This window comes from [Zimmermannella] alba NBRC 15616 (assembly GCF_001570905.1).
Lineage (GTDB): Bacteria > Actinomycetota > Actinomycetes > Actinomycetales > Microbacteriaceae > Pseudoclavibacter > Pseudoclavibacter albus.
This window is the reverse complement of record NZ_BCSO01000001.1, coordinates 396,164-573,862: the sequence shown is the minus strand read 5'-3', so window position 1 is coordinate 573,862 and position 177,699 is coordinate 396,164. Positions and strand designations below refer to the sequence as shown.

Annotated in this window: 160 protein-coding genes, 5 tRNA genes and 4 pseudogenes (1 of these 169 running past the window's edge); 50 read left to right on the top strand and 119 right to left on the bottom strand. The window is 64.1% G+C overall.

Annotation, left to right across the window (positions count from 1 at the left end):
- Positions 1 to 370: 370 nt before the first annotated feature.
- Positions 371 to 1,648 (bottom strand): integrase catalytic domain-containing protein, encoded by a 1,278-nt coding sequence (locus ZAL01S_RS02720; protein ID WP_206394856.1) that lies wholly within the window; start codon positions 1,646 to 1,648, stop codon positions 371 to 373.
- Positions 1,649 to 1,878: 230 nt separating this feature from the next.
- On the opposite strand from ZAL01S_RS02720, the gene ZAL01S_RS02715 reads away from it, so the two are divergent.
- The 8 genes and pseudogenes from ZAL01S_RS02715 to ZAL01S_RS02680 all read left to right on the top strand — a co-directional run bounded on the left by ZAL01S_RS02715 (position 1,879) and on the right by ZAL01S_RS02680 (position 14,316).
- On the top strand, positions 1,879 to 2,394 hold the full coding sequence (locus ZAL01S_RS02715; RefSeq protein ID WP_223845782.1) for an ECF transporter S component: 516 nt from the start codon (positions 1,879 to 1,881) through the stop codon (positions 2,392 to 2,394).
- Positions 2,395 to 2,431: 37 nt separating this feature from the next.
- The gene (locus ZAL01S_RS02710; RefSeq protein WP_083522985.1) at positions 2,432 to 4,714 is read left to right on the top strand and encodes an ATP-binding cassette domain-containing protein; all 2,283 of its coding nucleotides are present in this window, start codon (positions 2,432 to 2,434) and stop codon (positions 4,712 to 4,714) included.
- Between the two features lie 35 nt (positions 4,715 to 4,749).
- Positions 4,750 to 6,492 carry an ABC transporter ATP-binding protein gene (locus tag ZAL01S_RS02705; protein WP_042380551.1) on the top strand — a complete coding sequence of 581 codons (1,743 nt, stop codon included), beginning with the start codon at positions 4,750 to 4,752 and terminating at the stop codon, positions 6,490 to 6,492.
- A gap of 14 nt (positions 6,493 to 6,506) precedes the next feature.
- Complete coding sequence (locus ZAL01S_RS02700; protein WP_066079218.1) at positions 6,507 to 8,249, top strand: ABC transporter ATP-binding protein; 1,743 nt, start codon at positions 6,507 to 6,509, stop codon at positions 8,247 to 8,249.
- Positions 8,250 to 8,522: 273 nt separating this feature from the next.
- Positions 8,523 to 9,750 (top strand): annotated as a pseudogene (locus ZAL01S_RS02695) (IS256 family transposase).
- Positions 9,751 to 10,186: 436 nt separating this feature from the next.
- Positions 10,187 to 12,247, top strand: coding sequence for a type ISP restriction/modification enzyme (locus ZAL01S_RS02690; protein ID WP_244875305.1), 2,061 nt, complete (start codon positions 10,187 to 10,189; stop codon positions 12,245 to 12,247).
- Between the two features lie 7 nt (positions 12,248 to 12,254).
- Positions 12,255 to 13,457 (top strand): competence protein CoiA family protein, encoded by a 1,203-nt coding sequence (locus tag ZAL01S_RS10215; RefSeq protein WP_159421546.1) that lies wholly within the window; start codon positions 12,255 to 12,257, stop codon positions 13,455 to 13,457.
- Between the two features lie 70 nt (positions 13,458 to 13,527).
- Entirely contained in the window at positions 13,528 to 14,316 is a 789-nt protein-coding gene (locus ZAL01S_RS02680; RefSeq protein WP_066079209.1) for a hypothetical protein, read from the top strand.
- A 206-nt stretch (positions 14,317 to 14,522) separates the two neighbouring features.
- Here the strand turns inward: ZAL01S_RS02680 and ZAL01S_RS02675 are convergent, their stop codons facing one another.
- From ZAL01S_RS02675 to glgA, 3 genes are all read right to left on the bottom strand, one after another.
- Positions 14,523 to 14,783 carry a type B 50S ribosomal protein L31 gene (locus tag ZAL01S_RS02675; RefSeq protein WP_066079206.1) on the bottom strand — a complete coding sequence of 87 codons (261 nt, stop codon included), beginning with the start codon at positions 14,781 to 14,783 and terminating at the stop codon, positions 14,523 to 14,525.
- Positions 14,784 to 14,908: 125 nt separating this feature from the next.
- Complete coding sequence (locus ZAL01S_RS02670; RefSeq protein WP_066079406.1) at positions 14,909 to 15,691, bottom strand: ABC transporter ATP-binding protein; 783 nt, start codon at positions 15,689 to 15,691, stop codon at positions 14,909 to 14,911.
- Between the two features lie 10 nt (positions 15,692 to 15,701).
- Positions 15,702 to 16,889 carry a glycogen synthase gene (gene glgA, locus ZAL01S_RS02665; protein ID WP_066079203.1) on the bottom strand — a complete coding sequence of 396 codons (1,188 nt, stop codon included), beginning with the start codon at positions 16,887 to 16,889 and terminating at the stop codon, positions 15,702 to 15,704.
- A 57-nt stretch (positions 16,890 to 16,946) separates the two neighbouring features.
- On the opposite strand from glgA, the gene glgC reads away from it, so the two are divergent.
- On the top strand, positions 16,947 to 18,188 hold the full coding sequence (gene glgC / locus ZAL01S_RS02660; protein ID WP_066079200.1) for a glucose-1-phosphate adenylyltransferase: 1,242 nt from the start codon (positions 16,947 to 16,949) through the stop codon (positions 18,186 to 18,188).
- Entirely contained in the window at positions 18,185 to 18,850 is a 666-nt protein-coding gene (serB, locus tag ZAL01S_RS02655) for a phosphoserine phosphatase SerB (RefSeq protein WP_066079197.1), read from the top strand. Before glgC ends, serB begins: the two co-directional genes overlap by 4 nt.
- Positions 18,851 to 18,959: 109 nt before the next feature.
- Here serB and ZAL01S_RS02650 read toward each other — a convergent pair whose 3' ends face one another.
- Together ZAL01S_RS02650 and fabG are read right to left on the bottom strand one after the other, a co-directional pair.
- Entirely contained in the window at positions 18,960 to 19,907 is a 948-nt protein-coding gene (locus ZAL01S_RS02650; RefSeq protein ID WP_066079194.1) for an L-lactate dehydrogenase, read from the bottom strand.
- 46 nt (positions 19,908 to 19,953) lie between these two features.
- On the bottom strand, positions 19,954 to 20,682 hold the full coding sequence (fabG, locus tag ZAL01S_RS02645; protein ID WP_066079192.1) for a 3-oxoacyl-[acyl-carrier-protein] reductase: 729 nt from the start codon (positions 20,680 to 20,682) through the stop codon (positions 19,954 to 19,956).
- A gap of 107 nt (positions 20,683 to 20,789) precedes the next feature.
- Between fabG and ZAL01S_RS02640 the strand changes: the two genes are divergently transcribed.
- Genes ZAL01S_RS02640 through ZAL01S_RS02630 form a run of 3 tightly spaced genes read left to right on the top strand, consistent with a single transcriptional unit; the run spans position 20,790 to position 22,224 of the window.
- A complete protein-coding gene (locus ZAL01S_RS02640; RefSeq protein WP_066079189.1) occupies positions 20,790 to 21,104 on the top strand; it encodes a DUF3099 domain-containing protein in 315 nt (104 codons plus the stop codon).
- A complete protein-coding gene (locus ZAL01S_RS02635; RefSeq protein WP_083522984.1) occupies positions 21,101 to 21,367 on the top strand; it encodes a hypothetical protein in 267 nt (88 codons plus the stop codon). The genes ZAL01S_RS02640 and ZAL01S_RS02635 overlap by 4 nt, the downstream gene beginning before the upstream one ends.
- Positions 21,364 to 22,224 carry an SURF1 family cytochrome oxidase biogenesis protein gene (locus ZAL01S_RS02630; RefSeq protein WP_066079186.1) on the top strand — a complete coding sequence of 287 codons (861 nt, stop codon included), beginning with the start codon at positions 21,364 to 21,366 and terminating at the stop codon, positions 22,222 to 22,224. The genes ZAL01S_RS02635 and ZAL01S_RS02630 overlap by 4 nt, the downstream gene beginning before the upstream one ends.
- 128 nt (positions 22,225 to 22,352) lie before the next feature.
- On the opposite strand, the gene ZAL01S_RS02625 is transcribed toward ZAL01S_RS02630, so the two are convergent.
- A complete protein-coding gene (locus tag ZAL01S_RS02625) occupies positions 22,353 to 23,951 on the bottom strand; it encodes an ABC-F family ATP-binding cassette domain-containing protein (protein ID WP_066079183.1) in 1,599 nt (532 codons plus the stop codon).
- 185 nt (positions 23,952 to 24,136) lie between these two features.
- Here ZAL01S_RS02625 and ZAL01S_RS02620 point away from each other — a divergent pair, with 185 nt between their 5' ends.
- The 3 genes from ZAL01S_RS02620 (at position 24,137) to ZAL01S_RS02610 (ending at position 26,683) form a co-directional block, all read left to right on the top strand.
- Positions 24,137 to 24,433: a cupin domain-containing protein gene (locus tag ZAL01S_RS02620; RefSeq protein WP_066079180.1), complete on the top strand. Its 297-nt coding sequence runs from the start codon at positions 24,137 to 24,139 to the stop codon at positions 24,431 to 24,433.
- 51 nt (positions 24,434 to 24,484) lie between these two features.
- Complete coding sequence (locus ZAL01S_RS02615; RefSeq protein WP_066079177.1) at positions 24,485 to 25,102, top strand: biotin transporter BioY; 618 nt, start codon at positions 24,485 to 24,487, stop codon at positions 25,100 to 25,102.
- A gap of 126 nt (positions 25,103 to 25,228) precedes the next feature.
- Entirely contained in the window at positions 25,229 to 26,683 is a 1,455-nt protein-coding gene (locus ZAL01S_RS02610) for a DHA2 family efflux MFS transporter permease subunit (protein ID WP_066079174.1), read from the top strand.
- A gap of 65 nt (positions 26,684 to 26,748) precedes the next feature.
- Here ZAL01S_RS02610 and ZAL01S_RS02605 read toward each other — a convergent pair whose 3' ends face one another.
- Genes ZAL01S_RS02605 through sufB form a run of 5 tightly spaced genes read right to left on the bottom strand, consistent with a single transcriptional unit; the run spans position 26,749 to position 30,816 of the window.
- Positions 26,749 to 27,081 carry a metal-sulfur cluster assembly factor gene (locus tag ZAL01S_RS02605; RefSeq protein ID WP_066079171.1) on the bottom strand — a complete coding sequence of 111 codons (333 nt, stop codon included), beginning with the start codon at positions 27,079 to 27,081 and terminating at the stop codon, positions 26,749 to 26,751.
- 17 nt (positions 27,082 to 27,098) lie between these two features.
- Entirely contained in the window at positions 27,099 to 27,851 is a 753-nt protein-coding gene (sufC, locus tag ZAL01S_RS02600) for a Fe-S cluster assembly ATPase SufC (protein WP_066079169.1), read from the bottom strand.
- Positions 27,852 to 27,853: 2 nt separating this feature from the next.
- Positions 27,854 to 28,186, bottom strand: a complete 333-nt coding sequence (locus ZAL01S_RS02595; RefSeq protein ID WP_066079167.1) for a Rieske (2Fe-2S) protein — start codon at positions 28,184 to 28,186, stop codon at positions 27,854 to 27,856.
- Positions 28,186 to 29,394 carry a Fe-S cluster assembly protein SufD gene (gene sufD / locus ZAL01S_RS02590; protein WP_066079164.1) on the bottom strand — a complete coding sequence of 403 codons (1,209 nt, stop codon included), beginning with the start codon at positions 29,392 to 29,394 and terminating at the stop codon, positions 28,186 to 28,188. Before sufD ends, ZAL01S_RS02595 begins: the two co-directional genes overlap by 1 nt.
- Positions 29,395 to 29,397: 3 nt before the next feature.
- A complete protein-coding gene (gene sufB, locus ZAL01S_RS02585; RefSeq protein ID WP_066079161.1) occupies positions 29,398 to 30,816 on the bottom strand; it encodes a Fe-S cluster assembly protein SufB in 1,419 nt (472 codons plus the stop codon).
- Positions 30,817 to 31,011: 195 nt separating this feature from the next.
- Between sufB and ZAL01S_RS02580 the strand changes: the two genes are divergently transcribed.
- A complete protein-coding gene (locus ZAL01S_RS02580; RefSeq protein WP_083522983.1) occupies positions 31,012 to 32,004 on the top strand; it encodes a COX15/CtaA family protein in 993 nt (330 codons plus the stop codon).
- 59 nt (positions 32,005 to 32,063) lie between these two features.
- Here ZAL01S_RS02580 and ZAL01S_RS02575 read toward each other — a convergent pair whose 3' ends face one another.
- Positions 32,064 to 33,035: a heme o synthase gene (locus ZAL01S_RS02575; protein WP_370664266.1), complete on the bottom strand. Its 972-nt coding sequence runs from the start codon at positions 33,033 to 33,035 to the stop codon at positions 32,064 to 32,066.
- Positions 33,036 to 33,165: 130 nt separating this feature from the next.
- Here ZAL01S_RS02575 and tkt point away from each other — a divergent pair, with 130 nt between their 5' ends.
- From tkt to pgl, 6 genes are read left to right on the top strand one after another with little or no spacing between them, the layout of a single operon-like run.
- Entirely contained in the window at positions 33,166 to 35,271 is a 2,106-nt protein-coding gene (tkt, locus tag ZAL01S_RS02570) for a transketolase (RefSeq protein ID WP_066079399.1), read from the top strand.
- 31 nt (positions 35,272 to 35,302) lie between these two features.
- Positions 35,303 to 36,418 carry a transaldolase gene (gene tal / locus ZAL01S_RS02565; RefSeq protein WP_066079154.1) on the top strand — a complete coding sequence of 372 codons (1,116 nt, stop codon included), beginning with the start codon at positions 35,303 to 35,305 and terminating at the stop codon, positions 36,416 to 36,418.
- A 2-nt stretch (positions 36,419 to 36,420) separates the two neighbouring features.
- Positions 36,421 to 38,022, top strand: a complete 1,602-nt coding sequence (locus ZAL01S_RS02560; RefSeq protein ID WP_066079150.1) for a glucose-6-phosphate isomerase — start codon at positions 36,421 to 36,423, stop codon at positions 38,020 to 38,022.
- A gap of 8 nt (positions 38,023 to 38,030) precedes the next feature.
- Positions 38,031 to 39,572, top strand: coding sequence for a glucose-6-phosphate dehydrogenase (zwf, locus tag ZAL01S_RS02555; protein ID WP_370664265.1), 1,542 nt, complete (start codon positions 38,031 to 38,033; stop codon positions 39,570 to 39,572).
- Positions 39,569 to 40,552, top strand: coding sequence for a glucose-6-phosphate dehydrogenase assembly protein OpcA (locus tag ZAL01S_RS02550; protein WP_066079147.1), 984 nt, complete (start codon positions 39,569 to 39,571; stop codon positions 40,550 to 40,552). The genes zwf and ZAL01S_RS02550 overlap by 4 nt, the downstream gene beginning before the upstream one ends.
- Positions 40,549 to 41,277, top strand: coding sequence for a 6-phosphogluconolactonase (gene pgl, locus ZAL01S_RS02545; protein WP_066079144.1), 729 nt, complete (start codon positions 40,549 to 40,551; stop codon positions 41,275 to 41,277). The genes ZAL01S_RS02550 and pgl overlap by 4 nt, the downstream gene beginning before the upstream one ends.
- On the opposite strand, the gene ZAL01S_RS02540 is transcribed toward pgl, so the two are convergent.
- The 11 genes from ZAL01S_RS02540 to uvrB all read right to left on the bottom strand — a co-directional run bounded on the left by ZAL01S_RS02540 (position 41,274) and on the right by uvrB (position 55,371).
- Positions 41,274 to 41,639, bottom strand: coding sequence for an RNA polymerase-binding protein RbpA (locus tag ZAL01S_RS02540; protein ID WP_066079140.1), 366 nt, complete (start codon positions 41,637 to 41,639; stop codon positions 41,274 to 41,276). The two genes, pgl and ZAL01S_RS02540, sit on opposite strands and share 4 nt — an antisense overlap.
- Complete coding sequence (secG, locus tag ZAL01S_RS02535; protein WP_066079138.1) at positions 41,639 to 41,893, bottom strand: preprotein translocase subunit SecG; 255 nt, start codon at positions 41,891 to 41,893, stop codon at positions 41,639 to 41,641. The genes ZAL01S_RS02540 and secG overlap by 1 nt, the downstream gene beginning before the upstream one ends.
- 117 nt (positions 41,894 to 42,010) lie before the next feature.
- Entirely contained in the window at positions 42,011 to 42,799 is a 789-nt protein-coding gene (tpiA, locus tag ZAL01S_RS02530) for a triose-phosphate isomerase (RefSeq protein ID WP_066079135.1), read from the bottom strand.
- Entirely contained in the window at positions 42,799 to 44,031 is a 1,233-nt protein-coding gene (locus tag ZAL01S_RS02525; protein WP_066079132.1) for a phosphoglycerate kinase, read from the bottom strand. The genes tpiA and ZAL01S_RS02525 overlap by 1 nt, the downstream gene beginning before the upstream one ends.
- 40 nt (positions 44,032 to 44,071) lie before the next feature.
- Positions 44,072 to 45,073 carry a type I glyceraldehyde-3-phosphate dehydrogenase gene (gene gap, locus ZAL01S_RS02520; RefSeq protein WP_066079129.1) on the bottom strand — a complete coding sequence of 334 codons (1,002 nt, stop codon included), beginning with the start codon at positions 45,071 to 45,073 and terminating at the stop codon, positions 44,072 to 44,074.
- 120 nt (positions 45,074 to 45,193) lie between these two features.
- Complete coding sequence (gene whiA, locus ZAL01S_RS02515) at positions 45,194 to 46,171, bottom strand: DNA-binding protein WhiA (protein WP_066079126.1); 978 nt, start codon at positions 46,169 to 46,171, stop codon at positions 45,194 to 45,196.
- A 68-nt stretch (positions 46,172 to 46,239) separates the two neighbouring features.
- Positions 46,240 to 47,124, bottom strand: a complete 885-nt coding sequence (gene rapZ / locus ZAL01S_RS02510; protein ID WP_066079123.1) for an RNase adapter RapZ — start codon at positions 47,122 to 47,124, stop codon at positions 46,240 to 46,242.
- Positions 47,125 to 47,151: 27 nt separating this feature from the next.
- A complete protein-coding gene (gene uvrC / locus ZAL01S_RS02505) occupies positions 47,152 to 49,023 on the bottom strand; it encodes an excinuclease ABC subunit UvrC (RefSeq protein ID WP_066079120.1) in 1,872 nt (623 codons plus the stop codon).
- 5 nt (positions 49,024 to 49,028) lie between these two features.
- Positions 49,029 to 51,899: an excinuclease ABC subunit UvrA gene (uvrA, locus tag ZAL01S_RS02500; RefSeq protein WP_066079117.1), complete on the bottom strand. Its 2,871-nt coding sequence runs from the start codon at positions 51,897 to 51,899 to the stop codon at positions 49,029 to 49,031.
- 72 nt (positions 51,900 to 51,971) lie between these two features.
- The gene (rlmN, locus tag ZAL01S_RS02495; protein WP_066079114.1) at positions 51,972 to 53,201 is read right to left on the bottom strand and encodes a 23S rRNA (adenine(2503)-C(2))-methyltransferase RlmN; all 1,230 of its coding nucleotides are present in this window, start codon (positions 53,199 to 53,201) and stop codon (positions 51,972 to 51,974) included.
- Between the two features lie 70 nt (positions 53,202 to 53,271).
- Complete coding sequence (gene uvrB, locus ZAL01S_RS02490) at positions 53,272 to 55,371, bottom strand: excinuclease ABC subunit UvrB (RefSeq protein WP_066079110.1); 2,100 nt, start codon at positions 55,369 to 55,371, stop codon at positions 53,272 to 53,274.
- A gap of 49 nt (positions 55,372 to 55,420) precedes the next feature.
- Here uvrB and ZAL01S_RS02485 point away from each other — a divergent pair, with 49 nt between their 5' ends.
- A complete protein-coding gene (locus tag ZAL01S_RS02485; protein WP_066079393.1) occupies positions 55,421 to 56,089 on the top strand; it encodes an IMPACT family protein in 669 nt (222 codons plus the stop codon).
- Positions 56,090 to 56,092: 3 nt separating this feature from the next.
- Here the strand turns inward: ZAL01S_RS02485 and coaE are convergent, their stop codons facing one another.
- On the bottom strand, positions 56,093 to 56,728 hold the full coding sequence (gene coaE, locus ZAL01S_RS02480) for a dephospho-CoA kinase (RefSeq protein WP_066079107.1): 636 nt from the start codon (positions 56,726 to 56,728) through the stop codon (positions 56,093 to 56,095).
- Positions 56,729 to 56,807: 79 nt separating this feature from the next.
- On the opposite strand from coaE, the gene ZAL01S_RS02475 reads away from it, so the two are divergent.
- A complete protein-coding gene (locus tag ZAL01S_RS02475) occupies positions 56,808 to 57,437 on the top strand; it encodes a DUF4126 domain-containing protein (protein WP_066079105.1) in 630 nt (209 codons plus the stop codon).
- A gap of 156 nt (positions 57,438 to 57,593) precedes the next feature.
- Here ZAL01S_RS02475 and rpsA read toward each other — a convergent pair whose 3' ends face one another.
- The 4 genes from rpsA to polA all read right to left on the bottom strand — a co-directional run bounded on the left by rpsA (position 57,594) and on the right by polA (position 64,079).
- Positions 57,594 to 59,045 carry a 30S ribosomal protein S1 gene (gene rpsA / locus ZAL01S_RS02470; RefSeq protein WP_066079102.1) on the bottom strand — a complete coding sequence of 484 codons (1,452 nt, stop codon included), beginning with the start codon at positions 59,043 to 59,045 and terminating at the stop codon, positions 57,594 to 57,596.
- A 305-nt stretch (positions 59,046 to 59,350) separates the two neighbouring features.
- Entirely contained in the window at positions 59,351 to 61,033 is a 1,683-nt protein-coding gene (locus ZAL01S_RS02465) for a DUF885 domain-containing protein (protein WP_066079097.1), read from the bottom strand.
- Between the two features lie 20 nt (positions 61,034 to 61,053).
- Positions 61,054 to 61,335: a hypothetical protein gene (locus ZAL01S_RS02460; protein WP_159421545.1), complete on the bottom strand. Its 282-nt coding sequence runs from the start codon at positions 61,333 to 61,335 to the stop codon at positions 61,054 to 61,056.
- Between the two features lie 110 nt (positions 61,336 to 61,445).
- Complete coding sequence (gene polA, locus ZAL01S_RS02455) at positions 61,446 to 64,079, bottom strand: DNA polymerase I (RefSeq protein ID WP_083522981.1); 2,634 nt, start codon at positions 64,077 to 64,079, stop codon at positions 61,446 to 61,448.
- A gap of 76 nt (positions 64,080 to 64,155) precedes the next feature.
- Here polA and ZAL01S_RS02450 point away from each other — a divergent pair, with 76 nt between their 5' ends.
- On the top strand, positions 64,156 to 64,626 hold the full coding sequence (locus ZAL01S_RS02450) for a PaaI family thioesterase (RefSeq protein WP_066079088.1): 471 nt from the start codon (positions 64,156 to 64,158) through the stop codon (positions 64,624 to 64,626).
- 54 nt (positions 64,627 to 64,680) lie between these two features.
- On the opposite strand, the gene ZAL01S_RS02445 is transcribed toward ZAL01S_RS02450, so the two are convergent.
- From ZAL01S_RS02445 to ZAL01S_RS02225, 45 genes are all read right to left on the bottom strand, one after another.
- Positions 64,681 to 65,283, bottom strand: coding sequence for an ANTAR domain-containing response regulator (locus tag ZAL01S_RS02445; RefSeq protein WP_066079085.1), 603 nt, complete (start codon positions 65,281 to 65,283; stop codon positions 64,681 to 64,683).
- Positions 65,284 to 65,770: 487 nt separating this feature from the next.
- Positions 65,771 to 65,852 (bottom strand) — tRNA-Leu (locus ZAL01S_RS02440).
- Between the two features lie 18 nt (positions 65,853 to 65,870).
- Positions 65,871 to 66,704: an iron ABC transporter ATP-binding protein gene (locus ZAL01S_RS02435; protein ID WP_083522980.1), complete on the bottom strand. Its 834-nt coding sequence runs from the start codon at positions 66,702 to 66,704 to the stop codon at positions 65,871 to 65,873.
- Entirely contained in the window at positions 66,701 to 67,702 is a 1,002-nt protein-coding gene (locus ZAL01S_RS02430; protein WP_217995456.1) for an iron chelate uptake ABC transporter family permease subunit, read from the bottom strand. The genes ZAL01S_RS02435 and ZAL01S_RS02430 overlap by 4 nt, the downstream gene beginning before the upstream one ends.
- Entirely contained in the window at positions 67,695 to 68,660 is a 966-nt protein-coding gene (locus ZAL01S_RS02425) for an ABC transporter permease (protein WP_244875304.1), read from the bottom strand. The genes ZAL01S_RS02430 and ZAL01S_RS02425 overlap by 8 nt, the downstream gene beginning before the upstream one ends.
- 2 nt (positions 68,661 to 68,662) lie before the next feature.
- Complete coding sequence (locus tag ZAL01S_RS02420; protein WP_066079080.1) at positions 68,663 to 69,637, bottom strand: siderophore ABC transporter substrate-binding protein; 975 nt, start codon at positions 69,635 to 69,637, stop codon at positions 68,663 to 68,665.
- A gap of 167 nt (positions 69,638 to 69,804) precedes the next feature.
- Entirely contained in the window at positions 69,805 to 71,262 is a 1,458-nt protein-coding gene (gene pyk / locus ZAL01S_RS02415) for a pyruvate kinase (protein WP_066079077.1), read from the bottom strand.
- 54 nt (positions 71,263 to 71,316) lie between these two features.
- A complete protein-coding gene (lgt, locus tag ZAL01S_RS02410; protein WP_066079075.1) occupies positions 71,317 to 72,228 on the bottom strand; it encodes a prolipoprotein diacylglyceryl transferase in 912 nt (303 codons plus the stop codon).
- Entirely contained in the window at positions 72,225 to 73,004 is a 780-nt protein-coding gene (gene trpA / locus ZAL01S_RS02405) for a tryptophan synthase subunit alpha (RefSeq protein ID WP_066079072.1), read from the bottom strand. The genes lgt and trpA overlap by 4 nt, the downstream gene beginning before the upstream one ends.
- Entirely contained in the window at positions 73,001 to 74,260 is a 1,260-nt protein-coding gene (gene trpB / locus ZAL01S_RS02400; RefSeq protein ID WP_066079070.1) for a tryptophan synthase subunit beta, read from the bottom strand. The genes trpA and trpB overlap by 4 nt, the downstream gene beginning before the upstream one ends.
- Positions 74,257 to 75,030, bottom strand: a complete 774-nt coding sequence (gene trpC, locus ZAL01S_RS02395; protein ID WP_066079067.1) for an indole-3-glycerol phosphate synthase TrpC — start codon at positions 75,028 to 75,030, stop codon at positions 74,257 to 74,259. The genes trpB and trpC overlap by 4 nt, the downstream gene beginning before the upstream one ends.
- A gap of 3 nt (positions 75,031 to 75,033) precedes the next feature.
- Positions 75,034 to 75,258 (bottom strand): HGxxPAAW family protein, encoded by a 225-nt coding sequence (locus ZAL01S_RS02390; protein WP_066079064.1) that lies wholly within the window; start codon positions 75,256 to 75,258, stop codon positions 75,034 to 75,036.
- A 76-nt stretch (positions 75,259 to 75,334) separates the two neighbouring features.
- Entirely contained in the window at positions 75,335 to 75,940 is a 606-nt protein-coding gene (locus tag ZAL01S_RS02385; RefSeq protein WP_066079061.1) for a Trp biosynthesis-associated membrane protein, read from the bottom strand.
- Complete coding sequence (gene hisI / locus ZAL01S_RS02380; RefSeq protein WP_066079058.1) at positions 75,937 to 76,326, bottom strand: phosphoribosyl-AMP cyclohydrolase; 390 nt, start codon at positions 76,324 to 76,326, stop codon at positions 75,937 to 75,939. Before hisI ends, ZAL01S_RS02385 begins: the two co-directional genes overlap by 4 nt.
- Complete coding sequence (gene hisF, locus ZAL01S_RS02375; protein WP_066079055.1) at positions 76,319 to 77,104, bottom strand: imidazole glycerol phosphate synthase subunit HisF; 786 nt, start codon at positions 77,102 to 77,104, stop codon at positions 76,319 to 76,321. The genes hisI and hisF overlap by 8 nt, the downstream gene beginning before the upstream one ends.
- 2 nt (positions 77,105 to 77,106) lie before the next feature.
- Positions 77,107 to 77,949, bottom strand: a complete 843-nt coding sequence (gene hisG / locus ZAL01S_RS02370) for an ATP phosphoribosyltransferase (RefSeq protein ID WP_066079052.1) — start codon at positions 77,947 to 77,949, stop codon at positions 77,107 to 77,109.
- Between the two features lie 38 nt (positions 77,950 to 77,987).
- Entirely contained in the window at positions 77,988 to 78,251 is a 264-nt protein-coding gene (locus ZAL01S_RS02365; protein WP_066079049.1) for a phosphoribosyl-ATP diphosphatase, read from the bottom strand.
- Positions 78,252 to 78,270: 19 nt separating this feature from the next.
- On the bottom strand, positions 78,271 to 78,933 hold the full coding sequence (rpe, locus tag ZAL01S_RS02360) for a ribulose-phosphate 3-epimerase (protein ID WP_066079045.1): 663 nt from the start codon (positions 78,931 to 78,933) through the stop codon (positions 78,271 to 78,273).
- Positions 78,930 to 80,381 carry an RsmB/NOP family class I SAM-dependent RNA methyltransferase gene (locus ZAL01S_RS02355; RefSeq protein WP_083522979.1) on the bottom strand — a complete coding sequence of 484 codons (1,452 nt, stop codon included), beginning with the start codon at positions 80,379 to 80,381 and terminating at the stop codon, positions 78,930 to 78,932. The genes rpe and ZAL01S_RS02355 overlap by 4 nt, the downstream gene beginning before the upstream one ends.
- Positions 80,378 to 81,313: a methionyl-tRNA formyltransferase gene (fmt, locus tag ZAL01S_RS02350; protein WP_066079040.1), complete on the bottom strand. Its 936-nt coding sequence runs from the start codon at positions 81,311 to 81,313 to the stop codon at positions 80,378 to 80,380. Before fmt ends, ZAL01S_RS02355 begins: the two co-directional genes overlap by 4 nt.
- A 76-nt stretch (positions 81,314 to 81,389) precedes the next feature.
- A complete protein-coding gene (locus ZAL01S_RS02345; protein WP_066079037.1) occupies positions 81,390 to 83,330 on the bottom strand; it encodes a primosomal protein N' family DNA-binding protein in 1,941 nt (646 codons plus the stop codon).
- Between the two features lie 8 nt (positions 83,331 to 83,338).
- Positions 83,339 to 84,529 (bottom strand): methionine adenosyltransferase, encoded by a 1,191-nt coding sequence (gene metK, locus ZAL01S_RS02340; protein ID WP_066079035.1) that lies wholly within the window; start codon positions 84,527 to 84,529, stop codon positions 83,339 to 83,341.
- Between the two features lie 9 nt (positions 84,530 to 84,538).
- Complete coding sequence (gene coaBC, locus ZAL01S_RS02335; RefSeq protein ID WP_066079387.1) at positions 84,539 to 85,783, bottom strand: bifunctional phosphopantothenoylcysteine decarboxylase/phosphopantothenate--cysteine ligase CoaBC; 1,245 nt, start codon at positions 85,781 to 85,783, stop codon at positions 84,539 to 84,541.
- A gap of 53 nt (positions 85,784 to 85,836) precedes the next feature.
- Entirely contained in the window at positions 85,837 to 86,178 is a 342-nt protein-coding gene (rpoZ, locus tag ZAL01S_RS02330) for a DNA-directed RNA polymerase subunit omega (protein ID WP_083522978.1), read from the bottom strand.
- Positions 86,175 to 87,074 (bottom strand): guanylate kinase, encoded by a 900-nt coding sequence (gene gmk / locus ZAL01S_RS02325; RefSeq protein WP_066079032.1) that lies wholly within the window; start codon positions 87,072 to 87,074, stop codon positions 86,175 to 86,177. The genes rpoZ and gmk overlap by 4 nt, the downstream gene beginning before the upstream one ends.
- Before the next feature lie 6 nt (positions 87,075 to 87,080).
- Positions 87,081 to 87,968 carry an orotidine-5'-phosphate decarboxylase gene (gene pyrF / locus ZAL01S_RS02320; protein ID WP_083522977.1) on the bottom strand — a complete coding sequence of 296 codons (888 nt, stop codon included), beginning with the start codon at positions 87,966 to 87,968 and terminating at the stop codon, positions 87,081 to 87,083.
- A gap of 238 nt (positions 87,969 to 88,206) precedes the next feature.
- Positions 88,207 to 88,722 (bottom strand): PH-like domain-containing protein, encoded by a 516-nt coding sequence (locus tag ZAL01S_RS02315; RefSeq protein WP_066079031.1) that lies wholly within the window; start codon positions 88,720 to 88,722, stop codon positions 88,207 to 88,209.
- 2 nt (positions 88,723 to 88,724) lie between these two features.
- Complete coding sequence (locus tag ZAL01S_RS02310) at positions 88,725 to 90,080, bottom strand: dihydroorotase (protein WP_066079029.1); 1,356 nt, start codon at positions 90,078 to 90,080, stop codon at positions 88,725 to 88,727.
- Positions 90,081 to 90,084: 4 nt separating this feature from the next.
- Positions 90,085 to 91,032 (bottom strand): aspartate carbamoyltransferase catalytic subunit, encoded by a 948-nt coding sequence (locus tag ZAL01S_RS02305; RefSeq protein WP_066079027.1) that lies wholly within the window; start codon positions 91,030 to 91,032, stop codon positions 90,085 to 90,087.
- A 6-nt stretch (positions 91,033 to 91,038) separates the two neighbouring features.
- The gene (gene pyrR, locus ZAL01S_RS02300) at positions 91,039 to 91,632 is read right to left on the bottom strand and encodes a bifunctional pyr operon transcriptional regulator/uracil phosphoribosyltransferase PyrR (protein ID WP_066079025.1); all 594 of its coding nucleotides are present in this window, start codon (positions 91,630 to 91,632) and stop codon (positions 91,039 to 91,041) included.
- Positions 91,633 to 91,736: 104 nt separating this feature from the next.
- The gene (nusB, locus tag ZAL01S_RS02295) at positions 91,737 to 92,144 is read right to left on the bottom strand and encodes a transcription antitermination factor NusB (protein WP_066079022.1); all 408 of its coding nucleotides are present in this window, start codon (positions 92,142 to 92,144) and stop codon (positions 91,737 to 91,739) included.
- A complete protein-coding gene (gene efp / locus ZAL01S_RS02290; protein WP_066079020.1) occupies positions 92,144 to 92,704 on the bottom strand; it encodes an elongation factor P in 561 nt (186 codons plus the stop codon). The genes nusB and efp overlap by 1 nt, the downstream gene beginning before the upstream one ends.
- Positions 92,705 to 92,783: 79 nt before the next feature.
- Positions 92,784 to 93,152, bottom strand: a complete 369-nt coding sequence (locus ZAL01S_RS02285; RefSeq protein WP_066079017.1) for a DUF4190 domain-containing protein — start codon at positions 93,150 to 93,152, stop codon at positions 92,784 to 92,786.
- A 90-nt stretch (positions 93,153 to 93,242) separates the two neighbouring features.
- A complete protein-coding gene (locus ZAL01S_RS02280; protein ID WP_066079014.1) occupies positions 93,243 to 93,674 on the bottom strand; it encodes a type II 3-dehydroquinate dehydratase in 432 nt (143 codons plus the stop codon).
- A gap of 21 nt (positions 93,675 to 93,695) precedes the next feature.
- A complete protein-coding gene (gene aroB / locus ZAL01S_RS02275; RefSeq protein ID WP_066079011.1) occupies positions 93,696 to 94,796 on the bottom strand; it encodes a 3-dehydroquinate synthase in 1,101 nt (366 codons plus the stop codon).
- Positions 94,793 to 95,410 (bottom strand): shikimate kinase, encoded by a 618-nt coding sequence (locus tag ZAL01S_RS02270; RefSeq protein WP_083522976.1) that lies wholly within the window; start codon positions 95,408 to 95,410, stop codon positions 94,793 to 94,795. The genes aroB and ZAL01S_RS02270 overlap by 4 nt, the downstream gene beginning before the upstream one ends.
- Positions 95,398 to 96,663 (bottom strand): chorismate synthase, encoded by a 1,266-nt coding sequence (gene aroC / locus ZAL01S_RS02265; RefSeq protein WP_066079008.1) that lies wholly within the window; start codon positions 96,661 to 96,663, stop codon positions 95,398 to 95,400. Before aroC ends, ZAL01S_RS02270 begins: the two co-directional genes overlap by 13 nt.
- Before the next feature lie 35 nt (positions 96,664 to 96,698).
- Complete coding sequence (locus tag ZAL01S_RS02260) at positions 96,699 to 97,589, bottom strand: shikimate dehydrogenase family protein (protein WP_066079005.1); 891 nt, start codon at positions 97,587 to 97,589, stop codon at positions 96,699 to 96,701.
- Entirely contained in the window at positions 97,589 to 98,716 is a 1,128-nt protein-coding gene (gene mltG, locus ZAL01S_RS02255) for an endolytic transglycosylase MltG (protein WP_066079003.1), read from the bottom strand. Before mltG ends, ZAL01S_RS02260 begins: the two co-directional genes overlap by 1 nt.
- 2 nt (positions 98,717 to 98,718) lie before the next feature.
- Positions 98,719 to 99,192 carry a Holliday junction resolvase RuvX gene (ruvX, locus tag ZAL01S_RS02250; RefSeq protein WP_066079001.1) on the bottom strand — a complete coding sequence of 158 codons (474 nt, stop codon included), beginning with the start codon at positions 99,190 to 99,192 and terminating at the stop codon, positions 98,719 to 98,721.
- Positions 99,192 to 101,855 carry an alanine--tRNA ligase gene (alaS, locus tag ZAL01S_RS02245; RefSeq protein WP_066079000.1) on the bottom strand — a complete coding sequence of 888 codons (2,664 nt, stop codon included), beginning with the start codon at positions 101,853 to 101,855 and terminating at the stop codon, positions 99,192 to 99,194. Before alaS ends, ruvX begins: the two co-directional genes overlap by 1 nt.
- A 41-nt stretch (positions 101,856 to 101,896) precedes the next feature.
- Positions 101,897 to 102,106 (bottom strand): hypothetical protein, encoded by a 210-nt coding sequence (locus ZAL01S_RS02240; protein WP_066078998.1) that lies wholly within the window; start codon positions 102,104 to 102,106, stop codon positions 101,897 to 101,899.
- A gap of 28 nt (positions 102,107 to 102,134) precedes the next feature.
- A complete protein-coding gene (locus tag ZAL01S_RS02235; protein WP_066078996.1) occupies positions 102,135 to 102,503 on the bottom strand; it encodes a DUF948 domain-containing protein in 369 nt (122 codons plus the stop codon).
- Positions 102,504 to 102,677: 174 nt separating this feature from the next.
- Positions 102,678 to 103,307, bottom strand: a complete 630-nt coding sequence (rpsD, locus tag ZAL01S_RS02230) for a 30S ribosomal protein S4 (protein ID WP_066078995.1) — start codon at positions 103,305 to 103,307, stop codon at positions 102,678 to 102,680.
- Positions 103,308 to 103,521: 214 nt separating this feature from the next.
- Positions 103,522 to 104,865, bottom strand: a complete 1,344-nt coding sequence (locus tag ZAL01S_RS02225; protein ID WP_083522975.1) for a replication-associated recombination protein A — start codon at positions 104,863 to 104,865, stop codon at positions 103,522 to 103,524.
- A gap of 74 nt (positions 104,866 to 104,939) precedes the next feature.
- Here ZAL01S_RS02225 and ZAL01S_RS02220 point away from each other — a divergent pair, with 74 nt between their 5' ends.
- The 3 genes from ZAL01S_RS02220 (at position 104,940) to ZAL01S_RS02210 (ending at position 107,790) form a co-directional block, all read left to right on the top strand.
- Entirely contained in the window at positions 104,940 to 105,728 is a 789-nt protein-coding gene (locus ZAL01S_RS02220) for a peptidylprolyl isomerase (RefSeq protein WP_066078993.1), read from the top strand.
- 160 nt (positions 105,729 to 105,888) lie between these two features.
- A complete protein-coding gene (locus tag ZAL01S_RS02215) occupies positions 105,889 to 107,121 on the top strand; it encodes a DUF349 domain-containing protein (protein ID WP_066078992.1) in 1,233 nt (410 codons plus the stop codon).
- Between the two features lie 111 nt (positions 107,122 to 107,232).
- On the top strand, positions 107,233 to 107,790 hold the full coding sequence (locus tag ZAL01S_RS02210) for a hypothetical protein (protein WP_066078989.1): 558 nt from the start codon (positions 107,233 to 107,235) through the stop codon (positions 107,788 to 107,790).
- 27 nt (positions 107,791 to 107,817) lie between these two features.
- Here the strand turns inward: ZAL01S_RS02210 and ZAL01S_RS02205 are convergent, their stop codons facing one another.
- Complete coding sequence (locus ZAL01S_RS02205) at positions 107,818 to 108,549, bottom strand: ArsR/SmtB family transcription factor (RefSeq protein WP_066078987.1); 732 nt, start codon at positions 108,547 to 108,549, stop codon at positions 107,818 to 107,820.
- Positions 108,550 to 108,615: 66 nt separating this feature from the next.
- On the opposite strand from ZAL01S_RS02205, the gene ZAL01S_RS02200 reads away from it, so the two are divergent.
- Both ZAL01S_RS02200 and ZAL01S_RS02195 read left to right on the top strand, forming a co-directional pair.
- Positions 108,616 to 109,854: an MFS transporter gene (locus ZAL01S_RS02200; protein WP_066078984.1), complete on the top strand. Its 1,239-nt coding sequence runs from the start codon at positions 108,616 to 108,618 to the stop codon at positions 109,852 to 109,854.
- Positions 109,851 to 110,837: pseudogene (locus ZAL01S_RS02195) on the top strand (IS481 family transposase). Before ZAL01S_RS02200 ends, ZAL01S_RS02195 begins: the two are co-directional and overlap by 4 nt.
- On the opposite strand, the gene ZAL01S_RS02185 reads toward ZAL01S_RS02195, so the two are convergent.
- From ZAL01S_RS02185 to thrS, 13 genes and pseudogenes are all read right to left on the bottom strand, one after another.
- Positions 110,834 to 113,107, bottom strand: coding sequence for a RelA/SpoT family protein (locus tag ZAL01S_RS02185; protein WP_066078973.1), 2,274 nt, complete (start codon positions 113,105 to 113,107; stop codon positions 110,834 to 110,836). The pseudogene ZAL01S_RS02195 and the gene ZAL01S_RS02185 overlap by 4 nt on opposite strands.
- A 334-nt stretch (positions 113,108 to 113,441) precedes the next feature.
- Positions 113,442 to 114,434, bottom strand: a pseudogene (secF, locus tag ZAL01S_RS02180) (protein translocase subunit SecF); the annotation flags it as partial.
- Positions 114,431 to 116,167, bottom strand: coding sequence for a protein translocase subunit SecD (gene secD, locus ZAL01S_RS02175; RefSeq protein ID WP_066079379.1), 1,737 nt, complete (start codon positions 116,165 to 116,167; stop codon positions 114,431 to 114,433). The pseudogene secF and the gene secD, both read right to left, overlap by 4 nt.
- A gap of 66 nt (positions 116,168 to 116,233) precedes the next feature.
- Positions 116,234 to 116,677, bottom strand: a complete 444-nt coding sequence (yajC, locus tag ZAL01S_RS02170) for a preprotein translocase subunit YajC (RefSeq protein WP_066078971.1) — start codon at positions 116,675 to 116,677, stop codon at positions 116,234 to 116,236.
- Positions 116,678 to 116,751: 74 nt separating this feature from the next.
- Positions 116,752 to 117,768, bottom strand: coding sequence for a Holliday junction branch migration DNA helicase RuvB (gene ruvB / locus ZAL01S_RS02165; RefSeq protein ID WP_066078967.1), 1,017 nt, complete (start codon positions 117,766 to 117,768; stop codon positions 116,752 to 116,754).
- A complete protein-coding gene (gene ruvA / locus ZAL01S_RS02160) occupies positions 117,765 to 118,373 on the bottom strand; it encodes a Holliday junction branch migration protein RuvA (protein ID WP_066078963.1) in 609 nt (202 codons plus the stop codon). Before ruvA ends, ruvB begins: the two co-directional genes overlap by 4 nt.
- Positions 118,374 to 118,390: 17 nt before the next feature.
- A complete protein-coding gene (ruvC, locus tag ZAL01S_RS02155; protein ID WP_066078960.1) occupies positions 118,391 to 118,984 on the bottom strand; it encodes a crossover junction endodeoxyribonuclease RuvC in 594 nt (197 codons plus the stop codon).
- A gap of 8 nt (positions 118,985 to 118,992) precedes the next feature.
- Positions 118,993 to 119,760, bottom strand: a complete 768-nt coding sequence (locus ZAL01S_RS02150; RefSeq protein WP_066078957.1) for a YebC/PmpR family DNA-binding transcriptional regulator — start codon at positions 119,758 to 119,760, stop codon at positions 118,993 to 118,995.
- 92 nt (positions 119,761 to 119,852) lie between these two features.
- Positions 119,853 to 121,136: a M18 family aminopeptidase gene (locus ZAL01S_RS02145; protein WP_066079376.1), complete on the bottom strand. Its 1,284-nt coding sequence runs from the start codon at positions 121,134 to 121,136 to the stop codon at positions 119,853 to 119,855.
- A 77-nt stretch (positions 121,137 to 121,213) separates the two neighbouring features.
- On the bottom strand, positions 121,214 to 121,825 hold the full coding sequence (pdxT, locus tag ZAL01S_RS02140; RefSeq protein ID WP_241179753.1) for a pyridoxal 5'-phosphate synthase glutaminase subunit PdxT: 612 nt from the start codon (positions 121,823 to 121,825) through the stop codon (positions 121,214 to 121,216).
- Positions 121,819 to 122,730, bottom strand: a complete 912-nt coding sequence (pdxS, locus tag ZAL01S_RS02135; protein ID WP_066078953.1) for a pyridoxal 5'-phosphate synthase lyase subunit PdxS — start codon at positions 122,728 to 122,730, stop codon at positions 121,819 to 121,821. Before pdxS ends, pdxT begins: the two co-directional genes overlap by 7 nt.
- A 127-nt stretch (positions 122,731 to 122,857) precedes the next feature.
- Entirely contained in the window at positions 122,858 to 123,439 is a 582-nt protein-coding gene (locus ZAL01S_RS02130) for an HIT family protein (protein ID WP_083522973.1), read from the bottom strand.
- Positions 123,440 to 123,441: 2 nt separating this feature from the next.
- Positions 123,442 to 125,469 (bottom strand): threonine--tRNA ligase, encoded by a 2,028-nt coding sequence (gene thrS / locus ZAL01S_RS02125; RefSeq protein WP_066078951.1) that lies wholly within the window; start codon positions 125,467 to 125,469, stop codon positions 123,442 to 123,444.
- Between the two features lie 329 nt (positions 125,470 to 125,798).
- Here thrS and ZAL01S_RS02120 point away from each other — a divergent pair, with 329 nt between their 5' ends.
- Entirely contained in the window at positions 125,799 to 126,467 is a 669-nt protein-coding gene (locus tag ZAL01S_RS02120) for a hypothetical protein (protein WP_159421544.1), read from the top strand.
- 798 nt (positions 126,468 to 127,265) lie between these two features.
- On the opposite strand, the gene ZAL01S_RS10210 is transcribed toward ZAL01S_RS02120, so the two are convergent.
- The 9 genes and pseudogenes from ZAL01S_RS10210 to ZAL01S_RS02070 form a co-directional block, all read right to left on the bottom strand.
- The gene (locus ZAL01S_RS10210; protein WP_159421543.1) at positions 127,266 to 127,781 is read right to left on the bottom strand and encodes a hypothetical protein; all 516 of its coding nucleotides are present in this window, start codon (positions 127,779 to 127,781) and stop codon (positions 127,266 to 127,268) included.
- Entirely contained in the window at positions 127,748 to 128,272 is a 525-nt protein-coding gene (locus ZAL01S_RS10205) for a hypothetical protein (protein WP_159421542.1), read from the bottom strand. The genes ZAL01S_RS10210 and ZAL01S_RS10205 overlap by 34 nt, the downstream gene beginning before the upstream one ends.
- Before the next feature lie 169 nt (positions 128,273 to 128,441).
- Positions 128,442 to 129,424: pseudogene (locus tag ZAL01S_RS02100) on the bottom strand (IS481 family transposase).
- Between the two features lie 39 nt (positions 129,425 to 129,463).
- Positions 129,464 to 130,237 carry a MerR family transcriptional regulator gene (locus tag ZAL01S_RS02095; protein ID WP_244875303.1) on the bottom strand — a complete coding sequence of 258 codons (774 nt, stop codon included), beginning with the start codon at positions 130,235 to 130,237 and terminating at the stop codon, positions 129,464 to 129,466.
- Positions 130,238 to 130,285: 48 nt separating this feature from the next.
- Positions 130,286 to 131,200 carry a DUF2268 domain-containing protein gene (locus tag ZAL01S_RS02090; protein ID WP_066079371.1) on the bottom strand — a complete coding sequence of 305 codons (915 nt, stop codon included), beginning with the start codon at positions 131,198 to 131,200 and terminating at the stop codon, positions 130,286 to 130,288.
- Between the two features lie 73 nt (positions 131,201 to 131,273).
- The gene (locus ZAL01S_RS02085) at positions 131,274 to 131,600 is read right to left on the bottom strand and encodes a hypothetical protein (RefSeq protein WP_066078934.1); all 327 of its coding nucleotides are present in this window, start codon (positions 131,598 to 131,600) and stop codon (positions 131,274 to 131,276) included.
- Positions 131,601 to 131,718: 118 nt separating this feature from the next.
- Positions 131,719 to 131,790, bottom strand: a tRNA-Val gene (locus ZAL01S_RS02080).
- 91 nt (positions 131,791 to 131,881) lie between these two features.
- Positions 131,882 to 131,952, bottom strand: a tRNA-Cys gene (locus tag ZAL01S_RS02075).
- 47 nt (positions 131,953 to 131,999) lie between these two features.
- Positions 132,000 to 132,072 (bottom strand) — tRNA-Gly (locus ZAL01S_RS02070).
- A 229-nt stretch (positions 132,073 to 132,301) separates the two neighbouring features.
- Here ZAL01S_RS02070 and ZAL01S_RS02065 point away from each other — a divergent pair.
- Positions 132,302 to 132,377 (top strand) — tRNA-Val (locus tag ZAL01S_RS02065).
- Positions 132,378 to 132,445: 68 nt separating this feature from the next.
- On the opposite strand, the gene ZAL01S_RS02060 is transcribed toward ZAL01S_RS02065, so the two are convergent.
- Both ZAL01S_RS02060 and zapE read right to left on the bottom strand, forming a co-directional pair.
- Entirely contained in the window at positions 132,446 to 132,976 is a 531-nt protein-coding gene (locus ZAL01S_RS02060; RefSeq protein ID WP_083522972.1) for a DUF456 domain-containing protein, read from the bottom strand.
- Positions 132,977 to 133,045: 69 nt separating this feature from the next.
- Positions 133,046 to 134,041: a cell division protein ZapE gene (zapE, locus tag ZAL01S_RS02055; RefSeq protein ID WP_083522971.1), complete on the bottom strand. Its 996-nt coding sequence runs from the start codon at positions 134,039 to 134,041 to the stop codon at positions 133,046 to 133,048.
- A 225-nt stretch (positions 134,042 to 134,266) separates the two neighbouring features.
- On the opposite strand from zapE, the gene ZAL01S_RS02050 reads away from it, so the two are divergent.
- The 3 genes from ZAL01S_RS02050 (at position 134,267) to ZAL01S_RS02040 (ending at position 136,487) form a co-directional block, all read left to right on the top strand.
- Positions 134,267 to 135,163: a sulfurtransferase gene (locus ZAL01S_RS02050; RefSeq protein WP_066078927.1), complete on the top strand. Its 897-nt coding sequence runs from the start codon at positions 134,267 to 134,269 to the stop codon at positions 135,161 to 135,163.
- 98 nt (positions 135,164 to 135,261) lie between these two features.
- Positions 135,262 to 135,702, top strand: coding sequence for a SufE family protein (locus ZAL01S_RS02045; protein WP_066078924.1), 441 nt, complete (start codon positions 135,262 to 135,264; stop codon positions 135,700 to 135,702).
- 2 nt (positions 135,703 to 135,704) lie between these two features.
- On the top strand, positions 135,705 to 136,487 hold the full coding sequence (locus ZAL01S_RS02040; RefSeq protein WP_066078921.1) for a RibD family protein: 783 nt from the start codon (positions 135,705 to 135,707) through the stop codon (positions 136,485 to 136,487).
- On the opposite strand, the gene ZAL01S_RS10565 is transcribed toward ZAL01S_RS02040, so the two are convergent.
- Complete coding sequence (locus tag ZAL01S_RS10565; RefSeq protein WP_066078918.1) at positions 136,457 to 137,653, bottom strand: alpha/beta hydrolase family protein; 1,197 nt, start codon at positions 137,651 to 137,653, stop codon at positions 136,457 to 136,459. The genes ZAL01S_RS02040 and ZAL01S_RS10565 overlap by 31 nt on opposite strands.
- 81 nt (positions 137,654 to 137,734) lie before the next feature.
- Here ZAL01S_RS10565 and ZAL01S_RS10560 point away from each other — a divergent pair, with 81 nt between their 5' ends.
- The 4 genes from ZAL01S_RS10560 to ZAL01S_RS02015 all read left to right on the top strand — a co-directional run bounded on the left by ZAL01S_RS10560 (position 137,735) and on the right by ZAL01S_RS02015 (position 142,998).
- Entirely contained in the window at positions 137,735 to 138,322 is a 588-nt protein-coding gene (locus tag ZAL01S_RS10560; protein ID WP_066078915.1) for a DUF3000 domain-containing protein, read from the top strand.
- A complete protein-coding gene (locus ZAL01S_RS02025) occupies positions 138,319 to 139,515 on the top strand; it encodes a ribonuclease D (protein WP_083522968.1) in 1,197 nt (398 codons plus the stop codon). Before ZAL01S_RS10560 ends, ZAL01S_RS02025 begins: the two co-directional genes overlap by 4 nt.
- A 109-nt stretch (positions 139,516 to 139,624) precedes the next feature.
- Positions 139,625 to 140,854 (top strand): thiolase family protein, encoded by a 1,230-nt coding sequence (locus ZAL01S_RS02020; RefSeq protein ID WP_280464600.1) that lies wholly within the window; start codon positions 139,625 to 139,627, stop codon positions 140,852 to 140,854.
- Positions 140,854 to 142,998, top strand: a complete 2,145-nt coding sequence (locus tag ZAL01S_RS02015) for a 3-hydroxyacyl-CoA dehydrogenase NAD-binding domain-containing protein (protein WP_066078909.1) — start codon at positions 140,854 to 140,856, stop codon at positions 142,996 to 142,998. The genes ZAL01S_RS02020 and ZAL01S_RS02015 overlap by 1 nt, the downstream gene beginning before the upstream one ends.
- Before the next feature lie 66 nt (positions 142,999 to 143,064).
- On the opposite strand, the gene ZAL01S_RS02010 is transcribed toward ZAL01S_RS02015, so the two are convergent.
- The 7 genes from ZAL01S_RS02010 to dut form a co-directional block, all read right to left on the bottom strand.
- A complete protein-coding gene (locus ZAL01S_RS02010; RefSeq protein ID WP_066078906.1) occupies positions 143,065 to 143,256 on the bottom strand; it encodes a YbdD/YjiX family protein in 192 nt (63 codons plus the stop codon).
- Between the two features lie 12 nt (positions 143,257 to 143,268).
- On the bottom strand, positions 143,269 to 145,500 hold the full coding sequence (locus ZAL01S_RS02005; RefSeq protein ID WP_066079364.1) for a carbon starvation CstA family protein: 2,232 nt from the start codon (positions 145,498 to 145,500) through the stop codon (positions 143,269 to 143,271).
- 200 nt (positions 145,501 to 145,700) lie between these two features.
- On the bottom strand, positions 145,701 to 147,623 hold the full coding sequence (dxs, locus tag ZAL01S_RS02000) for a 1-deoxy-D-xylulose-5-phosphate synthase (RefSeq protein ID WP_066078904.1): 1,923 nt from the start codon (positions 147,621 to 147,623) through the stop codon (positions 145,701 to 145,703).
- A 71-nt stretch (positions 147,624 to 147,694) separates the two neighbouring features.
- Complete coding sequence (gene acnA, locus ZAL01S_RS01995; RefSeq protein WP_066078900.1) at positions 147,695 to 150,511, bottom strand: aconitate hydratase AcnA; 2,817 nt, start codon at positions 150,509 to 150,511, stop codon at positions 147,695 to 147,697.
- A gap of 153 nt (positions 150,512 to 150,664) precedes the next feature.
- A complete protein-coding gene (locus ZAL01S_RS01990; RefSeq protein ID WP_159421540.1) occupies positions 150,665 to 151,294 on the bottom strand; it encodes a DUF3159 domain-containing protein in 630 nt (209 codons plus the stop codon).
- A 41-nt stretch (positions 151,295 to 151,335) separates the two neighbouring features.
- Positions 151,336 to 152,037 (bottom strand): DUF3710 domain-containing protein, encoded by a 702-nt coding sequence (locus ZAL01S_RS01985; RefSeq protein WP_244875302.1) that lies wholly within the window; start codon positions 152,035 to 152,037, stop codon positions 151,336 to 151,338.
- Positions 152,038 to 152,039: 2 nt separating this feature from the next.
- Positions 152,040 to 152,483: a dUTP diphosphatase gene (gene dut, locus ZAL01S_RS01980; RefSeq protein WP_066078894.1), complete on the bottom strand. Its 444-nt coding sequence runs from the start codon at positions 152,481 to 152,483 to the stop codon at positions 152,040 to 152,042.
- A gap of 86 nt (positions 152,484 to 152,569) precedes the next feature.
- Here dut and ZAL01S_RS10675 point away from each other — a divergent pair, with 86 nt between their 5' ends.
- Together ZAL01S_RS10675 and ZAL01S_RS10670 are read left to right on the top strand one after the other, a co-directional pair.
- Positions 152,570 to 152,749, top strand: a complete 180-nt coding sequence (locus ZAL01S_RS10675) for a DUF3093 family protein (protein ID WP_066078891.1) — start codon at positions 152,570 to 152,572, stop codon at positions 152,747 to 152,749.
- Between the two features lie 46 nt (positions 152,750 to 152,795).
- Positions 152,796 to 153,062, top strand: a complete 267-nt coding sequence (locus ZAL01S_RS10670; RefSeq protein WP_066078887.1) for a DUF3093 family protein — start codon at positions 152,796 to 152,798, stop codon at positions 153,060 to 153,062.
- Here the strand turns inward: ZAL01S_RS10670 and ZAL01S_RS01965 are convergent.
- Entirely contained in the window at positions 153,059 to 153,358 is a 300-nt protein-coding gene (locus tag ZAL01S_RS01965; protein WP_066078884.1) for a DUF4193 domain-containing protein, read from the bottom strand. The genes ZAL01S_RS10670 and ZAL01S_RS01965 overlap by 4 nt on opposite strands.
- A 249-nt stretch (positions 153,359 to 153,607) precedes the next feature.
- Here ZAL01S_RS01965 and sepH point away from each other — a divergent pair, with 249 nt between their 5' ends.
- Positions 153,608 to 154,885 carry a septation protein SepH gene (gene sepH / locus ZAL01S_RS01960; RefSeq protein WP_066078881.1) on the top strand — a complete coding sequence of 426 codons (1,278 nt, stop codon included), beginning with the start codon at positions 153,608 to 153,610 and terminating at the stop codon, positions 154,883 to 154,885.
- Between the two features lie 47 nt (positions 154,886 to 154,932).
- Here the strand turns inward: sepH and ZAL01S_RS01955 are convergent, their stop codons facing one another.
- Positions 154,933 to 156,081, bottom strand: a complete 1,149-nt coding sequence (locus ZAL01S_RS01955) for an alkaline phosphatase family protein (protein ID WP_244875301.1) — start codon at positions 156,079 to 156,081, stop codon at positions 154,933 to 154,935.
- 51 nt (positions 156,082 to 156,132) lie between these two features.
- Between ZAL01S_RS01955 and ZAL01S_RS01950 the strand changes: the two genes are divergently transcribed.
- On the top strand, positions 156,133 to 158,610 hold the full coding sequence (locus ZAL01S_RS01950; protein ID WP_066078875.1) for a DNA gyrase/topoisomerase IV subunit A: 2,478 nt from the start codon (positions 156,133 to 156,135) through the stop codon (positions 158,608 to 158,610).
- 21 nt (positions 158,611 to 158,631) lie between these two features.
- Here ZAL01S_RS01950 and ZAL01S_RS01945 read toward each other — a convergent pair whose 3' ends face one another.
- From ZAL01S_RS01945 to ZAL01S_RS01915, 7 genes are all read right to left on the bottom strand, one after another.
- On the bottom strand, positions 158,632 to 158,958 hold the full coding sequence (locus ZAL01S_RS01945) for an AzlD domain-containing protein (RefSeq protein ID WP_066078873.1): 327 nt from the start codon (positions 158,956 to 158,958) through the stop codon (positions 158,632 to 158,634).
- The gene (locus ZAL01S_RS01940; RefSeq protein WP_066078870.1) at positions 158,955 to 159,815 is read right to left on the bottom strand and encodes an AzlC family ABC transporter permease; all 861 of its coding nucleotides are present in this window, start codon (positions 159,813 to 159,815) and stop codon (positions 158,955 to 158,957) included. Before ZAL01S_RS01940 ends, ZAL01S_RS01945 begins: the two co-directional genes overlap by 4 nt.
- The gene (locus ZAL01S_RS01935; protein ID WP_066078867.1) at positions 159,812 to 161,908 is read right to left on the bottom strand and encodes a DNA gyrase/topoisomerase IV subunit B; all 2,097 of its coding nucleotides are present in this window, start codon (positions 161,906 to 161,908) and stop codon (positions 159,812 to 159,814) included. The genes ZAL01S_RS01940 and ZAL01S_RS01935 overlap by 4 nt, the downstream gene beginning before the upstream one ends.
- Before the next feature lie 18 nt (positions 161,909 to 161,926).
- Entirely contained in the window at positions 161,927 to 162,697 is a 771-nt protein-coding gene (locus ZAL01S_RS01930) for a type 1 glutamine amidotransferase (RefSeq protein ID WP_066078865.1), read from the bottom strand.
- On the bottom strand, positions 162,694 to 163,977 hold the full coding sequence (locus ZAL01S_RS01925) for a Mur ligase family protein (RefSeq protein WP_066078864.1): 1,284 nt from the start codon (positions 163,975 to 163,977) through the stop codon (positions 162,694 to 162,696). The genes ZAL01S_RS01930 and ZAL01S_RS01925 overlap by 4 nt, the downstream gene beginning before the upstream one ends.
- A gap of 8 nt (positions 163,978 to 163,985) precedes the next feature.
- Positions 163,986 to 165,719, bottom strand: coding sequence for an RNA polymerase sigma factor (locus ZAL01S_RS01920; RefSeq protein ID WP_066078862.1), 1,734 nt, complete (start codon positions 165,717 to 165,719; stop codon positions 163,986 to 163,988).
- A gap of 208 nt (positions 165,720 to 165,927) precedes the next feature.
- Positions 165,928 to 166,845 (bottom strand): PAC2 family protein, encoded by a 918-nt coding sequence (locus ZAL01S_RS01915; RefSeq protein WP_066078859.1) that lies wholly within the window; start codon positions 166,843 to 166,845, stop codon positions 165,928 to 165,930.
- A gap of 23 nt (positions 166,846 to 166,868) precedes the next feature.
- On the opposite strand from ZAL01S_RS01915, the gene ZAL01S_RS01910 reads away from it, so the two are divergent.
- The 3 genes from ZAL01S_RS01910 (at position 166,869) to sucB (ending at position 171,694) form a co-directional block, all read left to right on the top strand.
- The gene (locus tag ZAL01S_RS01910; protein WP_159421539.1) at positions 166,869 to 168,350 is read left to right on the top strand and encodes a leucyl aminopeptidase; all 1,482 of its coding nucleotides are present in this window, start codon (positions 166,869 to 166,871) and stop codon (positions 168,348 to 168,350) included.
- 158 nt (positions 168,351 to 168,508) lie between these two features.
- The gene (gene lpdA, locus ZAL01S_RS01905) at positions 168,509 to 169,882 is read left to right on the top strand and encodes a dihydrolipoyl dehydrogenase (RefSeq protein WP_066078853.1); all 1,374 of its coding nucleotides are present in this window, start codon (positions 168,509 to 168,511) and stop codon (positions 169,880 to 169,882) included.
- A gap of 54 nt (positions 169,883 to 169,936) precedes the next feature.
- Positions 169,937 to 171,694 carry a 2-oxoglutarate dehydrogenase, E2 component, dihydrolipoamide succinyltransferase gene (gene sucB, locus ZAL01S_RS01900; protein WP_066078851.1) on the top strand — a complete coding sequence of 586 codons (1,758 nt, stop codon included), beginning with the start codon at positions 169,937 to 169,939 and terminating at the stop codon, positions 171,692 to 171,694.
- Between the two features lie 53 nt (positions 171,695 to 171,747).
- On the opposite strand, the gene ZAL01S_RS01895 is transcribed toward sucB, so the two are convergent.
- Positions 171,748 to 173,217 carry a hypothetical protein gene (locus ZAL01S_RS01895; protein ID WP_066078847.1) on the bottom strand — a complete coding sequence of 490 codons (1,470 nt, stop codon included), beginning with the start codon at positions 173,215 to 173,217 and terminating at the stop codon, positions 171,748 to 171,750.
- A gap of 117 nt (positions 173,218 to 173,334) precedes the next feature.
- On the opposite strand from ZAL01S_RS01895, the gene ZAL01S_RS01890 reads away from it, so the two are divergent.
- Entirely contained in the window at positions 173,335 to 174,057 is a 723-nt protein-coding gene (locus ZAL01S_RS01890) for a DUF4191 domain-containing protein (protein ID WP_066078845.1), read from the top strand.
- Positions 174,058 to 174,122: 65 nt separating this feature from the next.
- Here ZAL01S_RS01890 and ZAL01S_RS01885 read toward each other — a convergent pair whose 3' ends face one another.
- Positions 174,123 to 174,545: an RDD family protein gene (locus tag ZAL01S_RS01885; protein WP_066078843.1), complete on the bottom strand. Its 423-nt coding sequence runs from the start codon at positions 174,543 to 174,545 to the stop codon at positions 174,123 to 174,125.
- Between the two features lie 142 nt (positions 174,546 to 174,687).
- Here ZAL01S_RS01885 and glnA point away from each other — a divergent pair, with 142 nt between their 5' ends.
- Complete coding sequence (gene glnA / locus ZAL01S_RS01880) at positions 174,688 to 176,112, top strand: type I glutamate--ammonia ligase (protein WP_066078835.1); 1,425 nt, start codon at positions 174,688 to 174,690, stop codon at positions 176,110 to 176,112.
- Between the two features lie 410 nt (positions 176,113 to 176,522).
- Positions 176,523 to 176,792: a hypothetical protein gene (locus ZAL01S_RS01875; RefSeq protein ID WP_066078833.1), complete on the top strand. Its 270-nt coding sequence runs from the start codon at positions 176,523 to 176,525 to the stop codon at positions 176,790 to 176,792.
- A gap of 89 nt (positions 176,793 to 176,881) precedes the next feature.
- Here the strand turns inward: ZAL01S_RS01875 and ZAL01S_RS01870 are convergent, their stop codons facing one another.
- Positions 176,882 to 177,699, bottom strand: the 3' portion of a protein-coding gene (locus ZAL01S_RS01870; protein ID WP_083522964.1) for a bifunctional [glutamine synthetase] adenylyltransferase/[glutamine synthetase]-adenylyl-L-tyrosine phosphorylase. It continues 2,197 nt past the right edge of the window; 818 of the gene's 3,015 nt are visible here — the last part of the coding sequence; its start codon lies off the right edge, out of view; its stop codon occupies positions 176,882 to 176,884.

Sequence of the window (177,699 nt, the reverse complement as noted above, 5' to 3'; positions counted from 1 at the left end):
AACATGATTTACCGAGAATTCGACCTGACAGGATCGTGAAACGCTGCTACCAGGTACACCCGCGCACGCTACCGATTCGGCCCACACGCGCTACCAAAAGCATTCGCTATACAAGGGGTTCAGTGTTTCCGAGGCGTGGGAACGTGAGAGCAAAGGGCGGCTCTTGGAGACCGGATTCGGGAGTTCGTGTGACCGTGAGCTGTAAAAATGGGAGAGTCGTCAAAATGCATAGGCCACGCTCCAATGGTGTGGGCTCGCGTCAAACGGTTTAGGGTTGCCGTCAACAGGTAGTCGTGCGCGTGGTGCCTCACTGTCAAGTCCCCGCGAACGGTTGGTGCCTCAGATAGTTTTCCCCGCGAAATTTTTGGGGTTAGCTGACGCGGCGGCGGATGCCTGTGAGGTTGGGGATGGCTGGGCGGGCTTCGTGTTCGAGGCGTTGGGTTTTGAGGCTGGCCAAGCGGGTGAGTTCGGTTTGGATGTGGGTGATTTGGTGGGCCATGGCTGCGGGTTTGAGGCTGGTTTTGTAGGCGGCCAGTTCGGCTTGTTGGGCAGGGTTCAATATGCCGGAGGCGAGCAGTCGTTGGTAGGGAGTGGCAGGGGTGTCATAGAGGCGTTTGCGGCGTCCGATTTGGTCGGTGGTCCAGCTGGTGGGTTTCTTGGTTGGGGTGAGGTAGTTCAGTCGGTCACACACCAGGGCCCACAGCTGGTTGAGTAGGTTGAGTTCGGTGGGGGTGTCGTAGCGGTGGTAGAAGCCGTAACGGCGCACGAGGTGGTTGTTCTTGGACTCGATGGTGGCTTGATCGTTCTTCTTGTAGGGCCGGGATCGGGTAAAGAAGATCTTGCGGTCGCCAGCCCAGCCGATCAGGTCGTGGTTGATGAACTCGCTGCCGTTGTCGCAATCGATTCCGGTGACCATGTAGGGGACCTGATCAATGAAGTGGTCGAACGCGCCCAGGACGTGGACCGCGGCGTTGTTGCGGATCGCGCGGGTGAAGACCCAGCCGGTGTGAAGGTCGGTGAAGTTCACGCTGCGGCAGAACTCGCCTTTGAGTGTGGGGCCGCAGTGGGCGACGGTGTCGACTTCGAAGAAGCCGGGTTCTGTTTCGACCTCGTCGCCGGCTTTGCGAATGGTGATCGAGTTGCGCAAGAGCGTTCCTGGGCGGGTGGTGGATTTGCCCCGGATTGGGTCTGTTGCTTTGGTCGGGGCGAGGTAGCGGTCGATCGTGGCTGCTGACATGGCCAGTAGTTCTGCACGAACCTCGGCGTTGTAACGGCCCTGGTCTTCGACTAATGATCCTTCGGTTTCCATGGCCTGCAGCCAGCTGGCCATTGAGGCGGCGAGGTACTTACCGCACAGCCCGCCGCTGGTGGCCCACACGCTTTGGAGTACTTTGCGAGCGTTGTAGGAATACTTACAGCCCTTGGTGCGGCGTCGGTCGATCACCGCAACGGTGGCGGTGGCACGGCCCTTGGGCTGGCGCATCCTGGCCCGTAACTGTTGGCGGGCGTGGTTCCGGTTCCAGCCAGTTACTGCGACCACCTGGTCCAAGATGATGCCCTTTTGTTTCTTCGATGCTGACTCGTAGGCAGCCGCGTACTTCTTGGTCACTTCAAAGCGTGCCTGCATGGAAAGCCCTTCATCACCCATACCCCCTGATCGTTGCCGGCACCAGACATGTTTCGCGGGGAAAAGTATGTGAGGCACAGGCCCTGTTACGCGGGGACTATGCATGAGTCTCGTCGGGGACTTGACCCAGTCGGAAGTTAGGTTAGGCTAACCTAAGTGAAAGGAGGTTTGCTGTGACAGACCGATCCGGTACAGTTCGACGCTCAGCTCGCGGGGGATTAACCGACTCAATTCTAGGTACCCGAAATCTCATGATGGTGGCCTCCCTGTCGGTGGTCGGCCTCATCATCCTCATCCCACTGAGCTACATCGCGCCGGCGGGTGCGGCTTCGCAGAGCGCAGTCTGGCTCGGGGTGTCCCTTCTCGGACTTTGGGTCATTCCCTACCTCCTTCCTCTGGCCGTTGTGCGAAGGCCGGGCGCTTCGCTGCTGGCCGCGCTGATCATCGGAGTTGTGAGCGTATTTACTACTCCCACTGGGCCTGCCGCGATTGTCGGTAACGTCATTGGCGGGCTCCTGGTTGAGTTTCCCATGGCGTTGATGCTGTACCGGAAGTGGACGTGGTGGGCGTATCTGATCTCCGCCGCATTCTTCGGGGCATTTAACAGCCTGTTGTACCTCACGCTGCTCAAGCACGCGGTGGGAATCTCGGTATCGGGACTGATCGTGCTGGTGGGAGTCACGTCGTCCGTCATTGGCGGTTTGGCCGTCGTCGGACTAACCCGTTTGCTCAACAATGCAGGCGTAGGCGTAGACCATCGTGAGTGAAAGGCTGGCCTCCACTTTGAGCAGCGAGCAACGGTCTGTGAGCGAGTCCGCGCGGGCGCTCCTGGCGGTTGAGGATCTTTCCGTTCACTACTTGGGTCAGGACCGGTGGGTGCTGCAACGTCCAAGCCTGGTCCACCTGAGCGGTCAGGTAACGGCCGTCATTGGGCCCTCTGGATGCGGTAAAACTACCTTCGTCCGAGCCGTGTGCGGCCTTGTGCCCCACTGTCTGCCGTCCGAATACTCCGGCAGCGTTCAAATTGCCGGCGCCGAAATCGCCGACGCCACGGTCCAGTTGATCGCTACCAATGTTGCCTACGTGGGACAAAATCCGGATGCCGCAGTCATTACCCGTACGGTGTATGACGATGTCGCGTTTGCGCTGCAGAACCTCTGCCTGCCTGTTCCTGAGATTGATCGACGGGTACGCGAGGCATTGGCTGCGGTTGGTCTGGAGACCAAGCTGTGGGAGAGCCCATGGAGATTATCGGGCGGCCAACGCCAGCGCCTAGCGATCGCGGTAGCACTGGCTATGCAGCCCCGCTTACTAGTCCTCGATGAGCCAACATCGATGATTGACACGCAAGGCACGGACGAGTTTTACAGCGTCATCCAACAGCTGGTTAGCGATGGCGTGGGCATCGTGGTGATCGACCATGACCTCGACCCGGTCCTACCCCTGTGCGATCACGTCATAGCGCTCAACGCGCAGGGCGCGGTGATCGCGCAGGGAACTCCACATGAGGTTTTTCTCAGCCATACCGCGGAACTTGAGGCGTGCGGAGTGTGGCTGCCCCGTGCGTTACGCGACGAATCCCCGCACCACGCCTTGACCTGCGAGCAGGCGGGCATTCGAGTTCCCCGCATCACGGATATCTGTGGTGATTCGGTGCAATATCAGCGGCGCACCGAAGCAGGATGGGAAACCATCGATGCGATTGACACGCTCGACGGTGGAGGCAGCGCCACGGTAGAGCTGGCAGATTTCTGTGTTCCCGGACGTTCCCCAGCTATCTCTATGCGGCTACGGGGTGGCGAGTTTATCGCGCTTATAGGGCCGAATGGCGCAGGCAAAACATCCCTGCTCGCGGCGCTGGCGGGTCTCATACCATCAAAGGCACAACGCGCTACGGTCTGCGGAGAGGTTGTGCGGCGAGGGCGGCACCAGGTCGGCTACGTGTTTCAAAACCCGGAACATCAGATGGTTTGTTCCACCGTGGCTGGCGAAATCTCCACGGGGGATGTTTCCGCGTCTAAAGCCGAGGCTATTGTGGAGCAATTCCATCTCTCCCAGTATCGAGACCAACACCCGTTGACTCTCTCAGGCGGCCAGATTCGTAGACTATCGGTGGCTACGATGGTCGCCGAGAGCCGCGATGTGATTGTCCTTGACGAGCCCACGTACGGCCAGGACTGGGCGAATACCTGCGAACTCATGGCCTTCATCGACGAACTGCGCGCTGAGGGCAGAACCGTCATCATGGCCACCCACGACCTAGAACTTGCCCTATCACGCTGCAGCCACATCATCGCGCTACCTGCTGCCGTTAGCGAAACTCGTGAAAACGCCGCATCCGCAGCACCAGCGAACCCGCCTTCGCCGTCCGTGCCCCGTGGACTCTTCTCATCGTTCAATCCTGTGACGTTGCTATTGGCGCTAATCCCGGCGATGGTCATGGTGTTCGTATGCAAGGACCCGGCCGTCAATGTTGGAGTGCTCATCGCAGCGAGCCTGGCCATGGTAGCCGCGAGAGCGAGTCGCGCTCGAACGGTCATGTCACTGCTAGCACCCTGGGTCATCGCAGCTGTGCTACTGCCGGTGTTCCGCTACAACTACACCATTGAAGAGGTCAGCCCACTCTACAATCACGGTGGCGAGCTTGCCGCAGCGAGCGGTATCGGGGCACTGTTGTCCCTCATGCTGCTTTCAGGCATCAGCACTCATCCGGAAGCGCTGCTTCGCACGTTGACGACGACGTTCAAGCTTCCCTATCGGGTCACTGCGGCGGGAACTGCGGCTGTCGCCTTCGTCACTCGTTTCCGGCAAGATTTCCAGCTGTTGCGCACAGCGCGGGCATTGCGGGGTATTGGGGCATCATGGGGGCCGTTAGCGCCCGCAATTCGATGGGTGGGTTCCCTCGTGCCGCTGGCGATCCTCGCCGTCCAGCACGGCGAACGGGTTGCCCTGTCGATGGATTCACGTGGCTTTGGCGCCTATCCGCGGCGCACGGAACTCCAACACACACCGTGGCAGGTGCGAGATTGGTGCCTGGTGGGCCTCCTTTGGGCCGTTACTGCGTTGCTGTGGTGGTGGCGCCAATGAACGTTTCGAAAGACTCGACTCGACAGGAGCCCGATGTGAGTATTTCCGTCGCCGCACTAATCCGCCCGGCCAAGGGCGCGATGGTCCTTTCCGCAGTCCTCACAGCCTTAGGCGCTATCGTCACGCTGGTGCCGTTCGTCGCCTTACACAACATGGCCGCGATCTGGCTTGACGGGCAGGTGCGCACCGGCTGGACCGGAAAGCCGTGGGTTTGGGCCGTGATAGCGGTGCTTTCGCTGTTCGTGGGCCAATTGCTCTACCTGTTTGGATTGGGTGTCACCCACGAGGCAGAAGCCAAGCTCCGACATCGGTTGCGCGGCAATGTGGTCCAAGCGCTGGGCAGTTTGCCCTTGGGTAGGGTCTCGCAGGTGCCGCACGGGGCCATCCGCAAGATGGTGTGTGACGATACCGCAGCCATCCATACTCTCGTTGCGCATGTTCCCGGTGATGTCACCAACGCCGTGGTCTCGATGGTCGTAGGCCTCGGGTATCTCGTGTGGGTCGATTGGCGACTGGCGCTCGCGCTCTTTGGAACGTGGGCCGTAGCGATCATGATCATCGTCAGCACGACCATGCGCGGCTATAGCGATATCACCAAGCGATTCGGACATGCCCAGACCGCACTGGCCGCAGCCACCGTCGAAATGCTTGAGGGCATTAAGGAGATCAAGAATTTCCAGGCCACCGATGCGACCCGAACGCGCTTTAACGCCGCCCGCCAGCAATTTTCTGCCATCTCCTTCGACTGGGTTCGTCGCTCCGGCAGAGCGATTAGTCTGCTCGGTTCGCTACTGCGTCCAGCCACGGTCTTCGTCACGGTCGCGTTACTGGCGGCGCTATTCGTCGCACAGGATTGGAGCACGCTGTCGGCGACGCTGCCATTCTTCCTGATCGCTCCCGGTATCCCGGAGGGGTTCACGGTGCTAGTCGGTCTGATGCAGCATATCTATGAGTCGCAGCTGGCGGCTCGCACCACGGCAGAGCTGCTTTCCGAGAAACCCATGCCCGAAGGCAGCCGCACCCAAGAAGAGGGCCCAAACCCCGGCCAAGTTGAGGTCTGTGAGGTTTCCTTCTCCTACGAGCCTGACGTGCCCGTTGTGCACGGTGTCTCCTTTACGGCTGAGCCCGGAACGGTCACGGCTCTGGTGGGCCCGTCGGGCGGAGGGAAGTCCACACTGGCCCGGCTGATTGCGCGCTTTTACGACGTCAATGATGGCGTGGTACGCATCAGCGGTGTGGATGTGCGCGAGGCGAGTTTTTCGTGGCTACTTTCCCGCGTCGCGATCGTCCTACAGGACGTAACGTTGTCGAACGATTCGGTCCATACCAATATCGCGCTGTCGAAACCGTCGGCAACGCGCGCCGAGGTCGAGGCAGCAGCCCGTGCGGCATGCATCCACGATCGCATTATGCGTCTGCCCGAGGGGTATGACACCGTGCTTGGCGAGGTTGGTGGCTTCCTCTCGGGCGGTGAGCGGCAACGCATCACCCTGGCGCGAGCATACTTGCAGGATGCGCCGATCTTGATTCTCGACGAGGCCACCGCGCAAGCAGACCCCCAGTCGGAGCGTGCGATCCACGAAGCGCTCAGCACCTTGGCATCCGGGCGCACGGTGATCATCATCGCGCATCGACTCGCCACCATCCGAGACGCCGACCAGATCCTCGTGATTGAGGACGGCCACATCACTCAGCGTGGTAGGCACGAGGACTTGGTCAACCAAGCGGGGACCTATAGCGAGATGTGGCGGGCCCAAGAACTCCATTACATGGCCTAAGGAGAGACACGCTCATGTGGAAACTAATGGTCAGGGTCGTCAACAGGGCCGAGTTGCGTACGTTGGTGGGCTGGTTCGCCTTCTCCGCTGTCCTACAAGGCATCACACTGGCGTTGATGATCCCATTCCTTCGGGCATTATTCTCCCGCTCTGAAACCCTTGGCACCTGGCTCGTCGTCGTTGCCATCCTCGGCGCGATCACGGTGACGGTCGACACCTTCGCGATGTACCGCTCCTATCGGATCAGCGTCTATGAAGTATGCGATACCTTAATTGATCGCGTAGCAGATCATGTCTTGCAGCTGCCGCTTGGGTGGTTTAATGCCAAACGCGAAGCGGACGTGGCTAATGCGACATCCAAGGAGATCAACACCCTGTCGCATCTGGCATCAATGGTGATCCCGAACCTGTGCAACGCCTTCATCGTGCCGTTGGTGATGCTCGTTGCCACCGCATTCATTGAGTGGCCGTTAGCTGTGGTCATGGCAGTGTCGATCTTGCCGTTTATTCTCACGTGGCGGAAAATGTCGGCGGCAACAACCAGAGCCAATGACATGGAAGACCGTACCTCGTCCGCCGCAGCCGGCCGGTTGATTGAGTTCGCCAGGCTACAACCGGTGCTTCGAGCCACGGGTGCCGCGACGTCGTGGGACCCCGTACAAGAGACTCTGCAAGCCGACTCTGAGGCGACGTTGGCCGGGCTTCGGATCAAGGGCCGACCTGCCCAAGGATTCAACCTCATCGCTAACGTGACTTTCGCGGTGGTGCTCGCCTTGGGGCTGTCGTTCGTGACCGGAGCGCGTCTGGACCCGATTGCGTATCTGGTGATCGCGGCGGTCAGTGCGCGCATGCTGCTGCCGCTCACAAAAGCCGCGCTCTACGCATCTGAGGTCGATAACGCCGCAGTAGCGTTGCGCCAGATGGGAATAATCCTTGATGCCGCGCCACTTGCCGAACCTGATTCCGAGCAGGCACGGGAACCGCGTGGGACGTCGATTGAATTCCGAGGAGTGTCGTTTTCCTACGAGTCAGGCCGGCCTGTCCTAGACGATGTCTCGCTCACCGCCCCGCAGGGAGCAGTCACCGCACTAGTGGGGCCGTCAGGGGCCGGGAAGTCGACGATCTTGCGTCTCACCGCAAGGTTTTGGGATGTCGACGCCGGTAGCGTGACCATCGGCGGGGTGGACGTGCGCGAGATTCCAACCACGCGGATCATGGAGCTGACCTCGATGGTGTTCCAGGACACCTACCTGTTTGACACCACGATCCGGGAGAATCTGCGGATTGCCCGTCCCAATGCGACGAATGCCGAGTTGGAAGAAGCAGCTCGCAAGGCGAGACTTGATCGGGTGATTGAGGCGCTGCCTCACGGTTGGGATACCGAAGTGGGGCCTGCCGGGCAGAGCCTGTCTGGAGGTGAGCGCCAACGAGTGGCGATCGCTCGGGCATTCATCAAGGATGCTCCGATACTGCTGCTCGACGAGATTACCTCGGCGCTGGACGGCGAGAATGAATCGGCGATTAGCGACGTCATCAGTCAACTATCTGAGGGCCGCACTGTGATCGTGGTAGCGCACAGACTATCCACCATAGATAGCGCCGATCAGGTGGTCTTCCTCGAACCCTTAGCGGACGGTGCTATCGTCGCCGAAACCGGCACGCCTAAGGAATTGTCTAGTCGGCCCGGACGGTTCCACGATTTCGTGGCTGCCGCCGATGCGTCGTCTCGTTGGCAGCTGAGACACACCTCAGATTAGCGGACACGGTCCCGGTGCCAGGCGCCAAGCCCTAAACCCACAGCTCGAATCGGAGTACCTCGACGCGTTTGGCACACGTGGTGCTGTCGCGAACATGGCGCTAGTGGGATCATTTGCGAACAGCATCTCGCTGATGAGCGAGGGCGCTACTAATCACCAAGGGAGTTGAGTCCCTCATAGTGGTGTAGCGGGGTGGTCGTGCTGGACAGCAGGGCGGTCACCGTGTGATCCTCGAGTTTCGTCCCCTACAACTCACTCGCGAAAGGCCACACGATGACCGCTACCCATATTGTCGACCCTGCCGGGCTGCTTGGCGAACTGCTTGCCGAGGCGTCACCTGTTGCAGACTGTGATCAACGAGTTGCTGTCTGCGGATGCTGATGCGGTTGCAGGTGCCGAGTACGGCCGCCCAGATCCTGACCGACGTGCCCAGCGCAACGGCTACCGCCACCGGCCTCTCGATACCCGTGTTGGGACCTTGGACATCGCGGTCCCGAAACTACGCCAGGGCACCTATTTCCCTGAGTGGCTGCTGGAGCGTCGCAAGCGCGCCGAGTCCGCATTGATCACTGTTGTTGCCGACTGCTATCTCGCTGGAGTCAGTACTCGCCGGATGGACAAGTTGGTCAAGACGTTGGGAATCGACCGGCTGTCGAAGTCCCAGGTCTCTCGCATGGCCGCCGAGTTGGACGAGCACGTCGCCGAGTTTCGACACCGTCCACTAGGCGATGCTGGGCCGTTCACGTTCGTGACCGCCGACGCGTTGACGATGAAAGTTCGCGAGGGAGGTCGTGTGGTCAACGCGGTCGTCATGCTCGCGACCGGGGTCAACGCCGACGGGCATCGCGAAGTCTTAGGGATGCGGGTCGCCACGAGCGAGACCGGCCCGGCCTGGAACGAGTTTTTCGCCGATCTGGTCGCCCGAGGACTGTCCGGGGTCCGGCTGGTCACCTCCGACGCCCACCAAGGCCTCGTGGAAGCGATCGCGGCGAACCTGCCCGGTGCCGTCTGGCAGCGTTGCCGCACTCACTACGCCGCGAACCTGATGAGCATCACTCCCAAGAGCTTGTGGCCGGCGGTCAAGGCCATGCTCCACTCCGTCTATGACCAGCCTGACGCCGATGCTGTTCACGCCCAGTTCGACCGGCTGCTGGACTACACCGCCGAGAAACTCCCCGACGTCGCAGACCACCTCGATGCCGCCCGCGCTGACATTCTCGCGTTCACCAGCTTCCCGACCGAGGTCTGGCAGCAGATCTGGTCGAACAACCCCACCGAACGGCTGAACCGCGAGATCCGGCGCCGCACCGATGCGGTTGGGATCTTCCCAAACCGGGAAGCGATTGTCCGGCTCGTCGGCGCCGTCCTGGCCGAGCAAACCGATGAATGGGCAGAAGGCCGCCGCTACCTCGGCCTGGAAGTCCTCGCCAAGAGCCGCCTCAACCTGATCACCACACCCACAACCACGACCGATGCCGACATGCCCGCACTCGCAGGCTAAAACCCCAAACGAGAGGAAAACACCGTTACACCACTACAAGGGACTTGACCCCCAACTTGCTAAAAGCTTTGTAGTTGACTAGGAGTGCAGATGGTCGTCGGCCCACCTGCAAGAACGAATAGCAAGCGGTATCGTCTACAGGTAGTGGTGCTACCCGCATCATTTGTCGAGACCCCGCGTCTATTCTTGCGCGCGAGATCCCGACTGGTTCACCCCCTCTACGGACGCCAGCCGGGTAGCGACGTGCCAGATACTCAGCGGTACAGCAGGCTAATCTCCAAACGTCCGCGGCAGCCGGAAATCCCAGTTCATCGCCGGTATCGAAGCTGTTCGATGGCCCTGCTCCGCACTGGGGTCTTGTATCCATCGTGACCAGTTGTGCGATCCATTCACCGGGACCGGGACCTTCATTGTGCGGCTTTTGCAGTCGGGCATTGTGAAACCGGAGGATCTCGCGCGAAAGTACGCGAAGGAGCTCTGGGCGAATGAGATCATGCTCCTCGCCTACTACATCGCCTGCGTAAACATTGAGACGACGTATCAGTCGATAATGCTGGCGGCCTCCTCAGAGCATGAGCTTGAGGACATGCCGTACGTGCCGTTCCCTGGCGCAACACTGACCGACACCTTCCAAATCACCGAGGAAGGCGACCGCGCCGACACCTCACTCATGCCCGTGAACAACGAGCGCATTGAGGCACAGCTCGCAAAACCGATTCGTGTCATTGTCGGTAACCCGCCGTACTCCGCGGGGCAGTCGTCCGCGAACGACAACAACCAGAACCTCAAGTACCCGACGCTCGACCGCCGCATCGCGGACACCTACGCGCTGCACTCAACTGCGACGAACAAGAATTCGCTCTACGACAGCTACATTCGCGCCTTCCGCTGGGCGAGCGACCGCATCGAAGAGCACGGCGTCGTCGCTTTTGTCTCGAACAATGGATGGGTGGACGGCAACACCGCGGACGGACTCCGCAAGTGCATAGCAAAGGAGTTTAGCGACATCTGGGTGTACAACCTTCGCGGCAACCAGCGCACAGCGGGTGAACAGTTGCGTCGTGAGGGTGGCAAGGTCTTCGGCTCGGGCGCCCGCACCGGCGTGGCCGTGTTCGTGGCGGTGAAGCGTGCGGATGCTGAGGACGAGTGCCGACTCCACTACTACGAGGTGCCCGACTACCAGAGTGCCGAGGTGAAGCTCAGCACCCTGAATGAGGCGTCGCTCGCAACAGTGAACTGGCGAAACCTCACGCCGAACGACGCCGGTGATTGGGTGAGCCAGCGTGACGAACGCTTCGCGACCTACCCGGCGCTGACGGGACAGGGCCTGAGCTACTTCACGTCCTCCTCACGTGGTCTGGAAACAACTCGTGACGCATGGTGCTACAACTTCTCCGCCGAGAAGGTTGCCTCGAATATGCAGCGCATGATCGACGTCTACAACGCTGAGGCAGCTCGGGGCGTGAGCACTGAGGCGGAACTGGAATCAGATCCGCAGCTCATCAAGTGGTCCTCGAGCCTGTCGTCACGAGCGCTTCGTGGCCAGCGACACGAGTTTGACCACGACGGAGGCCGCGAGGTTCTCTATCGGCCGTTCTCGAGACAGCGTGCCTACCTCGACCGTGTATTTGTTCACCGACCGGGCAAGAACTTCGAGTATTTCCCGACTCCGGAGCACGAGAACTGGGTTCTCTACGTCCCAGGCGCAGGTAGCAGCGCGCCCCCATTCTTCACGTTGTCGTCCTCGTCATTGATCGATCTTGGAGCTTGTGGAATTAGCTCAGCGATTTCATATCCCCGCTACCGCTACGAGCAGGTCCATGAGACCCACGGTAGCTTCGATTTCGGCGGCGACATTGACGAGCATGGCTACCGCAAGATCGACAACATCACTGACGAAATCCTCGCCCACTATGTAAAGCACTTTGGCCCGTACGTCACGAAGGACGACATCTTCGCCTACGTGTACGCCGTGCTTCACTCGCCGCAGTATCGCGAAACGTTCAAAGCCGATTTGAAGCGTTCGCTCCCCCGCATCCCGCTCGCCGCATCGGCAGAAGATTTCCGCGCCTTTGTTACGGCAGGACAAGAACTGCTCGACCTGCACCTGCACTACGAAAGCATCGATCCGTATCCGCTCCACGTCACAAGCACTGTCGAGTTCACCACCGACGAGTACGAGCTCTACCGCGTCGAAAAAATGAAGTGGGCCGACAAGGGCACGAAGATGAAGCTCGTCGTGAACTCGCGCATCACCCTACGTGACTTCCCCGCCGAAGTGCACGAGTACATGCTCGGTGCGCGCTCCGCCGTGGACTGGCTCATCGACCGATACCAGGTGAAGATCGACAAAGCCTCCGGCATCGTGAACGACCCGAACGATTGGGCACGCGAACACGACGACCCGAGCTACATCGTCGACCTCATCCGCCGCGTCACCCGCGTCTCCGTCAACACCGTCCGTATCGCCAACTCCCTCCCCCACCTCCCCCTGTAGCGCAGCCATGGCACCGCAGGTCTTTGACGACATCCCGCGTTCGGACTCCCACTGGCAGCGTGACCCTGAATCAAGCTGGGAATTCCTGAACCGAGTGGATGGTGACTACTGGGACTATGTGCGTCAAATCATCGAGGCATGGTTCGCGTGGATGTCGGCAAGCGGATCCAAGCAATTCTTGGGCCGGCTCAGAAGCGGCGACGATTCGCAATTCCGCAGCGCATTTCTGGAGCTCGAGACACTCCGTCGAGCAGGGTGGTCGGTTGAAGTAGAGCCAGCGCTGAATGGGACCGGGACCCGGCCCGACTTCTTGGCTCGTCGCGGACAGCAACGAGTCATCATCGAAGTCACCGCTCGAGGCACGCCGAGAGAGGTTGCGAGGCGAGCCCACCGGCGGGGACACGTGTGGCAAGCGATCGACGATGTCATTGTCGGAGACGTTGGTTTTCGAGTGGTCGAGCTGACCGTCGGCCCGCAAGATCTACGGCTCAAAGAGCTGAAAGACCAACTCACATTTTGGGCCAATGAAGTCGTCAACAGCCCCGTGGACCCTGGCCCTTTCATGCACTGCCGACAGGGATGGGTGATCCACCTCGAAGCCGTACGAAACGTTCGCGTGCCGGGCGCACCTGGCAAGTCGCGAGGCATCGCTCTCGGTGCAATTGATGCCAGTTTCCCAACCCATGACGAGACGCTTCGCTCGCTCATCGCAAAGAAAGACTGCCGTTATGGCGAGATGGGCCTGCCATATGTCATCTGCGTTGGGGCGAACATGATTGAAACTGACGACTGGTTTGGTGTCCAAACTTTCTACGGGAGACATCAAGTCACGCTCGCTACTGACGAATCCGGTGAAGAGGTCTTTGTACCCGCGCCGCTGACAAACCACGGCTACTTCGTGGATCACGTGTCTCCGAGGCGCACGCACGTTAGCGGGGTCTGGGTGGCAGATAACATCTCGTCATCAGGCCCACACGTGGCGCGAAACACGATGTGGGTCAACCCAAACGCGGCACACGCCTTGGAAGACCCAACGCTCGGTGGACCGCTGAGGGTTGCGCGGTGCGTCGGCCAGGAGATTCGTTTCTCAGAGACTCAAATCGAAGCAGCGAACTTCCTTGAACTCGATGAGCAATGGCTTGGGGCTCGACCCTGGTCATCGGGAGAACCCTGGCGAGCACCGAACCAACCGCTTCGGTACCCGAGTTGACATCGATTTCCTTCATCGACCGGTTTGCTGTGACTCGACTTGAGTAGCCTCTCAACACATGGAGGAGCACATGTCTCTGACGAACTACGTCGCGGCACGCACCCCCGCCGTGGAAGCCGCTCTCAGCGCATTGCGCGCGGAAGCAGGATCCCGCCACGCAGCCTGGACGACAATCGCCTTCACTGCCTCGACGACAACCGGTACTCCCCTTGCCGAGGTCGACATGACGGTTTCGGGAGGGCCCTTGGGTGGCGGCCAGCAGGTGACTCCCACCGACAAGGAATGCGATCTCTTACGCACCATCGCCAACGAGCAGCTGGAACACGACCCGCGCATCTCGTCGTTCGAGATCACGATGGTGTGGAACGAACCCGGCGAGACACTCGAGGTGTATCGAGAGGGAGCCGGTGAGGGTCTGAGCGAGCTGGAACAGTTCCTCGAGGGGGAAGTTCTCCCCACTCCCCGCCTTGCACATCTCGCCTCTATGCCGATGTATGACGGCGCTCGACTTAACTCGTCGATCGTGGCCGAGGCGCGTGGTCTCGACATGGCTGCCGCGAAGTGTCTTCTTGGGGCGGAAGGTGAAGAAGCACGGCTTCGCGAAGAACACAAGCTGGCATTGGCAGCGGCGTCTGCATTCACGAAGCCTGCGACTTTGTTGCAGTTTGGTCCGATGCTCGAGTTGATCCGGGCATGGCGGCCTGAATCCGTGGTTGGTGAGCCGAAGTCGGGTGCTGCGGCAATGCCGGTCATGCTTGCCGCAGCGCAGGACCCTCTCGCTGGCCTTGTTCGCGATGCGATCCCGGCGATGTACGAAGACCTCGCCTTCGACCTCGTGCAGTCTCGCTTTCGTCGATAGCTGCGGAACGAAGCATCCGGCACCGCGATCTGCCGACCGATGCGTCATCGGCCGACGAAAACGCTCGACAGATGACGCATCCCTCGTCATTTCCGTCGGGTGGTGATCTGTATACGGCGCTCGGCGCACTCGATCAGCTCCCACATTGGCAACGCAACAGGGGCCCCACCCGAAGGTGGAGCCCCTGTGCGAAACCGCGGAAGGTCTTAGGCCTTCTTGCCGAACTTGGCGTAGCGGTTCTTGAACTTCTCGACGCGACCGGCCGAGTCCATGATGCGCTGCTTACCGGTGTAGAACGGGTGCGAGGCGCTCGAGATTTCGACGTCGATCACCGGGTAGGTGTTGCCGTCTTCCCACTCGATGGTCTTGTCGGTGGCCTTGACCGTGGAACGGGTGAGGAACTTCTCACCCGACGCGAGGTCGTTGAACACCACGGCGCGGTAGTCGGGGTGGATGTCCTTCTTCATGTTGTTCCTTCGTGTCGGACTGAAAACTTCAAAAGCACGCAGTGATGCACTGCGCGTAAGCCAAGAGGCAACACTACCAGGTTCTTGGCATCCCGTCGACGGAGAGTCTCGGGGTGTTGCGCGCGCTACTTCGCGCGGGCGGTGAAGCGGCCGTCGCGCTTCGTGACCTCGAGGGAGAGACCGAACGCCTCCGAGAGCGGGCCCTCGGTGATGACCTCGTCAACCGGGCCCTGCGCGACGACTCCCCCATCCTTGAGGAGCATGGCGTGCGTGATACCCACCGGGATCTCCTCAACGTGGTGCGTCACCATGACGATCGCCGGCGCAAACTCACTCTGCGCGTAGCTCGTGAGTGACGCGAGAAGGCTTTCGCGGGCGCCGAGGTCGAGCGATGCGCTCGGCTCGTCGAGGAGCAGCAGCTCCGGGTCGGTCATGACCGAGCGGGCGATCTGCGCGCGCTTCTGCTCACCATCCGAGAGCGAACCGAAGGCGCGGTCCGCGAGGTGCGAGAGATCCCACTCATCGAGAATCGCGCGCGCCTGTTCCTCATCAAAAGAGTCGTACTGCTCACGCCAGCGTCCCGTCACACCGTAAGCGGCCGTGAGGACAGCGTCGATGATCGTTTCGTTGGCCGGGATGCGGCGGGCCATCGCGGTGGATGCGAGACCGATTCGCGGGCGAAGCTCAAAGACATCCGTCTTGCCGAGCGTCTCGCCGAGCACCTTCACCTGGCCGCTCGTCGGGTGGAGCTGGGCTGCCGCGAGGTTCAGGAGCGTGGACTTGCCGGCACCGTTCGGGCCGAGCACCACCCAGCGGTCGCGCTCGTCGACCGACCAATTCACACCATCGAGAATCGTGCGGCCGTTACGGACAACAGTGGCGGCGGAAAACGCTACGACTTGAGTCATGGCCACCAGGCTACCCGTTGATGAGCTTCCGGTAGATCTCCTGGGTCTGTTCCGAAATGCGCGACCAGGTGAACTCGCGCTCAGCACGCGCACGACCAGCCTTGCCGTACTCGGCAGCCTTCGCCGGGTCGCTCAGCACTTCGTTGAGCACCGCCGCGAGGTCGGCAATGTACTTGTCCGGGTCGACGGGCGTGCCCGTGCCATCCTGCACCTGCTCGATCGGCACGAGGCGTCCAGTGACACCATCCTCGACGACCTCCGGGATACCACCGGTAGCGGTACCCACAACGGCCGTGCCACACGACATTGCCTCGAGGTTCACGATGCCCAGCGGCTCGTAGATCGACGGGCACACAAAACAGGTTGCCGCGCTGAGCGCCACCATGAGGTCACGCTTGGGCAGGTGACGCGAAATCCAGATCACGCCATCGCGCTCGGCCTGAAGCTCCTCAACAAGGCCCGTCACTTCGCGCTCGATCTCGGCTGTGTCGGGGGCACCCGCGCAGAGGATGATCTGGACGTCCTTCGGGAGCTCACGCACGGCCCGAAGCAGGTACGGCAGACCCTTCTGGCGCGTGATGCGGCCCACGAAAATGACCGAGGGGCGGTCTGGGTCAATGCCCAGCTCACGTGCGGCGTCCGGGTCTTCGATGCGCTGCCACTCGTCGAGGTCGATGCCGTTGTAGACCACTTCGACCTTCGACTCATCAAGCTGCGGGTACGCGCGAAGGATGTCGCGACGCATGCCGCCACTGACCGCGATGATGCGGTCGGCGTCCTCGTAGCTCGTCCGCTCAATCCAGCTGGAAAGGCGGTAACCGCCACCGAGCTGTTCCGCCTTCCAGGGGCGCAGCGGTTCAAGACTGTGGGCCGTGATGACGTGCGGGATGCCGTGGAGCTGCTTCGCGATATTGCCGGCGGCATTCGCGTACCAGGTGTGGGAGTGGACGAGGTCAGCGCCCTCCACATCGCGGGCAATTTCAAGGTCGGTGCCGAGGAAGCCCAGTGCGGCATTCGCATCGGCGAGCGGAGCCGGAACCTCGTAGGCGAAGGTGTCGGCCTCGTCGCGCGGCGAACCGAAGCAGCGGACCTTCACGTCGATGTCGCGACGCATCGCTTTGACGAGCTCGGTGACGTGGACACCGGCCCCTCCGTAGACGGCTGGCGGATATTCCCGAGAGATCACATCAATACGCACACTTGCACGCTAGCCGATAGTCGGAAACTGTTCATGAAGAGGTCCTAGTCTCAAGACATGGGTCAGAAAAAGGTGTTCGGCATCGTCCTTGCTGGTGGCGAAGGAAAGCGGCTTATGCCCCTCACCGCGGACCGCGCAAAACCCGCGGTTCCGTTCGCAGGGCAGTACCGTCTCATTGACTTTGCCCTCTCGAATCTCTTCAACTCGGGCATCCACAAGATCGTGGTGCTCACCCAGTACAAGTCGCACTCGCTCGACCGCCACGTGTCGCACACCTGGCGTCTTCCCGCGATGCTCAACCAGTACGTCGCCTCGGTGCCGGCGCAGCAGCGCCTTGGCAAGCAGTGGTTCTCGGGCTCGGCCGACGCTATCCGTCAGTCCCTCAACCTCATCCACGACGAAAACCCAGACATCGTGGTCGTCGTTGGCGCCGACCACGTGTACCGCATGGACTTCTCCCAGATGGTCGACGCGCACATTGCCTCGGGTCTTGGCGCCACGGTCGCTGCGATCCGTCAGCCGCTGTCGACCTCGAAGTCCTTCGGTGTGATCGAGGTCGATCAGAACGAACCCCACAAGATCTCGCAGTTCCTTGAGAAGCCCGCGCACTGCGAAGGACTCCCCGACTCCCCCAACGAGATCCTCGCCTCGATGGGAAACTACGTGTTCGACGCCGACAAGCTCGTCGAAGCAGTCATCCGCGACTCCGACCTCGACGGCTCGAAGCACGACATGGGTGGCGACATCATCCCGGGATTCGTCGAGCGCGGCGACTGCGGGGTTTACGACCTCAACGACAACGATGTCCCAGGTTCCACCCCTCGTGACCGCTACTACTGGCGCGACGTGGGTACGCTCGACAGCTTCTTCGACGCCCACATGGACCTCATCTCGACGCTGCCTATCTTCAACCTCTACAACGAGCAGTGGCCGATCTTCTCGCAGCAGCTCAACTCGCCGCCCGCGAAGTTCGTCCGCGACAGCCGCGGCTCCACCGGAACAATGATCGACTCGATCATTTCGCTCGGCTGCGTGCTCTCCGGGGCCCACATTGAGCGTTCGGTGCTTGGCCCGTGGGTGAAGGCAGAGTCCGGTTCGGCCGTCGTCGACTCGATCCTGTTCGATCGCGTCGAGGTGAAGCCGGGAGCCGTCGTTCGTCGCGCGATCATCGACAAGAACGTCGTCATCCACGAGGGTGCCCAGGTTGGTGTCGATCACGATCACGACCGTGCACGCGGCTTCACCGTCACCGACTCCGGCATTACCGTTGTCGAGAAGAACGGCGTGGTGCTTCCGTGAGCCGGGCAGGACGTCGTGCCCGCCGGGCGCGGTTCCTCGTCGTGCTGGACGTCGACTCGACGCTCATCGAGGACGAGGTCATTGAGCTCATTGCCGACGTCGCGGACGTCCGCGACAAGGTTGCCGAGATCACCGAGCGTGCCATGCGCGGCGAACTCGACTTCGAGGGCTCGCTCCGTGAACGCGTGGTGCTGCTCGCTGGAATCCAGGTGGATGACCTTGCCCGCGTTCGCGAGCGGATCACCGTCACGAAGGGCGTCCCGGAGCTTGTTGAGGCCGTGCACGCCGCTGGCGGCATGATCTGTGCCGTCTCGGGCGGCTTCCACGAGATCCTCGATGGCCTTGGCGAAGAGCTCGGTCTCGACCGCTGGCGCGCAAACCGCTTTGCTGTTGCTGACGGCCAACTCATCGGTGACGTGGATGGCCCGATCATCGGCCGCGAAGCGAAGCGTGAGACGCTTGAGGCGTGGGCTGAAGAGTTCGGCGTCCCGCTCGAGCGGACAGTTGCCATCGGCGACGGCGCGAACGACCTCGGCATGATGTCGGTGGCGGGCCTCTCAGTCGCCTTCGACGCGAAACCGGTCGTTCGGCAGGAAGCGTCGCTCGTCATGCGCGACCGTGACATGGCGCAGGTGCTGCCCCTCCTCGGCCTCCGGGCGTAGCAACACGAGGTGGTCGAGTGCGCGCGAAGCGCGTGTATCGAGACCGCTGGCGTGAGTTCGGACGCGTGGTCTCGATACGGCCTGCGGCCTACTCGATCAGCTCAGGTGGCTAGTGGATCGCGGCGACGGAGGCGCGAATCGTCTCCGCCGAGTGATCGAGCGCTGCACGCTCCTCATCCGTCACTGACAGCTCGAGCACCTGCTCGATACCGCGGTGGCCGACGATCGTCGGCACCGAGAGCGCGACGTCCCGCAGCCCCCACTCCCCCTCGAGCACGATCGAGAGCGGAAGGACGACGCGCTCGTCCCTGAGGATCGCCCGCGCGATCCGAGCACTCGCCAAACCGATCGCCGTGTTCGTCGTGCCCTTCGTCTCGACGATCGACCAGCCAGCCTCGCGCACTTCCTGGGCAATCGCAGCTTGCGACTCGGGGGCAAAGGGTCGCGTGCCATCCGGCAGCGTGAACTCGCTCACCGGAACCGGCCCGATTGACGCCTGCGACCAGAGCGGGAACGACGTGTCGCCGTGCTCACCAATCACGTGTGCGTGCACGGACGACTCCGCAACACCGCCCGCACGGTGCGCGAGCAGCCAGCGAAGGCGGGCCGTGTCGAGGAGCGTGCCTGCCGAGATCACCCGCTCGCGAGGCAGGCCGCTCACCTCCTGCGCAACGACCGTGAGCACGTCACACGGGTTCGTGACGAGCAGGAAGATCGCATCCGGCGCCACCTTGAGCACCTGCGGGATGATCTGGTGCAGGATCTGCACGTTGATCGCCGCCACATCGAGGCGCGACTGTCCAAGCTTCGGCTTCGCTCCCGCAGTCACCACGACAATGTCGCTGTCGCGCAGCACCTCAAGGTCATCCGAACCGCGCACACTCGACGGCTCAAAGAACATGGACCCGTGGGCAACGTCGAGAAACTCGGCACGAACCTTGTCAGCATTCAGGTCGTAGAGTGCGACTTCGCGGGCAACGCCGCTCGACAGACACGCGAAGGCCGTCGAGGTACCAACAGCGCCCGCACCAACAATGCCGATCTTGCTTCGACTCATAGCTCCACTCTCACGAGGATGGGCAGTGGTGGCGATGGGCAGGTGACTAGTGGCCCATCCCAAGTCCGCCATCCACGGGGATGACAGAGCCGGAAATGTACGAGGCCTCATCGCTTGCGAGCCACGCAGCCGTGTTCGCAATGTCGGCGACCTGCCCGAAGCGTCCCGCCGGGATGCTTGCAAGATACTGCTGCTGCGTCGCCTCCGGAAGCTCGGCCGTCATATCCGTTTCAATGAATCCCGGTGCGATGACGTTCGCAGTGATGCCGCGCGATCCAAGCTCGCGCGTGATCGAACGCGCCATACCGACGAGACCAGCCTTTGCGGTCGCGTAGTTCACCTGGCCAGGCGAGCCGTAGAGCCCGACCACGCTCGAAATGAGGATGATGCGGCCGAACTTTGCGCGGAGCATCCCCTTCGTAGCGCGCTTCACCGAGCGGAAGACGCCGGTGAGGTTCGTGTTGATGACCTCCGAGAAGTCCTCTTCCGTCATGCGCAGCAGCAGCATGTCGCGCGTGATGCCGGCGTTCGCAACGAGAATCTCGACGGGGCCGAACTCCGCCTCGACCTGGCTGAAGGCAGTGTCGAGCGAGGCCGTGTCCGTGACGTCCGCCTTCACCGTGAGCGCACCCTCCGGGCCGCCCTCGCCCGAGCGGCTCGTCACGGCGACGTGATAGCCAGCCTCGAGGAATCGTTCGGCGATCGCGCGGCCGATGCCGCGGTTGCCGCCGGTGACCAGAACGGTGCGGGTGGAGTTCTCGGATGCGTTCGACATGCCGACATCTTAGGAGAGATGAGCGTCTTGGCCGCCCAGTCGGCACGGCACCTTGGCATGTCAACTCCCCCGAGTACCCTGGAACGAGGCGCAAAAGGAGGTGAGCCGTGAAGTTTCGACGTGGATCCGAGGCGGCAAACATCACCTCCATGCCCGAAACCGCGCACGAAGAACGCGTGCGACGGATGCGGAACTACGCCATCACGATGGCGATCCGCACGGCCTGCTTCCTCGCCCTCATTTGGGTGCGTGGGCCGTGGATGCTTGTGTTCGCAGCCGGTGCCATCTTCTTGCCGTACTTCGCGGTCGTCGTCGCGAATGCGGTCGCCCGAAACCGTCGCAGGCCCACGGTACAGCGCCCCTCCACGATCGTGTTGGCTGGATCCCCGACACCGCACGAACAGGCTCAGGAGGCCGCATGAGTGGCGAGTTTGATCTCTTGGCGCGTCTCGCGCAAGGTGAGCGGGAGTTTCCCGAGCCGACGTGTTCGCGCGCCTCGTGCGAGGAGCCGGCGACGGTGCGGATTGAATGGCGCAATCCCCGCATCCACACGCCGGAACGAATCAAGATTTGGCTCGCCTGCGAGGAGCACCGCAGCTACCTCGAGGGGTTCTTGAGCGCACGCAACTTCCCGCTTCGTATCCACGCCATGAGCGATGCGATCGATGAGGAGCCGATCGCGTGAGCGGTGACGCAGCGGGCTGGCGATTTGCGTTCTCGAAGCGCTGGCTCGGCTATCTCGCGCTCCTTATCGTGTTTGCGATCGCGTGCGGGTTTCTGAGCCGCTGGCAGTTTGATCGCCGTGAAGAGAAGGTCGCCGAGAATCACCGCATTGAAGCGAACTTCGACCGAGCCGCAGTCCCAATCGACGAGGTGCTGCCGGAGCTTGGCAGCTGGGACACCGAAATCGAGTGGATGCCGGTGGAGCTTCACGGCCGCTACCTCGCCGACCAGCAGCTGCTGGCACGCGCGCGTCCCTTCAATGGCTTCCCCGGCTTTGAGATCCTCACGCCGTTCGAGACGGACAGCGGGCGCATCTTCATCGTGAATCGTGGCTGGGTGCCGACGGGCAACGAGCAGGATGCTCCTGATCACGTGCCTGCGCCGCCTGCGGGTGAGGTGACGGTGACGGCACGCCTGAAGCCCGGCGAGCCGGAGATTCCTGGCCGAAGTGCTCCGGCCGGTCAGATTGCCACCATCCACTTGCCGACCTTCGCGCAGCAGCTCGGTGAAGACCGCGTCTACCAGGGGGCCTACGGGCTCCTCGCGACGGAGGACCCTGCCGCAGAGCACGGCGACCTCGTGCCGCGGCCGCAGCTGACCGAAGGAAACCACCTCTCCTACGCCGTCCAGTGGATCATCTTCGCGGTGATTGCGGCGGCAGGGCTCGTACTCGGCATCCGCAACGAGTACCGCTACCGAAATCCGGATGACCCGAAGGTGCAGGCCGCGAAGGCGCGCGAGGCCGCCCGCAAGGCGAGGCGAGCCAAGACCGACGGCGAAATCGAAGACGCCATCCTCGACGAACTCGAGTCCCGCTAAACCCCGAAATACCGACCCTTGCGTCAACTACCGAGGTTTGTCGTGGGCATTTGACGCGGACGTCGGTATTTCCGCGAGGGGTGTGATCTCGATACGGACTTCGTCCTACTCGATCAGCTCAGTTGCGGCTAGTTCATGGAGATGAGCTCGAAGTAGTCGGGGCTCCAGTGGTCTTCGGTGCCCTCCGGCATGATGAGCACACGCTCCGGGTTGAGCGCCTCCACGCATCCTTCATCATGGCTCACGAGCACCGTCGCGCCCTCGTAGTGTGCGAGTGCTTCGAGGATCTGGTCGCGGCTTGCCGGGTCGAGGTTGTTCGTCGGCTCATCCAAGAGCAGCACATTCGCGCTCGACACCACGAGCATGGCGAGCGCGAGACGCGTCTTCTCGCCACCCGAGAGCACGCCCGCGGGCTTGTGCACGTCATCCCCCGAGAACAGGAAGGAACCGAGCACCTTGCGCGCCTCAGTCTCAGTGAGATGTTGCGACACGGACACCATGTTCTGCAGCACCGAGCGCTTCACATCGAGTGTCTCGTGTTCCTGGGCGTAGTAGCCCACCTTCAAGCCGTGGCCAGCAATGATCTGGCCGGTGTCGGGCTCATCGACGCCCGCGAGCATTCGCAAGAGCGTCGTCTTGCCGGCACCGTTGAGGCCGAGGATGACGACCTTCGAGCCACGATCGATCGCGAGGTCGACCGCCGTGAAGATCTCGAGCGAACCATAGGACTTGGAGAGGTTTTCGGCCATGATCGGCGTCTTGCCGCACGGGGCTGGCGTCGGGAAACGCAGGCTCGCGACGCGATCTTGCACACGCACTTCCTCGAGCGAACCAAGCATCTTCTCCGCTCGACGCTGCATCTGATGCGCAGCCGCAGCCTTCGTCGCCTTCGCGCCGAACTTTGCGGCCTGCTGCTGGAGGGCTGTGGCCTTCTTCTCGATGTTGGCGCGTTCCTTTTTGCGGCGCTCCTCATCGGCCTCGCGCTGGCGCAGGTAGTGCTTCCAGCCCATGTTGTACACGTCGATCACCTGGCGGTTCGCGTCGAGGTAGAACACGCGGTTCACCGTCTCGCCGACGAGCTCAATGTCGTGCGAGATGACGATGACGCCGCCCTGGTACGACTTCAGGAACTCGCGAAGCCAGACGACCGAATCGGCGTCGAGGTGGTTCGTCGGCTCGTCAAGAATCATCGTGTCCGCGCCGGAGAAGAGGATGCGGGCCAGCTCAATGCGGCGACGCTGACCACCCGAGAGGGTCTTCAGTGGCTGGTCGAGGATGCGATCCGGCAAGGAGAGGTTCGAAGCGATGCTCGCAGCTTCAGCTTCGGCAGCGTAGCCACCGAGCGCGAGGAAACGGTCTTCGAGCCGGGCGTAGCGGCGCATCGCAGCATCCGCCTCGTCTGGGTTGTCGGACGACATGAGCTCGGTCGCCTCGGTCATGCGGATGCGCAGATCACCAAGGCCGCGCGCGTCGAGGATGCGGTGACGCGCGAGCTGCTCGGGATCACCAGAACGCGGATCCTGCGGAAGGTAGCCGATCTCGCCACTGCGACTAATCTCGCCAGCCGTCGGCAGCGTCTCCCCCGCGAGCGTCTTCGTGAGCGTCGTCTTGCCGGCACCATTGCGCCCGACGAGCCCCACCTTTTGGCCGGCCTCCACACGGAAGTTCACGCCGGACATGAGCGTGCGAGCTCCAACGCGGATCTCGAGGTCACGAACGGCGAGCACGGCACACTCCAAAACTGGGCGGGGATGAACTGAACGAGGTTAGCAGGGCAGGAAATCCAGGCAGGTGCTCCCTGCCCAACGACACAGCTCTTGCAGCAATACGACACATCCCATGTGCGACAGTCACCGTCATCCGGGCCGATACTTTGCCTTGGCCTATTCTGGTCAGCCAGGAGGTTCCACCAGTGGCTACATCCCACATCGATTTCGAGTCGGCCTCGTTCCGCATCACCACGTGGACGATCGAGCCGGGCGATGCAATCGAGTTTCACGTCCACGAGCACGACTACGTCGTCATCCCCCGCGAGGGTTCCGAGATGCACGTCATCCGGGAAGACGACAGCGAACTCGTCGCGACGATGAGCCCGGATGCGCCCTATGAGCGGGCGAAGGGATCCAGCCACCGTGTGGAGAATCGCGGGAGCGAACGCATCATCTTCACCGAGATCGAACACCTCGGCCAGCCGATCCCCGCAGAGTAGTCTCAGAGCAACAACAGTGAAGACGCTCTTGCGTCTCGAAGGAGAAAACCTATGACGACCACCGCCGTCGCTGGCGCTCCGCGCCTCGTCCTCGCCGACCGGCTTGTCCGCTCGAAGGGCCTTGCCACCAACGTCACGCTCGTGCTCGCTGGCGCCGCCATTGTGGCGCTGCTCGCACAGGTCGAAATCCCGATGTGGCCGGTGCCCATCACGGGCCAGACCCTCGGCGTGATGGTCGTTGGCGCCGCCCTCGGTATGCGTCGCGGCGCTGCCTCGCTCCTCACCTACATGGGTGCGGGCCTTCTTGGTCTTCCCGTGTTCGCCGGTTTCAGCGGCGGATGGGGTTCGATCGCCGAGCCGTCCTTCGGCTACATCATCGGCTTCGTGATCGCAGCTGGCCTCGTCGGCTGGCTCGCTGAGCGCCGCTGGGACCGCCGCCCGATGCTCTCGATCGCAGCATTTGGTTTCGCCTCGCTCATCCCGTTCATCACGGGTGTCCCCTACATGGCATTCATCCTTGCTCAGCTCGGTGAGCCGATCGACTTCGTGACCGCACTCAACTACGGCTTCACGCCGTTCATCCTCGGCGGCATCGTGAAGTGGGCTCTCGCAGCCGCCATCATGCCGCTCGCGTGGAAGGCCGTGAAGAAGCTCGACGAGCAGCGCTAACGCACGCAACATCTCAACGCCTCGGGCTCGGACACTGTTCCGGGCCCGAGGCGTTCTTCATGCTCGTGTCGCGGCCGCTTCCCCGCGTACACTGCAGCGATCGACTCCCGACAGAACAGCGAGCATATGACCTCAACCGTCTCCACCACGCCACGTCCGTGGCGGGCATTCTCGGCCCTCATCATCGGGTTCTTCATGATCCTCGTCGACTCGACGATCGTCATGGTCGCGATGCCCGCGCTCATCCGTGAACTCGGTGCAGGGCTCAGCGAAGCCGTCTGGGTGACGAGTGCGTACCTCCTCGCCTACGCGGTGCCGCTGCTCATTACGGGACGACTCGGGGACAGGGTCGGGCCGCGCCGGGTCTACCTCATTGGCCTCGTCGTCTTCACGCTCGCCTCCCTCTGGTGCGGCTTCGCGGACACCATCACGATGCTCATCGTCGCCCGCGTCGTGCAGGGATTCGGTGCATCGCTCATGGCCCCGCAGACGATGACCGTCATCACGCGCGTCTTCCCGCCCGAGGAACGCGGCCCAGCCATGGGTGTGTGGGGTGCCGTCGCCGGCATCGCGATGATCGTCGGGCCTATCGTCGGTGGCCTGCTCATCGACGGCCTTGGCTGGCAGTGGATCTTCTTCATCAACGTCCCGGTCGGCGTCATCGCCTTCATCGCGGCCTGGATGCTCGTGCCGCAGCTCGAGACCCACTCGCACCGCTTCGATTGGTTCGGCGTCGTACTCAGCGCCGTCGCCATGTTCGCGATCGTCTTCGGCATTCAAGAGGGCGAACAAATTGGCTGGGGTACGACGTTGCCGCTCATCGCTGGTGGCGTCGCCGTGATGGCGGTGTTCTTCTGGTGGCAGCGCCGCGTGGACGAACCCCTCATCCCGCTCGAACTCTTCCGCGACCGAAACTTCAGCGGCGCGAACATCGTCATCTTCCTTGTCGGCGCGATTGCCGCGACGAGCGCGATTCCGCAGATGCTCTACTTCCAGTCCGTGCTCGGGCTCTCCCCCACGGGCGCCGCGCTCATGCTGCTCCCGATGGCGCTCGTGGGTGCGGTGCTTGCACCGTTCATGGGCAAGATCGTGCAGCGACGGGACCCGCGCCCTGTCGCTTTCACGGGCCTGGTTGCCTTCGGTCTTGGCTGCGCACTTTTCGGGCTCGTCATGACGCCGGGCCGTGAGATCTGGCAGATCCTCCTCGTGAGCGGGGTGTTTGGTGTCGCGAACGCCTGCACCTGGGGTCCAACCTCGATCACGGCGACCCGCAACCTGCCGATGCGAATGGCAGGCGCCGGCTCCGGCGTCTACAACACGACCCGTCAGCTTGGCGCGGTGCTCGGCTCCGCAGCCATTGCGGCGATCATGACGGCGCGTCTCGCCGAGCACCTTGGTGAGGGTTCAGCGCAGCACATGGGGCAGGGCCCGGCTGCCGCCTCGAGCGTACTGCCGAGTTTCCTCCAGGACGGCTTTGCTCGGGCCATGGGCGACTCCATGTACGTCCTCGCCGTCGTCGCCCTCTGCGCCGCAATTGCTGTCCTCTTCTGGGAGCGGCCAAAGACCACCGCGGCGGCATAGCTGCTCACTCAGACGACGGGGCCCGCTGGATGCTCGTCCAGCGGGCCCCGTCGTGTGCTCGGCTGCTACATGTTGAAGCCGAGGGCACGCATCATTTCTCGACCATCGTCGGTGATGCGCTCCGGCCCCCACGGCGGCATCCAGACCCAGTTGATCTTGAAGCGCTCCACGACGCCATCCAGCGCCTTCGCAGTGTCCGCTTCAATCACGTCCGTGAGCGGGCAGCCCGCGGAAGTGAGCGTCATCGAGATGACGAGCGCATCGAGCTCATCCTCCCAATTGAGGTCGTAAATGAGGCCGAGGTCAACAATGTTGACGTCAAGCTCGGGGTCCACGACGGTCTTGAGGGCTTCCTCGATCTCGTCGTAGCGCTTCGGCTCAAGTTCAATGAGCGCCATAGTTCTCCCTACTGGGACTACGCCTGCAGGTAGCGGTCGTAGCCCTCGTTCTCGAGTCGCTCGGCGAGCTCGGGGCCGCCCTGGTCGGCGACCTTGCCCGCGACGAACACGTGTACGAAGTCCGGCTTGATGTAGCGGAGGATGCGCGTGTAGTGGGTGATGAGGAGGACACCGAGGCCGGTGTTGTCCTTCACACGGTTCACGCCCTCCGAGACGATGCGGAGTGCGTCAACGTCAAGACCCGAGTCGGTCTCGTCGAGGACGGCGAACTTCGGCTTGAGAAGCTCAAGCTGAAGGATCTCGTTGCGCTTCTTCTCGCCGCCCGAGAAGCCCTCGTTGACGTTGCGCTCGGTGAAGGAGCTGTCCATACGGAGCTTCTCCATCGACTCACGCAGTTCGGTAAGCCACGGACGAAGGGCCGGAGCCTCGCCGTCAATCGCGGTCTTTGCGGTGCGGAGGAAGTTCGAGACGGTCACACCCGGGATCTCGACCGGGTACTGCATCGCGAGGAAGAGACCCGCCTTGGCGCGCTCGTCAACCTCCATCTCGAGGACGTCTTCACCGTCGAGGGTGATGGAGCCACCGGTCACCTCGTACTTCGGGTGGCCAGCGATCGTGTACGCGAGCGTCGACTTGCCCGAGCCGTTCGGGCCCATGATGGCGTGGATCTCGCCCTGGTTGATCGTGAGGTCGACCCCCTTGAGGATCTCCTTCGTACCCTGGTCGGTCTCAACGGTGACGTGGAGGTCGGAAATCTGCAGCGTGCTCATGTCTAGTTCTGCTCCTTGAGGGTCGGAGTGGGGTCAATGTAAATGTCGCCGTCCTCGAGCTTGACCTCATACACGGGCACAGGCTCGTAGGCGGGCAGGTTCTGCGGCCATCCGGTCTTGAGCGAGAACTTCGAACCGTGTGCCCAGCACTCGAGTTCGCAGCCCTCAACGAAACCTTCCGAGAGGGAAATGTCGCCGTGGGAGCACTTGTCGCCAATGGCGTAGAACGCTCCCTCAGAGTCGCGCACGACAACGATCTGTTCACCCTCGAGCTCGAATCGCTGCGGGGTGTTCACCTGCACGTCGTCGGCGGCACATACACGCTGGAATGCCATCAGGCAGCCGTCCCTTCGGTCTGTTCGACGCGGGCACCGAGCAGCGCATTCGTCGAGCGGTGGAGTTCTTCCTCGAGCTGCTGCTCGAGTTCTTCGCGGATTGACTCTTCGTCGATCTGCTGAACGATTTCGTTGAGGAAGCCGTGGACGACCAGGCGGCGGGCGACGGGCTCCGAGATACCGCGAGCCATGAGGTAGAACAGCTGCTCGTCATCGAAGCGACCCGTTGCCGAGGCGTGGCCTGCACCCTCGATGTCGCCAGTCTCGATCTCGAGGTTCGGCACCGAGTCAGCGCGGGTGCCGTCCGAGAGGACGAGGTTGCGGTTCTCTTCGTAGCTGTCGGTGCCCTCGGCAGCCTGGCGGATGAGGACGTCACCGATCCAGACCGAGCGTGCGCCTTCACCCTGGAGCGCGCCCTTGTAGTTCACGCGCGAGCGGGTGTGCGGTGCGGCGTGGTCGACGTAGACCTGCTGCTCGAGGTGCTGGCCAGCATCCGAGAAGTAGAGGCCGTACATCTCGCCGTCGGCGCCTTGCGCGTTGAGGTGGACGGTCGGGTTGAGGCGAACGATCTTGCCGCCGAGCGAGACGACGATGTGCTTGCAGAACGCGTCGCGGCCAATCGTGGCCGTGTGGCTCGAGACGTGGAGCGCCTCGTCGTCCCACTCTTGGAGCGAGACGATCGTCACCTTGGCGCCGTCACCGATGCGCATCTCGACGTTCTCGGTGAGCTTCGCGGGACCCGTGTGGCGGAGGATGAGGAGTGCCTGCGCGTGCGGCTTCACGTCAATGAAGACGTGGGCTGCGCGCGGGGTGTCGCCGAAGCCGAGACGGTCGATGACCGCGGTCTTGGCTTCTTCGCCGGACACTTCGATGAGGAGGGCTTCGCCGAAGTTCGTGAAGGCGTTCGCTGCTGCCTTATCTTCGGGCGTTGCCACCGAGCCGAGGCGCTCGTCGTCGCGGCCGATCCACGAGATCGAGACGCCGTCAACCGCCGGGTCGTTCAGCTCGGTGTGACCGCCGTCGAGCGGGCCGTCGATGAGTTCGGCGAGTTCGCGCACGGGTGTGTAGCGCCACTCGGCCTCGCGGCCGGTGACCGCCGGGAAGTCGGCGTGGTTGAACGAGGCAGGACGCTCAGAACGGGTCTGCACGGGGACGAGCGGTCCGCCGTGGCTGTGCTCCTGAATGTTGAGGGGGTTCGTCGTCGTCATTGCTTAGCCGACCGATCCTTCCATGCTCATCTCGATGAGCTTGTTGAGCTCAAGGGCGTACTCCATCGGCAGCTCGCGAGCAATGGGCTCGATGAAGCCGCGCACGATCATGGCCATCGCTTCCGTCTCCGGAAGGCCGCGGCTCATGAGGTAGAACAGCTGCTCTTCCGACACGCGCGTCACCGTGGCCTCGTGGCCGAGCTGGACGTCGTCGACACGGATGTCGATGGCGGGATAGGTGTCCGAACGCGAGACCGTGTCGACGAGCAGCGCGTCACACACGACTGAGTTCGAGGACGAGTGGGCCTTCGCGTCGATGCGCACCTCACCGCGGTAGCCGGCGCGGCCGCCGCCGCGGGCGATCGACTTCGAGGTGATGGCCGACTGCGTGTACGGCGCCATGTGGATCATCTTCGCGCCAGCGTCCTGGTGCTGACCTGGGCCTGCGAAGGCAACCGACATCGTCTCGCCCTTGGCGCGCTCACCAGCGAGGTAGATCGACGGGTACTTCATCGTCACCTTCGAGCCGATGTTGCCGTCAACCCACTCCATCGTCGCGCCCTCTTCAGCGATCGCGCGCTTGGTGACGAGGTTGTAGACGTTGTTCGACCAGTTCTGGATCGTCGTGTAGCGAACGCGAGCGTTCTTCTTCACGATGATCTCGACGACTGCCGAGTGCAGCGAGTCCGACTTGTAGATCGGAGCCGTGCAGCCCTCGATGTAGTGCACGTACGAGCCCTCGTCAGCAATGATGAGCGTGCGCTCGAACTGGCCCATGTTCTCCGTGTTGATACGGAAGTACGCCTGGAGCGGAATCTCCACGTGCACGCCCTTCGGGACGTACACGAAGGAGCCACCCGACCACACAGCCGTGTTGAGGGCCGCAAACTTGTTGTCGCCGGAGGGGATGACCGAACCGAAGTACTCCTCGAAGAACTCTGGGTGCTCGCGGAGCGCAGTGTCGGTGTCCATGAAGATGACACCCTGGCGCTCGAGCTCTTCGTTGATCTGGTGGTAGACGACCTCCGACTCGTACTGCGCGGCAACACCGGCCACGAGGCGCTGACGCTCAGCCTCGGGGATACCGAGCTTCTCGTAGGTGTCCTTGATCTCGTCGGGCAGGTCTTCCCAGGTCTGGGCCTGCTGCTCGGTCGAGCGGACGTAGTACTTGATGTTGTCGAAGTCGATCTCGGAAAGGTCAGCACCCCAACTCGGCATCGGCTTCTTGCTGAAGAGCTGGTACGCCTTGAGACGGCGCTCGAGCATCCACTCGGGCTCACCCTTGATGCGCGAGATGTCCGTCACGACCTCTTCGTCGATGCCGCGACGGGCGGAAGCACCTGCGGTATCGCTGTCGTGCCAGCCGAACTCGTATCGACCGAGTCCTTCCAGCTCAGGGCGGTCAATGAGGACATCAGACATCGCTACCTCGTTTCGTTCTGTGATTCGGTCCGGGATGGGCGCGAGTGTCGGGCCACGCGCCAGATTGGGCCGCTCAGTAAACTGAACGTTTGCGGGGAACGAACTGTTCCCGCGTGCCGAAACTCGTTCCCATCGGCCCGCTTGCTGCGGACAGCCCCGCCAGTCTATCCATGGAACTGCCGGGGAAAGGCGCACATGAACACCGTCCAGGACTCCCTCAGCTTGCCTTCAAGCAAGCTCATGCCGAACCACGTCACCGCGTGGACGCGATTCTGCGCGTGGGCAACGCTCGTCGTGCAGATCGGCATCATCGGCACGGGCGGTCTCGTGCGCGTGACCGGTTCTGGTCTCGGATGCCCGACCTGGCCGAAATGCACGGATGAGTCGCTCGTTGCCACGCCCGAGATGGGCATCCACGGCATCATCGAGTTCGGTAACCGCACGCTGACGGGTGTGCTCTGCGTGGTCGCCCTCTTTACCTTCCTCGCGGTGCTCCGCACGAAGGGCTCGGGGCTTCGCCTCCTGAGCCCCGCCGTGTGGATTGGTGTCCTCATCATCGTGCAGGCCGTGGTTGGCGGGCTGAGCGTCTGGGCGTCGCTGGACCCCCGCATCGTCGGCGTACACTTCGTGTTCTCTGCGGTCATCGTCGCCCTGTCGGCGGTGCTCCTGTATCGCGTCCTTCGTAACGAGCCGGCTGGTCACGAGCCCGGAAACCGTGTTGTCCGCCTTGCGACGATGATCACGGTCGTCATGGGTTGGATCACGCTGCTCGTTGGCGTCCTCACGACCGGCTCCGGCCCCCACGCCGGCGACAGCAAGGCTGCACGTAACGGCCTCGACACGGAGATCATGCACCACGTGCACTCCTACCCCGCCTACATCCTGCTGCTCGTGACGCTCATCCTGCTCTGGCTCGCCGTTCGTCAGCGTATGGCGAAGCTCTCGCGTGTGACGACCTGGTTCCTCGTGACGCTGCTTGCCCAGATGGGTATTGGTATCGCGCAGTCGCGCCTTGGCCTCCCCGCTGGCATGGTCGTCCTCCACATGCTCATCTCGGGCATTGCCATCGCGCTCCTCACGATCATGGTGCTCGAGTCGCTCCGTACGGTCGACGAACCGCACTTCGGTGGCGAGGAGGACCTCGTCGACCACGCCGCCCTGCGTACTGACCACGCAGCATCCGCCTAGGCCATCTCACCAAGACGAATGGGGCCGCACCACCGTGGTGCGGCCCCATTCCATGGATCTTAGAGCGGCAGGTGCAGGAGCGGGTCGACGCCGACCGCAACGAACACGAGCGTGAGGTACGTGATCGAGAGGTGGAAGACCTTCATCGGCTTACCCGAACCGTCACGAACCGTGCGGTGGTAGAGCACGTGGCTCTCCCAAATGAACCAGGCACCCGCAGCGAGCGAGACGACCGTGTACACCCAACCCATGCCACCAACCGGGATGAGGATGAGCGAGCACACGACCGTTGCCCAGGCGTAGAGGATCGTCTGCAGCGACACCGACATCTCACCCTCGGTGACCGAGAGCATCGGCACCTCGGCACGCTCGTAGTCGTCGCGGTACTTCACCGAGAGCGGCCAGTAGTGGGCCGGCGTCCAGAGGAAGATCACCATGAAGAGGATGACCGGCTCCCATGCGAGCGAGTTCGTCACGCCAGCCCAGCCGATGAGCACCGGCATGCAGCCCGCGAGACCGCCCCAAACAATGTTCTGCTCGGTCCGGCGCTTGAGGATCATCGTGTAGAAGACGACGTAGAGGAAGATCGCGGCAACAGAGAGCGCGGCAGTGAGCAGGTTTGCCACCGCCCAGAGCACGACCGTGGAAATGATCGAGAGTGCCCAGGCGAAGACGAGTGCGTTGCGGTCGGAAATCTCACCCGTGACGAGCGGACGCTGCTTCGTGCGCTTCATCAGGCGATCGATGTCGCGGTCGAGGTAGCAGTTGAAGGCGTTCGCGGCACCTGCCGAGAGTGAACCGCCCACGAGCACACCGAGCACCGTCCAGATGTTTGGGAAGCCGTGCGCGGCCAGGAACATCGTCGGCGCCGTCGTGATGAGCAGCAGCTCGATGATGCGGGGCTTCGTGAGGGCGACGTACGCCTTCACGACGCTCATCCGGGTTCGCTGAACGGGCACCTCCGGAATCTCGGTGGTGGGGGCTTCAGCAGGCAGTGTCATATCGTCCTCAGGTGGCGTCTTGCTGGGCATGCAGATCATCCCGAGTCTAGTTCACTGCCCAGATTGTCGGGGGCGGGCGCTAGTGTTGTCGCGTGTGCGAATGGGCACCACGCTCGGCAGAGCGCACACGCGATCGCGGATCCGACTGAAAGGCCACGCCTTGACTCGCTTTGACTGGACCGAACTGGACCGTCGCGCCGTTGACACGGTGCGCACGCTCGCCGCAGATGCCGTTGAGAAGGCAAAGGGCGGCCACCCCGGCACCGCCATGAGCCTTGCTCCGCTCGCGACCTATCTCTTCCAGTACGCGATGCGCCTCGACCCCGCCGACTCGCAGTGGATCGGCCGCGACCGCTTCGTCCTCTCCATCGGACACTCCTCACTCACGCAGTACTGCCAGCTCTACCTCGGCGGATTCGGCCTCGAGCTCGACGACCTCAAGCAGCTTCGTCAGCTCGGCTCGAAGACCCCGGGCCACCCGGAGTACGGTCACACCGACCACGTCGAGATCACGACCGGTCCGCTCGGTCAGGGTCTCGCCTCGGCGGTGGGTATGGCCTACGCAGCTCGCTACGAGCGCGGCCTTTTCGACCCGGAGACCCCGGCTGGCGCGAGCCCCTTCGACCACCACGTCTGGGTCATCGCTGGCGACGGTGACCTCCAGGAGGGCGTCACGAGCGAAGCCTCCTCGCTCGCTGGTGTCCAGGAGCTCGGCAACCTCATCGTCTACTACGACTCGAACCAGATCTCGATCGAAGACGACACTGACATCGCCTTCACCGAAGACGTCCAGAAGCGCTACGAGTCGTACGGCTGGCACGTCGAAGTCGTCGACTGGAAGCAGGAGATGGCCTCCGGCGGCGCCTACCGCGAAGACGTTCAGGCGCTCCACGAGGCGACCGAGCGAGCCAAGGCTGAGACCTCGAAGCCCTCGCTCATCATCGTGAAGACTGTCATCGGATGGCCCGCCCCCACGAAGCAGAACACCGGTGCGATCCACGGTTCGGCCCTCGGGAACGACGAACTCCGCGCGCTCAAGGAAGCCCTCGGCGTGAATCCCGACGAGATGTTTGCGGTCGCGGACGACGTCCTCGAGCACACGCGCAAGCTCCCCGCCCGCGCGGCCGCTGTGCGCGAAGCATGGGAAGCCACCTTCGCTGCCTGGCGCGAGCGTGAGGGCGAGCGCGCCGCCCTCCTCGACCGACTCCTCGCAGGTGAACTGCCAGAGAACGTCGAGGCCGTCCTCCCGACGTTCGAGGGCGTCGAAAAGGTCTCGACGCGTAAGGCATCCGGTCAGGTCATCAACGCTCTCGCACCGGAGCTCCCCGAGCTCTGGGGTGGTTCGGCTGACCTCGCAGGCTCGAACAACACGACGATTTCCTCGGCGAAGTCGTTTGCCCCGGCGGACCGCTCGACGAGCACGTGGACGGCCGACCCCTACGGTCGCGTGCTGCACTTCGGTATCCGCGAGCACGCCATGGGCGCGATCCTCAACGGCATCGCCCTCCACGGCCCGACGCGCCCCTTCGGTGGCACCTTCCTCATCTTCAGCGACTACATGCGCCCAGCGGTCCGACTGGCAGCGCTCATGCGCGTGAATCCGATTTTTGTGTGGACGCACGACTCCATCGCCCTCGGTGGTGACGGCCCGACGCACCAGCCGATCGAGTCGCTCACAGCCCTTCGCGCCATTCCGAACCTCGCCGTGATCCGTCCGGCGGACGGCCCCGAAACGGCCGGTGCGTGGCTTGCTGCGCTGCGCCACACTGACGGTCCGGTCGGTCTCGTCCTCTCGCGTCAGGACCTCCCCGTCCTTGACCGCAGCGACGCAGCGCTCACCGCGATCGAGGGTGTGGCCCGAGGTGCCTATGTCATTGCCGATGCCGAGGGCTTCTCGCCCAAGGTCATTCTGCTTGCGAGCGGATCCGAAGTTGAGATTGCCCTTGGCGCGAAGAAGGTACTCGAAGCCGAAGGCACGCCCACGCGCGTCGTCTCGGTGCCGAGCATCGAATGGTTCCGTGCTCAGGACGCCGACTACCGAGAGGCTGTTCTGCTCTCAACCGTGCGAGCTCGCGTCTCGGTCGAAGCAGGCCTCGCGCTCCCCTGGGCGCCGCTGCTTGGCGAGACTGGCCGCTCGGTGTCGATCGAAGACTTCGGTGCTTCGGCCGACGGTCCAGTCCTGTACGAGCACTACGGCATGACGGTCGACGCCGTCGTCCAGGCCGCGCGCGAAAGCCTCGCGGCGAGCGAGCAGGCTGCACGCTAGCCTGGCATCCCATCGAGATCGGAGCACTTGCATGACGAGCACTTCCCGCACTGAACAGCTCTCCGGCGAACAGGTGAGCATTTGGCTTGACGACCTCTCGCGAGAACGTCTTGAGAGTGGGTCCCTCGGACGACTCATCGCTGAACGCAATGTCGTTGGTGTCACCACGAACCCGACCATCTTTGCGAAGGCACTCTCGAACGGTGCGGCCTATGAGGCGCAGCTTGCGCCGCTCGCGAAGGCCGGTGCGAGCGTCGAGGACGTCATCACGGAACTCACCTGCGAAGACGTGCAGCGCGCCTGCGACATCATGCTCCCGATCTACGAGCGCAGCGGCGGTGTCGACGGTCGCGTGTCGATTGAGGTTTCGCCGACGCTGAGCGCCGACACGCAGGCAACGGTCGACGAAGCTCAGAAGCTCTGGGACAAGATCGACCGTCCGAACCTCATGGTGAAGATTCCGGCGACGCGCGAAGGTCTTCCGGCCATCACCGAGGCGCTTGCGCGTGGCCTCAATGTCAACGTGACGCTCATCTTCTCGCTCGGTCGCTACCGCGACGTTATCAACGCCTACCTCCTCGGCCTCGAGCAAGCACAGCAGACGGGTCGCGATCTCTCGACGATCGTCTCGGTGGCCTCCTTCTTCGTCTCCCGCGTGGACGTCGAAGTCGACAAGCGACTGGATGCCATGAGCGAGGCACCCGCCGAGCTCCGCTCGCGCGCCGCTCTTGCCAACGCCCGCCTCGCATACCAGGTGTTCGAAGAGTCCTTCGCCTCCGAGCGTGCCCAGCAGCTGCTTGCCGCTGGCGCCAAGGTGCAGCGTCCGCTCTGGGCATCGACCGGCGTCAAGGACCCAAACCTCCCCGACACGCTCTACGTCACCGAGCTCGTCGCCCCGAACACGGTGAACACGATGCCCGAGGCCACCCTCGAAGCGGTCTTCGAGCACGGCGAGATCACCGGCAACACGGTCGCCGGCACGTACCACGAGGCGAACACCGTCCTCGACGCGCTCGCCGAACTTGGCATCGACTACACCGAACTCACCGACCAGCTCGAACGCGAAGGCGTCGACAAGTTCCTTGTGTCCTGGGAAGAACTCCGGGGCACCGTCACCGAGCAGCTCGCTGCCGCGAAGGAGGCCTAGCCATGACGATCACCGTGAGCACCGCGGGGGCTGCCAGCGACGCAGTCGCCCGCGTACTCCCAGCGCTCATTGAGGAGCGCTTTGCCTCGCGTCTCTTTGACGGCGACTCAACGCTCTGGGGCGAGGCCGCAATCGACGAGTCGAGCAAGCGACTCGCCTGGACCAAGGCCCACGAGGTCTCGCGCCCGCTCGTCGCCGACATCCTCGAGCTCCGCGACGAACTTCGCTCGGCGGGCGTGAACCGCATCGTCCTCTGCGGTATGGGTGGCTCCTCGCTCGCACCCGAGGTCATCACGCGTACGGCAGGCGCCGAACTCGTCGTCCTCGACTCGACTGACCCGGCACAGGTGTCGGCCGTCGTCGGCGAACGACTGCCTGAAACGGCGGTCGTTGTCTCCTCGAAGTCGGGCTCCACGGCTGAGACCGACTCGCAGTGTCGCACCTTCGCGAAGGCCTTCGCTGACGCTGGCATCGACCCGGCATCCCGCATCATCATCGTGACCGACCCGGGCTCGCCGCTCGAGGAGTCCTCGCGCGCAGCGGGTCACCGCGTGTTCCTTGCCGACCCGCAGGTCGGCGGGCGCTTCTCCGCGCTGACCGCCTTCGGCCTCGTCCCGAGCGGCCTTGCCGGTGTCGACATTGAGGCGCTCCTCGACGACGCGGCCGCGGTTGCTGAGGTCCTCTCGCACGACAGCGACGAGAACCCCGGCCTCGTGCTCGGCGCCGCGATCGCCGGCGGCGAGCCCGTGAAGACCTATCTCGGTATCCTCGAGTCGGGATCGGGCATCGTCGGCTTCGGCGACTGGGCCGAACAGCTCATCGCCGAGTCCACCGGTAAGGAAGGCACTGGCCTCCTGCCGGTCGTGCTCGACGGCAACTCCCCTGAGATCGGCTCGACGATCCCCGACCTGCAGCTCGTTCGCCTCGTCGCGAACGCGAGCCAGCAGCCGGCCCTCGGCGACGAAATCTCGGTCTCAGGCCCGCTCGCCGCCCAGTTCCTGCTGTGGGAGGTTGCCACCGCGGTTGCTGGCCGCATCCTGGGCATCAACCCCTTCGACCAGCCGGACGTCGAATCGGCCAAGGTCGCCGCCCGCGCGCTCCTCGACGAGATGCCCGAGCCTGCTGCCGCCGCCTTCGATGAGGACGGCATTGCAGTGCGCGGCACCGAGCGCGTGGTTGCGGGACGCACGAGCGTTGCGCAGGCTATCGACGCGCTGCTCGCAGAGCTTCCCGAGCACGGTTTTGTTGCCATCCAGGCCTACGCTGACCGCACACGCCTCGGCGAACTCGCTGAGCTGCGCGACCTCATCGCGCACCGTGCACGCCGCCCCGTCACCTTCGGCTGGGGCCCGCGCTTCCTCCACTCGACCGGCCAGTTCCACAAGGGCGGACCGAAGCTCGGCGTCTTCCTGCAGATCATCACCGCAGAGCAGGGCGACCTCGAGATTCCGGAGCGCCCCTTCACCTTCGGCACGCTCATCCGTGCGCAGGCCGACGGTGACGCACAGGTCCTCGAAGGTCACGGACGTCCAGTCCTGCAGCTCGAACTGCAGAACCCCGAGTCGAGTGCGAGCACGCTCAAGTCGCTGCTCGCAGCCGTCTAAGCGCGGCCGTGGGATTGCTGCAGCCCGCACCTGGGTTCAATCCGCTTCGTTCGCCTGACGATCGACGACTGACGCGCATCGCCGGGCCGTCGAGCCTCGTGCTTTTCGGCGTCACCGGTGACCTTGCTCGCAAGAAGCTCCTTCCAGCGATCTACGATCTCGCGAACCGTGGCCTGCTCTCGCCAAGCTTTGGTCTTGTGGGCTTTGGTCGCCGCGACTGGACGCACGAGCAGTTCGCTGAACACATGCTCGCCTCCGTCAAGGAGCACGCGCGCACCGAGTTCTCGGATGACGTGTGGAAGCAGCTTCGCGACGGCCTCCGCTTCGTGCAGGGCAGCTTCGACGACGACGAAGCATTCGTGCGTCTGCGCGAAGCGCTTCGCGAACTCGACGAAGCACAGGGCACTCGAGGCAATCACGCCTTCTACCTCTCGGTGCCCCCGAAGGAATTCCCCACGGTCACTGCTCAGCTCCGCAAGTCGGGCCTTGCCGAGTCGGACGAAGACTCGTGGCGACGCGTCATCATCGAGAAGCCCTTCGGACGTGATCTCGCGAGTGCACGCAGCCTCAACGAGGCGGTCGAATCCGTCTTCCCCACGGACGCAATCTTCCGCATCGACCACTACCTCGGGAAGGAGACGGTCCAGAACATCCTCGCGCTCCGCTTCGCGAACCACATGTTCGAGCCGCTCTGGAACGCGAACTCGGTCGACCACGTCCAGATCACGATGGCGGAAGACATCGGCGTTGGCGGACGTGCCGGCTACTACGACGGCATCGGCGCTGCGCGGGACGTCATCCAGAACCACCTGCTGCAGCTGCTCGCTCTCACCGCGATGGAAGAACCCATCTCGTTCTCGGCCAAGGATCTCCGCGCAGAGAAGGAGAAGGCACTCGCTGCCGTCCGGCTCGGGACCGACCTCTCGAGCACGACGGCGCGCGGCCAGTACCTCGGCGGATGGCAGGGTGGTGAGCGCGTGCTCGGCTTCCTCGAAGAGGACGGCATGAACCCGCACTCGACGACAGAAACCTATGCCGCACTTCGCCTCGAAATTGATACGCGACGATGGGCTGGCGTCCCCTTCTACCTGCGTACTGGCAAGCGACTCGGCCGGCGAGTGACAGAAATTGCGGTGACTTTTCAGGAAGCCCCGAAGTACCTGTTCGACCCCTCACAGCGAGCTTCGCTCGGCCCGAACGCACTCGTCATTCGTGTGCAGCCGGATGAGGGCGTCACGATGCGCATTGGCTCGAAGGTACCGGGCTCAGGCATGCAGGTGCGTGACGTCACGATGGACTTTGGCTACGGTCACGCCTTCACGGAGTCGAGCCCGGAAGCCTACGAGCGACTCATCCTCGATGTGCTTCTCGGCGATCCGCCGCTGTTCCCCCGCCACGAAGAGGTTGAGCTCTCGTGGAAAATCCTCGACCCGGTCGAGGACTTCTGGGCTGCTGCCGGTCGCCCCGAAGGCTACAAGCCGGGAAGCTGGGGCCCGCAGTCCGCTGAACGCTTGCTTGCCCGCGACGGCCGCACCTGGAGGCGCCCATGATTATCGACATGCCGTCGACCACCACCTCCGCGATCGCAAAGGAACTTGTTTCAATCCGCGAAGAGGGCGGCGCCGTGGCGCTCGGCCGCGTGCTCACGCTCCTCATCGTCACTGGTCGCGACACGGACGAGCAGGCCATTCTCGCCGCGAACGAGGCCTCCGCTGAGCACCCGATGCGTGTCATCGTGCTCGAACTCGAACACGACAGTAGTGAACCCCGCCTCGACGCACAGATTCGCGTCGGCGGAGATGCGGGTGCGAGTGAAGTCGTCCGGCTTCGCGCGCACGGCGAGGCCGCCCACGATCCGGAAACACTCGTGCAGGGCCTTCTCCTCCCCGATGCTCCTGTCGTGACCTGGTGGACCGAACGCCCTTCCACTCCCCCGAGCTTCGAACCGCTGGGCCGCCTCGCGCAGCTGCGCATCACGGATGCGGCCCCGCGTTACGGCGAACCCGAGGTCGATAGCCGCCACGCCATCAAGCAGCTTGCGGAAGGCTTCATCGCGGGCGACTCTGATCTCGCGTGGACTCGCCTCACTGCCTGGCGGGCACTCCTCGCATCCGTGCTCGACCAGCCACCATATGAAGACATCACGCGCGTCCACGTGACGGGTGCCCCAGGCTCCGCAACTGCACGCCTCATGGCCGCATGGCTTGGACTTGCGCTCCGCATCCGCGTCAAACTCATCGAGCATGAAGACCGCGTGACCGATCGCGGCGCAGGGCTTTCATCCGTCGAGCTCACGCGTGCTAGCGGCACGGTCCGACTCGAGCGCGTGAGCGAAGACACGATCGAGCTTGACCAGACCGGAGCCCCCACCCAGCACGTGGCACTGCCGCTCAGCACCTTGACGCAGCTGCTCGCTGAAGAACTTCGCTCGCTCGCACCCGACACCTTCTTGGGCCGTGTGCTCCGTGAGGGCCTGCCGCTCGTGGACTGCGCAAGCGACGCCCGTGCTCGAGGAGCGAACGCCGAATGACGATGCAGGACATCACCGTCTGCGCAACGTGCGACCTCGTCGCCTTCGAAGCCGCACGACGTCTCGCCTCGCTCTTTGACGCCGAGGATGACGGTCAGCGCGAGTGGCATCTCGCCGTCTCTGGCGGCTCCTTTGCGACGAGCGTCTTCCCTCGCCTCGTGGAGGTGATGGCGGAGCGCACTGGTCTCGCCTCCCGCGTCCACATCTGGTTCGCCGATGAACGGTGGCTTCCTCACGGTGATGCGGAACGAAACTCCACGCCAATCGCTGCAGCGCTCGAGGAGCTCTCCGGCTTCAATGCCGACAAGCAGCTTCACCTGCTCGTTTCGAGCGACAGCGGCCCGACGCTCGAGGAAGCCTGTCGCTCCTACGCTGACGAGCTTGCTAAGGCCACCGATGCACTCGACCTCGTCCTCCTCGGCGCTGGCCCCGACGGACACACGGCGTCGCTCTTCCCAGGCAAGCCCGGACACGATGCGGCACCCCGCGGCACGATCTCCGTCACCGACTCCCCCAAGCCGCCGAGCGAGCGGATGTCACTCACGCTTGCCGAGATCCGCGGGGCCCAGCGTGTGTGGGCTGTCGTGACTGGCGCAGGCAAAGCCGAAGCTGTGGCGCTTGCCGTGCGTTCTGACGACGCAACAGCAACGCCCCTCGGCGCAGCGAGGGGCGTTCTGGAAACCGTGCTCATGCTTGACGAGCCGGCAGCAGCAGCCATCAGCTAGACAGCCACACTGCCACCGCGACGGGCGCGAAGCTTTTCGAGGGCCTCCTCGAGGAGCTTGGCGCCCTCTTCGTGCGTGCGGCGCTCCTTCACGTAGGCGAGGTGCGTCTTGTACGGCTCGTGCTTTTCCGGGTGCGGCGGGTTGTTCTTGTCGCGGCCAGCCGGAAGGCCAGAGACCGGGCAGTCGATCGTCTCGGGAATGTCGTCCTCGGCGATGTCGGCCGAGAAGTAGCGGACCGTCTCGTTGCCGAGCTCATCCCAGTAGCTCACGCGGACGCGCGGAGCGTGGTTCCCGTGGTCCTGCTCACCAATGGGGCCTGCGCCGACGCGAGAACCGCGAATTGCGCTCCCACCGGTCGACACTAGAAGCCGCCGTTCTGGATCTTGAAGAGGATGCCGAAGATCACGATACAGAGCACCCAAATCACGGCAACCCAAATCGTCAGACGATTGAGGTTCTTCTCGGCAACGCCCGACGATCCAAGGCTCGAGGTGACGCCACCACCGAACATGTCGGAGAGGCCACCACCGCGGCCACGGTGGAGCAGGATGAGCAGCACAAGGAGCACGCTCGTAATGAAGAGCAGCACCTGCAGAACGACGAGGGCGATGTCCACAGAGGACCTTTCATCGGGTTTCGAGGAATCGTGCCGTCGTAGTAAACGACGGCGGGAAGGCCGAGAGGCCCTCGTCCGAGTATAGGCGAGCGCCTCTCGTTGTGGTGCGTGACGCGGCTAGGCACCCACGTGGTGACGGAAGCGGGCGATCGAGCAGAACTCGTCGACCTTGAGGCTCGCGCCACCGATGAGCGCGCCGTCGATGTTCGGTTCGCGCATGAAGCCGGCGATGTTCTCGGCCTTCACCGAACCGCCGTAGAGGATGCGCGTGCGATCAGCCTGCTCCTGACCGTGTAGCTCAGCGAGCTTGTCGCGGAGCGCCTTGCAGACCGCCTCGGCCTGCTCGGCAGAGGCTGCCTGTCCCGAACCGATGGCCCAGACGGGCTCGTACGCGATGATGAGCTCGGCATCCTTCGGCAGCTCAGCCACAGCGGCCTCGAGCTGCGCGACCGGGATGGCGCTGGCGCCGTGTTGCTCGAGGTCTTCAGCAGTTTCGCCCACGCAAATGACGGGCGTGAGACCGTGACGCAGGGACGCGACAGCCTTGGCGTGCACGACCTCGTCGCTCTCACCGTGGTCGCCTCGACGCTCGGAGTGGCCGATGATGACGTAGTCACAGCCGAGGGCCGAGAGGAACTGACCAGAGATCTCACCGGTGTGCGCGCCCGAGTCGTGCTGCGACACATCCTGTGCGCCGTAGTGGAGTTCGAGCTTGTCGGCATCCACGAGCGTCTGTACGCTGCGCAGGTCGGTGAAGGGCGGGAAGACGGCGACTTCAACGTCCGAGAAGTCGTGCTTCGCGTCCTTGAGTGTCCACGCAACCTTCTGCACGAAGGCGATGGCCTGCAGGTGGTCGAAGTTGAGCTTCCAGTTGCCCGCCATGAGCGGGCGGCGTGCGGCCGCCATTACTTTGCCTCGGTGTTCTGCTCGAAGCCGAGTGCTTCAAGGCCCGGCAGGAGCTTGCCCTCGAGGAACTCGAGGCTTGCGCCGCCACCGGTCGAGATGTGGCCGAACGCGTCGTCGGCGAAGCCGAGCGTACGCACGGCCGCAGCCGAGTCACCGCCACCGACGACCGAGAAGCCGTCCGTCTCGGTGAGGGCCTGAGCAACAGCCTTCGTGCCGTTCGCATAGGATTCGAACTCGAACACACCCATGGGGCCGTTCCAGAAAACCGTCTTCGAGGAGCGGATGACCTCGGCGAATGCCTTGGCCGACTCCGGGCCGATGTCGAGGCCCATGCCCTGCTCGCCGAACGAGGAAGAGGTGATGGCGTTCGCAGGGACGACCTCGTGTTCGGCATCGGCGGCAAACTTCTCGGCCACGACAATGTCGCTCGGGAGGACGATCTCGACGCCGCGTTCCTCGGCCTCAGCCAGGTAACGCTTCACGGTCTCGAGCTGGTCTTCTTCGAGGAGCGAGGCGCCAACTTCGTGGCCCTGGGCCTTGAGGAAGGTGAAGACCATGCCACCGCCGACGAGGAGGGTGTTCACGCGCGGGAGGAGGTTCTCGATGACGCCGAGCTTGTCGGACACCTTCGAACCACCGAGGACGACGGCGTAGGGACGCTCAACCGAAGCGGTGAGCTTTTCTGCGACCTCAACCTCGGCCTGCACGAGAAGGCCAGCGGCGCTCGGGAGGAGCTTCGCGAGCTCGTAGACCGAAGCTTGCTTGCGGTGGACGACACCGAAGCCGTCCGAGACATAGACGTCGGCAAAGGCAGCGAGCTGCTGGGCGAAGGCCTCGCGCTCAGCAGCATCCTTCGAGGTTTCACCAGCGTTGAAGCGAAGGTTCTCGAGGACGACGACCTGGCCGTTCTCGAGCGAGTCAACGAGCGCCTTGGCGCTCTCGCCGACGGTGTCCTCGGCGAGCTTGACCTCCTGGCCAAGAAGCTCGCCGAGGCGAACGACCGCCGGCTTGAGAGAGAACTCGGGCAGGGGCTCGCCCTTCGGACGCCCGAGGTGGGAAATAACGATGACCTTGGCGCCCGCGTCGATGAGCTGGCGGAGCGTGCCGAGCGAGGCGCGAACACGCCCGTCGTCGGTGATGACACCGTCCTTGAGCGGAACATTGAGGTCGCAGCGGACGATGACCTTCTTGCCGGCGAGGTCGCCGAGCGAGTCGAGAGTGCGCAGAGTCATGTCGATTCCTGTCGTCGTTACTCGAAAGTGGATGGATGGATTAGAGCTGGTCGGCGACGTAGCGCGTCATGTCGATGAGACGCTCTGTGTAGCCCCACTCGTTGTCGTACCAGGCCGAGATCTTGACCTGGTCGCCGATGACGCGCGTGAGCGGTGCGTCAAAGATCGAGGAGTGGTTCTCACCAATGATGTCGCGCGAGACGATCGGGTCCTCGTTGTACTTGAGGATGCCCTTGAACTCGCCCTCGGCAGCAGCCTTGAACGCGGCGTTCACCTCGTCGACCGTAACCTCGCGCGAAGCCTTCACCGTGAGGTCGGTGATCGAGCCGGTCTCAACCGGGACGCGGAGTGCGAAGCCGTCGAGCTTGCCCTTGAGCTCCGGGAGCACGAGGCCGATGGCCTTGGCGGCACCCGTCGAGGTCGGGATGATCGAGAGCGCAGCGGCGCGGGCGCGGCGGAGGTCCTTGTGCGGGGCGTCCTGGAGACGCTGGTCGGCCGTGTAGGCGTGGACCGTCGTCATGAGGCCCGACTCGAGGCCGAAGGCGTCGTTCAAGACCTTGACGACCGGTGCGAGGCAGTTCGTCGTGCAGGATGCGTTCGAGATGACGTGGTCGGTCTCGGGGTTGTAGTCGGTGTGGTTCACGCCGTAGACGAAGGTCGGAGCCTCGCCCTTGGCCGGTGCCGAAAGGATGACCTTCTTTGCGCCAGCCTCGAGGTGTGCGGCGGCCTTGGCGGGGTCGTTGAAGCGACCGGTGCACTCGAGGACGATGTCGACGCCGAGCTCCTTCCACGGAAGCTTCGACGGGTCGGCCTCTGAGAGTGCGTGCACCTCGTGACCGTCAATGAAGATGTGCTCTTCGTCGTGCGTGACATCCTGCTTGAGCACGCCCGAGGTGGAGTCGTACTTCATGAGGTGAGCGAGGGTTGCGTTGTCGGTGAGGTCGTTGATGGCAACGAGCTCGAGCGGGACGTGGTCGAGAAGCAGCGCCCGTGCGTAGCTGCGGCCAATGCGTCCGAATCCGTTGATGGCAATCTTGGTCACGAGGACTCCCTGCGATAGGCGATCGACGGGACGAGGTATTCGCCCGTCGTCGTGAGCCTACGAACCGAGTGTGAACGCTCGGTGCAAGCCCACTGGTCGACATGGCCGACCTGGCGTTCGCTACATGTCGTCGACGTTCGGAAGGTTTGCGGTGGTGTCCGGAACGCCGAGTTCGTGCGCTCGCTTGTCAGCAAGTGCGAGCAAACGTCGGATACGGCCGGCAACAGCGTCCTTGGTCATAGGGGGCTCTGCGTGACGGCCAAGCTCATCGAGACTCGCATCGCGGTGCTGGACGCGGAGCTTTCCTGCATAGCTCAGGTGTTCAGGAGCATCCGTACCGAGAATTTCCAGTGCACGCTCAACACGTGCACAGGCGGTCACCGCGGCTTGGGCAGAGCGGCGGAGGTTTGCATCATCAAAGTTCACAAGGCGATTCGCGGTCGCGCGGGTCTCGCGGCGCTGACGCATCTGCTCCCACGACTCGACGGTTTCGCGGGCGCCGAGCACCTTGAGCATCTTCGCGATCTCTTCGCCGTCACGGATGACGACACGGTGCACATTACGGACCTCGCGGGCCTTGGCACCAATGCCAAGGCGGTTGGCGGCGCCGACGAGCGCCATCGCGGTTTCCGCGTTCGGGGTGATGACCTCGAGCGCGTTTGAACGGCCCGGATCGGTGAGGGAACCGGCCGCGAGGAAGGCGCCACGCCAGATACCAGCGAGGTCTTCGCGGTTGCCTGTTGTGAGGCGGTTCGGGAGGCCACGCACGGTGCGACGGCGCGAATCCATGAGTCCGGTCTGACGTGCGAGCGTTTCACCGTTCTCGAACACGCGAACGAGGAATCGCTCCCCTGGGCGTCCGCCGGTGCCGGCGACGATCGAGACCTTGGCTCGCACACCGTAGAGGTCGAGCAACTCCTGGCCGATGCGGCGGGCAAGCTGCTGCGAGTCGGTCTGCGCTTCAACGGCAATGCGACCCGAGATGAGCTGCAGGCCGCCACCGAAGCGGAGGATCGACGAGATTTCGGCTGCGCGCGCCTGCGTGGACTTGGCTCGGGTCTTCATGATCTCGAGCTTGACGTCAGCGGTGAGCGACACAGTTCCTCCAGCGGAGTCGTCGGCGAATTGGGGAAGAAAGTTTGGGCGGCACGCGCCAGCAGACCAGATTACTCTCGACCGAGGTCCCTGTGGCGCACTGCGACGCTCAAATCGTCGCGGTCACGAAGCATTGCGGCCAGACGCTCGGTCATCGCAACCGAACGGTGCTTACCACCGGTGCACCCGATAGCGATGGTCACATGGCGCTTGTTTTCGCGCGTGTACCCGGCAAGCACGGGCTGCAGCGCTGCGAAGTACGCGTCGAGGAACTCGGTCGCACCCTCCTGAGCGAGCACGAATTCTGAGACGCGAGCGTCCCGACCGTTGAACGCGCGAAGCTCCGGGTTCCAGAAGGGATTCGGGAGGAAGCGCATATCGGCGACAAGATCGGCATCCGTCGGGAGCCCGTACTTGAAGCCAAAGCTCATGACCGTGAGCGAAATCTTCTGCTGCTCGGGCTCACCAAAGCGCTGCGTGACGCGCATCGACAGCTCGTGCACATTGAGCTCGCTCGTGTCGATGAGGATGTCGGCCGCCTCGCGGATCTCTGAGAGACGCTCACGCTCACGTTCGATGCCCTCGAGAATCGTGCCGGTGCCCTGCAGCGGGTGCGGGCGGCGCACCTGCTCGAAGCGGCGAACGAGACGGTCGTCATTGGCATCCAGGAAGAGCACCTGCACGTCGTGCGTCTCGCGAAGTTCGTCCATGAGGGCCGAGAACTGGGCGAGGAGGCGGCCACCACGAATGTCGACTGAGACAGCCAGCTTAGGCAGCGAGTCACGCGCCTTGCCGGCGAGCTCCACGAGCGGGCGGATCATCTGCGGCGGCAGATTGTCGACGACGAACCAGTCAAGGTCTTCGAGCGCCTTCAGCGCTGTCGAACGGCCCGCGCCGGACATGCCGGTGACCACCAGAATGTGCTGGCGTTCTTCGTCGAGAAGTTGCTCGCTCATGATGTGACCCTTCGTTCGTGGGTCAGCCTAGCGAAGCGCAGCAAGAATTCGCCGAGCAGTTTCGACACCGATGCCGGGGACCGAGGAAATCTCGTCTTCGTTTGCCGCAGCGAGGCGCTTCACGGAGCCAAAGTGGGTCAGGAGCGCCTGGACACGTGCCGGGCCAAGGCCTGGGATGGCGTCCAGCGATGTGCCGAGCGCCTTTGCTCGCGAGTTCCGCTGCGCTGTGATGGCGAAGCGGTGGGCTTCGTCGCGGAGGCGCTGCAGGAGGAACAGGGCTTCGGAGTTTCGGGGCAGGATGACGGGAAATTCCTCCCCTGGGAGCCAGAGCTCTTCGAGCCGCTTCGCGAGGCCAGCAATGGCGATGCCAGTTACTCCTGAGGCATCCAGGGCTCGTTGCGCGGCGTTTACCTGAGGCAGACCGCCGTCGATGAGGAGCAGTTGCGGCCGATAGGCGAACGTTGGTGCGTTCGGATTCTGCTGCGCTTCTGCCTCCGCGGCGAGGGATTCTGCGTCCTGGTCGAGGTGCTTGAGCCTGCGCCGCAGCACCTGATCCATTGCATCCGTATCGTCGCGCGCAGATGCAATATTGAAGCGACGATACTGGGATTTCTTGGGTAGGCCGTCCTCGAAGACGACCATCGAACCGACGATGCCGGTGCCGCCAAGGTGCGAAATATCGAAGCACTCAATGCGCAGCGGCGCCTCCGGAAGCTCGAGCGCCTCCTGCACGTCGTGCATGGCCTGCGTCCGGGCAACGTAATCAGCGGTTCGCTTGAGCTTGTACTGCTGCAAAGCGCCCACCGCATTCTCGTGAGCCGTCGCGAGTAGCTGTTCTTTCGCGCCACGCTTCGGAACCGTGAAGCGCACGACTCCCCCACGGCGCTCGCTCAGCACTTCCGTCAGCGCCTCCACCCCGTACGGAAGTCCCGGCACGACGATTTCGGCGGGTGGGACAAGCCCATCGTCGCTGTAGAGCGAGACGAGTGACTGCTGCAGGAGTTCACCCTGCGCAACATCCAGCTCAGTGTCGACCGTGAGCGAGCGCACTCCGCGAACACGACCACCGCGCACGGTAAACAGTTGCATCGCCGCCGCAAGCTCATCAAGCTCGACGGCAATAACGTCGAGATCAGTCCGCTCCGGCAACACCACAGCGCTCTTCTCGAGCACCGTCTCAAGCGCGATCATCTGGTCCCGGTACTTCGCGGCATCCTCGAAGCGGTGCTCGGCAGCGGCCTCTCGCATGCGTCGCTCAATGGCATCCACTTCGCTTCGGTCATAGCGCTCCATGAACGCGATGAAGCGATCCACCATCTTCCGGTGCTCGTCAATGGTGACCGTGTGTGAGCAGGGCCCGCCGCAGCGGCCAATCTGCCCGGCAAAGCACGGCTTCCCGGTCTTCATGGCCCGCTCGTAGTCGCTCGGCTTGCAGGTGCGAATGGGGAACACCTTGATCATGAGCTCGATGGCCTCGTTGACCGCCCACACCTTCGGGTAGGGGCCGAAGTACCGGGCGCCCCGGATATTGCGGTTGCGCGTGACGAACACACGCGGCGCCTCGTCCTTCAACGTGATCGCCATCATCGGGTAGCTCTTGTCATCCCGAAATTTCACGTTGAATGGCGGGTCAAACTCCTTGATCCACGTGTATTCGAGGTGGAGCGCCTCAATCTCGTTCGAGACGACCGTCCACTGCACCTCACTCGCCGAGGTGACCATGGCGCGTGTGCGCTCGTGCAGGGTGTGGAGCGGTGCGAAGTAGTTCACGAGCCGGGATCGAAGGTTCTTCGCCTTGCCGACGTAGAGCACGCGGCCCTGGTCATCGAGGAAGCGGTAGACCCCTGGTCGTTGCGGGATATCGCCCGTACGGGGGCGATAGGAAAGCACGTCTGCCATGCCAGCTACTTCCGCTCGGCCGCAAAAATCTCCGCGAGGAAGGTGCCGGTGTGGCTCGTCGGGTGCTTGGCAACATCCTCTGGGGTGCCGCTCGTGACGACCGTGCCGCCGCCAGCGCCACCTTCGGGGCCCATGTCGATGATCCAGTCGGCCGACTTGATGACGTCGAGGTTGTGCTCGATGACGACGACCGTGTTGCCCTTGTCGACGAGGCTCTGCAGGACGACGAGGAGCTTGCGGACGTCCTCAAAGTGGAGGCCTGTTGTCGGCTCATCGAGAACGTAGATCGTGCGACCGTTCGAGCGGCGCTGCAGCTCGGTGGCGAGCTTCACGCGCTGTGCCTCACCGCCTGAGAGGGTCGTCGCAGACTGCCCGAGTCGCACATAGCCGAGGCCAACTTCGACGAGCGTCTTGAGATACCGGTGGATGGCAGTGATCGGCTCGAAGAACTCGGCTGCCTCGCTGATCGGCATATCGAGTACCTCGGCGATGTTCTTGCCCTTGTAGAGCACTTGCAGGGTCTCGCGGTTGTAGCGGGTACCGCCGCAGACCTCACAGGCGACGTAGACGTCGGGCAGGAAGTTCATCTCGATCTTGAGCGTGCCGTCGCCCGAGCAGGCCTCGCAGCGGCCGCCCTTCACGTTGAACGAGAAACGGCCCGGCTGGTAGCCACGCGCCTTCGCCTCCGGGGTTTCGGCGAAGAGGGTACGGATGCGGTCGAAGACGCCCGTGTACGTGGCGGGGTTCGACCGCGGCGTGCGGCCAATCGGTGCCTGGTCGACGTGGACGACCTTGTCGAGGTGCGAGAGTCCGGTCACGCGCGTGTGCTTGCCGGCGACGTGGCGGGCACCGTTGAGCTTCGTGGCGAGCACTTTGTAGAGGATGTCGTTCACGAGCGTGGACTTGCCGGAGCCGGAGACACCCGTCACCGCAGTGAAGACGCCGAGCGGGAACTGCGCATCCACGTTCTTGAGGTTGTTTGCGCGGGCGCCGACGACACCGAGCATGCGGTCCGGGTCGATGGGACGGCGTGCGTCAGGCGTGGCGATCGAGCGGACGCCGGTGAGGTAGTCACCGGTGATCGAGTGCTTGTTCTTCGTGAGCTGTTGGCATGTGCCCGAGTGAACAACTTCGCCACCGTGTTCACCGGCACCGGGCCCGATGTCGACGATCCAGTCGGCGGTACGGATGGTGTCCTCGTCATGCTCGACGACGATGAGCGTGTTGCCAAGGTTGCGTAGCTTCACCAGCGTGTCGATGAGGCGACGGTTGTCGCGCTGATGGAGACCAATCGATGGCTCGTCGAGAACGTAGAGCACACCCGTGAGGCCCGAACCGATCTGTGTGGCCAGACGGATGCGCTGTGCTTCACCACCCGAGAGCGTTCCAGCTGCGCGCGCGAGGTCGAGGTAGTTGAGGCCCACCTCAATGAGGAACTCGAGTCGTGCGCGAATCTCGCGGAGCACCTGCGCCGCAATCTTCGCCTCGCGTGCATCGAGCTTGACGGTGTTCATGAACTCGAGGCACTTGTCGAGGCTCATCCAAGTGACATCCGCGATGGAGAGGCCGTTGATCTTCACCGCGAGCACTTCGGGCTTCAGACGCGCGCCATTGCAGGCCGAGCAGGGAATCTCGCGCAGGTACTCCGACCAGCGGGCGCGTGCGTTGTCGCTCTCGGCTTCCTTGTACTGGCGCTCGATGTACGGCATGACGCCTTCGAAGCCCGAGGTGTACGTGCGCTCTCGGCCGAACCGGTTGCGATAGCGCACCTGCACCTTGAAGTTGCGGCCCTTGAGGATGGCGGTTTGGACGTCGCCGGGGAGGTCCTTCCACGGCGTCTTGAGCGAGAAGCCGAGTTCGTCCGAAAGACCCGCGAGCAAGCGCTCGTAGTACTGGTAGAGGCTCTTGCCCTGCGACGTCCACGGGATGATGACGCCGTCGGCGAGCGAAAGTTCCGGGTCGCCGAGGAGGAGATCCGGATCGACGGACATCTTCGTGCCGAGACCGTCACAGGTGGGGCACGCGCCGAAGGGTGCGTTGAACGAGAAGGTGCGCGGCTCGATCTCCGTGAGGGAAATCGGATGTTGGTTCGGGCACGAGAGTTGCTCCGAGAAGAGCTGACGACCGGCATCCGAATCGTCATCCACGAAGTCGATTTCTACGACTCCCTCGAGACGAAGCGCCGTCTCGAGGGAGTCGGTGAGGCGTCCAAGCATGTCGGGCTTCGCAACGAGACGGTCAACGATGACCGAAATGTCGTGCTTGTACGACTTCTTCAGCGTCGGCGGATTCGTGAGCTGCACGCGTTCGCCATCCACGAGTGCACGGGCGAAACCCTGACCCGAGAGACCCTGCAGCAGCTCGACGAACTCGCCCTTCTTCTGCCGCACGACGGGAGCGAGTACCTGGAAGCGAGTGCCCTCTTCGAGCTCCATCAGACGGTCCGCAATCTGCTGCACCGTCTGACGCTGGATGACCTCACCACACTCGGGGCAGTGCGGAACACCGATACGTGCCCACAGCAGACGCAGATAGTCGGAGATCTCGGTGATTGTGCCAACGGTCGAGCGAGGGTTGCGGTTCGTCGACTTCTGGTCGATCGAGACCGCGGGGCTCAGGCCCTCGATGAAGTCGACGTCCGGGCGATCGACCTGCCCAAGGAACTGGCGTGCATACGCCGAGAGTGACTCAACGTAGCGGCGCTGCCCCTCCGCAAAGATCGTGTCGAAAGCGAGGGACGACTTCCCCGAACCCGACAAGCCGGTGAACACCACGAGACTGTCGCGCGGAATCTCAAGGTCAACGTTCTTGAGATTGTGGACGCGCGCACCCTGAAGCTTGATGGTGGAGGTTTGTGATGCGGGGGAAGTAGGCACGGCTTGAGTCTACGATCCAGCGCCGCAAATGCGAACATTTGTTCGTGTGTTGCAGCTGCCAGCGAACGAGCGCTACTGCTGCTCGGAGGCGGCGAGCTGGCCGCAGGCGCCGTCGATCTCCTTGCCTCGCGTATCGCGGAGCGTCGTCGGGATGCCCTTCGCACGGAGTCGCTCGACGAACTCGTCCATGACTTCCGGCTCTGAGCTCGTCCAAATCGAGCCCGGTGTCGGGTTGAGCGGAATCGGGTTCACGTGCACCCAGCCGCGCCCGCGTTCATTGAGGAGGTCGGCGAGGAGATCTGCACGCCAACCGTGGTCGTTCATGTCCTTGATGAGGGCGTACTCGATTGACACACGACGGCCCGTCTTGTCGAAGTATTCACGGGCGGCGTCGAGGGCCTCCCCCACCTTCCAACGACTGTTCACCGGGATGAGATCGTCACGGAGTCCGTCGTCCGGTGCGTGGAGCGAGAGCGCGAAGGTGACCGGGAGCTTCTCCTCCGCGAGCTTCTGGATGCCGGGCACGAGACCAACCGTTGAGACCGTGATCGCGCGAGCCGACATGCCAAGACCTTCGGGTGCCGGGTCGACCATACGGCGGACGGCATTCATGACGCGCTTATAGTTGGCAAGCGGCTCCCCCATGCCCATGAACACGATGTTGTGGACGCGCTCGACATCGCTCGCGTTGCGCGACGGATTCGGGCGGCCACCGCCGAGTTCACCATTCGCGATGATCCGGTTCGCCTGCACCACCTGGTCGACGATTTCCGCCGTCGAGAGGTTTCGGGTGAGGCCGTTCTGGCCGGTCGCGCAGAACGGGCAGTTCATGCCACAGCCCGCCTGCGAGGACACGCACAGCGTGATGCGGTCGGGGTAACGCATGAGCACTGACTCGACGAGGACACCGTCAAAGCAACGCCAGAGCAGCTTCATCGTGTCGCCGCGGTCGGTCGTGAAGCGGCGCACTTCCGTGAGGAGCGTCGGGAAGAACTCCTTCGCGAGGCGCTCACGATCCGCTGCCGGAAGGTCGGTCATCTCTTCGGGCTTCGTCGTGTAGTGCTCGAAGTAATGCGTCGAGAGCTGCTTGGCGCGGAAGGCGGGCAGCCCCATCTCCTTGAGCGCTTCCTTCCGCTCCTCAAGCGACATGTCGGCGAGGTGACGGTCAGGCTGGCGCACGCGGGGACGCTGCGCAAACTGCAGCTGCGGACGCCCATCGGGGCCCATCGGCTGCACCCAACCTTCAGCGGTGGGTCGAACCTGGGGGCGGGGACGGGGACGAGCTGGCTTCTCAGTGCGCATAACGTCCCCAAGCCTACGCGGCCCGGTGGCGAACGCGCCGGAGCCGTTCGGGCCGTAGCTCGTGCTGTGCTTACGCGTGGCCAGCCTTCTCCATTGCGCGGAGTTCCTTCTTGAGGTCCTGCAGCTCGTCGCGAAGGCGGGCAGCGAGCTCGAACTTGAGCTCGGCTGCGGCCTCGAGCATTTGCCCGTTGAGGTCCTCGATGAGGACCTCGAGCTCGGATGCACCCTCGGCAGCGATGCCCTCACGCTTGAGACGCGGCGTCGGCGCCTTCTTCCGCGGGGCGTTCTGCTGGGAGTGGTCGGCTCGCGAGCGGCCACGGCGCGTGGCGAGGAGCTCTTCGGTGTCCTGCTCCTCGCGGGCGAGCTGATCGGTGATGTCCGCGATCTTCTTCCGAAGCGGCTGCGGGTCGATGCTGTGCTCGGTGTTGTACGCGATCTGCTTTTCGCGTCGACGCTCGGTCTCTTCGATCGCAAAAGCCATCGAATCGGTGATCGTGTCCGCATACATGTGCACTTCACCCGATACATTTCGAGCGGCACGACCGATGGTCTGGATGAGCGAGGTGGATGAGCGCAGGAACCCTTCCTTATCGGCATCCAGAATTGCGACGAGCGACACCTCCGGAAGGTCGAGGCCCTCACGAAGTAGGTTGATGCCGACGAGGACGTCGTAGACACCCTGGCGGAGTTCGGTGAGGAGCTCGACGCGGCGGAGCGTGTCAACGTCCGAGTGGAGGTAGCGAACGCGCACACCGTGTTCGCCGAGGAAGTCGGTGAGATCTTCCGCCATCTTCTTCGTGAGTGTCGTGACGAGGATGCGCTCATCCCGCTCGACGCGCACGCGGACTTCTTCGAGCAGGTCGTCGATCTGCCCCTTGGATGGCTTCACGACGATCTTCGGGTCCAAGAGGCCCGTTGGGCGGATGATTTGCTCGACGACACCATCGGCTTGGGCGAGCTCGTACTTGCCGGGTGTTGCCGAGAGGTAGACGGTCTGGCCAACGCGTTCCTCGAACTCGTTCCAGCGAAGCGGACGGTTGTCGAGCGCGGAGGGAAGCCGGAAGCCGTGCTCGACGAGCGTGCGCTTGCGGCTCGCATCCCCCTCATACATGGCGCCAATCTGCGGGACCGTCACGTGCGACTCATCAATGATCGTGATGAAGTCGTCCGGGAAATAGTCGAGCAGACAGTGCGGCGGCTCCCCCGGCTTTCGACCGTCAATGTGCGCCGAATAGTTCTCAATGCCGGAACAAAAGCCGATCTGCTCCATCATTTCGAGGTCGAACGTCGTGCGCATCTTGAGGCGCTGCGCTTCGAGAAGCTTTTGCTCGCGATTGAGGACCTGCAGGCGGTCATCCAACTCATCGCGAATCGTGCCCATGGCACGGCGCATGACCGACTCTTGTGCGGCATAGTGCGAACCCGGGAACACACTCACGGATTCCATTTCCTTCACCACATCGCCCGTGAGCGGGTTGAGCGCAGAAATGGCGTCAATTTCATCGCCGAACATTTCGATACGAATCGCGAGCTCTTCGTACATCGGGATGATCTCGATCGTGTCGCCGCGCACGCGGAAGGTACCGCGCTGGAACGCGACATCGTTGCGCGTGTACTGCATATTCACGAAGCGGCGGATGAGTTCCTGGCGCGGGATTTCATCGCCCACGTGCAGCGCGAGCATCTGCTCGTAGTACTCTTCCGGCTTACCGAGACCGTAAATGCATGAGACGGTTGAGACCACGACGACGTCGCGACGACTCAGCAGCGAGTTGGTCGTCGAGTGGCGAAGGCGCTCGACCTCTTCGTTGATGGACGAGTCCTTCTCGATAAAGGTGTCCGTCTGCGGCACATACGCTTCGGGCTGGTAGTAGTCGTAGTACGAGACGAAGTATTCGACCGCATTGTGCGGCAAGAGTTGGCGGAACTCATTCGCGAGCTGCGCGGCGAGCGTCTTGTTGTGGGCGAGGATGAGCGCGGGCCGCTGGAGCTCCTCAATGAGCCACGCGGTCGTTGCCGACTTACCGGTACCGGTCGCACCAAGGAGTACGACATCCGGCTCACCGGCACGGATGCGTTTCGCGAGTTCGGCGATGGCCTGCGGCTGATCACCGGAAGGCTTGTATTCGCTCACCACTTGGAATGGGTGCACCACACGCGTCGGTTCCATGCTTCGAGCCTAGAGCGTGCTCCGTGGCGCGCATGAGAAGATGGCGAGCATGCTGTCATCCGCGCCGAGTTACCTGGTTCCACGCGGGCTCGGGAGTGCGGAAATCGTCGAGAAGAAGTCGCGCTTCCTGTGCCTCATCGAGCGCGTGAGCGACGAAGCCGAGGCACGCGAGTTCATTGCGATGGTGCGTGCTGAGCACCGTCTCGCGCGGCACCACTGCTCGGCGTTCGTCATCGGCGCTGACCGTCAACTTCGCCGCTCGAACGATGACGGTGAGCCTTCGGGGACGGCCGGTGCACCGATCCTCGATGCCCTCATCGGCGCTCGACCCCACGGTGACGTGCCGTGCAGCGATCTTGTGGCGGTCGTCGTGCGCTGGTTTGGTGGCGTGCTCCTTGGTGCTGGCGGCCTCGTCCGTGCCTATGGGGATGCGACGAGCGCAGCACTTGAACAGGTGCAGTGGCTCCAGCGCGATGAGCGGACGCTCTGGGAACTCGACGCACCGCATGCCGAGGCGGGACGCTGGGAACATGAACTCCGGACTCGCGGGCTCGACCTGTTGCCGCCAAGCTACGGCGCGAGCGCTGCGACCCTGACACTCACCCTCGACGGCACGCCAGAGGAGCAGGCCCGTGCAGAAACGATCGTCGCCCAGCTTGGACGTGGACGAACGCTCCGCCCCGCCGGCCGCGAATGGATCGAACGGGCAGTCTCGTAGCGACTACGCGTCGTACGAGACGGTGGGCGCTTCGGCTGCCTCGCCAGCCTCGATGCGTGCCCACTCCTCCTCGACGCGAGCGAGGGTCGACTCGATCGTGTCGCTCGTGTCGATGAGGACGTCAGCGAGGGCACGGCGCTCAGCGTCATCCACCTGCGCCTTCACGCGCGCGGTGGCATCCTCAACGCTCATGCCGCGGCCCTCAACGAGGCGTTCGATGCGGAGCTCGGCAGGAGCCTCCGCGACCCAGATCTCGTCGTAGTCGTAGTTGTGACGCGCTTCGACGAGGAGCGGGATGTCGTGCACGATGATCGCATCGGGCTCATCCGCGCGGATCGCCTCAAGGTCCTCCCCCGTCATGCGGCGAATCTCCGGATGGAGGATCTCGTTGACCGCTTCGCGCTCGGCCTCATCGTTGAAGATGATGTCGGCGAGAGCCTGACGGTTCAGCGAGCCGTCCTCGGCAAGAATGGCATCCCCGTAGCGTTCCACGAGCTTCGCGAGCCCCTTCGAGCCCGGCTCAACGGCACGGCGAGCGAAGGCATCCGCGTCGAGAATGTGCGCGCCGAGCTCACGAAGGTGCGCCGCAATCGTCGACTTACCCGAGGCAATGCCACCTGTCAGGGCGATCGTGGTCACGATGGGCTCCTCTCACTCGCTTCATTGACGAGGCTCTTCATGGGCTTCCTCTGGCAGACTACTCCGGAAAGGAGCCCCAATGCTCGAAGTCCTCACCGGTGCCGGCCTCGCGTCCGCGAGTGGCCTCAACGCCTTCATCCCCATGCTCTCGCTCGGCCTGTTGAGCCGCTTCACCGACCTCGTGAATCTTCCGGCGGGATGGGAATGGCTCGAGAACGAATGGGTGCTCGGCATCATCGCTGTCCTGCTCGTGCTTGAGCTTGTCGCCGACAAGATCCCAGCGATCGACTCGATCAACGATGTCGTCCAGACCGTCATTCGCCCGACCGCCGGTGGCATCGTCTTCGGCGCGGGCACGGCTGCGCAGACGGCTGCGATTCAGAACCCGGCCGAATGGTGGCAGTCGAACGCCTGGGTGCCGGTCGTGATCGGCGTCATTACGGCGCTCGTTGTGCACGCCGGGAAGGCAGGCACGCGTGCCGCCACGAACACGGTGAGCGTTGGTGCCGCTGCCCCGGTCCTCTCCGTCGGTGAGGATGCCATGTCGGTGGGCCTCGTGTTCGCGGCGATCCTCATCCCCGTGCTGGTGCTCGTGCTGCTGCTCGCCCTCGTGCTCATGTTCTGGTGGATGTGGAGCACCTTCCGCCGCATGCGTGACCGCCTCAAGGCTCGCGGCACGAAGTCTCCCGACGTCCCCGCCGCCGCGTAGCCCGCGTACCAACTCCAGCTCAGGTCGCAGTTGCGACCTGAGGTATCGCCACCTGAGGTCACAACTGCGACCTGAACTGTTTCATGGGTGGGGCACGCGGGCACGCGAAAGGGGCGGCCCCGAAGGACCGCCCCAGTGCTGCGAATGCAGGATCGACTAGTTGCCGACGAGCTTCTCGCGGAGAGCTGCAAGCGACTCGTCGTCGGCGAGGGTACCGGCGCCGGTCGACTCGCTCGAGTAGGAAGCTGCCTGGGCAGGAACTGCCTCGGCGGTCTGTTCCGACTCGAGAGCCTGAGCAACCTGCTTCTTGTGAGCTTCCCAACGCGACTGGGCGAGAGCGTACTCCTGCTCCCAAGCCTCGCGCTGCTCCTCGAAGCCTTCCTTCCACTCGTTGGTCTCCGGGTCGAAGCCCTCCGGGTACTTGTAGTTGCCGGCCTCGTCGTACTCGGCAAGCATGCCGTAGAGCGCCGGGTCGAAGTCCGTACCCTCGGGGTCGACACCCTCGTTCGCCTGCTTGAGCGAGAGCGAGATGCGGCGACGGTCGAGGTCGATGTCGATGATCTTGACGAAGAGTTCCTGGCCAACCGACACAACCTGCTCGGCGAGCTCGACGTGACCCGTCGAGAGCTCCGAAATGTGGACGAGACCCTCGATGCCGTCTGCAACGCGGACGAAGGCACCGAACGGAACGAGCTTGGTGACCTTACCCGGGGCGATCTGGCCGATGGCGTGCGTGCGAGCGAGCACCTGCCACGGGTCTTCCTGGGTGGCCTTGAGCGAGAGCGAAACACGCTCGCGGTCCATGTCGACCTCGAGGATCTCGACGGTGACCTCCTGGCCAACCTCGACAACCTCCGAAGCGTGCTCGATGTGCTTCCACGAGAGCTCCGAGACGTGGACGAGACCGTCAACGCCGCCGAGGTCAACGAAGGCACCGAAGTTCACGATCGACGAAACGACACCCTTACGGACCTGGCCCTTCTGGAGTGCGTTGAGGAAGTTCGAACGCGTCTCCGACTGGGTCTGCTCGAGGAGGGCGCGACGCGAGAGAACCACGTTGTTGCGGTTCTTGTCGAGCTCGAGGATCTTGGCCTCGATCTCCTGGCCGAGGTACGGGGTGAGGTCGCGCACGCGGCGGAGCTCGATGAGCGAAGCCGGGAGGAAGCCGCGGAGGCCGATGTCAACGATGAGACCACCCTTGACGACCTCGATGACGGTACCGGTGACAACACCGTCGTCTTCCTTGATGCGCTCAACATCGCCCCAGGCACGCTCGTACTGTGCGCGCTTCTTCGAGAGGATGAGGCGGCCTTCCTTGTCTTCCTTCTGGAGGACAAGAGCTTCGACCGTGTCGCCAACCTGAACGACCTCGTTCGGGTCGACGTCGTGCTTGATGGAAAGCTCGCGCGAGGGAATCACACCCTCGGTCTTGTAACCGACGTCGAGGAGCACCTCGTCGCGGTCGATGCGAACGACGCTACCTTCGATGAGGTCGCCGTCGTTGAAGAACTTGAGGGTCTTTTCGACCGCCGCAAGGAAGTCGTCAGCCGAGCCGATGTCGTTAATGGCGACCTGCTTGGCTGCCTTGTCGGTCGTAGTCGTGGTCATGTAGGAGTGCTCCGATTGGATTGGGTACTCGGCCCGAGCGGCACCGTCTACACTCTGGTAAACACTCGCGTGCCGTCCGGGGAATGGACAGGAATTGTGCGCAAAACACGCACCCGTCCACCCTAGTGCTCCCCCGGTATCTAGGGCAACACGCCCGAGTGTCGCACGTCGGGTCGCCGCCGAATCGAAGGGTCGATGGATGTGGATGCGGCGCAGCTTGTGCACTCGGCGGGATACGCCACTGGGCGCGCCAGGGACGGATGCTCGTCCGCCCCAGCGCGCCCAGTGGTGAGGGCCTCGCGAGGCTACTCGCCGAGGAGCACCTGCTTCAGCGTGTCGAGGCCAACACCTCCGAGGTTGAGGGCCTTCGTGTGCCACGCCTTGAGGTCGAAGTCAGCACCGGCGCGGCGCTCGGATTCGGCACGCACCTCTTCCCAGATGCGTTGACCGATCTTGTAGGCCGGGGCCTGTCCGGGCCAGCCGAAGTAGCGGTTCGTCTCGAACTGGATGAAGCCGTCAGGCATGTTCACGTTTTCGCGCATGAAGTTGAGCGCGTACTCGAAGTCCCAGGTCTTGCCACCCTCCGGGATCTCCTTGCCGAGGTGGACACCGATGTCGAGGGCAACGCGAGCGGCGCGCATCCGCTGACCATCAAGCATGCCGAGACGGTCGGCCGGGTCATCGAGGTAGCCGAGCTGCTCCATGAGGCGCTCCGCGTAGAGCGCCCAACCCTCGCCGTGGCCGGACGTCCAGTTCCGGCGGCGCCAGGCGTTGAGCTGGTCCTTCACGTACGTTGCGCGGGCGATCTGCAGGTGGTGGCCCGGAACGCCCTCGTGGTACACCGTCGTGAGCTCACGCCAGGTGTCGAACTCGTTCGTGTCTGGCGTCACCGACCACCACATGCGGCCGGGGCGCGAGAAGTCGTCCGAGGGACCGGTGTAGTAGATCGCGCCTTCCTGGGTGGGAGCAATCATGCACTCGAGGCGCTGCATGGGCTCGGGGATGTCGAAGTGTGTCTTTGCGAGGTTGGCGACGGCCTGGTCGCTCGTGCGCTGCATCCATTCACGGAGCGCTTCGGTGCCGATGAGCTTGCGAGAAGTGTCCTGCTCGAGGTGCGCGATCGCTTCCTGCACGGTCGCGCCGGGGAGGATCTCCTTCGCGATCGCCTCCTGCTCGGCGCGCATGCGGGCGAGTTCCTCGAGGCCCCACTCGTAGGTTTCATCGAGGTCGATCTTCGCGCCGAGGAAGCCGCGGGAGGCGAGACTGTAGTGCTCGCGGCCGACGCCGTCTGCTTCAGTGGCCTTGTCGAGGTACTCGTTCTTGAGGAAGTCGGCAAGCTCCGCGTAGGCAACACGGGCCTTCTCCGCGCCGGCCACGAGGGCACGCTTCAGCGAGTCATCCGCAACCGACTGGGCGGCCTTGCCTTCAGCGAGCTGGTCGAAGAAGCCGCCCTGCTTGGCGTATTCCTCCGTCTGCTCGATAACGAGGTGCACCTGACGCTTCGCTGCCGTGTTGCCCTCGGCAGCACCCGTGCGGAGCGTCTCTTTGTAGCCCTCGAAGTAGGCGGGGAGGTTCGCCATACGGCGGGCGATCGCGTCGAAGTCCTCGGCGGATTCCTGTGACATGAGGTCGAAGATCATGCGGCCGTTTTGTGCTGGGCACGCGATGTTGTTCATATCGCGGTAGCCGATGCGAGCGTCGAGCTGCTCGAGCTCAAGCTCCAGCACGCGCACGAGCTCAAGCTTCGTGACCTCGTCGATCTCGTCGACGGTGTCGGTCGACTGCACCTCGGCGAGTGCCTTCGTGACGGCGCTGCGGCGGGCGTCAAAACTTGCCGGGGACAGATCGCTGTACTCGGCGGTGTCGCCGGGAAGACCCAGCTCAACTCGATACTCGGGAGCGAGGGCGACCTCAGCGTCAGCCCAGCGCTCAGCAACACGGTCCATGTCAGTGGTGGGGCGCGATGCGCCCTGCTCAAGAGCGGTCATGGCCGAAGCCTAGCGCGCCCTCACGCCCTCTGAGAAGGAAGGCCCGCAATCGCACGCCAGGCAGCGCGGGCGAGCGTCGGATAGGCAATTCCAATCGCTCGATACAGGCGCTCGTCGACGCGATCGGCTGCAGCTTCATGCTCGGCACGATCTGGCCGGTCCGGGTCTTGCGCGAGGAGCCGGGCGAGCGAGTACTGCTGAAGCTGTCCCTCCGACTCGAGCGCGTCATCGTGGAGGGCTTTCACGATGTAGTCCTCGACCGGAGGCAGCTCCGCGAACACCTCGGCAGGGTCTTCACCCATCCGCATATGGTGCTCGATGACGGCGTCCCGCTAGTCGCGGGCGCGCCCACTCAGTTCGCTGAAGTCGCGGGCGTGAAGCACCCGGAGGAGCGCCTCGTCGACGGGGGTGCTCAGTGGCCCGCCTCATCCCAGTTCGCGCCGCGGCCAACCGAAACATCAAGCGGCACGGACAGGTCAGCAGCACCGGCCATCTCTTCGCGAACGATCTGCTCGAGCGCCTCCGACTCCCCCGGTGCCACTTCGAGCACGAGTTCGTCGTGCACCTGCAGGAGCAGGTGCGAAGCGAGACCCTCTTCACGGATACGGCGGTCGACGCCGAGCATCGCGATCTTGATGATGTCGGCGGCCGAGCCCTGGATCGGCGAGTTGAGCGCGGCGCGCTGTGCGTTCTCGCGGACGAGTCGGTTCCTGCTCGAGAGCTCTGGGAACGGACGGCGGCGACCGAAGATCGTTTCCGTGTACCCGTCCTCGGTGGCCTTGAGGACGACGTTGCGCAGGTAGTCGCGCACCTTGCCGAAGCGGGCAAAGTAGCCGTTCATGAGTTGCTTCGCCTCGGCAACCTCAATCTGCAGCTGCTTCGACAGACCAAAGGCCGAGAGCCCATAGGCAAGACCGTACGACATGGCCTTCACCTTCGAACGCATCTCCGGCGTCACATCCTCGGGCGCGACACCGAACACCTGCGAGCCCACGAAGCGGTGCAGATCCTCGCCCTCATTGAATGCATGGATGAGGCCCTCGTCCTCGGCGAGGTGCGCCATGATGCGCATCTCGATCTGCGAGTAGTCTGCAGTGAAGAGCGTCTCGAAGCCCTCGCTCGCAATGAACGCGCGACGGATCTTCCGACCCTCTTCGGTGCGAATCGGGATGTTCTGCAGGTTTGGATCCGTTGACGCAAGACGTCCCGTGGCAGATCCCGTCTGCACGTAGCTCGTGTGGATGCGGCCATCCGGGCCGACGGCCTTCAGCAGCGACTCCATCATCTGACGCAGCTTCGTCGCATCGCGGTGCTGACGCAGCGCCCCAAGGAAGGGATGCGGCGAGGTGCGTTCGAGCTCAGCCAGCGAATCCGCGTCCGTCGAGTAGCCGGTCTTCGTCTTGCGCGTCTTCGGCATCTCGAGGTCCTCGAAGAGCACGGTCTGGAGCTGCTTAGGCGAGGACAGGTTGATCTCCTTGCCACCAATCGCCTCGAAGGCAGCCGCCTGGTAGTCGACGATCTTCGCGCTGAGCTCATCAGCAAGGCCCTGCAGGAAGGGCACGTCAATCGCGATGCCGCGGCGCTCCATCCGCGAGAGCACCGGCACGAGCGGCGTCTCGATCTTGTCGAAGACGTCCTTCGTCGGTTCCGGGATACGTTCCTCGGCGGCTTCGCCCGCGCGGCGGATGAACCACGAATCGCTGGCGGCAAAGGCGGGCTCGTCTTCTTCGAGACCCGCGAGAGCATTCGGATCCGCCTCGGGCAGAGATTCGTCGAGCGTCATCTGCACCAGCTCGGCAAGACGCTTCGGAGCATTCGCGGGACGCGTGATCCACGCCGCGAGCTGCCCATCACGGAGTTCGCCGCCGACGGTCAGCCCCGCACCCTCGAGCGCCTTGATGAGGGGCTTGCCTTCAAAGACGCGCTTGGGAGCATCCGAGGCAAGCCAGGCTTCGAGCGGCGCGTAGTCGGCGCGGCCCGGAACCCAACGAAGCTCCGTGGCCTCCGTGCCAGCAATGCCAATGGTAGCAATCGCGCCGCCGTGCTCGATGACGCGAAGGCCGAGGCCACCCGGGCATTCCTTCATCTGCGTCTCGAGCCACTTCTCGAGGTCCTCATCGAGGAGGCCCTCACGAATGGGAGCTGCCACAGCGGGTTCGTCATGCGCTTCAACGGCGCCGTTCTCGGTGGCAAGCTTGAGGACGCGCTCTTGCAGCGTGCGGAACTGGAGGCGCGTGAACACCTCACGGATCGCATCCACATTCATCGGCGTACGCAGGAGATCTTCGGGCTTCACATCGAGCTCGACGTCGTTGCGGAGCTGGTTGAGCTTGCGGTTGCGGATCGCTTCGCCCTTGTGCTCGCGGAACGACTCCCCCACCTTGCCGGAGATCTCATCCTCGTGCGCGAGAATCTCACCGAGCGAGCCGTACTTCTGAATCCACTTCGCTGCCGTCTTCGGGCCCACCTTCGGCACACCCGGCAGGTTGTCACTCGTTTCACCAACGAGCGCCGCCATGTCCGGATACTGCTCAGGGCGCACACCGTACTTCTCGACGACCGCTTCAGGCGTGTAGCGTTTGAGCTTCGAGACACCCTGCACCGACGGGTACAGCAGCGTCACCTCGTCATTGACAAGCTGGATCGTGTCGCGGTCACCAGAGACAACGAGCACCTTGTAGCCAGCATCTTGGCCCTGCTTCGCGAGGGTCGCGAGGATGTCATCCGCCTCGAAGTCTTCCTTCGTGAGGGTCTGGATGCCCATCGCGTGGAGGGCATCGCGCAAGAGCGGAATCTGGCCCTTGAACTCGGGTGGCGTTGCCTCGCGCGTTCCCTTGTACTCGGGGTACTCACGCGTGCGGAACGAGTGACGGGAAATGTCGAAGGCGACTGCGAGGTGCGTCGGATCCTTATCCTTGAGGAGCGTCAGCAGCATCGAAATGAAGCCGTGGATGCCGTTCGTGTGCTGTCCATCCGCGGTGACAAAACTCTCGACCGGCAGCGCAAAAAAGGCGCGGAACGCGAGCGAGTGGCCATCAATGACCATGAGGGTGGGCTTCGTTTGCTCAGTCACCCCAGTCACTCTACTGTCGAGAACAGAAGATGACCCGAGGAAGGCCACCATGGAACCCATCAGCGCAGATGTGAGCGAACTCCCCGAGATCAACGGACACACGGTTCCCGACCAGCTCGATGTGACGCACGGTCGCGGGATCGGCGAACTCAACAAGAACATGGGCATCCGCATCGTGAAGCTCAGCGCCGAACACTCGATCGCCGTGATGCCCGTCGACGGCAACCGCCAACCGATCGGGCTGCTCCACGGCGGCGCCTACTGCGTCATCGGTGAGACGCTCGGTTCGATGTCCGCGAATGTGCACGCGAAGTCGCTCGAGGGCGGCGATTTCTTCGCGGTCGGAATCGACCTCAACGCGACGCACACCGCTTCAGCGACGAGCGGTTGGGTCACGGCGGAGTGCACGGCGATCAAGCTGGGCCGTTCGCTCACCGTCCATGAGATTGTCGTGCGCGACGAACACGGGACCCGGTGTTCGACGGTTCGCATCACGAACCTCATCCGCAAGCGGAAGTAGACGCTACACATGACTGAGGGCCCACCGCGTGGTGGGCCCTCAGCGCATTGATGGCTACTTCTTCGCCGACAGCTGCTTCACGACAGCCTCGGCAACCTCGTGCATGGTGAGGCGACGGTCCATCGACGCCTTCTGAATCCAACGGAATGCTTCAGGCTCCGAAAGGCCCATCTTTTGCGTGAGCAGGCCCTTCGCACGGTCGACGAGCTTGCGCGTCTCGAAACGCTCGGTGAGGTCAGCAACCTCGGCTTCGAGGGCGACGAGCTGCGCGTGACGGGCAAGGGCAATCTCGATCGCCGGAAGGAGGTCATTCTGCGTGAACGGCTTCACGACGTACGCCAGGGCGCCAGCTTCGGTGGCACGCTCGACGAGTTCCTTCTGGCTGAAGGCGGTGAGGAGCACGACCGGAGCGATGGAATCCTTCGACAGCTGCTCTGCAGCCGAGATGCCGTCAAGCTGCGGCATCTTGACGTCCATGACGACGAGGTCGGGGCGAAGCTCCTTGGCGAGCGCGACAGCGGTCTCGCCGTCGCCAGCCTCACCGACAACGTCAAAACCGTTGTCGCGGAGAATCTCAACGATGTCCAGGCGGATGAGCGATTCGTCTTCAGCGACGACGACTCTCCGTGCAGTCTGCGATGCTTCGTGGTCAGTCACGCATGCGAGTCTAAGCCCCGACACGCGGCGGCGCGTGGACGAGATGTGGATGTCGTGGAGTGCTCTTGCGAGAAGCACGCACCCGATGTGATGTGGCTGAGCATTTCGCTGCGTGGTCTCGATACGGGCTGCGCCCTACTCGACCAGCTCAGTGCGAGGTGATCGAGCGCGCACGGCTGAGGTGACCGAGTGCGGCCGCAGGCCGTGTATCGAGATCACCGGCGAAGGGGACCCCGTGCAGAGTCCTCGCCCGCCACCGACGAAAAACCCCGCGACCACCACAAGGGTGGATCACGGGGTTTTGTGCCGGCTGCGGGACTCGAACCCGCCCCATCGACACGGCTCGACAGCGCCACGGCGGGTGCGCAGGGTGCGTTTGCGTGTTGGGCGCTGTCTCGTACCGGCGATGGGGACCCCCGTGCAGAGTCCTCGCCCGCCACCGACGAAAAACCCCGCGACCACCACAAGGGTGGATCGCGGGGTTTTGTGCCGGCTGCGGGACTCGAACCCGCACACCTTTCGATAGCGCAGTTTGAGTGCGCCGCGTCTGCCAATTCCGCCAAGCCGGCTGGGGTGACAGCAACACTCTAGACGGAATCGGCTGAGCGCTCCGCATCATCCCGCGGTTCACCACGCGAACCAGAACGCGTCGGCAACTGCGGCGACCAGTAATACACGCCGATCCGGCGGCCCTCTACCTCATGAATTGGGATGAAGAGGTCGTAGAGCTCCGCGAGCCGCTCACTCGTCATGATCTCATTCGTTGGCCCCTCATGGAGCACGCGACCATCACGCATTGCGATGATCCGATCCGCATACACGCTCGCGAAATTGATGTCGTGCAGCACAATGACGACCGTCTTGCCGAGCTCGAGTGCGATACGCCGCAAGTGCTGCATCATCATGACCGAATGCCGCATATCGAGATTGTTGAGCGGCTCATCCAACAACACGTAGTCCGTGTCCTGACAGATCACCATCGCCACAAAGGCGCGCTGACGCTGACCGCCGGAGAGTTCATCGAGACTTCGATCCGCGAGCTCCGTCAGGCCAAGAAAGGCGAGGGCTTCATCAATGTGCTGCCCATCGCGCGGCGAGAGCTTCCCGTTCGAATGTGGGAAGCGACCAAAAGCCACCAAGTCACGCACCGTCAGGCGCATCGTCACGTGATTCTCCTGACGGAGCACCGCAAGACGTGTTGCCAGCACCGAAGACTTCGTTGTCGACACATCCAGGCCATCCACCGTGACCACACCTGCCGAGAGCGGCTCCAACCGGCTCATCACCTTGAGTAGCGTCGATTTGCCTGCGCCGTTCGGGCCGATCACGGCGGTCACTCCCCCGCGCGGGATCGTGAGATTCACGTCGTCGATGATGAGTTGCTCGCCGTAGCGCTTCGCGACGGACTCGATCGAAATCATGTCGAAGACCTCCTGAGGATGAGCGCGAGGAACACGAGCCCGCCGACGAGCTCAATAATGATGGACAACGATGCCTCGAATGGCAGCACATGCTCGATGATGAGCTGTCCGCCGACAAGCGCCACAACAGCTGCAAGGGATGCTGCCGGCAGCACGATCGAATGACGCTGCGTCGAAAGCAACTGGTAGGCGAGATGCGCCACGAGAAGGCCAAAGAAGGTCACCGGGCCGACAAGCGCCGTTGAAACCGCGACCATGAGCGCGACCGCAGCGAGCAGACGAACCCGCAGACGGTCCGGGTCGACACCAAGCCCACGGGCAAGATCGGGCCCGAGTGCGAGCACATCAAGTCGACGCCGATCAACAAGAACGAGCAGAAGACCAGTGCACACGAGCGTTGCAGCCCACGGCAAGAGATCCGCCTGCACACGAGAGAAACTTGCAAACATCCGGTCCTGCAGCACAAGGAACACATCCGGCGACATGACACGCTGGACGAAGTTCGAGAGGCCGCGGAAGAGCATCCCGACGACCACTCCGATGAGGAGGAGCTTCGTGACATCCGCCCGACCACTCAACAGGCGCCCGTAGAGGATCACTGCGAGCAAGAGCAGCAGCCCCACCTCGATGAGGAACCGTGGTACCGCGCCGAGCCCCGCAAGGCCAGCGGCACCAAAAATTTGCACCGCCACGGTCTGTATCAAGACGTACAGACTGTCAAAGCCCATGATCGAGGGGGTGAGGATGCGGTTCGCTGTGAGCGTTTGGAAGACGACCGTGGAGACCGCGATACCGATCGCGACGAGTACGAGGCTCATGACCGCCGCACTGCGCCGCGCCATGATGTATCCGATGTTCCCGCGTACGCCGATCGTGAGGAACAGCACGATTGCGGTTACGGCGAGGGCCGCGAGCACGGCGAGCACGAGCACATCACGTTTGGTGAGGCACGCTGCCCGGCGGCGGAGCGGGGTGGATGAGGACGTGAGCTTAGGCAAGACCACGACGCCCCTTTCGCGCGAGCATGACGAGGAAGAGCACGGCGCCGAGGACCGCCATCACGAGCCCGGCCGGCACCTCGAACGGGTACACAACCAGGCGGCCAATGAGGTCGCACAGCAGCGTCAGCCCGGCACCTGAAAGCGCCACCCAGGGAGTGGTCCGGCGAACGTTGTCACCGAGCAGCATCGAGACTGCGTTCGGGACGATGAGGCCGAGGAAGGGTAGGGCGCCCACGTGGACGACGACGACCGCGACGGTGATGGAGACGACACCGAGGCCGAGCGCGAGGACATTGCCTGAGCTCACGCCAAGGTTCGTAGCGACGTCATCCCCGAGGCCGGCAACCGTGAATCGGTCCGCGGCAACAAACGCGACAAGCGCGAGAAGACCGACGAGCCACAGAAGCTCGTATCGGCCCTCGAGCACGCCCGAGAAATTCGCCGTCGAAAGTGACGAGAGCGACTGCATGAGGTCGTGCCGGATCGCGAGCATCGTGGTTGCGGCGCCGATGACGCCACCCAGCATGATGCCGATGAGCGGCACGATGAGCGGGTCCCGCAGCGGTACGCGTCGAAGAATGAGCATGAAGGCGCCCGTGCCGATGAGCGCTGCGAGGGCAGCAGCAACGAGGCGCACCGAGACCGGGACACCCGGGGCGAGGATCGACACAGCGACGACACCGAGCGCTGCAGCCTCGTTCGTGCCAGCCGTGGCAGGCTCCACGAAACGGTTCCTAGAGAGGATCTGCATGAGCATACCCGAGATTGCGATCGCGGATCCAGCAAGCAGCAGCGACAGCGTGCGCGGGAGGCGACTCACCCCGAGAAAGTCGGGCGCCCCATCCGCGCCGAGCGTGCCAGCGCCAACCATGAGCGATACGACCGCGAGCAGCACAACGGCGAGGAGGAGGCCCCAGAGCCCCCTCCTCGCCATGAGCGAGCGAAGATTCGCCACGACTACTTCAGGCCGCCCGAGATTTCTTCGAGCATCGTCTGCATCGTCGTGAGGCCACCGGTGACGACGTACCAGTTGCGGCCGTCCACGTAGGTGATGTTGCCGTTCTTGGCAGCGTCGGTGGAGTTCACGAGCTCGTTGTCGAGCACAGCTTCAGCGGCTTGACCCGACTGGCCGATAGCCGAGTCGCGGTCGAGGACGAAGAGGTGCTGAGGTTTCGCTTCAGCGATGAACTCGAAGGAGACCTCCTGGCCGTGGCCAGACTCCGACTCCTTCACCTCACCCGCCGGGGTGAAGCCGAGCTCATCAAAGATGAAGCTGTAGCGCGAGGTGTGGCCGGAAGCAAAAGCGCTCACCTTGCCGCCAGAGACGAGCAGGAACATCGCCGATTCCTGGTTCGACTTGCTCTTGACATCCTCGATCGAGGCGCGAATCTTCTCGACGTAGGGCTTCGCATCCTCCTGCATGCCGAACAGGCCAGCGAGGTCCTCGGCGCGTTCGATCGTCGAGTCGAGGAAACGCTTCGTGTCTGCGGTCACGTTCACGGTGGGGGCAATCTCGCCCAGCTGGTCAGCAAAGTCGGCCGAACGTGGGCCGATGAGGATGAGGTCCGGGTCGGCAGCGGCGATGGCCTCGAAGTCAAGCTCCTTGAGGGTGCCCGTGTCAGTCGTCGACTCTGCAGCGAAGCCATTGAGGTGTTCCGGCAGCGTCTTCTTGGGCACGCCCACGACGGCCTGGTCGAGGCCGAGCGTGTGGAGCGTGTCAAGGGCGGCGTACTCGAGCACAACGACGCGCTGCGGAACTGCTTCCAGCGTCGTTTCTTTCCCCGAGAAGTCCATGAGGGTGAGGTCGGCCGATGCCGGGTTTCCGAGCGACTGTGCGCTGTTGGCGGGCTGCTCGGGAGCACCCGCACAACCGGTCAGCGCAAGCGACACGGCGGCGGCGAGGGCGGTGAGCGCACTCAAACGTCGACGCATGAGAGTCCTTTCGATCGGTGGCCAGTCTTCGCGCAGAGTGGCGAAGCGTTCCTGGCGGGAGCCGGTCTCGATCGACCGGCAACGCGGAACTAAGGTTAGCCTTACCTAAGAAAGTTGTGCAAGCTGCGGTCGAAAGCCCCGCCACCGCAGGACAGCGGGGCCTGACACTACTTGCGGTGACGACCCTCGTAGGCCGGTGCGGCCTGATCCATGGCGTCGCCAATGCGGTGCACGCGAAGGTCGTTCGTTGAACCGACGATGCCCGGTGGCATACCTGCCACGATGACGACCTTCTCGCCGCGCTCCGCGAGACCCAGTTCGAGCAGCACCTCGTCGACCTGGTGGAACATCTCATCCGTGTGGGTCACACGGTCAACCTTGAACGCCTTGACACCCCAGTAGAGGCTCATACGGCGCTGGATCGCCTCATTTGGCGTGAACGCGAGGAGCGGGATGCCCGTGCGAAGGCGCGACATGCGACGGACAGAATCGCCCGACTCTGTGAACACGCAGTAGTACTTCGCGCCAAGGAACTCCCCCACTTCGGCAGCGGCAAGCGTGATGGCGCCGCCCTGCGTAAACGGGCGGGTACCGAGCGGCGGGATGCGGTCAAGGCCGTGATCCTCGGTCGAAGCGATGATGCGTGCCATTGTCTCAACTGCCTGGATGGGGTGCGCACCGACGCTCGTCTCACCCGAAAGCATGAGCGCGTCAGCGCCGTCGAGGACCGCGTTCGCGCAGTCGGACGCTTCGGCGCGGGTCGGGCGCGGATTCTCGATCATCGACTCGAGCATCTGCGTGGCCACGATGACGGGCTTCGCTCGACGACGTGCGAGCTCGATGGCCTGCTTCTGGACGATCGGCACCGCTTCAAGCGGAAGCTCGACACCGAGGTCGCCGCGGGCGACCATGACGCCGTCGAAGGCATCCACGATCTCTGCGAGGCGGTCGACGGCCTGCGGCTTCTCGATCTTCGCGATGACAGGAAGGACAACGCCCTCCTCTTCCATGATCTCGTGGACACGCGTGATGTCTTCGGGGCCGCGAACGAAGGAGAGCGCGATGAGGTCGGCACCGATGCGGCAGGCCCAGCGGAGGTCGTCCTCGTCCTTCTCAGAGAGCGCGGGGACGTTCACGGCAACGCCGGGCAGGTTGATGCCCTTGTTGTTGGAGACAGCGCCCGGGACTTCGACGCGCGTGCGCACGCGAACGCCGTCCGTATCGATGACGCGGACCATGACCTTGCCGTCGTCGATGAGGATCGGGTCGCCGGGGTTGCAGTCCTGCGGAAGGCCCTTGTACGTCGTGCCGACGAGTTGCTTCGTCCCTTCGACGTCTTCAGTCGTGATCGTGAAGATGTCGCCTTCGGCAAGCTCGTGCGGGCCATTCGCGAAGCGGCCAAGACGAATCTTCGGCCCCTGCAGATCCACAAGGATGGCGATGGCGCGCTGCTGCTCTTCGGCAGCCTCGCGGACGAGGCGGTAGTTCTCCGCGTGCAGGGCGTGGTCGCCGTGGCTGAGGTTGAAGCGCGTCACGTTCACGCCGGCCGACAGCAGGGCGCGGATGCCTTCAGGGGTGTTGACCGCGGGACCGAGGGTCGCGACGATCTTGGCTCTCCGGGGCACAGGGACTCCGTCTCTCGGCGCGGTGCGCCGCTCACCGTGGGGTGACGCCGTGGGCTAGGGCGTCGGGGTCAGGTTAGCGTCTTCAGCTGACACCTCAGCTGAAGAGCTCATACGCTCGGCCGGTGAGCGACCGGGCAGATAGATGCTCGCTTCGTCGTCGTGGTGCTGCCGGTGGAACCACACGAGCATCCCCACACCAAGAAGGGCGAGCATGAGCGCGCCGAGCACGTTCGAGCGCAAGCCGAGAATAATCTCCGAGTAGTCCATGCGGATCGATTCGATCCACATCCGGCCAAGGCCGTACGAGACGAGATACACCGCGAAGGCGCGTCCCCACCGCATGTGGAACATCCGCTCGAGTACGAGGATGATGAGCACCCCGATGAGGTTCCAGATCATTTCGTAGAGGAAGGTGGGGTGGAACAGGAGACCGTCGGGCAGACCAGCCGGATAGGCGGGATTTGTCGACTCGATTTGCAGACCCCACGGGAGGTCGGTCGGCCAGCCGAAGAGTTCGTGGTTCACGTAGTTGCCGAGACGGCCGATCGCTTGTGCGAGGAGCATGGCGGGCGCCAGCGCATCCGCAAACGACCACAGCTTGATGCCAGCGAGACGGCATCCAATCCAGGCGCCGATGGCACCGCCCATGAGTGAGCCGATGATCGCGTTGCCGCCCTCCCAGATGTAGAAGATCCGCATCGGGTCAGCGCCGTCGTAGAAGTAGTCGCCTGGGTGTGTGAACACGTGGTAAAGCCGCGCACCGAGCAGGCCGAGCGGCACGGCCCACAGGATGATGTCAATGACCACCCACGGTTCTCCGCCGCGCGCGGTGAGGCGCTTGTTCGTCCAGATCGTCGCGGCCACGATTCCGGTGAGGATGCACAGGGCGTACACGTGGATCGTGAACGGCCCCAGGTGCAGCACCGACCACTCAAGCGGCGGGCTTGGAATCGACAGGATGTTCATCGGGTCCCTTCCGCGAGGTTCTGGGCAAGATCAGTGAGCGCGGGGATGCCGCCCTCAGCAAGGGCACGAACGAGCGCCGATCCGACGATGGCGCCGTCCGCGTATTCAAGCACGTCGCGCACCTGGGCGGGCGTCGAGATGCCGATCCCGACGCAGGCGCTCGTGCAGCCTGCGACACGCAGACGGGCGACGAGCCCGCGGGCGGCTTCGTCGACATCCTCACGCGCACCGGTCGTGCCCATCGTGGAGACCGTGTACACGAAACCGCGCGACTGCTCGGTCATGAGCGTCAATCGGTCGGCAGAAGAGGTTGGTGCTGCGAGGAAGACGCGTTCAAGCCCGTGCTGTTCTGAGGCGGCAATCCACTCGCCAGCTTCATCGGGAATGAGGTCCGGGGTGATGAGCCCTGCTCCCCCGGCTTCGGCGAGCTCGCGCGCAAACGCATCCACGCCGTACTGGAGGATGAGGTTCCAGTAGCTCATGATGAGGACCGGCGTACCGGTCGCCGCGTGGATGCGGCGCACGGCATCGAAGGCATCCCGCACGCGGAATCCCTTCGCGAGGGCCTCGACAGTGGCGGCTTGGATGACGGGGCCATCCATGACCGGATCCGAGTACGGGAGTCCGAGTTCAAGCACATCGACGCCAGCGTTCACGAGGGCGATGGCGGCTTCAACGGAGGTGTCGATATCCGGGAAACCGAGCGGCAAGTAGCCGATCAGCGCACCATGCCGCTCCGAGTTTGCGCGGGCGATCGCGTCTGCAACGGTCGTCATGCCTCGACTCCTTCGTCGTGTCCCTCAGCGGGTGAGAGCTCTGAGTCGTGCCGGTCGGCGTCGCCGAGCTTGAACCATTCGAGCGCCGTGCTCATGTCCTTGTCGCCGCGGCCCGAAAGGCACACGACGAGCGTCGCGTCGGGACCGAGTTCGCGGCCGAGGCGGAGGGTACCCGCAAGGGCGTGGCTCGACTCGATGGCCGGAATGATGCCCTCGGTGCGAGCGAGGAGCTGGAACGCCTCCATCGCTTCGGCATCGGTGACGGGTTGGTATTCCGCGCGACCGATGTCGGCCAGCCAAGAGTGCTCGGGGCCGACACCTGGATAGTCGAGACCGGCGGAGATCGAGTGTGAGTCGATGGTCTGGCCGTCTTCGTCCTGGAGGAGCATCGTGCGCGCACCGTGGAGAACACCTGGACGGCCGCGCGAGATGGTGGCGGCGTGGCGGGGCGTGTCGACGCCGTCGCCGGCAGCTTCGAGGCCGATGAGGCGAACCTCGCGGTCATCGAGGAAGGCGTGGAACATGCCGATCGCGTTCGAGCCGCCGCCGACGCAGGCGAGCACCGCGGTCGGGAGCTTGCCCGTCATCGCGAGGATCTGCTCGCGGGCTTCTTCACCAATGATCGCCTGCAGGTCGCGAACGAGCTCCGGGAAGGGATGCGGGCCAGCAGCTGTGCCGAACACGTAGTTCGTCGTGTCGACGTGGGCGACCCAATCGCGCATGGCCTCGTTGATGGCGTCCTTGAGAGTCGCGCTGCCAGCGTCAACGGCGATGACCTCGGCTCCGAGCAGCTGCATGCGGGCCACGTTGAGCGCCTGTCGTGCCGTGTCGACGGCGCCCATGTAAATCGTGCAGTCAAGACCGAAGAGCGCAGCAGCGGTGGCCGTTGCGACGCCGTGCTGACCGGCACCCGTCTCGGCGATGACGCGAGTCTTCCCGAGGCGCTTCGTGAGGAGCGCCTGACCGAGGACGTTGTTGATCTTGTGCGAGCCGGTGTGGTTGAGGTCTTCACGCTTGAGGAAGATGCGCGCGCCGCCTGCGCGTGCCGCGAAGCGAGGTGCCTCGGTCAGCAGGGATGGGCGGCCCGAGTAGTCGCGGTGAAGCCGTGCCATTTCCGTGTGGAAGCTCGGGTCAGCCTTGAGCTCCGCCCAGGCGGCAGCGAGTTCATCGAGTGCCTCGACAAGGCTCTCGGGGATGAATCGGCCGCCGAACTTACCGAAGTACGGGCCGTGGGCGTTGCGGAGCTCGTGGGTCATGCGTTGAGGAAACTCTCCAGGGTTGCGGTGGGGTCGTGCTTGGTCACGAGGGCTTCGCCGATGAGCACCGCGTCAGCGCCGGAATCCCGATAGTTGCGCACGTCGGCGGGCGTGGCGACGGCCGATTCAGCGACACGAATCGTGCCCCTCGGGATGAGTGATTGCAGCTCGCCGAAGCGCTCTGGATGCAGGGTGAAGGTCGTGAGGTCGCGTGCGTTGACACCGACGAATCCTTCACCGGCGTCGAGGCAGCGAAGCACCTCGTCCTTCGAATGTGCCTCGAGCAGCGGCGTCATGCCCAGCTGACGCGTGAACTCCGCGAGACGCTCGAAGGTCTTCTGATCGAGCGCCGCCGCAATGAGGAGCGCCAGATCAGCACCGTGGGCGCGGGCTTCGAGGAGCTGGTACTCCTCGCCGATGAACTCCTTGCGAAGGACCGGCACGCGCACTCGCGCACGCACGGCATCGAGGTCGTCGAGGGATCCGCGGAACCGTCGCTGCTCCGTGAGCACCGACACAGCACTCGCACCGCCGCGTTCGTACGCAGCGGCAAGATCAGCAGGGTCCTGAATCGCGGCGAGTTCACCGCGGCTCGGGCTGGCCCGCTTCACCTCGGCAATGATATGAACGCGTTCCCGCGGCGCGAAGATCGCCGCGACATCGAGCGCGGGTTCGCGCTTCAGGGCGGCGCGTTCGACAGCCGCCGTGGAGATCACTTCACGGCGCTGTTGCGCATCCTGGAGGGATCCGGCCAGCAGCTCCGCGAGCACGACTTAGTGGCTCTTCGGTCCGAGGCCTGCAAGCTTGAGGACGGGCCAGGCAAGAATGCCAAGCGCTGCGACGCCAAGACCGATCCAGAGCATCATGTTGATCTCAAGGAAGAGCGCTGCGGCTGCGACGGCGAGGCCGACGAGAATCAGGATGACACCGATCCAACCGGCGACCGAGTGGCCTTCGTCCTCGTGGTGCTGCGCGGCGGTTGCGGCGTGCTCGCTCATGGGGCTGTTCTCCTTGTTTGAATCGGGCCTGGCCAGTCTAGCGGGTGGCAGGGACATGCTTGGACTGGCTGCGAGGCTAGTGATCGACGTCGTCGGTCGGGTCAGCACCTTGGCTGAGCTGATCCCACTGCGAAATGTTTCGGTTTGCGCGGGGTTCGTCGGCAGCTTCGGTGACACTCGTTCGAGCCGGGCGTTGCTCGAATCGGGTGCTTGCACCTGCCCAACTGGGCGCCGTAATGAGTGCCAGGATACCGGCAGCCATCAGCAGGACCGAGCCAATCGCTGCGACGATCCACATGAAGGTGACGTCGGCGCTCACCGCGTCGAGGCTCTCGAACTGCGAGGCAAGCTGTGTGCCGTGTGCTGTCATCTGCTCTTGGCCGACGACAACAGCACGGTCGTAGCTTGTGACCGAGTGGCCAAGGCTCGCGGCGCCGAGGAGCATGAGCACGCCACCGAGGATGCGAGCCCCACGTGCTCGGAGCGTGAGCATGACGAGTAGCAGCACGAGTGAGGCAAGCCCAATCGGGAGCAGCGCGGGCGCGGCGGCGTCACCTCGCAGCTCCTCGTTCGTTTCGGCGCCAGAGATGAGGACGCCATGCAGCGTCAGCCACGGTTGCGACCAGGCAATGAGCGTGACAAGTGCGGCGACGACGCCGAGCGCGAGGATGAGGCGTTTCATGCGGCTCCTTCCGAGGCGACGAAGCGGACGGCGAGCGTATCGCCGTCGAAGCAGCTGCGCGTCCCCGTGTGACAGGCAGCACCCGCCTGCTCGACGACGAGGTGCAACACATCGCGGTCGCAGTCGAGTGAGCATTCAATGAGGCGCTGTGTGTGACCGCTTGTCGCGCCCTTTCGCCAGAGTTCCTGCCGTGAACGGGACCAATACGTCACCTCGCGAGTTGTGAGCGTAAGGCGAAGCGATTCAGCGTTGAGCCAGGCAACCATGAGGAGTTCAGCCGAGCCCTCTGCCGTCACGACAGCCGGGATGAGGCCGTCTGCGTTGAAGGTGCAGGAGTCGATGATTTCCTCCACCTCGGCGTCACTGAGTTCGACGACGTCACGCACGCGGCGTCACCTCACGAACGAGGTGGCCCGCGTCAGCAAGCGCCTGCTTGACCTCGCCGATCGTGAAGATGCCGTGATGGAACACGCTCGCCGCGAGGACGGCATCCGCACCAGCCCCGACCGCGGGAGCAAAGTGTGAGAGTTCGCCCGCTCCCCCGGATGCGATGACGGGAGCGGAGGACACCTCACGGATGCGGGAGACGAGTTCGAGGTCAAAACCATGCTTCGTGCCATCCGCATCCATCGAGTTCACGAGGAGCTCCCCCGCGCCACGATCGACCACTTCGCGTGCCCACTCGATGGCATCCAAGTCCGCTTCACGCCGACCGCCGTGGGTTGTCACAGCAAAGCCTGACGGTTGCCGGTCAGATCGGCGAACATCGAGTGAGAGCACAAGCACCTGCGCACCAAACACGCGAGCAATCTCGTCGACGAGCTCGGGACGCCCGATCGCGGCCGAGTTCACGCCAACCTTGTCAGCACCCGCGGCAAGGAGGGCGTGGACGTCGTCGACCGAACGGACACCGCCGCCCACTGTGAGCGGGATGAACACGTGCTCGGCGGTGCGCGTGACGAGCTCGAGCATCGTGCCGCGACCCTCGTGGCTTGCCGTGACGTCGAGGAAGGTGAGTTCGTCGGCACCCTCAGCACCGTAGCGCGCTGCTAACTCAACAGGGTCACCAGCATCGGTGAGGTCCTGGAACTTCACACCCTTCACGACACGGCCATTGGCCACATCCAGGCATGGGATGACGCGTGTGGGAAGCGTTGCGGTCATTGCTACATCCGAACGGCTTGAATCGCCGTCACCAGGATGGCGCGCGCACCGAGCTCGTGGAGCTGGTCCATGATCTGGTTCGCTTCGGTGAGCGGGATCATCGAGCGCACGGCCACCCACTCGCTGTCGCGCATCGGCGAAATCGTCGGCGACTGGAAACCGGGCGTGATCGCGACGGCGGCATCGAGGATGTCGGTCGGCGCGTCGTAGTCGATCATCGCGTAGCGGCGGGCGACCATGACGCCGTCAAGGCGGCGCATGAGCGTCTGTGCGGCGGCCTCCTTCTCAGGCGTGGAGACGAGGACGGCCGTGGACTCGAGGATGACAGGGCCAAAGATCTCCAGGCCCGCCTTGCGGAGGGTGCCGCCAGTCGAGACGACGTCCGCGATGGCATCCGCAACGCCGAGACGGATAGCACTCTCAACGGCACCATCAAGCTTCACGAGCGTCACGTTCTCGATGCCTTCGCGCTCAAACCAGCGCTCGAGCAGACCGATGAAGCTCGTCGCGACGCGCTTGCCTGCGAGTTCGCGCGGGTCGGTGAAGCGGCCGGGCTCAGAGGCGAAACGGAAGGTGGAGTCGCCGAAGCCGAGTTCGAGGACTTCGCGGGCTTCCGAGCGAGCATCGAGCAGGAGGTCACGACCGGTGATGCCAGCGTCCAGGACGCCCTGCCCAACGTAGGTGGCGATGTCGCGCGGGCGGAGGTAGAAGAATTCGACGTCGTTGACGGGGTCGATGGCGGAGAGTTCACGGTTGTCGCGGCGACCTCGGTAGCCGGCTTCGCGGAGCATGGCCGCCGCGGTTTCGGAGAGCATTCCCTTGTTGGGTACAGCGATGCGGAGCATGGGGTTCCTTGTCACGCGGGAAAAGTGCGGGGTCGTGCCTAGAGCACGCGGTAAAGATCGTCGGGGGTGATGCCCTTCGCGATCATCATGACTTGCAGGTGGTAGACGAGCTGGGACATCTCTTCGATCGTCGCCTCATGACTCTCATGCTCAGCCGCCATCCACACTTCTGCGGCCTCCTCGACAATCTTCTTGCCGATTCCATGCACGCCGGTGTGGAGCTCCGCCACGGTGCGGGAGCCTTCCGGCCGGGTTTGGGCCTTCTCAGTGAGTTCTGCGTAGAGCGAGTCGAAGGTCTTCACCCGTTCAGGGTAACTGGGCTCACTCGTGAGTGTGTTGTGCGGCTGCCTGACGCAGCGCTTCAATCTGCTCGGCTGGCTCTCCGCGGAAGACGGCGGATCCGGCGACGAAGGTGTCGGCACCGTGTTCGGCGGCGATACCGATCGTGTCGGTCGTGATGCCGCCGTCGACCTGAAGCTGCAGCTCAAGGCCCGTGCGCTTCGCGAACTCGTGTGCCTGGCGCAGCTTCGGCATCGTCTCGGTCATGAAGCGCTGTCCGCCAAAGCCCGGCTCGACGGTCATGATGAGCAGCTGATCGAAACTGCCGAGGATTTCCTCGACCGCACTGAACGGGGTGCCAGGACGCAGCGCGATACCGGCGCGGGCACCTGCGGCGCGAAGCTTCTTCGCGAGGGTAACCGGTGCGGTAGCTGCTTCTGCGTGGAACGTCACAGACCACACGCCCATGGCCGCAAAGTCAGGTGCCCAACGGTCGGGGTCTTCAATCATGAGGTGCAGATCGAGCGGGATTGGGCTTACTGCCTGGAGACGCTCGACCATGGGCTGCCCGAAGGTGAGGTTCGGAACGAAGTGGTTGTCCATGACGTCGACGTGGGCGGCGTCAGCGCTGGCGATATGTCCGAGCTCGCGCTCGAAGTTGGCGAAATCAGCAGCGAGGATGGACGGGTTGATCTGCGCGCTCATGCTTCGAGCCTAGGCCGTTGGAGGAGCGCAAGGAACATGCCATCCGTGCCATGGCGGTGCGGCCAGAGCTGCACGACGTTGCCGTCCGCCACCTCGCGCGGGACAAGGTCAATCTCGCTCTGGCACACATCGCGCAAGGCGCCGCAGCTGTCGAGGACGTGGGCGCTAGTGAGGCGGGCAACGCGCTGGACCACCGCGGTTGTTTCAGCGAGATGAGGTGAGCAGGTCACGTACGCTGCGACACCGCCTGGCTTGAGGACTCGAACCGCAGCTTCGAGGAGGGCTTCTTGGATGGCCACGAGTTCGGCAACATCCCGTGCCTGCTTGCGCCAGCGGGCTTCCGGGCGGCGACGAAGCGCGCCAAGGCCCGTGCAGGGCGCGTCAACGAGGATGCGATGCCAGGGGCCCGGGAGTGCCCTCGCGAGCTCTCGGCCATCACCGCAGTGGACACGGTTCTCGATGTCGTCGACGATGGGCGCAAGGGCCTGGGCGACGAGGCGGGCGCGGTGCGGTGCAACCTCATTGGCGTGGAACTCGGCACCGGCTTCTCGGGCGAGGCTTGCGAGCAGGGCGGCCTTGCCACCGGGGCCCGCACAGAGGTCAAGCCAGCGCTCCGACTCGGCGGCTTCGTCGGTGCCGCGGTCAAAGGACGCGAGGGCGAGCGCCACGAGCTGGGATCCCTCATCCTGCACACGTAGGACACCCTCGCGGGCTTCGGGAAACTCGTGAGGGTCGCCGCGGACGAGGTCAAGAGCGGTGCGGGCGTAGGGGCTGAGGTTCACTTCCGGCGCATATTCGGCGGCGATCTCCTCTGCGGAGGCGAAACTGGGCAGCGCCACGAGATCAACGGTCGGCGCATCATTGTCGGCGTTGAGGAGTGCCTCGAGCTCGTCGTCGCGGCCTTCCGCAGCGAGTGCCGTACGGAAGGCACGCACAATCCATGCAGGATGACCGCTTGTCACGGCGAGGTAGTCGTCGCCATCGAGCAGTTCTTCAAGACGTTCGAGCCACCCCTCGAGTGGAGTGCGGCCAATGGTGCGGAGGACGCCGTTCGCAAAACCCACGGCGGCCGGGTTCGCGTGCTGACGCACGAGTTCGACGCTCTCGTGAACGGCAGCGTGGCTTGCGATCCGCATGCCGAGGAGCTGGTGCGCGCCGAGACGGAGCGCGTCGAGCACCTTCGGGTTGATTTCAGTGAGCGGTCGCCGCGCGGCGAGTTCGATGATCGCGTCGTAACGGCCGAGCAGCCGGAGCGTCCCGTAGCAGAGTTCCGTTGCCAGAGCGGCGTCTTGTGCACTGAGCTGCGCCGCGGCCAGTTTTCCGGGGAGGAGCAGGTTCGCGTAGGCGTCGCTCTCGGCAACCTGGCGGAGCACCTCGTAGGCAATGGCGCGGCTGGGGCTCACGTGAGCGGATGCGCTGCTGTGTGCGCGATGACGGTGCTGGCTCATGCGAGGGTCACCCGGTCACCTTCGGCAAGGCGCGTGGACATGCCCCGCCACCAGTCCATTGCCGTCATGGCCTGCTTGCCGGCTGGTTGAACCCGAAGGAGCTCGATTGGCGTTGTTGCAGTGCCGACGAAGATTCGTTTGGCCACGATGCCGAGTTCACCAGGCGCCAACTCGATTCTGGCGTCTGCGGCATCCGCGATCTCGTGGATCTTCAGCCAGTCTTCGCCGATGAGCGCACGGGCACCCGGCTCTGGCGTGACACCGCGAATCTGGGATGAGACGAGCCACGCCTCACGATGCCAATCGATGTGGCCATCGTCGCGCGTGAGTTTTGCCGCGTGGGTGGGCTCGCCCACCTGCGGCACCGCGACGAGTGCGGCAGAAGCAATGCCGTCCACAACGTCCACGACGAGATCTGCACCGGTGACGGCAAAGTCGGCGAGGAGTTCCCCACTCGTCTTCGTCGGGTCAAGATCAACTGGGAGGCTCTTGTAGATGGGCCCGGTGTCGAGCCCTGCTTCGAGCTGGAACACGGTGAGGGCGCTCGTGCGCTCCCCCGCCATCACGGCGCGCTGTAGTGGCGCTGCGCCGCGCCACTTCGGGAGTGCCGAGAAATGCAGATTGACCCAGCCGTGTGGGATCGCATCCAGCACCGGCTGCGTGAGGAGTGCCCCGTAGGCGACGACGACACCGAGTTCAACACCGAGCTCCCGAAACTGCCGGATGACCTCCTCATCAGGCTTCGCTGACTTTAAGACGGGCACACCGAGCGCTTCAGCTCGCGCAGCCAGCGGAGATGGCGTCATGATGCGCTTTCGACCGAGCGGTGCGTCGGGGCGCGTGAGCACCGCCACAACCTCGTGTTCGCTCGCCATGAGGGCGTCGAGCGTGGGAACGGCGACTTCCGGGGTACCGGCGACGACGACGCGCATGATGGTTCCTCCTCGAGCGTGGCGTGAACGGATGTGTCGATGCTATCGGTGCCGAGGGTGCGCCCCGGCGGTGTGCTTAGAAGGCGTGCGGCGGATCGAGGCGAATGCGCAGTGTGGCCCCGGCTGCCCGGCGCCTTCCCGGGAGCGGAGCCGGCCGGGAGGTCGCAGCCCGAACAAGTTCTGCCTTCATAGCGGGAACGAGCGTGCGTGCGTTCGCGTAGCTCATGCGGACCAGGGCGCGGCTTGTGCCGTCCTCATCGGTGAGCGGACCGAGGATATCGAGTTCATGCTGCTCCCCCAGCCGTTCGAGGGCGTGCTCAACTTCGGCGCGAGTCCCGCGCACCTCGGCGACGCGCACGGTTGGCGGAAAGCTCAGGGCCCGACGCGCCTGGAGCTCCTCCCGCACGAGTGCAAGTTCGCTGTGGTCCCGAAGTGCGATGGTTGCAGGATGTTCGCTGCCCGCGACGACCACTTCACCGTCGTCGGCGCACAGTGCGGCCGCTGCCGCCCAGCCATGGAGCGCGTCGAGCACCACATCGAGCCCTTCGTGCAGCAGCATCGACCCCGTGTCGAGCAGGATGACGCAGGCATATCCAGAGGCAGCAATCGGCGCGGTGCCGCGGGTCGCGACGACAAGATTGCCGGTGCCGCTCACGCTGACGCGCTCATGCTCGCCATCCGCCACGACGAGCGTCGCCCCCGGGAACGCCCGACCAAGTTCTTCGACTGTGCGATGCACGCCGCTTCCGGAGGGCCGTGCACGTTCACTGCCGCAGTGCTGGCAGCTCCAGCGCACGTGGTCGCGGCCGCACACGCGGCAGCGAGGCCGGGCACCCTTCCGCGGCTGGCCGAGGAAGGTGCCGCAGCTGCGGCAGGTGACTCGTTCGCCGCATCCCTCACATACGAGCGCGGGGGCGTATCCCGCTCGCCCGACCTGCATGAGCACGTTGCCTGAGCTCAGAGCCTCTCGAGCACGCTGCCAGGCGTAGGAGGGAATCCGAGCGTGCTGCAGCCGGTCGTCCTCGCCAAGGACGTGCTCAGAGATCACGACGCGTGGCAGCTTCACCTGCCGATCATCGTGTGCGGTCAGCCACCCCATATCGATGAGGCGGACAACCGCCGCCGAGGGCACATACGAGGAGAACACGAGACGGCAGCCCGTCAGCTGCTGCCTGAGGAGCGCCACATCACGAGTGTGCGCATACGGTGCGAGCGGTTCGGTGAAGGAATCGTCGTCGTCATCCCAGATGTAGATCGACGCGAGCTTCGTGACCGGTGCGTAGAGGGCGGAGCGGGTACCGATCGCAATGACCGGCGTCCCTTCGAGACAGGCGAGGAAGTGGCGGGCACGTTCCTTGGGCTTGAGCCTCGCGTCCATACGGCGCACGAGTCGCCCATCCGCGCGCGTGGACAGGTACCTAAGGGCAAGTTCGACCTCGCGAAAATCAGGCACAGCCACGATGACGCTCTCGCCGTGCGAGAGATCGGCGAGGGCAGCGTCAAGGATTGCTGCGAGAGCCCGTGGCGTGCCGTCGGACCGGACGCCGTGTGGCGCAGCACGGAACGCACGCTCCCTTGGCACGGCTTCCGTCGCATCGGAATCGCCGTCGACGGCATGCCGGATGCCGCCCGTCTCGGGCGCGGACCCGGCACAGCGTGCCTCCCACCACGCGGCCTCAAACCGTGCGGAACGTGCCGGCACCGCCAAACGCAAGACGTCGTTCAGCGTGCCTGCCTGTCGGTTCGCCACTTCGCGAGCAAGTTCGGCGATCTCAGGGGTCAACACCGGCACCGGCGACACGACGCTCACGAGCTCCGCAAGCTTGCCCTCATAGGAGGATTCTTCGGCGAGTGCGAGCACGAATCCCTCGACGACCCGGCCGCCCGTTCGAAGTGGCGCCCGAACCCGCACCCCCACAGCGATGGACGCCTGCAGCGGTTCGGGAATGGCGTACTCGAGAACGCGGTCGAGCTGCGGCAGCGGCGTGAGCAGCGCGACCGACGCGACGCGAGCCATGCGCTGAACTAGCGGGCGACCGCTGCGCGCAGCGCCTCAACTCGATCGGTGCGCTCCCACGTAAACTCGGGCAGCTCACGGCCGAAGTGGCCGTAGGCGGCGGTCTTCCCGTAAATCGGACGACGAAGGTCGAGCGCATCGATGATCGCTGCCGGACGAAGGTCAAACACCTCGCGGATGGCGCGCTCAATGTCGGCGGTCGGGACCGTCTCGGTGCCGAAGGCTTCGACGTAGAGGCCCACCGGTTCAGCGGCGCCAATGGCGTACGCGACCTGCACCTCAAGACGCTTGGCAAGGCCTGCCGCGACCACGTTCTTCGCGACCCAGCGCATGGCGTACGCGCCCGAGCGGTCCACCTTCGACGGGTCCTTGCCGCTGAAGGCACCGCCGCCGTGGCGGGCAAAACCGCCGTAGGTGTCGACGATGATCTTGCGGCCGGTGAGGCCAGCATCGGCCTTTGGACCGCCGTCGACGAACGAGCCGGACGGGTTCACGAAGACGCGCATGCCCTCGGTCGAGAGCTCGGTGCGGGCGAGCACCGGGTCGATGACATGCTTGCGGATGTCTGCCTCGATCGTCTCGATCGGCACATCCGGGTCGTGCTGGGTCGAGACGACGACGGCATCGACGCACACGGCACGGTCGCCGTCGTAGCCGATCGTCGTCTGCGTCTTGCCGTCGGGACGGAGGTAGCTGATCGTGCCGTCACGACGCACATCGCTGAGGCGCTCGGCAAGACGGTGCGAGAGCCAAATCGGCATCGGCATGAGTTCGGGCGTCTCGTCGCTTGCGAAGCCGAACATGATGCCCTGATCGCCCGCGCCCAGCAGCGCGTACGGGTCTGCATCCGCGCCGGAACGTGCCTCATAGGAGGTGTCGACACCAGCAGCAATCTCGGGCGACTGCGAGCCAATCGAGGTGGACACGCCACACGAGTCGCCGTCGAAGCCGATCTCGCTCGAGGTGTAGCCAATGCTCGTGATGCATTCGCGCACGATGGCGGGGATCTCGGCATAGCCGCTCGTGGTGACCTCGCCGGCCACGTGGACGAGGCCCGTGGTGACGAGCGTCTCGACGGCAACGCGCGAGCTCGGGTCTTGGCGAAGGAGCTCGTCCAAGATGCGGTCCGAGATCTGGTCGCAAATCTTGTCGGGGTGACCTTCGGTGACGGATTCCGAGGTGAAGTACCTGAGGCTCACGGGATGCTCCTAAGCAGTGACGTCGTTCGTTGGCGTGTGCGCCGAATCACGGAGATATTCGGCAAGTGTGTCGAGGATCGCACCTGCCACCGACATTTTGTTTCCGGCGTGTCGCACCGCGAGCGAACCATCGCGCGCGATGAGTGAAATCTCGTTTTCGTCGTGCTGGAAGCCCACATTCCAGCCGACTCGGTTGACAGCGAGAACATCGCATCCCTTGCGCTGCAACTTGGCCCGCCCCCGAGCGAGCAGCTTCTCGTCGTTAGGCTCCGTTTCCGCAGCGAACCCCACGACGAGCTGGTCAGGTCGTTTTGAGGCTGCGAGTTCTCGGAGGATGTCTGGGTTCTTCGTGAGGTGCAGCGTCAGTTCGTCGCCCGTCTCTTCCTTCGTGATCTTGCCCTCGGCAACGGTCACGGGACGGTAGTCGGCGACGGCGGCGGTCATGACGATGATGTCGTGCTCTGGGGCGAGCCGGGTGCACTCGGCGTGCATCTCGGCCGCCGTGGACACCTGAATGACCTCAAGGTTCGCGGGAGCAGGAACTTCGAGGTTTGCGGCAACGAGGGTGACCTGTGCTCCTCGAGCGGCTGCGCTCGCTGCGATCGCTACTCCCTGGCGGCCGCTGGAACGGTTCCCGAGAAAGCGGACAGGGTCAAGCGGTTCGCGCGTACCGCCAGCGCTCACGAGCACCTTTCGGCCAGCCCAATCACGTCTGGAGTCAACAGCTGCCCTGGCGCCCGCCTGTTCTATCGCGGCAACGATCGTCTCAACCGCTTCGAGGCGACCAACACCGGTGTCGTGACCGGTGAGTCGACCGGTCCCCGGACCCACGATGACAGCGCCTCGCTCCGACAGCGTCGCGATATTGGCTTGGGTTGCCGGGTGCTCCCACATCTCTGTGTGCATCGCGGGTGCGATGACGAGCGGGGCTGTCGAAGCCAGCAGCGTTGTCCCGAGCAGGTTGTCGACAATGCCCGCGGTGATCTTGGCCACCGTGTTCGCCGTGGCAGGCACAACAGCGATGACATCCGCCTGCTGACCAAGAGCCACGTGACGGACTTCGGCAACGTCGTCAAAGACATCCGTGTACACGGGGTTGCGGGAGATCGCCTCAAGCGTGGGAACACCAATGAACCGGAGCGCCGAGGGCGTCGGAATGGCGTGCACTTCGTGCCCGCGAAGGACGAGTTCACGGATGACGAGCACAGCCTTGTACGCGGCGATGCCCCCGCTGATACCAACGACAATGCGCAGAGGGTTCGCCTCTGCGCGTGTCGTTAGCGTGCTGTTGCCGAGATCGGCCACGACTACTCTGCAGTCTCCTCTGCGCCAGCAGCGTCGTCGAGCTCGTCGAAGTTGATGCCGAAGTCGAGGTCGTCGCCAGCATCCTGGATGGCCGTGATCGGCTTCATCTCGAGCTTGTTCTGGTTGATCTCCTGGAGGGCGATCGAGAGCGGCTTGTCGTCAACTGCCGAGTCAACAAGCGGGCCGACGTTCTCGTAGATGGCGCCGTCGTGCAGATCTGCGTAGTAGCCGTTGATCTGGCGGGCACGACGCGAGGCGAAGATCACCAGCTGGTACTTGTTGTCGACGTGCTCGAGGAGCTCGTCGAGCGGGGGTTCGGTGATGCCCTTCATCGAATCAATCATGCTTGTCCTCCCTGGTTGGAGACCCCCATGAGGGCCACCACCTTGCGTGCCGCATCCGGCACCTGGTCGTTGACGACGAGATCGTCAAATTCGTCCTGCGCTGCCAATTCGGTGCGAGCAGTTTCGAGACGACGGGCCTGCTCTTCAGCAGATTCGGTGCCTCGTCCTTCCAGACGGGCAACGAGTTCATCCCAGCTCGGTGGCAGCAAGAATACGAGTCTAGCGTCCGGCATGTGCTTACGGACCTGGCGCGCACCCTGAATATCGATTTCGAGCATGACCGGGCGCCCTTCCTTGAGTGCAGTGTCGATCGGAGTGCGCGGCGTGCCGTACCGGTGGGTGCCGTGCACGGTCGCGTATTCGAGCAGCTCGTTGCGCTCGATCATGCGGTCGAATTCTTCATCGGTGACGAAGAGGTAATTCACACCGTCCACTTCGCCCGGTCGGGGTGCACGCGTGGTTGCCGACACCGAGATGAGGACCTCCGGGTACTGATCCTGGATGTACTTGACCACGGTGCCCTTACCAACAGCGGTAGGCCCGGCGAGGACGAGGAGACGGTGGCGGGGCTTCTGCGGCACGTGCTCGCTCAGGTACTCGCGGAGTCGCTTCCGCTGGTTCGAGCCGAGACCGCCAAGTCGCTTCGACGGCGAGATGGCGAGCGTCGCGAGGATGCGCTCCATCTTCGTCGTCCCGATGTGCGGGATCGACAGCAGGAAGTGAGTCACGCGAAGCGAGTGTTCGGCCGCGTTCGTCGGATCAAGCGACGCGTCAAGCACGTGAAGAGAGCTGCGAGTGGAGTCAGCGATGGCTCGCTTCACCTCAGCGCGAGCACGACGGGCGGCAACAGCTGCGCGGCTCGCAGCCGCGCGGTCAACGGGCGGTGGAACTGGCATCGCGGCTTACTTCCCGAATGCTTCGTTGAGGAGCGCGCACTGAGCTTCGATGGCGTCGGCGAGGCCGATCTGGCCGGCCGAGAGCACGCCGCGGCTCTGGTTCACAATCGTCGTCGAGGCGACCGTGCCGAAGATCTTGTGGATGTCGGCGACTGCGGCGCCCTGGTGGCCAAAGCCCGGCGCGAGGACGGGCGCCTTGGGCTCCTTGCCGAGCTCGTCGAGGTCGATTCCGAGGAACTCGAAGTCAACCGTCGCACCGAGCACAACACCGACCGAGCCGATTGGGCCCGAGAAGTGGTCGCGGTTCCAGTCCGCTGCGCGCGACGCGATACCACCGGCAACCGAGCGTCCGTTCTTGGACCCGCGCACGCGGCGGGCGGTCTGGATCGATGCCGACTCGGGGTTCGATGTCGCCGCAAGAATGAAGACGCCCTTGCCGTGCTGCTCGGCAAGCTGCAGCGGGTGGCGGAGCGTGTCAAAGCCCTGGTAGGGGTTGAGTGTCATGGCATCAGCCTCGAGCGGCGAGCCAGGTGCAAGCCACGCTTCGCTGTACGCCTCGAGCGTCGAGCCCACATCGCCTCGCTTGACATCGGCAATGACGAGCAGGCCTGCAGCGCGTGCGGCCTCAAACAGCTCCTCGAGGACCTTGTAACCGATCGCTCCAAATCGCTCGTAGAAGGCGATTTGTGGCTTCACGATGCCCGCGCGGCCCTCCATGGCCTCGATGACGCGAAGGCCCATTTCCAGGGCGCCCACGGCAGAGACCGGGAGTCCCCATCGCTCAAGCAGATACTCGTGTGGGTCGATGCCCACGCAGAGGTGTCCGCGGTTGGCGAGGGTGTGTTCGAGACGCTCTCCGAACGACGTGACGGCATCGTGAGCCGGACCACTCATGAATCAATCTCCTCGAGCTGCGCTAGGGCCAATGATGACTCTACGCGGTTTGGATGTGAGAACCCCGCTCGTGGTCTTGGCTTGTGCAGGAGCATCCTGTTCGAGGCTGTTCGTGAGTGGAGCGAGGTCTCGGAGTGATCGGCCCGGTGCGTGCCAAGTGTGCACGAGCTTCACGGGCCGTCGCCGCCATAATACCGAGGATCATTCATGGAATGGTCCTGATGAAGTGAGGAGACGCCTATAGAGCGGCAGTCAGCAGCGTGGCGTTGACCTGGGTGTGGAATGCGGACCGTTCACGCTCGTCTACGAACCGGAACACGGAATCGACCGTGTCTCCTGTCGGGTCTGGGCGCCAGCGGAGGACACTCAGTCCCCCGGGCTCAACTGCGCGATCGATCGTTGCAGTACCTGCGTGCAGACTGTCGAGGGATTCGCGCGAGATGAAGAACGGAACTTCGCCAGCAATTCCGATGACGAGGCCCTCCGGCAAGAGTTGGACGCTGCAGCGGCCCCGGAAACCGTAGGGCTTCGTAGCGATGCGCTCGAGGGGTGCATCGCTCGGGGTCGTCGCCACGTAGTGGATGTCGTCCCATGCGGCCACGGTGTCGCGCCCCGTCAAGCTTGGCGCGGGGGGTGCTGGATATCGATCCGCCTGCTGGTTGAGCTTGCGGCGCCATCCCACAACGAGGAGTGCCAAGAGCGTAAGGCACAGGGCGGCGAGCACCGCGGCCGCGATGAGACGAGTGTCGAGCAAGGTTAGGCCGACGCTTCCGAGACTGCGAGTTCGCGACGACGGCGGGCAGCAGCCGCGACATCGCTGCGGTCTGCGATCGTGCCGTCGATGAGCGTGGGCTCACCACGGAAGATTGTCCACGCAACGCGGCCCGGGAGCTCGATGCCGAGGTACGGCGAGTTCGAGCTCTTCGAGGCGAGGTCGTCGAGCGTGAAGCTGCTACGACCGCTCGGGTCGTAGAGGCAGAGGTCCGCCGGCTCGCCAACAGCAATCGGGCGGCCCGAGAGCTCAGCCTGGCCGATCTCGGCCGGACGCTCACTCATGAAGCGCGCAACATCACGCCACGTTGCCTTACCGGTGTCGACCATCGTCTCCTGAACGACGCGGAGCGAGGCCTCGAGACCGAGCATGCCCATGGCGGCGCAGTCCCACTCGCAGTCCTTCGCCTCTTCCGGATGCGGGGCGTGGTCGGTGGCGACGATGTCGATCGTGCCGTCGGCGAGCGCCTCGCGGAGGGCGTCCACATCGGCCTGGTCACGCAGGGGCGGATTTACCTTGAAGCGTGCGTCGTAGCCGCGCACTTTCTCTTCCGTGAGGAGGAGATGGTGCGGAGTGACCTCGGCGGTCACCTGGACGCCGCGCTGCTTGGCCCAGCGGATGATCTCGACGCTTGTGCGGGTTGAGATGTGGCAGACGTGCAGGCGTGCACCGACGTGCTCAGCGAGGAGGACGTCACGGGCGATGATCGACGCCTCGGCAACCCACGGCCAGCCGTTGAGACCGAGCTCCGAGGAGAGTTCGCTCTCGTTCATTTGGGCCTTGAGCGTGAGACGCGGGTCCTGGGCGTGCTGGGCGACGACACCGTCGAAACCCTTCACGTACTCCAGTGCGCGACGCATGACGAGCGGGTCGGAAACGCAGTGACCGTCATCCGAGAACACGCGCACACGTGCCTTCGAGTGGGCCATTGCTCCGAGCTCGGCGAGGTGCTCACCCTTGAGGCCGACGGTGACCGCACCATTCGGGCGGACATCGCAGTAGCCAGCCTCTTCACCGAGTGTGCGGACGGCTTCGACGACACCCGCGGTGTCCTGCACCGGGTAGGTGTTCGCCATCGGGAAGACGGTCGTGAAGCCACCCTTCGCAGCAGCCTGCGAGCCGGTGAGGATCGTCTCGGCGTCTTCGTAGCCGGGCTCGCGGAAGTGCACGTGCAGGTCAACGAGGCCGGGCAGGAGCACCATGCCCTTCGCGTCAATGACGCGCTCGCCGTCTTGCGGGGTGAGATCAGCTTCAACAGCGGTGATCACACCGTCGGCGATGCGGACGTCCTTGACGTCCTCGCCGTACAGGGATGCCTTCTGGAGGAGAAGATTCGTCATGGTCCTACGCCTTCTGTTCGCCCGAGCAGAGGAGGTAGAGCGCGGCCATGCGGATGTAAACACCGCTCGTGACCTGCTCAAGAACCGTGGAAGCGGGCGAATCGGCGGCCACGGAAGAAATCTCAAGTCCACGGTTCATCGGACCGGGGTGCATGATGAGCGTCGACTCGGGCAGTTGCGCGAAGCGGTCGGAGTCAAGCCCCCAGAAGCGCGAGTACTCGTGCGAAGACGGAAAATACGCGTCATTCATGCGCTCGGCCTGAACACGGAGCAGCATGACAGCCGTCGGCTTCTGCGCGAGGGCAGCGTCCAGGTCGTGAGTGACCTCACACGGCCAGTGCTTGGTCGAGACCGGCAGGAGCGTCGGCGGGGCGACGAGCGTCACCTTGGCACCGAGCGTGTTGAGCAGCCACACGTTCGAGCGGGCAACACGCGAGTGCAGGATGTCACCGACGATGATGACGTGCTCGCCCGAGAGGTCCTTGCCACGTGCGGCAGCGCCGTGGAGACGGCGGCGCAGCGTGAAGGCGTCGAGGAGTGCCTGCGTCGGGTGGGCGTGGGTACCGTCACCGGCGTTGAGGATCGGGGTGTTGATCCAGCCCTTGGTGGCAAGCAGCTCAGGGGCGCCGGATGCAGGGTGACGGATGACGACGGCATCCGCACCGATTGCGTGCAGGGTCTGGGCGGTGTCCTTGAGCGATTCGCCCTTCGAAACACTCGAACCCTTCGCCGAGAAGTTGATCACATCGGCGGAGAGACGCTTTTCAGCGGCCTCGAAGGAGATACGGGTGCGGGTGGAGTCCTCAAAGAAGAGGTTCACGACGGTAACGCCGCGGAGTGCAGGGAGCTTCTTGACTTCGCGCTGCTGCGAGTCCGCCATGTCTTCGGCGGTGTCGAGCAGGGCAAGTGCTTCGTCTCGCGTCAGGTCGCGAGTGTCGAGCAGGTGCTTCATGAGTGTCTAGGCCTCCGTTTGGCCGGCGGCGGCACCAGAGGCGTCCTCGCCGCTCGAGATGACGACGCGGTCGATACCGTCGATCTCCGACAGCTCGACTTGGATGTGCTCGCTCCGGGCCGACGGCAGGTTCTTGCCGACGTAGTCTGGGCGGATGGGCAGCTTGCGATGGCCACGATCCACCAGAACGGCAAGCTGGACGGCGTCAGAGCGACCGATTGCCGAGATCGCGTCGAGCGCAGCACGAATCGTACGGCCAGAAGAGATCACGTCGTCAACCAGCACGACGGTGCGGCCGTCAATACCACGGCTCGGGATGCGGGTGGGGCTCGTCATCTTGACCTTGCCGCGACGCAGGTCATCGCGGTACATGGTGATGTCGAGGGAGCCAACCATCTCAGGGAGATCAATCGAGCGTCCTTCAAGGGACTCGATCTTCGCGAGCTGCTCGCCCAAGCGCTGTGCGAGCGGAACACCTCGAGTGGGAATACCTAGCAGCACGAGTTCCTCCGTGCCACGCTGCTGTTCGAGGATCTGGTGTGCGATGCGCGTCAGTGCGCGCGAGATGTCGTCGTCGTTGAGCACGACTCGTTTGCTCACGGCGACCTCCTTCCCCGCCTCTCTGTGCGGAAATTAAAGGTGGTCAAATTGATCGGGCCCAAGCCTATCACCGGCTTGGGCCCGAAACGCGCGTGGCGCGTGGATTAGCGTTCGCTGAGTCGTCCGAGGACGCCGTGGACGAACTTGCTCGAGTCGTCAGTGGAGTACGCCTTGGCTGCTTCGACCGCCTCGTCAATCGCGACGGCGGCGGGAACCTCGTCGTTGTAGTGGAGTTCCCACACGGCGACGCGCAGGATGGCACGGTCGACGGCAGGCATGCGCTCAATCGTCCAGCCGCGCGAGGTCGAGGCGATCTCTTCGTCGATTTCTGCGGCGTGGTCGATCACACCGAGCACGATCTGGCGAGCGTAGTTCCAGCTTTCGCGGCGCTCCGGCTCGTGCTCAGCACGTTCAGCCTCCGCTGCGAGAAGTTCCTGCAGCTCACTCCCCCGCACATCAGCAGCGAAGAGCATGTCCATGGCGCGCTTGCGCGCCTTGGTGCGTGCGCCCACTAGTTGACGCGACCGAGGTAGTCGCCCGTGCGGGTGTCAACCTTGACGCGGGTGCCCTGGTTGACGAAGAGCGGAACCTGAATCTCAGCGCCGGTCTCAAGCGTTGCGGGCTTCGTACCAGCGTTCGAGCGGTCGCCCTGGAGACCAGGCTCGGTGTAGGTGATCTCGAGTTCAACCGAAGCCGGCATTTCGAGGTAGAGCGGCTCGCCCTGGTACATGGCGATCTGGACTTCCTGCTGCTCGAGCATGTACTTGGCAGCGTCACCAACGACGGTCTCCGCGACCGTGAGCTGGTCGAAGTCCGACTGGTCCATGAAGACGAAGCTCTCGCCGTCGCGGTAGAGGTACTGGTAGTCGCGGCGGTCAACCGTGGCGGTCTCGATCTTTGAGCCAGCGTTGAACGTGCGGTCAACGGTCTTGCCCGAGACGACGTTCTTGAGCTTGGTGCGCACGAAGGCGCCACCCTTGCCGGGCTTCACGTGCTGGAACTCGATAACCTGCCAGAGCTGGCCATCGATGATCATGACGATGCCGTTCTTGATGTCGGCGGTCGTTGCCATTCAGTCGTCCTTTTCGTTGCGAGTTCGTCGAGCGTACGCGGCGCGCAGTCCGACAAACCAGCTTAGCGCGCCCGGGCGATCATGCCCAGGAGAACGCATAGCTGGCGACTGCGGTACTGGCTCCGAAGATGGCCACACCGAGAATGAGTACGAGGACGACGTACACGATGAGGACGAGTACCACGAGCGCCATCGAAATGTAACCGATGATGAGGCCAGCCATTGCGAGGCCGTGGCCCTCTTCGCCGCTCGTCTTGATCTGGCCGAGTGCAATGTGCCCGAGGATGACGCCAATGAGGTGGAAGCCAATGAGCGAGCACACGAGCGAGGCGATCGCGAGACCGTTCGTGCCGCGGGCGGGTGCCGCATACGGCATCTGGGGCTGGGTGTACTGGGGCTGGGCCTCGTAGGGAACCATCGTTCCCCCGCTGTACGGTTCGTAGCTCACGAAGTCTCCTCAAGACGTGGTTGGGCACCAACTATTGTGCGAGGACGGCGAGCGCTCCACGACCGCCGAGAGGCGGAGTTTCCAGCCCGGCTACTGCGCACTCCGGATGACATGGAGCGCCGCGGAGTAAGACCCTGCGCCAAATCCAGCGATGGTACCGCTCGCAACCGCTGAGATGAGACTCGTGTGTCGGAATGACTCGCGGGCAGCGGGGTTTGACAGGTGCACCTCGACCACGAGGGAACCTGCCTCGACCGTGAGCGCAACTGCATCCCGAAGCGAGACCGAGGTGTGCGTGTAGCCCGCGGGGTTGAAGATGACGTGCGTGCCCGTGTGTGCAGCCTCGTGCAGCGCCTCGATGAGCACACCCTCATGCTGCGACTGGACATGCGTCCACTCCACGTCAGGAGCTTCCGCCTTGAGACGCTCGAGAATGTCCTGTTCACTGAGCGCGCCGTAAATGCCGGGTTCGCGGGTGCCGAGGCGGTTCAGGTTCGGGCCGTTGAGGACGAGGATGCGCATGCTTCGAGTGTAGGCGGGCCGCTAGCCCGCGATTTCCTGGTAGGCGGCGAACAGGAGCGATTCATCGGGGGCCTGCATGACGCTCGGCTTACCGATGGCATCCAGCACGATAAAGCGGAGCATCGAGCCACGCGCCTTCTTGTCGCGGCGCATCGTGGCAAGCAGCGTCGGCCAACGGCCAGACGGGTAGCTTGTGGGCAAGCCGAGGGACTCGAGGATGCTTCGGTGACGGTCGGCCTCGGCGTCCGAGAGACGGCCCGACAGACGCGCAAGCTCAGCGGCAAACACCATGCCGATCGAAATTGCTGCGCCGTGCCGCCACTGGTAGCGCTCACTGTGCTCGATGGCGTGCCCAAGGGTGTGGCCGTAATTGAGGATTTCGCGCAGGCCCTTTTCGCCCGGGTCCTCCCCCACAACGCGTGCCTTCGTCGCGATCGAGAGTTCAAGGCAGCGGCGGAACGGGGCAGAGCCTGGGTTCACAGCCTCGCTCGGGTTCTCTTCGATGAGGTCAAGGATCTCGGGCTCTGCAATGAAGCCGCACTTGACGACCTCTGCGAAGCCCGCGATGCGCTCGTTCTCAGCGAGGGAGTCGAGCACATCGAGATCGCACACGACGAGTTCCGGCACGTGAAAGGCACCGACCATGTTTTTGCCTTCGGCAGTGTTGATGCCTGTCTTGCCACCGACCGCAGCATCGGCCATAGCGAGGACCGTCGTCGGGATCTGCACGACGCGGACGCCCCGGAGCCAGGACGCCGCAACCCATCCGGCGAGGTCTGTCGTTGCGCCCCCACCGAGGCCAATGATGAGGTCCGAGCGCGTGAAGTCGGCCTGGCCGAGGATTTGCCAGCAGAACTGAGCTACTTCGAGCCGCTTGGCGTCTTCCGCGTCCGGCACCTCCGCGAGGAGCACCCGTCGATAGGGGCCAGCGGGTGCCTGGAGCTGCTCGCGAACCTCGCCCGCAACCACGGCGAGGGACGGTGCGTGGATGATGAGGATCTGCTCGGGTGCGTCGTCAAGGGCGTCCTGCAGCAGCGTGTCGAGCTGCGGGATGAGACCTGTACCCAGCAGCACATCGCCGTGAGCGCCCGTTACCGAGATTCGCGTGGTGGCTTCGGTCATGGCTGGTCGTCTCCTTCATCGTCGTGCTCGTCTCCATCGATGTCGTGGAGCGCATGCTGGGTGCGGCCTCGTCGCGCTGCCTGCAGGTGCTCGACCTCAGCTTCGGTCAACGCACTGTGCTGTTCGAGCAGCTCCAGGATGTCGTCAATGACCCGTCGCATGGGCCGGAACGAGGTGTCGACCGAGATTGAGGCCAGTCGCTCATAGGTGTCGCGGCGAGCCTCAACGAGTGCCTTCCAATCGTCGAGGCTTTTGATGAGGGGACGCTTGTCGTTGTCGATACGTTCAGCGACCGCTTCCGGGCGCACCGTCAGATGGACAACAATGACTGGTGCTTGGAGCAGCAGCTCTTGCGTCGCTGGGTCCATGACCGCGCCGCCGCCGAGCGACACGACATCAAACTGCGTGAGCGCATGACGAATCGTCTCGCGTTCAATGGCGCGGAACGCTGCTTCGCCCTGCTCTTCAAAGATCGTGCGAATGGGACCGTGGGCAGCCTGGATGAGCTTGTCAGTGTCGGCAAATCGACGATCGAGGGCGCGCGCAAGACGGCGCCCAGAACGTGACTTGCCTGCCGCGGGCGGTCCGATGAGGACGATATTCACACGCGCCACGCAGACCGCGAGTCGCCCTGTTCTCGCTCATCGATGGGGCGATTGGGATTCGGGATGGCCGAGTTCGCGCTCGTTGCAAGCTGCTGCGGGATCGCACCCATGAAGGCCTCGAGGTTGCGGCGCGTCTCACCGACACTGTCGCCACCGAACTTCTCGAGGATCGCGTTCATAAGCTCGAGCGCGACCATGGCCTCTGCCACGACGCCAGCGGCCGGTACCGCGCAGACGTCGCTGCGCTGGTGGTGGGCGGTCGCATCGATGCCCTGAGCAATGTCAACCGTGGCGAGCGCATTCGGAACGGTTGCGATCGGCTTCATGGCGGCGCGCACGCGCAGGAGCGTGCCCATCGACATCCCACCTTCGATACCGCCTGCGCGGTCGGAGCTGCGGGTAATGCCTTCCGGCGAGGTAAAGAGTTCGTCGTGGGCTGCAGTGCCAAGCCGTTCGGCGGTCTTGAAGCCGTCGCCGACTTCGACGCCCTTGATTGCCTGGATGCTCATGAGGGCAGCAGCGAGTCGTGCATCCAGTCGACGGTCCCAGTGCACGTACGATCCAAGGCCGCACGGAAGGCCGCGCACGCACACCTCGACGACACCGCCGACGGTGTCTGCGCTCTTGCGCACCTCGTCAATGTGGGCCACTGCCCTGGCGCTCGTTTCGGCGTCGAACATACGCACCGGATCGGCGTCGATCGCCTCGAGATCTGCAAGGGTCGGCGTTGGAGCATCCTCGGGGACGTTCACCGTTCCGATCGAGATCGTGTGGCTCACCGTCTCAATGCCGAGCTCGTGAAGGAAACGCTTGGCAATCGCGCCGAGGGCAACACGAGCTGCCGTCTCACGAGCGGAGGCTCGCTCGAGCACGGGACGCGCCTCATTGAAGCCGTACTTCTGCATGCCAGTGAGGTCGGCGTGTCCCGGTCGAGGCCTCGTGAGCGGGGTACCGCGGCCCGTGGCGAAGACCGACTCATCGACGTGCTCAGCGCTCATGACCTCGGTCCACTTGGGCCATTCCGCATTGCCGATGCGCAGGCCAATGGGCGAGCCAATCGTCTTCCCGTGCCGCACGCCAGCCGAAAGATGCAGCTCATCCTGCTCGAACTTCATGCGGGCACCGCGGCCATAGCCGAGCTTGCGGCGCTGAAGGTCGCGCGCGATGTCGTCACGCGAGAGTTCGAGGCCTGCCGGAACTCCTTCGATGATCGCGAGAAGTTCGGGGCCGTGGGATTCACCTGCGGTCAGCCAACGAAGCATTCTGCCATTCTCCCATGCGGCGCTGGGGTGATTCCTCAGGCAGATGCGAGTGCTGCGCGCAGGGCGGCGGTCACACGCACAACGGTTGCGTGATCCCAATCGATGTTTGGCAAGCCCCAGGCGGTGTGTTCTTCGTCGCTGCGGACGCTGGTCATGAGGCGCAGTTGCTCGACCGCCTGGTGGAGCAGCATCGCTTCTCCCCCGATGACGCCCCGTTCGGCAGCAAACCAGCGCGTGGCGAGGGGGCTTGGCCACGGGGCATAGACGACGTCAAAAAGGGCGCTCTCGGAGACGAGCTCCTCACACGGGTGGAGGGACCCGCCAACGGTGCCCGGCAGCGTGCTCATGACAAGTGTCGAACCGCATGCGCTCCCCCACTCAGCGAGGGGCACGAACTCTGCTTGCATCCCGAGGCGCTCGACAAGTTCGAGCCGACCGGCCGCCCGGGTTTCGCTGCGGGCGATGATCCGTACCTTCTGCGCGTCGAAGCTCGTGAGTGCGGCAATGGCGCTCGCACAGCTGGCGCCCGCGCCGAGAATGTCGACCTGTGGTGCACTGACGGTGCCCGCTTCGCGGAGGGCTTCCGCGATCCCGTGGATGTCTGTGTTCCAGGCCGCGCATGGAGCATCTGGCTCGGGTGTTGCAAACACGAGCGTGTTTGCTGCTCCGGTGAGCTCGGCGAGTTCGTCCGTCCAGGAAGCTGATTCGAGCGCTGCGCCCTTGAGCGGCATCGTGACCGAGACGCCTCGCCATCCGAAGCCGCGGGACTGCAGCCAGCCGTCAAAGGCCTCCTCGTCGAGTTCAACGCGTGTGTAGTCCCAGCCCGTCACGCCGAGTGCCTCATAGCCGGCCGCATGCAGGAGCGGCGATTTGGAGTGCGCGATCGGTGAACCGAGCACGGCGGCCTGGATGTGTGAGAGGGCCATTACTGGTACTCCGGGTGCTCTTCCATCCACGCCTGCCACTTGGCAACCGCGACTTCGTGCTCCTCGAAGGTGTTCGAGAAGATCGTTTCACCCGTGTCGAGGTTCCAGGTGACGAAGAAGAGCCACTTGCCGTCGGCGGGATGCATGGCCGCGTCGATCGCCACATCACCCGGATTCGAGATCGGTTTCACGACGAGACCATCGTGCACGTAGGTGTTGTACTCGTTCGACGCGTCGGCACGCTCTTCGTCGGTCGTGGTCACCCGGTGCGTGTTGCCGCTGCCGTAGGCGACGGTCGCATCCGATTGCAGCTTCATGCCTTCGTCGATTCGGTTGAGGAAGACGCGGGCAACCTTCGGGAAGTCCTCTGCGAGACCAGCCTCACGCTGCACGAGCGAGGCAAGGCGCACGACCTCCCAGCGGCGATCCGCGGGCACACCGTGCTCGTCAAGGGCCTGGATGCTGCGCTTCACCATCGTCTCAAGGATGGCCTTCGCGTCGAACGAGGGATCGAACTCGTAGCTCGCCGGGAAAAGGAAGCCCTCAAGCGACTCCGCTTCCTCGGGAAGGCCGAAGGCCTGCGGGTCCTTGGCGGCGGCTTCGAGCTCCTCCACGGACACCTTCGTGCTGTCGGCGATGAGCTCAAACACCTGCTTCTGCGCGGTGCCCTCCGGGATGACAACGCGTCCGGTGACTCGGTTTGCCGGGTCGATGAGCGCGTCGATGGCAGCCGCTGCGCTCATTTCGAGCTGCAGAGTGTACGTGCCGGGCTGAAAGACCGGTTCTTCGGAGCGTGAACGCAGCTCATCGAGCACAGCCTCGCTCGACTTGACGATGCCAGCCGCTTCGAGACGTTCGGCGATGTCGGTGCCGGTGTCGCCCTCGGTGATGGCGAACTCGGCGGGCGTTCCGTTTCCTGCTCCGCTGAAGTCGTTGCCAGCAAACATCTTCATGACTGTTGGTGCGATCATGATTCCGCCGGCCATGATTGCCGCGCCTACGAGCACGAGCGCAATCAGTCGAACGACGCGCGGCTTCTTGGACGCTCGCTCCTTCTCGCGGCGGCTCCGTCGTTCGTGGCCGCTCGCCTCGGTGTCGCCGCTCAGCAGCTCGTCAAATGAGGCCATGATCAGCGCACCTCCGACTCGTCGTTCAACAGGGTTCCGGGGGGACGACCACTCGATCGCTCCGCTTCGAGGGCGTTCTGCAGGATGACGACGGCGGCCAACTGGTCAATGCGATCGCGCGACCGGCTCGGCTTCTTGCCCGAGGCACGAAGTTGCACGGAAGCACTCACCGTCGACAGACGCTCGTCCACGTAGCGAATCGGGACGGGACACACGGCGGCAAGCTGCTCGGCGACCTTTCGCGCATCCTGCGTGGACGCGGTCTCGTTGCCCGAGAGCGCAAGTGGGAGCCCGATGAGCACCTCGATCGCCTCATGTTCCTGGATGAGTGTCACAAGTGGCTTGACGTGCGCGTCACCCTCAAGATCACGTGGCACGGTCTCAACCGGGGATGCGAGCATGCCGTGGAAGTCGGATCGGGCAACCCCGATCCGAGCCTTCCCGACGTCGATGCCGAGTCGGACCCCGCTGCGCACTAGACGCCCAGCTCCGTTCGAACCGCCGCAAGGGCAGCCTCGATCTGGCTGGCGTCCTGGCCACCGCCCTGTGCGACATCGTCCTTGCCGCCGCCACCGCCGCCGAGCACGCCGGCTGCGATACGCACGAGCGCACCAGCCTGAACGCCCGCTTCACGGGAGGCTTCGTTCGTGGCAATGACGACGAGCGGACGCTCATTCGCGACACCTGCGAGGGCGACCGTCGCGGCCTCGGTGCCAAGCTGTTCGCGCACGCGAAGCACGAGCGTGCGCAGCTCATCGCCTGAGGGGACCTCGCCGATCGATGCTGCCACGACTGCGCCGCGTGCACCGCGAACGGCACCCGCCACGAGTTCGGGCACACGCTGCGCGAGCTGGCGAGCCTCGAGCTCCTGGATGCGCTTCTGCGCCTGCTTGAGCTGCTGGACGAGATCCTGGACACGCTCACCAAGCTGCTCGCGCGGAGCCTTGAGGTTCTGACTCAGCTGGTTCACAATCGCGCGCTCAGCGGCGAAGTCCTTGAACGCGTCCTTGCCGACGAGCGACTCGATTCGGCGGTTCGCCGAGCCCACGGAGGACTCGCTCACAAGGTTGATGATGCCGATCTCTGCCGAGCTGCCCACGTGGGTACCACCGCAGAGTTCGCGCGACCACTCACCGCCGATGTCGACCATACGCACGACAGCGCCGTACTTCTCACCGAAGAGCGCGCGGGCGCCCATGGCCTTCGCCTCGTCGAGCGCCATTTCGCGGGTGACGACCTCGTAGTTCTGGCGAATCGCGCTGTTGGCGATCTCTTCGAGCTCAGAGCGCGTCTCAGCGGAAAGCGGCTGCGTCCACGCGAAGTCGAGGCGCATGTAGCCGGCCTTGTTGTACGAGCCGGATTGGTGTGCGTCGGGGCCGAGCACGTCGCGGAGGGCGGCGTGGATGAGGTGGGTTGCCGAGTGCGCTTGGCAGGCAGCGCGGCGGTAGGCAGGATCCACGACGGTCTCGACGCGCTCGCCGACACCGATTTCGCCCTGGCTCACAGTGACGGTGTGGCTGACGAGACCCGGCACCGGCTTCTGCACATCAACGACATCTGCGACAAATCCATTGCCTGTGCCGAGGATCGTGCCGGAGTCGGCTTCCTGGCCGCCGGACTCTGCGTAGAGCGCGGTTTCCTTGAGGATAAGTTCGACGGTCTCGCCAGCGCGTGTGCTCGAGACGGAGACACCATCCTTCAGGATGCCGAGGACTTCGGTCTCCTGGTTGAGCTGCTCGTAGCCGGTGAAGACCGTCTCACCCTGCGCACGAATCGCCGAGTACACGCTCGTGTCGGCGTGAGCGGTGCGCTTCGCTTTGGCATCAGCCTTCGCACGTGCACGCTGCTCGCTCATGAGCTCGTCGAAGGCCTGGCGGCTGACGGTGAGGCCTGCTTCTTCGGCCATTTCCATCGTGAGGTCGATCGGGAAGCCGAAGGTGTCGTGCAGAAGGAAGGCGGTCTTGCTCGAGAGGCTCTGCGAGCCCTGCGCCTTCGTTTCCTTGACGGCCTCGTCGAGGATGGCCGTGCCCTGCTCGAGGGTCTTCAAGAACGTCTGCTCTTCCGCGTAGGCGAGGCGCTGCACGCGTTCGAAGTTTGCAGCGACCTCCGGGTAGCCCTCCGACATGACTGCGTGTGAGAGCGGGAGCAGCTCCGGCAGCGTCGGGCCTTCCACACCGAGCAGACGCATCGCGCGGATGGCGCGGCGAAGCAGGCGGCGGAGGATGTACGAGCGGCCCTCATTGCCGGGAGCAACGCCGTCCGACATGAGCATGAGGCCCGAGCGGACGTGGTCGGCAATCACGCGAAGGCGGACGTCGTCATCGCGGTTGGCGCCGTATTCGACACCGGCGAGTTCTGCGGCGCGGTCGAGCACCGGGCGAACCTCGTCGATCTCGTACATGTTGTTGACACCCTGCTTGATGAACGCGATGCGCTCGAGGCCCATGCCGGTGTCAATGTTCTTCTTCGGGAGCTCGCCGATGATGTCGAAGTCGACCTTCGAACGAACCTCGCCGAGGAGGTCCTGCATGAACACGAGGTTCCAGACCTCGACGTAGCGGTCGTGGCCGGTGGTCGGGCCGCCGTCGGGACCAAATTCGGGACCGAGGTCGTAGAAGATCTCGGAGTCGGGGCCACCCGGGCCAGCCTGACCCATGTGCCAGTAGTTGTCCGAGCGGCCGAGACGCTGCACGCGGCCCTCAGCGATGTCGGTGCACTCGTACCAGAGCGATTCGGCCTCATCGTCCGTCTCGAAGACGGTTGCCCACATGCGGTCCTTCGGGAACGCGAGGCAGCCTTCTTCTTCGGGGCCCGTGAGGAACTCCCACGCCCAGGTGATGGCTTCGCGCTTGAAGTAGTCGCCGAACGACCAGTTACCGAGCATCTGGAAGAAGGTGCCGTGGCGCGGGGTCTTGCCGACCTCTTCGATGTCGTTCGTGCGGATGCACTTTTGCACATCGGCCATGCGGGTGCGCGGCGGCTGCTCGGACCCGAGCAGGTACGGCACCATCGGCACCATGCCAGCGATGTTGAACATGACCGAGGGGTCGTCACTCACGAGCGAAGCTGAGGGGACGATGAGGTGTCCCTTGGACTCCATGAAGTCAAGGTAACGCTGGCGAATTTCTGCAGTGCGCATGTGCGTCGAATCTCTCGAAGACGTAGTGGGATGGGATGAAGTTAGGCGCGGTGAGCGCGGTCTTGCTCGGCGATGACGTGCTCGAGCTCTTCGACGCGGGCGTCGTAGCCAGCGCGGATGGCTTCACCGAAGCCGTCAAGCTGCTCGTTGACCTGCGTGAAGAACGCGTGGCCGCGCTCGGTCTTGTTCACGAAGTGCGCGATGGTCAAACCGGCGGCGATGCCGGCGACAACACCAATGGTGGTACGCATGACGTCTCTCCTTGTGGTGGTGACGGGACTAGCGGGAACGCTTCTTCGCGCCGCGCAGGCTCATGATGCCAGCGCGTGCCGCGGCCGTGAAGCCAGCGAGCTTGATGAGCGGGCCACCGACCGTGGCCGCGGTGAGCGCGACGAGGCTCGAGACGTTGTTCGTCGTGTCGGACACGTGGTTCGTGATCGTGTCGACCTTCTGAAGCTGCTTGTTCGTCTCGCGAACGGTGATCTGCGTTTCCGCGAGCGTCGGGGTAATCGAGTCGACCGACTCGCGGATGCCCTTGCGGAGCTCGTCGAGGACACCGCCAAGCTTGATGAGGGGAACTGCGAGCAGGGCCACGAGAATGAGGAACACGCCCGCTGCAATGAGGCCTGCGATGTCGCCACCGGTCATATGCATTGTCTCCATCAGCTTGTTGAGGCGCGGTCTGCGTCACCGCACCGTACCCGCTTTGGGCACTCTGTCGATGATAGTGCCCCGCTTCATCCCCGCGTTGCGTGAATGAGGTGTGCGCGAACGGGAAAGGGGCCCACCGCCGAAGCGATGGGCCCCTTTTGCAGGGAGGTACTAGCGAGCTGCGTAGTACTCAACGACGAGCTGGACGTCACACTGGATCGGCACCTCGGCACGCTTCGGGCGGCGCGTGAGCACAGCCTGGAGCTTGTCGAGCTCAACCGAGAGGTAACCCGGAACCGGGGGAAGCACCTCAGCGTGGCCACCGGCAGCGGCAACCTGGAACATCTCACGCTCTTCCGAACGCGGCTTGACGTGGATCTGCTGGCCCGGCTTCACACGGAACGAGGGGCGGTCAACGATCTTGCCGTCAACGAGGATGTGGCGGTGGACGACCATCTGGCGAGCCTGAGCGGTCGTGCGGGCAAAGCCTGCGCGGAGCACGAGTGCGTCGAGGCGCATCTCGAGGAGCTCAACGAGGTTCTCACCGGTGAGGCCTGCGGTACGGCGAGCCTCTTCGAAGACGATGCGAAGCTGCTTCTCGCGGAGACCGTACTGGGCGCGCAGACGCTGCTTCTCGCGCAGACGCACTGCGAAGTCGGAGTCGGTCTTGCGGCGCGTGCGGCCGTGCTGGCCGGGAGCGTAGGGACGCTTCTCCATCGCGCGGGCAGCCTTCGGGGTGAGGGCCACGCCGAGGGCGCGGGAGAGGCGCACCTTCGAACGGGTGCGGGAGGTCTTGGACATGAATGAGCCTTTCGGATCGTTTGGCGCGCGTGAGCGCGCAGATGGAGTGCTCCGCATCCGGAGGCGGTCTCGATGAGAGCGCAAAACTCCTGTGGATGCGTCAAACGCGGTGAACCGCACTCGGTGCGATTCGGGTGTCGTCGACGGCTCGGCTACAGAGGCCGTCGCAGGCATTGGGGATCCAGCCGCAGATCAATCCAATGCAGTGACCGAATCAGCTTAGTGGCTTCTCGCGGTCTTCGCCACGCGTAATGCGTCGGAGTTTCGCAAGCCGCGGGTGAACTTCGCGTTCGAAACCGAGTTGTTTCGGTTGGTAGTACTCGGCGCCGCGGAGGGTGTCCGGCAGATATTGCTGCGTGAGGACACCAAGCTCGTCGTCGTGCGGATAGCGGTATCCGGCTCCGTGCCCGAGTCGCTTGGCCCCGGCGTAGTGAGCATCGCGCAAGTGATTCGGGACGCGGCCCGCGCGCCCGGACTTCACATCGGCGATTGCCTCGTCGATAGCCAGGTAGGCGGCGTTCGACTTCGGAGCGGTCGCGAGATAGACCGTCGCTTCGCTGAGCGGAATCCGTCCCTCGGGCATACCGATGAGCTGGACCGCCTGGGCCGCAGATACTGCGACGCCGAGGGCACTCGGATCGGCCATACCGATGTCTTCGCTCGCGGAGATAATGAGGCGCCGGGCAATAAAGCGGGGGTCCTCACCCGCGACGATCATTCGGGCAAGGTAGTGGAGTGCAGCATCCGGGTCACTCCCCCGGATCGATTTGATGAAGGCCGAGATGACGTCGTAGTGCTCGTCGCCGTCACGGTCGTATCGCAGGAGGGCCTGATCACTTGCCGCGGCGACATGTTCGGCAGTAATCGTCGTCGCGCCCTCGTCGTGAGCGCTTGCCGCGGATGCTTCCAGCGTCGTGAGGGCGCGACGCGCGTCGCCCGATGCGAACTGGATGATGGCCCGCTGTGCTTCCTCATCGAGCGCGAGCTCTCCTGGAACACCGCGCGGGTCAGTGAGCGCGCGCCGGAGCAGTTCGCCGAGATCTGCGTCATCGAGCGGCTGGAGGGTGAGGAGCAGACTCCGCGAGAGCAGCGGCGAAATGACCGAGAAGGACGGATTCTCGGTCGTCGCCGCGACGAGCGTCACCCACCCCTGTTCGACACCCGGCAACAGTGCGTCCTGTTGCGCCTTCGTAAAGCGGTGAATCTCGTCGAGGAAGAGGAGCGTATTCATGCCGTAGAGGTCGCGCTGCGTGAGCGCATCATCCATGGCTTTGCGGACATCCTTCACGCCGGCCTGGATGGCCGAGAGCTGCACGAACCGACGACCGGATGTCGTTGCGAGGGCCTGTGCGAGCGTCGTCTTGCCGGTGCCTGGCGGGCCCCAGAGGATGACGGACACACCTGCCTGCTCAGCAGCATCCGGTGACGCGAGGGTGCGCAGCGGCGAGCCGGGACGCAAGAGGTGCCGCTGCCCGACGACTTCATCGAGCGAACGCGGCCGCATGCGTGCGGCAAGCGGCGCACTTGTCGAGTGCAGCGCGGGGGAACGATCGCTCATGGCCTGGATGTTAGTAAACTCGCCGGGTGCGTGTCTGTCACGCACCCCATCTCTCAACACGTCTGGAGTAGCTAGTGGCTCAAGGAACGTCCAATCGCGAGCAGCGCCGCCGCGCCCGAGAGTATGCGGCGAAGAAGGCGGTCTACGAGCTGCAGCACGAGCGTTCCTCGCGTGACAACCGTCGCTCGCTCATCGGTCTTGGTGTTGTGGCGTTCGCCACGGCAGCCCTGCAGGTGGCCTTCTTCGCGATCGGCCCCGGCGCAACCCCGCCCGCGCAAGATGCTGCAGCCCAGACCTCGACAACTCCGGCGGCTAACGAAACCACTCCGGCCGCGAATGTGCCCGACCCGAGCCTTGCCGAATCGCGCACCTGGAAGGGTGAGATGACAATCAACGGCATCGCGCTCGACGTGGAGTACGACGGCGCGAAGGCGCCGCAGGCGGTCGCGAACGCCGTCTCGCTCGCCCAGAGCGGTTTCTACGAGGGCACGCCCTGCCACCGCCTCACGACTGAGGGCATCTTCGTCCTGCAGTGCGGTGACCCGACCGGCAAGGGCACTGGCGGCCCCGGCTACCAGTGGGGTCCGATCGAGAATGCACCGAAGGATGACCTCTACCCCGCTGGCACCATCGCGATGGCACGCCAGGGCGGCAACGCCGAGAGCATGGGTAGCCAGTTCTTCATCGTCACCGAGGACTCCACGATCCCGAGCGACTCGGCCGGTGGCTACACGATCATGGGCAAGGTGACGAAGGGCCTTGACGAGCTCATAGCGCAGGTCACCGACAAGGGCGTCAAGGACGGTACCGGCGATGGCGAGCCGACGGTTCCCACGACGCTCGAGAAGCTCGAACTCAAGTAGCACCCCGCGCGGTTCCGTCGGGGCGAGGTGGCGGAGAAGCCGTCTCGCCCCGAGTGCTTTGCGTGGCAGCGCCCAGTTGCGTGAACCCGGTCACCTCTATGCCCTAGCATGGATCAGACCCGCGCGTCCGCGCGGATTCCGACACCGAGGGAACACCTGAATGTCTGCTCTTCCCGAGAACCAGTGGGGCCGCGTCGACGAAGACGGCACCGTGTATGTCATTGAAAACGGCACGGAGCGTGTCGTTGGTCAATACCCGGACGGCACCCCTGACGAGGCGCTCGCCTACTTTGTCCGCAAGTTCCAGGACCTCGAGGGGCAGCTTGTCCTCCTCGAGCAGCGCGTGCGCAATGGCGCCCCTGCCCAGGACGTCGCGAAGTCGGTCGCGCACCTGAAGGAACAGCTTGATGGTGCGAACGCGGTCGGCGACCTCGCCTCGCTCAGCGCTCGCCTTGAGGCGCTCGGTGGCACGGTCACGGAGCTCAGCAAGGAGCAGCAGGAGGCCCAGGCCGCTGAACTCGCCGAAGCACTCGCCCACCGCGAGGGCATCGTCGTCGAGATCGAGCAGCTCGCCGCCCAGAACCCGAAGCAGATCCAGTGGAAGCAGACCACGGCGAAGATCGACGAACTCTTCGCTCGCTGGCAGAACCACCAGCAGACGGGCCCGCGCCTGCCGAAGCAGGAAGCGAACGCACTCTGGAAGCGTTTCCGCACGGCCCGCACGACGCTTGATGCCGAGCGCCGTGCCTTCTTCGCTGAGCTCGACGCCCAGCACAAGCAGGCTCGTGACGCAAAGCAGAAGCTCATCCAGCGCGCAGAAGAGCTTGCACCCCGTGGTGCTGACGCCATCCCCGACTACCGTCGACTCCTCGACGAGTGGAAGGCCGCTGGCCGAGCCGGCCGCAAGCACGACGACGCACTCTGGGCGCAGTTCAAGGCTGCCGGTGACGTCCTTTTCCAAGCGAAGCAGGAAATCCTCGCGAAGGAAGACGAAGAGTTCACGGGCAACCTCGAACTCAAGGAAGCGCTCCTCGTTGAGGCAAAGCCCATCCTTGAGATGACCGACCGCAAGGCCGCCCGCGAGAAGCTCATTGACATCCAGCGCCGCTGGGATGAAATCGGCAAGGTGCCGCGCGGCCGCTTCCGCCAGATCGAAGACGAACTCCGTCAGATCGAGCAGCACGTTCGCAAGCTCGACGATGAGCACTGGCGCAACGCCGACCCCGAGAAGAAGGCCCGCAGTGCAGGCCTTCGCGGCCAGCTCGAAGAGGCCATCGAGAAACTCGAGGCTGAGCGCGCTGAGGCAGAAGCCAAGGGTGACACTGCGGGTGTCAAGGCCGCCGAGGAGGCGCTTGAGGCACGCCGCGTGTGGCTGGGCGCGCTCGGCAACTAGTTATGCACACATTGCGGGGTTCTGGGCTTCGGCTCAGGACCCCGCTGCTGTTATCCACAGCTTTTTGGGCCGTCCGCTGCAGCAGGTGACGAATCTCGTCATCATGGTCGCGTGAACGACGTCTACACGGCAGATTTGCGCCCTCGCGAACTCATCGACTTCCCCACCGCTGAACTCATGGCGATGGAGCTCGACGGGGTGCTCTGGCGAGCCGGAGGCGGCATCACGGAGGGCTGGACCTCAGTTGATACGTCCCTCTCCCCCGAAACCCGAGCCTCTGCCATCGCGCACCTCGTGCGAGAACGCGAAACGGTCATCGGCGATGTCGCCCGATGGATCCACTTGGGCGGCACGCAGCCTGAGGAACTCGAGCTTGCGACGACGCGTGGTGGCGTCCGCTTGGGGCATCCGCACATCACCCGCTACGAGCGGATCATTCCAGAGGCCTCGCGGGAACGAATTGCGGGTGTCTGGGTCGTCACTCGTGCGCGTGCTGCCTTCGATGAACTCCGGAACGTGTCTTCGGACGATGTGGCGCTCATCGAACATTGGCTTGCCACGTTCGGCGTCTCGGCACGTGAAGTCTTGCTCGAGCTTGAGCATGCAGGCCGTGTGTCAGGAATCACTGGCCTTCGCCGTCAGCTCTACCGGGTGCAGGCCGCGAGCTAGCTGTACTGACCGGAGACGTTGACCGAGTCAGGCAGTGGTGAGCCAGTCATAAATGTCCTCTGGTTTGTGGATTAGGAGGTCGCGCCGTCCGGGGCGGCGTTCGATCCACCCTCGGTCGATGAGGGCGCGCATGAGCGCGGCTCCGAGTCCTCCAGCGAGGTGGTGGCGTTGCTCGGTCCAGTCCGTACACACCTTCAGCAGGGGACGACGCCCAGCCTGCACCACGGCGAGGTCAACACCGATCCAGGCGAAGTGCTGGGCAGCGTGGGGACCCAGCACGTAGCCGGTGGCCGTCGGGCCGGCGATGGCATCGAGCGGACCCCGAACGGTGCCCTGGATGCCGTCGGTGCGGCGCAGCGTCTCGACCTCGACTAGGCCCGCCAGGATGTCGGTGCCCAGACTGCCGGCCAGGTGGTCGTAGCAGCTGCGCGCCACCCGCAACCGGTCCCACTGGCTGGCCTGGCGTAGCCCCGTGACGCCAGGGGTGGAGGCCAGAGGGATCAACGACTCCAGGACCACCGCGACGTGGGGGCCTGCGAGCCGGTAGCGACGCACCCGTCCCTCGGGCTCGACGACGAGCAGTCCTGCCCCCGCCAGGCGGGACAGGTGCTCGCTGGCGGTGGAGGTGCGCACCCCTGCCACCTGGGCCAGGCGCGTCACGGGGCGGGCGTTGCCGTCGAGCAGTTCGAGCATCATCGCGGCGCGTGACCGTTCGGCGAAGTGCGCGGCCACCGAGGCGATGTCTGGCTGTGGGTCCATGGCACCCATCCTCACCCCGTCACACTTCGACCGCCACCGAAGCGTCCACACCTCATCGTGGTAGGCATGAACCTCTCTCCTGATGCCCCCGCCTCACACCGGGGTGGTGCCCGCAGCAACGGCGGGACATTCCTGCTCGTAGTGTTGTGCATCCCCATGTTCCTGGTGCTGCTGGACGTGTTGGCCATGAACGTGGCGATGCCCACGGTCGGCCGCACCTTCCATGTGCCCGTGGCACGCTGGGCCCAGGTCGTGGATGCCTACACCGTGCCCCTCGCCCTCGCGCTGCTGCCCGCCGGGTGGTTGGTCGACCGCATCGGGCCACGTCACGCCCTGCTGGCCGGCATCACCGTGTTCACCGCCGCGTCGCTGCTCGGAGGGCTGGCCGGGACATGGCTCGTGGTCCTGACGGCCCGCTGGGGTCAGGGGTTGGCTGCTGCTGTGATGCTGCCGGCCGGGTTGGCCGCCCTGAGCCAGGCATGGCCCGAGCCCGGTGAGCGAGCCAAGGCCTTGGGGGCCTGGTCGAGCATCAGCGCCGTGGCGACCGCGCTGGGACCCGCCGTGGGCGGTCTACTCGTCGCCGCGCTGTCATGGCGGGCCGTGTTCTGGATCAATGTGCCCCTCGGCCTCTTCGCCGCGTGGGGGACCGGGCGCCAGCTGTATGCGGCTCGCCCTGCGGCCCTGCACGCCGGCCCGCCCGCCGCCGCTGGTCGAGGCGAGATGGCCAAGCGTGCGCTGGTCGGGTCCGTCATCGCGGCAGCGATGATGACCTCGGGCGCGAACGGCACTCTCCAGGCCATCACGGTCCACTTGCAGTCCGGGCTCGGGATGGGTGCCGGGCCGACTGGACTGCTGCTGTTGCTCGCCACAGCGCCATTCGTCGTGCTCGGCCCCCTCTCGGGGAGGGCTGTCGTCCGCCTCGGCCGACGCCGCGTCGCTGCCCTGGGATTCGCCGTCGGCGCCGTGGGACTCGCGACGCTGGGCTGGCTGCCGGGAACCATGGGTCTCGCCCCAGGGCTGCTGGGCATCGGGGTCGGCCTCGGGTTGATGACCTCCGCCATCGTGGGCGAAAGCCTGTCCGCCTGGCCCGGCCGCCCAGGAGTGGCCAGCGGGCTCAACAACGCCCTCCGACAGACAGGAACCAGCCTCGGCGTGGCCCTCGGAGGCTGGGCAGCCGGATGGTGGAGCGGAACGCCGCTGCTCGTGAGAACCGGAGCCGCAGCAGGACTTTGGTGGGTCGGAGCAGCCGTCCTGGTCTTGGTCACTTTCACCCGCTCCCGCAGGTCGAGGAAGAACCCGCGATGAGCCACCCCAACGCTGCCCTCACACCCCGCCACCGACTGATCGTCGCCCGGCTCGTGGTCGACCAGGGCTGGCCGGTCAGCGACGTCGCAGCCCGATTCCAGGTCTCCTGGCCCACCGTGAAGCGCTGGGCCGACCGCTACAGCACCGGCCAGTCCATGCAGGACCGCTCTTCACGGCCCCACCGGTCGCCGAACAAGACCAGCCAAGCCACGACCAGGCGTTGCATCCAGCTCCGCCTGCGCCTGCGCGAAGGACCGGTCCAGCTCGCGTGCCGGCTCGGGATCGCCCCGTCGACGGTCCATCGGATCCTGGTCGACGCGCACCTGAACCGGCTTTCCCATGTCGACCGCGCCACGGGAGAGCCCGTTCGCCGTTACGAGCACGACCATCCCGGGGCGATGCTGCACGTCGATGTGAAGAAGCTCGGCAACATCCCCGACGGCGGGGGCTGGCGCTACGTCGGCCGACAACAAGGCGACCGCAACCGCGCTGCCACCCCGGACAAGCCTCACAACAAGTGGCGGGACCCGTTGATGGGAAAGGCGTACGTCCACACCGTCATCGATGACCACTCCCGTGTCGCCTACGCCGAGATCCATGACGACGAAACCGCCCTCACCGCCACTGCCGTGCTGGTCCGGGCTGTCGAGTGGTTCAACTAGCGTGGCGTCACCGTCGAGAGGGTGTTGTCCGACAATGGTGGCGCCTACCGCTCACACCTGTGGCGAGACACCTGCCATGAGCTCGGGATCAAGCACAAGCGCACCAGGCCCTATCGGCCGCAGACCAACGGGAAGATCGAGAGATTCCACCGCACCCTGGCCGACGGCTGGGCCTACGCCCGCTGCTACACCTCTGAAGCCGAGCGCCGCGGTGAGCTCGAGGGCTGGCTGCACTACTACAACCACCACAGGCCCCACACCGCCTGCGGCAACCAGCCACCCTTCACGCGATTAACGAACGTCCCCGATCAGTACAGCTAGCTCTTGACGCGCGCCACTTCGTACACGCCCTCAATACGCCGGACCGCGCTGAGCAGACGGTCGAGGTGGACGATGTCGCCCATCTGGAACGAGAAGCGGGAGATCGCGAAGCGGTCGCGCGAGGTGTGCAGATTCGCGGAGAGGATGTTGACGTGATGCTCCGAGAGCACACGCGTGACATCCGAGAGCAGGCCCGCCCGGTCGAGCGCATCCACCTGGATATTCACGAGGAACACACCAGAGGTGTTCGTGTCCCACTCGACTTCGATGAGACGCTCCGGGTCTTGCTTGAGTCCCTTCGCGTTCGAGCAATCGGCGCGGTGCACCGAGACACCCTGGCCTCGGGTGACGAAGCCGAGGATCTCATCGCCCGGCACCGGCGTGCAGCAACGAGCAATCTTCACGAGGATGTCGGCAGCACCGCGCACGAGCACACCCGAGTCCGAACGTGGACGCGGCATCCGAGCCGCATTCGACCCGATCTCAGTGACTTCTGGCTCGTCCTCAACCTCGTCGTCGCCCAGTTCCGTACGGACCTTCTCAAGGAACGACTGCGGAGACACATGCCCATCACCGATTGCTGCGTACAGCGCGGTGATGTCGGCGTACCGGAGGTTTGCGGCGACCGTGTCGAAGGCCTCTTGGACGGCATCCCGGTGCATGGGGATGCTGTTGCGGCGCATCGCGCGGGCCACGAGATCGCGGCCGTGCTCGATCGCCTCATCGCGGCGTTCCTTCGAGAACCACTGCCGGATCTTGTTCCGCGCACGCGCCGAGGCGACGAAGCTCAGCCAGTCCTGCTTCGGGCCAGCATCCGGGTTCTTCGAGGTGAACACCTCGACGACATCTCCGGTCTGCAGCTTCGTGTCCAGCGGCAAGAGGCGCCCGTTGATCTTTGCGCCCATCGTCCGGTGACCGACATCCGTATGGATGGCGTAGGCGAAGTCGACCGGCGTCGCCTTCGCGGTGAGACCGATGACCTTGCCCTGCGGAGTGAAGACGTACACTTCGCGCGCGCCGATCTCGTAGCGGAGCGAGTCGAGGAACTCCTTCGGGTCGCTCGTCTCGGCCTGCCAGTCGCTGAGCCGCGCGAGCCACGCCATCTCGGTGCCAGCCTTCGCCGGGGTTGCGATCGTGGCCCGGCCCGAACGTGCGGTGCTCGATCCCGGTGGCTGCTGCTTGTACATCCAGTGGGCGGCGACGCCGTACTCAGCCCGGCGGTGCATCTCGTGCGTGCGGATCTGAATCTCGACGTGCTTGCCCTCGGGACCGATCACCGTCGTGTGGAGCGACTGGTACAGGTTGTACTTGGGTGTGGCGATGTAGTCCTTGAACCGGCCCGGGACCGGCGTCCAACGGGCGTGCAAGGCACCGAGCACCGCGTAGCAGTCGCGCACTGTGTCGACGATGACACGTAGGGCGGTCAAGTCGTAGATCTCGTCGAAGTCGCGCTTACGCACGACCATCTTTTGGTAGATCGAGTAGAGCTCCTTCGGACGCCCCACGACCTCGCCGCGAATGCGCATGAGGCGCAACTCGGCATTGACCTCGTCAATGAAGCGCTTAAGGTAGGCCTCACGCTGCGGCTGACGCTGCGCGACGAGGTGTTCGATCTCGTGGTACACCTTCGGATGCAAAACAGCGAAGGAGAGGTCCTCCAGCTCGTTCTTCATCGACTGGATACCCATGCGATGCGCGAGCGGTGCATAAATCTCGAGCGTCTCGCGGGCCTTCGCCTTTGCTTTTTCGGGCGGCATGAAGCCCCAGGTTCGCGCGTTGTGGAGGCGGTCGGCGAGCTTGATGATGAGGACGCGGATGTCCTTCGACATCGCGACGACCATCTTGCGGACGGTCTCGGCCTGAGCATTCTCGCCGTAGCGAACCTTGTCGAGCTTGGTCACACCATCCACGAGCATGGCGATTTCGTCACCGAAGTCGGCCCGCAGCTCGTCGAGCGAGTATTCGGTGTCTTCGACGGTGTCGTGCAACAACGCTGCAGCGACGGTGATGGCGCCGACGCCGAGTTCAGCGAGGATGTGGGACACCGCAATTGGGTGGGTGATGTACGGCTCCCCCGACTTACGGAACTGCCCCTCGTGACAGCGCCGCGCAACCTGATAGGCGCGGATGACGAGCGCGGTGTCTGCTTTCGGGTCGCGTCGACGAAGTTCGCGCAGCAACGGTGCGAGTTCGCTCTCCTCGGCAGCCGCTCGAGTGAAGATGCGGGGCACGAGGCGACGCAACGCGCGAGTTTGCGTGGGGTCGCTCATAGGTGCTCCGATCGACAGTGGTGGAGAGAAACCGGAACCCCGCGCACGAAACGGCCCCGGTGGAGCAACGCTACCACCGGGGCCGAGTTCTCACGGTCAGGTGAGTTGGTCGCTAGCGACGACGCTTCGTCCGCTTGGTCGCCTTCTTCGGACGAGGCTTCGGCGCGGGCTCTGCCTCATCCTCGTCGTCGGCGTCGGCAAGTTCCCACGGGTTGTCCGCGTCAGCACTTGATGCGTGCTCCGAGGGCTCGATGGGAGCCACCGATTCGGCCTTGAGCTTCGCGGTCGCTTCGTCCTGTTCCTTCGTCGTCTTGAGCTCCTTACCACCGGTCTTGGCGATGGCGTCCGACTCGGACTCGCCGCGGCGGATGCGCACGGCCTGGTCGATGCGACGGATCGAGGTCTCGCTCGAGCGAAGCACCGCGTAGAGCGGTGCCGCGAGGAAGATCGTCGAGACTGCGCCGACGAGGATACCGATGAACAGCGCGAGCGAGATGTCGCGGAGCGTGCCAGCACCCATGAGGAAGGCACCGATGAAGAGAATCGCTGCAACCGGGAGCACAGCCACGACCGAAGTGTTGATCGAACGCATGAGCGTCTGGTTGATGGCGAGGTTCACGAGCTCAGCGAAGGTGTGGCGCTGGTCCGGCGAGTGGGTCGCGGTCTGCTCACGGACGCGGTCGAAGACGACGATCGTGTCGTAGAGCGAGTAGCCGAGAATCGTGAGGAAGCCGATGACCGTGGCCGGCGTCACTTCGAAGCCGGTGAGCGCGTAGACACCCATCGTGAGGATGAGGTCGTGGAAGAGCGCGAGGATTGCGGCGAGCGAGATCTTCCAGGTGCGGAAGTACGCCGCCATGAGCACGGCAGCGAGCGCCAAGAAGACACCGAGACCGATGAGCATCTGGCGGGTGATGTCCTGACCCCACGACGGACCGATGAGCGAGACGGCAACCTGCTCGCTCGAAGTGCCGTAGGCGGTCGCGAGCTCATCGTGGAGCTGGTTCGTGACCGTCGGGTCGCTCGTGTCCGTCTGGACACGAATCGAACCGTCACCGAGCGTCGAGACACGGGCAGGCGTGGCGCTGTAGTGGGAAGCCACCTCAGTCGCGATCTGCTGGTCCTTCGTGGCCGGCGAGGACACGGTGAATTCAGAACCACCGGTGAACTCGATACCGAGCTCAAGGCCGCCACGGAGGAAGGGGGCAGCCACCGAGATCGCGATACCGATGAGCGCGATCAGAAACCAGATCTTCGCGCGGCCAACAAAGTTGAACGAGCGCTCTCCGGTGTGGAGGTCATTGCCGAGCGTACGAAGTCCGCTCATCGCGTCTCCTCCTTCGTGGTCGTTGCGCCCTGGAGCTGCTGAGCCTTGCGCTCGGCGAGCGTCTGGCGGCGCTTGGCTTCCTTCGAGGCGCCCTTCGAGGCGCGGGCAGTCGGCGAGACGCGGAACTCACCGCGTCCGCGGTAGACCGCACCGAGGGCGCGCGGGTCGAGGCCGGATGCGGGGTGGCCCTCGCCGAAGAAACGGGTGCGGGCGAGCAGGCGCATCACCGGGTGCGTGAACAGCGCCACGACGATGAGGTCGATGACGGTGGTCACGAAGAGGGTGAGCGCGAATCCGCGGACGTTACCGACTGCCACGACGAAGAGCACGGATGCGACGAGCAGGTTCACGGCGTCCGACACCAGAATCGTGCGGAAGGCGCGCTGCCAACCGGTCTCGACAGCTGAGACGAGGCCTCGACCGTCGCGGAGCTCATCCTTGATGCGTTCGAAGTAGACGATGAACGAGTCCGCAGTAATACCGATCGCCACAATCAAACCGGCAACACCGGCGAGCGAGAGTCGGTAACCCTCCTGCGAGGAGAGGAATGTCACCACGAGGTAGGTCAGGCCCGCCGACACGATGAGCGATGCAACGGTCACAAGGCCAAGGGCTCGGTATTGGAAGAGCGAGTACAGCACGACGAGCGCGAGACCGATGCCACCAGCGATGAGACCGTTCATGAGCTGCGAGGTACCGAGCGTCGCCGAGATCGACGACGACGATTGCGTCGCGAAGGTGAACGGGAGCGCACCGAACTTGAGCTGGTCGGCGAGTGCCTTTGAGCTTTGCTGGTTGAAGGTCTGACCCGTAATCTGCGGCTTACCGTCGGTGATGACGGCGTTCGTCGTCGGGGCCACGATGACGCGGTTGTCGAGCGTCACCGCGAAGCGGGTACGGTTTTGGTCTTCCGGAGCCTGCGACTGGCCCTGGTAGCTGTTGAGTCGCTTCGTCACCTCAGCGAACTGCTGCGTGCCCTGGCCGTCGAACTGGATGTTCACAGCCCACTGACCGGTGGTCGCACCCTGCGAGGTGGTCACGAGGCCACTCGAGGCGTCAGCGATACGTTCACCCGAAACCTCGACCGGGCCGAGCACGAACTTCTCCTGACCGGTTTCGTCACAGGTGACGATCGGCTCATCCGGCTTGACATCGGCAGCCTTCGGGATGTCCGTGGCGCAGTTGAACTGGATAAAGTCAATGAACTGCTGGTCAGAGATACCCTGCGGGTCACTCGCGTCGGTCGGCGCAGCCGTCGGCGTCTGGTTGATCGTCTCCGGGAGCTGGTCCTGCGGGATCATCTGCGAGTTCGCGGCCGAGTCGGCGTAGATGACCGGGCGGAAGTCGAGACGAGCCGAGCTTTCCACACGCTGACGCGTGGCCTCATCCATCTGTCCCGGCACCGAGACGACGATGTTGCGGCCACCCTGCGTGGTGATTTCCGCCTCGGACACACCGGCAGCGTCGACACGCTGGCGGATGATCGAGACCGCCTGCTGCATCTGCTCGGTGGTCGGCTCAGCCTGACCTTCCGGCAGCTGGGCCTGGAGGACGAGTTGCGTACCACCCTCAAGGTCAAGGGCAAGCTTCGGCGTCCAGAGGCCGCCTTGCGTGACAGCGATCCAGTTGAGTCCGGCAAGAGCCGCGACGAGCGCGAGCAGCCAGGCGAGCGTTCGCCAGGCTCGGGCGGTCAAGCTCGTCTGCTTGGCTCGCCCGCGCGAGGTGGGGGTCATGAGTGACACGGGGTGTTGGCCTTTCGGCGGTGGTACGCCTCGGCGAGGCGTGGTGATCTGGTGCGGTTAGCGCGTGAAAGCGTCGGGGTCAGCGGGGCGGATGTCGTCCGCGTCAGCAGCGGGTGCAGTCTCGGCGGGCGTTGCCGGGGCAACGGTCTCCTCAATCGAGGTCTCGTCTGCGGGAGCGGCTCCGGTGTTCGGCGTGACGGGAGCCTCGTTGTCGGAGACGACGCTCGCGATCGTCATCGAGTGGACACGAAGGCGGGTGCCCGGGGTGGACTCGATGGTGACGACGTTCTTCTCGTCGTCGATGTCGACGATGGTGCCGAAGACGCCGCTCTGCGTCAGCACCTCTGCGCCCACAACGCGCTGCGACTTCATCTGTTCCTGCTGCTGCTTGCGCTGGCGGTTGCCGCGCCAGAGCACAAGGCCGAGCAGCACGAGCATCGCGATGGGAAGGATGAGGGTGAAGGTGTCGCCTCCAATAGGGGCCTGGGCGGCAAGAATCATGCGGGGGTGCTCCCTTGGGGCCGTTAGACGGCGTGAATCGCGGTGGACAGAACGTTCATCATACGCGGCGAGGCTTACGCGAGGGGGATTTGTTCGGGAACCGGAAGCCCGAGGTGGAGGTACGCGAGCTCGGTTGCCACGCGGCCACGAGGCGTACGAGCAAGCAGTCCCGAACGCACCAGGAAGGGTTCGACGACCGACTCGATCGTGTCGGACTCCTCCCCGATGGAGACAGCGAGAGTCTTGATGCCAACGGGGCCGCCGCGGAAACGGCTGATGAGCCCGTGGAGCACGGCCCGATCGAGGCGGTCGAGCCCGAGAGCATCCACGTCGTAGAGTTCGAGCGCACGATCGACGGCCTCGCCACTTGCCGGCGTCTCGTGGACGAGCGCGTAATCACGCACGCGGCGAAGGAGACGATTCGCGATACGCGGCGTGCCGCGGGAACGACGTGCGATGGACGTCAGCGCGTCATCGGACAGCTCAAGTTCGAGGAGACGCGCTGCGCGGTGGAGCACCTGCTCGAGTTCGGCATCCTCATAAAACTCAAGGTGGGCCGTGAAACCGAAACGGTCACGCAATGGATTCGGCAGGAGGCCAGCACGGGTGGTCGCACCGACGACCGTGAACGGTGCGAGCTCGAGCGGAACACTTGTTGCGCCAGCGCCCTTCCCGACCATGATGTCGATCCGGAAATCCTCCATGGCGAGGTAGAGCATCTCCTCGGCCGAGCGCGCCATGCGGTGGATCTCGTCAATGAAGAGGATCTCCCCCGGCAAGAGGCTCGAGAGCACCGAGGCAAGGTCACCCGCGTGCTGCAGCGCTGGTCCTGAGCTCATGCGCAGTGGCTGCGAAGTCTCCTCAGCAACAATCATGGCGAGCGTCGTCTTGCCGAGGCCCGGAGGACCAGCAAGCAGGATGTGGTCAGGTGCGCGGCCCTGGAGCGCAGCTGCACGGAGCAGCAGGTCGAGCTGGGTGCGGACCTTCGTCTGGCCGACAAACTCAGAGAGGTTCTTCGGGCGGAGCGCGCCTTCAAAGGCGAGCTCCGCCTCAGACTCGGGCGCGGCGTAGTCGTTGAACGGCTCGCTCATCGGGCCCTCGAGAGTTCTTTGAGGGCTGCACGCAGCACATCAGCAACGGGCGCACCCCGAAGCTCCTCGGAGGCGAGCGCTCCATCCACGGCGGGCGCCGCCTGCTTTTCGGCGTAGCCGAGGTTGACGAGCGCGTCGAGCACATCGGCACGCAGACCGCTCTGCGCGGGAAGTGCGCCGGACGCGACATCCGAGCTCGCTGCCGAAGCGGAGACCTTGCCGGTGAGCGACACAATGATGAGCTTCGCGGTCTTCGGACCGACCCCGTTCACACGTTTGAAGGCAGCGACGTCCTGCTCCTCGACGGCCCGAGCAAGCTCTGCCGGGCTCAACTGCGCGAGGACACCCATGGCGGACTTCGGGCCAACACCACTCACACTGCACAAGAGCGTGAAGAGTGAGCGCTCCTCGGGCGAGCGGAAGCCGTACAGCGTCATCTGGTCCTCGCGGACGACGAGCTCGGTGACGACGGTGAGGTCCGCGCCACTGCGCAACTCGAGCGCGTGCGTGGGCGTGAGGTTCACCAGGTACCCCACCCCGTGGACGTCGAGAACACAGGAGCTGGCGGCAACTTCGAGGACGGTGCCGTGGAGGGAGGCAATCACGCTCAACACCGTAGGCGCTAGCGGCGTCCTCGTGAGGTACGTTCCGCGGCGAGCCATGCACGTTGGGCAGGTGTGAGCGCTCCAGCTGCCCGCTCAGCGGGCGCAGCGGCACGGCTCTCGCGGCTGGCGGCTTCGACGGGAGTACGCCACGCGGCGCAAATGGCGAGAGCCAGCGCATCAGCGGCATCAGCAGGCTTGGGTACCTCCGTGAGACGAAGAATCCGCCGCACCATCTCCCCCACCTGCGCCTTGTCAGCGGCGCCGTAGCCGGTCACCGCTGCTTTCACCTCGGAGGGGGTGCGCAGTTCAATCGGGATGCCCCGACGATCAGCGGCAACGAGAATCACCCCGGAGATCTGCGCGATGCCCATCACCGTGCGGACGTTGTGCTGGGCGAAGACCCGCTCGAGCGCGATCTTGTCGGGGGCATGCTCGTCGATGGCTGCCTCGATGGCATCGGCAATGGTACGAAGTCGCGGTGCCAGTTCCATCCCCGCATCCGTGCGCGCGCAGTCAACGTGGACGAGCTGCAGCGTGCGGAGCCGATCAACGTCAATGACCCCGATCCCACATCGAGTGAGGCCGGGGTCAATGCCGAGAATTCTCGTCACGCGAAGACTTAGTCGTCGTCCTCTGCGAGCTGTGCTTCGACGGCGTCGGAGAGGTCGAGGTTCGTGTAGACGTTCTGGATGTCGTCGAGGTCTTCGAGTGCGTCGATGAGCTTGAGCACCTTCTGCGCCGTTTCGAGGTCGGTGATCTCGACCTTGACGTTCGGAACGAACTCAGCCTCAGCCTGGTCGTACTCGAAGCCTGCCTGCTGGATTGCCTCGCGAGCGGCGAGCATGTCGCTTGCCTCGGTGCGGATCTCGAACTTCTCGCCGTGGTCGATGACCTCTTCAGCGCCGGCGTCGAGGACGACCTCGAGCACCTCGTCTTCGGTCGGGGTCTCGCCGTGCGGGACGATGATGACGCCCTTGCGCTCGAAGTTGAAGGCAACCGAGCCGGGGTCGGCCATGTTGCCGCCGTTACGGCTCATGGCCGTGCGGACCTCAGCTGCAGCGCGGTTCTTGTTGTCGGTGAGGCACTCCATGAGGAGCGCAACGCCGCCCGGGGCGTAGCCCTCATACATGATCGTCGTGTAGTCGATGGTCTCGCCGGTGAGGCCAGCACCGCGCTTGACGGCGCGGTCGATGTTGTCGTTCGGGACCGAGGTCTTCTTCGCCTTCTGGATGGCGTCAGCGAGCGTCGGGTTGCCAGCCGGGTCGGGACCACCGATCTTCGCCGCAACCTCAATGTTCTTGATGAGCTTGGCGAAGGACTTGGCACGCTTGGCGTCGATGACGGCCTTCTTGTGCTTGGTGGTGGCCCATTTGGAGTGTCCGGACATGTGCTTCCTGTGATCGTGTCGGTCTGTGGGCGTGCGCCCACGTGAACGGTCTGTCAGTCTACGCCGCTTGCTCGAGGCAAGGTGCGAAGAGGCTAGGAGTGCTCGGGCCAGCCGCCAGCGAGGAAGACAGCGAGGGCACGTTCGAGGCCATCCACATCGCTTGCGGCGCAAAGTTCACGAGCCGAGTGCATCGAGAGCATCGGGATGCCGACGTCGACGGTGCGGATGCCGAGGCGCGTTGCCGTGATCGGGCCGATCGTCGAACCGCACGGCATCGAGTTGTTCGAGACGAAGTCCTGGCTCTGCACGCCTGCGTTGCGGCATACGCCGTGCCAGAGTGCAGCACCGGTGGCGTCACTCGCGTAGCGCTGGTTGGCGTTGATCTTGAGAATTGGGCCGTTACCGGCGAGCGGCACGCAGTCATCGTCGTGACGCTCGCGGTAGTTCGGGTGGACCGAGTGGCCAACGTCGCTCGAGACGCACCAAGAAGCGGCGGCCGCACGGTGGATGTCCTCGGCGGTGGCGCCAAGACCCGCGCGAATGCGCGCGAGCACTTCGTCGAGGAAGGGGCCGCCTGCGCCACTGCGCGTGGCAGAGCCGACCTCCTCGTGATCGAAGCAGACGATCACCGGGATGACGCCGCTCGGCACCGTCTCAATGAGTGCGTGCACGGCCGCGTGGACGCTCACAAGGTTGTCAAGGCGTCCCGAGGACACGAGCGGAGCATCGCCGAAGATCGTCGGCTCCTGGGTGTCGGCGAGGAAGAGGTCCCAGCCGACAATGTCTTCGCGGGCAATCTTGGCGGCGTCCGCGACGAGGTCAAGCGCGCCCTTACCGTTGCCGAGTCCGATGACCGGGCGCAGATGCTGCTGCTTGTTGAGCTTGAGCTCGTCATTGACCGAGCGGTCAAGGTGGATAGCGAGCTGCGGGATGCGGGCAACCGCCCCGGTGCGCACGAGCTGCGTGCTGCCGTCAGCGAGCGCCACACGGCCAGCAATCTCAAGCTCGCGGTCAAGCCACGAGTTGAGGAGCGGGCCACCGTAGACCTCAGCGTTGAGCTGACGCCATCCGTGCGCCTCGTGGTCGGGAGCGGGCTTCAGCTTGAAACCGGGCGAATCAGTGTGTGCACCAGCGATCGCGAAGGGTGTGGTCGGGGTGACGTCCTCGGGGAGGCGCCACGCAATGATGGCGCCATCCCGCAGGACATAGTTCGCACCGGAGGCCTTCGTCCACGGATCGCGCTCCTGAAGCTCGGTAAAATCTGCCTCGTCAAGGCGGCGAGCGGCCTCGAGGGCAGCGTGATAGCTCGACGGGGCGGCAACCACAAAGCTGGCGAGTGATTCAGCGGCCTTCTTTGCGCGCTGTGCTGCACTCATGCGACGACGTGCCATTCGAATGACCTTTCCACGACGCGGATCTGCTCAAGCTGGCAGTGTACTCCGCGCGCGGACGGTTACGTCGCCGAGGAACGACGTGCGACGGTGAGTTCGATGAGCTTCGCGTGGAAGCGACCCTCGCCAGCAACCTCCGGGTGGAACGAGAGGCCGATGATGTTGCCCTGTCCCACTGCGACAACGCGTCCATCGTCGAGGGCCGCGATGACATGTGCCTGCTCCCCCACGGACTCGACGAGCGGTCCGCGAATGAAGACGGCGTGCACGGGCTCCTCGCTGATTTCGGGAGCGTCGAGGTCAACCTCAAAGGACTGGTTCTGCGCACCGAAGGCGTTGCGACGCACGACGACATCAAGGCCGCCGAGCTGCAGCTGGCCGGGCGCGGCATCGTGGATGGCATCCGCAAGCAGGATCAGACCGGCGCAGGTACCGAGCGTGGGAAGGCCCGATGCAATGAGCTGCTGCAGCGGCTCACGGATGCCAAAGATCCGCATGAGCTTGTCGATGGCGCTGGATTCGCCACCCGGCAACACGATCGCTTCGAGGCCCTCAAGGTGTTCTGGGCGTCGCACGAGGACGACGTCCGCGCCGAGACGGCGAAGAACCGTCTCGTGTTCGCGGACGCCGCCCTGCAGCGCGAGTACGCCGACGCGGGGTGCCTGGGTCACCAGCCGCGCTCTGCGAGACGGTGCGGTGCCGGAAGGTCAGCAACGTTGATGCCGACCATGGCCTCACCCAGACCGCGCGAAACTTCGGCGATCGTGGCCGGGTCGTCGTACTGAGCGGTGGCCTTGACGATGGCGCGGGCGCGCTTCTCCGGGTCGCCCGACTTGAAGATGCCCGAGCCGACGAAGACACCGTCAGCGCCAAGCTGCATCATCATGGCTGCGTCGGCCGGGGTGGCAACGCCACCGGCGGTGAAGAGCACAACCGGGAGCTTGCCGGTCTCGGCGACCTCTTCGACGAGACCGTACGGAGCCTGGAGCTCCTTCGCTGCGACGTAGAGCTCGTCCTTCGACATCGACGAGAGCTGGCGGATTTCCTTGTTGATCTGGCGAATGTGCTTCGTCGCCTCCGAGACGTCACCCGTGCCAGCCTCACCCTTCGAGCGGATCATGGCAGCACCCTCGGTGATGCGGCGGAGAGCCTCGCCAAGGTTCGTGGCACCGCAGACGAAGGGGGTCGTGAACTCCCACTTGTCGATGTGGTTCACGTAGTCGGCAGGCGAGAGCACCTCGGACTCATCGATGTAGTCAACGTTGAGGGCCTGGAGCACCTGGGCCTCAACGAAGTGGCCGATACGGGCCTTCGCCATGACCGGGATCGAAACCTCGGCAATGATCTTCTCGATGAGGTCGGGGTCGCTCATGCGGGCAACGCCGCCCTGCGCGCGAATGTCGGCGGGAACACGCTCGAGCGCCATAACGGCGACAGCACCGGCATCCTCAGCGATGCGGGCCTGCTCCGGCGTGACAACATCCATGATGACGCCACCCTTGAGCATTTCGGCGAGGCCTCGCTTGACGCGGTCCGACCCGGTCGTGCCCGGCTGGTTCTCGTTCTGCACCTCAGTCATCGGTGTCCTTTCATCGCACGGCGGCACAACAAGACGCTGTGCCGGATGTCAATATTCTACGGGGGCCAGATTCAGCCTGCGGCTGCACACTAGCTATGGGGATCGTGCATGTGCACGGTGTGAGCGGCTACCACTCGTGACGTTCGGGCCAGGCTTCCGCGAGTTTCGCCCGCAGATCACCGAGCAGGACGGGCATTGCCTTCGTCTTCGCGATGATGGGGAAGAAGTTCGCGTCCTGTGCCCAGCGCGGCACGATGTGCTGGTGAAGGTGGCCCGCGATGCCTGCGCCAGCGATTTGCCCCTGGTTCATGCCGATATTGAAGCCGTCCACGCGGCTCACTTCACGGTGCACGCGCATCGCCGTCTGCGTGAGGGCGGCAATCTCGAGCACTTCGTCCCGATTCGCTTCGTCGTAGGTGGCGATGTGGCGGTACGGGCACACAAGCAGGTGGCCTGCGTTGTACGGGTACAGGTTCATGACCACGTAGGCGTGCTCGCCGCGCGCCACAACGAGGCCGTCCTCATCAGATTTGCTCGGGACGACGCAGAACGGGCAGCCGCGTTCTTCGCGATCACTCCCCTCGCTGATGTACACCATGCGGTGCGGCGTCCACGTGCGCTGAAGCTCATCCGGAACGCGCGCGTACTCCCCCGACTCGGTGAGCTCGATGTCCTCGAGCTCACCGTCGGGGAAGCCAAGACCGGCCATGGTTAGACCAGGTCCTCGTCCGTGTTCACAAGCGTGTGCTCGCGGATGGCACGAAGGATGAGCTCCTCGGCCTCGGCAAGCGGCACACCATTGCGCTGCGATCCGTCGCGGAAGCGCAGCGACACCGAACCGTTCGCGCGGTCGTCCTCACCGGCAATGAGCTGGATCGGCACCTTCGCCTTGGCGTGGTTGCGAATCTTCTTCGGCATACGGTCGTCCGAAAGGTCCAGCTCGGCACGAACGCCCTGAGCCTTGAGGCGGTCGATGAACTCGCCAAGGTACTCGCCGTATTCGCCGGCGACCGGGATGCCGACCAGCTGCACCGGCGAGAGCCACATCGGGAAGGCGCCCGCATAGTGCTCAACGAGTACACCGAAGAATCGCTCGATCGAGCCGAAGAGTGCACGGTGGATCATGACCGGACGCTGGCGCGTGCCGTCGGATGCCGTGTACTCAAGGCCGAAGCGCTCCGGCAGGTTGAAGTCGAGCTGAATGGTCGACATCTGCCAGGTGCGACCGATCGCGTCGCGCGCCTGCACAGAGATCTTCGGACCGTAGAACGCTGCGCCGCCCGGATCCGGAACGAGGCTCAGTCCAGAGGCCGTCGCGACCTCCTCAAGCGTGCGCGTGGCTTCTTCCCACACTGCGTCGTCGCCCACGAACTTCTCTTCGTTCTTCGTGGATAGCTCGAGGTAGAAGTCGTCGAGACCGTAGTCCTTGAGGAGCGAGAGTACGAACTCGAGCGTGCGGGTGAGTTCGTCGCGCATCTGCTCACGCGTGCAGTAGATGTGCGCGTCGTCCTGTGTGAAACCACGGGCACGCGTGAGGCCGTGCACAACACCCGACTTTTCGTAGCGGTAGACGGTACCGAACTCGAACAGGCGCAGCGGCAGGTCGCGGTAGGACTTTGCCGAGTCGCCGTAGATGAGGTTGTGCATCGGGCAGTTCATGGGCTTCAGGTAGTAGTCGAAGCCCTCGCGGGTGACCTCACCCTGCTCGTTGCGCTCCTCGTCCACACGCATGGGCGGGAACATGCCGTCGCGGTACCAGTCGAGGTGGCCGGACACCTCATAGAGGTGCCCCTTCGTGACGTGCGGCGTGTTCACGAAGGAGTAGCCGGCGTCAATGTGGCGCTTGCGCGAGTGCTGCTCCATCTCCATGCGGATGATGCCGCCCTTGGGGTGGAACACGGGAAGGCCTGAGCCGAGCTCGTCCGGGAACGAAAAGAGGTCGAGCTCCTTGCCGAGACGACGGTGGTCCCGCTTGAGCGCTTCTTCAATGCGCTCCTGGTAGGCCTTGAGTTCATCCTTCGAGGGCCAGGCGGTGCCGTAGATGCGCTGCAGCTGGGCGTTGGCCTGGTTGCCGCGCCAGTAGGCGGCAGCAACGCGGGTGAGGGCGAAACCGTCACCGATGGCTCGGGTGGACGGAAGGTGCGGGCCTCGGCAAAGGTCCTTCCAGTACACTTCGCCCGTCTTCGGGTCAACATTCTCGTAGATGGTGAGCTCAGCGCCGCCGACCTCAACGTTTTCGCCGTTGTCGGAGCCTGCCGAGCCCTTGAGGCCGATGAGCTCCATCTTGTAGGGCTCTGCGGCCAGCTGCTCGCGGGCTTCAGCGTCGGTCACGACGCGGCGAACGAAGCGCTGACCCTGGCGGACGATGCGCTTGGCTTCCTTCTCGATCGCCTTGAGGTCTTCGGGCGTGAAGGGTTCTTCCGCGTCGAAGTCGTAATAGAAGCCGTCAACAATGGGCGGGCCGATGCCGAGGCGCGTCTGCGGGCGGAAGCGCTGCACAGCCTGCGCGACGACGTGCGCGGTCGAGTGGCGGAGGATTTCGAGGCCGGCCTCAGACGAGATGTGGATGCCTTCAACGACATCGCCCGGGGCAACCTCGCTCCAGAGGTCGCGGAGGTCACCATTCACGCGGATCGCGATGATGTCGCGCTGCCCTTCAAAGAGTGCACCACCAGTCGTGGTTTCAGTCACCTCGACGCGTGGGACGTCAATTGCTTCTGGTGCGTCGGGTGCGCTCACGTGGAACTCCTTGAACGGTGATCGGCTGACGGTTGTCGAACCAAGTGACCATTGTATGACCGCTTGCCGCTTGGCTCCGGTCGACGCTTTCGCGTTGCGTGGCTAGATGCTACGACGTGCCGCGTTCCAGTGCACCGTTCGGATAATGCTGCTCTGGGTGTTGTGGGTATCTGCGTGGATCATCCGTGCTCTGCGCGTTGAGCCCTCTAGAAGGCGGTGTCGTCCTCCCTTTGTTCATCCATGACAATCAATGAGAAACGTTGTTGTCATTGACCGTCGTCATCATCTGAATACCTATTGGTATCGAGCACATTGGATAGGTATTGCTTATGAAGCGGTCAGTCTTGTTCGTTCTTGCGGGGATATTTGCGGCAGCGCTTCCACCTCTTGCCGTGTCTCCGGCGGTTGCTGCTGAGACCGTCGTTGTGGATGACGGATCTGTGACGATTCCCCCGACGCTAGACGCGCCAGTGGAGTTCACCTCAGAGCCAGGGGACTTTAGTGCCCAGATTGAGGAAGGCGCAGGCGCAAGCGATTCTGAAGTTTCGGCGACGCTTGATAATGATGAGAATGCCCTCATCTCTGCGCAGGGCTCACTCACGGTTGAGCTTTCCTTGCCAGTCGGAACCCACGGTGAGGTGTACGAAAGTGACGCGGGCGGAGACGTGCTGGTGCTGACCACAGCAGAAGACGAACTCCTTGGCGCATTCGCAGTTGAGCCCACCTTCGATGAGGCGGGTGCGTCAATCGACACGGAAATCACCTTCGATGGAGAGCGGCTGACGGCCTCAGTTGCACGGGCCAGTGCAGATCGTGCTGTAGCGCTTAGGGCGGGCACAGTTTGGTACTCACGAGTCTGGGTGACCTACCAATCCGGAGGAACGTATGTGGTGAACGCCATTCCCACGGAGCTTGGCCGTCGACAGTCGGCGACGAACGTTCACTACCTTCACGTCCGCCATCTCAAGTCGCTCTTGGGTGCAAAGCCAACCTCGTGACGTCCACGATCGAACAGCAGTTCCTCTGTCACGTGGCCTTGAATCTCTTCGAACAGGGCGCGTGCAACATGGAATCCTGGCGGAAGGGTTTGCCATGGTGGCAGCAAACCAACCCGGTCCACCGATGCAACCCCTAAAGCGATAGGAGACACCATGCGAGCGCTCTGGATCCTATGTGCGACGTCCACTGGTCTGCTGGTCGTCCTCATTGGTGTGCTGCAACTTGGTCTCCAGCTTGGGGAGAACTGGTCGTCGCTCGACGAGGGTGGCCCTCAGTGGCCTCTAGTCGTTGCCTACGGCTTGGCCGGAACCGCGCTCGGGTCGCTCCTGGTGATCGTCTTCTCGAGTCTCTGGAAAAGCTGCACACACAGAAATCTTTTCGGCGTCTCCTCAAGATACACAGTGGCTAGCCGCTCGTTTGTTGTCGTATCAGGAGGGGTGTCGTTGCGACTGCGTGGCGAGGTGTGGGAGCGGGGATCTTGCTGTCGCCGTGGGGGGGGTGATCCCCTGCACTGTTCGGACCCCAGCACATGTCCCCACCGTGTCCATCGCGGAGGCTGCAGGTGGTCAAGCGTGAGCCAGACACCCCCTAATGGCCCCGGTCGAGACGGGACGCTTCCGCTACGTGCCTGTGCCGGTTATTCAGGCGTCGCCTGGGGATGAAAGATTTGAGCAGGAAGACTCGGTCGAGGTCACGGCGCCTCTGCTTGATGCGCAGGATGAGGTAGAGCTGGAAGCCGCGTTTGCACGCTTGCTTAAGCTCGAGGCTTCGCAGGCTAGCTGATGCTTAGCATTTGTCTAGAGGGCGCGATGCGATGCGTTCCAGCGCATCATCAGGTCAACACTTGCGCCTTCGAGAGTGCGCCCCAGCAAATCAATCGTGAACAGTTGACTCTCAGCTGCTGAAGACAAGAAACAAAGGGCTTGCGGTGCTTGCAGCACAACGCGGAGTTCAGTGACAGTTGGGTCACACTCATTCAAGGAGTCCAGACTGGTTGCCACGTCGTACTGAAACAGTGCCCATGACTCCATGAGCGTCGGTTCTACGGGAACTGGGCATCCTCGATCCAACGCGTGGCTATGCACGTTGAGCATGTCGAGGATTTGCAGGCGACTCTCTGGTGCGCTCGAGGCCTGGAGAGTTTTGCCACCGGCAAATGTCACGGTCACCTGGGCTTGGCGAGGGGCGAGTTTGAATTCAGTGACTCGCGGACCTGTGGGCGGTGCTAGCTGCTCAGCCTGAGCAAGCCAGCGAAGCGTTCTAGCCTGCTCGCTGGCTGCTAGCCAACTGTCGAGTTTACGAATGCTGGACAAACTTGCGTTCCTTCGCAGTAGGCCGTGACGACACCAAAGGTCTGGCCCCCTGGGCCATACTTCCGATAATCAACAACGACACGCACCATCACCCAGCCAGCCTTGGGGCTGCCGACTTGGGTTCGGTAGACCCGAGAAGTGCCTTCTTGTTTGACGTCATTGGCCCATTGCGTCACGACGCGCACTGGCTTGGGCGTAAGACCATGGGCCTCGATCTTGTAGGCAGCGTCACGACGCAAGAACACGACTTCGTTGTTCTTGTCAAGCCACTGTTCCACGACAGGACCCCCATACGGAGTAATGACTCCACTCCCCTCTTCCGCGAGTGAGAGTGCGGTCTCTTCAGTCATGTCGATCGGACGAACAATGTCGTCAGTGCTGGTTGTGACTACGGAAGCCTGAGCGGGCGTGGAAAATCCTGTCAGGAGTGCAGCGCAGACAGCGGCCGCGAGTGTCGTTTTTGAAATCGCCTTCCATGCCCGATTGAACATGATTCCCCCGAGTTGTGATGTGCTGGATTGTCACTGCAGTCGACACTCACTCACGTTATCGCTGTAGGTGGATGATTGGGTGGTCGTTCATCGAAATTTAGGCAGGAGATTCCAAGCCGTAAAGAAGTGGGTGTCTCGGGGCGATTCAGAGCGAGCGGATAGCTACTCACTAGTTGTACTGACCGGGGCCGTTCGTCAATCGCGAGAAGGGCGATTGGTTCTCGCAGGCGGTGTGTGGGCGGTGCTGGTTGTAGTGGGGGGGGGAGCCAGTCGGCGAGGGCGTCGCGACGCTCTTGCTCGCAGGTGTAGCAGCGGGCGTAGGCCCACCCGTCGGCCATGGTCCGGTGAAACCGTTCTACCTTGCCGTTGCTCTGTGGACGGTACGGCCGCGTGTACTTCGGCGTGATCGTCAGCGACTCGCAGGTGTCGCGCCACAGGTGCGATCGGTACGCGCTGCCGTTGTCCGACAAGACGCGCTCGATCGTGACGCCGTGGTCTGCGAACCACTCGATGGCGCGGTGCAAGAGGCCGACAGCAGGGACAGCGGTCTCGTCGTCATGCACCTCCGTGTATGCCACGCGGGAGTGGTCGTCGATGACGGTGTGGACGAACGCGTAGCCGAGCTAGGGGTTGTGCCATTTGCTCTTTGGCTTGCCGGGCGTGGCCGCGCGGTTGCGTTCTCCTTGGCGGCGTCCGACGTAGCGCCGCCGTCGGGGATATTCCCGAGCTTCTTCACGTCCACGTGCACCAGCGACCCGGGGTGCGGGTGCTCGTACCGGCGGACCAGCTCGCCTGTCGCGCGGTCCAGGTATGACAGACGGTTCAGGCGAGCAGTGGTGAGGATGCGATGCCCGGTCGATGGAGCGATGCCGAGCCGGGAGGCGAGCTGAACTGGCCTTCCCGCAGCCGGATTCGAAGGCTCACGCACCGCTTCGTGGTCTCCACGCTGGTCTTGCTCGGTGATGTTCTCGCGCGTGACGACCGGTCTTCCATCGACTCGTCAGCCAGGTACCGGTCGACCCATCGCTTGACGGTCGGTCACGACACCTGGAAGCGGGCGGCGACCTCGCTGATCGGCCATCCCTCTTCGACGACCAAGCGGGCGACCTTCAACCGGTGGCGTGGCGTGAGAGCGGCGTTGCTGTGGGACATGGGAAGCTTTCAGGGATCGATGGCGCCTAGGTCCCGTGGTCAGCCATTGACATGCGTCTCAAGGTTCTGGGCAGTATGGATGCGCAGTGCTTGCGCTGCTAGCTGGGCAGCGGCTTTGCTGCCGAAGGACTCATGGAAGTCGGGGTTGGTCTCGTACATCGCGGCCATGCCGCGGATCATGGCAGCGGATTGAACCGGGTCTCCGGCGTGGGTGGGGGTTCCGGGGATCTCGGCGAACCATGCGACGTGGGTTGCGGCGTGTTCTTGCGCGGCATCACCTTCTGGGGTGGCGTGCTCACGGGCGAGCTCAGCCCAACGCGCGAGCAACTGCTCCGAGCGGTTCTTCCAGCGACGTTGCTGTGCAATGGACTTCGAGTGCCACCAGGTGTTTGACGCCTCGAACGCCTCATGGCCCCACCGGGTGACCACTTCGTCGCGGTAGCGGTCGTTGAAGCCCTCAAGCATCACGTCCATCTGCGGTTCCCGACCCGAGCGACGCATGGCCAAGGTGTGCTCGACAGCAGCGATCCGTTGCTCGATCACCGCCTGCTCATCGCGCAATTGCTCCAGGTGGGAGCACAGTGCGGTGATCTCGCTGTCACGGGACTGGTCCACGTCCAGTGCTGCCGCAATGTCTGCCAGGGCCATCCCGGTACGACGCAGCAACAAGATGCGTTGCAGGCGGGCAACCGCATCGGGCCCGTAGTACCGGTACCCATTAGACCCGATGCGGTCAGGCTCGAGCAGCCCGATCTGGTGGTAGTGACGCAAGGTCCGTCCGCTGATGCCCGCGCGTTCGGCGAGTTCGTGCACGGTCCATTCCACGGGCCTCACCCTTCTCCAGGCTGATGGTCAGGTCGGTCAGTGTGCCCCGGCGTCGTTCAGGTCGAGCGCAGGCAGAGCCACGGCCAGGATGTCGCGCGCGGGAGTGTGGACGTTCTGAGCCGCAGTCGTCCCCGTCGCGTCCAGATAAGCCTGCACGATCCGTACACCAGCGGCGTACCCGGCACCGGTCGGCAGGCCGACCGGCTCACCACCGAACAGGCGGGCGGACGCATCGCCCAGAACCCAGGACGCGAAGTCGGCCATGCCGGTGATGTTCAGGCCGGAACTGACCTTGGCCAGGACGGCGGCGTCGGTGCGGGTGCGCTCGTTGACGAAGTGGGTGTAGCCCCGGTCGCCGTACAACTCGGCCGCGAACAGATCTGCCAGGCCCTCGGCGACGACATGCTCGCCGACGGTGACAGTGACCGGATCCCAGACGACTCCGCCCGGGGAGTACCGCACGTTGTGATGCAGCTCATGTACAGCGATCGCTTCCAACCGGTCCAGGACCTGCTCGGTGGGCCACACCGTCATAGAGATGAACCCGCTGATCCCGCCGAACGCAGACAGGCCCTGGATCTCGTGCATGAAGTGGCGGTTCGTCGGGTCGCCGGCAAGGAGAAGGACCCGCAGGTCAGGAACCAGCATCCTCAGATCCCCCGCGGCCAGCGCCGCGACGCCCTCCTGCAGCGCGGCCCTCACCCGCACCCACGCGTCGGCCAGCTCGAGGGCCGTGATCGCCTCTCGGACGCGCTGCTCAGTCTGGACTGTCATGTCGAGGGGGAAACCGAAGTTCTGTGAGTGTACACCCAGCATGTCGACGCCAGGGACGAAGTGGTACATGCCCGCCATCGGTGCCCACAGCTCACGCACCGCATCAGCACGCTCGTGCACCGTATGATCCAGGACACGACGCATCCCGGCCGCGCTGTCAACCACTGAAATGTTCATGGCACTGACGCTAAACATTGCCCCAGCGACAAGGTCAACCCGTCCGCTCGATCAACGTCTCCGATCAGTACAGCTAGAGGGAGACGTCCCGGAGTTCGCCGAGGTCTTCAACTTGAGCGTCGTGGTGTTGGCACGAGGATGATGGGCGGCCACGGAAAGCATCGGCACTTCGGGGTGCATTGGCGTTCGCATGCCCGGCACGGTCAATGACGAAGTCGAGCACAGTGAGGGCTGCCGTCAGCTTGTAGTGGTGGCGCCCCTTTGTGCGGTCATCGAGACGGCGTGCGAGTCGCGTCGCGTTCTTCCGAATGACGTCTTCTCGACCGCGAACGACACGCTGCAGGCCACCACCAATATTAGCGAGTTGTCGATTGCACGGGTGAACACGAGGGTTCATCATGACCTCCATCTGTCGAGATGGAGCGAGCATAAACCAGCTCGCGATATATCGCGTGTGAAGTGCGAGAGGCTGTTGCGCCGCGGACACAAAAAGCCCCCGCCGAAGCGGGGGCTTGCTGTGCGCGATACTGGGTTCGAACCAGTGACCTCTTCCGTGTCAAGGAAGCGCGCTACCACTGCGCCAATCGCGCGTATCTCCGAGGAGATCGCACACGTGATCGTATCGAAGATAGCGAACACGGCCAAGGACGCCCGAAGGCGCCCTCAATCTGTTGTGCACCGAGGTGACGACGGGATTCGAACCCGTGTTGACGGCTTTGCAGGCCGCTGCCTCGCCTCTCGGCCACGTCACCGTGTGGGTTAACCCCGTGCTACCTGGGCCAAGCCCTGGTGACACTCGAGCGGATGACGAGACTCGAACTCGCGACCCTCACCTTGGCAAGGTGATGCGCTACCAACTGCGCCACATCCGCATTTACCTTCCGAACTCTGGGCTGCTTTCGCTTCCCTCGTTCGGCGCGTCAATGACTCTAACCGAATCGGGGACGATTGCAAAATCTCACCCAACAACAACTTAAAACCCCAGGTCACACGGCGTGGCGAACGTGACGCGCGTGAACTCGTGTGACGAACGTGACGTGCGAGCATGCCGATCGCGATGCAAAGCGTGCATTTTTGTGGCATAGTTGATCCTCGTTGTAAGGGCGATTGGCGCAGCTGGTAGCGCGCTTCCTTCACACGGAAGAGGTCGTCGGTTCGAGCCCGGCATCGCCCACCACGAAATGGCCCCGCAGGAACACTCCTGCGGGGCCATTTACTGTCTCTGGCGAGACATATCGTGTGCGCCTAGTTCGCGTTCCACCACATGAAGTGGCACACGATCGCGACAGCAAGCAAGAGCACCGAGGTGAGCGCACAGCCCATCTCGATGAGCATGCCGATGCCGAGGGCCTTGAGCGCTGCGAGGCTCGAGTCCACCGCATCCCCCCAATCGCGCACGCGGTAGTACTCGGCGCCCACAAGGCCAACCACGAAGCCGATCAGGAGGCCGAACGCCGGCAAGACGAACATGCCGACAATGCCGACGAGGATGGCGATCGTGACGCTTCGGGTCGGGATCTCGCGCTGTTTCAGTCCACGGCCTGTCAACACGGCACCGCTGATGTTGCCGATGAGGAGCAGCACTGCGGCAATGCCGAAGAACACCCATCCCCCGACCGTGCCACTCACGATCGCCCAGATGAGGAATCCCACGGCAATCGTGATGCTGCCGGGCAACACCGGCAGCACGATGCCAAAGAGGCCAATGATGGACAGCACGACCGCCGCAATCGCGGCGAGAATGTCCGGATCGATCGTCACATCGCCAATTTGCATGCTTCGACGCTATCGAGACAGCAGGCGCTCATCCTGATAATGGAGCGGGCCGTCTCGCACGGGCATGCGCTACGAGAGGTGGTCTGCCTCGGGAATGTTCGCTGCGCCAGTGGACGCGATGAGTCGCGAGACACAGCGCAGGTACTTCTTGCGGTAGCCGCCGTCGATCATGCCGCCAGCAAAAATGCCGTCGAGCGAAACGCCCGAGGCAATGATCGGGATCTCCGCGTCGTACACACGGTCGATGAACGCCACGAAGCGCAGGGCATCTGCCTGGTCGTGCAACTCGTGGACGTCATCGAGGGCGAGTGCTGTGACGCCTTCGATCATCCGGATGTACTTCGAGGGGTGCACCTTCGCGAGGTGGGCAATCAGATCGTCAAAGCGGTCGTGTGCCACGACTCCCCCGGCCTTGACGCGCTCATCCACGAGGCGGGCGAGGCTCCCGTCGCTCACGCGCACCGCGTGGCCCTCGAAATCACGGCGACGGTAGTCGGTGCCGTCGATACGGAGGGTCTGGAACACATCCGCGAGCTTCGTGATCTCACGGAGGAAGTCCTGGGCAGCGAAGCGGCCTTCGCCGAGGGCATTCGGCGGCGTGTTACTCGTGGCCGCAATGGAGGTACCCGAGTCGACAAGCTCGCCGAGGAACTTCGACATCATCATCGTGTCGCCCGGGTCATCGAGCTCGAACTCGTCGATAGCAATGAGCTGGCAGCCGCGCATCGTACGCACGGCCTCCTGGTAGCCGAGGGCACCAATGAGCGAGGTGTACTCGAGGAAGGTGCCGAAGTACTTGCGGCCCGGGTGTGCGTGCCAGATCGAGGCGAGCAAGTGGGTCTTACCCACACCGAAGCCACCATCAAGATAAATGCCCGGCTTCATTTCGGGCTGACGCTTGAACATGCCAAAGAAGCCACCCGAGGACTTCGTCTGCGGCTTCTTCCCGGCAAAGCGCATGCACATCTCAACCGCTTCTGCCTGCGAGGGGTATTCAGGGTCGGGCCGGTAGCTCTCGAAACTCGCCGTATCGAACTGCGGCGGCGGCACGAGCGCCGCGACCATTTGCTCGGGCGTGACCTCCGGCTGCAGTTCAGTGAGATGGAGAATTCGGCCGTCGCTCACGCGCACATCCTTCGTCAAACAGGGGCAGGGTTCGGGGGTACAGCCTACGCGCGTCACACTTCGACATTTCTCGCGGCGCGAACGAGTTGGAGAGCACAATCGCCTACGCTGAGTGATTGCTGTTCGCTCCAACCTCGAGCAGGCCGTCGTCCCGAGGAGTCTCTGATGCCCGTTCCCGCAGAAGTCAACGATCGATTCGCCGGTTACGCTCACCCCGAGCGGCTCGTGTCAACCGAGTGGGTGGAAGCCCACCGCGGCGACGAAGGACTCGTCATCGTGGAATGTGACGAAGACGTCCTCCTCTATGAAGTTGGGCACATCCCTGGCGCCCTCAAGCTCGACTGGCATGTGGACCTCAACGACCCGGTTCGCCGCGACTTCGTTGACGGGGAAGGCTTCGCGAAGCTCCTGTCCGAACGCGGCATCTCGCGCGACGACACGGTCGTGTTCTACGGCGACAAGTCGAACTGGTGGGCGGCATACGGGCTCTGGATTTTCGAGCTCTTTGGTCACGAAGACGTTCGCCTCATGGATGGCGGACGTGATGCATGGATCGCCGAGGGCCGCGAACTCACGACCGAGCGACCGACGCCGACCCCGAGCAACTACCCCGTCATCGAGCGCGACGACCGCACGCTCCGCGCCTTCCGTGACGACCTCATGCAGCACTTCGGGAAGCCGTTTATCGATGTCCGCTCCCCCGAGGAATACGCTGGCACCCGCACGAGCGCACCGGACTACCCCGAAGAAGGCGCGCTCCGCGCAGGACACGTACCGACCGCAGCATCCGTGCCGTGGAAGAAGGCCGTAGATGAGACGGGCCGCTACCGTCCAATCGAAGAACTCAACGCGCTTTACCGCAACGAAGCTGGCCTGAACGACAGCGACGACGTGATCGTGTACTGCCGTATTGGTGAGCGCTCGAGTCACACGTGGTTCGCGCTCAAGCACCTGCTCGGGATTGACGGTGCGCGCAACTACGACGGTTCGTGGACGGAGTGGGGCTCCCTTGTCGGCGCTCCGATCGTGACTGGCGAAGAACGCGGCGACCTCCCCCGCTGACTCGATCCTGCGACGACGCCCTTCGAGACAGGCCGGTTCGGTACCCTCGTGGGGCGTCGTCTCGTTCGACGAAACACCGGCACATTTCGAGGAGCTGTATGACTCTGCCCGCGTTCTTCACTGAGCTTCGCGCCGACATTGAGGCGCTGCCGGATCAGGAGAAGCTCAACCTGCTCCTCGAATTCGCGAACGATCTGCCTGAGCTTCCCGAGCACCTCGCGGACCACCCTGACCTCATGGAGCAGGTGCTCGAATGTCAGTCACCCGTCTACCTCTTTGCGGAACTCGACGACGAGCAGAAGGTGCACATTCACGCCACGGCCCCCAAGGAGGCGCCCACCACGCGCGGTTTCGCGTCGATCCTCGCGCAGGGTGTCGAAGGCCTGGGTTCCGAGGAATTTCTTGCACTCCCGGATGACACGCCCTTCGAGCTCGGACTCACGCGCATCGTGTCGCCGCTGCGTCTGCGCGGCATGGTTGGCATGATTGCCCGCGCCAAGCGGCAGGTGCGTGAGGCACTCGCCGGCAACGAAGGCTAGCTGTGGCAGCGATCGACTCCATGCCGAGCGCTACGCAGCTCACGCTCCTGCGCTCGCGCAGCAGAGATGTGGCGCCCACCATCGACCTCGGCAACGACACAGCCAAGGCAGAGCTTGACCGTTGGTATACGACGCCAGCCTCGTGGTGGCGGATGAACATGATCGGCAGCCTGAACGGCAAGGTCGCAGGCCCTGATGGGACAAGCGACTCTCTCTCGAACCGTGCCGACCGGGCTATCCTGCAGCGCATTCGAGCGATGAGTGACGCCGTGCTCGTCGGTGCGGAGACCGTGCGAAACGAGCAGCATGCGCCCACTGGCGGCGGCACGCTCGTTATTGTCACCGGCTCGGGAAATCTCAGCGGCCACCGGCTCCCGCGAGAAGAAGCCGAGACGAATTGCCTCGTGCTCTGCCCGCCTGTCGCACGTGCGCGGGTTGACGAGACGCTCCCCGGGGCACCCGTCCTACATCCCCCGCTCAAGGACGACGCCGTCGACGTGTCGGCCCTGCGTTCAGTGCTTGCCGATGAGGGGTACGGACGTGTGGTGGTTGAAGGTGGACACCGCCTCATCACCCAGTGCCTCGACGCGGAACTCCTGGACGAAGTGTGTCTCACCGAGGCGCCTGTCTTCGGTGCGCCGGATGCCACTGACCTCCCCGGCTCTCGTCGCGAACAGCACTGGCAGCGTTATCTCTTGGCCTCTGACGAGCTCGGCTACCTCTATCACCGACTCGTACGCGAAGAGTGCCTCCTTCACCTCTCCGCCCGACGAGGGCAGCGGTGACGCCTGAACCAGGCGCGGACGACATCGTTCCACCGTGTGGGGTCGTCGTTCCACAGGCGCGTGTGGAGGCCGCGCGGGAAGATCTCGAGTTGAACAAGCTCCGGCCGTAGTCGGTGGAGTCTGCGGCTTGAGCGGTACGGCACGACGCGATCTTGCTTCGAATGCAGGATGAGGATCGGCACGCGAAGTTCATCCCCACGCTCGTGCACTTCTAGCCGTTCGAGTTCGAGCGGGTCGGCGACACCCGTGGTGAGCGGAGCCAGCGGCGAACGGAGCAGGCGCCACGCGAGCGGCGCAATCCACGGCAAGAGTCCAATCTCCCGCGCTTCGAACCGGAAGACGTCGAGCCAGCTCGTGACGGGCGATTCGAGCATGATGGCAACCACGTCTTCCGCGTCCCCGTCGAGGAGCGTCGCGAGCACAGCAGCCCCACCCATCGACCACCCCACGAGCATGATGCGCGTCGCACCGTGAGACCGTGCGTACCGCAGCGCGGCCGCGACATCCTGCGCCTCGGTGAGCCCGAGGCCGTAGCGTCCATCGGCGCTCGGCCGCCAATCGGCGTCGTTGCGGTAGCTGATGACGAGACTCGTCCACCCCTCGCGATGCGCTTGGCGGACACCACGCAGCGGTTCGCGGCGACTCGCACCGCGACCGTGAACGTGAATCGCCCAATCATCGTTCGAGGATGCCTGCGGGAACAGCCACGCGGGAAGTGCGCCGAGTTCCGTAGCAATCTCAACGTCTTCAACCGGGATCTCGAGCTCGGTGTGCGTGAGTTCGGGTGCGGAGGTGTACCGCACCCACTGGGCATCCCAGGGCGCGGCACCGTTCCACGCGACCACGCGCCGGGTCACGCTCCGCCGGGTTTGTTCGACGATGTCCCCGAGCAAGGCAACACCGTCCCGGTAGAGAACCGTGTAGCTGCCTGGCGCACGAGCCTCGACCACAGCCCGCGTCGTGAGCGTGTGCGTCTGTTCATCCGCCCGCATGACCCGGACGGGTTCGCGCTTGCGCTTCGCCGGACGAACAATGGCCCGCGCCGCAGTCACCGTGCTGGTCACCGTGACGGCACCAAGCGTGATCAAGGCACCGAGGAGCGCCCAGCTCGTGACCTTGAGGGCAGACGCAATCGTCGATGCACAGTGACGCTGCGGCTCGGACATGTCTCGCTCTTTCTGGGCAGGGGCGCGGGGAATCGGCGCGCCTGGGTGAGGCATGGTCGTGTCGAGTCTAATCTCGCCAGCGTGGTTGTCTCCTTGCACCGTGTAGCTCCCCGCTTCGATGCGGCCGCAGCCTCCGTGCGCGCCGTCGAGTTCCGCTCTGAGCTCGTCGTGAGCGAGATCCGTCCACCAGCCAATCTCGCGCCGGAGGCCCTTGCACTCTCGGGCGACGTCCAGCCGCGAGTCCACGGCGAGGACTCCGATCTCGGCACGGGCCGCTTCATCCTGCTGCACGACGAGGCTGAGCCGGAAGCCTGGCGTGGTGACTTCCGCGTCGTCTGCTTTGCCCAGGCGCCGCTCGAAACGGAGATTGGCGTGGATCCCTTCCTCGCCGATGTAGCCTGGTCGTGGCTCATTGACGCGCTCGACTCACGCGGCGCTGCCTACGATCACCCCTCTGGGACCGCCACCACCATTAATTCCAAGGGATACGGCGAACTTGCCGAGCAGGGCGAAGGTGCCCAGATTGAACTCCGCGCCTCGTGGACGCCGCGCGACCTCGACCTCGGCGCACATGCCGCCGCCTGGGGTGAACTCCTGTGCATGCTCGCGGGTCTTCCGCCGGTTGAGAGTGAGGGCGTGACGGTTCTTCGTCCCCGGAGGCGCGCGTGAGCGACCGAGATACTGAGCGTCTGAGCGAGGGCGGCCTCGACCTTATCGACACCCCTGAGGAGCTCGAGGCCGCATGTGCGCGCCTGGAAGCAGGTCACGGGCCCGTTGCACTCGATGCTGAACGCGCTTCGAGCTACCGCTATTCTGAGCGCGCCTACCTCGTGCAGATATATCGCCGAGGTGCCGGGACGCTCCTCATCGACCCGCTGGCCTTTGAGAACCTCTCACCCCTCAACGACGTCATCGCCGACGAAGAGTGGGTCTTCCACGCCGCCGCCATGGATCTGCCCTGCCTGCGCGAGCTGGGCCTCCATCCCGTCCGAATCTTTGACACTGAACTCGGAGCGCGCCTGCTCGGTCTCGAGCGTGTTGGCCTCGGTGCGGTCACGGAAGAACTTCTCGGCGTCCGCCTTGCAAAGGCCCACTCCGCGGACGACTGGTCAACTCGCCCTCTGCCCGAAACGTGGCTGGCCTACGCGGCTCTTGACGTTGAGGTGCTTGTGGACCTTCGGGATGTCCTGGAAACGAAGCTCGCCGAGGCAGGCAAGTCCGTCTGGGCCCAGCAGGAATTCGCTTCCGTGCTCGCCCGGGAAGTGCCCGCGAAACGCGAACCCTGGATGAAGTTCGTCGGCACCCGCACCCGTCACGCCCGAACCGTCGCCATCGCGCACGAGCTGTGGCACGCCCGCGATGAACTTGCCCGCACCCGGGACGTCTCCCCCGGCCGACTCGTCCCCGACCGCTCCATGGCGCTCATTGCCCAGAAGCCGCCGCGCACGAAGCAGCAGCTCGCCGAGCTTAAGGAGTTCCAGGGCCGCGAGTCCCGAACTGAGCTTGACCGGTGGTGGAAAGCCATTGAGCGCGGCCGTGATGCTGATCTTGCGCCGTTCCAGGCGCCACCGCGAGACCCGGACGCGATGCCGCACCACCGCAGCTGGAAGCAGCGCCACCCTGCTGCGCATGAGCGCTACCAGGCAGTGAAGCACCTCGTCGGTGAGCTAGCCGAGGAGCGTTCGCTCCCGATCGAGAACCTGCTCACTCCTGATCACCTGCGCCATCTCGCGTGGAATCCGCCGGAGCCCGTTTCCCCGGCAAGCGTGGCCATCGAGCTTGTCTCGCTCGGCGCTCGCCCCTGGCAGATCGAGGAGACCGCAACTATGCTCGCCGCGGTTCTGGTGAGTTTCGACAAATAACTTCACGTAGAGACAGTTCGCGCTCGTCGATATTGTCCAGTCAAGTCGTTCTTCAGGAGAGCCTCCCTACGATGTGTGCCAAGCAACGATGCAACAATGTGGAGGCACAGTGTCAACTCGCGAAGTGCACTTCATCGACGGCATCCGGACGCCGTTCGGACGCGCCGGTGAAAAGGGCATGTACTGGAAGACCCGAGCCGACGACCTGGTGGTGAAAGCCATCCGAGGTGTCCTCGACCGCAACCCGAACATTCCACTGGATCGGGTCGATGACGTGGCCATCGCGGCCACCACGCAAGAGGGCGATCAGGGGCTCACGCTCGGCCGCTCCGCCGGAATGCTTGCTGGGCTCCCCCAGTCGGTGCCCGGTCTTGCGATTGACCGCATGTGTGCAGGAGCCATGACCACGACGACGACGATGGGGTCGGGTATCGGGTTCGGTGCCTACGACATTGCGATCGCCGGTGGTGTCGAGCACATGGGACGTCACCCGCTGGGTGCGGGCGCGGAACCGAATCCGCGCTTCGTCGCGGAGAAGCTCGTGAGCGAAGACGCGCTCAACATGGGCAAGACCGCGGAGCGTCTGCACGATCGTTTCCCGGAGCTCACGCGTGAACGCGCTGACCACTTTGCGATGCGCTCGCAGCAGAAGGCGGCCCTCGCCTACCAGAACGGCGATATCCAGCCTGACCTCGTACCGGTCGCGATTGAGTCGGAGACCGGATGGGATCTCGCCACGCGCGACGAAACCCTCCGACCCGACACCAACCTCGAGACACTCGCCACGCTGAAGACCCCCTTCCGTCCGCACGGCCGCGTCACCGCCGGCAACAGCTCTGGCTTGAACGACGGTGCAACAGCAGCGATCCTCGCCTCCGGTGAGGCCGTCACGGAGTTTGGTCTCACGCCCCGCATGCGCATGGTGACCTTCGCCTTCGCAGGCGTGGAGCCGGACGTCATGGGACTTGGCCCCATCCCGTCCACCGAAAAGGCACTCGCCAAGGCGGGGCTCACGATCGACGACATCGGCCTCTTTGAACTCAATGAAGCCTTTGCCGTGCAGGTGCTCTCGTTCCTCGACCACTTCAAGATCGACGCCGATGACCCGGCGGTGAACCCGTACGGTGGCGCGATCGCCTTCGGACACCCGCTCGCCTCCTCGGGCGTGCGCCTCATGACCCAGCTCGCCCGCCAGTTCGAGCAGCACCCCGAGGTGCGGTATGGCATCACGGCCATGTGCGTCGGCCTCGGACAGGGCGGCACGGTCATTTGGGAGAACCCGCACTGGAATGGAAAGCGTCACGCACGCGCAGGACAGTCGACGAAGGGACGCGCATAATGTCAGAACTCCGAACGCAGTACGCCGCACTCCTTGATGCTTCCCGCGACGAGGTCGTCACACACGCCCATGTGCGCGATATTCGCCTCGCTTCAGGGCGCATTCTCGCCCTCATCACGCTCGACAACGGTCGTGACTACAAGCGTCCGAACACGCTCGGACCGCACACGCTCGTGGCGCTCGGCGAGACCATCCGCGAGCTCCACACCCGCGCCGAGGCCGGTGAGATCCAGGCCGTTGGTGTCACGGGCAAGCGCTTCTGCTTTGCCGCAGGTGCCGACCTCTCCCAGGTGGACGCCATCCCGAGCCGTGAGGTTGCGCTGCAGCTTGGTGAGCTCGGCCACGAAGTGCTCGGTTCGCTGAGCACACTCCCTGTTCCGAGCTTCACTTTCTACAACGGCATGGCACTCGGCGGCGGCGTGGAGGTGGGCCTGAACTCCACGTACCGCACGATCGACGAGTCCGTGCCGGCGTTCGCGCTGCCGGAAGTCTTCCTCGGCCTTGTTCCGGGTTGGGGTGGGGCGACGCTGCTTCCGAACCTCATCGGTATTGAGAAAGCGCTCGAGGTCGTCATCTCGAATCCGCTCAAGAACAACCGCATGCTCAAGGGCCCGCAGGCCTTCGAACTCGGCATCGCAGACGCCATGTTCCCCGCAGTGAACTTCCTCGAGGAGTCACTTGCGTGGGCGGATGCGGTCCTCGGCGGCGAGATCGAGGTGAAGCGTCCCTACGCACCCGGCAAGATGGAGCGTCTCACGAAGTGGGACATCGCCATCAACGTCGCGAAGAAGACGCTCGAAGACAAGCTCGGCACGGTCCCACTCGCCCCGTACCGGGCGCTCGACATCCTCAAAGCTGCGAAGTCTGGTGCTGTCGCGAAGGGCTTCCAGATGGAGTCGGAGGCACTCGCCGATCTCATCGCCGGCGACCAGTTCATCGCGTCAATTTACGCGTTCAACCTCGTGAACAAGCGCGCGAAGAAGCCTGCCGGCGCGCCCGACAAGGAGCTTGCACGCCCCGTCACAAAGGTCGGCATCGTCGGCGCAGGTCTCATGGCAAGCCAGTTCGCGACGCTCTTCGTCCGCCGCCTCCAGGTGCCGGTCGTTATCACCGACCTCGACCAGGCTCGCGTCGACAAGGGTCTCGAGTACATTCACGGCGAACTCGACAAGCTCCACGCCAAGGAGCGCATCGGGGATGACGAGCTCAACCGCCTCAAGGCACTCGTGCACGGCACGACCGACCGCAGCGAATTCGCGGACTGCGACTGGGTCATCGAGGCCGTTTTCGAAGAGATGCAGGTGAAGAAGGATGTCTTCGCCTCGATGGAGGCGATCATCTCCCCCGAGGCGATCCTCGCCACGAACACCTCGGGCCTCTCCATTGAAGAGATGTCGGCAGACCTCGAGCACCCGGAGCGCGTGGTTGGGTTCCACTTCTTCAACCCGGTGGCAGTCATGCCGCTCATCGAGGTCGTGAAGACGACGAAGACGAACGATGTGACGCTCGCAACGGCGATGGCTACCGCGAAGAACCTTAAGAAGAATGCGGTCATCACGACGGATACGCCGGGATTCGTGGTGAACCGCATCCTCGCAAAGGTGCTCGGTGACGCCATGCACGCCGTCGACACCGGCATGCCGTTTGAGACGGTGAACCATGCGCTCGACCCACTCGGGCTCCCGATGACGCCCTTCGAACTCCTCGAGCTTGTCGGGCTCAAGGTTGGTGCGCACGTCCTCGACACGAACGCGACCGCGTTCCCGGAGCGCTTCCACGCATCCGAAAATCTGCACAAGCTTGCCGACTACGGCAAGATCTTCGACCGCGACGGCAAGGGCAAGATCAAGGACTTCGACAAGAAGGCCGTGAAGCTTGTTCAGGGCGGCATTCCGAAGAGCAACAAGACCGCCGAAGAGTTCCGTGACGAGGTCTTCGTGGGTCTCGCCGACGAAGTCAAGCACATGCTCGACGAGCGCGTGGTCGCCGAGGCGGAAGACATCGACCTCTGCCTCATCCTCGGTGCCGGATACCCATTCCAGGCGGGTGGCCTCACGCCGTTCCTCGACCGAGTCGGCGCATCTGAGAAGGCCTTCGGCGGCACCTTCCACACGCCGCCGAAGCGTGGTGCCGCCCACCGATAGGGCACACAGCAATGGGGTTGGCCCAGTGATCACTCACTGGGCCAACCCCTTTCGCGTTCCCGAACGCTAGCAGCAGCGCGCGCCCGGGTTTCGGTCTTGTTCGTCCGCCTTGTCGCGCCAGAACTCGCGGGCGGTCATCACCGGTTCACCCGGGTGATGCCGCTGGTGGTGTGCGAGGTAGCGGTCGTAGGCATCCGCGCCCATGACGCCGCGAAGCCCCTTCCAGAAGCGGCGCGCGACGTCACGAGCATTCGACATGGTCGTCACCGTTTAGGCGTGCTTTCCGTCTGCGGATGCTGTCAGGCGAAGGTCAACCGGGAGCGCATCCCACTGCTGCTCAACCTCACGCTCAGCGGCAGTCGGGATGAAACCCGACGGCTCGTAGGTGCGGCTCGGGATGGGACGCGGCTCGGTCGTCGGCTGGCCGTCGAGCTTCCACGACTTCACCATGGAGACGATCGCACTCACCACGACGATGATCGTGAGGATGGCGAAGACTACCGAGAGCGAGCCCTGCACCATCGTGTTTCGGACAACAGCCTGCATCGCCTCAACGTTCTTCGCGCTACCGAAGCTCGTCTTGCCTTCAGCAAGTGCGTTCTGGAAAGCGTGCATGTTGGCGAAGTAGCCAACCTTCGGGTTCGGCGAGAAGATCTTCAACCACGAACCGGTGAGCGTCACGGCGAGGTCGAAGGCGAGCGGGGCGAGGACCACCCAGAGCACCTTGAAGGCATGACGTCCACGCTTCGCGACGATCGAGGCACACACAGCGAGCGCGACGGCCGCGAGGAGCTGGTTTGCCACACCGAAGAGCGGGAAGAAGGTGTTGATACCACCGAGCGGGTCGGTCACGCCGAGGATGAGGATCGAGCCCCAACCGAGGACCATGAGACCCGTTGCACCCCAGACCGCGGGCTTCCAATTGTTGTCGGCGAACTTCGGCCAGATGTTGCCGACGGCCTCCTGAAGCTGGAAGCGGGCGACACGAGTACCGGCGTCGACAGCCGTGAGGATGAAAAGCGCCTCGAACATGATGGCGAAGTGGTACCAGAAGCCCATGAGGCCCGGGCCTGTGAGGTGCTGCATGATCGTTGCGATACCGACTGCGAGGGTCGGTGCACCACCAGTGCGCGAGACGACCGACTTCTCGCCCACGTTCTGGGCAAGCTGCGTGAGCATGTCCGGCGTGAGGTTCACGTTCGTGAGACCAAGGTTGTTCACGAACTGGACTGCGGTCTCGACCGTGCCACCGGTTGCGGCGGCGGGTGCGTTCATCGCGAAGTAGATGCCGCGGTCGATCGAGAGCGCTGCCACGATCGCCATGAGTGCGACGAACGATTCCATGAGCATGCCGCCGTAGCCGATGAAGCGGGTCTGGCGTTCCTTGTGCACCATCTTCGGGGTCGTACCCGAGGAGATGAGGGCGTGGAAGCCGGAGAGTGCACCACAGGCGATCGTCACGAAGAGGAACGGGAAAACCGAACCAGCAACGATCGGGCCGTCTTCACGACCGATGTACTCGGAGAAGGCGGGGGCCGAAATCTCCGGGCGAACGATGAGGATCGCGCCAGCGAGCATGGCGATGACGCCGATCTTCATGAAGGTCGAGAGGTAGTCGCGGGGGCTGAGGAGCAGCCACACCGGGAGCACAGCGGCAACGAAGCCGTAGATGATGATCGCGATGGCGATCCAGATCTTGTCGAGGTGGAAGATCGCCTGGCCCCACTCGGTGCCTGCGATGTAGCCACCGCCGATGATCGCGGCGAGGAGGAGACCGAAGCCGATGAAGGAGATCTCCATGACCTTGCCGGGGCGGAAGAAGCGCAGGTAGCAGCCCATGAAAATGGCGATCGGGATCGTCATCGAGACGGAGAAGACACCCCAGGCGCTCTCGCCGAGAGCGTTCACGACGACCAGGGCGAGGATGGCCACGATGATGAGCATGATCATGAGCGTGGCGAAGATTGCTGCCGTACCACCGATCGGACCAAGTTCCTCACGGGCCATCTGGCCGAGCGAGCGGCCCTTACGGCGCATCGAGAAGAAGAGCACCAGGTAGTCCTGGACCGCACCGGCGAAGATCACGCCGAGGATGATCCAGATCGTGCCTGGCAGGAAGCCCATCTGGGCTGCAAGGACCGGGCCGACGAGGGGGCCAGCACCTGCAATAGCGGCGAAGTGGTGACCGTAGAGCACGCGGCGGTCGGTAGCAACGAAGTCCTTACCGTTGGCCGCGTATTCGGCGGGCGTTGCACGGCGGTCGTCCGGCATTGCCACCCTGTTTTCGATGTACTTCGCGTAGAAGCGGTGCGCGATGAAGTAGGAGCACACACCAGCGAAGACGAACCAGACAGCGTTGATGGTTTCGCCACGGTGGAGTGCGAGGATCGTCCAGCTCACGGCGCCGAGCAGGCCCACGAGCGACCAGACAAGGATGGTCTTCCAGAGCTTGCCCTTCTTGGCGTCCGGATCGACCGAGGTTGGGGGTAGGTCAGTCGGCATCTCAATCGGCTGCTCTGCCCAATCGCGTGGAGCCGTCGTTGGCTCCACCTGTTCCCGAGTTGAACTCGTCATTGCGTCTCCCTCAAGTTTGGAAACTGCCGTCTCAGCTGAGAAACGGCTGTGAGGGGAGTCTATGAGCGAGGGTGCCGAGCGCCCAAGAAGTTGTGAAAAAAGTTGATTGTGGGTTTCGTGCAGACGAACTACTTGCGTGTGCGCTCTGGACGGGCGTACGGGATGCGCGTTCCACGCACCTGCGCGATGACGTTTGCGGCGATGTTCTCGGCCGTCAGACCGGCATCCTTGAGGATTTGTGAGCGGCTTGCGTGGGCAATGAATTCGTCTGGAATACCGAGCTCCGTGACCGTGGTGTCAATCTCAGCGGCACGGAGGTCTTGACGCACGCGGGTGCCGATGCCGCCCACGACAACACCGTCTTCGATGGTGACGACGATGCGGTGTTCGCCTGAGAGGCACAGCACGCTCTGCGGGACCGGCACGACCCAGCGCGGGTCAACCACGGTCGCGCCGATGCCTTCGGCTTCAAGAAGGCGTGCCACATCAAGCCCGAGCGTGGCCATCGGGCCCACCGTGACGAGGAGCACATCCTGCTTGGAACCGCGGACGAGTACGTCGACACCGTCTTCGAGGCGCTCGACGGCGTCGTGTTCGTCGTCGACGACACCCTTCGAGAAACGGATGACGGTGGGTGCGTCGTCGACGGCGACTGCTTCGCGCAGCTCCTCACGCAGACGGCTCGCATCGCGGGGCGCCGCCAGGCGAATCGTCGGGACGATCTGCAGGAGCGCGAGGTCCCACACGCCGTGGTGGCTCGGCCCGTCGGGGCCAGTGACACCCGCACGGTCGAGCACGAAGGTGACGCCGGCGCGGTGGAGCCCCACATCCATGAGCACCTGGTCGAAGGCGCGGTTCATGAAGGTCGAATAGATAGCCACGACCGGGTGGAGGCCGCCGTAGGCGAGGCCTGCGGCGCTCGTGACCGCGTGCTGTTCTGCGATGCCCACGTCGAGGACGCGTTCCGGGAAGCGTTCCTTGAAGCGGTGCAGCCCGACGGGGCGCAGCATGGCAGCGGTAATGCCGACGAGCTTCGGGTTCGTGGCGGCAAGCTCAGCGATTTCGTCCGCGAAGACGCTCGTCCAGGATTCGCCCTGGTCGGCCTTGAGCGGTTCACCGGTCGTCGGGTCCATCTTGCCGACGGCGTGGAACTGGTCCGCGTCGTTGTCGAGGGCCAGCTGGTAGCCGCGGCCCTTCTGCGTGATCGCGTGCACGATGACGGGAGCGCCATAGTCCTTCGCCTGACGCAGCGTGTCTTCCAGCGCCTCGATGTCGTGGCCGTCAACCGGTCCGAGGTACTTGATGTCGAGATTCGAGTAGAGCGCCTCACCATTCGAGAAGCGCGAGAGGAAACCGTGGATGCCGCCACGCACGCCACGGTAGAAGCGGTTTCCGAGCCCGCCACCGAGCTGACGGAACGCCTTCGAGGATTGCGACTGCAGCGCGAGGTACGAGCGCTGCGTACGCACCGTGTTGAGGAACCGGGCCATGCCGCCGATCGTCGGGGCGTAGGAGCGGCCGTTGTCGTTCACGACGATGACGAGCTTGCGCTTGTTGTCGTCGGTGATGTTGTTGAGCGCTTCCCACGTCATGCCGCCGGTCAGAGCACCGTCGCCGACAACGGCAACGACGTGGCGGTCGTCTTGACCGGTGAGGCTGAAGGCGCGAGAGATGCCGTCGGCCCAGCTCAGTGAGCTTGAGGCGTGCGACGACTCAACGATGTCGTGCGGGGACTCCGAGCGCTGCGGGTAGCCGGCAAGGCCACCGCGTTCACGGAGACGGGAAAAGTCTTGGCGACCGGTCAGCAGCTTGTGCACATACGACTGGTGACCGGTGTCGAACACGATCGCGTCCCGCGGCGAATCGAAGACGCGGTGCAGCGCGAGTGTGAGTTCAACCACACCGAGGTTCGGCCCAAGGTGGCCACCCTGGCGGGAGACGTGTTCGATGAGGAATTCGCGGATCTCCTGCGCCAATTGGCGCTCTTCCTCGAGCCCGAGCCGCCGCAAATCGGCTGGCTTGGTGATCGTCGGGAGAATCTTGGTGCTCATCGAACCCATCCTAGCGAGAGGGAGCTTGGGCAGACCGGTTGGTCTGCCCAAGCTCCCTGAGACTCGAGTGACTACTTGCTGGCGAGCTGGCGCAGCACGTACTGGAGGATGCCGCCGTTGCGGTAGTAGTCGGCTTCACCAGGCGTGTCGATGCGGACGATCGCGTCGAACTCGACGGTCTGCTTGCCTTCCGGCGAGTGCTCGGTGGTCTCTGCCACGACATGCACCGTCTTCGGGGTGCGACCCTCGTTGAGCTCTTCGAGGCCCGTGATCGAGATCGACTCGGTGCCGTCGAGGCCGAGCGATTCCCAGCTCTCCCCTGCCGGGAACTGGAGCGGGACAACGCCCATGCCGATGAGGTTCGAACGGTGGATGCGTTCGAACGACTCAACGATGACAGCCTTCACACCGAGCAGGCGCGTGCCCTTTGCAGCCCAGTCACGCGAGGAACCCGAACCGTACTCCTTGCCACCGAGCACGACAAGCGGCGTGTTGCTCTCGGCGTAGTGCTGGGCCGCGTCGTAAATGAACGACTGCGGGGCATCCGGCATCGTGAAGTCGCGCGTGTAGCCACCCTCGACACCGTCGAGGAGGAGGTTCTTGAGACGAATGTTCGCGAAGGTACCGCGAATCATGACTTCGTGGTTACCACGGCGCGAGCCGTAGGAGTTGAAGTCATTGCGGTCAACGCCGTTCGCGGCGAGGTACTCACCCGCGGGCGAGTCAGCCTTGATCGAACCGGCCGGCGAAATGTGGTCGGTCGTGACCGAGTCGCCGAGCTTCGCGAGCACGCGTGCGCCCTTGACGTCCGAGACCGGCGTGAGCTCGAGCTGCATGCCCTCGAAGTACGGGGGCTTGCGGACGTAAGTCGACTCGGTGTCCCACTCGAAGGTGGCACCGGTCGGCGTCGGCAGCGAACGCCAGCGCTCGTCACCGTCGAAGACGGCCCCATACTGCTTGTTGAACATCTCGGTGTCGATCGAGGAGTCGATCGTGGCCTGCACTTCTTCGGCGGTCGGCCAGATGTCCTTGAGGTAGACGTCGTTGCCGTCCTGGTCCTGGCCGAGCGGCGTCGAGTCGAAGTCGAAGTCCATCGTGCCGGCGAGCGCATAGGCGATTACGAGCGGCGGCGATGCGAGGTAGTTCATCTTCACATCGGGGTTGATGCGGCCCTCAAAGTTGCGGTTACCCGAGAGGACTGCCGTGACAGCGAGGTCGTTGTCGTTGATGGCCTTCGAGATGGGCTCGTCGACGGGGCCCGAGTTACCGATGCAGGTCGTGCAGCCGTAGCCGACGAGATAGAAGCCGAGCGCCTCGAGGTCCTTCCAGAGTCCTGCCTTCTCGTAGTAGTCGGTGACGACCTTCGAGCCGGGTGCCATCGTCGTCTTCACCCACGGCTTGCGCGTGAGCCCCTTGGCGACGGCGTTGCGTGCCACGAGGCCAGCCGCGAGCATGACCGAGGGGTTTGAGGTGTTCGTGCACGAGGTGATGGCAGCGATCGCGACGTGACCGTGGTCGATCGTGAAGGTGTCGTCGCTGTTCGTGACCTCGACCGGGTTCGAGATGCGAGTGACCGGGGCCGCGGGCTTCTGCTCAATGACGTCGGTCTCGTCGGATTCGGGCGTCGTCGAGGCCGGGTCGGATGCCGGGAACGACTCGCTGGCCTGGTGGTCGACGAGGTCGTGCTTGACCGGCTTCGCGTAGTTCGCAAGGTCGCGGGCGAACTGGGCCTGTGCTTCGGTGAGCTCGATGCGGTCCTGCGGACGCTTCGGGCCAGCGATCGAGGGAACAACCGTCGAGAGGTCGAGCTCGAGGTACTCCGAGTAGTTCGCCTCAACCGAGGGGTCGTGCCAGAGGTGCTGTTCCTTGGCGTAGGCCTCGACGAGCTTGACCTGCGACTCGCTGCGGCCGGTGAAGCGGAGGTAGTTGAGGGTCTCCTCGTCGATCGGGAAGATCGCGGCGGTCGAACCGAACTCGGGCGACATGTTGCCGATCGTGGCGCGGTTCGCGAGCGGAACCTCGGCGACACCGTCACCGTAGAACTCGACGAACTTACCGACGACACCGTGCTGGCGGAGCATGTCCGTGATCGTGAGGACGACGTCCGTTGCCGTCACGCCAGCAGGGATCTGGCCCTTGAGCTTGAAGCCGACGACCTTCGGGATGAGCATCGAGACGGGCTGGCCGAGCATGGCAGCCTCGGCTTCGATGCCACCGACACCCCAGCCGAGGACGCCGAGGCCGTTCACCATCGTGGTGTGCGAGTCGGTGCCGACGAGGGTGTCCGGGTAGGCCTGGAGCGCACCGTCAACTTCGCGCACGAAGGCGACGCGAGCGAGGTACTCAATGTTGACCTGGTGGACGATACCGGTACCCGGAGGAACGACCTTGAAGTCGTCGAAGGCCGTCTGGCCCCAGCGGAGGAACTGGTAGCGCTCGCCGTTGCGCTCGTACTCGATTTCGACGTTGCGCTCGAAGGCATCCTCGCGACCGAAGAGGTCAGCGATGACGGAGTGGTCGATAACCAGTTCGGCCGGAGCAAGCGGGTTGATCTTCTTCGGGTCGCCGCCAAGCTCGAGAACAGCCTCACGCATCGTGGCAAGGTCAACGATGCAGGGAACGCCAGTGAAGTCCTGCATGACGACGCGGGCCGGCGTGAACTGAATCTCGGTGTTCGGCTCAGCCTGCGGGTCCCACGAGCCAAGCGCGTTGATCTGCTCGGCGGTGACGTTCTTGCCGTCCTCGGTGCGCAGCAGGTTTTCGAGGAGGATCTTGAGACTGAACGGCAGCTTGTCGTAGCCGTTCACCGAATCGATGCGGAAGATGTCGTACTCGGTGCCGTCCACCGCAAGGGTGTCCTTGGCGCCGAAGCTGTTCACTGCGGTCACGTGGTTACTCCAATCAAGGAAACACACCGTCTCCGCGCAATGGGCACGAGCCCGAACGCGGCCCGACGGCACTGGTGCGGGCAGCACGAGTTCTATTCTGCCGAATTCGGCCTGAACAACCGCTCCGCTCGTGCAGAGCTTAGCAAACTATCTCTATGTCGAGATACCTCGAGCGTTGGGATGGAGGATGCCTGACTTTTCGAGCACACCCTTCGCGACCAGGAACGTGCCGACGAGCAGCACCGCTTGCATCGGCGTGCCCATGAGGAGCTTGGCCGTACCGAGGCCAGTGACGTTGCCTGCGAGGTACAGCGGCAGCTGGACAGCAAGGCGAAGCGCCGAAACGGCGATCCAGGCGAGTGTGAGCCATCGCATAGCGATGAGGCAGGGACGATGGGCGCGCCACGCGCTCCCCGTGCCCGACAAGAGTCCCGCTCCAACACCTACAAGCGGCCAATTGACCAAGAGTGACACCGTGAACGCAACAATCCAGCCAGCGTTCATGACGAAGCCGAGGAGGAAGTAGTCGGCGTCGTTGCCACTCCTCAGGGCGAGGAATGCCGAGAGCGCCAGCGCCAAGAGTCCCGCCAGTGCCGGCATGACGGGCTCACGACGCACGAACCGCACGAGCAACGAGACGACACCGAATGCGACCGGGCCGATGAGTGCACTCATGAGCTCGTTGGTGAACGCATAGACGCCGAGGAACAGCATCCCCGGCACCATCGACTCGACAATGCCGCGCACTCCCCCGACCGATTCGGCAAGGGAACGCGCGGTCAAGCCTTCTTCTGCGGCCGCACGGAACCGCTCGGAGCGGTCGCTCACTTGCCGAGCTGCTGCGCCATTGCTTCAGGAATCTGAATCGGCAGCAGGTCGCGCGGCGGAATCGGACGGTCGCCACGGACGACGATAATGCTGCGGAAGAGCTCCTCAACCTCGCGCGCAGCATCCTCATCGTGAAGCGCCTTGCCACTCAGGACGGCACGCAGGAACCAGCGCGGTCCGTCCACACCGATGAAGCGTGCAGCCCGGTAGGCGCCGTCAGGAGCACCAGCCATGAGCGGCAGACGCGTCTCAAGCTCAATACCGAGGTCGGTTTCGAGTTCGCGTGCGCTACCGCCCTGCTGCTCAACCTGCTCGGCAAGCTGCACGCGGATGCGATTCCAAAGCCCGGTCGAACGCGGCGAGGCAAAGGCCTGCACCTGGACCGTCGACTCGCGGTAGTCGAGCGCGACTGCGACGAGACGCTTTGTCTTTTCTTCAACTTCAAGTCGGAGCCCCATGCCTTCGCGGGCGGGAATGCGAAGCGAGCCAAGGTCGACCATCGGACCCTCGAGCGTTGCTTCTTCGGAGTCGAAGGGGCCGCGTTCGGCGCGGTCAGCAGGTGCGCACTTCGAATCGTCGAAGTCTGGCTCCTCGAGCTCGGTGTCGCCGAGCTCCTCAACCTCTTCGCCTGGCACGACGAGCTTGTCGGCCTTGGGTCGAGCTTCTTCCGGGGTCTTGAAGATGTCGAACAGTCCCACGCTTATGCCTCCTTGAGTGCTTCGCGTCCGGTTGAACCAAATCCGCGTTCGCCGCGTTCGCCGTCAGGCAGTTCATCAACGGCCACATATTCGACGGGCGGGAACGGCAAGACAATGAGCTGCGCAATGCGCTCGCCCGCTGCGATCTCGAACGGCTCGTGCTGATCAGTATTGAGCAGGCACACCTTGATCTCACCGCGGTAGCCTGCGTCAATCGTCCCCGGGGCGTTCACGATGGTGATGCCATGCTTGGCAGCAAGACCTGAGCGTGGGACGACAAAGCCGAGCGTTCCTTCCGGCAGCGCAATCTTCGTGCCGGTACCAACGAGACGTCGTTCACCGGGCGCAAGGACGCAACCCTCAGCCGCCATGAGGTCAGCGCCAGCGTCGGTCGCGTGCGCGTGACGCGGCGGCGCGCCGAGGAAGGGAATCGAGAGCGGGGTCATGAGTGCCGAGCGTAGTGGACAACAGCGTCCAAGTTCTGGATGCCGCATTCAGCAGACCTTCGGGAGGTGCGTGTTCAAATACGTCTGTGAGTAAGTACCGCGAACGTCTGTGGCCGGCCCCCTGGATTTTCCTGGGGAGTGCGCTCATCCTCCCCGCGGTCATCCTCGTCTTCGCGCCGATCAACTTCATCGTCGGCGTCATTCTGGCAGTCGCTCTCTACCTCGGATGTTGCGCGGTGCTCGTGTGGGCATCCCCCCGTCATTGAAGTCACCGAGAGCCAGCTTGCGGTCGGTAGCGCCCGACTCCCCCTCGTGTTTGCGGGTGACGCGACGCCCCTCACGACGAAGGAAGCTACGCGTCTTGCCGTTGGCCCAGAGCTCGATGCACGCGCCTGGCTCTGCTTGCGCGGTTGGGTGGGAACCTCACTCCGCATCAACATTGACGACCCGAACGACCCTGTCCCCTACTGGCTGTTTTCGACGCGCCAGCCAAACGACGTCGCGCGCGTCATTGCTGACGCGCGCGAGGAGTTGACTCGTCGTGGTAGAGCCCGAGTGAAGGGGTCGTTGCGGGACTAAGCCCCGACGCAGTCGCTGCACACCGGGCCGAGCGAGCTTTCTTCGGCAAGCTGCGAGTGGTGCTTCACAAGAAAGCACTCGATGCAGGTGAACTCGTCCGCCTGCTTCGGGATCACAACGGTTTCAAGCTCAACATCAGCAAGGTCAGCGGCAGAAAGGTCAAAGCTGCCCGGGTTGTCGGCGTCGTCGACGTCGACGTTGCTGCTCATCGCATCGGGCACTCGTTCCTTGAGCGCCTCAATGGAGTCAGTCGCGTCGTCGTCGGTCTTACGCGGTGCGTCATAGTCGGTGGCCATGAGGGAGTCCAATACGTCAGGCGAATGGGGGCGCCAATCGCGCCCCTCGGGCCGAGATTATGTACGAGGAATGCCAGATCTGCAAACCGGCACGTCTGACCGTTTCGTGAGAGTGGACGGCACGCGGCCCGGATTCCGGGTTCACCACAAGAATCGTGTGACACTGACGCGGACGCGTGTTGTCGCTGCTCAGATCCAGCGGCACGTGATCGCCCAGGAGACCGAACGAGGAACAAGGGGTTGCACGTCATGACCGAACTTCGCTTCATCGGCGTCGAGGACAACCGGCTCATCGTCTCCGGCGACGACGGACGACAGTTCCAGGTCCCCATTGATGATGCGCTGCGGGACGCGGTGCGCCCGAAGCCTCAGGAGCGCCGCACGGCACCGAAGGTGGCGCCTCGCGAGATTCAGCAGCTCATCCGTGCTGGCCACTCCATCGATGAGATCGTCACGATGACGGGCGCCGAGAAGGCGGACGTGGAACGTTTTGAGGCTCCCATTCGCGCGGAGCGCGATTACATGGTTGAGCAGGCACGGGGTGTGTCGGTGCGTGTGCAATCGGATGTCGATCCGATGGGCAGTGACGGTGCCACGTTCGGCGGCGTCCTCGATGAGCGCCTCGAGACGATCAACGCGCGCGACATTGCCTGGGACGGTTGGAAGGACCCGGAGACGGGTTGGCACATCAAACTGTCGTTCACGGTCGACTCGCTCGAGCGTGAGGCCATTTGGACGTTTGAGCCGAAGTCCCGCGCGCTCTCGCCAAAGAATGACCACGCGACGACGCTCTCGCAGCAGGGCGAGCTCGAGTCACTGGCAGCCCCGACGCTGCGTGCCGTGCAGCAGGAAGGCGAGATGGTCGCGCCCATTGAGCGCTCGACCGCGCGCATGGCGCCAACGCACGAGGCTGAAGCGCGTGACATCCCCCGGCACCCGACAGCCGCTGCGCCGCGTATCCCTGGCAATGAGACGGCAGATCTTCTTGAGGCCCTTCGCCGTCGACGCGGTGAGCGTGAACCGCTGACCTTCCAGGATCCGGAGCTCGAGGCGGAGTACGACGAGCAGTTCCCCGCACCCGAAGTTCCCCAGCCGCACCGTCCGCCGATCGCCTTCACCCCTCGACAGGGTGGCCTTCGTGAAGACTCCGGCATCGACGACCCGGGCGCACTGCCAGCACCGAACCGTACGTCGGGCATGACCGGTGGCGTCGACCGCATCCGTCGCGGCAGCCACGGCAAGCAGACGAAGAACGGCCCCCGCATCGTGGACGTTCCGCTCCACGGTTTCGACGAGGTCCAGGACTCGGATGCCCGTGAAGAGCGACCGGCGGCTGGGGCGTCATCGACGGCAGCTCGCCCCGAGCGCGCGAAGGCTGCGCCCGTGACTGAGCAGAAGCCGGAACCGCCCGCACACCCGGGAACCCAGCAGCGCAACACGACGGCGTCGCTCGGTAAGAAGCGATCCCGCAAGGCAATGCCGAGCTGGGATGAGATCGTCTTCGGCACGAAGCGCGACGACGAGTAGCCGCTGGCCCTACGGGCTGGTTCGATGAGTGTATGGCTCCCCGCTCGCTAGTTGCGGGCGAAGGCCCCGTGCCGGATGACGGGGACGATGCACTCCTCCGGTGTGATCGAGCCGTGCTGGCCGACGATCATGCGACCGTGGCCGGTCACGTCTTCGGGGTAATAGCCAACGAGCTTCTGCGTCGCGATGAGAATGTCGCCGATGCGGCTGCGGGCAGCCTCCGTCACCGTTGCGCCAAACCATCCCGCGGACATCGCGTCCTCTCGCGAGACAATGAGTGCCCTGTGGCCGTCGTGTTCGCGCCAGCGTTCGAGCAGGCGCTCCGTCGCAGTTGCCGAGGCGTCCTCGAGGTAGAGGTGACGAAGCCTCGGCTCACCGCCAATGTGGGCCACGCCTTCGAGGAGCGGTGAGGCGTACTCCATGTCGATGTGGCGAGTATGCGGGACATCCACCATGCCGTGATCGGCGGTGATGATGAGGCCCGCACGCGAGGGTAGGTACTGGGTCAAGACACCCACCGCCTGGTCGAGTTCTTCGAGCGCGGCAAGCCATTCGGAGCTCTCGGCACCGTAGCGGTGGCCGGCCTGGTCGAGCTCGGCAACATAGCAGTAGATGAGGCAGCGGGGTTCTCGTGCGAGGAGCTCGAGGGTCGCCTCGATACGCTCCATGATGCTCGAAGCCGCCACGTACTCGGCACCACGCAAACACGCCTGGGTGAGACCGGATTCCGCGTAGGCCGGGACACCGACGACGAAGCTCGGCAGCGCGTCAGGCCCCTCGGCAAGCTGCTCGAAGATCGTGGGGCACGGCTGCCAGGTGGCGGGATCCATACCGTCTCCCCAGCCGGAGAGCTGATTCCGGACGGTTCCGGTTGATCGATCAAGCACCGCGTACCCGAGCATCCCGTGCACGCCCGCACGTTCACCGGTCGTGAGGGTCGCGATTGCCGACGCGGTGGTGGAGGGGAAGGAGAAGGCGAGATCGCGTTTACCCCAGGTCGTCACCATGCGACGGGCGTAGGCCGTGTTCGGCTTGAGGTTCACTGCGCCGAGCCCATCCACGAGGAGTACCACCGCTTGATCGACCGGAGGAAGCCCCATCGAGCCAGTCTCCCCGCGGAGCGCACTCACGCAATTCGGCAACACGTCGGCCAGCGTCGGCTTTCCCGATTCAGCGCTCAATACCATGGGGTTCATCTGCCCAAGTTTCCCACAGCCGTCGCGCTGTGTTGCTGTTGACAGGACACCATGACCCCTCGCGCTGCTTCTCCATTGTCCTCCCCCGCCGGTGAGCGAATTGATGATGTTGATGTCGCGCAGGAAATGGAGTCGTCCTTTCTCGACTATGCCTACTCGGTCATCTACTCGCGCGCGCTTCCGGATGCCCGTGACGGTCTGAAGCCGGTGCAGCGCCGCATCCTGTACCAGATGACGGAGATGGGGCTGCGTCCGGATCGAGGTCACGTGAAGTGCTCGCGCGTCGTCGGTGAAGTCATGGGCCGTCTTCACCCACACGGTGACACGGCCATCTACGACGCGCTTGTGCGCCTGGCGCAGCCCTTCGTGCAGCGCGTGACGACTGTGGATGGGCACGGCAACTTTGGTTCGCTCGATGATGGCCCCGCAGCTCCTCGCTACACGGAGGCTCGTCTTGCGCCCGCTGCGCTCGCGATGACGGAGTCGCTCGACGAAGATGTCGTTGATTTCGTCCCGAACTACGACAACTCCGAGCAACAACCCTCCGTGCTCCCGGCAGCCTGGCCGCACCTACTCGTGAACGGTGCCCAGGGTATTGCCGTTGGCATGGCGACCTCGATGGCGCCGCACAACCTGGGCGAAGTCATTGACGGTGCTCGGCACTTGCTCGCCCACCCCGATGCGAGCCTCGACGACATCATGGCGTTCATCCCGGGTCCTGACCTTCCCTCGGGCGGCACCATCGTTGGTCTCTCGGGCATTCGCGACGCCTACGCGAATGGACGCGGGTCCTTCCGAATGCGGGCCACCGCCTCCTTTGAACGAGTGACCGCGCGCAAGCAAGGCATCGTCGTCACGGATCTCCCCTACATGGTGGGCCCCGAAAAGGTCATCGAAAAGATCAAGGACGGCGTCCAGAAGAAGAAGCTCGCCGGTATCTCGAACGTCGTTGACCTCACCGACCGAAAGCACGGCCTGCGACTCGTCATCGAGATCAAGACGGGCTTCGACCCGGCTGCTGTCCTCGAACAGCTCTACCGTCACACGCCGCTCGATGAGCCCTTCCACATGAATAATGTCGCGCTCGTCGATGGTGAGCCGAAGACGCTCGGCCTCATCGAACTGCTGCAGGTGTTCCTCGACCACCGCATCCAGGTCGTCCGTCGCCGCAGCGCCTATCGACTGGCCCGCAAGCGGGAACGTCTGCACCTCGTTGAAGGCCTCCTCATTGCGATTGTCGATATTGACGAGGTCATCCAGATCATCCGCTCGAGTGACGACCCCGCGGAAGCTGGCGAACGCTTGCGGATGGTCTTCGACCTCTCTGAGGCCCAGTCGGAGTACATCCTCGAACTTCGTCTGCGTCGCCTCACAAAGTTCTCGCGCATCGAGCTCGAGGCCGAAGCGGATGAGCTGCGTCGCGCCATCGCGGAACTCGAAGCGATCCTCGGCGATGAGCAGCTCTTGAAGCGCACCGTGAGCGACGAGCTCGCGGCGGTGTCGAAGCAGTTTGCGACCCCGCGCCGCACGCTCCTCACCGAGGGCAACCACATTGTCACCGCGAAGCGCGGCAAGGGCGCAGCAGCACAATCGCTCGAGCTCGAAGACGCTCCCGCGAAGGTCGTGCTGAGTGCCACAGGTCGTGTCCTGCGCGTCGATCTCGAGGACCCTGAACAAAGCATTCCGCGCCCCGCCCGCCGTTCGAAGCACGACGCCATTCGAGCAGTCGTGACCACGAGTGTCCGAGGGGATGTGGGCGCGATCACAAACACGGGACGCATCGTTCGCCTCCCCGTCGTCTCGCTGCCGGCGGCACCGGTGAATTCGGTGCTGCTTGGCGCGGGTGTGAAGCTCAAGGACTACGCGGCCCTGCCCGACCCGAAGGAGCGCATCATCCAGCTCATCTCGCTGGGCGACGACGAGAAGCCGCTCGTGCTCGCGACGCGCCAGGGCGTCGTCAAGCGTGTTGCCGAGCTTGATTTCGGCCGTGGTCGAGAGATCGACATCATCACGCTCAAGGACGGCGATGAACTCGTCGCTGCGGGTCGTGCCGAAGACGAGGACGAACTCGTGTTCGTCTCGAGTGACAGCTCGCTGCTCCACTTCGCGGCTGAGAAGGTGCGCCCGCAAGGTCGGAGCGCCGCGGGCATGGCAGGCATCCGCCTCGCCGATGGTGCCCGAGTGGTGCAGATGAGCGTGGTTGCGCCGTCCGAGATGGAGACCGCGCAGCTCGTCACAATCGCGCGCAGCGACGAAGCGGACGATCCCGGCAGCGCGAAGATCACCCCCTTCTCCGAGTACCCCTCGAAGGGACGCGCAACGGGTGGCGTGCGATCGCACCGCTTCATTCGCGGCGAAACGCACCTCGCGCTGGCCCTCGTGGCTGCCGCGCCGCTTCGCGCGAACGCGCAGGACGGTGCCCAGCGTCAACTGCCGGAACTCATTGGCAAGCGCGATGGTTCAGGCATCCCGCTGGATGCGGCCGTCGCCCAGCTCGGTGTCGTCCTCGGTGAGGAGCCGCAGGAGTAGCCGGATCCGATCGGAACGTCGCTACTGGATACCGAGTGCTCGCAGTCCAGCGGTGACGCCGAGGGCGACGACGAGCACCACAAGGAGTGGGGCTTTGAGGAGTGCCGCAAGGCCACCGGCGGCGACGCCGGCCGGTCGCGCCCAACCAGCAAAGTCCTGCCCGTCGAAGCAACTCATCACGAGCACGGCCATGAGGAGGACGATGACGCCGCGGTCGAGGATCGCGATCGCCCGCTCCGGGTCTTTGATGCGCTTGCCGAGGAGCACGCCACCGAGGCGCAGGCCGTAGGTGCCGAGGAAGAGCACGCCGACGGCGAGCAGCATGTCACCCATGTTCACGCCGTTCATTCGTGGAGTTCCTCTTCGTTCGGAAGTCGAATCGCTCCCGTGCTCGGCATGGGGCCGTCCAGGTCAGGAAGCGTGATCGTGCCAGTCCGGGGTTCTGGCGTCTCGAGGTCCGGAAGTGTGATGGCTCCGGTGACCGGGTCCACTTCGGGCGTACTCGCGCGGGGTGCCCGGCGACGGTCGACGTACCAGCCCGCGAACATGCCAGCGAGACCGAGCACTGGTGAGACGCCGGCAGGCACGAAGGGCGTCGTGGCCAGAGCAATGACACCGCCAGTGATGGCGGCAGCCCGTGATGCGGCATCCTCGCGGACGGCCTTCGAAATGAACGCGAAGAACATGGCGGGCATGGCTGCGTCGAGACCGAGCATGTCCGGGTGCTCGATGAGGCCGCCGACCACGGTGCCGAGCCACGAGCTCATGGGCCAGACGAAGATGATCGCGCTGCCCGTGATCCAGTAGGCGGTGCGACGAGCGCGCGTGGTCGGCTGGATGACAGCGAGAGCTGCGCCCTCATCATTCGCGATGTGGGCGGCGAGCAGGCGCGAGGGGCCGGGACGCAAGAACGTCGAGGCGTGCATGCCGTACGCGAAATTGCGGGTGTTCACGAGGATTCCGGCGATCGCAGCCACGATGGGCGCGCTGCCGGTCATGATCATGCCGACGAACAGGATTTCGCTGCTGCCGGCGAGCAGCAGGAAGGCCATGCCGACCGTGAGCCACGTGGGCATGCCAGCCTGGTGCGCAATGGCGCCGTAGGAGACGCCCACGACCGTGAGCGAGAGGAGGACGACGACGATGCTTCGGATAGTGTCGGGCTGCAGTTCAGCGGCTCGATGACGCAACCGTGGGGCGATCATGCGTCAATGGCCTCCTGGTCGATGTGTTGTGCGCCGGCAACGATGAATTCCTTGCGCGGGGCGACGTCATTGCCCATGAGCAGCTCGAAGACTCGCTCGGCTGCCGCAGCGTCACTGACCGTAACACGGCGCAGTAGACGGGCGGCAGGGTTCATGGTCGTCTCCCACAACTGGTCTTCATCCATCTCACCAAGGCCCTTGTACCGTTGGATCGGATCCTGGTAACGCTTGCCGCGCTGCTCGAGCTTCTTCAGCAGCGTGTGGAGCTCACGCTCCGAGTAGGTGTAGATGGTCTCGTTCGGCTTTGAGCCGGGATTCAAGACGACCACGCGGTGCAGTGGCGGCACTGCGGCATAGACGCGCCCGGCGTCGATCATGGGACGCATGTAGCGGAAGAAGAGCGTCAGCAGCAGCGTGCGAATGTGGGCGCCGTCGACGTCCGCGTCGCTCATGAGGATGACCTTGCCGTAGCGTGCCGCGTCAAGGTCAAAGCTGCGCCCGGAACCAGCGCCGATCACCTGGATGATGTTCGCGCATTCCGCGTTCGAGAGCATGTCCGAGAGGGACGCCTTCTGCACGTTGAGGATCTTGCCTCGAATCGGCAGGAGCGCCTGGAACTCAGAGTTACGGGCAGGCTTCGCGGTGCCAAGCGCCGAGTCACCCTCGACGATGAAGAGTTCGGACTGCTCAACATCATTCGATCGGCAGTCGACGAGCTTTGCGGGCAGCGAGCTCGATTCGAGCGCGTTCTTGCGGCGCTGCGTCTCCTTGTGGGCGCGCGCGGAGATGCGCGACTTCATCTCGGAGACGACCTTGTCGAGCAGCAGGGAGCATTCGGCCTTCTGCATACGTCCGGTCGCGGCAAAGCGCTCACGGATGCCCTGAGCGACAACGTTCGCGACGATCTGACGGGCAGGCGGGGTACCGAGCACTTCCTTCGTCTGGCCCTCAAACTGGGGCTCGGGGATGCGGACGGTCACGACCGCCGTGAGACCCGCGAGTACGTCGTCCTTCTCGAGCTTGTCGTTGCCGACCTTGAGGCGGCGTGCGTTCTTCTCCACCTCGGCCCGGATCGTGCGCATGAGGCCCTGTTCGAAGCCCTGCTGGTGCGTACCGCCCTTGGGCGTCGCGATGATGTTGACGAAGCTCTTCACCGTCGTGTCGTAGCCGGTCCCCCAGCGCAGCGCCACATCCACGTGCATCCTGCGTTCGACCTCGCGCGAGACCATGTGGCCGTTGTCGTCGAGCATTGGCACGGTTTCGCTGTAGTCGCCGTCGCCTTCAAAGCGCCAGGTGTCGGTCGTTGGTGCATCGCTGGCAAGGAAATCGGCGAACTCCGAAATGCCGCCGTCGAACTTGAACGCCTGGCGCACGTGCTCGTCGCTTCGGCGGTCTTCAAGCACGATCTCGAGCCCCGGGATGAGGAAGGCGGTCTGGCGTGCGCGCGCGAGGAGGTCGTCCAGCGAGAAGACAGCTTCCTTGATGAAGATCTGCGGGTCTGCCCAGTAGCGCACACGCGTACCTGTGACCCCGCGCTTCGCCTTACCGATCACGGGCAGTTCCGTGCCTGCCTGGAAGGGGGTGAACGGCGAGTCAGGGCTCTTCACCCCATTCGGGTCGTCAAAGACGCCGGGCTCGCCGCGGCGGAAGCTCATCGCATAGGTCTTGCCGCCACGATCAACTTCGACGTCCAGGCGTGCCGAGAGCGCATTCACGACGGAGGCACCGACACCGTGGAGACCACCGGCGGCGCCGTAGTTCGAGGCGCCAAACTTGCCACCAGCGTGGAGCTTCGTGAAGACGACTTCAACGCCCGACAGGCCTGTCTTCGGCTCGATATCAACCGGGATGCCACGGCCGTGGTCTTCCACCACGACCGAGCCGTCCGGGTCAAGCCCGATGGTGATGGAATCGCCGTGCCCTGCGAGCGCTTCATCGACAGAGTTGTCGATGATCTCCCAGAGACAGTGCATGAGGCCACGTGAATCGGTCGAACCGATGTACATGCCAGGACGCTTCCGGACGGCATCCAAGCCCTCAAGGACCGAGAGGTGTCGTGCCGAATACTGGTCCTCGCTTTGCGGTGTGGCCACGCTCAGCTGATTCCTTTCCTAGGAGTGTTCGATCTTCACGCCCACGCGCGCAATGAGTGCGCGGCGGCTCGCTTCGGCGTAGCCGTCCACCTCGTCGAGCCAGCTCGTACGCAGGTTGAGGTCGATCGTGTTCGCGATCGCACCGCGTGCGCGGGCGTGCTCGGCCGCGTGATAGAGCGCGTCGTCAGCAAGGCGCGGGTTCATCGTGAGGAGCGAGCCGTGAAGGTTTGAGGCGAGAAGGTTCTCGCGACGGTAGCCTTCCGCGCTCTTCTTCGTTGCCTCGTTGCCGTGGCCCTTGAGCACCGTGCCGAGCATGGTGGCCTGGTCGATGCCTTCCATGATCGAGTCGTGGTTCGAGAAGCCGGTGACGATGAGGCCTTCGGGCATCCGGACGACGGTCTCCCCCACGCGCTGCTTGCCGCCGCGAATCGAGCGCGTCGGAAACACTCCTGCACCGTTGAGGACTGCCCCGTCCGCGAGGGTGATGCGCTCTCCGAGGGCATCCCAGCCGCCACCGATGGCAACAAACTCGACGCCGCGGTCACGCCAGCGGCGAAGCTGCGGAGCCATGCGCTCAAGTGCCCGAAGCACCGCCTGCACAGCAGCAAGCGGGCCGGAGCCGATCACGATGGCGTCCGCGTGCTCGGGGAGCTCGTCGTTCAGGCCAATCTTGGTGATCGTCGCGTCGATGCCGCGCGCGCGTGCGCGCTCGGCGAGGGCCATGGCGTTGCCGACGTCACCGTTGATGCCGAGTTCGTCCGGGAACAGGTGAAGGATGTCGATGCTCACGAGTTGTGCTTCCCCTCGATACCCGACTGGCCCATAATGCGGCGCAGTGCGATGGTCTGTTCGTAGTTGGCGATGATGAGCTTGCGCCCCTCCTCGGGTGCCGGGAGGGCGAGGAACGCGCGGATCGCTTCGGCGTTATTCGGGATGACCTTGCCCACCGGCAGGTGCTGGTAGCCGAAGAAGGTGGCAACTTGGGCGGCCTTCGTACCGGTCGTGATGTCAACGCCGCCCAGCTTCGAGAGGTCGATGCCGTACATCCACGACGGGTCGGGGCTGCCTTCATCCATCGCGAACATGAGCACGTCCGGCTTCTTCTCGAGCGCGTCGAGGTTCATGCGCAGGCTCGGCGGGTTCTTCATGAGGATGATCTCGATCTCCTGACCTTCGACCATCATGATTTCGCCGCGGCCGTAGACCGTGTCCATCGTCGAGAGCGCGCGAGCACCCGCTTCGAGCGAGAACTCCTCGCCGAGGAGGCGGTAGCCAGCCGTGAGCGCCGCTGCCGCGTCAATCGCGTAGTGCATGCCGCGAGCGGGCAGCTCGACGCGTGCAACTTCACCATGGAACTCGATCGTTGCCGTCTGGCCGACAAGGTCCACGACCTGCGCGGTGCGCTCAGATGCCGGAATCTCGTCGATCTCTACGCCGGGGGCCTTGTAGCTCGGGAGGCCACTCGACACGCGAGCTGCGACCTCGGAGTCGATGCCGAACCAGGCGCGGTCAACGACCATCTCCGGCGCAATGCGGCGGAGATTCGTGTCGTCAGCGTTCAAGACGACGGCTTCGCCGCACATCTTGGCGAAGTCGAGCAGGTAGTTCGCGACGCGAGCCGGGTCGTAGAAGCGGTTGAGGTGGTCCACCTGGACATTGAGGAGGACGCCAACGCGAGGCTTCAGGGCCGGAGCGATAAGACGACAGATCGCCTCATCCACTTCGAGCACGGCGATGTCGGCGTTGAGGTGTCCCTGCCAGTCGACATCTCCGAGCATCGCTGAGACGATGCCCTGCGGCATGTTGCCGCCCGAACCGTTCGTGAAGACGCGAAGGCCATGGCCCCGGAGCACGCTCGTGACGTAGGCGGTGGTCGTGGATTTCCCGTTGGAGCCGGTCACGAACACCACCCCGCGAGGCAGGCGTTCAACGGCGCGCCCCAGGAAGTTGGGGTCAAGCGTGCGCGCGACGTGACCGGGCATGGCCGAGCCACCGCCACGCAGACGCATGGCAACACGGGTCGCGCGGCCGAGACCGACCGCGAGCGGCGTCAAAGGGTTGAAAGCCATCGTGTCTCCTACTCGAGGTAGTCGCGCAGCGACTGCGAACGCGAGGGGTGGCGGAGCTTTGCCATGGTCTTCGACTCGATCTGGCGGATGCGCTCGCGCGTTACGCCAAAGGTGTCACCAATCTGGTCGAGTGTCTTCGGCATGCCGTCACCAAGGCCGAAGCGCATGCGGATGACGCCCGCTTCACGCTCGGACAGCGAGTCGAGGAGCGACTCGAGCTGGCGTTGCAGCATCGTGAAGCTCACGGCGTCTGCTGGCACGACAGCTTCGGTGTCTTCGATGAGGTCGCCGAACTCCGAGTCACCGTCTTCACCGAGCGGCGTGTGGAGCGAGATCGGCTCACGACCGTACTTCTGCACCTCGACGACCTTCTCGGGAGTCATGTCGAGTTCAGCGGCGAGCTCTTCCGGGGTGGGTTCGCGACCGAGATCCTGCAACATCTGGCGCTGGACTCGGGCGAGCTTGTTGATGACCTCGACCATGTGCACCGGGATACGGATGGTGCGCGCCTGGTCGGCCATGGCGCGCGTGATGGCCTGACGGATCCACCACGTGGCGTAGGTCGAGAACTTGAAGCCCTTCGTGTAGTCGAACTTCTCGACGGCACGGATGAGACCGAGGTTGCCTTCCTGGATGAGGTCAAGGAACTGCATGCCGCGGCCCGTGTAGCGCTTCGCGAGCGAGACGACGAGACGGAGGTTCGCGCCGAGCAGGTGGCTCTTCGCGCGCTGGCCGTCACGGGCGACCCACTTGAGTTCACGGATGAGCTGCTTGTCGAGCTTCTCGCCCGAGGCCTCTGCCTCCTTGAGCTTCTCTTCTGCGAACAGACCTGCCTCGATACGCATCGCGAGGTCGACCTCTTCAGCTGCGTTGAGGAGCGCGACCTTACCGATCTGCTTGAGGTAGTCCTTCACCGGGTCAGCGGTGGCACCCGTGATGGCTGCCGAGTAGACGGGGGCTTCGTCGTCACCCGAGGAGGCCGAGAGGACCATAGCGCCTGCGGCCACCGCGGTGAGCGGTGCATCCGAGTCATCCATGTCGTCGACTTCGTCATCCTTGTCGTCGGACTCTGCCTCGGTGTCGTCGTCGGTGTCGACGTCGTCGGCAGCGTGGACGTCGAGCTCGTCCTCGGCGTCAATCTCGTCTTCGACGATCTCGTCCTCGGCGACCTTCTTGGCCGTCGACTTCTTCGCGGTCGTCTTCTTGGCCGTGGTCTTCTTGGCCGTGGTCTTCTTGGCGGTCGTCGTGCGGCGACGCGTCGCGGGCTTCTTCTCCTCAGCCTCCGCGCTCTCGTCGCTCGGCTCAGGCTTCGTCTCGGCTGCGGCAGCCCCTGCCTCCGTCTTCTTCTGGGCGGCCGTCTTGCGTGTGGTGGTGCGCTTGGTCGCGGGCTTCTTCGCGGCAGGCTTGGCGTCCTCGGCGGGTGCCTCTGCGGCCTCTGCCTCGGCCTTCTTCTGAGCAGCGCTCTTGCGCGTGGTGGTGCGCTTGGTCGCGGGCTTCTTCGCGGCAGGCTTCTTGGCTGCCGTCCCGGCCTCAGCGCTCTGCTCGCCTGCACCCTCAGCGGCGGCAGCAGCCTCTGCTTCGGCCTTCTTCTGAGCAGCGGTCTTGCGCGTGCTCGGCTTCTTCGCCGTCGTGCTCGACGACGCGCGGGTCGAGGTGCGAGTCGACGTGCGCTTGGCTGCCGGCTTCGCAGCGGCTGCTGTCTCCTGCTCGGAATCCGATGATCCCGTCGTGCGTGCTGCCATGGTTTACCTCTTTGCTGCTGTGCGGGCACAAGGAAGGCCCATGTCAAGCCCTTCCCGAACGAAAGGCTTGCTGGGACCGTCTGTCAAGTATGGCACGCGCCATGCAGAAAGCCTGCATGCGCGGTGATCGCTGCAGGTGAATCGCATCGATGCCATACCTCGTCAACTCAACGTCGATGGCACGAGCGATATTCCCGTGAGGCACGGGCTAGTTCTGCGCGTCGAACGGACGACGGTTGGCGAGATAGCGCTCGAGCTCCTCAGCCAGCTCGTCGGCACTCGGCAAGGAGCCATCGCTTCCGGCAAAGCTACCGCTACTTGGCACCTGCGCAAGATAGGCGTCGTGGCGCACTTCGAGCTTCTTCACGAGTTCAGCGGTATCCGTGTCTTTCGCCAAGTACTCCTGCATCACATTCTGGAAGAAGCGTTCCTGCTCGCGAAGTGGTTCCGTGGCGAACATCCGGGATGTCGCGGTCGAGGTTGCGGCAAGGGCCGCAATCGCTGCGCCGGGAAACTCCGTGTCAAGGACGTAGTGCGGGACAAGCGTGACCAGCCCAGTCACCGGGTGGTCTCGTTCCTGCAAGCGTCGCTCTACGAGGTGCAGTGCATGCGCGGGGCCCTGCGTCGTCGGTGACCACACCGAGAGGGAATCCACGAGTTCCTGCCGATTCCCAGTCACGGTCAGCTGCGTCGGACGAGTATGCGGCACGGGCAAGGGAATCGAGTGGATGAAGGTTGTCGACGGCACCTCAAGATCACGAATGATCGAGGCGAGCTCCTCGGCGAATTGCTCCCAGTGGAAATCGGGTTCTGCGCCATTGAGAAAAAGGTATGGCGCGCCGAGCTCGTCGTGCAGGAGGTCGATGCGCAGCTCCGGCATCTCCACATCGACGATGGAACCTGCCGCGACCGAGAGCTTTGGACGGCGGGAACGGTAGTCAATGAGACTGTCGGTGTCGAATCGCACGATCGCCGTGTCGTCGCCCTCGACGCGCAAGGCATCCGTGATCTGGCGCACCACGAGTCCAGCGTCTCGAAACCCCGTGAGCGCGCCAACAAGCGGCAATCCCTGTGGGGTTTCGCTCATTCGCTGCAGCCGGTCGTGCAAGGGTGACGAGTCGAGCATGTGCCCATCGTATGGTTATGGCCATGACAGCTACTGAGTTGACCCGCCAGGAATTCACGATCGCCGAGGATGCACTCACCGTCGTCCTCACGCAGAAGGGCACGGACGGCGTCGTCCTGCTCATCAATGACGTCGAAGGGCTTGCCGAACTCGGCCAGGCTGTTGGCGCGAGCGGCGCGAAGGATGAACTCATCCCTGCCGCGCTCCCCGTCAACGGTTCGCTTCGCCCGATCGTGTTTGTTGGCCTCGGCACAGACGCCGAGAACATTGACGCCTACCGCCTCGCCGGTGGCGCACTCGGCCGCAAGCACCTCGAAGTCGAAGTACTCGCGCTCGCAGGCTCGCACTCCCCCGAGGCCATTGAGGCCTTTGCCACTGGCTACCTTCTCGGTGACTATCGCTTCGAGTCGTACCTCAGCGAGCAGGGTGCCCAGACCCCGTCACTCCGGGTTGCTTCGATCGAGGACAAGGGCGCAGAGATCGGTGAGGCCCTCAACCGTGCCAAGGTCATCGCGGATGCCGTGAACCGCGTTCGCGACCTCGTCATGACCCCGCCGAACCACCTCTACCCTGAGTCGTTCGCCGAGCGCGCCCGTGAAAGCGCCGAGCGCGCCGGTGCCGAGTTCCGCGTCTGGGATGAGCAGCAACTCGAGGCCGAAGGCTTTGGCGGCCACATTGGTGTTGGCAAGGGCTCGATCCGCCCGCCGCGCCTCGCACGCCTTGCCTACCGTCCGGCAGGTGCCACCAAGCACATCGCCCTCGTTGGCAAGGGCATCACCTTCGATACCGGTGGCCTCTCGCTGAAGCCCGCTGGCGCCATGGTCGGCATGAAGTTCGACATGGCCGGAGCGGCCACGATCCTCGGTGTCATCGAGGCGCTCGCAGCGCTCGAGGTCAAGATCAACGTGACCGGTTGGCTCTGCATGGCCGAGAACATGCCGAGCGACCGCGCCACGCGTCCCGACGACATCATCACGATGAAGGGCGGCACGACCGTCGAAGTGACGAACACGGATGCTGAGGGACGCCTCGTCCTCGCCGACGGTCTCGTCATGGCCAGCCAGGACGAACTGCGTCCTGACGCCATCATCGACATCGCGACCCTCACGGGCGCACAGCTCATCGCACTCGGCGAGCGCACGACGGGTGTCATGGGCAACAACGAGGACCTCATCGACCGCGTCATCGAAGCATCCCGCGAAGTCGGCGAGCCTGCCTGGCCGATGCCGATCCCGGAAGAGATCCACGAACCGCTCAAGTCGGACGTCGCCGACCTCGCGAACGCCCGCCCGGGCAACCGCAATGGCGGCATGGTGATGGCCGCAGCCTTCCTCTCGCGCTTCATTGGTGAGGATGCTGAGGGTCAGCTTCTTCCCTGGGCCCACCTCGACATCGCAGGCCCCTCGAACAACGAAGGATCGGCCTACGGCTACACCCCGAAGGGTGCGACCGGATGCATGGTGCGCACGCTCGTTGCCCTCGCTGAGAGCGAAGCCACGAAGTAGGCCGACAGCACCCAGCTGAATCCCAGATGAGGGGCCCGAACAGCATGTTTCGTTCGGGCCCCGGGTGTAGTGTCTATGCAGCGCGCTTTGCGTAGATGCGAGACGCCGACCCTGCTGGCGACCCGCACGATTTCGTTCACCATCAAGGAGCTCACAGCGTGGCAGAACAGAACTTTGACCTCGTCGTCCTCGGTGGCGGTAGCGCCGGCTATGCAGCCGCGATTCGCGCCGTCCAGCTTGGCTCAACGGTGGCCCTCGTTGAGAAGGACAAGCTTGGTGGCACCTGTCTCCACCGCGGCTGCGTCCCCACCAAGGCAATGCTGCACGCAGCGGAACTCGCTGACGGCGCCAATGAAGGCGCAGCAATCGGCGTGAACACGACGCTCGAGAGCGTCGACATTGACAAGGTTGGCGCCTTCCGTGACGGCATCGTCGCGAGCAAGTTCAAGGGCCTGCAGGGCCTGCTCAAGGCTCGCAAGATCGAGGTCTTCCAGGGCGAAGGCAAGCTCACCTCGGCGAACACCGTCCAGGTTGGTGACACCACCCTCAAGGGCAAGAACGTCCTCCTCGCAACCGGCTCCTACGCAAAGTCGCTGCCCGGCCTGGCCATCGAGGGCCGTGTCATCACGAGCGACCAGGGCCTCCAGCTCAACTGGATCCCGAAGCGCGCACTCGTCCTCGGCGGTGGCGTCATCGGCCTCGAGTTCGCGAGCATGTGGCGTTCCTTTGGTGCTGAGGTCACGATTATCGAGGGCCTCGACCACCTTGCTCCCGCTGAAGAGCCCTCGGTGTCGAAGCAGCTCGAGCGCGCCTACAAGAAGCGCGGCATCGACTTCAAGCTCGGTGTCCGTTTCTCGGGCGTTGAGCAGGACGACCACGGCGTCAAGGTCTCGCTCGAGTCGGGCGAGACGCTTGAGGCAGATCTCCTCCTCGTCGCTGTCGGCCGTGGCCCGGTGACTCAGGGCCTCGGCTTCGAAGAGGCCGGCATCAAAATGGAGCGCGGCTTCGTCATCGTCGACGAGAAGCTCGAGACCTCGGTTCCGGGCGTCTACGCCATCGGTGACATCACCCCGGGCCTCCAGCTCGCCCACCGCTCGTACCAGCACGGCATCTTTGTCGCCGAGCAGATCGCGGGCCAGAACCCGGTTATGGTCCCGGACGTCAACATCCCGAAGATCACCTACTGCACGCCCGAGATCGCTTCGGTGGGGCTCAAGGAGGCCGACGCAAAGCAACAGTACGGTGACGACAAAATCAGCTCGTACGAGTACAACCTCGCGGGCAACGCGAAAAGCTCGATCCTCGGCACGGCAGGTTCGGTCAAGGTCGTGCGTGTCAACGACGGCCCCGTCGTCGGTGTGCACATGATCGGTGCCCGTGTCGGCGAACTCGTCTCGGAAGCCCAGCTCATCGTGAACTGGGAGGCTTACCCCGAGGATGTCGCCCAGCTCATCCACGCCCACCCGACGCAGGGTGAGACGATCGGCGAGGCGCACATGGCACTCGCTGGCCGTCCGCTCCACGCGCTCTAAGACACCCCGAAGCAAACAGAGTCGAATCACGACTCACTCCAAGGAGACATACACATGAGTGAAGACGTCGTACTCCCCGCGCTCGGGGAAAGCGTGACCGAAGGTACCGTCACCCGCTGGCTCAAGCAGCCGGGCGACGAGGTTGCCGTTGACGAACCCCTGCTCGAGGTCTCGACCGACAAGGTCGACACCGAGATCCCCTCGCCGGTTGCTGGCGTGCTCGAGGAGATCCTCGTGGACGAAGACGAGACCGCTGAGGTTGGTGCTGTCCTCGCACGCATCGGTGACGGCTCGGGTGCAGGCGCGAAGTCGGATAACAGTGCCGACGCCGCCGAGGCCGCCCCGGCAGAGGAGGCTCCCGCTGAAGAGGTCGCTGACGAGGATGCCCCGACTGACGACGCTCCCGCCGCGAGCGAGGCTGCTTCGGGCGACGCACAGGATGTCACCCTGCCCGCGCTCGGCGAGAGCGTGACCGAAGGTACCGTCACCCGCTGGCTCAAGCAGCCAGGCGACGAGGTTGCCGTTGACGAACCTCTGCTCGAGGTGTCGACCGACAAGGTCGACACCGAGATCCCCTCGCCGGTTGCTGGCACCCTCCTCGAGGTGCTGGTGGACGAGGACGAGACCGCTGAGGTTGGTGCGGTGCTCGCTCGCATCGGTTCGGGCGCACCGGCTGCCAAGGCTGAGACTGCCAAGGCTGAGGCTCCGGCCGCTGCTCCGGCACCGGCCGAGGAGCCGAAGGCTGAAGCACCGGTACCCGCATCGCAGCCAGCGCCGGCCACGACTATCCCTGGCCCCCCGGCTCCGAAGCCTGAGGCTGTCGCTCCGAAGGAGGCTGAGGCACCGAAGGCTGAGGCACCGAAGGCCACCGAGTCGAAGGATGCTCCGGCAAACGCTGCCCGCTACGTGACCCCGATCGTCCGCAAGCTCGCAAACGAAAAGGGTGTCAACCTTTCGACGGTCACCGGTACGGGCGTTGGCGGTCGCATCCGCAAGGAGGATGTCCTCACCGCTGCAGAGGCCAAGGCATCCGCAGTCCCGGCTGCCGCTGCGCCTCAGGGCCAGGCCTCGGCGAAGCCGCACGAGGTTTCGGAGCTTCGTGGCACGCGTCAGAAGATGTCGCGTCTGCGCAAGGTTGTTGCCCAGCGTGCCGTCGAGTCGATGACCTCGACCGCTCAGCTCACGACCGTGGTCGAGGTGGACGTCACCCGCATCGCGCAGCTGCGTGACCGCGTGAAGGGCCAGTTCCTCGAGAAGACAGGTCACAAGCTCTCCTTCCTCCCGTTCTTCACGCTCGCTGCGGTCGAGGCTCTTCAGACGTACCCGATCATCAACGCGACCGTCGAAGACAGCGAGATCGTGTACCCGGCCACCGAGAACATCTCGATGGCTGTCGACACGGAGCGCGGCCTGCTCACCCCGGTCATCAAGGACGCTGCCTCGCTCGATATCGCAGGCCTCACCGCTGCGATCGCTGATCTTGCCTCGCGTACGCGTGACAACAAGCTCCTCCCGGACGAGCTCCAGGGCGGCACGTTCACCGTCACGAACACCGGCTCGCGTGGTGCGCTCTTCGACACCCCGGTCGTGTTCCTCCCGCAGAGCGCGATTCTCGGCACGGGCATCGTCGCGAAGCGCCCCGCGGTCGTGAAGACGGCCGACGGTCAGGAGTCGATCGCGATCCGTTCGATGGTCTACCTGGCGCTGAGCTACGACCACCGCATCATCGATGGTGCGGACGCTGCCCGCTACCTCGGTCAGGTGAAGGCTCGTCTCGAGGAAGGCCTTTTCGAGGACAAGCTCGGCATCTAGTCACCCAACGACTCATCGTGGCCCCGGCGCATCGCGTCGGGGCCACGATCGTCTTACCCAGCTGGAGTACTACTCGGCGCCACCGGATTCACCCCGTCTGAGCGTGCAATGTCTCGGAGGAGCCACTCGTCGCCGCTCCCCTGCATCGTCACGAGGATGCCATCGCTGTGTTCAAACACGATGACCTCGCCGAACGCGTCACGCTGTTTCCACCCGGTGAGCGGGAGTTGCTCCTTTCCGCCCGCCTCGAGTGCGAGCAGCTCCCGTTCAAGGCCTGGGGATCCCTCGGCGAATGCTGCTCGAAGTTGGGATACCTCGCCCGTCGCGACGGCCTCGTTTCGGAGCGTGAGAAGCTCCGCGAGCCGGTCTTCGGAGCCTGGAGTGGCGCGCGGCTCGGCGGATGATCCGCTGGATGCCGTTGCGTCACTGGCCTCGGGCGTGCTCGAGCTGGCGGGGGTTCCTGTGCTCACAACGGTGATGCTTGGTGTTGCAGCGGTCGCTGCAACGGCCTCACGCTCGCTGCCGCCCTGCATCGCGACCCAGAGCGCACACAGCGCTGCGAGACAGCTCGCGGCGGCAACGATCCACACCGGCTTTCGAACCTTGCTGAACTCCTCGCGTGCGAGCTCGAGGGCCCGTTGCGCAAGCTTTGGCTGCCCGCCCCCAGCTGCCCGCTCGCGGGCACGACGACGTGGCGAAAACGCCGGTTCGACCTCGCGACGATCCTCTGAGTCACCATCCGGGAGCGGAATCTCGCCGCCCGGCGCGAAATCGAAGAGCGCTTCCAGAACGGCCGGTGCGTGCTCGTCCCCCATGTCTCCGCGCGCGGCGAGGTCAATCAGTTCAGCAAGTCGTTTCGGCAGTGCAGGCCCCGGCTCAAGCCCCAGCTGCCGCGCAATCCCGGCCAGCTGCCGCCAATCCTCAGCCACCGCGGGATCGCGCTTCGTCATGTCCTGCGAACGGGTGGCTTTCAGACGCTCCCAGCTGAGCACGACGGGTCGCCCTGAATTCTCTAGGCCAACGTCCTGCAGACCGAGGCCTTCTAGCGTGTAGCCGCGGTCGTGTACCTCCGCGATCGTCTCCACGAGCGGCGCAAGCAGCGACACGATGGCTCCGTCGTCGAGCGCCACCCGCCCAACAAGTTCCGCAAGCGTCAGCTCGATCCGTTCCACGACCGCAAAGGTCGCGCCGTTCGCACACACGGAGCTGTCGAGGATCTCCTGCTGATACGCGACGCGCAGTTGGGACCGGAGGGCCAGCTCATCGCGAAGCGCCAGCGACGCGTCCAGGGTTTCGCGATGCAGCTCGAGCGCCCTTCCACTCGAGCGGGCAATGATTGGATGCTCTTCACGAGGGGAATAGGACCAATCGTCAGCCGCCGATCGCTGCGCTACATCCAGCGTGACGAGGAAGCGTTCGCGGCCTGGGCGCGGCGGCAGTCGGCGGACAATTCGCCACCCGCCAATGTCGAGGGGAATCGTCGCGTCGGGCTCGTGTCGGGGCTGTCGCTCGTGTGATCGCATGGCGGTATCGTGTCGACCCACGATTCATCCCGCAGATCCGACGTAAATTCCTGGGGATGACGACAAGTTATCCGCCATGTGAATGGATCGTGACATCACCGGTATCCTTGAATCACTATGGCGAAATCGACTTCCAGCGGCACGAACGAGGCCGCAAAGGAACCAGGCCGCATCGCACAGATCCGTCAGGTCACGAAGATGACGGTGAAGCACGATGCGGCCTCGCGTTGGATCTTCCTCGCGGCATTCCTGCTCCCGGTCATCGCGGCGATCGTGCTTGCAGCAACGCTCTACCTGAGCAACTGGCTCATGTGGATCCTGCTGCTCATCGTCGGCGTGCTACTGGGCCTGTTGTTCTTCATGTTTGCGCTCAACTGGCGTGCCGAGAAGGTTGCCTTCCAGCAGATTGATGGCCGTACCGGCGCTGCCGGCCAGGTCCTCAACTCGCAGCTGCGCGGCGCGTGGGTCGCAAGCGACATGCCGGTCGCCTTCAACCCGAAGACCCAGGACTGCGTGTTCCGCGCCATTGGCAAGCCCGGCATTGTCTTCGTCACCGAGGGCCACCCGGAGAGCGTCAAGCGACTGCTCGCTGACGAGCGCCGCAAGACCCAGCGGGTCGCACCGAACGTGCCGATCCACCACGTGCACGTGGGTTCTGGCTCCGACGAGGTGAAGCTCGGTGGACTGCGCCGTGCGCTCGGCAAGCTCCCCGGCTCGCTCACGAAGCCCGAGATCCAGGCCATCGCGAACCGCCTGAGTTCGCTCAAGACGAACCAAATGCCGATCCCGAAGGGCATCGACCCCATGCGCGTTCGTCCCTCGCGCAAGGCGATGCGCTAGTTCTTCGCACGACATGATGGCGGTACCCGATCACCGGGTGCCGCCATCTTTGTGTCTTTGGACGCTTAGCGGCGACGAAGCACGGTCTGGGCGATGATGTCGTGACCGCCGCGGTGGTCGGTGTCCCACACGAGGGCGGGAATCACGATGGCGAGGAGCAACTGGCGCACGATCGGACGCCAAAAGCCTGCCGGCGAACCATCCACGCGGCGGAGGTGCAGGCCTGCCACAAGATGCCCGGGCGTCGAACCAAAGATGACCAGGCCAAGGCTTGTGATGACCACGAAGGCTGCCGTCGTGATGAGCGGCATCGTCGTGCCCGCTTCATGCGCGATGAGCCACGACGCACCCGTGGCGAGGGCCCAGTCAACGATGAGTCCGAGCACGCGACGACCGAAGCCTCCGATCGATCCAGGCCCCTCGGCAGGAAGGCCGAGGCGGTAACCGGGGTACTCGTTGTTCACAGGTGATTGACCCTCACGCGACATCCCAGCAGTCTAGATCGCCGCACTCTCGTCGCGTGTGCCGTATGGCCGCAGGCCCCCGTGCGCGTACTATCGAACTCTGAGCGGGATACAGCCTGCACTCCAGGCATGGCGAAAGTCGCCTGCCATGAGGACGAGGAGCGACATGTTCACCGAACCGTCGGAAGTCATTGCCTACATCGCCGAGCACGAGGTCAAGTTCCTTGACCTGCGGTTCACCGACCTCCCCGGCATCCAGCAGCACTTCAATATCCCGGCCTCGATGGTGGACGACGAATTCTTCGAGATCGGTCAGCTCTTCGACGGCTCCTCGATGCGCGGTTTCGCATCCATCGACAACTCCGACCTCCAGCTCATCCCGGACGTCACGACGGCGTACATTGACCCGTTCCGCACGGAGAAGACGCTCATCATGATCTTCGACATCTACAACCCGCGCACGGGCGAGATCTACCCGCGTGACCCCCGCCAGGTTGCGAAGAAGGCTGAGGCGTACCTCGCCTCAACTGGCATCGCGGACACCGCCTACTTCGCGCCCGAGGCCGAGTTCTACATCTTTGACGATGTCCGCTACGAGGTCGCACCGAACCGTTCCTTCTACGCAGTGGATGCCGAAGAGGGCGCGTGGAACTCGGGCCGCGAGGAGCCGGGCGGCAACCTCGGCAACAAGACCCCGTACAAGGGCGGATACTTCCCCGTAAGCCCGGTCGACAAGCACGCCGACCTTCGCGACGCGATCTGCATGCAGCTCATCGAGTCGGGCTTCCACCTCGAGCGCAGCCATCACGAGGTGGGCACGGGTGGCCAGGGCGAGATCAACTACCGCTTCGACACGATGGTGCACTCGGCAGATGACGTCCTGAAGTTCAAGTACATCGTGAAAAACGTTGCCGACGAGTGGGGCAAGGCTGCCACCTTCATGCCGAAGCCGCTCATGGGCGACAACGGCTCAGGCATGCACACCCACCAGTCACTCTGGAAGGACGGGAAGCCCCTCTTCTACGACGAGTCGGGCTACGGTTCGCTCTCGGACATTGCTCGCTGGTACATCGGCGGCATCCTCAAGCACGCGAACTCGCTTGCTGCGTTCACGAACCCGAGCGCGAACTCGTACCACCGTCTCGTGAAGGGCTTCGAGGCGCCAATCAACCTCGTCTACTCGGCGGGCAACCGTTCCGCCGCGATCCGTATCCCGATCACGGGCACGAGCGCGAAGGCCAAGCGCATCGAGTACCGCGTGCCGGACGGCTCGGCCAACCCATACCTCGCCTTTGCCGCACAGCTCATGGCTGGTCTTGACGGTATCCAGAACCGCATCGAGCCGATCGAGCCGATCGACAAGGACCTCTACGAGCTCCCGCCGGAGGAGGCAAAGTCGATCCCGCAGCTTGCCACTTCGCTTGAAGCGGCGCTGCAGGCGCTCGAGGACGACCACGAGTACCTGCTCCAGGGTGGCGTCTTCGACGAGGACCTCATCAACACATGGATCCAGCTCAAGCGTGACCTCGAAATCACGCCGCTCGCGCAGCGTCCGCACCCCTACGAGTACGAGACGACGTTCGGCTGCTAGGCCCCAGAATTTGGCCCCAAGTGGTTGTGAACTCCAACCTCGTCTACACGTTGCAGGTGCAAAACTGCGCTGGATTAGGAATCTGAGTGCAGAGACGCATGTGTGCTGAACGTAGTCCCGCTCGTTCGAACCACTTGAGGTTTACGCACAAGAAGACACTCCTGACATCGCGGGTGGGTATACCCCAGACCTGTGTGAGCAGTACGAGTGCTACACCTTGACAGCGCTCGAAACAGGACAGTCGATTGAGGTCCCCATGGCTGCAACCCCAGCCCCCGATACCTCCGGCGAAGATACGTCCCAGCCCCTCGGTCTGAATCCCATCACGATCGGACAGTGCATTGCAAGTAAATCGAAGTCCATACCCAGACGGACCCCCACGCGATGCGCAGGGGCGGATCGAGCTGCGCATGCAAGCAGATTATGGAATGAACTGGCCGTTGTCCGACGCATGCTGGCCTACCCCTTGGGGAACTGTCAATTGGCATGATCTCCTCGGCGATGAACTTGTCGCTGAGCTTAAAGCTTGGTGCGATTACTTCACCCGTTACTCCGACTACGAGACAGGGGATTTCTTCCCGCCTGGTTCAAAAGCCCAATGGGAGCAGCGAGGGCGGGAACTCGCCCAGCTCCTCCACGAACATGTGGGCGATAGCTTCAACATTGAGCTGCTGCTTTAGCTCTCGTTCTTGACGCGTTGTGCAAGGTTGAGTTGAGCGGACCCACCTCCTCTAAGAGGTGCCGTTACCAGCCTCGCGCAGACGTCTTGCTAAGCCCCGTAGAAGCGCTCTTCGAACACTTTTCGTGAGCGCCTCGACACGGCCAGGTAGTGATCTTCCAGGATCGCTCCCTCGCCGTGTCTGTATCCGAGGACACGTGCAATCGCCTCGAGATCGACCATCGACTCCGGCAGCACGTCCTGGCGCTTGCCGCTCGCGAGGAAGATCGCGCCGCGAATCGCGGAAGCCAGCTGCCACGCAGTTTGCAGTGTCTCGTGTTCCTCGGCGGTGATGAGTCCCGCGTCCTGGGCCGCCTGAAGCGCGTCCATGGTGGATGCCGTGCGAAGGCCCGGGATTTCGGCACCGTGCTGCAGCTGCAAGCACTGCACGAGCCACTCGACATCGCTCAAGTTGCCGGGTCCAAGCTTCAAGTGTCGGCGTGGGTCGGCCCCGCGTGGCAGACGCTCGGCTTCGATGCGGGCCTTGATGCGGCGGATCTCGACAAGTTCGCGCGCATCGAGCTGTGCTGGGTAGCGGATGGTGTCGGCGAGTGCCATGAAGGCGCGGCCAAGCTCCTCATCGCCTGCGACGGGGCGGGCGCGCAGGAGTGCCTGCGCTTCCCATCCGAGTGACCAGCTCTCGTAGTAACTCGTGTACGCCGCGAGTGAGCGCACGAGCGGACCCTTCTTGCCCTCCGGCCGGAGCTCAGCGTCGAGTTCGATCGGGAGTCGCGGATCGTCGAGCAGCTTCGTGAGTCGGTTCACGAGCTGGTGGGCGGCCTTCATGGCGCGCTCGGCGTCGTCATCCTCGGCGGGATCGGCCACGTACAGGACGTCGAGGTCGGAGCCGAAAGACTGTTCCATGCCGC

Coding starts and splice junctions, on each gene's coding strand:
- rlmN (WP_066079114.1), bottom strand. CDS start 53,201: ATGCGCACTGAGAAGCCAGCTCGTCCCCGTCCCCGCCCCCAGGTTCGA.
- ZAL01S_RS02280 (WP_066079014.1), bottom strand. CDS start 93,674: ATGCGCATCCTCGTCCTCAACGGCCCGAACCTGAACCGCCTCGGCACC.
- ZAL01S_RS02550 (WP_066079147.1), top strand. CDS start 39,569: ATGATTATCGACATGCCGTCGACCACCACCTCCGCGATCGCAAAGGAA.
- ZAL01S_RS02045 (WP_066078924.1), top strand. CDS start 135,262: ATGACTCTGCCCGCGTTCTTCACTGAGCTTCGCGCCGACATTGAGGCG.
- pgl (WP_066079144.1), top strand. CDS start 40,549: ATGACGATGCAGGACATCACCGTCTGCGCAACGTGCGACCTCGTCGCC.
- ZAL01S_RS02465 (WP_066079097.1), bottom strand. CDS start 61,033: ATGACCGCTCTTGAGCAGGGCGCATCGCGCCCCACCACTGACATGGAC.
- ZAL01S_RS01955 (WP_244875301.1), bottom strand. CDS start 156,081: ATGAACCCCATGGTATTGAGCGCTGAATCGGGAAAGCCGACGCTGGCC.
- ZAL01S_RS01945 (WP_066078873.1), bottom strand. CDS start 158,958: ATGAACGGCGTGAACATGGGTGACATGCTGCTCGCCGTCGGCGTGCTC.
- ZAL01S_RS02120 (WP_159421544.1), top strand. CDS start 125,799: ATGAAGCGGTCAGTCTTGTTCGTTCTTGCGGGGATATTTGCGGCAGCG.
- ZAL01S_RS02060 (WP_083522972.1), bottom strand. CDS start 132,976: ATGCAAATTGGCGATGTGACGATCGATCCGGACATTCTCGCCGCGATT.
- rpoZ (WP_083522978.1), bottom strand. CDS start 86,178: ATGATTGATTCGATGAAGGGCATCACCGAACCCCCGCTCGACGAGCTC.
- ZAL01S_RS02575 (WP_370664266.1), bottom strand. CDS start 33,035: ATGCCCAGCAAGACGCCACCTGAGGACGATATGACACTGCCTGCTGAA.
- sepH (WP_066078881.1), top strand. CDS start 153,608: ATGACCGAACTTCGCTTCATCGGCGTCGAGGACAACCGGCTCATCGTC.
- ZAL01S_RS02650 (WP_066079194.1), bottom strand. CDS start 19,907: ATGAGTCGAAGCAAGATCGGCATTGTTGGTGCGGGCGCTGTTGGTACC.
- rpsD (WP_066078995.1), bottom strand. CDS start 103,307: ATGTCCAAGACCTCCCGCACCCGTTCGAAGGTGCGCCTCTCCCGCGCC.
- ZAL01S_RS02615 (WP_066079177.1), top strand. CDS start 24,485: ATGACGACCACCGCCGTCGCTGGCGCTCCGCGCCTCGTCCTCGCCGAC.
- gmk (WP_066079032.1), bottom strand. CDS start 87,074: ATGCCAGTTCCACCGCCCGTTGACCGCGCGGCTGCGAGCCGCGCAGCT.
- polA (WP_083522981.1), bottom strand. CDS start 64,079: ATGGTCATTGATGGCCACTCGCTCGCGTTCCGCGCCTTTTTTGCGCTG.
- ZAL01S_RS02050 (WP_066078927.1), top strand. CDS start 134,267: ATGCCCGTTCCCGCAGAAGTCAACGATCGATTCGCCGGTTACGCTCAC.
- ZAL01S_RS02145 (WP_066079376.1), bottom strand. CDS start 121,136: ATGAGTGCAGCACAGCGCGCAAAGAAGGCCGCTGAATCACTCGCCAGC.
- ZAL01S_RS02090 (WP_066079371.1), bottom strand. CDS start 131,200: ATGAACATTTCAGTGGTTGACAGCGCGGCCGGGATGCGTCGTGTCCTG.
- ZAL01S_RS02485 (WP_066079393.1), top strand. CDS start 55,421: ATGCTGTCATCCGCGCCGAGTTACCTGGTTCCACGCGGGCTCGGGAGT.
- ZAL01S_RS01910 (WP_159421539.1), top strand. CDS start 166,869: ATGACAGCTACTGAGTTGACCCGCCAGGAATTCACGATCGCCGAGGAT.
- ZAL01S_RS02720 (WP_206394856.1), bottom strand. CDS start 1,648: ATGGGTGATGAAGGGCTTTCCATGCAGGCACGCTTTGAAGTGACCAAG.
- ZAL01S_RS01885 (WP_066078843.1), bottom strand. CDS start 174,545: ATGTCGCGTGAGGGTCAATCACCTGTGAACAACGAGTACCCCGGTTAC.
- ZAL01S_RS02635 (WP_083522984.1), top strand. CDS start 21,101: ATGAGTGGCGAGTTTGATCTCTTGGCGCGTCTCGCGCAAGGTGAGCGG.
- ZAL01S_RS02580 (WP_083522983.1), top strand. CDS start 31,012: ATGAACACCGTCCAGGACTCCCTCAGCTTGCCTTCAAGCAAGCTCATG.
- ZAL01S_RS02450 (WP_066079088.1), top strand. CDS start 64,156: ATGGAACCCATCAGCGCAGATGTGAGCGAACTCCCCGAGATCAACGGA.
- ZAL01S_RS01950 (WP_066078875.1), top strand. CDS start 156,133: ATGACCCCTCGCGCTGCTTCTCCATTGTCCTCCCCCGCCGGTGAGCGA.
- rpsA (WP_066079102.1), bottom strand. CDS start 59,045: ATGACCACGACTACGACCGACAAGGCAGCCAAGCAGGTCGCCATTAAC.
- ZAL01S_RS02200 (WP_066078984.1), top strand. CDS start 108,616: ATGAACCTCTCTCCTGATGCCCCCGCCTCACACCGGGGTGGTGCCCGC.
- sufC (WP_066079169.1), bottom strand. CDS start 27,851: ATGAGCACGCTGCAGATTTCCGACCTCCACGTCACCGTTGAGACCGAC.
- ZAL01S_RS02460 (WP_159421545.1), bottom strand. CDS start 61,335: ATGGGTGAAGACCCTGCCGAGGTGTTCGCGGAGCTGCCTCCGGTCGAG.
- ZAL01S_RS10215 (WP_159421546.1), top strand. CDS start 12,255: ATGGCACCGCAGGTCTTTGACGACATCCCGCGTTCGGACTCCCACTGG.
- ZAL01S_RS01890 (WP_066078845.1), top strand. CDS start 173,335: ATGGCGAAATCGACTTCCAGCGGCACGAACGAGGCCGCAAAGGAACCA.
- dut (WP_066078894.1), bottom strand. CDS start 152,483: ATGACCCCGCTCTCGATTCCCTTCCTCGGCGCGCCGCCGCGTCACGCG.
- ZAL01S_RS02525 (WP_066079132.1), bottom strand. CDS start 44,031: ATGACTCTGCGCACTCTCGACTCGCTCGGCGACCTCGCCGGCAAGAAG.
- uvrB (WP_066079110.1), bottom strand. CDS start 55,371: ATGGAACCGACGCGTGTGGTGCACCCATTCCAAGTGGTGAGCGAATAC.
- ZAL01S_RS01895 (WP_066078847.1), bottom strand. CDS start 173,217: ATGCGATCACACGAGCGACAGCCCCGACACGAGCCCGACGCGACGATT.
- ZAL01S_RS02345 (WP_066079037.1), bottom strand. CDS start 83,330: ATGGCTCGCGTCGCGTCGGTCGCGCTGCTCACGCCGCTGCCGCAGCTC.
- glnA (WP_066078835.1), top strand. CDS start 174,688: ATGTTCACCGAACCGTCGGAAGTCATTGCCTACATCGCCGAGCACGAG.
- ZAL01S_RS01925 (WP_066078864.1), bottom strand. CDS start 163,977: ATGGCTTTCAACCCTTTGACGCCGCTCGCGGTCGGTCTCGGCCGCGCG.
- rpe (WP_066079045.1), bottom strand. CDS start 78,933: ATGAGCGCGCAGATCAACCCGTCCATCCTCGCTGCTGATTTCGCCAAC.
- ZAL01S_RS02610 (WP_066079174.1), top strand. CDS start 25,229: ATGACCTCAACCGTCTCCACCACGCCACGTCCGTGGCGGGCATTCTCG.
- ZAL01S_RS02085 (WP_066078934.1), bottom strand. CDS start 131,600: ATGATGAACCCTCGTGTTCACCCGTGCAATCGACAACTCGCTAATATT.
- ZAL01S_RS02675 (WP_066079206.1), bottom strand. CDS start 14,783: ATGAAGAAGGACATCCACCCCGACTACCGCGCCGTGGTGTTCAACGAC.
- dxs (WP_066078904.1), bottom strand. CDS start 147,623: ATGAGCACCAAGATTCTCCCGACGATCACCAAGCCAGCCGATTTGCGG.
- ZAL01S_RS02420 (WP_066079080.1), bottom strand. CDS start 69,637: ATGCGTCGACGTTTGAGTGCGCTCACCGCCCTCGCCGCCGCCGTGTCG.
- ZAL01S_RS02355 (WP_083522979.1), bottom strand. CDS start 80,381: ATGAGCCAGCACCGTCATCGCGCACACAGCAGCGCATCCGCTCACGTG.
- ZAL01S_RS01940 (WP_066078870.1), bottom strand. CDS start 159,815: ATGATCGCCCCACGGTTGCGTCATCGAGCCGCTGAACTGCAGCCCGAC.
- ZAL01S_RS02185 (WP_066078973.1), bottom strand. CDS start 113,107: ATGAGCGACCCCACGCAAACTCGCGCGTTGCGTCGCCTCGTGCCCCGC.
- ZAL01S_RS02700 (WP_066079218.1), top strand. CDS start 6,507: ATGTGGAAACTAATGGTCAGGGTCGTCAACAGGGCCGAGTTGCGTACG.
- ZAL01S_RS02235 (WP_066078996.1), bottom strand. CDS start 102,503: ATGACCGGTGGCGACATCGCAGGCCTCATTGCAGCGGGCGTGTTCCTC.
- fmt (WP_066079040.1), bottom strand. CDS start 81,313: ATGCGCGTCGTCGTCGCCGGTACCCCGGAAGTCGCCGTTCCCACGCTC.
- ruvB (WP_066078967.1), bottom strand. CDS start 117,768: ATGAGCGAGCCGTTCAACGACTACGCCGCGCCCGAGTCTGAGGCGGAG.
- trpA (WP_066079072.1), bottom strand. CDS start 73,004: ATGACGACCGTTGCAGACGCGATCGCCCGCGCAAACTCGGAGCGGCAT.
- ZAL01S_RS02010 (WP_066078906.1), bottom strand. CDS start 143,256: ATGTCGAATGCTCGTGACGTCGCGCGCCGCTTCTGGAAGGGGCTTCGC.
- pdxS (WP_066078953.1), bottom strand. CDS start 122,730: ATGACTGAGGTGCAGAACGAGAACCAGCCGGGCACGACCGGGTCGGAC.
- ZAL01S_RS02385 (WP_066079061.1), bottom strand. CDS start 75,940: ATGAAACGCCTCATCCTCGCGCTCGGCGTCGTCGCCGCACTTGTCACG.
- ZAL01S_RS10565 (WP_066078918.1), bottom strand. CDS start 137,653: ATGTCCGAGCCGCAGCGTCACTGTGCATCGACGATTGCGTCTGCCCTC.
- lgt (WP_066079075.1), bottom strand. CDS start 72,228: ATGAACATCCTGTCGATTCCAAGCCCGCCGCTTGAGTGGTCGGTGCTG.
- ZAL01S_RS02715 (WP_223845782.1), top strand. CDS start 1,879: ATGATGGTGGCCTCCCTGTCGGTGGTCGGCCTCATCATCCTCATCCCA.
- ZAL01S_RS02240 (WP_066078998.1), bottom strand. CDS start 102,106: ATGCGTACCACCATTGGTGTTGTCGCCGGCATCGCCGCCGGTTTGACC.
- ZAL01S_RS01965 (WP_066078884.1), bottom strand. CDS start 153,358: ATGGCCACCGACTATGACGCACCGCGTAAGACCGACGACGACGCGACT.
- ZAL01S_RS02260 (WP_066079005.1), bottom strand. CDS start 97,589: ATGGCCCTCTCACACATCCAGGCCGCCGTGCTCGGTTCACCGATCGCG.
- sufD (WP_066079164.1), bottom strand. CDS start 29,394: ATGACGACGACGAACCCCCTCAACATTCAGGAGCACAGCCACGGCGGA.
- aroB (WP_066079011.1), bottom strand. CDS start 94,796: ATGACCGAAGCCACCACGCGAATCTCGGTAACGGGCGCTCACGGCGAT.
- glgC (WP_066079200.1), top strand. CDS start 16,947: ATGGGTCAGAAAAAGGTGTTCGGCATCGTCCTTGCTGGTGGCGAAGGA.
- rapZ (WP_066079123.1), bottom strand. CDS start 47,124: ATGAGCGAGCAACTTCTCGACGAAGAACGCCAGCACATTCTGGTGGTC.
- ZAL01S_RS02390 (WP_066079064.1), bottom strand. CDS start 75,258: ATGAGCGAGCACGCCGCAACCGCCGCGCAGCACCACGAGGACGAAGGC.
- pyrF (WP_083522977.1), bottom strand. CDS start 87,968: ATGAGTGGTCCGGCTCACGATGCCGTCACGTCGTTCGGAGAGCGTCTC.
- ZAL01S_RS01875 (WP_066078833.1), top strand. CDS start 176,523: ATGCAAGCAGATTATGGAATGAACTGGCCGTTGTCCGACGCATGCTGG.
- secD (WP_066079379.1), bottom strand. CDS start 116,167: ATGACCCCCACCTCGCGCGGGCGAGCCAAGCAGACGAGCTTGACCGCC.
- ZAL01S_RS02005 (WP_066079364.1), bottom strand. CDS start 145,500: ATGCCGACTGACCTACCCCCAACCTCGGTCGATCCGGACGCCAAGAAG.
- tal (WP_066079154.1), top strand. CDS start 35,303: ATGACGAGCACTTCCCGCACTGAACAGCTCTCCGGCGAACAGGTGAGC.
- ZAL01S_RS02670 (WP_066079406.1), bottom strand. CDS start 15,691: ATGACTCAAGTCGTAGCGTTTTCCGCCGCCACTGTTGTCCGTAACGGC.
- ZAL01S_RS02435 (WP_083522980.1), bottom strand. CDS start 66,704: ATGATTTCGATCGAGTCCGTCGCGAAGCGCTACGGCGAGCAACTCATC.
- mltG (WP_066079003.1), bottom strand. CDS start 98,716: ATGGCCTCATTTGACGAGCTGCTGAGCGGCGACACCGAGGCGAGCGGC.
- ZAL01S_RS01920 (WP_066078862.1), bottom strand. CDS start 165,719: ATGGCAGCACGCACGACGGGATCATCGGATTCCGAGCAGGAGACAGCA.
- ZAL01S_RS02475 (WP_066079105.1), top strand. CDS start 56,808: ATGCTCGAAGTCCTCACCGGTGCCGGCCTCGCGTCCGCGAGTGGCCTC.
- yajC (WP_066078971.1), bottom strand. CDS start 116,677: ATGATTCTTGCCGCCCAGGCCCCTATTGGAGGCGACACCTTCACCCTC.
- ZAL01S_RS02680 (WP_066079209.1), top strand. CDS start 13,528: ATGTCTCTGACGAACTACGTCGCGGCACGCACCCCCGCCGTGGAAGCC.
- sufB (WP_066079161.1), bottom strand. CDS start 30,816: ATGTCTGATGTCCTCATTGACCGCCCTGAGCTGGAAGGACTCGGTCGA.
- hisG (WP_066079052.1), bottom strand. CDS start 77,949: ATGCTCCGCATCGCTGTACCCAACAAGGGAATGCTCTCCGAAACCGCG.
- zapE (WP_083522971.1), bottom strand. CDS start 134,041: ATGGTCGCGGCGCTCGTGCCGCCGCCGCAGTTCGATACGGCGAGTTTC.
- ZAL01S_RS02150 (WP_066078957.1), bottom strand. CDS start 119,760: ATGTCCGGACACTCCAAATGGGCCACCACCAAGCACAAGAAGGCCGTC.
- aroC (WP_066079008.1), bottom strand. CDS start 96,663: ATGCTTCGTTGGCTGACCGCAGGTGAATCCCACGGCCCCGAACTTCTC.
- tpiA (WP_066079135.1), bottom strand. CDS start 42,799: ATGGCGGCCGCACGCCGCCCGCTCATGGCGGGCAACTGGAAGCTCAAC.
- ZAL01S_RS02305 (WP_066079027.1), bottom strand. CDS start 91,032: ATGAAGCACCTGCTCGACACTCGCGACCTGACGCGAGACGAAGCACTT.
- hisF (WP_066079055.1), bottom strand. CDS start 77,104: ATGACCGCAACGCTTCCCACACGCGTCATCCCATGCCTGGATGTGGCC.
- ZAL01S_RS02215 (WP_066078992.1), top strand. CDS start 105,889: ATGTCTGCTCTTCCCGAGAACCAGTGGGGCCGCGTCGACGAAGACGGC.
- ZAL01S_RS02595 (WP_066079167.1), bottom strand. CDS start 28,186: ATGGCATTCCAGCGTGTATGTGCCGCCGACGACGTGCAGGTGAACACC.
- ZAL01S_RS02560 (WP_066079150.1), top strand. CDS start 36,421: ATGACGATCACCGTGAGCACCGCGGGGGCTGCCAGCGACGCAGTCGCC.
- ZAL01S_RS10205 (WP_159421542.1), bottom strand. CDS start 128,272: ATGTTCAATCGGGCATGGAAGGCGATTTCAAAAACGACACTCGCGGCC.
- efp (WP_066079020.1), bottom strand. CDS start 92,704: ATGGCAACGACCGCCGACATCAAGAACGGCATCGTCATGATCATCGAT.
- ZAL01S_RS02130 (WP_083522973.1), bottom strand. CDS start 123,439: ATGGCCGGTCTTGGCTTCCCCGACGGTGAGCTCGAGGACATCGAGCTC.
- fabG (WP_066079192.1), bottom strand. CDS start 20,682: ATGTCGAACGCATCCGAGAACTCCACCCGCACCGTTCTGGTCACCGGC.
- sucB (WP_066078851.1), top strand. CDS start 169,937: ATGAGTGAAGACGTCGTACTCCCCGCGCTCGGGGAAAGCGTGACCGAA.
- trpB (WP_066079070.1), bottom strand. CDS start 74,260: ATGACCCACGAGCTCCGCAACGCCCACGGCCCGTACTTCGGTAAGTTC.
- alaS (WP_066079000.1), bottom strand. CDS start 101,855: ATGCGCACTGCAGAAATTCGCCAGCGTTACCTTGACTTCATGGAGTCC.
- ZAL01S_RS02310 (WP_066079029.1), bottom strand. CDS start 90,080: ATGACGAATCTTCTCCTCCAGAAGGCATCCCTGTACGGCGAGGACGTC.
- ZAL01S_RS01915 (WP_066078859.1), bottom strand. CDS start 166,845: ATGCTCGACTCGTCACCCTTGCACGACCGGCTGCAGCGAATGAGCGAA.
- uvrC (WP_066079120.1), bottom strand. CDS start 49,023: ATGGCAGACGTGCTTTCCTATCGCCCCCGTACGGGCGATATCCCGCAA.
- ZAL01S_RS02605 (WP_066079171.1), bottom strand. CDS start 27,081: ATGGCGCTCATTGAACTTGAGCCGAAGCGCTACGACGAGATCGAGGAA.
- ZAL01S_RS02205 (WP_066078987.1), bottom strand. CDS start 108,549: ATGGACCCACAGCCAGACATCGCCTCGGTGGCCGCGCACTTCGCCGAA.
- ZAL01S_RS02015 (WP_066078909.1), top strand. CDS start 140,854: ATGTCAGAACTCCGAACGCAGTACGCCGCACTCCTTGATGCTTCCCGC.
- ZAL01S_RS02225 (WP_083522975.1), bottom strand. CDS start 104,865: ATGAGCGATCGTTCCCCCGCGCTGCACTCGACAAGTGCGCCGCTTGCC.